Below are 217,666 nucleotides of genomic sequence, written 5' to 3' on the forward strand. Positions count from 1 at the left end.
GTTGATTCGACACTTCCATGATACCAACAAGCAAGGTGTTTTTGTCAATAAGGATAAATTTATTAGATTCTTCTTACAGTCTTAAGGTTGTAAGCTGATTATCCAGCTGCGAAAGTTGAGTTATTGAGTATTACTTCAATCGCTCCAACATCTCCATACAAGCTCTTCCATTATGGTAAGGACATTTCCAAGGACTGACCTTGGAGTTCTCTAAGTTAGGTAGACCCTCGCGGTTGACACTCCAGAACCATTCACCATGTTCATGGTCAACGATAAATGTCTGAATGAATTCCCAAGACTTACGAGCAGTTTGTTCAAACTTGACGTCACCGGTCATTTGATAAGCGTTGTAGAAGCCGACCATAGCTTCAGCTTGTGGCCACCAGTCTTTATCGGTATCGAGGAGTCCTGTAGCATTGGCTTCATTCAGAATGCCACCATCAGGGTCGATACCTTCATTGTAAGTAGCTTCTGCCATAGCAATCGCTACTAATTTCGTGCGTTCTAGTATTGTTGTATTACCTAAGACTTCTGCGGCTTCTAGCAACAGCCAACTGCCTTCAATGTCATGTCCATAAGAAATGTGGTCAGACTTCACATGCCATTCTTCATCAAAGAATAATAGGAAGTGATTCGTAACAGGATCTACGATATGATCTAATGTCACTTCTATTAATTCTTGAAGCTTCGTAGATAGAACAGTAGAGGACCATACACGTAATAGATTAGTATAAGCCTCCATCACATGTAGGTGAGTATTCATGGATTTCTTCTCATTCAGGTCCTTATCACTGAGGCTCAAGTCATCTGTGATTTGCCAGTCGCGAGAAAGAGCTTCTATGTACCCCTTATGAACAGGGTCATAACTATACTTCTCAAGAACATGGAACAATAGGATAGCTTGTGATAGGGCTTCTTCGTGCCCAGTAGCTCGATGATATTCGGATAAGGCATAGATGGCAAAGGCCTGACCATAGACCTGTTTCTTATCTTCTGCAGGCTTACCGTCAGCTGTGAGCATCCAGAAAAGTCCACCATGTTCCTGATCTATGAAGTTGGTTATGATATATTCATAGGCACGGTCTGCCATAGTCAAGTAATCGTTATTCTTATAGATTCGATATGCAGCAGAGAAGGTCCAGAGAATACGGGTGTTCAGTACAAGACTTTTCTCAGCTCCTTCTACAACTTGGAGGTCTTTTTTGATCTCGCCTAGGAAACCTCCTTGTGAATGATCTAAGGTGTTCTTCATCCAGAAAGCTAGTATATTTTCTTGTAATTCTCGCTCTATGTCAGATATCCATGGTGTAACTTGATTTGCCATATTCATAAGAATCCCGCCTACATATTTATTTTATAAAAGATTTTGAGAACACTCGTGACTTCAGTCATGAGATGAATTAAAATGGTTTTGTCTTTCTAAATCAGTACATATGTTCTATAATTAAGGTAATATTAACCAAAGAGGGTGTACATGATGAACCATCACAAAGCTTTTAAATTTCGTATCTATCCAACCAAGGAACAAATCATCTTAATCCATAAAACGTTAGGATGTACTCGCTTTGTGTTTAACTTTTTCTTAAGCAAGCAACAGCAAAAAGATGCCTATTGGAATATCTGCGAACTAATGGTTCAAAATGGACAGCTACCTCAAAATAATTGGAAAGGCGCTTATTTTCATAAGTACACTTCGATCAAAGATTTAAAAGAATTAAAGCAACACTATCCTTTCTTAAAAGAAGTGGATAGCATCTCTTTACAAAAATCAGTGGAAAATCTACATGATGCCTATACACGTTACTATAAAAAGCAAAATCGAATACCGCATTTTAAGAGTAAAAAGAATCCGATCCAATCCTATACAACCAAAATGACCAATGGGAACATTGCTGTCCAGGGAAACCAACTCAAACTGCCTAAGTTAGGATGGGTTCGCTTTGCCAAGTCCAGAGAAGTGGATGGACGCATTTTGAATGCTACGATTAGACGGAATCCATCAGGGAAGTATTTTGTGTCCATTGTAGCTGAAGTAGACATTCAAGCATTTCTCAAAACCCATCAGGAAGTCGGCATTGACTTAGGTATTAAACAATTTTCAGTGTTAAGTCAAGGGAAACCAATCGATAATCTACACTTCCTGCGAAACAGGGAACAAAAATTAAAAAGAGAACAACGCACGTTGTCCAGAAGAACCATGGGTTCTTCGAATTGGTATAAGCAAAAAATCAAGGTAGCCCGAATTCACGAACAAATTGGTAACGCCAGAATGGACTTCTTGCAACAACACTCAACGGCATTGGTCAAAAACCACGACCTCATTGCTATAGAAGATTTACAAGTATCCAATATGATCAAGAACCATCGGTTAGCCAAAAGTATCGCAGATGTGTCTTGGGCTGAGTTCCGTAGACAACTGGAATACAAGGCGAAATGGTATGGCAAACAAATTGTGGCGGTGAGTCCATGGTTTCCGTCTTCGCAATTGTGTTCATGTTGCGGATTTCAGTACAAAGAAGCCAAGAAGCTATCCTTCGGGAATGGGACTGTCCGCAATGCGGAACCCATCAGGAACGAGACCACAATGCCAGCATCAATATTCTTCAAGAAGCGAAAAGACTTCTTTCCGCATAAAAAAGAAAACCGTAGGGACTACGGGGATAGCCTACTTACCTTACTCCGATCGGAGTATTAGAGTAGGAATCCAGCGACTTTAGTCGTGGGAGGTTCAAAAAAGATTCATACTGACGTTGAATGATACTCTCGGATGCTTTGGCGTAAGGACAGTAATCATCATTAATAGAAGCTTTCTCTGGAGGATATAACTGAGCAGGCCAATCCCATAACATATATCCCTGCACCCAATCTCGGTTGTTGCAGTGTTCAAACATCGTCCGATAGAAATCAGCTTGGGCCTCTTCATTTGGTTCTCCTTGAAGCTCCCAATCATTCGGAAGATATGGAGATCCTGTGCGACTTGGACATCCCGTCTCCATGAAGAAGAAAGGTTTGTCGTATTGCCGAACAACAGGTTCGATACGATCAAGCTGTTCTTCCCAACGGTCAATCGGATAGTAACCACTAGATGAGATCACATCGACAGCATCCCACCACTTCACTTGATTCTCTTGATACTTATCGCAGTTATACGTGATAATCCCCGAATACACTTGTCTAACATCTTGAATAAGCTGACGCCACTCGGTCTCACGTCGATCCGTCTGGACCATCTCACAGCCCACACAGAACATGTCGCATCCTAATTTCTCAGCCATAGCTGCGTAATGAAGAATAAATCGAGTGTAGGATGCGAACCAATCAGACCATTTCGGCTCACATGGGACATCAACATCGAAAAAGTTAATATGAGCTCTCCAAGTCCCGTCGGCACAGTTAACAATGGGCTTTAAGCAGACTCGTAAGCCAAGGGATTGTGCCTTTTGAATGGCCCATGTTACTTCTTCATCCGTAACGGTTGGTTCATCTTGATACATAATTTCAGTTGAATGTGCGGTTTTCTGTAGGGCTGAGAAAGCGATCGTGGTCCAATTCACACCTAACGTACGGGCCATTTCCTCCATGGAATGTTCAGCACTTGGATTATTCCAAGTGCCTCGAATGCCAGTGAACCCCCATGTCATTCCACCGATAAATTCATTTAGACTGTTCATATGTCTACCTCTTTCTTAGGGCTGTATCCAATTCTTGTGTTACTCTGCCATATCTACAGCACTACGAATGTAGAGGGTCGATTGAAGTGTCTCCAGGGTTACAGATGATGGCAATCGATCTTTACGCAAAGTTACCTTCTTCACCTGATCCGGACATAAGTCGAAATAATTGTCACTCCATTTGACATCTAGTTCAGCGAATTCTAATTCCACGTACTTCGCAAGTTGCGGAGATGTTAATGTAAGCTCAAATGTCGATTCTTGCTCAGTCCATTCGGTAGCTATCGTTACCGGTTTTAAGTGGAAGTGTTTGGCGACAGTGAAAATAAGGACACTTTCACTTACAATATCGTCTGACGTATTCACTAAGCGATATTCTAGATAAGCAGAGCGCATCTCTTCCTCCGTTAGATGTGAGGAGAAGTCAAGTTCAACCACAGATGTAGAACTGAGTGAATGTGCGTCAACCTGTTGAGACCCTTGTTGGTCTAATCCTGATGTCGTGCTACGAAGTCTCCAAGACAGGGTTCCTTGGAAGGAATTCATCGTTTCATTGGATACATGAAGGGATACTTTCTTACCTTTTTCGCAAGCGGAGAGAAGTATAGGTGAGAAGAATCTTTTGGCGAAATAATGAAGTGCCTTCCAACGACCGTAGTAATCGATGCTCGACCAAGAAGCCACCGGCCAACAGTCATTCAGTTGCCAGTAGATGGCTCCCATACAGCGACCACGATTACGTCTCCAATGTTCTACTCCGTATTTCATCGCTTCTGCCTGTAATAGTTGGGAAGCATAAATAAGGGATGAGAAATCCTTAGGATATTTGAAATTCTGAGCTAAGTAGTACATGATTTTGCCGTTCGCACCATCATTCTTCTGATGTCGTTCCATGACATAGGAGAAGATATTTCTGTCTTCAGGTTCAGTGAAACTCTCAATCGTCTTCAAGCTTGGGAAAGATTGAAAACCGAATTCAGAACAGAATCGGAAGTGGAACGAGCGATAGTCAGTAAATGGCTTCAGGCCATGCCATACATCCCAGTAATGGGCGTCGCCTCTGTTCTCATCGCTTGGATTATCAAAGCTACCACCGGAAGAGGGTGAAGAAGCCCAATAGAAGGTGTTAGGATCGTATTGTGCAGCTACGTCTGCAAGGAGTACTTCGAATTGTTTAATATAATCTTCTTTCATCTTATCGGTCTTCGGGAAACCCCAATCCACAATGGCGGATTCAATCTCGTTATTGCCACACCACATTCCTAGAGAAGCGTGATGACGTAGACGTTGAATATTATCGATCGCTTCTTGTTTGATGTTGGCTGCGAATTCCTCTGATAAATCATATACCGCGCAAGCGAACATGAAGTCTTGCCATACGATGAGCCCGTAGCGGTCACACAGATCGTAGAAAGATTGATCTGGATAAATGCCACCACCCCAAACGCGAATACAGTTAAAATTCGCCTCAATACAGTCACGAATAAGACCTTCCGTCTTAGCTACGGACGTTCTAGGCAATAGGTTATCTTCAGGAATATAATTGGCACCCATAGCAAATATGGAGACACCATTGATCTCGAATTCGAACGTTTCGCCCCATGTGTCAGGTTCTTGTTTAACGCGGATTGTCCGTAATCCTATGGTGTAATCTTGTTGATCGACTTGAATGTCTCCATCAAAGAGTTCAATGACAACGTTATAGAGAGGTTGATGGCCATAGCCATTAGGCCACCAGAGTTGTGGGTTGTCGATGGTCATCATCAAATTCTGGATACCATGCTCAGCTTGATTTCTAGAACGAATGATCGAGCCATCAGGTGTTGTAACGGATACTTCAACATTCAACTGTTGCGCTTTCCATGATGCAAGCTCAAGGCGAATTTCTAGTTCGACTTGCTCCTGCGTGTGATGTTGAGTCATATATACATCTTGAATCCGTCCTGTGTTATACGCGTTTATATAAATATCTCGCCAGATTCCGGCATCAGGTAATTGTGGACCCCAATCCCATCCGTAGCTGGAATGGGCTTTACGAATGTGAGGAAATCCATCAACCGCGTGTTCTACACCCCACATATGGGATGCCTCTTGTTTCTGTGCGATATATTCAAGTGTGTTATGGAAATAGATAATGATTTCATTCATACCAAGTTGGATGAAGGGTTTAACGTCAAGTTTATAGGTACGGTGCATATTATCTGTATGGGCTACAATCTGGCCATTCATGTGAACGGTTGCAAGTGTATCTAGTCCTTCACATACTAATTCTAAGCAATCGTTTTGATAAAGATCTTCAGATACGTCAAAGCTACGTGAGTAGCGATACTCTTGACGCATAACGTCCTTAGCATTCTGTTCATTGTCACGATAGTAAGGATCCTCAATTATTCCGGCTTGAAGTAGATCGGTATATACTGACCCGGGTACCTGAACCTCCTGCATTGAAAGTCCGAGATTGTCTTGAAGTTGCCAAATTCCTGTTAGTGATAAAGTTTTCATGTGGCATATTCCTTTCTTTTCAGAGAAAATTTAATTTTTGTTTTCGTTTTGTTATTTAAATTAGCTACTTTTGTTATAATCCTATTTCCGTTAAATATCAAGACATAATTGAATATTTAATAAAAGTAAATAAAATTTTGTCATAAAAGAAAACGTTACCGTAAAAATTCGTTATTATTTAGTTATATGTTTTTTAGGGGTGGAAAGACGTGAAATGCTGAGGGATGGAATAAAAAAGGGTGTCCTTAGCCATTCTTATGACTTAAGGACACCTGCTATGGATGGAAGATGATGATTATTGTTGTTCTTTTTTACGATCGGGTAATTGCGTAACATAACTATCTGAGAGGTGGAGTAACTCTAGAGCACGCTCATATTCGGATTCTGTTACGCCTTCTGAAGGCTTAGTGGAATCTCCGAGGGGATAATGAGTTCCATCTTCAAATCCGTTCCCTGGGACGAAGAGGGCTGTGTCACTCAGGAAAGACCCAGTAGGGAGATAGTATCTTTCAGGTAGTAAGTTAGAATTCTGGTTCAACATGTCTTGCCCGAAATGAATCTGAGAATCTAACGAGGCACCTACTAAGTTAGCTATGGTTGGTAAAAGATCTACTTGACCACCGATCTGTTCAAGGATACGAGGTGAGGTGATTCCAGTTCCACTTATGACGAGTGGAATATTAAGCATATCCTTGTAACTATATTCATGTCTGTAAATTTCCTCCATGAGTTTCTCGTCATCACGTTCTAGAGAATACATAGGTAGACCCATATGATCTCCGTAAGTGAGAATGATGCTATTATCCCATACACCGTTCTTTTTCAGGTCATCGATGAACAATCCAAGCGCATAATCAGCGTAATTCTGAGCACGAATGTAATCTCCTACGAAGGTACCTTCATAACGTTCGGGTAATGTCATTTTGTATTTATTTTCTGGGATAGAGAACGGATGATGTGCTGTCATAGAAATGACTTGCGCATAGAAAGGATCTTGCGATTGGTCCATCTCTTGTAACTTGGCTGCCGACTTATGATACAAGACCTCATCTGTAGCTCCGAAAAATACAACATCTTCGTCCTCAAAAAATTCTTGAGCATAATATTTATCGAATCCAAGGGCTTCGTATAATTCTCGGCGATTCCAGAATTCCACATTGTTCGTGTGGAAGGTGGCGCTCTGATATCCGTATTCTTTTAACAGTTTGGGAAGACTCGGCAATTGCTTATCAGGATAATTCTGTGTAGCAGCACCTACTGCAGGGATATAAAAAGATGTATTCACCATAAATTCGGCATCAGAGGTATTACCCTGCCCAACTTGTTGATAGAAATTAGGGAAGTAAAAATGCTCATTAGCCAATTTATTCATATTAGGTGTAATTTCATGACCATCAATCTTCAAGTTAATCAAGAAATTCTGAAATGACTCCAATTGAATGATGATGACGTTCTTTCCTTGAGCAGACTTCCAAAAGGTAGGTTTTATGGGTGCAGTTGTTTTCTTCAATGAATTGATCAAATCCTGCGAAATGTTCTCCATTGGAATGGGTTCGGTCTTATCTTTAGAGAAGATGGTATAGGCCTCATAACTAAGGATTCCCATCTCCTGTGCCTTTGTAATTTCATTCATACTTGCACGATTTGGAAGGATATTAAAGAGACACAGAACTACCGATAGAATAAATAATATCGACATGACTCGCTTGCTTCCTTTATGCGCGGTATGACGTTTCCATTGTTTAAACTTCGTGTGACGAAAGGAAAGAATGAAGAACAGGATAATGTCAGTGAAAATAAATAAATAATAAGGAGCAAGAAGTGAGAAGACGCTGTTACTTACAGCCGTTACTTGATTCACTTGTTCAAGTGCATGATAGGTCACGATGACACCATAATATTTATAATACATAATGACTGCAAAGAATATGGCTGTAACAAGAAGGTTAAAAATCATATACCAGGTTAATTTACGTTTGCTAGCGAACCATTCAACGAGACTAAATAATAGCCATATGAAGGGAAGTTCGGTAATTAGCACTTTCCAAGGTAACAAGTCTCCAAAGGTCACAGCCCAAGCTAAATATCCCTTTAGCAATAAAATAATGGTGAACAAAACGAAAGGCTTTAGTAGAAGCCTTCTTACAGATGACCAAGACATGAGTGACTTCCTTTCTAAATGAAAAAAATACAATCAATCATAATTATGCTCTCGGAGTCAGTAGATGTCAAAACTAGGGTTGTCGATTCATTTGATATTCAGTAACTTGCATCGGAAATACACAAATAAGGCATCCTACATACGAATAGAAGGTAAGTAGGATGCCTTATTAAGGTTGGGGCGTTATTTGGTTATAAGTTCCTCACCAAGTGTATAAGACGCTTAGATGACACCTTGAGCCAACATAGCATCAGCCACTTTGATGAATCCTGCAATATTAGCTCCAACAACAAGATTCCCAGGATATCCATAAGTTTCAGCTGCTTCAGCACTGCTCTTATAGATGTTGATCATGATCTGATGTAGTTTGGCATCGACTTCTTCAAAGGTCCAAGATAATCTCATGCTATTCTGTGACATTTCAAGAGCAGACACGGCAACACCACCCGCATTTGCGGCCTTAGCAGGTCCGAATAGAATACCATTCTCCAAAAATACATCAATAGCTGCAAGGGTAGATGGCATGTTCGCACCTTCTGCTACAGCTTTTACACCATTCTTAACGAGCAATTTAGCGGATTCTTCATCAATCTCATTCTGTGTAGCACATGGGAGTGCAATATCACAAGGAATAGACCAGATACCCTGACAACCTTCATAATACTTAGCATTAGGGTGTTCCTTCACATATTCACTGATTCGTTTTCTTTCGACTTCCTTAAGCCTTTGTACAGTTTCGTAATGGATTCCCTCAGGATCATAGATATATCCGTTAGAGTCACTACATGCAACGACTTTTGCACCCAATTGAGTTGCTTTCTGGATCGCGTAGATGGCCACGTTTCCTGAACCGGAGACTACCACAGTAGTTCCTTCTAATTGAAGTGATTGAGCTTGTAGCATTTCATTTACAAAATAAACAGTACCATAACCTGTTGCTTCAGGACGTGCTAAGCTACCGCCATAGCCAATTCCTTTACCGGTAAGAACTCCAGCCTGATTACCACCTTGAATTCTTTTGTATTGTCCGAACATGTAACCTATTTCTCTAGCGCCAACACCAATGTCACCAGCGGGTACATCGGTATCAGGACCGATATATTTATAAAGTTCTGTCATGAAGCTTTGTGTGAATCTCATGACTTCGTTATCTGACTTTTCTTTAGGATCGAAGTCTGATCCGCCTTTTCCTCCACCAATCGGTAATCCGGTAAGTGAGTTTTTGAAAATCTGCTCGAATCCAAGGAATTTAATAATGCTTGAGTTAACGGAAGGATGGAAGCGAAGACCACCTTTATAAGGACCAATGGCACTGTTAAATTGCACACGATATCCACGGTTAACTCTGACTTGTCCTTGATCATCTACCCAAGGTACTCGGAACATAATTAGTCTTTCAGGTTCCACTAGTCTTTCCAGAATACCGGCATTCATGTATTTTGGTTGTTTAGCTAGCGAGGGAACAAGAGAATCTAATATTTCTTTTACTGCTTGATGAAATTCACTTTCATTGGGATTTCTTTTTTGCACAGTTTCAAAGACACGGTTTACATATTGTTTAGCGTTCACTTCATCAGGCTCACTTACATGTAGAAATGTCATATTTAAAATCTCTCCTCTATTGAAACTTTTTCTCTGTTTTTAAGAATTATACACTTTTTCTGTATCACTTCAACACATTAATACGTTAAGTTGATCATTTCGAGCATTTATTATTGATATAAGAGCATCTAATCACAAAGGCCTATTCATGTTATGATGAATGAAATACATATGGGAACGGGTGATCCTATTGGAAGCGTCAGGCAACGAGCAGAAACAGGTGAGAATATCAGTTAGACCTTTGGCTGAGTATGTCTATCGTAGCGGAGATATCGAATCTGGATTCCGCACGATGACTGCGTTCCATGAAGGTACTAGAATTCATCAACAAATTCAGAAAGCCTACAAAGATGGTGATTTGAAAGAAGTATCCCTCAAGGCAGAGATTCTATTCGATGATATCCTTTTTGTTATTGAGGGAAGATGTGATGGGCTACTCCTCTTAGAGGAAGGTTTAATGGTTGACGAGATCAAATCAACTTCTTCGGATATAAATCTTTTGGAAGAAGGCCACGAAGTTCACTGGGTGCAAGCACAACTATATGCCTATATGGTAGCGAAAGAACAAGGATTAGGTCAAATGAAGATTCAATTAACGTATATTCAAGTGATGACAGGTGAAGAGAAGAGGTTCATACGAACCTATACGTTTTCTGAGTTAGAGTCTGTGCTAATGGAGGTGCTGAGTAACTATAGTCCTTATGCTTCTTTAAGGATAGATAATGCCCTTCGTAGAGATGACAGCATTAGATCATTGCCTTTTCCTTTTGACACCTATCGTGAGGGACAGAGAAAGTTAGCTGGGGCTGTATACCAGACCATTAGAGAAGGGCAGAAGTTATTTGCAAAAGCACCTACAGGTATTGGGAAGACACTGTCAACGTTGTTTCCATCCGTAAAGGCAATCGGAGAAGGGCTACTTCGGCAAATTTTTTACCTCACGGCTAGAACTACAACACGAACTGCTGCAGAACAAGCATTTGGGTTAATGCAATCGAGAGGACTCTATATACAGACTGTGACGTTGACGGCAAAGGACAAAATATGTTTCCAAGATAAAGTCTCTTGTCGTAAAGAGGACTGCCCATTTGCAGAAGGATATTATGACCGTCTTAACGGGGCGATCATGGACATTCTGTCGAATGAGACGTTAATGGATAGACCGGTGATTGAGCGTTACGCTCGCAAGCATCAATTATGCCCTTTTGAGTTCTCACTAGATGTAGCCTATGCCGTAGATGTTATCATTTGTGATTACAATTATGTTTTTGATCCGCGAGTATCATTGAAGCGATTGTTCGAAGAGCAGAAGAAAAAGACTGTATTGCTAGTGGATGAAGCTCATAATTTAGTAGACCGAGGGAGGGAGATGTTCTCAGCCTCGATAGGGAAAATGGCATTTCTAGAGCTTCAGAGAGGATATAAGGGGAAGAATGATCGCTTGTATGACGCATCTCGTGTGGTGAATCAAAATTTTATTCGGTTGAAAAAGGAATGTGGAGAGGCTAAACGGAAGTTGTGGAATGAACCTCCGAATGAGCTTTTAGAAGGGTTGGAGATCTTTGTTCAAGAAGCAGAACTGGAACTTCAAAGAATTGGACAAGATGAGTTGGAGTCGCGCCAGTTGCTCTTAGATACCTATTTTGCTGCACAAAATATGATTCGAATTTCTAAGCTATATGATGAACGGTATGTAACCTATGCTGAAATTATTCGAACTGGCGTCATCATCAAAATGTTCTGTATGGATCCATCAGCTCTGCTTGCTCAAGCGGTTAAAGGATTTCGTTCAACGATATTCTTCTCTGCAACGTTATCTCCTCTTCATTATTATCGAGATATGCTTGGAGCGGGAGACGATGATTATAGTGTAACGGTACCTTCTCCATTCCATCCCGAACAATTAGATGTTCGAATTGAGCCCTTATCCACGAGATACCGAGATCGTGAGAAGACGAAGGATGCATTAGTGCTCTTATTGAGTCAGATGGTACGGGAGAAGAAAGGAAATTATCTGATCTTTTTTCCATCCTATCAATATTTACATGATATCTATGAGCCATTTATAACGGATAACGGTGACCTGACGACCATTGTACAGGGGATAGGCATGGCTGAGGAGGAAAGAGAGGCATTCTTAGCTTCTTTTCGAGCGGACAACACAGAGACATTCATCGGATTTGCTGTGTTAGGGGGGATTTTCTCGGAAGGGATTGATCTACAGGGGGATCGATTGAACGGTGTTGCTATTGTGGGGGTGGGTCTGCCTCAGATAGGACTGGAGAGAGACTTAATCAAGGATTACTTCAATGAGATCGGTAAGAATGGATACGACTATTCCTATGTATATCCAGGTATGAATAAAGTGCAGCAAGCGGGAGGCAGATTGATTCGCTCAGAACAAGACACAGGCATTCTAATGCTAGTAGATGATCGTTTCATGCAACGCCAATATCAAAGCTTATTACCTGAAGAGTGGAAGGGATAGAAGGGCTCCTGAAGGCAGATGACATCCGTAAGCAACTTGAATTCAGGCATTGACGTAGGCATACTAGAAAGTATCTTATGGTTTAAAAATATTGTTATCTTCATATTCGGAATTGGAAGGGGTGGCATAATGCAGTCATTACGTATCGGGATTATTGGAACAGGTTGGTTCAGTCAAGTCCATGCAGATCATATGGCAACTATGGATGATGTATCTCTTCAAGCCATATGTGGGAGTAGTCTGGAAAAGGGAGAGCAGATGGCAAGGCGCTACGGCGCCACTGGGTATGGTCGTGTGGTAGACATGCTAGAAGCAGAGAAGCTTGATGCTGTCTATATTTGTGTACCTCCGATGGCGCATGGAGAAATCGAGAAACTCTTGATTGATCGAGGTATTCCCTTTCTAGTGGAAAAACCGTTGGGGACAGATACGGAGTTGCCTCGCGAATTATTGAGACAAATTAATGCCAAATCCCTAATCACTTCTGTTGGATATCATTTTCGTTACAAAAAAACCGTAAATCAAATGAAACAACTACTCGGTGAGCAGCAAGTAGGTATGGCTGTGGGTCAATGGATGGGAAGCATGCCAGGCGTTGCTTGGTGGAGACAACAGAATGGATCTGGTGGGCAGTTCATTGAACAAACGACACATATTGTCGATATTCTACGATACTGTTTAGGTGAAGTGGAAGAAGTATACGCGATGTACGGGAATCGAGTGATGCATGAGCAACATGATTATGTAAGTGTACCCGATGTGGGTACAGTATCGATGAGGTTAAAGAGCGGGGTCATTGCTAACATTTCTAACACCTGTGTCCTTCCAGGCGGCGTAGATCGGACAGGCCTTACGTTCTATACAGGCGAAGGCATGTTAGATTGGAATCCTAACCGGTTGAAGGTTGTGACACCACAAGTGAGTACAGAATATACCGATCCTGCAAACCCTTATTTACTGGAGAGCGAAGCGTTCATACATGCGATACGTACCGGCGATCCTTCCCGGATACGCTCCGATTATGCGGATGCCTTCAAGACGCAAGTGATAACCTGTGCTGCATTAGAATCCGCAACCCTGGGTAAACCAATAACGATACAATATGAATGACGTAAAGGCAATCCGGTGCGTCATTGTAGTGGGCATCCTACAGGACTAAATTTTCAAGACACCAGTATGAAGAGTATTAATGCATTAATAGAATGTTCATCATATAAGGTGCCATGCCAAGCGTAAAGAGAGCGGCTAGTATCATGGAGATACTGGAAATGGTACCGCTTAGAGCACTCAACTCGAAGGCTTTCGTAGTACCCATTCCGTGGGCGCTGGTACCGAGAAGAACACCTCGTGCTACCTCATTCTCGATTCGGAAGATTCGCAATACGGAAGGTCCAATAATTGTGCCGAACAGTCCTGTAATAATGACGAATACCGCTGTTATATTGGGAACACCACCGACGACTTGAGATACGTTAATAGCAATAGGTGTAGTGATGGATCGTGGCATAAGACTTGCCACAAGTGAACCACTCAAATGCATCCATTTCCCAAGAAATACGGATGAGATCATAGCTACGGCAGAACCAAACAGTACGCTTGCGATAATCTCGACGGCGTGCTTTTTTAATACCTTGAACTGCTTATATAAAGGAACCGCAAATGCTACGGTTGCAGGTTGTAGTAGGTCACTGAGATATTTGCCGCCATTATTGTATGATTCATATGGAACACCTACTGATAACAATAAGATAATAATCAGCAAGGGTGTAATTAATAATGGGGAAAGATATACTTTAGGCCATATGGAATAGATTTTTTTAGCTGAATAATAAATGCCAAGAGTGAGCGCTAGGTATAACATTCCGATCATCATGCTGCTCGTTTCTCCTTTTTCTTTGATATTATGGTTGCCATTAGGCCTGTGCTTGCCATGACAATAAACGTACTGATCAGGACTACAATGGCGATACGTAGACCATCACTTTGAAGCATAGGAATATACTTCATGATTCCGACAGCTGCGGGAACGAAGAAGAGAAGTAACTCTGCAAGTAACCATTTCGCACCGATATCAATCCATTCAATACGGATAATGTGGGCTTCCAATAAGATGAAGATGACTAGAATGCCTAAGATGCTTCCAGGCACTGGAATATGAAGCCAGCTAGCCAATGGATTCATTACCATGGAGAATGCCATTAATGCCGCTACTTGAAGGATTCCCTTTATCAAATTCATCATGTTTTCATCCCCTTTCATTCTATATGAAAATTTTACATCACTTTCTTTCATAGGTAAAATGAATATAAAGAATGATTACCATTCAATTTATCTATGATACACCTAAGAGGAGAAGCGATTAATAATGGATATACGTCATCTGCAATACTTCATGGAAGTGGCTCGTTACAGAAGCTTTACCAAAGCAGCCGAATCACTATATATAACCCAACCGACGATAAGTAAGACGATCAAGAATATTGAAGAGGAATTGGGAATCATATTATTTGACCGATCCAGTAAAAAGATTGAATTAACCGATGCAGGTAAAATCATGTTCGAACAAGGCCAACACATTGTGAATTCATTTCAGAATCTTTCCTCCGAATTACATGATCTTCAGAATCTTAAAAAGGGTCATATTCGTATAGGTTTACCACCCATGATTGGCTCTAGCTTCTTCCCTGAAGTCATTGGATTGTTTCATCAGAAGTATCCTGATATAAGCATTCGGATCTTTGAAGATGGTGCTAAGAAAGTCGAACTCGATGTAGAGAGTGGACTTCTAGATATCGGTGTGACCGTGTTACCTACAGATGATGAATTATTTCATTCCTTTTCTTTTGTACAAGAGAATTTAATGTTGCTTGTCCATCCTACACATGCGTTCGCGGGGAGAGACAGCGTTTCTTTGTCAGAACTTGAGAATGAGTTATTCGTACTGTTTCGCGAAGATTTCGCATTACATGATCGTATTATTACGGAGTGTGTGCGGTTAGGTTTCCAACCCCATGTCGTCTATGAAAGCTCGCAGTGGGATTTAATCAGTGGTATGGTTGCGGCTAATTTAGGGATAGCCCTGCTACCCGAGACCATCAGCCATGAAGTTGACCAGACACGGATTAACGTTGTACCGCTCATTCATCCAGCTATTCCGTGGCAACTGGGTATGATATGGCGTAAGGAACGCTATCAGTCGTTCGCTACACAGGAGTGGATTCAGTTCACACAAAAAATACTGATGGAGAATAGTCGTACGAAGTAGGTACATACTTTGTTCTTATTTGAAACCGTATGCAACATTTGACATATAAGTTTAATGATATTTATAATACATAGGTATACTAATTAATTGGTAACCTAACTAAATATATTTGAAATAACGAAGAGGTGAAAAGCGTATTGTAATGGAAAATGTAACTGCTGAGAAATTGTTCGTAGCCATTAAGAAATTCAACAAAGCCGGGTTCAATCATCGTGCAATTAAAGGTGTCAAACCTAGTGAAATGATGCTTATGTTTTGTTTACAGAAGAGGGGAAAGCTGAAGCCAGATGGTTTAAGGGTTTCTGAAATTAGTGAAATTCTAGATGTTACGTCTCCGACAGTAACGCAGTTACTTAAAGAACTAGAGTTAAAAGGGTTCATCCAACGAATGATGGATCAGAATGATCGAAGAGCGGTTCTAATTAAGCTAAGCCCTGAAGGGAAAGAGGTCATTCAAGAAGCGATGGTGGTAACAGAAGCTTCTTTTAATGGATTAATACAGTTCTTAGGCGAAGATGAAAGTAATCAACTGGTAGACTTACTCATTAAAGCTCATCACTACTATGAGCAGGTGGATGTACGTCAGACAGAAAGTAGGAATGAATAACATATGATGAAATTATTTAGAAATTTAAGACCTTTTCGACTTCCGATCGTATTCGTGCTGTCATTGGTCTTTATACAATCTTTATCTGATTTGTATTTGCCTACATTGATGGCTGATATTGTTGATAAAGGGATCAGAGGCGGTGATATACCGTATATCTGGAAAATTGGTGGTGTCATGCTTCTGATTGCAGCCATTGGAGCCATTTGCTCCATTGGAGCAAGCTATTTCTCGTCCCGTATATCTGTGGGATTCGGACAACGATTACGTAGTAAGATGTTCAATCATGTACAGAACTTCTCCCTACAGGAGTTCGATAAGATTGGAACAGCTTCTTTGATCACAAGAACAACCAATGATATCAACCAAGTTCAACAGGTGCTCATTATGCTTCTTCGCATGATGATTAGTGCGCCATTGATGTGTATTGGTGGTATTATTATGGCCGTCAATCAAGATGCTAAATTATCGCTTGTTATTGTTGTCGTTATTCCTGTACTTGTTGGAGCCATCGCCATTATAGCGCTAAAGGGGCTACCACTATTTAAAGCTATGCAGGTGAAATTAGATACATTGAACCGTGTCTTACGTGAGAATCTTACGGGAATGCGAGTGATTCGCTCGTTTAATCGTACGAACTATGAGACGAAGCGCTTTAACGATGCCAATGTAGATTTAACGGACACAGCGATTAAAGTGAATAAGATTATGGCTGCAATGATGCCAATCATGATGCTAGTGATGAACTTCTCCACACTTGCCATTGTCTGGTTCGGTAGCAATCGTATTAGTGAAGGTAATATGGAAGTGGGCTCATTAATGGCATTTATTCAATATGCAGCGCAAATTATGTTCTCACTCATTATGGTTTCAGTTATGTTTGTAGTCGTTCCGAGAGCTTCAGCTTCGGCGACTCGTATTAATGAGGTATTGGATATGGCGCCAGAAATTAACGATCCAGTCCAACCTAAGCAAACCAACCGTGAGCGTGGTTACCTCTCATTTGAGGATGTGACCTTCCATTATCCTGGCGCAGAGCAGCCAGCAATCTCACATATATCCTTCGAAGCCGGTCCAGGCGAGACGACTGCCATTATAGGGGGTACGGGATCAGGTAAATCGACCTTATTGAGTCTCATTCCGCGTTTCTATGATGTTGGAAGTGGGAAAGTGTTGATCGATGGTGTAGATGTTCGAGAGCTATCACAGGAGCAACTACGAGCTAAGATTGGCTTCGTTCCACAGAAATCAGTGCTCTTCACGGGTACCATTGCGGATAATATTCGTTACGGTAAGGAAGATGCTAGTGATGAAGAAATACAGCGTGCGGCTGAAATAGCGCAGGCTACTGAATTTATAACCAATATGAAGGACGGATTTGAATCCGATATTGCACAAGGCGGCGGTAATGTCTCCGGTGGACAGAAACAAAGACTTTCTATCGCGCGAGCATTAGTTCGGCAACCTGAGGTCTACGTTTTTGATGATAGCTTCTCAGCCCTCGACTTTAAGACAGATGCTAAGCTGCGTGCAGCATTGAAAGAGGTAACTATGGATGCCACTGTGCTCTTAGTAGCCCAGAGAGTAAGTACGGTGATGGATGCGGATCGAATTATCGTGTTGGATAAAGGCGGTATCGTTGGAATAGGTAAACACCATGAGTTGATGGCTACCTGTGATGTGTATCGTGAGATTGTATCCTCACAGTTGTCAGAGGAGGAGAGCGCATGAGTGAGAGTAGACAACAGAATAGACCTAGCCCAGGACCTAGAAGAGGACACGGACCAGGTGGCCCAGGAATGGTTATGCCAGGAGAGAAGGCCAAGAATTTCAAAGGATCTTTAAAAAGATTAGTTCAATATTTAAAGCCCCGAAAGATCACATTGCTATTCATATTGTTAATGGCAACATTGAGTACGGTCTTCAGTATATATAGCCCGAAGAAACTAGGCGAAGCCACAACGATTCTATTCAAAGGGTTTCAAATGGTTGATGGTGTGCCACATATAAACATTGATTTCGGTGCGATAACGGACATACTAATGTTTGTAGGTATACTTTATATCATTAGTGCCTTATTCAGTTATATGCAGCAATATCTAATGGCAGGAGTCGCTCAGAAAGTTGTGCTTGATATGCGGACGCAGATTAATAGCAAGTTAACTCGCTTACCGCTCAAGTATTTCGATTCCAAGACACATGGTGAAATTCTGAGTCGTGCTACGAATGATGTCGATAATATCAGCACAACATTGCAACAAAGTTTAACCCAGCTTATTACTTCGGTGGTTACCATTATTGGGGTCATTGTCATGATGCTGACGATTAGTCCATGGTTGACACTTATCACGATTATCACCTTGCCATTAAGTGTGCTTGTGGTTAAAGGTGTGGCTACTCGATCACAGAAGTATTTCAAGGGACAGCAGAAGTCTCTTGGTGATCTGAATGGACATGTCGAGGAAATGTATACAGGACATAAGATTGTGAAGGCGTTTGGACGCGAAGAGCAATCGATGAAGGATTTCGACGAAATCAATGAGAAGTTATACCACTCCGGTTGGAAAGCCCAGTTCCTTTCTGGATTGATTATGCCGTTAATGAGTTTCGTTAGTAATATAGGATATGTATTGGTGTGTGTAGTCGGTGGGATCTTTGTCACAAACGGGAAGATTACCATCGGGGATGTTCAAGCTTTTATTCAATACACGAGACAGTTCTCACAACCTATTGCCCAAACGGCCAACATAGCTAACGTTATTCAATCGACAATAGCATCTGCTGAACGTGTATTTGAACTCTTAGATGAGGAAGAAGAAGTGCCAGAACTTCAGAATGCGAAGACGATCCAATACCCACAGGGTACGGTACAATTCGAACATGTGAAGTTTGGATACAAAGAAGATGCCATTCTGATCGAAGATATGAATATTGACGTATCACCAGGTCAGACTATTGCTATTGTAGGACCGACAGGAGCGGGTAAGACGACACTCATCAATCTGTTGATGCGCTTCTATGAATTGAATGGTGGGGCAATTAAGATCGATGGTGTGAATATTGCGGATATGAAGCGTGGCGATCTTCGCAGTAAGTTCGGTATGGTACTTCAGGATACTTGGCTCTTTAATGGTACCATTCGTGACAATATCGCGTATGGTCGCGAAGGAGCTAAGGAAGAGGAGATCGTTAAGGCTTCCAAAGCAGCCCATGCCGATCACTTCATTCGTACCCTTCCAGATGGGTATAACACGATTCTGAATGAAGAAGCATCGAATATCTCTCAGGGTCAGAAGCAACTTCTAACGATAGCGAGGGCCATTCTTGCCAACCCGTCAATTCTTATTCTAGATGAAGCGACGAGTAGCGTAGATACGCGTACAGAAATCCACATTCAGAAAGCCATGAATGAGCTGATGAAAGGCAGAACAAGCTTCGTGATTGCACACCGATTATCTACGATTCGTGACGCTGATCTAATTCTAGTCATGAATCAAGGCAGTGTCATTGAGAAAGGTAGCCATGAAGAGTTATTGAATCAGGGTGGCTTCTATGCAGACCTGTACAACAGTCAATTTTCGCAATCGATGGATGATGTCGTGTAATGGAACGTTAGATGTTCATACAAAAGGAGTACGCACTGGGTAATACCAGTGGCGTACTCTTTTTTGATATCTGCTGATCCAATCACTCAGGTGCAATACCATGCCAGAATAAATCAATAATCTGATGAGCTAAATGGGCAGATGAAAGGTTATAGTCTGCATGAATTTGGCGGTTACCCACCATAAGTAGGGAGTAGAAAGTATGAGCAAGAAATAAGGTATCCGCGATACGTATTTCGCCATGGTCCATCGCTTGTTGGAAGCTTGCAATGAGTATGTCGTTAATAGCTTCTTCAGAGGACATGATAGCCTGTACTTGTTCAGGAGAGAGTGAAGGTCTTGCTTCACGCATGATGGTCTCGAAATCTCCATGTGACTTGGCCAATTTTGTCTCAGCTAGTTGTCGCAACCGATTCAGTAGAGGAGCTTCTTGTTCCATAATAACCTTCGTATGCATTCGTGCCATACCTGTCATGGCGGTTACGGAGGCAGTGAATAACTGTGCCTTGCTCTCGAAATGGTAATAGATCGATGCTTTCGTTACACCACATGCCTTGGCGATTTGTTGTAAGGATATGGCTTCATAACCGTATTCCATGAATAGGTTAGATGCGATTTGTAATATCATTTGATCCATGGGTAAATCTATTTCTGAACGTTTCGGACGCCCTGGTGTACGATTGGTGTTGGATTTGTTTGATGGTTGTTTCATATATGTTATATCCTCCAAATGGATAAAATTTTAATTTATTTTTTAAAAGTAATTGATAATTAACCTTCCGGTATATATAATTATATCTATACTTAATTATTATACACTGACCCGTTGTTCATTACACGTGTTTTAAGTTTTAAGTAAAGGGTTCAAGGAGGATTATTCAATGAAACAAGAGGCTGGATTCGGCAGATGGGTTGCCGGTAAACGAACGAAATGGATTACACTTTTAGTATGGATTATGGTTGTAGGTGTTCTTACTGTTGCCTGGCCAAGTATAGGTAGTGAAGAGATTAATAACTCGCCTAACTTGAATCATGATGTGGCTTCAGTACAAGCCGAAGAAATAGCAAATCGGGAATTTTCAAGCGATACGGGGATTCCTGCCCTTCTGGTATGGCATCGTGATGGGGGTATGACAGATGATGATATCTCAGGGATACAACAGTTATTTGCCAAGTGGGGAGCTAACCCTGTACCGCACCAAGAGAGTGTCCCACCATTTGACAAGATGCCTCCGGTTGCGATAAAGACTCTCCTTTCAGAAGATCAGAGTACCTTAGTAACGCCGGTGTTATTTAATAAAGGTATGGATAGTGATCAGTTAAAGGATGGGGTAGAGGAACTTAAAGCACAGGCGAAGGATGTCTTAGGAAGCGATCCATTTGAAGTGAAACAAGATAACAAAAGTGAGTTAAGTGCTCGGGTTACGGGTCCTGTAGGTATTTCAATTGATGCAACAGGATTATTCAAGAATGCTGACTTTAAGCTGTTGTTAGGAACGGTCGTATTGGTGCTAGTAATTCTGTTATTCATTTACCGGTCACCTATTCTAGCGCTAATCCCATTGATTGCTGTTGGATTTGCGTACGGTGCCATTAGTCCAATCCTTGGATTTATGGCGGATAAAGGGTGGATTATTGTAGATAGTCAAGCCATATCTATTATGACGGTGCTACTATTTGGTGCCGGAACAGACTACTGTCTATTCCTTATTTCCCATTTTCGTCATGTACTTAAAAGTGAAAAAAACAAAGGCAAGGCTTTATTTGAATCCATAAAAGATTCCTCAGGAGCTATAGCAATGAGTGGTTTTACCGTTGTATTGGCTTTGTTCACTCTATTGTTGGCTAAGTATGGTACTTACCATCGTTTCGCGGTACCATTCGGTGTTTCTATTCTAGTCATGGGGATCGCAAGCTTAACGCTAGTTCCTGCTATACTGGCTATATTAGGTCGTGTCTCTTTCTATCCATTCATTCCACGGACACACGAAATGGAAGTTGAACATGCACGCAAGAAAGGAAAACCTGCTCCCACTCCTAAAGCGCCGAAAGAAAGCCGTTTGGGTCATTTAGTCGTCACTAAACCTTGGACCATCGTGATAATTACGGTCATTATTCTCGGAGGTTTGGCTGTTTTCTCAACACAAGTGAAAACAACCTATGACATTATGTCTTCTTTTCCAAAAGATATGGCTTCAAGGGAAGGGTTCGACCGGATTGGTAAACAGTTCTCACCTGGTGAGTTAGCCCCTGTGAAGGTCATGGTCGATACAGAGGGTAAGGAAGAAGCCTTGGGTGAGCAGTTAGCTACCTTACCTTACGTGTCTAAAGTGTCTGAACCCGTACAAGGTGAACAGAATCCAATGATCGTTGCATACGATCTTGAATTGTCTATGAATCCATATTCCATCGAAGCTATGAATCATATTCCAGAATTACGTACGGTAGCAGAACAATCGTTGAAAGACGCAGGTATTAGTGCACCTACCGATAAAGTGTGGATCAGTGGGCAGACTGCTACACAGTACGACACAAAGGAAGCGACGGATCGAGATACACGTGTTGTCATACCTGTGGTTATTGTGTTAATTACGTTACTATTACTGATTTATCTACGTTCGATTGTAGCGACCATTTACTTGGTAGCGACAGTCATCTTGTCCTATTTCTCAGCGTTAGGATTGGGATGGATTATTATACATTATGGTCTTGGTTCGGATGCGATCCAAGGGGCTATCCCGTTGTATTCCTTTGTATTCTTAGTAGCTCTAGGAGAGGACTATAACATCTTCATGATATCTAGCATTTGGAAGAAGCGTAAAACGATGCCCCTGAAACAAGCTATTAAAGAAGGGGTAGGAGAGACGAGTTCAGTCATTACATCTGCAGGGATCATTCTAGCGGGTACATTTGCTGTATTGGCATCCTTACCTATACAAGCGTTAGTTCAATTTGGGATTGTGACGGCTATTGGTGTTCTGATGGATACGTTCATTGTACGTCCATTCCTAGTACCAGCAATTACAACATTGTGTGGTCGATTCGCATTCTGGCCTGGGAAGTACAAGGAAATAAAGTACCAAGAAGGGAGCAATCAATAAACAGTAGATATGAATCTAATGAGTCTAAAAGTTAGAAAAGACCACCCCGAGCGAGAATTACTTCTTATATAAGAGGTAGTTCCCAAGCTTGTGGTGGTCTTATTGTTCATTGTGATGGAGATTAATCTTTCTTAGACTCCGTATCACTATAGGCTACAGGTTTGGCGACCCACTCATCAGCTTCGGGTTCAATATCTACGCCATTCTCCATTTTTTTTATTTCTGCTAGAGAATCTCCGTCTTTATTGATCTTGTTCCGTACTTGATCTTCTGTTTGATGATCCAACTGATTCCCTCCTTTTCTAAATCTATAGGCTTTGACACTTTTTAGAGTATCCCGATGCAGGTGTTATCATACGTGAACGTAGTGGGGAGGTGCGTAATTATTATGATTCATATTAAAGGATATAGATATCACATAAATCCGAATATTAACATTTTAATTAAATTAATAGTTCGTGTTCTGCTCTTAAAATCGATAAAATTATGGGTTTTTCCTTGCTTGAGTGGCTTAATTTATGTATAATAATTTTTGTTGAGATAAATACACTTATCTAAGGAGACGTTATTCAATGAGAAATGAAACGATGTTTCTCTACACAAAAGTTCTCTTGAAGGTGATGAAATGACGCTTTTGGATAGTAATGAGAGCAAGAAGAGGATTTCTCATATTTATAATGAGATTTCAAAGGAACTGTTTGGGTTTGGAACCACGTTACTAAGAATATCTATTGAAGAGAATCACGTGACTCTTTATGCGAAGCATCGTCGGTCTCCTAGATCGGCTGCATTGGAAGGCGAAGCTCCTGGCTTGAAGCTGGAAGTCGACTTCCGAATGTCTCTCTTATATAAGAAGAGACTTCGTGAGAAGTTAGAAGAGGAACTTGGGCTTTCAATTGAAGTTGTACTTCGTGATTATGATGGTACAACGCAATGGGCAGTGACTAACGTTATATTACATGAGTAGATAATGATTGTTATAAGTAGGATTTTTTCCTTGGATCTATCTAAGGAGAAGACCATTGAACAGAAATACGGGTGTCACTTCACTTTGTTTACAAAGGAAAGTGTTCTTGTCTAACAAGAATGCTTTTCTTTTTTTGCTAAAAAAATAGAAATTGCCTAATTAAATAAAATGAATATGGGGGAAATGAAAATGAAAAAAGTAATGGGATCCATTCTTAGCTTAACAATGGCAGGCCTCTTGATGGCGGGTTGCGGGAACGGGAATGCAAATACGAATAATGAAGCTAACAAAGGGGACAACGGTCAAGGTAAAACGGCACCAACAGAGTTAGTGATCTCTACTTGGGGATTCTCGGAAGACTTCTTTAATAAAGAAGTGTATGCCCCTTTTGAGAAAGAACATCATGTGAAGATTGTGACTGAAATTGGGAATAATGCAGAACGATTGAATAAGATTCGCCAAGGTAGCGGGAATGTAGATGTTGTGTATTTGTCTGATTATTATGCGCAGCAAGCTATTAATGAAGATCTTTTTGAGCAAATAGATCGTAGTAAAATCCCTAATGTGGGACAAATTTATGATATTGCCAAAGCACCACTAGGTGAAGAATACGGCCCAGCCTTTACCATTGGACGTCTTGGAATTGCGTACAATCCTAAATTAATCAAACAACCTGTTACTTCATGGAATGATCTATGGAGTGATGAATTTAAAAATAACGTAACCACTCCGAATATTACAACTACAGCAGGTCCGATGTTTGTTAATGCAGCGTCGATGGTTGCAGGAAGCAAAGGATTTAACGAAGATGCAGCATTTGCGAAACTTAAAGCGTTGAACCCAGGTGTTGTGAAATATTATGGTCAAACGTCGGAGTTCGTCAATATGTTCTCCCAGGAAGAGATTGCTGGTGGACCGATTATGGAAATGTATATGAAGGATTTGAAAGCAGCGGTTCCTGATGCTGTATTCGTCTCTCCTAAAGAAGGTTCTTATGCGGTTATGAACACAGTAAACATTGTTAAAGGCAGCAAGAATAAAGAGTTAGCTGAAGAATTTATTAACTGGCATCTGAGTAAAGAAGTCCAAGAGAAGTCAGCGAAGAACAAAGTTGATTCTCCAGTAAATACCGAAGTAGTTCTGACTGCAGAAGAAGCAGTAGGAGTTACTTATGGTGCGGATATTGTTAATCATCTATTGAAATTAGATATGAAGTTTGTGAATGACAATATCAAGACATGGACAGACCGTTGGAACCGTGAATTAGCTCAATAAGTCCGAATCTGTCGAATGGGAGACGATAAAAGAATGCGTAAAACAATTCTTGATGTAGATACAGGTATAGATGATGCATTAGGAATCCTACTTGCCGTTAAGGGTGGGATGGCTGATATCGTAGGGATTACGACCGTTAGCGGAAATGTTTCTCTCCAGAAGGCAACAAACAATACATGCAAAATACTTGAGTTGATTGGTACGCAGGACATTCCAGTTGTGCAAGGTGCGTTCTGTCCATTGATGCGAGAACCCAGATTTGAGCATGATGTGCATGGCATTGATGGATTGGGTGGAGCTTTAAAAGAGATGACACCCTCGAATAAGCCTGCCGAAGGATTCGCACCGGATTTTATCATTCGTACGGTAAAAGAGAATCCTGGGTCCATGACATTGATCATGACGGGACCTCTTACGAATCTGGCTTTGGCTCTGCGCAAATGCGCGGAGCTTCCAGAACTCGTAGATGAGGTTGTGTTCATGGGTGGAGTAGTCAACGCGAGAGGTAATATTACTCCTGTAGCGGAGTTTAACATGTATGCAGATCCTGAAGCGGCTCGGATTGTATTTCAAGCTGGATTCAAGAAGCTGACCATGGTTGGTCTGGATGTTACAAGTAAGGTACTTTTCACCGATGATCATATAGCCCAACTGACGAATCCTTCGATCAAGGATTATGTAAGTGTAAGTCTAAATGATTATATGGATCGATATGCAAGACGTCATGAAGGGATTCGTGCTAGCCTGCTTCATGATCCCCTAGCTGTAGGAGTTGCACTTTATAGTGGACTCGTAACTACGAAATCTTATTATGTGGATATTGAGACACGTAGCGAATTGTGTGATGGTCAGACGGTCTGCGACTTCAATGAACGCCTGCTTAAGCCATCGAATATGAACGTATGTATCGAAGTAGATAGTGAAGCATTCTTACAATTGTTTATAGAAACCTTAAACAGATAATGTTTCATCGGAACAGGAGCTAAATACATGAAGAAAACTTATTTATATTGGCTGCTGCTACCGGGCCTACTCTTTCTGATGGTGTTCATGATTGTCCCGATTATACTTACCATCGGATCTACTTTTTTTCAACAAGGAAATTTTACGATCGAAGGGTATACCCAATTCTTCAAAGATCCTTACTTCCTCAAGATCATGTTAACCACATTAGAAGTGAGTGTTGTATGTACGATTGTGAGTATTATTCTTGGATTTCCTGTGGCGTATTATATTTCGAAAAAAGCGCCTCGGAAGAAGGGGGTTCTACTTGCACTCGCGATTTTTCCATTGCTCACAAGTCCCGTAGTTCGCTCCTTTAGCTGGATGATTATCCTTGGGCGGAAGGGGATTCTTAATAATTTCTTAGTCTGGACAGGCTTGATAGATAGTCCATTAACGATCATGTATACGCCCATAGCTATGATGATCGGTCTCGTGCATTTATTCCTACCTATGATGATTATTTCCTTAGTGGGTGTTCTAGAGAATATTGACGGTGATCTATTGACGGCAGCTCAGAGCCTCGGTGCATCTAGACTCACAGCTTTCCGTAAAGTGGTGATTCCTTTGGCCATGCCGGGACTAATTATCGGTAGTATTCTGGTATTTGTGGGTAGCCTTACTGCCTATACTACACCAGCACTTCTTGGAGGTAAGCAACGGGTCATTGCGACATTCCTATATCAGAATGCGATGACGTTGAATGATTGGTACTTAGCTTCAGTAATAGCAACCATTATGATCGTGATTACCTTTGTGGTTGTGGCTTCTATGAATAAAGTGGCCAAGAAATTAAATCCGAAGGGGTAGAAGGAAATGCAGAACAAGAATGTAGGACTTGGCGTATTCAGTCTGTTGGTCTTTGTTTTTCTGCTGGGCCCGCTTCTGATCATATCGATCACCTCCTTTGAACCGGGTACAGTATTGAAATTCCCACCGGATTCTTTTTCACTTCGGTGGTATAAGAATATTTTTGACGTAGAAATGTTTCCTAAGACATTCACGACATCCATGATTGTCTCGTTGCTTGGTAACGTCCTGTCATTACTATTGGGAGTACCCGCAGCATATGCTTTAAGTCGATTTGATTTTCGAGGTAAAAGTTTATTAAATGCAGTGTTTCTATCACCCGTATTGATTCCAGGAATTGTACTCGGGTTTACGATGTTGAAATATTTGATTGTATTGTATCATTTGCCTATTTATCTCGGACTGTTGGTAGGACATACGGTAATTATGTTACCGTTCGTTATTCGAGTGATCTCATCAAGCTTATCCAGTTTTGATTTCTCAATTGAGGAAGCCGCTATGAGTCTGGGTGCAGGAAGAATGAAGACCTTCTTCAAGGTCGTGCTACCCAACATTAAATCAGGAATTATTGCGGGTGTACTTATTGCCTTTCTAGAGTCCTTCAACAATGTAGATATCTCACTATTTATGACAGGACCAGGTGTGAGTACGTTACCTATTCAAATGCTTACTTATGTGGAAAATTACTTCGACCCGACCATTGCTGCGATATCCGTGGTATTGATGGTCATTACGGGCGTGCTGATGTTTGTTATAGAAAAAATAATGGGACTGGCTTATTTCACGAAATAAGTAACGTCACCATGAATATGGAGGTATTGTATGTCACTTTTAACTTTAGACCGTGTATCGGTTGCTTATGACCGTCAGTTGATCTTGGAAGACTTCAACCTGGACTTAGAAAAGGGGCAACTGCTATCGCTGCTCGGACCGAGTGGTTGCGGGAAAACGACAACACTACGTCTTATTGCAGGATTTCTGGAAGCTAAGGATGGGAAGTTCTTATTCGGGGGTAATGATTACACGCGAGTTCCTGTGAACAAACGTAACTTCGGATTCGTATTTCAGAGCTATGCGCTGTTTCCTCACCTCTCCGTCTACGATAACGTAGCCTTTGGTTTGCGATTACGCAAAGTGAAGGATGATGAGATTAAGAAACGTGCCATGCATATTCTGGAAACCGTTAGAATGATTGGATTTGAGAAACGCTTCCCACAGGAATTATCAGGTGGACAAAGACAACGTGTAGCGATTGCAAGAGCTTTGGTGATTGAACCGGACTTACTATTGTTCGATGAACCGCTTAGTAATCTGGATGCTAATCTGCGTGTAGATATGAGAGTTGAGATTCGACGAATCCAACAGGAACTGGGCATTACCACGGTCTATGTATCCCATGATCAAGAGGAATGCTTCTCGATCTCAGATCAAGTGGCAATCATGAACAAGGGAAATATTGAACAATTAGATATGCCCTCTACGATTTTTAAATATCCGGCAACTGAATTTGTCGCGAAGTTTATAGGATTTAACAACTTCCTTCCTTTTGAATCTAGAAGTAATGACAATGGTGAAATTCATCTGACGCTTAAAGGACGCACATTCGTGGGATCTCAGCATTTAGGCACGAGTAACCCCAATGCACTTAAAGGAGCTTTCCGACCCGATGACTTGATGCTCTTCGAAGTGGATGGAGCGGACAGAGAGAATGCTGTTCCAGGTCTTATTAAGGTGAGCACTTACCTTGGACGGAGCTATCAGTATGTCGTGGAGACAGAACTAGGAGAATTTACTGTGAACAAGGAAATGGATCGGCCTTATCTCAACAGCCAACGAATAAACCTCATTTTCCCCAAGGACAAGATGGTATTGGTGGAATAGGAAAGAGAGTCGGTGAGTGATCATGCATGCAGATATATTAATAGTAGATGTCCAAGTATTTAATAGTTATTACAAGAGATTCGAACAAGGGAATGTAGCTGTACAATCAGGTAAATTTCTATACATTGGTAAGCGGGGTGTCGAAACATTTGGAGGTGCTAAGATCATTGAAGGGCGCGGGCGTGTTATGATCCCAGGGCTTGTAGATATCCATTTGCATATCGAGAGCACGATGATAACCCCGGCGACGTTCTCATATGGCTTGATCCAGAATGGGGTGACGACGGTCGTACCTGAACCTCATGAGATGGCTAATGTATTCGGTGTCGAAGGCGTACATGCGATGATGGAAGCGAGCACGAATTGTGTTGCGGATATGTTCTACGCCATTCCGAGCTCTGTACCCGCGACTCCGATGGAAACGACCGGCGGATCGATTGAAATAGAAGACATCGATGAGTTGATGAAGACGGGGAAGATGGCTTGTCTAGGGGAGATTATGAATTATGTAGATGTCATTCGTGACCCTGAGTGTAAGACGAACCAGATCCTGAGACATATACGAACACATTACCCGGATCTCACGATTGAGGGACATACTCCTAAGCTGTTGGATCTTGATCTACATCAGCTCATTTATGCTGGGATTGATTCAGATCATACACATCAAAGTATTGAAGGCATGACGGCTCGTATGAAAGCCGGAATGTTTATTGAAATTCAAGAGAAGTCAATGACAGAAGAAGTGATGGATTATCTTATTCATCATGATGTATCTGAACATTTCTGTTTCGTTACGGATGATGTGATGACAGATTCCTTTGTAGAGTACGGGCATCTCAATCATATTGTTCGCAAGGCAATCGCTATGGGGATGAAACCAGAGGATGCTATATATGCCGCGACTTTAACACCTACGAAACGGATGAAGATGAATGATCGTGGGAGTATTGCACCGAATAAGAAAGCTGACTTCTTGTTACTATCTGATGTGACTACAATGGTGATTGATGAAGTGTACAAAGACGGGGTGAAAGTTTTTGCTACGGATGAAGAATATGTTGAACATGCTCAAGTTAATCCATTTCCAGAACATTTCTATCAGAGCGTTAAACTCTCGGAGCTTGGAGCTAATGACTTCCAAGTCCCTATCGCTGAAACTGATGGAGAATATCCTTGTCGTGTAATGATGGTTAAGGATGGATCAACCTTTACGGAAGAATATCATGCGAATATATCCGTGATGAGTGAGCAATTGAACTGGGAGGAAAGTCCGTATGGACTGATTGCAACGTTCGAACGCTACGGTAAGAACGGAAATCGTGCTTATGGGCTTATTGGCGGAGATACAATTAAACGGGGTGCGATCGCAACGACCTACTCTCACGATAATCACAATTTACTTGTGATTGGGCGTAATCGAGAGGACATGATGATTGCAGCTAATGAAGTGATCCGTAATCAAGGCGGATTCTGTGTTGTGGAGAATGGAGAGATCCGTTCGTTCCTTCATCTTCCGGTTGGAGGTATTCTTTCGGAAGAAACCCTTATAAAGGTGGCAGCGCAAGTGAAGCAGCTACGTACGGAAATGGAGGCACTTGGATATAAGCACTACAATCCAATTATGTCGATTAGTACGCATTCCTTAGCCGTTAGTCCAGCACTTAAAATTACCGATTATGGGTTAATCAATGTGAACGAGGGTAAGGTAGTTTCCTTACTTGTAGACCCTAAATTATAAGAGAATCGAAGTTAAAAAAGGCAATGCATTCCTTAACAAAGAATGCATTGCCTTTTCTGATTACCTTAATCTTGTTTTCTTCGCCCCGTTAAGAGTAGCAATAGAAAAGAAATAAGAATCATGGTCAGTGTCCATGCCCACGCCATATTCATATTGCCAGAATCAACCGCTACATAAATGGCTGTAGGGATCGTCTGAGTCTTGCCAGGAATATTGCCAGCAATCATAAGGGTTGCCCCGAATTCACCTAGGCCTCTTGCGAAACCTAGAATATAAGCGGTCACTAATGACCTCGAAGCCAAAGGAAGTGTAATATAACGGAATACTTGCCACTCGTTCGCACCCATGGAGCGACTAACGTCTTCCAAATCATTATCTATAGAAGAAAGGCCTACTTTCATCGTTTGATACACGAGAGGAAATGACACAACTACGGCCGCGATAACAGCAGCCCACCAAGTAAATATGATAGGTGAAGTAAATAACCATTCAATACCTTGTCCAAGCCAACTTTTTCTACCCAAAGCAATAAGTAATATAAAGCCAACAACCGTTGGAGGAAGCACTAATGGCAACAAAAACAACGTTTCAAGCCATACTTTTCCCCTGAATTGCCTTTTGGACATCCACCAAGCAACAGCCACACCGACTACAATCGTTATAATACTCGACAGAAATGCGATCTGTAACGACAATCGAATGGGGGTCCAGAACGTATGCCAGTCTATTTGTACCGTAATCATTTAGGAACGGAGAATCCGTATTTGATAAATATATTTATGGCTTCTTCGGATTGTAAATAGTTATAAAAGGCTTCCGATTCCTCACGGTGTTTCGTTGCACTTATGATTCCCATAGGGTACTCAATCGCGGTGTAGGTGGTCGGATCAACAGGGAAAATAACCTTAACTTTGTCTGATGATATGGCATCCGTCTGATAAACAAAGCCAGCATCAACGTTTCCAGTCTCAACGTACTGAAGAACTTGAGTCACATCTTTGGCTTGAACGATCTTCGATTGTAGAGTATCCCATAAGTTAGCCTTCGTTAATGCTTCTTTCGCATAATTACCGGCGGGTACACTTTCAGGGATGCCTACTGCCACCTTAGTTACTTCCGTTTGAGACAAGTCACTCAGATTGGTGATTTGGGCTTTACTATCAGCTGGAGCAATAACCACCAATTCGTTCGTTAATAGGTTTATATGATCGTTTTCTTGAATCAATTGTTTATCTACAAGTGCTTGTAGATTCTTAGTAGCTGCAGACAGAAATAGATCAGCCGGAGCTCCTTGCTCAATTTGCTGTTGTAGTGCACCAGAACCAGCAAAGTTAAAGTTAAGTTTAATGTTAGTGTAGCTTGTTTCATAACTCTTTTGAATGTCCTGTAGTGCGTTCGTTAAGCTCGCAGCAGCAGAAATCGTGAGTTCCACCGGTTCTGAAGACGTCTTCGTTTTCTGGGTGCTTGTATCTTTTGTAGAACCACAGGCAACGACCAGGATAGACATCATCAGGATCAGACATAGAATTAAGCTGTTTTTCATCATTTTAGTCATATTTCCACTCCTATAAGTTATGATTGATTATATCTAGTTATAACTAGTATGATTATACTTGTGTTTTTCCTGAAAAGTAAACCATATTTATCATAATGAATTGGGGATATGTTAGAATAAAGGCATAGATTCATACGGCGAAACGGTGCTAAGAAGGAGGATCCTATGACAAACGATGTGTCTTATACAACGGAGGAAATTTCGAAAATATTGAAGATTTCTAAGCTTACGGTATATGACCTGATCAAAAAGGGAGAGCTCCTCTCCTATAGAGTTGGCAAACAAATGCGAATAGATGCAGTAGATTTGGAAGCATATAAACAACGGGCAAAAGGGTTGTCCAACACGTTCAATCCTATAGATCGGCCTGCCCCTTCCTCGATGAAGATGGGTATACGATCCATCGTGATTACGGGGCAAGATATTAGCCTTGATATATTAGCGAAGCATATCGAAGATAAGACAACGGGGATACGCCCACTGCGAAGTCATGGAAGTAGTCTAGAGAGTCTTATTGCGATGTATAAAGGCGAAGCAGACGTTGTCAGCACGCATCTGTTAGATGGAGATACAGGAGAATATAATCTTCCTTACATAAGAAGGATACTTGCTGGTTCATCTTATGTGGTAGTTAATCTACTGTTCAGAAGAGCGGGTCTGTATGTTCAATCTAATAATCCTAAGAATATTAACCATTGGACCGATTTAACCCAACCAGGTCTAAAGTTAATTAATCGAGAAAAGGGTTCTGGAGCTAGGGTGCTACTAGATGAGCAATTAAGAATTCATGGCATCTCGGCTGATCAACTCATAGGATATGACGACGAACGATCCAATCATTTAGCTGTGGCTACCAGAGTAGCTTCCGGTGAAGCAGATGTTGGTGTAGGTGTCGAGAAAGCTGCTTCTATGGTTGATCATGTTGATTTCATTCCATTAATGAATGAGAGATATGATCTAGTCATGATAAAGAACGCAGATAACATAGACTGGATCCGATCTATCATGGATATTCTACAATCCGAAGAGTACAAGCGAGAACTTAGTGCTATCTCAGAATATGATCTATCACAGACGGGTCAAATTATGCTAGAAAACTAAGCTATATACAGCAAATAAACCACTCCATTCATGTATTGAATGAGAGTGGTTTTTACTGTGAAACGTGTGCCTGTCTTTTGATTTAGGAAGGCGCTGCTGCTACTTAGTTTTCTTTTATACGAAATCGAGCTTCTTCAGCGGTTCTTCAGCGGGTCCTTCAAGAACATGGCCATCATAACCAAATCTAGATCCGTGGCAAGGGCAATCCCAAGAGCGGTCACCTTTATTCCACTCAACTTCACATCCCATGTGGGTACATGTAGTATCGACTAGATGCAGATTACCTTCAGGATCACGATAGGCACCTGCTCTTTTTCCATAATGCGTAACGACCGATCCTTCATCTTTCTGAAGCTCGTCTGCTTTAGCATGGACAATCTCTAGCTTGCCGGATATTAACTCCTTAGCGACATTAGCATTCTGAACGATGAAATTCTTAATGCTTGGATCAGCTTGAAAACGACGTGAAGGGGTAAAAAGTTCAGAATAAGGGTTCTCTCTTCCTTGAATCTGATCGGTAATCAGTTTAGCCGATAACGTTCCACTCGTCATTCCCCATTTAGCAAATCCAGTAGCTACATAGATTCCTTCATGCTGCGCTGTGATCTGACCGATATAAGGCACTTTGTCGAGGGTGAATAAGTCCTGAGCAGACCAGCGAAAAGGGATGTTCTTCATTCCTAATAGGTTGCCACCGAACTCTTCTAGATTCTCATAATGTCGATAAGTGCATATGCCCTGCCCCGTCTTATGGCTGTCGCCACCAACCAGCACGACAGGTTCTCCATTCCATGTAGCTGATCTTAGAGAACGCGTAGGCTCGTCCACGCTAAGATACATCCCACCTTCAAATGGTGTTTCTGATGTCATAGCAATCACATAGGATCTTTCTGCATGAAGACGTGAGAAGAAGAATCCTCCAGCATCCGTAAATGGGAAATGGGAGGCTGAGACGATATGCTGACATGTAACTTTATGATCTCCATGGAGGGATCGGAGTGTGAAGGGGCGTTCTCCTTCGAGCTTTTCACTAACGGTTGTATTCTCATAAATCAGTCCACCAGCTTCAACAATAGCTTCCACCAGACGCTTCATATAAGCTAAGGGATGGTATTGAGCCTGCCCTGGAAGTTGGATGGCCCCCTTCACGACAAGAGGAATAGGAACATGTTCGATCCATTGTCCTGGAATAGCGAGTTTCTCATAGGCTTGAAATTCTTTTAGAAGTTTAGCTTTTGCCTGTTCCCCTTCTGCATACAGATAAGCATCTTCTACTTTCCATTCACAGGAAATGTCTAGTTCTTTTACGGTTTGTGCCATAAATTGTAGTGCTTCATTGTTAGCATGATAATACTTGGATGCTTGTTCCACTCCAAAATGCTGTATTAGTTCATCATAAATCATGCCATGCTGAGCCGTAACCTTAGCCGTGGTATGTCCGGTGGTCCCTTGTAGTATTTGGCCAGCATCCAGCAAGGCTACCTTGAATCCTTCCTTAGATAACAAGTAGGCTGTAGTGATACCCGTAATCCCTGCTCCTACAATTCCTACATCCACCGTAATATCTTCTTTTAGTTGAGGAAAGGTTGGAAGTTCCGTTGAAGCTCTCCACAAGGATTCGGGATATTGGGGTAGTTGGGTTGAATGTATAGGGTTGTTCACGATAGTTCCTCCTAGTAATATTAGTCATTGGAATTAGTCTTCCTCATTATTCAATAATTACCACTCTTTTTGAAAAAGAAATCAATTAAAGCTATAGACATGTGAACGGGATACGCGGAAATGTTACAATAAGATGGTAAAAGTGAATTTTCCAGATCATACGCTTAAAGGAGGATATTACAAACGATGAAGTACCGGAGACTTGGTGGTAGTGGGCTTAAAGTTAGTGAAATCAGCTTGGGTAGTTGGTTAACTTACGGTGGCTATGTGGAACAAGAGAATGCAGTTAAGGCGATTGAGACGGCTTATGACGCTGGGGTTAATTTCTTTGATACAGCCAATGTATATGAACGTGGAGCAGCTGAGCAATTGTTAGGTCCCACACTTAAGGCATATCCTCGTGAGTCGTATGTGTTAGCAACGAAAGTATTTGGTAACATGGGAGATGGACCTAATGATTCAGGGCTATCCCGTAAACATATTATGGAACAATGTCATGCAAGTCTGAAAAGACTAGATACGGATTATGTTGATATTTATTACTGTCATCGCTTCCATGCGGAGACACCAATAGAAGAAACAATGCGAGCGTTAGATGATTTGGTACGTCAAGGCAAAGTGCTCTATGTGGGAGTAAGTCAATGGACTGCCGCACAGATGGAAGCAGCACTTGCTGTAGCAGATCGGTATTTACTTGACCGGATCGTTGTTAATCAGCCGCTATACAATATGTTTGAACGTGAGATTGAGAAGGAGATTATTCCACTTGGTGAGCAAAAGGGTATTGGTCAGGTCGTATACTCCCCACTAGCTCAAGGTTTATTAACAGGTAAATATAACTCTTCAGGTCGTATTCCAGAGAATAGTCGTGCTGCCAAACTTGGATGGAATGAAGATAAGATAAGTGATGTACGCATCGCTAAAGTTCAACAATTAGAGGAAGTTGCGAATGAGCTTGACGTGAAAGTTGGACAATTAGCATTAGCTTGGATATTGCGTCAGAAGAATGTCTCGAGCGCCTTGGTTGGGGCAAGTCGTCCAGAGCAAGTCGTGCAGAATGTAAAAGCTTCGGGAATGACATTATCCGCAGAGGTATTGGAACGTATTGAGCAAATACTAGCTTAATTAAGCGAATATAAGGTTTTTATTGAAGGCAGTCAACGTGTATGGAAGGTGCACGGTGGCTGTCTTTTTGATATCTAAGGGTATGAATTACAAATGAAAACAAATTAAATTTCATGAAATAACCCAAAAAGTTAACGTTGACGTTAACGTTAGTCCAGGAGTATAGTAATATACATTAAATTATTCAAAACAGTTGGGACATTCGGGAGTGAAGATGAAGAGATGGATTGGTTAAAAATTGACGATGTTGCCAAAAAAACAGGTCTGACTAAAAGATCCATACGGTACTACGAAGAAATTGGATTGATGCCAACACCAGAACGTTCAGATGGTGGGATTCGGTTATATACCGAGGAAGATGTGCAGTACTTGAATAATATCGTTCTAGCCAAAAAGGTGCTCGGGTTCTCATTACAAGAGATTCAAGACTATTTACACATTCGCGATCGAATGAAGCAACATCATAGTAACTCTCAATCCTCTAGCGATGAGGTGGAACGGAGATCAGAACTGGAGAAAATGAAGGAAATGGTTAGCCAACAAATTGATTTAGTTCATGGAAAGATGAATGATATGAATCAGATTTTGGCTGGATTAGTAGATATTCAAGAGAAAATTCAACAATCAATAGATAAATAAACTACAGCATATGTATAACAAGATGGAGGGCTATGATGAAAAATAATTCTGCCGCGACCGCCAGCTCATTTTGGCCGGTTCTTTTTGCAATTTTTTTTGGTAATTTCTTAGCTTCATTAAGCACGACAACGATTAATATCGCGTTACCTGCATTCATGACTCAATTTACTTCTGAGTTACATACCGTACAGTGGATGGTTACAGGATTTATGCTCGCGACTGGGGTAATCGCGCCTGTGCTTGGATTTCTAGGGGATCAATTCAGTTATAAGCGTCTGTACATTTTCTCGATTATCGGGTTTACGATTTGCTCTGCCCTTTGTGTATTGTCGTGGAATATTCAGAGCTTAATAGCGTTCCGAATCATCCAAGGGTTATTTAGTGGGCTGATCATGCCTGCAACGATGACGATTATTTATCAGGTTGTGGAGAAGGAAAGACAAGCTTTCGCACTAAGCATGTGGAGTGTATCTGCTATGCTAGGGCCTGCACTTGGACCTACACTGGGTGGTTTCCTTGTTCAACATTACAACTGGCACGCCTTATTTATTATGAATATACCTATTGGCCTGATTGCTATGGTCGTAGCATTTCGTTATATCCCATATTATAAACTCAGCAAGAAGCAACATTTCGATGGTGTTGGGTTTGTGACTGTTATAGCAAGTAGTGGAGCTCTACTCGTAGCATTTAGTGAAGGAAATACGTGGGGGTGGCTATCCGCTAAGACGTTATCCTTGTTGATTGGGGGAGCATTGATACTAGCATTCTTTATCTTATGGGAACTTAAAGTAAAGGAACCCCTTCTTCATTTGCGGATTCTACGTATACGGAAGTTCTCTTATAGTCTCGTGTTAAATGCGATCATTTCAATTTCACTTTATTCTGGAACATTTCTTATCCCGATCTTTCTGCAAAATATACAGCATACCACAGCGATGCAAGCAGGCCTTATTATGTTGCCAGGTTCACTGATGATGGTTCTTTTTGCACCCATTGTGGGTCGTCTATATTCTAAAGTTGGTCCTGTTAAGCTTATTCTAATAGGTGTAACGCTAATGGTCATCTCTACTTGGAGTTTAAGTGGACTTACGGTGACGACATCGCATCTGTTTATTACTGTATGGATGGCTATCCGTTATATTGGTATAACTTTTGCGAATATGCCAGTTACTAATGCCGGTATGAGTTCTGTACCTGCTCAGGAGTCTGGGCATGCTTCCTCCATCAATAACTGGATTAAGCAGGGGATGGGTTCGTTTGCGATTGGTATATTTAGTTCTCTCTTGGCTAGTCGTACCGTCGTTCATTTAGCAGGTGTCATTAACCCGAAAGAAGCGGAACAACAATTTGCCTTTACCTGGAGTGTCGACGATGTATTTGTGATTGCGACCATTATTGTTGCATTAGCTATACCCGTTACATTTCTCCTGAAAGACAAAAAATCGAAACCAGCCCAACTATCTCGGACTACGGCAACATAGGCTCCTAGTCTATAGGTGTGAAATATAAATTTATCCATTTCTATTCATTTTTAAGATGTTCTCTCCGATAATTATACCTTGTTGGTAAATAATAACTAAGGGGAGAAATACTGTGAAGATTCAGAGAATTGGAAGGTTTAGAATAGATCGCAGAGCGATCAGCTTGATACTAGCTTTCATCATTGCAGTCTATGCAATGATGGGGGTATCGAGTGTTGTGCATGCGGATGCTGAAACCCAGGAATTAAAGTGGGTAGAGGGTTCGGGACAAGAAGTTGATCTTAGCACAATAGCCAAACTCAAATTACAGACAGGGCTACTTTTTCTAGATAAGGACAACACAATAGCAAATGAACTGTCCTATGGTGGAGTACCGAGTAACAAGGAGATTGGATCGGTATATCCAATGGATGAGAATGAAAATTGGTCTGTATTTTTTGATTATGATGATGTGGGTCATATTTCAGATGATGAGAAAAATGATATCGATGCAGATGCTTTACTAAAAAGCTATAAAGATGGTACGGAAGCAGCCAATAAAGAAACAACAGAAGAGAACCACTTATTCGTAGACGGTTGGGATGTTCCACCGACGTACGATGATAACTTACATAGTTTGAAATGGTCACTCCTAGCTCACGATATCAACAATGAGACACTAATTAATTACAACGTGCGCTTATTAACGAGAGAAGGGTACGTTTCTGCAATTCTTGTAACCGATCCTGAACATTTGGTGGAGGACCGCAAGACTTTTGAGAATATGGTGGTATCCAACTTCTCAGTAAACGCAGGGGAAGGGTATGCAGACTTCGACGAGTCTACCGATAAGCTAGCTGAAATGGGCCTTACTGGATTAATTGTGGGTGGCGCTGGATTGGTCGTAGCCAAAAAAGTTGGCTTAATTGCTATGCTTGTTGTACTTGTTAAGAAGTTCGGGATTGTATTGGTTGTTGCTATAGGTGGATTATTTAAATTTCTACGTAGAGGACGTAAGAATAAAGACACAACAATAACTCCTAATCATGGTGATAATGTTCCTGTAGATACTAATGATAGATCTTAAATAAAATGTGAAACGTATATTGAATGTAAAAAAGAAACCTCTTCTTGATTTAAAATGGCTGGTCGAACTTCCATTTTACTAAAGAAAGGTTTCTTTTTTTATGATTTTTAGAATGAGACCACAGCGATAGTGATGTATTTAATGATCCATACATAATTTCCATAAATATGGAACAACCTACTGATAAATCCTATGAAAATATAACAATCAATCGAGGTGTCGACGAGTGAGGAAATCAGGAAGATCACAGAAATTTATATCAGACACAGGGGCATCTTCCAATGGTACTTTGGGTCTTCCATCTCCACCTATTGAAGAGGAGCTCCTACAGAAGGATTTATCCCGAAATATAGAGATGGCAAAAAAGATATTCTCGGATAGCTCAGATATGGTGTACCGAAATATTCAAGCAACCCAAGGGCAGGCAGCATTTATATTCTATATAGAAGGCATTGCAGACTCTAAGGAAGTAGAATCTGAAATGTTGAATCCATTTATCATAGGTTACGTTGAGAATGAAGGTGAGGACGAACCTATTAAGTCACCTCAAAATACTCGCGTGTCGCTGTTACAAGCTTCAAAGGGTACGACATGGGGCGAAGTCATTACTGCGGTAATTAACTCCAGTGTAGTATTGCTGATGGAAGGAAGCAATGAAGCACATTTCTTCAATGTGAAGGGCGGCGTAAGACGTGGCGTGGAAGAACCACAGACGGAGTCTGTTATCCGTGGCCCAAGAGAAGGTTTCACAGAAACCTTAAGGGTGAATACGGCACTTATACGCTTCAAGCTCAAGACACCGAAGCTAAAGATGGTTAGTTTTGTGATTGGGGAAGAGAGCAAAACAGATGTTGTTCTAACGTATATCGATGGATTAGCGGATCCTAAACAAATTAAAGATGTTACCAAACGTCTAAAGGACATTAAGATCGATGGCATTCTAGAATCGGGGTATATTGAAGAACTGATAGAGGATCATCCGTATTCACCCTTTCCACAGGTGCAATATACGGAACGACCTGATTCGGTTGCTGCTCAATTATTAGAGGGCTCTTTTGCCATTATAGTTGATGGTACACCCTTTGTTCTGGTTGGCCCCGTGTCCTTATGGCAATTAATGCAAGCGAGTGAGGATTACTATGAACGATTTTTTATTAGTAATTTCGTTCGAATGCTCCGATACATCTTTGTGTTGATTGCTATATTTCTTCCTGGCTTGTATATAGCTGTGACGACCTATCACCAGGATATGTTGCCATCAACCTTGATCCTAAGTATATCGGCAGCTCGTGAAGCTATTCCCTTTCCAGCACTTGTTGAAGCATTGATGATGGAAATCGCATTTGAAGCTTTACGTGAAGCGGGAATCCGCTTACCCAAGACTGTCGGACAAGCCGTCAGTATACTCGGAGCACTCGTGATTGGACAAGCGGCAGTAGAAGCGGGAATTGTGTCTGCACCTATGGTTATTGTCGTATCTCTAACGGGAATAGCCTCTTTTACAATCCCTAGGTTTAATCTAGCCATTACCGTTCGATTATTACGATTCCCATTAATGATTATGGCAGGTATGTTTGGACTATTCGGTATAGTGATTGCTTCGATGTGGATACTAGTTCACTTATCTCAGTTAACTTCCTTTGGAGTCCCATATTTGTCGGGAATTAGCCCATTCTATAAGAACGATCAGAAGGATATATTCGTCCGTGCACCTAGGTGGCGAATGATCCATAGACCCCATGGAAAAGCGGAAGATAATAATAAGCGAATGAAGAAAGAAATAAACGGAACTCCTAAACCTGAAAAAGGTTGGTGAAAAGGTGATATGAAGAAAATATTCTCAGTAACTGCGATGTTGTTAATCTGTCCAGTATTCTTATCTGGTTGTTGGGATCGCAAGGAAATCAATGATTTAGCCTTTGTAATAGGTACTGCTGTAGATAAGGAGGGCTCTCAGTATCGCACTAGTTTACAGATCGCTTTGCCTGGTGAGCTTGGAGGTCCTGGAGGTAAAGGAACTACTGGGGGTAAGAGGTGGTATATCGAATCTAACATAGGGAAGACCCTACGCGTGTCAACACTTGAATCTCAAAGAAGTACTTCGCGTGAGTTTAATGTTTCGTCTCGCCGCTCTCTAATTATAGGAGAAGATTTAGCACGTGAGGGAATTGCACCTATTCTGGATGTGTTTACTAGGACACCTCAGAATCGACTCTTATCGGTAGTAGCAGTTACAGAGGGGCCAGCTTACAAAATACTTGATACGGATGCACCGCTTGAATCCTTTCCAACCGAGATGGTTCGGGAGCTAGTTCTTAGTTACACCAGAACGCCTATCACCATTAAACGCCTATTGAATGACCTATTGTCTGAAGGGGTTGACCTTACACTCCCGATGATTAAGGTGGACTTGTCCGTACCTCCTAAGGTAGGTGAAGCTGTAAAGAATGTTAAACTTAATGGCTTAGCTATTTTTAAAGGGGATCGCATGGTTGGATCCTTAAAGGATGAAATGGCCAAAATCATCATTATTGGCATGAATCAAAATAAAAACTTAGGAATAACGATACCTTCGCCCATGGGCGAAGGAACACTAACCCTTTCATTTAGACAGAGTAACGTGAAGCTAGTTCCCGTCATTCATGGAGATGAAATAACCATGAAAATTCAAATTAAGTTGGAAGGAACAATTGTTGAGGCAGAATCTGAATTCACTCCATCGAGTGACATGGGTATGTATAAAATTCAAGAATCAGTGGAAGAGAAGGTACAGAAAGATTTAACAAAAGTCATAACAATACTACAAGAACAATATCAAGCAGACAGTTTAGGGTTTGGCCGAGCTATTCACCACCAGAAACCGAAAGATTGGGATCGATTGAAGAATCGGTGGCAAGATATATATCCTCATGTCAAAACAGAAATCGCTGTAGATATGCATCTTGAGACCGTTGGTCAAGCTCTAGAACCTATGGGGCTTCCAGAAGGGGAGATAGTTCATGATTAATTTATCGCTGTTACTCATCGTTTTTATTATCTTGATACTATGGTTGGACTGGAAGGTTCTTCGTACACTCCCTCCATCTAATCGATGGGTTGCCTGCTCTTTGTTTGTCCTAAGTGTAGGTATATTTATATTCGATTTGAAATTCGATAAAACCATAAGCCCAACGGCGTGGCTTGGGCGGATCATTAAGCAATGGAATCCGTTTTAACAAGGAAGAGGGAATCAATGTGACCAAAATTACACATCGTCAAATCATCATTCTCGGGATCGTCTATATGATACCTTTTGTGATCAATGAAGTACGTTCGCTCTCAGCAGCGAAACAACATACATATGTCACCTATTTGGTAGCATCCATCCTATTTATGGGAGTTCTATGTTTGTTATCACGTAGTGCGAAGCGATTTCCAGATCAGGATTTATTCCAATCGTTAACCGCTAGGTTTCCCGCTCTAGGAAGAGGAATAGTGTTTCTCTATCTTATCTTCTTCTTTTACATTCTTGCGCGCGATACTAGAATTATGATTGACTATACAAATGTGATTTTGTTACCCAATACGCCGTTAGTTATTATTACACTTTGTATTACTGCCACGGTGATCTATATAGCAAGGGGTGGAGCTCGAACATTAATTTCGTTATCAGAGTTGATGGGCCCACTATTCATCATATCGCTGTTGTTCATGCTAATTATGTTATTGAAGGCACTAGATGTATCTAATATGATGCCTATCCTCCATCTGAACATGCCTGGGGTAACCGAGGGAACTTGGCTTGTATTATCGTCTATAGGACAGATTATTGTGTTGCCATTTATTATACCTAGCAAAGCATACCGCTATAGAGATCTCCTTAACTCACTAGTCATAAGTACATTGTTAATTGTTCTAGTTGTACTCATGTTAATATTAGTGATAGGAGTTCCTGTCGCAGAAAGGTTGATGTATCCCAGTTATGAACTGATCCGTGAGATTAGGATCGCAGATTTCTTGGATCGATTCGATCTTCTCATGGTTGGCGTATGGTATCCACTCGTTCTAATTAATATGGCGATTAGTCTGTACGTTATCTGTTATGGACTCAAGATTATGGCACCTTCTATATCTGGTAAAATGATGGTAGCACCGGTTGGGGTTCTCTCATTTTCTTGTGCAGGCTGGTTTTTTCATGATGCGGTTCAAATGTTAGAATTTAATCATCAATGGCCATGGATTGCGATTATATTTGAGATTATTATTCCTATTGGGATTTTTGTACTCCTTCGTCCTCGTAAAACTTCCCTGAAACATTAAACATTTTAGGAGGAAGATGGTACAATTGATGAGTGGATAGATTGTTATTCACATAAATGGTTGTACCTCTAAGATGATGGGAGGATAAGAAGATGTCTCAGAAGATGATTGGTAAAGTTGTAGCTCTAGCTGCCTCTCGTAAAGTAGCTGAAATGGGTAAGTTAATAGAAAATATGGGTGGGACGCCCGTTTATCGCCCGGCACAAGGAACCGTTTTTCTAGATAATGACAAGATTCGTGAGGAATTAGTTTCATGGATTGAGAATCCGCCAGAATGGGTAATCTTAACGACAGGTATGGGTTTAGAAGCTCTATTTGCTATGGCTGAGAATATGGGCATAGAAGACAAATTCCTAGAAATTCTGTCCACTTCATCCATTGCGGCCAGAGGATACAAAACAGTGAATGCGTTGAAAAAGCGTCAATTGACACCTGTTATTAGAGATGATGATGGGAGTAGTGAGGGACTAATTCGTTCCTTTGAGTCATATGATATAAGAGGTGCTAATGTGATCTTACAACTCCATGGCGACTCGGCACCCAAACTTACGAAATGGTTAGATGAGCAGGGAGCAACAACGAAACAAATACTTCCTTATCGTCATGAGCAACCTGAAGAACAACATTTGGAACAACTCATACAGGATATCGTACAAGCTAGAATCGATGCGGTTACCTTTACAAGTGCACCACAGTTCCGCTTCTTGATGGAGTATGCCCGGGAACATAATGAAGTGACTACATTGATTAATGCATTGGAAAATAAGGTCGTGGCAGTAGCTGTAGGTAAAGTTACAGCTCAAGCGCTGAAAGAAGAAGGAATTCAGCGTATTATAATGCCGGAAGAAGAACGTATGGGTAGTATGATGGTGGAGTTAGGGCGGTATTTTGCTTCTCAATCAGAGAGCGAAGTGGCTGTTACTGATGAAGAATAAGAAACAATTCTAAAGATGAAGTGCTATACTTAAATGACCACAATGTAGCTTCCAATGGTACAGCCGAAAGGCTTGTACCATTTTGATATTCTATATAAAATGGATTTATATTACATATTACCGTTTTATAACCTCTGGATCGCTAGAGGCATGAGATAAGAATTGTATGTGAAATAGGCACGAAGAGGAGAATATCTAATAGCAGCTTTTACGAAGCTAGGACTAAATGGGAGAACATGTGTTGAGTAGATTACACTTAACGGTCGTTACCCGGGTAATATTAGGAGGAATAAATAAATGAATACGAATAAAAAATGTTTGTTATTTGGAGATTATACACATCCGAAGTTTCACCCTTTACAAGGTGTAGATGCACAAATTAGCCATATATTGAATGATGTTATGACTGTACAGTGTAGTGAGAACAAAAACATGTTATTAGATAATAACATTCAACAGTTCGATCTTTGTATTTCCTATATCGATTTATGGGATGAGAAAATCTCGCCACAGCAGACGGCAGGGTTGTTGTCATATGTAAGCCACGGCGGTGGGTTATTGATCATTCATAATGGCATTTCACTTGGAGACCGATATGAGTTAGCACAGTTAATGGGGGGTAAGCTTATTGGACACCCCAATTATCAACCTTTATCTTTCCGTCCTAGTGACGAAGAACATGCTATAACGGCGGGTGTAGAACCTTTTGAAATGGAAGAAGAACCATTTCAATTTGAATTTGATTCATTAACGGAGAAGCAGATTCTGCTGGAGTATAAGTTAGATGACAAGTGGCATCCTGCAGCCTGGACACATACGTACGGCCTTGGACGTGTAACGGTCTTTATGGCTGGACATCATGAACCGTCCTTTAAACAACCTGTAATACGACAGTTGATTCTTCAAGCAGCACAGTGGACGTCTCGCTAAAAATTCTATATAAAATAAAGTTAATCCATTTCCACATACGCTACTGATTCTAATATATATCTTAGATATGGAGGAATAAACATGAGTGATTTATTTAAGAAGGCTGTTTCTTTAGGGTTGGGCCTCACAATGGTAAGTAAAGAGAAAGTGGAGAAAGTTGTGGATGACCTCGTGGCTCGTGGTGAACTTGCACCCAACGAATCTAGGGCATTGGTTACTCGCCTTATCGAACGGGGAGAGGAAGAACAAAGTCAGTTGAAGTCTCTTATACATGAGCAGGTGAACCGTCTTCTCACAGAACTTCATGTCCCTACTGGAGATGATCTGATTAAACTTGAACAGCGTATCGCTACATTAGAGAGCAGAATCGCGGAATTGGAAACTCCGAAGGCTGAATAATGGCTGCGCGTATTAGTCATACAGGAAGATACCGTGAAATTGCCATGGCGCTCATACGTCATGGCTTCGGGTATATGGTGGAAGAACTTGAACTGTTCCAGGTTCTTACGCTCCCACGTCGTTGGATTACGCATGAATCCGTGGAGACGAAGACGATTGGTGAACGAATTCGGCATGTGTTGGAAGATTTGGGCCCTACGTTTATCAAGCTGGGTCAAATCGCGAGTACACGTTCTGACCTTTTGCCAGAGGGCGTTATTCAGGAGTTAGTGAAACTTCAAGATCAAGTGCCCGCTTTCTCTTCGGAGATCGCTCGGGGTATCCTTGAGCAGGAGTTAGATATAGCGATCGAAGAAGGATTATCTTGGTTCGAAGATATACCTATTGCAGCAGCATCCATAGGGCAAGTTCATAGAGGAAAGTTAAGAACGGGCGAGACCGTAGCTATCAAAATTCAGCGCCCTGGTGTTGTGAAGATGGTCAGCCGTGATTTAGATATTATTAGTAGTTTATCTGCTATGGCGGAGAAACGCTGGGAATGGGCTAAGCAATATCAACTAACTCGCATCGTAGCGGAATTATCCAAGTCGATATTAGCAGAATTAGATTATAGCCAGGAAGCACGTAACACGGAGAAAATTGCGTTACAATTCCAGCACGATAAACATATCTATATCCCGAGTATATATTGGGAGTTTACATCCTCACGCGTGCTTACGATGGAATATATCGACGGCATCATGTTGAGTCGCCGAGAGCAGTTGTTAGATAAAGGATATGATCTCAAGGAAATCGCGGAGCGTGTTACAAACGGTATACTTCAGCAGATTTTCATTGAAGGATTCTTTCATGGGGACCCTCACCCGGGTAATCTTTTGGTCCAAAAGGATGGAAGCATTGCTTTTATTGATTTTGGCATGGTGGGTCGTCTAAGTGTAGATATGAAGGATCAATTATCTGCTCTAATTATTGCTCTAATGCGAAAAAATACGGATGGTATGGTTCGTGCCATTCTAAAATTAGGATTATTTCCTGAAAACGGCGATATCTCGGCTCTACGAGCTGATCTGGATCGATTAAGGGATGAGTATTATGATATCCCGTTCTCTGAGATCAGTATGGGAAAGGCTCTGAATGATCTATTTGGAGTTGCGAGACATCATCAGATTATTATCCCACCGGATCTAACACTTCTCGGTAAAGCGTTACTGACGATGGAAGGTGTAATGGAGAAGTTGGATCCATCTTTAAGTATCATAGATATGGCAGAACCTTTTGGTAAGAAATTATTGAAAGAACGGTACAGTACGGGACGCCTTCAGAAGAAGTTTATTGGGGGAGTGACGGGTTTGATTGAGGGGTTCTTAGAGTTTCCCGGACAAGCTCGTCAGCTGTCAGCGCTCATCAGTAAAGGAAAGTTGAAGGTCGAGATTAGCATACCTGAGCTTCAAGCTCTAATGCGTAAGATGGATCAGATCAGTAATAGGCTCTCTATGAGTATCGTATTGTTGGCCTTCAGCATTATTATGGTAGGGCTTATTATCGGGTCTGCTATGAACAATCAATCCTCCGTGTTGTGGCAGCTCCCTGTGATTGGTATTGGATTTATTGTTGCGTTACTTATGGTGTTATGGTTGCTGTATGGGATATTTAAATCCGGAAGATTCTAAGAGATAAGAAGGATGGATAGTCTCTTGGGGCATTCATAATAACCGGAAATGTTAAGTTTTCGCGAATCTTTTGGCTTTAACTCAAGTAGAGACGGCTTCACTACCCTCTAGGGATGGTGAAGCCGTTTCTACTTACGTGCTGGCGTGTTACAATGGGGATTAGATTCTATAAGACGTAGGTATCCGGTTTTAGACGTTATGTATTTTTGTGCAGATTTTCGTATGATGTGGTGGCCTGGATGGAACCCTTAAGGTATCCGAGCCAATGTGGATGGGAACGAGTTGTATTATTCCTAATCATGAGCTATTAACAGACATCCAATACAATGAGCAGTGGAGTACACAGTAATGAAATGGATACTACTCATAATGAGGGATCGATGTATTATTATGGTGTAACTTACGGCACGAAGGACTGCGTTATTTGATTGGTATGGCGGTTTGTATGAATTAGAGATGGATGGTTAACCTATTTGAACTGGGTTGACACATTCATCTTATAAAATAAATAGAACGAGGTGAAAGATTTGCCCAAATTTCAAGACTTAGGCATTTCGATGGATTTAGATAAGGTTATTTATAATCAAGGAATTACAGAACCAACACCAGTACAACACGAAGCCATTCCATTGCTTCTAGCAGGACGAGATGTTATCGCGCGAGCTCGTACTGGAACAGGGAAGACGTTGGCATTCTTGCTACCGATCATGATGAAGATTGATCCAAATAGACAATTTCCTCAGGCATTAATTGTAGCTCCAACACGTGAGTTAGCTCTACAAATAACGGAAGAAGCACGTAAGTTAGCACGGAATACTGAGGTCAAGATCCTTGCTGTCTATGGTGGACAGGATGTTGAGAAGCAACTTCGCAAACTTGAAGGTGGACGTCATCTTATTATCGGAACACCAGGTCGGTTGTTAGATCATCTAGAACGTGGCACGTTGGATCTTGGTGGCGTGAAGATGTTGGTCTTGGATGAAGCAGATCAAATGCTTCATATGGGGTTCCTGAACGACGTAGAGACGTTGATTCAAGCACTTCCGTATCGTCGTCAAACGATGTTATTCTCCGCAACCATGCCGGCTGAGATCAAGAGAATCGCGGGTGCTTATACGACAGATGCCGAAGATATCATTATTAAAGGCGAGAATTCGCTCGTTCCACTTGAACATATTCGTCAAGTGGTTATAGAGTGTTCTGATCGTAATAAACAAGCGGCGCTATTTAGTATGATTAATGAATATAATCCCTATTTAGCTCTTGTGTTCTGTCGAACAAAACGTCGTGCGAAGATGCTTAACGAAGCCCTTCGAGAAGCTGGATATAATTCGGACGAGCTCCACGGCGATCTTTCTCAGGCTAAAAGAGAAGGCGTAATGAAAAAATTCCGTGAAGCTAAATTGCACATTTTAGTAGCTACGGATGTAGCGGCACGTGGGTTGGATGTTGAAGGGATCACACACGTCTTTAACTACGATATCCCACATGATGTAGAAAGTTATATCCACCGTATTGGCCGTACAGGTCGTGCCGGTGACAAAGGTCTTGCTATAACATTAGCTGATCCTAAAGATAAACCAGAAGTTCAACGTATTGAGCTTGAAATCCGCCATAAGATTGAGAAATTACGTTATGAAAATCATGATGGTAAAAGTGAATTTAAGAAGATGAACTTATCTAGTGCTGCAGGCAAAGCATCTAGAGGAAGTCGTGACGGAGGCGACTTGAGTAGTCGTGGGCAGTCTTCGGGCCGTAAACAGACCTCTGGATGGCAGAACAAAGATGGCGGGAATCGCAGAGGTAGTGGACGCGGTGGTAATGGACGCGGAGGCGAAGCACGCGGTGGCAGCACATTCGGGGGCGAAGCCCGTGGTGGAAGTGGACGCGGAGGCGAAGCACGCGGTGGTAGCACATTCGGGGGCGAAGCCCGTGGTGGAAGTGGACGCGGAGGCGAAGCACGCGGTGGTAGCACATTCGGGGGCGAAGCCCGTGGTGGAAGTGGACGCGGAGGCGAAGCACGCGGTGGCAGCACATTCGGGGGCGGAGCCCGTGGTGGAAGCGGACGCGGAGGCGAAGCACGCGGTGGTAGCACATTCGGGGGCGGAGCCCGTGGTGGAAGCGGACGCGGAGGCGAAGCACGCGGTGGTAGCACACGTGGCGGCGGTAAGGGATATTCACGCAAAAAATAAGACCATGTAACGTAAATGAGAGGGGGATTTATCCCCTTCTTTTTTTATTATCAGCAACATTCGTGCAATACTGCCGCGAAATTAGTACTTGATGATAAGAAAGACGAGCTTGATGAAGTGGAAGGTGACTTGAAGCAATTTATAAGGTGAACTTGAAGGACATGATGACGATTAGCAGTAAATTCTCCTGCTAATGTGGCTAATCTACGCTCAGGAAATATTCTAGCTACAGTTTTCCCGCTAAATGAACTCAGCCTCGATGAATCCCACCAGTAGATGAATTCAGCCCTGGTAAATAAGTCCCAGTAAGTGTAATTATTATAATATATATGGAAGTTTGTTTATATAGATCAACTGGAAGGTGATATCAGATAGAACATATTAGTGGTGTAAGAAGGTATAAGAATGAATAGTAGTGAAGAATGCGGACAATTGAGAAGGTATGAGGAGAGTATGGAGAGTATGGGGAAGGAATGAGAAATTATGAAAATGGTATGGGGAAGAATGAGAAGGTATGGAGAGTTATGGGGATGGTATGGAAGAGAATGAGAAAGTGTGGAAAAGGAATGTGGAAAGAATGAGGAAGATGTGGGGATAATAAATCCTGAACTCTGAACTCTGAACTCTGAACTCTGAACTCTGAACTCTGAACTCTGAACTCTGAACTCTGAACTCTGAACTCTGAACTCTGAACTCTACACAAAACTCATACACAAAACACTACTCTAAACTCTAAACTCTAAACTCTAAACCCAGCTGAGAAGGACAGGATTTGGTACATGAAGCATAAAGATATCCTGTCACTTCAATCAAGATTTCCTAGTCCATGTTAACTCTCAAGAACTTTTTTAATAGCTTCCATAACGCGTTCATCTTGAATAGGTTTTATAACATAGTCTTTGGCACCTGCGCGAATAGATTCGGTTATCATTGATTGTTGACCGAGAGCAGAACAGATGAGGACTTTAGCTGCTGGATCAATCTTTAGAATCTCCTTAAGGGCAGTAACTCCACTCATCTTAGGCATGTTGATATCCATAGTGATCATATCAGGACGTAATTCAGAATATTTCAAAACAGCCTCATATCCATCTTCTGCTTCTCCGATGACAACGTGCCCCATTCCTGTGATGAGTTCCTTCAGTATCTGTCGCATAAATAGAGAATCGTCAACTACTATAATATTTGCCATGCTAGTTCCTCCGTATATAAACAAAATGAAATGATGGTTGTACACTGAAATGAACGCTAACTAACTATATATCGACATTTTTCGCATGTTTGTGAAGGTGATGATTGGCAAAGTTGTCGAATACGGATCGAATAAGGTGCAAATGATAACAATGATTGTTTCATGAATTTGTGACATGGCTAAATAAATGGTGACCCATAAATCAACAAGGGAGGATCAATATGTCTGAACATAATCACGTGGTAAATAAAGATGGCGAGTTAGATATGAACAAAGTTGATAATGCATTAGACCGAATTAGTGATAGCCATATGGATGGTATTCTCTCTGATTTTGAATCGTTCAAGGACTATTTAAGCACCCGAATTAAACTAGGGAAGTCTATTGGCCTTAGTGATGAGGAATTAGCCTCGACAGCTGAGAAAGTGGCAGGATATCTTTCTGACACACAAGAACCACGTAACCGTGAAGAGAAACTTTTGCAGGAACTTTGGAAGGTAGGTACTTCGGAAGAGCAACATCATTTGTCCCATTTATTAGTGAAGTTGGCTCAGGCCTCCTCGTAAAGTATCCACAGATCATGAAAAATAGGACATGCATGGAACGTGCCCTCTCTTGGTATTAAAGAGAGGGCTTTTTATTATCATATATTAACGTATTACCATTCATATAATAAAGAAGTTTTTTCTCGGTCAAAGGAATATCTTATGAGCAGCCATTGTAGGCACACTCTAATTATCAGTGAAACAATGCATAGAGTAAATTTGAAACTCGATGTTATAATATATTCATTATTTTTGAGGAAAGGTCTTGAAGAGGTATGATAAAGCTCAGTATGTTGGATCAATCTACCATCTCAGAGGGAAGCACAGCGCTAGAAGCACTTGCTCAGACTTCTATCATGGCTCAGGAAGCTGAGAAATTGGGATTTCACAGATTGTGGGTGTCCGAACATCATTTCGAGGATAACTTAGCGGGATCGAGTCCAGAAGTGTTAATCTCACATTTAGCGGCTAAGACATCAACGTTACGTGTAGGTGCAGGTGGCGTTATGCTACCGCATTATAGTCCGTATAAAGTAGCAGAGAACTTTCGTCTGCTTGAGGGACTATATCCAGGGCGTATTGACCTTGGACTAGGGCGTGCTCCGGGTGGGATGCCCCTTGCGACACAAGCACTTCAGGAAGGGCTCGACCGAACGATAGATCGATATCCTGATAAATTAGATGATTTAATTGCTTATCTTCATGACTCCTTAAGTGAAGTCCATCGTTATGCCGGTCTGATCGCGAAACCCCAGGTTGATACCGTACCTGAGATGTGGTTACTTGGATCAAGCGGTGATAGTGCGGTACTTGCGGCCGAACGTGGAGCGGGGTATGTTTTCGCTCAATTCATCAATGGCCAAGGTGGTAGTCAATACATGAAAGATTATCAGAAGAACTTTAAACCATCTAACGTGTTCAGTGAACCTCAATCGATGGTTGCCATTTTTGCGGTCTGTGCAGATACGGAGGAAGAAGCAAATAGGCTTGCTTCAAGTATGGATCTTTCATTAGTTCTGATGGAGAGGGGCACGAAGTCGACGGGGACACCTTCTGTAGAGACGGCTCTGAAATACACCTATACCCCCTATGATCGATTTCGTATTGAAGAGAATCGGAAGCGTGTGGTCGTAGGAGATCCATCGCAAGTGAAACAGCAGATTTTACAAATTTGTGAAGATTATAATACGCAAGAGATTATGATCGCCAGTATAATTCATGATTTTGAGGATAAACTCCAGTCTTTTCGCCTCATTTCAGAGGTTTTTGGCTTATCTCAAGCGCAATCATTAGACTAACTTTTACAGTGAATAAATAACACCACATTGAGGATATTCCTAGGTATTCCGGGAATATCCTTGTATGCGTTAATAATAAGACTTGACAATGATAATGATTCTCAATATCATATTAATTATAGCATTAAAATATCTTTGTCTATGAAGAGGGTGAAGAGTTGTTTCGACTAAATACGGCTCAATTACAATTATCATATGATAACCGAACCATTGTTGAAGATTTAAATATACAAATTCCTGATGGACAAATAACAGCACTTGTTGGAGCTAATGGCTCCGGCAAATCAACGATATTGAAAGCTATGGCTCGGATTATGCAACCCACAGGGGGGCAAGTTCTACTGGATGGTAAATCCATTCATAAGCAGTCAACGCGAGAGGTAGCCAAGCAAATGGCTATTCTCCCACAGAATCCAACGGCACCGGAAGGGCTAACTGTCACGGAACTTGTTTCTTTTGGCCGATTTCCTTACCAGAAGGGATTCGGGTCTCTTCAAGCAGAAGATAAGGAAATGGTACAGTGGGCGATCGAGGTTACGGGGATGGCAGCCTTTCATGATCGTCCGATTGATCAACTATCTGGAGGTCAACGTCAACGTGCATGGATTGCCATGGCTTTGGCTCAGGATACAGACATTCTATTTCTCGATGAGCCTACGACCTATCTGGATATGGCCCATCAGTTAGAAGTGCTGCACCTATTAGAGCATTTGAATCGAACAGCGAAACGGACTATCGTCATGGTAGTGCATGATTTAAATCATGCTTCTCGTTATGCTCATCATATGATTGCTATTAAACAAGGTAATGCAGTAGCTTGTGGATCTCCAGTTGAGGTCATGACGGTAGAGGTTTTACGTGAAGTATTTGGGATTGAAGCTGATATTGTTAAAGATCCGCGCTCGGGTCTTCCGCTGTGTCTTCCTTATGCATTAATAGGCCAACCGGCTGTAGAACATGAAGTATATGACTTCAATCAACAGGAATTAGATTCACATAGGAATGAACGACGTACGAATAGCATTCGTAAAGCTTCAGGAAATTAAATATAACGATAATTAAATTATAAATATAAATATAAATATATATAGAATCCTTGAATGCTGCTTTTGTGGCTGGATGTATCTCGGACAGGAGGGGTAATGTGTTACCGATCGATTATAAGTTGCTTGAACAATATGGGAACGTCACGATAATCGCTCCTCAAGAGACGGTTCTAACGAAGTCCGCTATGGATCTTACAGACCCCGAGGAAGCTCAAATGTTTCTGGAGGTATTCGGTGAACTTCTCCAAGCGCAAGATTTGAATGCAGCAGCGACGTTTTTTGCAAACTGGATTCGGGGTCTATCTATTGCACAACAATATATGGTCTCTGTATGTAATTGTTACTTAGACTTATCTCTTGCTAATCTGACGGTTCATATCATTAAGAGAAATGGCTATGCCAATATCGCTTTTCAGTTGAATGATGCAACGGAACATACACCTGATCATGAGCAGCATAAGGAGTTTCGTAATGCTACGCTGGATCGCTTCTATGGGGGTGAGCTACGCCCATTGATGGAGAGTATGGCAGAAGCGGGAAAGGCACCGATAGGACAGTTATGGGCGCAGTTACCTCTAACGTTGTGGAATTTCAAACAGAACATGATATCCATGGTATCTGATGAAGCAGATCTGCTTCGTATTGAGGATGACTATCTTTACATAAAAGAGATGTCGTCAGAGATATTTCATCGTAAACGAAATCCCTTTGATATCAAGTTTAAGGAAATAGATAATCCATATAACCCATCCGAACCCTATTGGGTGAGACCTTCATGTTGTCAGGCTTATCGAATCGGTGAATGTGTCTATTGTTATGTATGTCCCAAACTTACCCGAGAACAACGAGAAGCCAAGAAGGCTGAGATTATGGCTACAACGAAGGCATAATTACATATAGATCATCATAGCCATGATATTCCTCAGATTTGGATATTGTGGCTATTTCTTATATGATGAAAGTAGATAGATTCAACTACCATTTGAATGGCGTATAATCTATCATGACAAGAAGGCGAGGGGAACTAGGATGTCCGTATACGAGTTTACAGCAGTCACTCCGGCTGACAAAGACGTTTCATTAGACCAGTATAAAGGTAAGGTGCTTATCATTGCCAACACTGCGAGCAAGTGTGGGTTGACGCCGCAGTATGGTGATCTCGAGAAACTGTACAAGGAATATCGTGAACAAGGGTTGGAAATCTTAGGATTCCCATGCAATCAATTCGGTGCTCAAGAACCAGGTAGTAGTGAAGAGGCGGAATCCTTCTGCCAAGTGAACTATGGTGTAACCTTCCCGATATTCGCAAAAGTTGAAGTGAATGGTGAAGGAGCACATCCATTATTTCAATATTTGAAAGAGCAACAACCCGGTGTTGGCGAGGATAGTGCCATCCAATGGAATTTCACTAAATTCTTGGTTAATCGTGATGGACAAGTTGTTGAGCGTTTCGAGCCTAAGACTTCTCCTGAGACGATGATACAGGCGATGAAAGAGTTGCTGTAATTCATATTTCATACGTAATATGATACGAATGACATGAAAGTCTACCTTCCAAAGGTAGGCCTTTCTTTTTTTTAAGATATAAGGATGAAAGTATTAATCTGATTCCTTCATACTAAGATTAGTCTGAGAATAGTAACATATATTTCTCTGCTTCTTTCAGTTACAATAGTGATTGTCCATTTTTAAAGAAAGATAGAGTAAGACTACAGATCATTAATGGGGGTTACCTGAGAACATGAAGCCTATTATCGAAGTTGCTCGCACTATAGGAATTAGTGAGGAGCATCTAGAATTGTACGGTAAATATAAAAGTAAAATTAATCCCACGTTATGGGAAGAGGTAAAAGATCGCCCCGACGGTCAATTAGTTCTTGTGACGGCTATGAATCCTACGCCTGCAGGTGAAGGGAAGACGTTGACTACGATTGGCCTTGCGCAAGGGTTAAATGCTATAGGTGAACCCACTATTGCTGCGCTTAGAGAACCTTCATTGGGGCCTTGTTTCGGTATGAAGGGTGGGGCAACAGGAAGTGGAAAGGCACAGATTGTCCCTGCCGATGACATTAATCTTCATTTTACAGGGGATATTCATGCGATAACATCTGCCCATAATCTATTATCTGCGATGATCGATAATCATATATTTCATGGAAACAGCCTTCGGTTGAATCCGAAACGAATGAACTGGAAGCGCGCGATGGATATGAATGATCGAAGCTTGCGTCAGATTGTGACGGGAATTGGTGATGGCAATGGTCAGGTGCAGGAGTCTGGTTTTCTCATCACGACGGCTTCGGAGATCATGGCTGTTCTATGTCTAAGTGAGAACTTGTCTGACTTACGTAATAGACTGGGTCGAATGGTGATTGGATATAACGAAGAAGGAGAAGCTGTGACAGCCGTTCAATTGGGAGCGGTAGAAGCGATGGTCATTCTTCTTAAGGAAGCTATAAAGCCTAATCTGGTTCAGACATTAGAAGGTACACCTGTCATGATCCATGGGGGACCTTTTGCCAATATTGCACACGGATGTAGTAGTGTTGTGGGGACTAGATTGTCATTGAAAATGGCGAAAATCGTCGTAACCGAGGCTGGGTTTGGAGCTGACTTGGGCGCTGAGAAGTTTTTTGACATTAAGTGTCGTCAAACCGGACTGAGACCATCGGCGGCTGTGCTTGTTGTTACCATCAAAGCCCTCAAGTATAACGGGGGTGTATCGAAACAGGAACTCGACCGTCCTAATATGGATGCATTGCAGCTAGGTCTATTGAATATGGAGAGACATATCGAGAACATTCATACTTTTGGTGTTCCTGTATTGGTAGCGATTAATCATTTCGCAGGAGATGCCTCTGAGGAAATAGAGCTAGTACAGCAACGTTGTCATGAGCTTGGAATACGAGTAGAAATATCGAAGGCTTGGGCCGAAGGTAGTGAGGGTACTATAAAGTTTGCTGAGGCCTTGGTTGAACTGTTGAATAGGGAGGCTTCGAACTTTACTCCACTCTATGCGGATGAATTGGATATTCGATCGAAAATTGAGAAGGTTGTACAAAGGATTTATCGTGGTGCTCAGGTGACCTTCTCTCCATCCGCTGTACGGGGGCTTGCAGAGATTGATCGACTTGGATATGGTGCTCTGCCCGTATGTATGGCCAAAAACCCGTATTCCTTCTCAGACCAGCCCCGTCTACTGGGTGCTCCAGAAGGATTTACGATGCATGTTAGAGATATCTCTTTGTCTGCTGGAGCAGGCTTCGTTGTAGTTCATACAGGAAATATTATGACGATGCCAGGACTACCGAAGTCTCCTGCAGCTGAGTATATGTCTATGGATGAGCATGGCGCAATTACAGGATTGATATAGTATTAGATACCGATGAAAGGCTTATACTTTAGGGGAGTCCTATAGATATAAGCCTTTTTTTAATTGCTAAGGAATAAGGTCATTGTAAAGTTATGGAGTTAACAGAAGTATCTTGACGTTACTATGTTATTAAATCGTGTTTAAAGTGTAAGCTATAGGTGAGATTGAACCCTTATTGAGAACATGGTAGAATTTTTAAGAGGTCACCTCATTTGGATTGTTGTAGGGGTATAAACCGTCTACCAAAGGAGTGGCTTATTTGCGTAGAGTAGAAAGACATGGAGATTCTGTCTCCTTTGTATAGTTTACAGTGTAGGAATAGAGACTAAGACTAATGTGTATTGTGTTAAACAAATGGAGGGTTATAACCGATGAATCGCCGTAAGTTGCAAGACAGACTCAAATTAAAGAGTGTCGAAACGATACACGGGGAGCAGTTTAATGATTTGCTGCGTTATGTTTTTCAAGTGACCAACCGTGAGTTGCAAACATTTGGCTGGGAAAATAGAGAGATTGCACAATCGAAGTTACCCATATTGAAGTATGCCGATGTATTAGGCTGGTTTGATGGCGATAAACTCATCTCCCAACTTGCTGTTTACCCTTTCCAAGTGAACCTATTCGGTCAAATTTATGAGATGGGGGGACTGACAGGTGTTGGGACCTATCCTGAATATGCCAATTTGGGCTTAATGAACAAGCTGATGCTACATGCATTAAGCAATATGCGTGATCGTAAACAATCGATTTCCTACCTATATCCCTATTCGATTCCGTATTACCGGCGTAAAGGGTGGGAGATCATCTCGGATAAAATTTCTTTTGAAGTCCAAGATACGCAGCTTCCGAAGCTGAAGATGGTTCCAGGTAATGTCGATCGGGTTACGACGGAACATCCGGATATCAAGACGATTTATGAGGCGTATGCTCTACAAAATCATGGGGCAATGCTTCGGAATGAACTGGCATGGGAAGAGTATTTGCGCTGGGATTTGGATGATATGACGGTAGCTATTTATTATGATGGCAACGAGAAGCCAACGGGGTATCTGTTGTATTGGATAGCGGAGGAAGTCTTTCATATTAAAGAGATGGTGTACTTAGATGAAGAGGCTCGCACAGGATTGTGGAATTTCATCAGTGCTCACTTTTCGATGATCACACTGGTCAAGGGAGATATTTATAAGGACGAGCCGTTGGCGTTCATACTGGATGATGGGGATATTAAAGAAACTATAGCTCCATATTATATGGCTCGGATTGTGGATGTCGGTCTTTTCATCGAGCAGTACCCGTTCCAAATTCAAGAAACGGATTGTCAGGTGGTCTTCAACTTACATGATCCAATGCTCGAATGGAATCAGGGCACCTTTACATTAACGGTGGATAAAGCGGGGAAGGGGTACTTGAAGGAAGGTGGAGGCAAACCTTCTGTTACTATCGATATCCCCACAATGACAACGATGTTTATGGGTTACAAACGTCCTACGTATCTTGCAAGAATCGGCCGTATGCAATGTGATGATGCAAGCGTGCTTCTGCTTGAGAAATTAATACGGAATGAACATCCATACTTTTCAGATTATTTTTAATATCATGCCTTATTATAGTTACACAAACAAGCCGACTCGTCAGAATCGGTTTATTTGTGTTTTTACCTTGAATATATATACCTGTAATATGTCACACTAAAATAGCCGATTTAGTAAGTAACCAGCCGTATCTTGGATATGATATTCATCACTTATTTTCGTAGTTGGTCACGAACGATTCCCCTTAAATACTATAAGTCCGCACGCTTAAAGGAGAGGAGCAATTGTGAACAATGTGAAAACTTTAACAACATCCCTTGCAATGTGAAAAATATCACACTATAATAAAGGGCATAAGGTGAATAAATTCACAATGTAGCGCTTAGAAATAGAGAGCACCCAACTTGGAGGAGGAACAAATCATGAAAATAGTAGTCATTGGATGTACTCACGCTGGGACAGCAACAATCGTAAATACCGCTAAATTATATCCAGAAGCAGAAATTACCGTTTATGAACGTAATGATAATATATCTTTCTTATCTTGTGGAATCGCATTGTATGTAGGAGGTGTCGTGAAAGACCCACATGGTCTGTTCTACTCTTCCCCAGAAGAATTAGCTGCATTAGGGGTCAATACCAAGATGCGTCATGAAGTTACAGGTATTGATACAGATAGCAAACGACTTACTGTACGTAACTTGGTGAACGGTGAAGAATTTGAAGATACGTATGATAAATTAATTATGACGACAGGATCATGGCCAATCATTCCGAAACTTGAAGGCATTGAGTTAGATAATATCTTGCTCTCCAAGAATTACAATCATTCCAACACCATTATTGAAAAGGCTAGTCAAGTAAAACGCATAACCGTAGTGGGTGCAGGTTACATTGGCGTGGAATTAGTAGAAGCTTTTCAGATGAATGGTAAAGAAGTGACGCTGATTGATGGTGTAGATCGAATACTCAATAAATATTTAGACCCTGAATTCACAGATGCCATTCAGGATACACTTCAGAATAAGGGCATTAAGCTTGCATTGAATCAGACCGTAACTGCTTTTGAAGGAACAGATGGTCGGGTGAGCAAAGTCATTACAACACAAGGTGAATATGAAACGGATCTAGTCATTCTCTGTATCGGCTTCCGTCCAAATACGGAACTTCTCAAAGGACAAGTGGATATGTTACCGAATGGTGCGATTATCGTGGATGACTATATGCAGACAAGTAAGAAAGATGTATATGCTGCAGGTGATAGTTGTGCGATCCACTACAATCCGACAGGAAAGCATGCTTACATCCCCTTAGCAACCAATGCTGTACGTATGGGAACGCTTGTTGCTCGTAACTTAATGGCTCCGACAATTCCTTACATGGGAACACAGGGAACTTCAGGTATCAAAATATATGAAGATAATATCGCAGCTACAGGGCTGACTGAATTAGCCGCATCAGATGAAGGACTACAGGTTGAGACCGTGAGTATGACTGACCATTACCGCCCTGAATTTATGCCAACATCAGAAAGTGTAACGATAAAGGTTGTATTTGAAAAAGACTCACGCCGTATTGTGGGTGCCCAGTTGATGTCGAAGGTGGATTTAACCCAATCGATCAATACGATCTCGGTATGTATTCAGAATCGGATGACAGTCGATCAGCTTGGATTCATCGACTTCTTCTTCCAACCTCATTATAATAAACCATGGAATTTCTTGAACACAGTTGGACTACAGGCATTGCCTGCTATAGCGAAGGAAGAACCTGCGTTGGTCTAGAATGACGGATTCATCAAACTAGCGATAGAATTCTTATATGAGCAAATAACACCCCTTGGATTACAGATCCAAGGGGTGTTATTGTATGGAAAAACGAAAGTGATCCTAATCACTTTCATGAATCTATAACTATTTTGTGAAAACTTTCACTTATGTTCATTTTTTGTGACAATTATTACGTTTAGAATTGAAACGTATGCGTTACAATTATAATAAATAGATTAGATTTTAACTATATTGGATAGAGGTGAAAGGATTATGGCCTATTATAAACCTCAGCAAATTGCTGAAGTGACAGTTGAGAACGGGACAAAAAAAGCTCATAATCGGCTTGCTACGATGCTGGTTCTTGGTTTCTTAGGTGGAGCGTTTATTGCACTGGGATTCCTACTTGATATTCGAGTTATTTCTGGAGCGCCGAAAGAATGGAGTTCCATTACTAATTTTATAGGAGCATCGGTGTTTCCTGTAGGACTTATTCTTGTATTATTGGCTGGTGGTGAACTGTTAACAGGTAATATGATGGCGGTGCCACTCGCTCGTATGGCGAAGAAGATCTCAACATGGGAGACAGTAAAGAATCTTGTTTTAATTACATTGAGTAATTTCGTAGGAGCTGTATTCGTCGCTTACTTCTTCGGACATATCGTTGGACTAACAGAAACGGGTGTGTACTTAGAGAAAGTAGTGGATATGGCGGGACACAAATTAGATGTTACTTTTCTACAAGCCTTCGTCTCTGGGATTGGTTGTAACTGGTTGGTTGCTCTAGCAGTATGGTTATCTTATGGAGCAGATAATATAAGTGGCAAAATATTAGGGATCTGGTTCCCTACCATGGCCTTCGTAGCTATTGGATTTCAGCACGTTGTGGCAAATATGTTCCTTATTCCAGCAGCTATCTTTGCAGGTTATTATTCGTGGGGAGAATACGTAATGAATTTCATCCCGGTCTGGCTGGGTAATTTAGTTGGGGGAGTTATCTTTGTCGCTGCGGCCTATTGGGTAGCCTATCTACGTGAGCCAAATGCATCTTATAATACCACATTAAAGAATGATATCCCTAAAGCGAATGTATCACGGAAACATGCTTAGGTGTCCACTGCCCTCATGTTATATAGTAAGACAATGGTCGATCTTGTCCTATCATATTAGGATGGATCGACCTTTTTACGTTCATGAATAGCACATAACAAATTAGCCATGTTAAAAGTCCGGGGGACGAAACTTTTACGCATGGCTAATTTGATGTGATTGTTCATGCCTTTGAATAATAGCATGATGAATCATGTTCATATGCTGTTGTGAATTTTTACCCTGTTCAATAGGAGTTGAAACAAGATTATCTACATTTTTATGAAATATAGAGGTTATTCTTTGCGGAAATGAAGTTGTAGATTTATGATAGATTATATTGAAATATGAGATGGACGTATATGAGAAGAAACGCTAAAGGAGTTCAGCAGAAATGGTCGAGCAAGAGAATGGTGTGTTTCCAGCGGTATGTCCGCTCGATTGTCCGGATACATGTGGTCTGCTACTGCATAAGGAGAAGGGCAAGATTATTAAGGTTACAGGTAACCCAGATCATCCGATCACGAAGGGATCGATCTGTAATAAAGTAAGAAACATGACAGAACGCGTGTATCATCCCGAACGGATATTACATCCAATGAGACGGACTGGTAGTAAGGGTGAAGGCCAATTCGAGCGTATTTCTTGGGAGGAAGCCGTTAGTGAGATTACAAGCCGCTTGCAACAGTGCATTCGTGATTATGGATCAGAGTCGATCCTGCCTTACAGTTTCTATGGAAACATGGGGATTCTAAGTGTAGAGGGAATGGACCGTCGTTTCTTTAATGCCATTGGAGCAAGCCGATTGAAACAGTCCATCTGTAACTCTGCAGGAACAGCAGGTTGGAGATATACGATGGGTTTTAATGGAGGGACGAGCCCAGAGGATACGGTGAATGCCGATGTAATTATCGTCTGGGGTGGTAACATTATTAGTACCAATATGCATCAAGTAGTATTAGCTGAGCAAGCTCGCAAACGAGGCGCTAAGGTGATTGTGATTGATGTACATCGTAATCGAACAGCACAATGGGCGGATGAACGTACGGAGCATTTCATGCCTGCCTGCACTGACAGGACAATGGTTAAGACAGGGTGGAGGAGCAGCGAGATCTAATGGAGGGTATGCACAGATGAACAGTGCTAAGCTCCAGCGACCTAATCTACGTCCTAATCCTAAGGCTCGTACTATCAATATGAATCGTATTGCTGAGGCACTGGAATGGGAGGAGAACCCCATTAAGGCGTTGTTTGTATATTGTAGTAACCCTGTGGTTGTCGCTCCTGATGCAGATCGAGTGAAGCGTGGATTCGCTCGTGAGGATGTATTCACCGTCGTACATGACTTATTCCTTACAGATACGGCGAAGTATGCAGATATTGTGTTACCAGCGACATCATCATTTGAAAGTACGGATCTCTTTAGTTCATACTGGCACCAGTATATTCATTTGCAACAACCGATTATTCCTAGCGAAGGTGAGAGTAAGAGCAATATGGAGCTATTCTCGTTATTAGGTCAGGCTATGGGTCTGGATGAAAAGGCATTTAGCCAGTCCGAAGAGGATATGATTACCGAGGCGTTACACTATCCATCTAACCCGTATCTGAACGCTGTGACACTTGAAGCTCTGAAAGAGCATCAATTCGTGAAGCTGGATATGACGCAGCAACGATCCTTCCTTGAACATCTACCTACAGAATCAGGTAAAATAGAGCTATACTCAATCACAATGAGAGAAGCGGGGTTGCCCCCACTTCCTGATTACGTACCCCTTCAAGAAGGGTATGACGGAGAACGACGTCCAGGAGTGACTGACCGGTACCCATTGATGTTTATCTCACCACCGAATCATAACTTCCTTAATTCTACTTTCGCCAATGTGGAGAAACTTCAGAACATTGAAAAAGCTCCGACATTGCAAATACATCCAGAAGATGCTGCTGAAAGAGGGATTGAAGATCAAGAGGATGTGGTTGTATTCAATGCCCGTGGATGTTACGAATTGAAGGCTGCTATTACAGACAAAATGCTTCCAGGCACTGTGATTAGTCAAGGATTATGGTGGGAGAAGAATGGACGGAGACAACGTGCTAACGTGTTAACACCAGATCGACTAGCAGATATGGGAGAGGGAGCTACCTTTTTCTCAACAACGGTTGAAGTGAAACGGCAGTGAAATAGTGAATTAATGAATAATCATCTGGGAGAAAACAAAATATGAAAATGTTACAAGGCTACCCGAAAGAAGTAAAAGTGTTTCTAATAGCAAGTCTAGTTAATTCCACGGGAAGTTCACTGATGTGGCCTTTAACAACGATGTTTGTATTCGATGAATTGGGACATAATATGGCAGATGCTGGCCTTGTTATTTTAATTCAGGCATTAGGTGGAATTATAGGACAATTGCTAGGAGGATCACTGTATCATCGAGTAGGCGTGAAGAAGCTTATTGTAGGATCATTAGTTCTGAATGCGTTAGGACTATTTGCACTGCCAGTGACCAGTCAATACTGGTATTTCTATATGGCACTAATGGGGTTTATCGGTTTCTGTAATGCTTTATCTCTACCAGCTATTCAAGCCTTTATCGGCTTTCGATTTGCCGACCGACGTGGAGAGTTGTTTAATATTATTTACGTAGCTAACAATATTGGAGTAGCCTTAGGGACTGCTCTGAGTGGATTTCTAGCCGACATTTCGTACAAGCTAACATTTATTGCGAATGGTCTGACTTCAGCTGTATTTGCTGTATTTTTTCTTACGTACTTGAACCGTCTTGATCATGAAGAAGGTGAAGTACATCTAGATAAAAGAAATACAGCGAACGCAAATGAAAGTATATGGCGATTACTTGGAAACACACGTATTTATCTATACATGGGTATAGGATCATTATTCATATTGTTAGGTAATTCGATATGGAATTCGGGGGTATCCCCATTTATTATCTCTGAAGGTATTCCAAAGAAAATGTATGGATTCCTATGGACTTTAAATGGTGTGCTAATATTTGCAGCTCAACCGATGATCAGTTTGTTGAAAAGATGGCTAGCGAAATCATCTTCATCACAAATGACAATGAGTGCTGTATTCTATCTATTATCCTACATGGTGATCTTAATAACACATAATTACACTGGAATGGTGTTGGCTATGGTGTTAGCAACGTTAGGGGAGATGCTAATATCTCCTGCTATGCCGGCATTTATCTCAGATCATGCGGGACGAGCTGCCCCTTTCTACATTGGACTGAGTGGTGGGGTTGGAGCTGTTGGAAGGGTCATAGGGCCTTATACCATGGGTCTCTTATATGATGGAGGTGGACTCATACCCGTCGCGTGGCTAGCAACGGGTACAGCTGTAATTGGTATCGCGTTCTTTATAGTACATGCAGTGAAGAACAAGGACAAGTCAGAGATGGAGTCATCTGTAGCCTAACCATATAACACAGAATTCTTGAAAAAGGGGTGCAGGAAATGAAGATAAATCAACGAACACTTACCATCCGTCTATCTGAAATGAAAGATGCCCAACAGATCATGGATTTAGACGCGATTGTATGGGATGATCATAGTGCTCCTGAACCTTTAAATTGGACTTCTCGAGAAGATTTCCTACGGCATTGTCAACCAGGTTCGCAGTTAGTAGCTCTCATTGATGAACAAATATGTGGGTATGTTGGGTTTCGATATCCCACGATGATCAGAACCAATCACCATGTGTATGAGATCAATATTGCCGTTCATCCACAATATCAGCATGAGGGAATCGGAACAAGACTGATGGAGACGATGAAGGCGTGGGCAACGGAACAAGGCAAGGAGAAGTTGAGCTTACGCGTTCTTTCTACTAATCCCACGGCTATAAGATTCTACGAGAGATGTGGATTTGTTATCGAAGGTCGTCTTGTTAATGAATTCTTTGTTAATGGACGATATATAGATGATGTTTTGATGGGATACTTTTTAAATTGAAGAGTGCTCATGTGAAGCCTATATAATACTTTAGGAGGGGAGGTTGGATATGAGTAAAGAAGTACACTGTCAACGTTGTGCTAAACCTGTTGAGGATCGTGACGAGCTAGTCGTGGTACTTAAAGGTATAGTGGGAATTGAGCCGCATCATACCAAGTGTTACGAGGCAAATGCTAAAGGGCTATCAGGATTACTTATAAGTGGACCTATTAACTCCAAAACGAATAAGTTATCTCTTATTTTTACCGCGATCCTAACGATTGTTGCATTCTTTTTAAATATTCCTGAAATCATGAAGTTGGTACTTATTCTATATTTAGTATACGTGGTTCTTATTAGAGTGTGGTCTTGGCTCGTGTATGAGAGGAATTTATCATCATAGAATGACTAAAGGGTCATACCGTCATGATATAAAATAAGTCGTATGGTTAAAGAGGTCTACTTTTTCGAAAAATATGAGTCCACAACAAAAAAAGGTCGCTTATCGGTTAAAGGATATGAGCGACCTTTTTTGTCTTACATATGGAGGCGAACCGAGGCTTAGCAAATCTACAATTCGCCACCGCATCACTTTAGGATGTTTAGGGAGGTAGCTTAAGTGATTAGAATCAAATTGAATAATTCTCTATATTCGTTAATTCTCCCTTCAAATCAGGTCAGACTTCTTCAATAATTGTTGTAACATGATCGTTACTTCCGCTCTTGTGACGCTTACCTTCGCCGCAATGGTAGCATCGCTTCTACCTGTGATGATCTCCGCCAGGATGCAAGCCGCTACGTCGCTTTGCGCCCACGAGGCTACCTGTCCGCCATCCGCGAATGGTCGAAGCGTTACGATCGCGTCTTGAACCGGAAGCCGATCCTTTAACCCGGTAAGCGTCATCGCCTTAGAGATTATCGTCATTGCTTGCTCGCGTGTAACCATCTCCATCGGTCGGAAGCTGCCGTCTTCAAATCCGCTGATTAATTGATACTGTTTCGCAGTCCAAACTGCGTCGCTATACCAATCCGAGGCTTTCACATCCACAAAGCCTGTGGCGTCGTTTTTTGGCTTTAATCCCAGTCCGCGTACGACAATTGCCGCAAATTCGGCACGAGTAATCGGTTTGTCAGGGCTGAAGAAACCCTCTGCCGTACCTTGCACGACCAACCGCGAGCCCATGTCGTTAATCGCTTGTTTGCCCCAATGATGGGCGACATCGCTAAATTCCACTTGGCTCCATATTACCGAATAAGTACTGTTGGATAAGCTATTGATGATTGCGAAATATTTACCCTCTTGTTGAATAACCTTTGTAGGCATATGATGAATCGTACCATTCGCATCGATAACTACACCTGTCGTAATTCGACTCGGATCGAAGTTATCCGGTAGAGCAATCGTACGTTCGATGAAAGTGTTAAACTTCGCTACTTCCACCTGTTGACTGCCATAGATGGCTCTCACGGTAAAATTAAGCGGCGGAACGATAAGGGTAATGTTCGAATTTCTCGCCGAATCTTCAACGAACTTGACGTTCTCCGTAGTAGGTGAGGCTATTTCCACCTGAATTGTAATGTCTCTAAGCGCCACAGACGTTCCAGCTTGTCGCAAAATGGCATCGATATTGATTTGCTGAGCTGGAATCTTGTAGCTGGCTTTTTCCGACTTGATTTCCAGATCCGCATGGATTTCTTCCATCATTTTAATCATAAGGCCGTTTACCTCACCTATCAAAACATCGGCAGGGTTGTTGAATGGGATCGTCACAACGGAGCGTTCACCACCCAGTTTCAGCATCTCAACGAGCTTGCTCGAATCGACGGTTATGGTAGTGACCGTTTGCTCATTCCTTCGTGAAGTTGTTAACGTTCCAGCGTTCATCACTTTGCCGTTGATTAAGATTGCCGTATACGTGTCCGTGTTGATTGTACTTTGAGTCCCGCCGTTGTTGCTGTTATCACTATTATTGCCGTTATTGCCGTTATTGCCGTTATCGGCGTTATTCGCCCGTGTTACCGTGACCGCGTAGCTTTTCTTCGTGGTGCCGTCTTTCGCGGTGACCTGAACCGTGATCGTATTGTCCCCAACGTTCAGCGCCGTTGCTTTCGCTTGCCCACTCGCGAAGGCCGAACCATTCACCGTCATCGTGGCATCGGCGTCCTCCACCGTCGGCGTGACGTCGAGACTCGCCACTTCGCTACCGACGCTTGCCGTGTAGCTCGTCGTCGCCGCATTGAATGTCGGCGATAGTATGCCCGCACTCAGCGTCAGTCCGCTCAAGTTGGCGCCTAGCGTATGTCGCCCGCGTTACCGTGACGGCGTAGCCTTTCTTCGTGGTGCCGTCTTTCGCGGTGACCTGAACCGTGACCGTATTGTCCCCAACGTTCAGCGTCGTTGCATTCGCTTGCCCACTCGCGGCGGCCGAACCATTCACCGTCATCGTGGCATCGGCGTCCTCCACCGTCGGCGTGACGTCGAGACTCGCCACTTCGCTACCGACGCTTGCCGTGTAGCTTGTCGTCACCGCATTGAATGTCGGCGATAATATGCCCGCACTCAACGTCAGTGAGCTCAAGTCAGCACTACCATATGTCGCCCGCGTTACCGTGACGGCGTAGCTTTTCTTCGTGGTGCCGTCTTTTGCGGTGACCTGAACAGTGATCGTATTATCCCCAACGTTCAGCGCCGTTGCATTCGCTTGCCCACTCGCGACGGCCGAACCATTCACCGTCATCGTGGCCGTTGCATCCGCTGTCGTTGGCGTTATATCTATGCTCGTCACTTCATTACCAACACTGGCCATGTAGCTTGTTGTTGCCGAGCTAAATGCTGGTGATAACATTCCTGCGCCGAGCGTCAGTCCGCTCAAATCAACGTTGGATGACGCCGCCCGGGTTATCGTGACGGTATACGTTCGCGTATTGCCATCACCTGATGTAACGATTACTGTAATCGTATTGTCCCCAACGTTCAGCGCCGTTGCATTCGCCTGTCCACTCGCGACGGCCGAACCGTTCACCGTCACCGTTGCCGTGGCATCCGCTGTCGTTGGCGTTATATCTATGCTCGTCACTTCATTACCAACACTGGCCATGTAGCTTGTTGTTGCCGAGCTAAATGCTGGTGATGATGTACCGCTACTCAGCGTAAGTCCACTCAATTCGGTACTATACCCAAACTTCATAAGACGGTCAGCCATAAACGGAATCATCCAAACATTTTCCCCATCATACACACCGCCAAGAAACGCACTGTTTTGTTGCGCAAACCCACTTGGCCAATTGTTGTATCCCGTCATTTCACCTGTTGCCGAGTCAACCTTGATTAGTCGATCGGCATTGTTCGGAATGAGCCAAATACTAGTACCATCATACACGCCACCTGCAAAGCTGCCGCTCCCTTTTGTAAATCCGCTAGGCCATCCATTGTATCCGATCATGTCTCCGGTTGCCGTATCGACTTTAACCACATGAGTAGCATTATTCGGGATCAGCCATATATTCGTGCCATCGAAGACGCCTCCCGAAAATGCATCTCCACTTTTGGTGAACCCGCTAGGCCAATTGTTGAAACCAGTCATATCCCCGTTTGCCGGATCAACCTTGATTAGACGATCGGCATTATTCGGAATCAGCCATAAACTAGTGCCATCAAAAATAGAACCATAAAACGGATAACTACCAAGTCTTGTCCCGCTTGGCCAACTATTATAGCTGGTCATTGCTCCAGTCGTCTTATTCAACTTGATCAAACGACTCCCCGAATAGGGGGTGAGCCATATGTTGGTACCGTCAAAAGCACCACCAATAAATTGATCGCTTCCTTTCGATCCACCTGGCCAACTGCTATACCCTGTCATTACACCAGTAGTCGCGTTAACTTTGATGACCTGATTTGCACTATATGGAATGAGCCATATGTTCGTTCCGTCATAAACGCCTCCAGCAAATGCATTGCTCCCCTTAGTAAAGCCTGTGGGCCAATTTCTATATCCTGTCATATCCCCGGTGGACGGATTAACCTTGAGTATTTCGTTGGCATTGTAAGGTATCATCCATATACTGGTGCCATCATAGACACCGCCGACAAAGGCACTGGATCCCTTTGGAATTCCGCTAGGCCAAGCCTGGTATCCCGTAAAAGCGTTCCCCACCACTTCATTCGCAGCAATGGAGCCGCTATATCCGACCCCGTCCTGACTGGAGATAGTTGTAGCTGCTGCAACGGTCGATATGCCGCCCATGCCTGCGCCGAACTTGCCCGGAACTATACCCGTTGTAAAAAGAATAATTAAAACCATAAGCGTTAATTTTCTACTTATTCTTGTCAATGTTCTTTCGTCCTTTCGCATAGAGAATCCTTCGGGACTACTATACTATAGACAAGGACGGCCAAGTAGTGAGTGTTGTCATTAGTTTTGTCATATGACAAAATGCTAATTTATGTAATTGTGGAGGCGAAGAGGTACAGCTTACTTCAAACAGAGGCAACACAGAAAAAGCAGCCATCACAGAGGAATCTCTGCGACAACTGCTTTCTCAGTTCGGAACCCAAGTCGCAAACCGTGATCTTCCTGAAATCAAGAAGCTCATCAGCAGCTATGTGGAAAAGGTAATCATCTATGAAAAGCACGTAGAAGTTATCTTTAAGCTCCATGTTGTGGATTTAACATATGGAGGTGAGGCGTGACTGTTCAAACACAATTCTCCACCGTGTGTGTTCAAAGCATGCAAGTATTCCACCGAAACGTGCCAGGAGTCAGCAACCATCTATCTACTTACGTGGTGCCTGCACGTCGTCGATCACCAAGCGCCATCGCGGCGACATAGCCGGAGCTCCAGGCCCATTGCAAGTTATAACCACCGCAATCTCCATCTACATCCATCACCTCACCTGCCAAATAGAGCCCAGGTACTAACTTAGATTCCAACGTTCCTTCGACTAGCTCAGTTGTATCGATGCCACCAGCTGTTGTTTGCGCATTCGTGAAGCTATTGGTATCGGTCACTTTAAATTCCCAAGACTTCATGATTCTATACAATATTTTCTTGGTTTTCCACGATAGATCCTGACAAAGCAGGTGAAGCTGTTGATCAATTCCTGCCTCTTTCAGCAGGACAGGAATCAGTTTCTTGTTTATGATTCCGATAAAGGAATCCGCAACAGTCCTGTGTCCGAAGATCCCCCAGTGCGTTTCTAGAAACTCAACTATCTCTTCCTCCGTGCGGCCCGGCATTAATTCAACCGATAATGTCACAGATTCTCCTCTACCAAGATTATACGCAGCCTTCCTGCTTAGCTGGAGTATTGGCGGGCCAGAGATGCCATAGTCCGTAAAGAGAATTTCGCCATATTCAGTGCGGATGACTTCATTGTTTACGATAATATGGGCATGTCCCTCGAATTTAATACCGGACAGTTCCTTCAAGTGAGGATAATCTAACTTCAATTGCACAATGCCCGGCACAGGATCGATAAGCGTGTGTCCCAGACGTTGGACAAGCGTATAGCCGGAACCATCCGTTCCCGTTTTCGGAGCAGTAAGCCCACCCGCACATAAAAACAGGTATTCACTGGTATAAACGACTTGCTCCTCTGTCTCTGTTTGGCATTTAACTGTGAAGCGCGGATGTTCCGTCGAAACGATAACATCCAACACTTTATTCTTGAAATATATCGGAACATTCCGATCCTCCAGAGCAAGGCGAAAAACACCCGGCACGGATGCGGCTTGCAACGACATGGGATACATCCGACCATCCTCTAAGGGTATAAGAGGAAGCCCGAGCGATGAGAAAAATTCAATCGTCTGGCGCACACCAAATTGCTGTAGAACAGGCAATGGAAATCCAGCCTGATTGCTGTGATACTTGTGCGATAAAGCGACCGCTTCATCCGTACCCGTCGCAGTAGATTCGTTCGTAATGTTACAACGCCCATTACCCGTCGTTAATATCTTCTTCCCCATCCGGTCATTGCTTTCAATAATTGCGGTATCAATACCTTGGTCCCGTGCAGTAAGAGCAGCCATCATACCTGCAGCGCCTGCACCGATAATTAACAACTCGTGGTGCTTAGAATTCTGATTCTCATACATGGTTGATCGATGCATCCCTTTTCCTATTGAATTCATTACATTTTCTTAGCAAGCGCCATCGCGGCCGCATAACCGGAACTCCATGCCCATTGTAGGTTATAGCCGCCGAAATCCCCGTCTACATCCATCACCTCGCCAGCCAAATAAAGCCCAGGTACTAGCTTGGATTCCAGCGTCCCCTCGATTAGCTCCGTCGTATCAATGCCGCCGGCTGTTACTTGCGCGTTCTCGAAGCCTTTGGTATCGGTTACTTTAAATTCCCAACGCTTCAATACTCGACAAAATATTGTTTTGGTTTTCTTCGAAAGATCCTGGCAAAGCAAGTCAGGCTGTTGATCGATGCCAGCCTCCTTCAGCAAGACAGGAACCAACTTCTTATGGAAGATGCCAAGTAGAGAATCTGTAACCGTCCGATGTCCGAAGGTCCCCCAGTGCATTTCCAAAAACTCAACTAACTCTTCCTCTGTGCGTCCCGGCATTAAATCAACCGATACGCTCACAGCGTCCCCTCTTGCGAGATGATACGCAGCCTTCCTGCTTAGCTGGAGAATGAGCGGGCCTGCTATGCCATAATCCGTGAATGCAATTTCACCCTTTTCGCTACGGATGACTTTACCGTTTACAATGATATGGGCTTGTCCCTGAAGCTTGATATTGGACAGCGCCTTCATATGCGGATAGTGCAGCTTCAATTGCACAATAGCTGGCACAGGCTCAACCAAGGTGTGCCCCAGACGTTCGACAAGCATATAACCAGGACTATTTTTGTCCGCATTCGGACCAGCAAGTCCACCGGTACACAGAAACAGGTATTCACTAGTATAAACAACCTGCTCCTCTGTCTCCGTTTGGCACTTTATTGTGAAGCGCGGATGATTCTTCGAAACAGTAACATCCAACACTTTGTTCTTGAGGTATACCGGAACATTCCGTTCCTCCAGCGCAAGTTCAAAAATATCCAGCACTGATGCAGCTTGCAGAGACATTGGATACATGAATCCATCCTTCAATCTTGTAAGCGGAAGCCCAAGCATAGAGAAGTAATCGATGGTTTGACGGATGCCAAATTGCTGCAGTACCGTAATTGGAAATCTAGTCTGATTGCTGTGATACTTGCGTGATAGAACGACCGCTTCATCCGTACCCGTCGCAGTGGATTCATTCGTAATGTTACAGCGGCCATCACCTGTCATTAATATCTTCTTTCCAATCCGGTCGTTGCTCTCCAGAATGGCAGTATCGATACCCTGATCCTGCGCAGTAACAGCAGCCATTAGTCCTGCAGCACCTGCGCCGATAATAAACAGCTTGTGGTGCATAGCATTCTGATTCTCATACATGGTTGATCAATACACCCTTTATCCAATTTTTCGTAAAAGTACAGAAGTTCTTTATTAAATTATAGCATAAGTGTAAGCATCGCTGAAATCTGGTTAGAATTCCTGATTTCGTCCCATTACACTAATAACCCTCTACCGCGCCAACCTCATTCGGTAGTGAATTTGACTAATGGAGGTGAGGGGAGATGAGTCCCTGTCCGAAGGCAACGCAACATAAGTTTCTACAGGTAGTCACAGCTTTGAGTCGGGGGGATGTTACACATAAATAGCTTGTTATCGGATGGAGAGGGGGGTATGTTATAAATAAATAGGTTGTTATCAGAGGAAGAGGGGGTTCCTAGAGTGGAGCAACAGTTGAAATCACTTAATGTAGGGAAGCCTATATCAGTGGATTATAAAGGAAAAGAGCTAGAGACAGGTATTTATAAACATCCTATACAAGGTAATGTCTTTATAGGGAAAGATTACATAGACGGGGATGGACAGGCCGATTTAGTGAATCATGGGGGATGTGACAAAGCGGTCTGCGTATATCCCTTCGAACACTATCCTTATTGGGAGTCCCATCTTGGAAAGTCTTTAGATTACGCAGCATTCGGAGAGAATCTAACGGTCACAGGGATGTTGGAAACCGAAGTGTGTATTGGGGATGTCTTTCAAATAGGGGAGGCCATTCTACAAGTGAGTCAGCCTAGATATCCTTGTTTCAAACTTTCACAGAAGCATGGGGCAGCCGAGCTTCCTGCTCAAGTTCTGGAGACGGGTTTCAGTGGATTTTATTTCAGAGTGTTACAGACAGGGTATATGAACTCGACTTCAACAATTCGCAAGCTTGAGTCCCATCCTGCACAAGTAAGGGTACTCGAAATATTACAGATGCTCGCGAAGGGTCATAAAGATATTAATTCAGAGACGTTGCAACGCATGGTAGAATTGGATGTTCTGGCAACTGTCATTAGAGAAAGGTTCCAAGGGTGGTTGGAAGAAATGTGATGTTATTGAACTATCCGCATTTTACAGGTATATTTGTATGAAGTAATAAAGTAAACATACATGAATCAGTTTCATAATGCAGTTAGATTTATGAAATTAATTCACATGATATTAATATAAAAGATGAGACAGATATCTCAAGAATGAAAGGTTGATTGCAATGGAGAACCCAAGCACTCCCTCCAATTTTATTAAGAATGTCATTACGGAAGATCTGAATTCCGGTAAAGTAAAGGAAATCGTGACACGTTTTCCACCAGAACCTAACGGTTATTTACATATCGGACATGCTAGAGCCATCTGGATTAACTTTACTTTAGCAGATGAATTCGGCGGGAAGACGAATCTACGATTCGATGATACCAACCCGATTAAGGAAGATACAGAGTATGTGAAGTCCATTCAAGAAGATGTGAAGTGGCTCGGATTCGAATGGGAAGAACTTCGTTTCGCTTCGGATTATTTCGATGAAATGTATAACCGGGCAGTATTGTTAATTAAGAAAGGTCAAGCCTATATCGATGATCTCAGTGCGGATCAGATTCGTGAGACTCGAGGTACTTTGAAGGAACCAGGCAGTAACAGTCCATATCGTGAACGCAGCGTGGAAGAGAACCTGGAGATGTTTGAAGCTATGCGTGCTGGTAAATATAGCGATGGAGCTAAAGTATTGCGTGCGAAGATTGACATGGCTTCTCCTAATATTAACTTACGTGATCCTGTTATTTATCGTATATCTCACACGCATCATCATAATACGGGCGATAAATGGTGTATCTACCCTATGTATGCCTTTGCTCATCCAATAGAGGATGCAATTGAGGGTATAACACATTCGTTATGTTCATTAGAATTTGAAGATCAACGTCCTTTCTATGATTGGGTGGTAGCGGAATGCGAAATGCCGAATGTTCCTCACCAATATGAGTTCGGTCGTCTAAATCTTGACCAGACGTTAACAAGTAAGAGAAAATTGAAGTTGCTTGTTGATGAGAAGCATGTTGATGGATGGGATGATCCACGTATGCCAACAATCTCGGGTCTTCGTCGACTGGGTTATACACCAGAGTCTATTCGGAACTTCATCTATGAGACGGGTATTTCTAAGAGCCAAGGTGTCGTAGATCGACAAATGCTGGAGCACTTTATCCGTGAAGATCTGAAGTTGAAGGCTCTTCGTACGATGGCGGTATTGAATCCACTTAAAGTGGTCATTACCAATTATCCAGAGGGCCAGAATGAATGGTTTGATGTCGAGAATAATATTGAGAATCCAGAGATGGGTACTCGCCAAGTGCCATTCTCTCGTGAAATATATATTGAGCAAGATGATTTCATGGAGAATCCTCCAAATAAATATTTCCGACTATTCCCTGGTAATGAAGTGCGTTTGAAGAATGCTTATTTCATTAAATGTAATGATGTTATCAAGGATGAAGAAGGTCACGTTGTGGAGATTCATTGTACTTATGATCCTGAGACGAAGAGTGGTAGTGGTTTTACCGGTCGTAAAGTGAAGGGTACAATCCATTGGATTGATGCAAGCCAAGCCGTTCCGGCTGAATTCCGACTGTATGAGCCTCTTATTATGCCTGAAGAGTCTGATGGAGAGGTTGAAGGAGCAGAAGAGAAGACGTTCCTTGATCAGATCAATCCGAATTCCTTGGAGATTTTGCATGGATATATAGAACCGGGGATGAAAGATGTAGCTCCACAGGATAAGTTCCAATTTTTCCGTCACGGGTATTTTAATGTAGACTCCAAATATTCTACACCGGGGCATCCAGTATTTAACCGGATCGTGTCACTTAAAAGTTCATTTAAATTGTAAATACAAAGAGGGTGTCCCTAGCCATTTTCATGACTTTTGGGACACCCTCCTTATTTTATTCATCCAGATATACTTCAGGCTCCTTTTCACTTTTTGGGAGCGGAAGTTTATAACCCTGCTTAAGAATGAGATACCACATCCATCCAAACCCAGCAGCCCCTATTAAGGAAAATAACATCCCTGTGCTATACATCAAATCTGCACCAAAGCTTTGGAAGAGCCAGCCCCCAATAAATGCACCAATGACGCCAGAGAGGCCACTCCAGGTAAGTGTGTATACGGCTTGGCCTGTTGCACGATATGGACGAGGTAACAATAATGACGTTAGCTGGGTCCCAACGTAGAAGAATCCTCCAAAGGTAATGCAGTGTAATACCTGAATAGCCGCGACTTCCAGTGGAAGTGTAGCATTAGCCATCAGAAGCCAACGAAAACCGAATAGCAGACTCACTAGGGCGAGACAGCCCATCATCCATGAAATTTTACGTTTCATGTACCGACTAAACAAGGAGAACACGACTACTTCTAAGAAAGATGAGAGGAATACGGCTAGCCCAATCATTCTTCTAGATCCTCCAAGTTCCGTTATATACAATGACATAAATGTGTTATTCATTGCGTTAGGAATAGATACCAGAAGACCCATGAGAATAAAGGTAAGGAAGTATCGATTGGTCAGAATACCGGAAAACCCTCTGAAATACAAAATGGGTGTTTCAGAAGAACGTTTCAGAGGAGGGAGAATGACGACCGCTCCTATGGTTAAGATCAGAAGAGTCGTAAGTAATGTCGATACATTGGATATACCTGTCCAATCAAGAACTTGCCCTGCAGCAATGGCTGTAATCCCCCAACCAATAGAGCCCCATAAGCGAAAGGAACCAAATTTGTAGGGTGTATCTTGAATATAGCCAATAATAAGACTGTTACTTTGAGAAAAGATAGGTGCTTGAAAGAAAAAGAAACATATCATTACGAAATAGACCATTGCATATGTATCGGCATGAAAGACGAACTGTACGAAGATTAGCGCTCCACTCATCATGATGATGAGAATACGTCGCATATTGAGTAAACGGTCACTCCAGTGTCTCCAAAACGGATTGGCAAATAAGGAGATGAAGGGTCCAATAGCCATCAGAGTTCCGATCTCAAACTTCTGCATACCTGCATCTTGTAGGTATAGTTGAAAAAAACTTGTGAAAATGACCATGGTGCCATATATGAGGAAATTAAATAATTTAAGAGATGTTAAAGAAGAATTGATCTTTAAAGATTCACGCAATATCGACACTCCTCTCTGACTTGAATGTAAATCGCCAATGATCATTACTGTGTGGCTAATCACGCTAACTATTTCACTTTATCATGTGTTGAAAAGGGATTCAAACCAGCAAATTTCCATATATGTTATCTGCATAGCATGTTCAATATAGGGAAATATTACTACTATCTTGGTGGACCTCGTTATGACAATATACCAGAGAAGAACCCCATAGGACAACAGAGGAGTAATAGTACTCATCATTATAATAAGCGCTTTCATTAGAATCATAAACACTTTTATTTTTAACACAAATTGTTTTGTATTTTGCTTATCTTTATGAATTACATCACATGAATTATTTAATTTTTAATGTAATCTTGTATACAAGAAAGCGCTATCTTTACGGACCAATCATTTGGTTCTTCTTAATAACATGACATAAAAGGAGGATAAACGTATGGTAACGTCTCTCGAAATGGTTAGAGATTCAGAAGAATGTATACGTTGGAAGCAAGGAAGGGGCTTGGTGTACCAGTTACTTATTGATTTTCTAGGAAATCCACCAAGCCTATCGATGATTGCTCAGTGGCGTCAACACATGGTTATAAGAGAGGAAGCTATATTAACAGCAGGCGGAAGAGTTCTTAAGAACTATATGTCGAGTATCACGCCTGAACAATACACAGAGATTTGTGAAATGGAAAAAGAAGAATATCATCGTCTATTCGATAGTGTTCGGCCGGTTCTTCCTTCGCTTTGTGAGAGCGATTATCGATGTAAGTTAAATAAGAATAGCGTTGATTGTACAACGGATATTCGTAATATGTATGCACAATCAGGTATTGTCTTTAATAAATTACAGCTTGAACAAGATGATCATATCTCCATTGAGCTTGAATATATGGCTGTTCTGGCTGATCGTATGTTAGATGACAGACGGTTACGTACTTTCCAACAGGCGCTCATTGACTCTCAGATTCAGTTCTTAGAGCAACATTTAACACAATGGATTCCAAGCTTAGCTGATGAGTTATATACCCAATCAAGAACGCCTATGTATAGAGCTATAGGGTGTGTTTTAAAAGAGTTTCTCCCCTACGATATTGAAATGTTACGTTCATGGCGAGCTACTCTTGATTAATAAGTAATGATTATTATTTTCATAATAGCCCTTGAGCTGATTCCCTTTAAGAGTAGTCAGGAGTCGGCTTTTTTTGTTTAGGTAACTTGTTAGATGGGGATGATTTGAATCTCTTTAAGAATGGTGTCTATTTCCGTTAAGGTTACTTTTCCCGCAGCTTTGTGTAACGTGTTGACTGTTCCGCAAGCCGCGCCTAGCCTAAGGGCATCAGTGATGTCATGCCCTCTATGAAGTGCAGTTATAAGCCCTGCCATCATAGAGTCTCCACTACCCACAGGATTAATAGCCGCAACTTGAGGAATGCAAATTCGGTAGAGGTTACCAGTGTGGCATGCGAGTGCCCCACGCTCACCTTGGGATACGACTACAAGCTGGGTATTGTCGTCCACTAAAGATGATATTTCCTTAAGCGTTGCCTCATCATCGTCGGATCGGATCCCTGCAAGATCTGCTAATTCATGCTCATTAGGCTTAACTAGATCAGGTTTACCAAGAAGTCCTTCTCGTAGAGCATCTCCACGAGTATCTAACCCTACCTTTGCGCCTTGATGATGAGCAATTTCGGTAAGCTCTGCATAGATCCAAGCTGGACAACCTAGGGGCAAGCTACCGCAGAATAACATCCAATCGGAGTCTTTAGCTAATGATTCCACCTTGAGGCGAAGCTCCTGGATCTCGGTCTCTGTAGTGGTAGGACCCTCCTCTACAAGTTCGGTACTTGTACCTTGAGAGGGATCAAGAATGGTGATGGCCCGTCTGGATTCTCCATTCTGAAGCATGATGAAATCGGATGGGATGGCTTCTTCCTTCAGACCTGCAAGCAGGGCTCCTCCTTGGAATCCTGCCACGTAACCAGTTGCTATAACGGATTCGCCTAAGGTCTTCAATACACGAGCAACATTCACGCCTTTGCCTCCAGGAAAGGTTAGGTATGCACTCATGTGATGTAACTGATTGACTTGGAACTGAGGGATGGTATACGTAATATCTAACGCTGTATTTAAAGTTACCGTAGTAATCATAGGTTAAGGCTCCTTCTAATAAATGAATTGTCTAATTGTCATGAATTATCGCATATTGCCTAAGCAGAAGCACACTGAATTGTTTACATACCCAAAAGGACATATCCTCCATTCCATAAGGAAAGGGAATATGTCCTTTTATAATGCTAGAGTTGTGAAATCAACTGACTTAGTCCTGTAATTTCGATTTTCTAAATTTCATTAGAAACTCATACACAACCGGTACGATAACTAGTGTTAGTAATGTGGAGCTGATCAGACCGCCAATCACGGTAATTCCGAGACCGCGTGAAATGATCCCAGCACTGTCCTCTAGTCCAGTCACCAGTGGAAGCAATGCACCAATGGTAGCAAGTGCGGTCATTAGAATTGGACGAAGGCGAGTTGCACCTGCTTCAAGCAATGCATCACGTGTAGATAAACCTTCCTGTTCATTATGAATAACGCGGTGAATAAGGACAATTGCATTGGTTACAACGATCCCGATTAGCATCAATGCACCCATTAATGAGGACACGTTCAGTGTTTCTTTCGCAAGCAGTAGTCCGACAAGGGCACCAATGATTGTGAATGGTAATGAGAAGAGGATTGCAAACGGTGCAAGGCCTCCACCAAAGGTAACCACGAGTACAAAGTATACAACAGCAATTGCAGCAGCCATTGCAAGACCTAGTTGCGTAAACGTATCGTTAATTTGTTCTGTCGTACCACCGAATTTAATTTCAATTCCATCCGGCTTCTCGATCTTGTTGATTTTAGCTTCTAAGTCTGTAGAAGCTTCACCAACATTCGTGGCCACGATGTTAGCTGTAACGGATACGACCATCTTACCGTCAGTGCGTGTAATGGAGTTTGGAGAAGTTCCCCTTTCCACCTTAGCTACATCTTTAATGGCAACTTCCATACCCAGAGGAGACATGATTTTCTCATCTGCGATCTCATTAATACTCTTATAGGTGGAACTGTCCGTTTCGATATAAACTTTATAGGTTTTGTTATCGACTTCAATTTCAGTTAGAACTGGACGTTCACGAACTGGACTTAGCTTCATGGCAATCTGCCCAGCGGTAAGACCAAGTGAACTTAATTTCTCTTGATCAGCAACAATGGTGTATTGATCATAGGAAGTAGATAGACTTGTCTTCCCTTTTTCGAAGTTTGTCGTATCTTCATTCACAAGCTTAAGAATTTCATCAGATATAGGTTTGATATCTTCTAGGCTGTCACCAAAGACACTAACACTTAATCCGCTTCCACCCAATCCACCAGTCATGTCCATAGAGGCCCACTTACCTTCAGGAATTTGTTTCTGCAGATCTTCGACAAGTTGTTTTTGGATATCTTCGAAGTTTTCAGTATCCGTATTATATTCAATGTAGAAGAGACCTGAGTTCGACGAACTTGCGCCACCCATTGGGTTAGCGCCACCAATGGAATACTGCATTTTCTCTAACCCGTTTTGTTTAAGGAGGAATTTCTCAGCGTCAAGGGCACGTTTCTCAACAACTTCTAATTGATCTCCTGGTTCAGGTGTATAGGTCAGCAAGGTGAACTTATCCTTTTGTTCTGGCATGAAGCTAGTGCCGATCAATGGATATAACAATAGGCTTCCCACAAGAAGGATAACAGCTGATCCGAAAGTAATGGCTTTATGGGATAGACACCAGTTCAGAATACGTTGGTATCCTTTAGATAGCTTACCGATTTCCTCTTTGCTAGTGTGCCGTTTTTTATTGATTCCTTTTTTGAATAGCGTATGTGCAAGCATAGGAACAATCGTAATGGCAATAACGAGTGAAGCAAGGAGAGCGAATACCATCGTCAGAGCGAAAGGTAAGAATAGCTCACCAACCATACCACTTACAAAAGCAAGAGGAAGGAACACGGCAATCGTTACGATCGTAGAAGACATGATCGGAACGAACATCTCCCGAGTTGCTTCACGGACGAGTTCACGACCACTTAATAGCTCATCACTGTCAGTTAGTCTTCTGTAAATATTCTCAATGACGACAATGGAGTCATCAATAACCCGACCGATAGCAACGGTCATAGCACCTAGAGTCATCATATTTAGCGTAATATCTAACCGCCACAGGATAAGAACAGCTGCTAACAGAGAAAGCGGGATCGAGATAATGGATATAATGGTTGAACGAATATTACGAAGAAAGATCAGAATAATGATGACTGCGAACAAGGCACCAAAGACAGCTTTGCTTAGCATGGTATTTACGGAATCCTCGATAGGTTGACCCTGATCGAGTAGAGTCGTTAGTTCCAAACCAGTATAGCTTTTTTCTAGATCGTTAATTTTATCCTTTACAACGTTTACGACATCGACTGTATTCGCGTCGTTGTCTTTTACAATTGAAATACCGATCGATTCAGCACCATCAGTACGTGAGATCGATTCTGCCTTACCAATGACTTGAATATCAGCAATTTCGCCAAGTCTTATCGTCGGAATACCCATAGGTGTACCCGGTTGCAGCATCTCGACACCAGCACCTGTAGGGGGAGTTGGCGCTACATTCGTTGCACTCGGAATAACGGGAATAGCTAGTCTCTTCAGATCATCCAGTGAAATAATATTTCCATCCACCACAACAGCTTTCTCGGATTCATCTAAATTAAACAATCCCAGAGGTACACGAAGGGAGGAACCTTGTACGATACCTTGTACCGTATCTTGGCTTAGGCCCAATTCTGCCATTTTGGACTCATTAAATTTCAATTGAACTTCTTTAACATATTGCCCAGATATACTAACGGAAGCTACACCTTCAAGCTTCTCTAACTCAGGTTTAAGCTGATTCTCAATAACCTTGGTTAGTTCTTCTAAATCTTTAGCTTGATTGTTTGAAGCACTTAGTGAAATAACTGGAAAAGAGTTTAAACTGAATTTGGAAATCGTAGGTTTTTGTGCGTCTTCTGGTAAATTGACCTCATTTAGGGCCTCACGGACAGCGGCAGTTGCTTGATCTAAGTCCGTACCATAATCGAACTCCATCGCAATAGAGGCTGCGTTCTCCATGGAAGTAGAAGTGACCATCTTGACGCCATCTATATTGCTTAGACGTTGCTCAAGGGGAAGGGTGATATCTTCAACGACACCTTCAGGAGCTGCGCCTGGATACACGGCAATAACGTTAAGGAATGGAATACTAATATTAGGAATCGTCTCTTGCTTCATAGAGACTCCAGCAAATAGTCCCGCAGCAGTAACAATAATGGTTAGAATCCAGATCGCAAATTTGTTATTCAATGAGAAATTTATAATACTTTTCATAAATATGGTCCTGCTCCTCTCTCTATACTTCTTAATAATTTTGAATAGACATGAGATTTCACGTCGTTACGGAATATAATGAAATAATCTCCTTAAGCTCGTCATTTAACACTTTTAGCTCAGGTATTTGATTTAAATTACTTATCATACCCAATAGAATAGCCCTCCGAGGGTGAACATCCACAATTTCTTTCTCTAGAATATGTATAGACTCCAGAGCGTCTTTGTACGAACTCTCATCCAGTGTACTCGCCTTGAGGTAACCCTTCATTTCCTTGAAGATCTGAAGAGGATGCCGTTGAATCATGGATTGGTCTTTGAATTCATTGATCCATTGTGTCAGTACATCGGGAGTAATCATGGGGGCAGATTGATTGGAGATCATGCTGTGAGTGATATCGTCAAGTAAAGTAACGATATGGTTTGCCATTCTATGAATGTTCATAGGAAGACCAGGAATGAACAACATTCGTAAATAGGATGCCAGTATGCCACCAAAGAATAAGATGAGGTCGACCGTATAAGGTTCTACATCAGAACCATAGATGGTTTCAAGTTTGACTTTGAACCAATGAAGCATTCTAAATTGCTCATCTTGCATACAGTGATGTTTCTTACTTGGACCAGAACCGTCAATCAACTGGTTCTTCACAAATTCACGCAACTCGATCAGATGACTTAGGAGGACTTCCACTTGTTTATGTAGTTGCTCTTTAGGAGAAAGAAGGCCATCCTGTTCTACCTGTATAATACTGTCTCGAATGAGTTGGAAACAGTATAAGTAAATGCTCTCTTCCAACTCGTCTTTCGATTTGAAGTGTAGGTATAGACTTCCCTTAGACATTTCACATACTTCCGCAATTTCTTGCATGGAGGTTGAAGATATACCTTGCGTCGAGAATAGTTGTAAGGCAGTCTTCAAAATGTAGGTTTTCTTGTCCGCTGATTTCTCAGCCAATGTACACTCACTCCTTTCTAGAACTTGCAAGTTCTAATTGTGACTCGTTAGTCAGATTATATTATAAATCATAATGGGTTACAACTTTACCTCTAGGATTTATACCCACACGATGGTGAATTAAGATATCAGTTTCAATCCTATGGCAGCAATTAGAATCATCGAAATAAATAGAATTCTTTTGAATTCCTTGGGTTCTTTGTATAGAGTCATACCCACGATGGTGCTGCCCACGGTTCCGATACCTGTCCATACGGCATAAGCCGTTCCCATAGAAAGAGAGGCCATAGCATAGGATAACATGGAGAAGCTGCCTATAAAGGAAATGGCCATTAGCAAATATGCCTTAAGTCCTTTACGTTCTGTGACGCCCTTGATTCCTATAACGCCTAGTACTTCACATAATCCAGCTATAATAATTGCAATCCAAGCCATTAGATATTCGCCTCCTTCGAAGAAGTTATATCTTTATCTGTAATTAGCTTTAGACCGATAACCCCAGATAGTAATAACAGAATAAGCAGTACTTTCGACAATCGGAAGGGTTCGTCAAATAGAATCATTTCTGCTAAGACTGTTCCTCCAGTCCCTAATCCTGTGAAGACGGCGTAGACTGTTCCTACGGGTAATTTTGTCGATGCCATAATAATAAGAATGAAGCTGAACATAATAGCAAGAGCAGTTCCTATCCATTCCCACATGTTATTTGAATGCTTTAATCCTGAAACCCAGACGACTTCAATGATTCCCCCAATGAATACATACAGCCATTGTCTATTCATGATGACACTCCTTTAGCCTTTGAATTGTAAGATGATCCATACGATGACTGGATCAGCGTTACGGCATTTTTTTTAACACTAATTTAAAACGATTGAAAGAATCAGTATAGCATTTTAGAAGTCATATTTTGAAATTGAATGGGAGGATTAGAGTAAATCATGTACAATAGTACTGTTATACAACAATGATACAATGCTTATGGAAGTATAGAGCAGATTAAAAGTGAGGGAAAATATGAGACGGGGATTGCAGGTAATATTGATTTCAGCCATCGTGTTTGCATTTTATTATTTTGGTTTCGGTGTTGTAGGGAAAACAGCGGGAACGATTGTAAGTTTATTTTCTACCCTAACGATTATTTCATTAATCTTCATTATTTTTATGGAGAATCGAAATCCTTCTACAACGATATCTTGGATATTGTTGCTGGCATTAGTTCCTGTTGTAGGGCTAATTTTTTACTTCTTATTCGGACAGAACTATTTCAATCGACGGAAATACGATAAAAAAGCACTCCTAGACTTGAAAATATACGAAAGATTAGAGAAAAAAGAGTTAAGAGTACATCAAGATCTCTCTAAGTTCTCAACTCGTCAACAACAATTGTTGAAATTATCTCAGAGGTTGGCACGTACGCATATTTCTTTTTCAACGGAAACAACGATTCTTACAAACGGAGAACAGACTTTCTCCAATCTGATTACGGAACTTGAGAAAGCTAATCACCATATACATATGGAGTATTACATCTTTAGAGCCGATGAGATTGGAACAAGAATTCAACAAATTCTAATCAACAAGGCTAAATCTGGTGTTAAGGTAAGATTTATGTTCGATGCGGTGGGGAGTATGCAGATCCCCAAAGTGTTCCTAAAAGAAATGAGCGATGCAGGTGTAAAGCTGGTTGCTTTTGGTAGTGTTAAGACGAATTTCTTCTCTAGTCGTGTCAATTTCCGTAACCATCGTAAAATTGTAGTTATTGATGGGGATATAGGGTTTATGGGTGGACTGAATGTTGGTGACGAGTATCTGAGTCGTAGTAAGACGTATGGTTACTGGCGGGATACCCATATGTTAGTTAAAGGTGAAGCTGTTCGAACGTTACAGATTATTTTCTTGCAGGACTGGCTGTATATGACGGGAGAGCGAATCCTCGATCAAGAGTATTTGTCCCCTACGCTTAGTAGTGCAGGCGATGGTGTTGTTCAAATGATTGCGAGTGGTCCAGACAATGATCGACGTGTACTGAGAAATATATTCTTCTCCATGATTACTTCAGCGGAAAAAACAGTATGGCTCGCAACGCCATATTTTATTCCTGATGATGATATATTAACGGCTATTCGAGTGGCTGCACTATCGGGACTAGACGTGCGTATTTTGTTCCCAGCTAAACCGGATAAATGGCTTCCTTTCTATGCGTCACATTCGTATTTTCCATCTTTACTTAGCGCAGGTGTGAAAATATACGAGTATGAAAAGGGATTTATTCACTCGAAATTATTGATTGTAGATGGTGAAGTAGCAACGATAGGCACTGCGAATATGGATATGCGTAGCTTGAACCTTAATTTTGAAGTCAATGCGCTTCTTGTTCATACGGATAGCGTGGATCGAATGGTCGCAGACTTCGAACGGGATCTATTGTCTACTAGCCTGATGAGTTCAGATCAAGTTAAGAAAAGAAAGCTATGGGAACGCTTCTTAGAATCGTTAGCAAGGTTAGTAGCACCTTTATTATAAAAACAAGAGCGTCTGCTATTGGCAGATGCTCTTGTTTCTTTAGGTTCTGGGTAACAGCGTTCGGAGGGACAATCCGTCATCGTAGCGGCATCCTGCTTGGTGTTCAGTTGTATTCCCTGCTGCGTGATAAGTTTATCAGCAAGTGTACGGCCAACTTGAGAAAAAGTGTCCCCTTCATGGGTGTAATGATTAAAAAGAAATAGGTCAATGACTAAGAATTTTCTTGAATCTTCTACGATCTGTAGTATTCTTTTTAGAATCTCCTGCTCATGGATCACTTGATCATCGTCTTTAACGTATGTAAGGTCATTCCAGAACTGAACGTCATTCACATGATACAAAGGACTTTCATAGGAGATCCCAACAGGAAGTGGTTTATTTTTTAGTTCTGGATGGAGAGTTTTTGGAGACAGGTAAAGGTTACCTATGGAAAGGTAGATGGTCTGGATGAAGCAGAAAGTGGTTATTATAGGGGCAGGGTTCGGTGGTCTTTCTTGTGCTATTACAATGGCAGCGAAAGGCTGGGATGTTACGGTATTAGAACGCCAATCAACCATTGGTGGCAAACTGCAACAGTTCCAAGTAGAGGGATATACGTTCGATTGCGGTCCTACCACCATTACAATGCCAAATGTGTTTCGTGATGTATTTGACCAGGTAGGAGTTCGGATGGAGGATTATGTAGAATTCTACGAAATAGAACCTCGCATTCGTAATGTATTTGCAGATGGATCAAGGGTCGACTTATCTCGTGATATCACTAGGATGGAAGATCAGATAGCTACTTACTGTCCTTCAGATGCTCTGAGGTATGCATCATATATAAGAGAAGCAGGAGAATTATATCAGCATGCAGAGGATCAATTCATGAACAAGCTTCTTCTTTCATGGAAGGATAAAGCGAGTTCAGTGATGTTACGGAGTCTGATGCGAGTACGACCATTTACAACACTACATAGTTTGCTTAAGCGGTACTTCACTCATCCCAATACGTTGGCTATGTTTGGAAGGTATGCGACATATGTCGGTTCATCTCCCTACCTAACCCCATCGATTTTTGCAATGTTAGGGCATGTGGAGGCGAAGAATGGTGTATATGGTGTCCGTGGTGGAACTTATCAACTTGTAGAGGGAATGGCCCGTTTAGCTAGAGAACTTGGTGTGAAGATCGTGACCAATACGGAAGTCATCCAAATAAGAGTAACTCATGGCAGGACAACTGGTGTGGAGACCCATAACGGATTCTATGAGGCCCCGACGATTGTGGCTAATGGAGATGTACTTAGTGTGAATCGCATGCTAATTCATGAGAAAGATCGACCCTCTATGCGTAATGATAAAATTGCAAAGTACGAGCCTTCTCTTTCTGGATTTGTTACTTTAGCTGGTGTAGCTCAACAATATTCGAAGTTATTGCATCATACGGTATTTTACCCTGATAAATATGAACCAGAGTTTCGAAATATATTTGAACGAAAATTAACTCCAGCACATCCGACGATATATGTCTGTTATTCAGGTTATTCAGAGCAAGGGATGGCTCCAGAAGGTGGAAGTAACCTGTTTATTCTTGCTAATGCTCCATCTTTAAGTGCTAATTTAGACTGGGGTAAGGAAAAACGAATATATGGGAATCAGGTATTGTCCATATTGAGTCAGCATGGTCTAACGGGGATAGACAAGGGAGACGTTCTTAAATATTACACACCCGAGGATATAGCAAGTGACACGCTAGCTTATAAAGGATCAATCTATGGTATTTCATCGAATTCGGTCGGACAGACTTTCTTGCGTCCTAGCAATCGTAGCAAGGATATCGAAGGGTTGTGGTATGTGGGTGGTACAACGCATCCTGGAGGGGGAACGTCCATGGTAACTTTGTCTGGAAGATTGGTAGGCGAGTATATCACGGGCCATATGGTATAATAATGATCACGTTTAGTCATGTACATCTAGGAGACCATTCGTTATCGTTTTGGTGCAAAACTGGGAGATAGCTTGTGATTCGAGTTTTGTTCCAAAACTTAAGCGGATGCTTACGAAGACAGTTTTGTTCCAAAAATTTAAGTAAATGCTTACGGAGCAGTTGGAACAAAACTTTGAGGAGGAACTATAAATGAAAGAAACGGAATTCCGTGGTGCGATAGGGGACTTATCGGCACAGACGACGGATACCGCTGGCGTGTTGAGAGAGTCACTTATGCCTGGAGTACCAACAGGTGAACGTAAAATAGAACATGTACGGCTTTGTTTAGAAGAAGAAGTAGGAGGTAGTGGTATAACGGCTGGCTTTGAACGTTATCGATTCCGGCATTGTGCGTTACCTGAGACGAATTTTGATGATATTCGTATCGAGACTCGTTTCTTAGGTATACCCGTACGGACACCTTTGTTGATCAGCTCCATGACGGGTGGAAGTGAGGCAACGGGGGCTATTAATTCACGGTTGGCAGAGGCCGCAGAGCGACGTGGTTGGGCGCTTGGGGTGGGTTCTGTTCGTGCAGCAGTGGAGAGGGACGAACTGGCATCAACCTTCTATGTTAGAGATAAGGCGCCGAACATCCCCATCATTGCTAATCTGGGGGCCGTTCAGCTTAATTATGGCTTCACATCGGAGGATTGCTTACGTGCCGTTGAGATCGCGGGTGCGAGCATGTTGGTATTACATCTGAACGGTATTCAGGAAGTGTTCCAACCGGAAGGAAATACGAACTTCAGCGGATTGTTATCGCGAATTGAATCCGTATGTCGTGAACTTGATGTCCCTGTAGGCATCAAGGAAGTGGGCTGGGGTATTGATGGAGAGACCGCGTCGAGGTTATATGACGCAGGTGTCTCCTTCATCGACGTGGCAGGTGCCGGGGGCACCTCTTGGAGCCAAGTCGAGAAATTCCGCAGCCGCGACGAGGTTCGTCGCGCGGCAGCGGAGGCCTTCGCTGGGTGGGGGATCCCCACCGCGGAGTGCATTACCGAGGTGCGGGAGATATCCCCGCACGGAGGTCTGATCGGCAGCGGCGGGCTGAATAGCGGCGTAGACGCCGCTAAAGCAATGGCGCTCGGCGCCGATCTTGCAGGGTTCGGCCGCAGCTTGCTCGGGCCGGCCGTTCAATCCGAGGAGGCTTTGGACGACGCCCTCGCAAGGGTAGAGCTGGAGCTGCGCACAGCGATGTTCGGCATTGGTGCTGCGGATATAGAAGCGCTGCGAACGACGCGTCGATTGGTTCAAGTGAAGTAGATATGCGTCATAATCGTACAACCGGCACGGGCTATGGTGAACCGGAAAACGGAAACAAATCCTATGGCCTAATGGGTTCATTCGAATCATTCGAGAAAATATTTATGATTAGGCAGGTTATTTCAAATGGCGATATTGAGAAGTATGACTGATCAGGACTACGGGGAATTTTATTCTCAAAGTATCATCGATTATGCAGAAGATAAGGTCAAAGCTGGAACTTGGGCACCAAGTGAAGCACAAAAGTTATCTAGTCAAGAATTTGAACGGTTTCTTCCTGAGGGGTTGAATACACCGAACTCTTACTTATATGCTGTTATCGATCCATTATTGGAGGTCAAAGTTGGACATCTATGGATACATATTTCCGATGGGCCCCTAGGGAGATCGGCTTTTATATATGATATTGTGATCTATGAGACATACCAAGGAAAAGGTTATGGTACACAGACGATGACTGCCTTGGAAGAAGAAGCAAAACGCCTTCAAATCAATAAAATCTCGCTCCATGTATTCGGTCATAACAAGACTGCGTTCGGATTGTATCAGAAGATGGGGTATGAGATTACGGATATAAGTATGTCCAAAAAAATATAAGACGGTGACGTCTGAAGCCATGAGGTGAAACATACCTTGTGGTTTTTTTTGCGTGCATCACCCCATAACGTTGTAATAAGACGTATTACGAATCGAATTGGAAACGAAGTAAGGAAGAATTTTTTTAAGAGAAGGTTATGGGTGTATCTGGGATAATATGCGCATCTGTGGAGAATAATAGAGCCGAGTTATTATAGGAATGAAGACGTCAGGAGGCATACATACATGAGCGAGAACAAAGATATGCTTCCAATATCGAAAGAAACAGTCGAAGTGGAAGGGGTATACGAGAACGAAGAGGGACGGGAGCTGTATCTGCAAAAAGGAGAAGAGTTCCCTTCTGATATCGTGCTTGGTAAAACGGAATGGCAGCTAACAGAGTTCGCCCTAGAAGATCATTCAGAAGGTCGGACGGATGAGCGTCTGGTTCCCAAGAAAGACGGCACAAACACATAACAGAATAGCGACGCCCTCCACTGCGGAATTTGCGGATTCAAGCGAGGAGGGCGTTAGTTATGAAGTTGAAAAAATAAATTCTAATCTCTGGGTAATTAGGTATAGTCCTTGCTGGCTTATATGTTCTAATATATAATAGTAAAATCTATTACCTAAAATGGGAGTTGTCATATAAATGGCTTTAAAAGCAGGTATTGTCGGATTACCGAACGTTGGTAAGTCCACGTTGTTTAACGCAATTACACAAGCAGGAGCAGAAGCTGCGAACTATCCTTTCTGTACCATCGATCCGAACGTAGGGGTTGTTGAGGTACCAGATGAGCGTTTAGATAAATTGACTGAATTGGTTATCCCTGATAAAACAGTTCCTACCGCATTTGAATTTATAGACATTGCCGGAATTGTTCGTGGTGCGAGTAAGGGTGAAGGTCTAGGTAACAAATTTCTAGCACACATCCGTGAAGTAGATGCCATTGTTCACGTTGTGAGATGTTTTGAAGATGAGAACGTGACACATGTGGATGGGAAAGTGAATCCAGTAAGTGATATCCAGACGATTAATCTGGAGCTTATTTTGGCGGATATTGAAAGTGTAGAGAAACGTATTGACCGTTCACGTAAGAACTTAAAGAATGGTGACAAGAAAATCGCGATAGAAGTGGAAGTTCTTGAACGTGTTAAGGAAGCTCTTTATAACGATATGCCTGCACGTAGCTTGGAACTAAGTGAAGATGATAAGGCGATTGTTCGTGATCTTCATCTGCTTACACTTAAGCCTGTATTATATGCAGCTAACGTGAGTGAAGATGGTGTTGCGGGTGCAGATAGCAATCCTTTTGTACAACAAGTGAAGGATTTCGCTGCAGCAGAGAATTCCGCAGTTGTACCGATCAGCGCTAAGGTAGAAGCAGAGATTGCTGAACTTGAAGGCGAAGATAAAGCGATGTTCTTAGAAGAACTAGGGCTTGAAGAGTCGGGTCTTAACCGTCTGATCAAAGCAGCATATAGTCTTCTAGGTTTATACACATACTTCACAGCGGGTGTACAAGAAGTTCGTGCATGGACGATTCGTAAAGGAATGAAAGCACCACAGGCGGCAGGTGTTATTCATACAGATTTCGAACGTGGATTTATTCGTGCTGAAGTCGTGTCTTACGATGACCTAGTAGCAGCTGGCACGATGGGTGTTGCTAAGGAACGTGGACAAGTGCGCTTAGAAGGTAAAGAATATATCGTGAAAGACGGAGACGTTATGCATTTCCGTTTCAACGTTTAGCTACCAATTCCATGACACATGAATAAGCTTGCCAACGCGGCAGGCTTATTCATGTGATTTTTATTCATAGGGATCAGGAAATTCCCTTTTTAAAAATATAAGAATTTATAAGTATTTCTGCTTATAAATAGGATTATATTTCAACGCTAAACGTTTCATCGCCGCTAAAGGACGGCGAAGCCGTTTATGCTTGATAAATGGAGTGTTGCTGGACTGTTTACTGCTACCGAAGAGGGTCATCACGTCATGAATTTCATCTTTGTTCCCTCTCCAATGCTAGAATAGAATGACCCTATATTATTTCTAATAGGAACGAATTAGGTGTATGTATGTGTAGATTAAATGAAGCTTGGCATACTGTAGGTACTAAGATGATTGAACATATCATGATAAGAGATGCCAATTGAGACTCTTACGAGTGGATAAGGATATGGATAATATTGAAAAAATAAGATCCCATATATATAATTATTCCTCAATATGATATAATAAAGAGTCGAAATACGACGAATTGGTATGATCTTGAATAGGAGAGGTGACCCCCAATGTTGGACAGATTACAATCCTTGGCGGACCGCTATGAAAAACTGAGTGAACTACTCTGTGACCCTAACGTTGCGAGTGATAACACGAAGTTACGGGAGTATTCTAAAGAACAATCAGATTTGCAGCCTGCTTTCGAGGCTTTTACTGAATATAGAACAGTTATACAGGAACTAAACGCCGCTAAAGTGATGCAAGCGGAGAAGCTAGATGATGAGATGCGCGAGATGGTAAAGATGGAGATCGATGAACTTACATCTCGTCAGGAAGAGTTAGATAGTAAGATTCGTTTACTTCTATTACCGAAGGATCCTAACGATGACAAGAACGTTATTGTTGAAATCCGTGGGGCAGCAGGTGGAGATGAAGCAGCTTTATTTGCCGCTGATCTTTATCGTATGTACACTCGTTATGCCGATGCACAGGGATGGAAAGTAGAAATCATGGACATCAATAGCAATGACCTTGGTGGATTTAAAGAAGTAATCTTCTCCATTAATGGTCGTGGTGCCTATAGCAAAATGAAATATGAAAGTGGTGCACACCGTGTGCAACGCATCCCAACCACTGAATCGGGTGGCCGGATTCATACGTCGACATCAACCGTAGCGGTTATGCCAGAAGCGGAAGAATTCGAGATTGAAATTCATGACAAGGATATTCGTGTAGATACGTTCTGTTCTAGTGGTGCTGGTGGACAATCCGTTAATACGACGAAATCTGCTGTGCGAGTAACTCATATTCCTACAGGTATTGTGGCAACTTGCCAAGATGGTAAATCACAGAACAAGAATAAAGATTCAGCGCTTAAAGTTCTTCGTACGCGTATCTCAGATATGACGCGTTTAGAGGAAGAAGCTAAATACGCTGGTGAACGTAAAAGTAAAGTGGGTACAGGCGATCGAAGTGAACGCATTCGTACGTATAACTTTCCACAGAGCCGCGTAACCGATCATCGTATCGGTCTGACTGTACACAAGTTGGAGCAGATTATGAACGGTGATATGGAAGATATTATTTCTGCTTTAAGTATTGCTGAGCAAACAGATTTGATGGATAAAGGGGAATAACGCTTTGAATAACGACGCTTTTGTCATGACACCAAAGCAAAGTATACGGGAAGCCTTTGCGGAGGCTTCCTCTTTTTTAATGCTTTGCGGCGTAATGGAGCCGCAAAGGAATGCCCAGCTGCTGTTGGAGCATGTGCTGGGCTTAACTAGCACCGCCTATTATATGGCGTTGCCAGAACCCTTCCCTGCAGCAAGGATTGCTGCTTGGGAAGACGCGGTCACCCGCAAAGCGGCGGGTGAACCCGCGCAGTACATCATAGGAGAGCAGGAGTTTTACGGCCTGCTCTTTACGGTAAATCCGGCCGTGTTAATCCCACGGCCAGAGACCGAGCTGCTGGTCGAGGCCGTCCTGCAGCAGGTCGAGCGGCTATGGCCTGGCGGCTGCTCCGCCTCAGTTCAGCCGCTCGCGGTAGCCGACATTGGCACTGGCAGCGGCGCCATTGCCGTGACACTGGCGGTGGAGGCTCCCGGCCTCCGCGTATACGCTAGCGACATTTCGCCGGAGGCGCTTCATGTCGCTAAGCATAATGCGGCCTACCATAAGGCCGCCGTTAACTTCCGCGAAGGCAATCTGCTGGCGCCGTTTGCTGGAATGAAGTTGGACATTCTTGTGTCCAACCCACCGTATATACCGGCTGAAGACATCGCCGGTCTACAACCGGAGGTGCGCGACTTCGAGCCGCGATTAGCGCTAGATGGTGGCCGGGATGGACTCTTGCCTTACCGTATTATGCTTGAACAGATCGACCTGCTTCTAGCTCCGCCGCGTATCATTGCTTTTGAACTCGGCATGGGTCAAGCAGAGGACATAGCGGAAATGTTGCGTTGCGCAGGGCATTGGAATGAAGTTATAGTTGTTCCTGATTTAGCGGGAATAGATCGCCATGTTATGGGGATCGATTATTCCTATTAGTTTATTTGAATTATGGACGGTAATTCCTATACAATAGAGCTAAGTGTTCTATGGGGCACAAGAGGCAGGAAGCCTCAGCACTGGAGGGCGGCACATGCTTCAAAAGTTAAAAAAAGTCGATTATGTTATCGTGCTAGTCCTAGTTGCTCTTATGGTGATTAGTATATTTACTATATACAGCGTGACCAAAGGGAGAGTTAGCACTGGATTATACCTAGATGGACATCACATGAAGATGTTGAAATTTTATGTTGTATCTTTTGTAGCCTTCTTTGCATTAATTCTGATTGACTATCGACTATTGGTGAAATACGCCTTGTACATTTATTTATTTGGGATAGCTTTGCTAGGAGTCGTGAGTTTTGTAGGAGAATCCACAAACGGCGCAGAAGGGTGGTTGAAGTTAGGTGGAGGACTACAATTACAACCTGCGGAACTATTTAAGTTGTGCCTAATTCTCTTTCTAACCTATGTTCTTGTTCGTAAGAATAAGAATCAGTTATCCTTTTGGCGCGACGTTGTTCCGGTGTGTGTGATCGCCATTCTTCCTTTTGTAATAGTTATTTCACAGAATGACCTTGGGAATTCGTTCAGTTACGTTATCATTTTGATTGGTTTGTTATGGATAGGGAACGTTAAATTTTCTCATGCCATGATTGCTCTGACTATCATGATTGGATCGCTTTTTGGAGGAATCCAAGGGTATATTCATTACCATGACAATATCAAAGCATCTCTAGAGTCTATTGGTAAAGATCACTGGATCGAAAGACTCGACCCTTGGCTAATTCCTGAGAAGGCGACCGCCAAAGCTAGTTATCATACCGAGAACGCTAAGCTAGCTATAGCTTCTGGAGGTATGAGTGGAGAAGGGTTTATGAAGGGAACTTCAGTCCAGTCTGAACGTGTACCTTATACGTATTCTGACTCCATCTTTGTGGCGATTGCCGAGGAGTTTGGGTTTATTGGTGCCTCGGTATTACTCTTACTTTATTTTATATTGATCCATCGGATGATTCTAATCTCCTTAGAGTGTAGAGATCGCGCGGGCCCCTATCTGATTGTGGGTGTGGTTGCTATGATGTTGTATCAGATTTTTGAGAACATCGGTGCGTTTATCGGAATTATGCCTTTAACAGGTATTACACTGCCCTTTATTAGTTACGGCGGAACGTCGTTACTTATTAATATGGCTAGTATAGGGATCGTTATGAGCGTAAAAGTTCATAGCCAGGATGTTGAAGAAGATTTTGCAGTTCAGCCTGCAGGTTATGCCAATACAAGCAAGCCGAAAGCATAAATTTAAATAATTGACTCCTCTTATCAACCTTTATATGGTTGGTAAGAGGTTTTTTTGTGCTGAGGCTATTTAATAAATTCATATTTTACTAGATTGATAGGTTTAGACTCTCTTAATAACGGACATGCTTACTAGTATGATTCGATATTATAGGAGTGATTCATATGAAATGGAACAATACGAAGTGGAATGATGATAGAACAGACGTGTTACGCGTAATAGTAAAGAAAGCAGCTATTATATTTAGTTTATTATTCATGCTAGTAATGTCTTGGGATACTCAGCGTACAGATGCATCTGTTGTGAGTGGGCCTATTCCTGAGGAGTCGATCCGATTACGTATTCTAGCGAATTCCGATAGTATAGATGATCAACTTGTCAAAAGAGAGATTAGAGATGCCATTGTAGCAGAAATGAATGGATGGGTAAGTGAATTAGAAGATCCTCAGAATCTGGATCAAGCTAGAGAAACCATTCGTAATCATATGGATGAATTAAATCAATTGGTGGGAAGAGAGTTAACTAATCGAGGAATCAGCTATTCCTATCATGTGGAGCTTAAGGTAGTCCCTTTTCCAACGAAATTATATGGCGGTACGGTATATCCTGCAGGTGATTATGAAGCCCTTCGTGTTACGCTTGGCAATGGGAATGGTCAGAATTGGTGGTGTGTATTATTTCCACCGTTGTGTTTCATAGATGCAGGTAGTGGTGATGCGGTAGCTCAGCAGGCAGTAACAACGGTCGAAGCGGCCGGAACAGATGATGCAAAGGAATCAACAATTCAGCAGGTTTCTACGGATTCCAATGAGACACCTGAAGTACGATTCTTCCTGTGGGATTTGATTTCTGGAATAATGGACTGGGTAAAAGGATTATTCTAAATCATTTAGTTACATATATTAGCTAAAATCATTGTGATTACTCAACAATGATTTTTTTGTTGTTGAATATCGACCGTTATGATGGTTGTAACAACAATCAACATTTGCCTTGTGAATTTTCGAACAATCTTGTAGCTTTGTTCGTAATGTTATATGAAAGGCGGCGGAAAAGAGATGCTTAGTGATAAACAGCTCGTCGAGTTATATCGTTCCGGCCATCAAGAATCGCTAACCTGTTTAATTGAAGTGTACAGAAATGATCTATACAAATTTTGTAGACATCTCACATTGAACCCACAAGATGCTGAGGATCTATTTCAGGAGGTGTGGTTACGTATTATTCGTAAATTAGAGAAATATGATTCGGATAAACCGTTTAAAACTTGGCTTTTTAAAGTAACCATCAACTTGTATCGTGATCGTTATCGGAAGTGGAGGAAGGTATATAGTCTTTTATCAACCGAGGTATCTTATGTTACCTCACACATGTTACAGGTTAAGGATACAAATCCACCGGTGGAGGATCGTTTGTTAAGTGATGAGCGTTACGGTCAATTGGAGCATTGTCTTCGTCAGTTACCCAAGCGATACCTAACGCCGCTGATTCTGTATTACTACGAAGACTATAATTATGAGGGTATTGCGGAATTAATGGGAATTCCAATGGGTACCGTGAAATCACGGCTAAATCAGGGGAAGAAAATGTTAGGTGAATTAATGAAGGAGGGGTACGGGTATTATGAGACATCGTGAGATGGATGAGACGTTACTGAAAGAATATTTTAATCAGGATATGGTTGCGCCATCGTACCTTGTGCAGAATACGGTTCTTAAGATTAAGAAAAGGGACACGTATAAACTGTTAATGATGATGACAGCCTTATCTTGTTCCATTATATTGATCGGGATATTCATCTGCTTGCTCATAGGACCGTTCCCTTTGATATATAAGTTAGGTCTATTCATGATGTACTGTTTGACTCAGGGTACTGTTGCCATATGGGTTGTGCATCGCAACTCCTATTTACAGGATGGAATATCCCTATAAGCCGAAGGTGAGTTGAGGAGAATGAGTATGAGTATGAATTCGCGAATTTCTTTTGAAAAAATATTATTTTGGGCTCTTACATCTTTGTTTCTAGCGTGTTTTGCTGGAATGGGGTACATGATGTTTCAATATATGAACGAAGTTACGAGTGATGATCTAGTCTGGTATGTTATGGTATGCATCCTAATGGTGCTTCTACCTTCCATGTATATTATTCTAGCTATCGTTATATACAAGGATGCATCTAGGAAAAAAATGAACGTCTGGCTCTGGATGACTGCTGTTATGTACATCCCTAACCTAATTGGTCTACTTCTCTATTTTATTGTAAGAAAACAACACCAAAAGATGTGTGCGAATTGTAATAGGAGTATTGGAAGAGATTTTGAATATTGCCCATACTGCGGTCAAATCATTAATCCATCGGGAGTGAGAATATGAGAATAAGAACAAGGATAGGAATCTTGGCGCTAGTAGTCACGTTTATATTAATGTTAACTGCTTGTGATAGAAGTATATTGTGGGTTGGGTCCAACATGGGAAGTAATATGCAAGCTTCTTATAAATTGTTTACGGGAAATGAAGTGAAGCAGATCAAGGCACAGAGCGGAGAGACGATACTCATCGACTATCAATCAAAAGTAAAAAAAGGCGATCTATCTATTAAGTTGTATGATCCCGACGACACATTAATTAAAGAGTTCGCTACGAACGAGGCAGGGGTAGAAGAAATAAAGGCGGACGAAGATGGGGAATATAGAATCGAGGTTATAGGCGAGGACACCTCGGGAAGCTTCAAGGTTAATTACAAGATTGAGTAGTTATTAAATGTCATGAATTTAATTACATGTTGTTTTGTGCTAACATAGATGAAAGTGTATAGTTGAAAAGTGCTTTTAGCCGATGGTAGAACGTGCGACTATGGTGAAGGGGCGCTTTTTCGCTATGTAAGGAATAATAAATTCAATATAAACAATGATAAAGATAAATTATATAGAAAGCCTGGGATGTAGAAATGACGCATAGTCTCGATAAGGGAATAGATAGCAAAGTGGAACACCATGGAATGACTACAGTCTATTGGAATGTTCAGGATTTAATTGCGGAAGGTAAAGAAATCAATCCGCAAGATATCGCTGCTGTACCAGTAATGGAAGAAGCTGCAGCGCTTATACGAGCAGGTGGAATTGTGGCTTTTCCAACGGAAACGGTATATGGGCTGGGGGCAGATGCTCGAAGTACCGAAGCGGTAGAAGCTGTATTTGCTGCCAAGGGACGTCCTTCTGATAATCCTCTGATCGTTCATATCGCGGATCGTTCGCAATTAGATGAGCTTGTGATAGAAATTCCGCCTGTCGCGCACATGCTAATGGATATATATTGGCCGGGTCCGCTTACGATTGTTCTTCCTGTTCGACCTGGCGCACTTTCGAATTGTGTTACTGCAGGTTTAGATACCGTGGGAATTCGCATGCCAGATCATCCTATTGCATTGGCGTTAATATTAGCAGCAGATTGTCCCATTGCCGCACCTAGTGCGAATCGCTCAGGACGACCTAGTCCTACACTTGCATCGCATGTGAGCGAAGATTTGGACGGAAGAATTAACGGACTCCTTGATGGGGGATCGGCTGGTGTAGGGGTTGAGTCCACGGTTGTGCGTGTATTCTCGAATGGGGATGTTCAAGTGTTGCGTCCTGGTGGAATTACTATAGAACAGCTTAATTTAGTAACTGGAGCTACCGTTGTTAGTGTGGGAGGAGCTGCCGGTGAAGCGAAGTCAGCTTTAACACCTGGGCATCTAGTCAAATCACCACATACTGATGCATTGGATTCTATTTCGGAACCTCCGCGTTCACCAGGCGTGAAGTATACTCACTATGCTCCACAAGGTGAACTAAGCGTAGTACGCGGTTTTTCACCACAAGCTGTTGCGTCTCATATTAGGAGACAATTGGACGAGGCCTCTAAGGCGGGATTAATGACGGGGTTATTAGCTTTTGATGAACATATTCCGTTCTATGGTTCAGATCCTGCGAACCTAGTTGTTTCACTTGGATCGTTGGCTACACCTGCTGATGCAGCGCATAGATTATATGCAGCGTTACGCCGATTTGATGAGCTAGGTGTAAATTATATGATGTCAGAAGCATGCCCAGAAGAAGGAATAGGTGAAGCTGTTATGAATCGGCTTGTTAAGGCTGCCGGTGGACGAATCATCGATATGAATTAGAGTGAAGGTTAATCATCACTTCGTGTGCTGGGTGTAAGTTATATCGTTCTGGACACATTCCCTTCGTAGGAGATATCTGGTTGATCTGACATGTTTCACTTCTTGTCCGCATATGGTTGTACAAAGTACACAAACGGACTTGGAGGAATACTCATGCTAGAAAATTCTGCCGGATGGGGGCAGCTCATCACAATTTTGGTTATGGCGGCAGCTTTGGGAATGGATGCTTTTTCACTTGGTGTAGGTATTGGCATGAGAGGAATTCGATTGCTACACGTTCTGAGAATAAGCTTAATGATCGGTATTTTTCATATCATTATGCCTTTGTTAGGGATTTATACGGGGCAATACGTTGGCTCGTTGTTGGGAAAAGTAACGGCGTATGTGGCTGGTGGATTATTAGTGTTACTTGGTGGCCATATGATTGTAAATGCCTTTCGAGGCGGTTTTGCTAAAGTTGTAAATCACCGTTCGTGGGGTGGGATGATCCTATTCTCTCTCAGCGTCAGTATTGATTCTTTCTCCGTAGGCGTATCCTTAGGGATGTTTAGAAGTAATTTACTAATAACAATATTAGCCTTCGGATTCTTTGGTGGATTAATGTCGATGATGGGTCTTCTCCTCGGAAGGAAAGTGAGTCGTAACCTAGGCGATTATGGTGAAGCTCTAGGTGGTGCTGTATTATTAGCATTTGGACTCATGTTCATCTTTTGATACAATATAAAAGATGTTACTAGGAGGTGGAGAAACGTGTTGCGTATTTTGTTCGTGTGTACAGGGAATACATGCCGTAGCCCGATGGCAGAAGCGATTCTCCGGAAATTGGCTAAAGAACGGGGTCTTCAGATTGAGGTAAAGTCTGCAGGTGTGGCTGCTAACGAAGGGTCACCTATTTCTAGACATGCCGAAGCGGTTCTACGAGACTATAATATAGATGATACAATAACCTCACAACCACTGAGATCAAATGTTGTACGGGATAGTGATCTCATTCTTACGTTAACACAAGCGCATAAACAACATGTGTTACGGGCTTTCCCAGAAGTTATGGGCAAGATCTATACATTGAAGGAATATGCTGAAGACGATGAGAGTGTACTTCGAGATGTAGCGGAGCTAGATAGTCTTTATGCAGTTTGGGCTATGAACACAGCGTTAGGTAAACCCGTTGAGAATAGAGAACGAATGATTGAGATCCAGCAACGTATTCCAAGCTTTGATATATCAGATCCATTTGGTGGATCCCGCGAAGATTATGAAGTGGCAGCAGCGGAGATACGTACAGCTATTGATCGATTTCTAGTGAAGTTATCAAATAATAACAATTAATTGATCGTTGCATTTCGTCGTTGATTGTTTTATCATGAAAAAAGAAGAACAATCGGTTCCGATGTAACTGGCGACGCTGTGGATTAAACCACGATGGAGCATCGGGATATACGGCCGGTCGCCTGGGCACAAGAGCAATTCTACGGATTACCGTAGACTGCTCTTTTTTCGTATTTTGGCCAAATATTGAGTATAATGGTACAAGATAAAAGAGAGATATTAGGAGGTTTTTCTAAATGAAAATCGCATTAGGTACAGATCACGGTGGTATTCGATTAAAACAGGACATCATAAATGTCATTGAGAAATTGGGACATGAGGTTGTAGATGTAGGGTGTAATTGCACGGATGCGGTGGACTATCCTGATTATGCGCTTCCTGTATGTGAACAAGTGATAATGGGTAAAGTGGATCGTGGGATATTGGTGTGTGGGACAGGGATTGGTATGAGTATTGCAGCTAATAAGGTTCCAGGTATACGTTGTGCTCTAGTTCATGATGTATTCTCCGCTAAGGCCACTCGAGAACATAATGATACGAATGTACTCGCATTAGGCGAACGTGTTATCGGACCCGGTTTAGCTTGTGAGATCGTCAAAGAATGGCTTGTTACGGAATTTAGTGAAGAAGAACGTCATGTAAACCGTGTGAACAAAATCAAGCTTATTGAAGAACGGTATATGCAAGACTAAGGAGGTTTCTTCCATGGATCAGAGTGCGATATCCGCAGCTTCACTCAAAGAACAAGTAGCACTTGTACTGCGGGAACTTGTAAAGGTTGCTAAGCTGAGTAAGGGCAAGATTCTTGTAGTAGGTACAAGTACTAGTGAAGTAGCAGGTAGTCATATCGGTACGGCAGGGGCGTTGGAAGTTGCCGATGAGTTACTTCTTGGGATTGATGAGGTCCGTAAAGAATTTGGATTCCATGTTGTGTTTCAATGTTGCGAGCACTTGAATCGATCATTAGTCATTGAACGAACGCTTCTAGAAGAGTTACGCCTGACAGAGGTTGCCGCAGTTCCGTATCCTACAGCTGGAGGTTCAATGGCTTCTGCTGCTTATCGGAGTATGGTGGAACCTTGCCTTGCAGAGCGTATAGAAGCGCATGCTGGAATGGATATCGGCGAGACTTTGATCGGAATGCATTTACGGCATGTAGCCGTACCCTTCCGTCCTAGCATTCGGTATATAGGGCAAGCCCGTGTGAATGCTGCCTACACCCGTCCGAAGCTTATTGGCGGCGAGCGAGCACGATACCAATTGGAAGGTGAACCTTCCATTCAACAAGGTAATTCTCATATTTGTGATTGATTATAAAAGTAAAACGCAGTGACGAGTAAATTTTTAAGAAAGAAATGTCTCTACACCGTAACTAATGCCTACCGAACAGAAGTATATGAAGAATCATAGCGAAGAGGACGGAATTGTCCTGGAGAAGCGAAGCGTTCGCCTACAGGGTTTCCGTAGGAAAACCACTCCGAAAGCATATGCTTGCCCTCTGATTTCAACCGCAATAGGCGGTATATAATCAAGAAATCAGAGGGCAACAGCGATCGGAAGAACAATTCGTCAGCGTAGCGGGGATTCTAGCACAGGTTATGGAATTAGACCAAGAAACCTTTAGGAGGAATATGAAAATGGAACAATTACGCAAGTTTGACCCAGCAGTATTAGAGGCTATGGACTTAGAACTTAAACGCCAACGTAACAACATTGAACTTATCGCTTCGGAGAATATCGTGAGTGAAGCAGTAATGGAAGCAATGGGTTCCGTTTTGACGAATAAATATGCTGAGGGATATCCAGGCAAAAGATATTACGGTGGTTGTGAACGTGTTGATATCGTAGAAGACATCGCTCGTGATCGTGCGAAGGAATTGTTTGGTGCTGAGCATGTTAATGTACAGCCACATTCAGGGGCACAGGCGAATATGGCAGTCTATCTAGCAGCGCTTAAACCTGGAGATACCGTATTAGGAATGAATCTTGCTCATGGTGGACATTTAACACATGGTAGTCCAGTGAATGCTTCCGGTCTATTGTATAACTTTGTTCCTTATGGTGTTCAAGAGGATTCTTTCCTCATTGATTATGATGAAGTGCGTAAGTTGGCATTTAAACATCATCCTCGTTTAATCGTCGCGGGTGCAAGTGCTTATCCACGTACCATTGACTTTGAAGCACTAGCTTCCATTGCTAATGATGTAGGCGCTCTGTTCATGGTAGATATGGCCCATATCGCAGGCTTAGTTGCTGGAGGAGTTCATCCGAGCCCAGTTCCTCACGCGCATTTCGTGACGACGACGACTCACAAAACACTTCGTGGACCACGTGGAGGGATGATTATCTGTAAACAACCGTGGGCACAAGCCATCGATAAAGCAGTATTCCCAGGAACACAAGGTGGGCCATTGATGCATATTATTGCTTCTAAAGCGGTAGCTCTTAAGGAAGCATTGGATCCATCATTTAAGACTTATGCAGAGAACGTTGTGAAGAATGCTAAAGTGTTGGCTGAGACTCTGATCAGTGAAGGTTTGAACATCGTATCAGGGGGTACGGATAATCACTTGATGCTAGTAGATACTCGTAGTGTGAACATTACAGGTAAGTTGGCAGAGAAAGTACTAGATTCAATCGGTATAACTGTCAATAAAAATGCGATTCCATTTGATCCAACGAGCCCATTCGTAACTAGTGGTATTCGTTTGGGTACTCCAGCTGCAACATCACGTGGCATGGATGAGAAGGCGATGGTTGAGATCGGCAAGATCATTGCTCTAACTCTAAAGAATCCAGAAGATGAAGCGATTCTTGCCCAAGCAACTGCACGAGTGACTGAACTTACAGATCAATACCCTTTATATACTGATTTGAAATATTAATAAATGAATAGTTTGAGATAGACTGGGGATAATTCTCCAGTCTTTTTTTGTTAAAGTGCGAATTTTGTCGAAAAAACGAACTTTGCCATTTGATATGAAACTATAGACTGAATTTAACGTAATTAAAGGTAACTTGTTTCTAAAAAAGTAGAAGTAGGAAATTGTACATATTATAGAAAGACATCATTTCGATGTAGAAATTTCCAACTTAATGATGCGTATATCTCAAATTGAATGAAAGACTGCGTTGACTATGTATATAAGTTAGGTAAATATAAGATACTTTTACTGGTTGACCTTTAGATAAATCAAGGTGGGTGCAAATTCTTTTCGTGGAATGCTATAATAGACGAGGTTTGTAAGACGATGCAGAAGCGTTGATAAACATTAATAACAATAACACATATGAATTAACCGGAGGGATTTACCATGGAAAAAGGAAAATTGGTGATCTGTGATCACCCTTTGATTCAACACAAGCTTACTTTCATTCGGGATGTAGAGACTAATACTAAGGACTTCAGAGAACTTGTTGATGAAGTAGCTACTTTAATGGCATATGAAATTACACGAGATATCCCATTGGAGACTGTTACAGTAAAGACACCCGTGTGTACGACAGAAAGCCAAGTCATTTCTGGACGTATGTTAGGACTTGTTCCTATTCTACGAGCTGGTCTAGGTATGCTTGATGGTGTACTGAAACTGCTTCCTGCAGCAAAAGTGGGTCACGTTGGGTTATTCCGCGATCCAGAAACACTTATGCCAGTGGAATATTATACGAAGCTACCTACAGATGTTACAGAACGCGAATTAATTGTTATCGATCCGATGCTTGCAACAGGTGGTTCAGCTATTGCTGCTATTGACGTGCTCAAGAAACGTGGTTGTACTCAGATTAAGATGATGAATCTAATTGCTGCACCAGAAGGTGTTAAGGCGGTTCAGGATGCACATCCAGATGTAGACATCTACGTAGCAGCTTTGGACGAGCGATTAGATGAACATGGGTATATTGTCCCTGGTCTAGGGGATGCAGGAGACCGTTTATACGGAACGAAGTAAGAAAAGAGGGGTATTCATTTATGTCAAAGAAGATAAAAGTGATGACGATCTTCGGAGTTCGACCCGAAGCGATTAAGATGGCTCCGCTCATTCTGGAATTACAGAAACACCCCGATAGAATTGAATCGGTTGTTTGTGTAACAGCACAACACCGTCAAATGTTAGATCAGGTTTTGGAAGTCTTTAATATACACCCAGATTATGATCTAGATATTATGAAGGAGAGCCAGACACTGAACGAAATCTCCATTCGTGTGTTGGCAGGTCTGGAGCCTGTGCTACGGGAAGCTAAGCCTGATATTGTACTCGTTCATGGAGACACATTAACGACTTTCCTTGCTAGTTATGCTTCATTTATGCAACAGATTCAAGTGGGTCATGTCGAGGCTGGTTTAAGAACATGGAATAAGCAATCGCCATTTCCTGAGGAAATGAATCGTCAATTAACAGGGGTTATTGCGGATTTACATTTTTCTCCAACGGACATGTCTGCAAATAATTTGCTTTCTGAAAATAAATCAAAGTCAAGCATTTATATCACAGGAAATACCGTTACAGATGTGTTTCAATATACTATACAGCCTGATTATCATCACCCTGTATTGGATTGGGCCTCAGGTAAACGACTTATTCTGATGACTGCGCACCGTAGAGAATCCCAGGGTGAACCACATCGCAATATCTTCCGTGCTGTTAAGCGGATAGCCGATGAATTCGAGGATGTAGCCATTGTGTATCCAGTTCATCCGAGTCCCGCTGTTAAGGATCCTGCGCATGAGATTCTTGGGAATCACCCACGGATTAAACTTATCGATCCGTTGGATGTTGTAGATTTACAAAATTTTTATCCCCATACCCATTTGATATTAACCGATTCTGGAGGGTTACAGGAAGAAGCGCCGTCCTTTGGTGTACCTGTACTGGTACTTCGCGACACGACAGAGCGTCCTGAAGGAATTCAGGCTGGAACACTAGAATTGGTGGGCACGGACGAGGAGAAGGTGTACGATCGGACCAAAACGTTATTAACTGATTCTGAAGTATATGATTCCATGAGTAGGGCCGCCAACCCATACGGAGATGGAAAGGCTTCAGAGAGAATTGTCAATGCGATTCTTCACCATTTCGGTTTAGAAAGCGAACGTCCTGAAGAGTTTCACAGAATGTTCACAAATAAGTGAATTGGTGTTATATTTAAACCCATAGAATAGTGTACAGTTAGACTGTACGGTTCTTTGAAATTAGTGAATATACGAGAGATGTTTTCTTGTATTTTCACACTTTAATACAATGAAAACGTTTGATTGACAAACTCTTCAAATATTAAGTAAAATAGGTTGGGATTGAGCTATGGACAACCCACAAAACAATGATAATCCTTGGTATTTAGCTCTTTATATCGGTGGAGCTGGAGGTATTCTTTCTACCTATATTCTCATTGGTTTCTTTACTGCAAGATGGTTAGTCAATGCGTTGGAAGGACCGAGATATTGGATAGCAATAGGAACAATCTCTGGGTTAGTGTTGGGTTCGTTTCATATTGTCATGTTGATCAAAAAGTGGATTGGAGAACAAAATGGATGATATAGCTTCTATAGTGAAGGGTGTCACCAAAGTGTCATTAATCATTATGGCAGGGTTGTTGATGGGTTGGGCGCTTCATCCGGAGACCAGAATTTATACGCTAGGTATGGTTTTGGGCATGACTGGAGGTCTAGTAAGCACTCGTCATCTATCGTCTAAGGTTCGTAATGTTGCACATGCTGTTACAACTCCAGGATCTAGGGCGTATAGCCTAGGGTTTATAAGCCGAATTTGTTTCGCAATTCTAGCTGTGATGTTTTCAGTGAAAGTTGAGCATTTTTCACTTGAACTTACCATAGCTGGACTCTTCGTACCACAGCTTTTGACCATTCCTGTAGGTATATATTTGAGTGTGAAAAAGGTCATTTAATAGATTATGCGAAAGGAGGGAATACATTTCAATGCATGAACATCCGATTATCCATGTAGGGGGACTGAACCTCGATCTATCAGCCATTTTTATGTTGGTTGTGACTATGATTGTTGTATTCGTGTTCGCTAGGCTCTGTGTTCGTAATTTATCGGTAGAGAATCCTTCCAAGCTGCAGAATTTTATGGAATGGGTAGTGGAATTTGTTCAAGGTCTCATTGGAAGTGCAATGGACTTGAAGAAAGGAAAACCTTATTTATCTCTGGGACTTACACTGATTCTATTCATTTTTGTATCGAACTTGTTAGGATTACCTTTTTCTATTATTACAGAAGCGCATGGTCCTGAAGAAATCTTTGGATACGTTATTGAAGCTACAAGAGGTTTAGGAAATGGCGAGCATGCTGAGATTCTTTGGTGGAAATCACCGACCGCGGATATTAACATGACTGCTGGACTTGCAATCGTTATTTTCATCTTAATGAACTATCTTGGACTTAAGAAAAATCGTAAACATTATTTGAAACATTATATTGAACCATTTCCTATTTTCCTACCGTTGAATATTATTGAGAATTTATCTAAACCCATTGCACTTGCAATCCGGTTATTCGCCAATATATTTGCTGGGGAAGTACTGATTACCGTTATCCTGAAGCTTGGTTATATAGGGATTCCGTTTCTCGCGGTATGGCAAGGATTCAGTATCTTTATAGGCGCTTTACAAGCCTTTATATTTACGATCCTGACGATGGTATATATTGCTCAAACAACGATTCACGAAGAACATTAACTACCTTCAGCGAACAGATTCAGAAATGATTGGATTCTTTACGCAGAAGATATTATATTTACTAAATAATAAGAGATTTTAAGGAGGATATTTTATAATGGAATTTTTAGCAGCAGCTATCGCAGTTGGTTTAGGGGCACTTGGTGCAGGTCTTGGTAATGGTATGATCGTAAGTAAGACAGTTGAATCTATTGCTCGTCAACCAGAAGCACGTAACGCACTTCAAACAACAATGTTTATCGGTGTTGGTATCGTCGAAGTTATTCCATTGGCAGCTACTGTTATCGCGTTCTTGATCATGTTCTCGTAATAAAATTGGTTGGCGGGGAGGGCCAATGCCATCCGCGCCTTCATTTTGTTCAAAATGTTCAGAGATATAGACTTTACTCTTAAATCTCTTTATTTATCATAGGTAAACGTAGATCAATCTTATGCGTTTATGCTGGACGATTCGCACTTCGTGCTAACGGAAAGGAGTGACTTCATTGGATATCCATTGGGAGACCATAGTCATATCTATCATCTCATTTATCATTTTATATTTGGCGCTAAATAGATATGCATTTGACAAGTTATTTAACATTATGGAGCAACGCCGCGTACTCGTTCTAAAACAATTAGAAGATGCGAAACAGACTCGTGAACAAGCAACTCAATATGTTGAAGATCAGAAGGTTGCGTTGGAAGATGCTCGTAGAGAAGCTTATGATATCGTAGAACGTTCTAAACAAACAAGTAGTAAACAAGCTGAACAGATTCTTGAAGAAGCTAGCAATGCTGTAGTACGTCTTAAGTCTGAGGCTGTACGCGATATTGAAAGTGAAAAGAACAAGGCTGTGGAAGCATTACGAAGTGAAATAGGTACAGCTTCTGTACAAATTGCATCCAAATTACTTCAGAAAGAAGTAAGTGTGGATGGTACACAAGAACAACTCGTAGACCAATACCTCAAAGAGGTAGGGGGTAAATCATGAGCCGAGATACGGTAGTCGCCAAACGGTACGCTAAAGCACTGTTTGAAGTTGCCTCACAGGATAATGTAACGCTTGAAGTTGAACAACAACTGCAGGCTGTCGTTGAAGCTATTCAATCTAATGATGATATTGAAAGATTCTTAACGACACCGAACATATCCGATGCAGACAAATTGAATGCATTCAATAGAGCACTTCAAGGCAAGCTGTCACAGTCTGTGATGAATACTGTGGAACTACTTGTGAAACGGCGGAGAACGGATATCCTCCCCGATCTTCTAGACAGCTACATCAAATTGAAAGGCGAGAGCCTAGGTATGGCCGATGCCCTAGTGTATTCAACATATCCTCTTGATGACAGTGAAATAGAAGCGGTAGCCACAGAGTTTGGCCAAGTTGCTCACAAAACGATTCGTGTAAATAACCTTGTCGATAAGAGTCTACTTGGAGGATTAAAGGTCGTTATAGGTGATACGTTGTATGACGGTAGTATTTCCGGAAAGCTTGCGCGTCTTGAAAAATCATTTAATGACAAGCACAGTAGATAGGGGTGAAAACATTGAGTATCAAACCTGAAGAAATTAGCACGCTTATTAAAAGTCAAATAGAACAATATAAATCCGATATAGAAGTCGCTGAAGTTGGTACTGTCATTCAAGTAAGTGATGGTATTGCTCGCGTCCATGGACTTGAGAACGCTATGTCCGGTGAGCTTTTGGAATTCTCCAACGGTGTTGTCGGATTGGTACTCAACCTTGAAGAAAGCAACGTAGGTGTTGTTATTCTAGGTCGTTACACAGAGATTAAAGAAGGTGACCAGGTTAAACGTACAGGTCAGATCATGCAGGTTCCCGTTGGGGAAGCAATGCTTGGACGTGTCGTGAATGCACTTGGAGAACCTGTTGATGGAAGAGGTCCAATCGAAGCGACTGAATTCCGTCCAGTTGAGAACAATGCACCAGGTGTTATTGATCGTAAATCAGTACATGAACCAATGCAAACGGGGATCAAAGCCATTGATGCAATGGTACCGATCGGACGTGGACAACGTGAGTTGATCATTGGTGACCGTCAAACTGGTAAAACAGCTATTGCTATTGATACTATTATTAACCAAAAAGGTAATGGCGTGAAATGTATCTATGTCGCTATCGGTCAGAAACAATCTACCGTTGCACAAGTAGTAGAAACACTTCGTCGTCATGGCGCTTTGGAATATACCATTATTGTTACTGCACCTGCTTCTGATCCATCACCACTATTGTACATTGCACCATATGCAGGTTGTGCTATGGGTGAATACTTCATGTATAAAGGTGAGCATGCGCTTATCATTTATGATGACTTAACGAAACAGGCATCAGCATATCGTGAACTTTCCTTGCTACTTCGTCGTCCGCCAGGTCGTGAAGCTTATCCAGGGGATGTATTCTATCTTCACTCCCGTTTGTTGGAACGTGCAGCTAAATTGAGCGATGCTCTAGGTGGAGGATCTTTAACGGCATTACCGTTTATTGAGACACAAGCTTCTGACGTATCTGCTTATATCCCAACAAATGTTATCTCAATTACAGATGGACAGATTTTCTTGGAATCTGAATTGTTCTATTCCGGTCAACGTCCGGCAATCAATGTTGGTATTTCCGTATCACGCGTAGGGGGTTCAGCACAGATCAAAGCGATGAAAAAAGTCGCAGGTGGTTTGAAGCTTGACCTTGCACAATACCGTGAACTTCAAGCGTTCTCCCAATTCGGTTCTGATCTAGACAAATCAACATTAGCACGTCTAAATCGTGGAGCAAGATTGATGGAGATCCTTAAGCAAGGCGTAAACCAACCACTGAAGGTAGAACAACAAGTTATAAGCTTGTATACCGCAGTTAAGGGTTATTTAGATGATATTCCTGTTATTGATGTTCGTCGTTTCGAAAAAGAATTCATTACATTTGTAGAAAGTAACCATGCAGAGATCCTTCAATCTATTCGTGATACGAAGGACTTGGTTGCTGACAATGAGAATGCTTTGAAGGACGTTATTGCGATATTCAAAAGAGGATTTTCAGTATCGGCGTAGATCATAGACCGGGCCGTGAGGCTCGGTATCACTTTTTATAAATGAAGAAATGCTTACGATGCTAGTTTTGACTTCGTCAAAACTTTGGGGTGGTGAAAATATGGCAAGAGGATTACGTGAAATTAAACGTCAGATAAAGAGTGTACAGAGTACCAAACAAATCACTAAAGCAATGGAAATGGTAGCTGCTTCTAAGTTGAGAAGAGCACAGGAGAAGGCTGCAGCAGCCCGTCCTTACTCAGATAAGCTCAAAGAGGTAGTGTTCAGCATCGCTTCTGCTACGACTGACATCACGCATCCGATGTTTGAGAAGCGTCCAGTGAAGAAAACAGGTTATTTGGTAATAACTTCAGATCGTGGTCTTGCTGGCGGATATAATACGAATATTCTGAAGAAGGTAATGGTTACTATTGCTGAACGTCATCAGTCTAAAGACGAATACGAGATTTTCGTAATTGGTCGAAAAGGCCGTGATTATTTCCGCCGTAGAGAGCTTCCTGTAACGGAAGATTTAACAGACCTATCTGATACTCCTTCGTTTGCAGATATCAAATCCATCGCTTATACAGCAGTTCAACGTTTTGAATTGGGACATATTGATGAATTGCATATTTGTTATAACCGTTTTGTGAATGCTTTGACGCAAATACCTGAAGTGGAACAGTTGTTACCAATGGTAACTGACGGTATGGATTCTGGTGTCACAGCGGCTTATGAATATGAGCCTTCTGCTAGTGCTGTATTAGAAGTGCTTTTGCCGAAGTATGCAGAAACATTAATATTCTCAGCAATGTTGGATGGAAAAGCGAGTGAATTAGGTTCCAAGATGACGGCAATGGGTAGCGCAACTAAGAATGCTACGAAGATGATCGGGGAGCTTCAGTTGACATTTAACCGTGCTCGTCAAGCAGCAATTACGCAAGAAATTTCTGAAATTGTGGCTGGAGCAGATTCCCAAGCCTAAGATTCATGAAGGATATGAATTCGCACTAAAGCCATGTAAATATGGTTGTAATGATATAAAACCTAAGACTGTGGCTGAAGCAAACTTGTAGGAGGGAAACAAAAGATGAATAAAGGACGCGTAGTCAGCATTATGGGTGCGGTTGTCGACATCGAATTTCAAAGAGGTCAACTTCCAGCAATATACAATGCGATTAAAATTCAGGCTGTCTTACCAACTGGTAGACCAATTGACCTGACTCTGGAAGTTTCTAATCATTTAGGCGATAACATGGTGCGTTGTATTGCTATGTCAAGTACGGATGGTTTGGTTCGCGGGATGGAAGTTACGGATTTAGGTGCAGCTATTAATGTACCTGTTGGTCCAGCAACACTAGGCCGTGTATTTAATGTATTAGGAGAACCAATTGACCAAGTTGGAGAAGTTGTCTCTGAATTTAAGAGACCTATCCACCGCGAAGCTCCAAGCTATGATGAACTGGCTACACAAGCAGAAATGCTTGAAACAGGGATTAAAGTTATCGATCTTCTAGCTCCATACCAAAAAGGTGGTAAAATCGGTCTTTTCGGTGGTGCAGGTGTTGGTAAAACCGTAGCTATTCAAGAGTTGATTAACAATATCGCACAAGAGCACGGTGGTATTTCCGTATTTGCGGGTGTTGGTGAACGTACGCGTGAAGGTAATGACTTGTATCATGAAATGACAGATTCAGGTGTTATTAAGAAAACAGCCATGGTGTTCGGACAAATGAACGAGCCTCCAGGTGCGCGTCTTCGTGTAGCACTTACTGGACTTACAATGGCGGAATATTTCCGCGATGAAGAAGGTAAGGACGTTCTATTGTTTATTGATAACATATTCCGTTTCACACAAGCTGGTTCGGAAGTATCCGCATTGCTTGGTCGTATGCCATCAGCGGTTGGTTACCAACCAACATTGGCAACAGAAATGGGTCAATTACAAGAGCGTATTACTTCTACCAAGAAGGGTTCAGTTACATCTATTCAAGCTATCTACGTACCTGCCGATGACTATACGGATCCGGCTCCAGCTACGACATTTGCTCACTTGGATGCAACAACGAACTTGGAACGTAAAATTTCTGAAATGGGGATTTACCCAGCGGTAGATCCGTTAGCATCCAGTTCACGCATTCTAGCTCCAGAAATCGTAGGTGAGGAACACTACAACGTGGCACAAGGTGTTAAACAAATCTTGGCTCGTTATAATGAACTTCAAGATATTATTGCGATTCTTGGTATGGACGAGTTGAGTGAAGATGATAAATTAACGGTTTCTCGTGCGCGTAGAATTCAACGTTTCTTATCTCAACCATTCCACGTAGCTGAACAATTTAATGGATTCCCAGGAAAATATGTTCCAGTTAAAGATACAATTCGCAGCTTTAAAGAGATTCTAGAAGGTAAGCATGACAACCTTCCAGAGGCAGCATTCTTGTTCGTTGGATCCATTGAAGAGGCTGTTGAGAAAGCGAAAACACTTTAAACGGTGTACGTTATTCCATCGAACTTAGCTATTCTCCGAATAGCTAAGGGTATGCTTTCGAAGTGAGCTATTCTCCGAATAGCTTTAAAGGAGTGAAATAAATGAGCACCTTTTTATTAGAAATCGTAACGCCGGATCATCTAGCGTACTCCGGCGAGGTTGACGGATTGACTGTCTACGGCATTGAAGGGGCACTAGGTATATTACCTGGTCACATCCCATTCATTACTCCTTTACAGGTTGCTCCGATTAGTATTAAAAAGGGCAACGAATACAACTCCATTGCAGTAAGTGGAGGATTTGTAGAAGTACGTCAAGATAAAGTGGTTGTACTAGCGGAAAGTGCTGAACTTGAGAAAGAAATTGATGTGGAACGTGCAGTCGCAGCTAAAGAACGTGCAGAACGTCGTTTAGATGCCATTAAACGTAACCAAGCGGATATTGACTTCCAACGTGCTGAGCTATCCCTGAAGAGAGCCATGAATCGGATTGAAGTATATTCACACGTCAAAAAATAAATGTAATTAGAAACAGTCAGCTATTATCTAGCTTGACTGTTTTTTTGCATTAACCAACCAATCAATGACATTGGATCTTGTTAAAATTCAGTGTTGGATTTCACCTCAATGCTCATAATGAGTAGGAAGGTGTTTAATCAAGACTTAAGATCAAATTAATAATAAAAAAAATAAAGAAATTACAGATATAGCGCTTTCAAAAGTGGATTCTTTTGATTAAGGCAAGTATGATGGAAGAGTCGTGAAAAGAGTGTTAACAACAGCACTGTAGAAAGGATAAGATGAACCGGTATGAGTCAAGCCATGTCAAATACGGTATCTGGAGTAGTAAGCGTTGGTGGTCTCGTTTCTATTATTGTATCGCTATTTTGTATTTGGTTGTCGTGGTGGGCTTTGCAGAATCTGAAGTTAGATCTTGTCATTCGAAATCCAAAAGGAGCTCAAGGGAGATTGTTGCACGTTCTTTTGGCCGTAGTACTAGGTCATTTTGTTGCTGGGTTTCTGTTGGACTATCTAACGTGGAGCCAAATGTTAAGGTTTATGTTTTAAAGAGATCATGAGTGGTTATATCCCTGATAGGGATGACTAGATAAAATATCTGGACTACAATAATACTTGTCGAATAATAACATTTTTTTATGTCAACAATGGAAATAAGTAAATATTTATTAGAACCTTTTATGAACGTACAACATAATGATAACTAACTGTTAACTCTGATATCAATCTGTAACTTCAAAAAAACGCTTGTACACGTGAAATAATCAATGCTATGATGTAAGTTGGAAAAATAAGAGTGCCATTTCAGATAGTTAGCATAAAAAGGAAAAATTACGGACGCGGAGGGAATCGAGATGAGCAAATTTATCGTCCGCGGTGGCAATAGATTGATCGGAAAAGTTAAAGTTAGCGGGGCTAAAAATTCAGTACTTCCGATCATCGCTGCTTCACTATTAGGAGGAGAAGGAGAAAGTATAATTTATGATGCTCCTCCTCTAGACGATGTGGTTACAATTAGCAAGGTTTTGGAATCGCTTGGTGTGAACGTAAGTTATGACAACGAAGTGTTAAGAGTCAACGCGGAGAATATAACAACATGCGAGGCACCATACGAATACGTTCGCAAAATGAGGGCTTCCTTTCTAGTCATGGGTCCTTTGCTCACTCGAATGGGTTATACTCGGATATCCTTACCAGGTGGTTGTGCTATTGGCACACGGCCAATTGACCAACATCTAAAAGGGTTTGAGGCTCTTGGTGCAGAAATCAGCTTAGGTCAAGGTTATATTGAAGCTAAAAGTAACGGACGATTACGCGGTGCCAAGATCTATTTGGATGTTGCAAGCGTAGGCGCCACTGAGAATATTATGATGGCAGCTACAATGGCAGAAGGAACTACTTTTATTGAGAATGCGGCTAAAGAACCAGAAATTGTCGATTTGGCGAATTATCTGAATAGTATGGGTGCCAAAGTTCGCGGTGCCGGTACAGGAATGATTCGTATCGAAGGTGTCGACAAAATGGTTGGTGTGAAGCATACGGTTATTCCTGACCGCATTGAAGCAGGTACATATATGGTGGCTGCTGCGATTACAGGTGGGGATGTATATGTAGAAGGAGCAATTGCAGACCATTTAGGTCCAGTCATTTCGAAGATGGAGGAGATGGGTGTAAATATTGAACCTGACGAGAATGGTATTCGTGTATCAGCGAAACGTCCACTACGTTCAGTAGATATTAAGACACTTCCCTACCCAGGATTTCCGACAGATATGCAGTCACAGATGATGTCGCTCCTATTGGTATCTGAAGGTACCAGTGTTGTGACGGAGACGGTATTCGAGAATCGTTTCATGCATGTAGATGAATTTCAACATATGAATGCTGAGATTAAGGTAGAAGGGCGTTCCGCTATCATTGCGGGTCGTGCCAAATTGAATGGTGCTAAAGTATGTGCGACAGATTTACGTGCAGGTGCAGCATTAATCCTGCTTGGACTTGTGGCTAATGGCACAACTGAGGTCAGTGGTGTCCATCATATTGATCGTGGGTATGTCAATATTGCAGAGAAATTGTCGGCATTAGGTGCTGATATTTGGCGAATTACAGTAGATGAACCTGTACAGGAGAGTGTATCTGAACAAGTTCCTCAACAACAGAAAGTCAAAGATGAAGTGAAACTATTCTCCGTTCAACCAACTTGGGTATAATTAACTAGAAGAATAGTAGATCCGCACAACTATACACGTGATGAATTTAACCAAAAGAACAAGCCCATCTGGCTTGGCTTTTTGGTTTTTTTTTGTGCAGATAATATTTGGAGTTTCACAGGTTAAGCGGAAATTATCCTTTTAATACTTCATAGGGTCTTTTGAATCGTAATCTTCTTCTCTCTTAAATGGGTTCTATCATATCTTCTAATCTCATATGTATAAATTAGATAGAGCCGCAAAGTCATAGACATTTGATGAGAAAGAACGGAGGGTTACATTCATATGAAAGATCCGCGCCAACAAATCAAAATCAAGATAAAGCCTATAGCTCAAATTCTAGATTCTGAGGAAGTGTCTAATTCCGCAACACTTGAGCCTCTCTCTCTAGGATCACCAACCTTAGTGAATAATAGACAAGTAGAAGATCCTCCTCCCGCCTCTAACCCTATTCGATTTAATGTGAGGCAGGGGAAACGTACCCGTAGCAGCCGACATCGTTTTGGGAGACGTATAAGATGGCGCAGTCCCAAAGCTATGCAGAAGCGAATTCCACCCACCATATGGGCTGTAGGGGGCCTGCTTACGCTTGCACTGGTGTTACCTGTATTCGTAGTGATGCTTAGGCATAATCCTGTGGTGACCCTACCAATTGAAAATCAGATTGTGGAAACAACCCCTACATTACCTGAAGTAGTAGCTGGACAAGAAGGATCCGAACCAGAACAAGGACCAGAAACAATGGTATCCGTATATTTGTCCAAGTTGGACCGTATTGAGACGCTTCCGCTTGATGATTATGTCACAGGAGTTGTTGCAGCGGAAATGCCAGCTGAATTTGAGAGTAACGCACTTACTGCACAGGCGATTGCCGCCCGTACTTTTATAATTCAACGTCTATTAAGTAATGATAAGAGTGGTGTGCCCATAGAAGGTGCTGATGTTACGGATACAGTCGCCCATCAAGTCTATATATCGAAGGAAACACTAGAGAAAGAATGGATCGGTGAAAAGGCAACGCTACTAACTAAATTACAGCGTGCTGTAAAAGATAGTAGCAATATAGTTATGACGTATAAAGGTAAACCGATTACGGCATCTTTTTTCTCAACTAGTAATGGGTATACGGAGAACTCAGAAGATTACTGGAATGCATCAATCCCTTATTTACGAAGTGTACCGAGTCCTTGGGATAAGGATATAGCTCCACACTATAAAGAGACACTGAAGATAAGTCAGAAACAATTTTTAAGTAATTTGGGCCTATCGAATATCAGTATACCTACTATGAAGAATGAGAATTCCGATTCTCTTATTCATATTCTCTCAACTACAGAAGGACACCGTATTAAAGAAGTAACTATTGGTGGCGTTAAATTCAGTGGTAGGGAAGTTCGTGAGAAACTAGGATTGCGTTCAAGTCAGTTCTCGTGGGTAGCCTCGGGGAATGATATTGTTATCACTACATATGGTTACGGGCATGGTGTAGGGATGAGTCAGTGGGGAGCGAATGGGATGGCGAAGGAAGGGTATACAGCTACTCAAATTCTCAAACACTATTATACTGGAATTGAGTTTCAACAAGTTACTAAACTACTCTCTAAAAAATAATAGTTCAGGAAAAGGTATAAAAGATTTCATCTCGGTAAGAATGATTACAGAGGTGATAACTATGAATGAACAAAACAAAAATCAAACGCATGGAGAAACTCCTAAACCATTAAAAGGAGCACCGGTTGAAAAACTGTCTTCATGGAAAAGGCTGTTGTCGAAACGATGGATTTACCCAGCAGTGTACATGGCCGCAGCAGCACTTATACTAACTTTAGTGTGGGTCTATCAGGATTCCAGTCAGAAAGCACTTACTACAGACCCTACTACAGTATCTGAAAGTCTCGTATCCAAAGATACTGAAAGTGGTATAAACCCGTTGGACAAAGATGCACTCGAAGTCATTGCTAAGGCAGAGAGTATGACATGGCCAGTAGTGAATGCAAAAGAAGTAAACATTGTGAAACCGTACTATGATCCAAAAGGTTCTGAAGAAAACCATCTGGAAGCGATGGTTCAATACAATGATACGTTTGTAACGAACACAGGGTTGGATCTAGCTCGTGAGGATGATAAGACTTTTGAAGTCAAAGCTGCATTGAGTGGTAAGGTCACTCGGGTAGATCCACATCCATTGATGGGTACCGTGGTGGAAGTTACACACGCAAACAATTTGAAGACAGTATATCAGAGTCTAACGGATGCTAAAGTGAAGTTAGGTGATGAGGTGACTCAAGGAAGTACGCTTGCAAGTGCTGGACGTAGTGAAATGGAAAGTGACCTTGGTAATCATGTGCACTTTGAAGTTTACAACAATGGTGAAATTGTCAATCCATCCGAATTGCTTCCTCCGAAATAAATAAAGAGGTTAAGCTCCATTCATACGATACAGAACGCTAAAAACACTGGAAAGGCAGGGGATACCCTGCCTTTTTGGTGGTCTTAAAGTGGTTCGAAATTAACATGTCCATAAAAAAAATGAGCATGCAAAAGCTTGTCAGACATCTAAACTGCGAATATATAGGCACGCCTCTCATATAATGTACCAAACTATCCACAGTAGGGAGGCGGGGGCGTGCACGATTACATCAAGGAACGGACGATCAAGATTGGACGTTGTATCGTGGAGACTAGGCAAACGGTCCGAACCATTGCCAAGGAATTTGGCGTATCGAAGAGCACGGTGCATAAAGATTTAACGGAACGACTGCCAGAGATCAATCCTGATCTGGCGGATCAAGTCAAACATATTCTAGAGTATCACAAATCAATCCGCCATCTCAGGGGAGGCGAAGCCACCAAAATTAAGTATAAAAAAACGAATGATAAAAAAAGAGAGGTTGTCAGTGCAGTAAAGTCATAATAATAGCATAATCACGATAATTCCAATTGAATCCATCCCCTGAAGTATGATATGTTAAAAGATGGTATAGGGTCGAATCGTGTAATCTAAAATATTCGAAAATGAATTTTTTGTAAATTCCTGTCGAACGTATAGATTGGATACTAAGGACGCTATGAATTACCATAAAATAACACTTTGGGGGCTCTTCATGATGTTAAGCAAGGATATTGGAATAGATCTCGGCACGGCGAATGTGCTCATTTACGTCAAAGGAAGGGGTGTGGTTTTAAATGAACCTTCAGTTGTGACGATTGAAAGGGATACCAAAAAAGTTCTTGCTATCGGAGATGATGCACGTCGGATGATTGGGCGTACTCCGGGCAATATCGTAGCGATTCGTCCGTTGCGCGACGGAGTCATTGCTGATTTTGAAGTAACTGAAATGATGCTTAAGTACTTTATCGAAAGCGTAGGGGGACGTACCTGGTACAGTCGCCCTCGTATACTCATTTGTGCACCAACGAATATTACCTCTGTGGAACAAAAGTCTATTCGTGAAGCAGCTGAGCGTAGTGGTGCTAAAGAAGTATACTTAGAAGAAGAACCTAAGGCAGCGGCTATTGGTGCAGGTATGAATATATATGAGCCGAGTGGGAACATGGTTGTTGACATTGGTGGTGGGACGACTGATGTTGCTGTACTTTCTATGGGCGATGTCGTTACCGCTTCTTCGCTTAAAATAGCAGGGGACAAGTTCGATGAGGCTATAACCAAGTACATAAAGAGTAAGTATAAATTACTTATAGGTGAACGTACTGCTGAAGACATTAAGGTTAACATTGGAACTGTGCACCCAGGTGGAAGTCAAGCTGAGATGGACATTCGCGGAAGAGATATGGTATCAGGGTTACCTTTAACCATTACTATTACTTCTGGAGAAGTACAAGAGGCGTTGTGGGATCCGATCTCTTCCATCGTATTAGCAGCCAAATCTGTCTTAGAACGTACGCCACCCGAGTTGTCAGCAGATATTATTGATCGCGGTGTTATCCTCACAGGCGGAGGAGCATTATTGAATGGGTTAGATGAACTATTGTCAAGTGAGTTACGTGTCCCTGTACTTGTAGCAGAGGACCCTATGCACTGTGTTGTTAAAGGAACTGGAATAATGTTAGACAATTTAGATAAAGTGATAAAGAAAAAGTATTAATTAGCCGATATATATTCTTAGGATGTGTAATACGGATGGGTTATTGAGGGGATGTTTATTCACAGTTATTAATACAGCTAGAATTAGGATTAGAAAGGGGAAGTAGATTATGTTAAGAGGACTTTATACAGCGGCAGCAGGCTTAATCTCGCAACAGCGTCGTCATGATACGGTGACGCAGAATATTGCGAATATCAACACGTTTGGTTACAAACAAGTTGATAGTGTAGCACGTTCATTTCCAGAAGTGCTCGTATCTATTACGGGTGGAGATTCAAACAATTTGGAACGTAAGTTAGGAAAACTTAATACAGGTGTGTTCATGGAGGAAAGTATCTCCATGTTTACGCCGGGTGTTGTGACTGAGAGTAATAATACAACGGATTTTGCACTTTCGTCAGATATTATTGTGTATGATCCGGATACGAATCAACCTATTCCTTTTGACTCAAATGGTAAATATATAGATGAGGAAGGAAATACGACCTATCAACCACAGACCTTTTTTACAGTACAGGACATTAATGGGCAGACTAGATACACACGTGACGGGAATTTCAGGGTGACCTCTGATGGGCAACTGATTACTTCTACAGGGTTTCAGGTATTAGATGTAAATAATAACCCAATCACAATCAAGGGGTCTATTGAAGATCTTAAGGTGGATGGAAAAGGACGCATCATTGATACAGCTACAGGACTACCTACAGGTACTTCCATTGCGGTAAGTGTTGTAAATCAACCTTATGAAATGGTTCGAGAAGGAAATGGTGTGTTTCGCATAGATAATATGGATGCTGCAGATGTCCGTTTGAGCATCGCTGGTGACAATTTAGAAGTGAGACAGGGATACATCGAGAGATCTAATGTGAACTCGACGCAATCTATGGTCGATTTGAACTTAGCTGCACGTGCTTATGAATCCAACCAAAAGGTTATCCAGTATTATGATAGAAGCTTGGATAAAGCAGTTAACGAAATTGGTAGAGTGTAATAGAATAGGATTAAATGATGTTATTTGAGGAGGTTAGACTAGATCATGAACAACTCATTAATTAGTGCTGCCGTGTCTATGAATAGTATGCAATCTAGATTGGATCTAATAGCTGATAATATAGCGAATATGGATACAATAGGATATAAACGTAAAGAAAACTCTTTTGAAGATGTGTTGACTCGCGTTCAAAGCCATTTGGAAGACTTTCGCAGTACAGGACGAGCTACACCACTAGGACATAATATTGGATTTGGTGTAAAATTGGCTTCAGTAACATCTAACATGATAGAAGGAGCTATTCAAGATACGGGCATTCCGACGGATCTCGCAATTCAGGGTAATGGATTGTTCGCTATACAGAGTGATGGAAACATTGCTTATACACGCGAAGGATCATTTCATTTCAATCCAGTTATGAACGATCCGAACTCTATGGTGCTGTTAAATAGCCAAGGCGATTATGTACTTAATCGGGCGAATCAGCCAATTATAGTTCCGACCAATTCAAAAGTAGCGATAGATGATGACGGAAACGTATGGTCAACAGCAAACGGAACTTCAACAAGAGTATCAGTGGGTCAGATTCAATTTGTTGAGTTGCAAAGACCTGAAGGGCTAGTTCAGATGGATGGGAATAAGTTTGTAGTGGCAAATGGAGTAACGAATAATGAAGTTTTTGGAGATACCAATACAGTTAAGCCAGATAATGTATCGATACTTTCAGGTAAATTAGAGAAATCTAATGTGGACTTAGCATCAGAAATGACTAATATGATTCAAATACAACGGGCATACCAAATGATAGCTCGTTCATTAACCTCCAGTGACAACATGATGGGCCTTGCTAACAATTTGCGAGGATAAGGAGGGGTAATCATGGGTGATGATCGTAAGCCAGCACAGAATCGTAAGAAAACACCAAGATGGCGAATTGTATTGAGATTCATGATTCCACTGTTTTTGCTAATAGCCTTAATAGTAGGTGTAGTAGTAGGGTATGTGATCTTTGGTAAGCGTAGCTTGGGTGAAGTATTCCAATGGGATACGTGGAAGCATGTCTTTGACCTTGTTTTTGCACCTTAACGAAGGTTAGATATTCGAGTAAGTTGATCTAAAGGAAGAAAACTCCGTTCATTTGGGAGTTTTCTTTTTAGGTTGGATAACTGTATAATGATGGGGGATAAAGGACAAAAGGACCATCATCCATTAGACATAATGCCTAAGGAGAAAGTCCCTTATCTGAACCTCCATATTCTGCAGAAGATGAAGGATATTACATAGTATTGCCGTAACTTATAAAGGTTATTCGAAGGGAGTTTTATTTGTGTTAGATGTGAATCAAATTCAGGAGATCATTCCGCATAGACCCCCGTTTTTACTTGTTGATCGTATTATTGAACTTGAGGATGGTAAACGGGCAGTTGGGATTAAGAATGTAACTATCAATGAGCCCTTTTTTACGGGACATTTCCCGGGTTACCCTGTGATGCCGGGAGTTCTTATTACGGAGGCATTGGCCCAAGTAGGAGCTGTTGCTATTCTAAATGTGGAGAGCAATAAGGGCAAGATTGGATTTTTAGCAAGCTTAGATAATTTTCGCTTTCGAGGACAGGTAGTACCGGGTGATACATTACGATTAGAAGTTGAGATTATTCGTCTTAAAGGCAACTTCGGTAAAGGGAAGGCTGTCGCGAAGGTAGAAGACAAAGTTGTAGCAGAAGGTGAAATTATGTTTGCATTATCGGATCCTACCTGATCATATTTCCTTGTGTCATCCTACTAGAAAACCATTCTACTAGATAGATTGAACTAAAGACTTACTCTCAATATAAGTGTAGACTTTAGACTAATCTATATATAAAAGTGAAGGGGGACTTTACATGTCTCAATTAAGTCAACAATCCATTAATAACATCGAGCAGTGGCTCAAGGATTCTAATATCGATGAGGACACGAAACAGGAACTTCGAAATTTAGAGCAAGAACCACAAGAGTTAGAGGATCGTTTCTATAAAGATCTAGAGTTCGGTACAGGAGGACTAAGAGGCGTTATAGGTGCCGGTAGCAATCGTATGAATCGGTACACGATTGGTAAGGCTACACAAGGATTTGCACAATATATTTTAGGATCATTTGGGCAAACTGAAGGTAAGCCTTCTGTTGTTATAGCATATGATTCTCGTCACTTTTCTCCAGAGTTTGCTTTGGAGTCTGCACTTGTACTTGCTGGGAATGGAATTGTAGCTAAATTATTTCCATCGCTTCGTACCACTCCGCAGTTATCATTCAGTGTACGTGACTTGGGTGCAACCGGTGGAATCGTGATTACAGCGAGTCATAACCCTCCAGAATACAATGGATATAAAGTATATAATAATCAAGGTGGACAGCTGATTCCTCATGAAGCAGAACAAGTTATTCAACATATTAAAGAGGTTGAATCTTTCTCCGCTGTGAAGAGGCTTAAGCAAGCTGAAGCTGAGGAACAAGGACTGTTAGTATGGCTCGGTGAAGCAGATGATGATGCATTTGTACGTACGATTGCTGAGCATAGCGTGAACGCTGATCTTATCCGTTCCTCTTTAGGAAAGGACTTCCGCATCGTGTACACACCGTTACATGGTACAGGTAATATTCCTGTGCGTAAGACTCTTGAAGCCATTGGATTCACTAATGTTCATGTTGTTCCAGAACAAGAACAGCCAGATGCAGAATTTTCAACAGTTAAATCACCTAACCCTGAAGAACGTGAAGCTTTCACACTAGCTATGAAGCTGGGAGAAGAGCTAAATGCAGATATCTTAATTGGTACAGATCCCGATTGTGATCGTATGGGCGCTGTAGTCAAAGATAAAGATGGTAAGTATATCGTACTCTCAGGAAATCAATCTGGGGCTATTATGATTCATTATCTATTAAGTCAGTTGAAGGCAGCAGGTACACTTCCGGAGAATGGTGTCGTGGTGAAGACTATCGTAACGAGTGAGATGGGCGCAGCAATTGCCCGACATTATGGAGCAGAAGTGATTAATACGCTGACTGGATTTAAATATATCGGTGAGAAAATGACTCAGTTTGAAAAATCCGGACAATATACGTATTTGTTTGGGTATGAAGAAAGCTATGGTTACTTAGCGGGCAATTACGCTAGGGACAAGGATGCTGTGCTTGCTTCTATGTTGATTGCTGAAGCAGGAGCTTTCTATAAAGGCCAAGGTAAGACATTGTATGATGTACTAGAAGAGCTATATGAGCAGTTCGGATATTTCCAAGAGAGATTGGAATCCCGTACACTGAAGGGTAAGGACGGAATTGCGCAAATTCAATCCAAAATGACAGCTTGGCGTACGCAAACACCTCTTGAAGTTGCTGGTGTTCAAGTGAATGAAGTATTGGACTATTCCAAAGGTCTAGATGGTCTTCCACAAGAAAATGTATTGAAGTTTATGTTGGAAGATGGCTCATGGTTCTGTCTCCGCCCATCAGGTACTGAACCGAAGATTAAAGTTTATTTTGCAGTACGTGGTGATTCTATAGGGAACGCAGAGGAACGGATCGCGAAGCTGGTTCAAGAAGTTATGTCTCGCGTTGATGCTTAATAAGAAGTTTGTAAAGATAGTATAGATAGTATGGATAGATTCAGGAACATGGACATTCTAATGAGAGTAGGACATGTTCCTGAATGAGATATGAGGAGGACTTGTCAGTGCAGTATAATTGGAAAAAGTGGAGTGTTTCCTCTCGGAAATGGTTATGGATCCTAGTTATAGTAGGAATAGTAGCTGCTATGCCTGTGATGTATGATCGCTATAAGACGGAGACATCTGCAAATCAAGTAGAGCTTGTATTCGATTACCGTGATTTAGTGGATATGGCGGCTTATGAAGCTTATCCTGAGAACTTTATCAGTGAACAATTGGATAGGTTAAAAGATGCTGGCGTAAACAGCATGGCCATGTTCGAAAGTAGATTAGATGAATTCCAGAAATCACGACGGTTAACGCTTTACAATAGTAAAGATATCGCGAACAAAACAGATCAAGTAAATCCTGTGAACGAGAATTTTACGTACATAGCGTTTAATAATGATGAGAGTGCAAGTCAGATAGCTCCTGTGATTAAGGAGACATTCAATAGGTTGGAAATCACAGTTAAGCCATGGTCATATAATAACCATACTGGGCTTATTATTGAGACTCCTCTTGAGAATGCTATACTGAAGCCGATGCGGTCTGATCCAATAACGTTCAACATGTTGCGTGATAAAGGATTTAATATTGTACCTCGATTAGGAGACAGTCTTGATTACAATCAAGATTATATGGAAAATTTATTATCTGATTTTGAGGCTGCAGGGGTAACACGCATTCTCTTTGAAGGGGAAAGCGTAAAAGGATACAACAATCAAGCAGACATGAAGAGTTTGGATTCCTTTGCTGCTTTGCTAAAAGAGCATGGAATTGGTATTGTGGCTATTGAGAATTTAAAGAAACCTCAATTAGGTTTCAACAAATTAGCTTATGATATTGACTATAATGTTGTACGCTTATATTCATTAAGTGAAGGTGACGCTAATCTAGATGTACAGACGATTGCTGATCGTCTCGCTCTAGCAAGTAAAGATCGTAATATCCGAATGTTCTATTTAAATGCAGCTCCAAGTCGTAATTCTTCAAAAGCCATGATTACGAATCCTATGGATAACTTAATCCATAGTCTTACAGAGCCAGGGAATGCCATTGAAAAAATGGAGAGTAACGGCTTTACGATGGGTCAAGCTAAGGCATTTGATGTGACAGATTCTTCATATCAACGCATATTGAAGTTGGTAGTTGTCCTGGGTGGTGTTGCTTTCATATCGCTACTCATATCTTATTTCATTCCGATGCTAACCATCCCAGCTTTCCTATTGGGAATGATCGGGAGTGCGGGGTTATTCATTCTAAAACCCACATTGTTCGAGCAGGGACTCGCCTTATTGGTTGCAATAAGTGCACCGACAATAGCGATGGTGCTAGCTGTACGTAAGATTAACGAACTGAATGTTAACATAAAGGAAATGAAGATTAGTCGCCGGTTGACTCACGCACTTGTCTTGTTTGTAAAGACTTCGATCATTTCTTTAAGTGCCATTCCTTTCGTTGTTGCTCTGCTAAACAATGTTACGTATGAATTAGTTCTTAGCCAATTCCGAGGAGTAAGCCTATTACACTTTGGACCAATTGCCCTCACTGGGTTGTATGTAATTATGTATCGTGGTGGGAATTTACGTCAGCAGATGAGTAGAATCCTCCGTAGTAGAATTACTATTATGGGTGTTATCGTTGCCGGATTGATTGCAATAGTAGGTTACTATTACTTAAGTCGTACGGGTAACGCTGGTTCCGTAACATCGCTTGAGATGTCATTCCGCTCGTTTATGGAGAATACATTTGGTGTTCGACCACGTAGTAAAGAATTCCTTATGGGACATCCATTGTTCTTACTAGGAGCTTTTATGGCGATTAAGTATCGTAATGCTATCTACATTTTGGTTATTGCTACCATCGGACAATTGTCTATGGTTGATACATTTGCGCATATCCATACACCGCAGATAATTTCTCTAGTCCGAAACCTATTGGGATTAGGATTAGGACTTATCATTGGACTTGTCGCGATAGCCGTATGGCAAATTGCAGAAGGGTGTTGGAAACGATGGTCACCGCTTCTCAAACGATAGTTATATCAGGATTCTATGGGTATAAGAATAGCGGAGATGAAGCTGTTCTTCAGTCCATTCTGATGGCTTTAGAAGAACAGGCTAAGGAATTAGGAATAGTGCTACAACCTGTTGTACTTTCAATCGATCCTGAATGGACTAAGTTAACTTACGGAGTTCAAGCGGTACATCGTATGAAGCTTGGGGAAGTAAGACAAGCTATTAAAGACAGCTGTGGTCTAATTAGTGGTGGAGGAAGTTTACTTCAGGATGTTACAGGTCCGAAGACAATTCCTTATTACTTAGGGATTATCAAGCTGGCTCAATGGATGAAGAAGCCTACATTTATTTATTCTCAGGGTGTAGGTCCTGTAAATCGTGGGTTATTTCATCCGATGATTAAATCTGTTTTTAAGAAATGTGCTTATATATCTGTTCGTGACCAAGAATCAGCTGAGTTGCTTCGGAGTATGGGTTTACAGGGGAAAGTGATAGATGTTGTTCCTGATCCAGTGATGGGGCTCCGGCCTAGGGAACAAAGTACAGTATTAAATGATGAAATGCCGTATGAAGGAAATCTACCCATCATTGGTATCTCTGTCCGGTATTGGGAGAAGGATTATAAGGAACTTCAGAAGATTGTTGAAGGATTACAAATAGTGATGAAGAAGCAACCTATTCATGTGAGATTCTTACCGTTTCATCTTCCAATTGACGTTGAAGCTTCTCATTATATGATGGAACTACTGGGAGATGTCTCTTCTATAGGAAGCCAGATGAGCATATGCTCGGATATGGTTTATCCACAGGACATGTTATGGGAGATTAGTCAGTGCCAACTTGTCATTGGAATGAGATTACACAGCTTAATCTATGCTGCCAATTCTAGGGTTCCAATGATAGGTATCTCTTATGATCCTAAGATCAATCATTTCTTACAAAGACTAGATCAACAACCTGTCGGAGATACCTCCTCATTAAGTCCGGATGCTCTATCATCAGAAATTGAACATTTGCTGCTGCACGAAGAGGAATGGCGGAATGTTCACGCAACACAAATAGATCGTTTAAAGCAGGAATCTCAAGTGCCTGCCAAACGTATTGTTGAATATATACTTTCAAAGGTGATTACAAATGAATGAGAAATGGTTACCCAAAGTACCGACAGTCCCTATTTTTGGAATTGAGGTTTGCAAGTGGGGGATGTCTGATACCGTTCAGTACTTAACAGAAGCAATTACCATGCGTAAGCCACATCAGGTTATTACAGCAAATCCAATCATGGTTATGGCTGCATTGAATGATCCAACGTATCGAACTGTAATGGAACATGCGGAGTTAATTGTTCCCGATGGAACGGGGGTTGTATGGGCGGCTAATGTGGCTGGTAATCCTGTACAGGAACGGGTTGCCGGTTTCGATCTACTACATGAACTCATGAGAACGGGAGAAAGTCATCACTGGAGAGTTTATTTACTTGGTTCTACAACAGAAGTGATTCAAGAGACCGCTTTAAGGTTACAAATGAAATACCCGGGTGTAGATATCGTAGGTTATCACGATGGGTATTTTGGTCCGGCAGATGATGCGAAGATAATCGAGCAAATTAAGGGTACAAATCCAGATATTCTGTTTGTTGCTCGTTCTTCCGATACGCAAGAACCTTGGATTCATGAATATAAAGAACAATTGGGTGTACCATTAATGATGGGTGTTGGAGGCAGTTTTGACGTCATTTCGGGTAAAACAAAGCGGGCTCCAGTTCTTTTTCAAAAGTTACGATCGGAATGGTTGTATCGGTTATTGAGTGAACCGACGAGATATCGTAGAATGCTTGCGTTGCCGCAATTTGCAGTGAAAGTCCTCCGCAATAAAGAAAACATAACAAAACCCAACTAAATGAGCGATTATGGGCCAATTTAGCGGTAAATTGCTGAAATTTAGAGTTGGTGTTTATTTTTCGAACGGAGTATAATTCATTCCGTTAGAGAAAATGGAGGTTGAAGACTTAAATGTTAATGATAGCTATCATCGGATTTGTCCTGTCTTTAGGACTGGCACTCCTACTTACGCCTCAAGTGAAGAAATTTGCTTTTAAAATAGGCGCCATAGATGTACCGGATGCACGTAAAGTGCATACGAAGGTGATGCCTCGTCTGGGTGGGCTTGGAATTTATTTGGCCTTTATGCTGGCTCTTCTATTAACACTTCCATTCGTAGCGAATGATTTGTCGCTCCGGGATACTAATTTCATTAAGGCGTTTGTAATTGGTGGAACAATGATTGTGCTGATTGGTGCACTTGACGATCGCTTTCAGTTATCCGCTAAATTGAAGTTTGTATGCCAGATTATAGCGGCATGTGTTGTGGTGTTTGGGTTTGATATATCCGTGAATTTTGTAAATATACCTTTTAATGATAACTACTCCGTATTGGAGAGTTGGATTTCGATACCTCTTACGATACTTTGGATCGTTGGAGTGACGAACGCTATAAATTTGATTGATGGATTGGATGGACTTGCTGCAGGAGTCTCCGGTATTGCCATCGGGACGATCCTTGTGATGTCTCTGCTTATGGGCAATATGATGATTGCACTTTTATGTATCATTTTACTTGGAGCTATTATTGGATTCCTATTCTTTAACTTTCATCCAGCTAAGATCTTTATGGGTGATTCCGGGTCATTGTTTCTTGGCTTCTGTTTAGCCATGTTATCCTTATTAGGATTCAAACAAGTTGCCATAGTGTCCCTTATAACACCTTTAATTATTATTGCGGTTCCTTTGTCGGACACGTTCTTTGCAATTATTCGTCGATGGGTTCAGAAGAAACCTATCTTCGCACCAGATAAAGGTCATTTACATCATTGCTTAGGCGAACTTGGTTTCAGCCACCGCCAAAGCGTATTGATAATTTATGGCATTGCTACTTTCTTCGGAGTACTAGCGGTTATTCAATCGTCTGCAGCGTTGTACGATGCAAACTGGGTTACCTTTGTCGTGATCTGTGTAATGATGTTCTTCCTACAGATCGGAGCCGAAGTCATTGGACTTATCGGTAAGACTAAGAGGCCATTATTGAATCTCATTGCAAGACTGCGTATGAAAGAGAGTGCAGAGACGAGATCGAAATAAGGACTATATGATAATGGTTATTAAGTTCGTTAGATAATTTTCGGAATATAACCTATATATTATTTTAATTTACATCCTTGCCAATTTATGGTAAGGATGTTTTTGTATGTATTTTTCTAAAATTTTGTAAGATTCCTGCCGATATAGTAGATAACGATGTTTCATCGATCTCGATAGGTGAGGCTTACAAAAAGAGGAGGAACATAATTTTGAAAAGGTTATTATCATTAGTGTTAACGTTAGCTATGTTTGTTGGTATATTACCGGCGACATTATCGCCGACAGTTGATGCGGCAGCGGGAAGGTTCTTTTCATTCCCCAATGAACAATATACACAAACTGATGCAAGAGTAGTTAATACAGAACAGGTCACACTTGATGGTGCAATAAATAATGTGATTGGAAGTACGATCTCCTATAGTGTATATCAACTTCCGAAGACGGGTACTACACCTATTAACTCACGCGAAGGACAGAAGGGAAGCATCAAATTGAATGGAACGAATATTAGCATTCTTAACATTCAATTATTTCCTGGTCTGAATAAAATCACATTCAAAGGAAAGCAAGGCACAACTCAGGTAGAGGATTCGATCTACTTGGAATATAGAAATGGTCCTATGCTCATTGATTTGGCGGCTATATTTAGTAGTATGACTATTCCGTTGAAAGAAGATGGTACTACAATAGTACCGTCTGAATTAAAGGGATCCTCTTTTGGCAAAGCAAATGTAGACATCGCCATCTCTGGAAAGGCACCTAACGCAGATAAAGTAACTATTGAGGTGAATGGTAAGAGTTGGACATACAACGTATCTTCAAAAAATGCTTTCAAATTTAATGCTACTTCAGTAAATATTCATCAAGGGAACAATATCGTTACATTTCGGATAAGTAATAATAGCCAGTCGATTGAAACCACAAGAGAGATCACCTTTTACAACGGACGGGTTACCTTCTATGATGTTACAGCGACGGACGGTAACCTGGAATCAGGCGACCTTATTAGCAATCCAGACTTCACAGTAACTAGTAATAGCGTTGCCATTAATGGTCAAGCTGTTCTCCCAATTACACAAGGAATTGCACCTGATCCAGCGGATCAGATTTCTTATGTGATTAAAGATGGTACAACAAATACAATCGTAACTAATGGTACTGCTCCCTTCTCGTTAGTTAATCCAGTGGAAACTGATGATCAATATGCGACTATTGCATATTCTCTTCCTGCAACTACATTGAGTTATGATAAGCAATACTTTGTTGAACTAAGTGCATGGAACAGAACTAGTTCTCCTCAGGTTGAAGACAAGTCGGCAAGCATGGGCTTTAGGCTCAGAGATAAGAATACTGCCTTTATCCATGAAGTTAATTATTTATCAGGGTACAACACGAAACTGTCGGATGATAAAATTAAGAGTCTATCAGGCTCACCGATGCAAGGAACGAATATATTGTCTGTTCCTTTCGCAGTAGAAGTTCTGGTAGCGAATAGCTCCACACCTATAGTTGATATTACGAAGATTACTGATGCTGCTGATAAAGTAACATATGCCTCTTCAGAATATAATTGGAGACTACTCTCAGCAAAGGATACTGTTATCAAAAAAGTAAATGGTGAACAAATAACACTGCAACGGGTATTTATTGAATTCACTAAATTACCTGCTAACGGAGAACAGAATATATATTTATCCACAAATGGTGTTGAGAAAAAAGTAAAAGTGAATTTTCTATTTGATCCTTATGTTCAGTTCAATAGTGTCTATAATGACATGAAGATTGAACTAGATACGACTAAAGACTTAGCTATAAGACAGAATACGATTATGACAGCTTTAGATGATCTCAAGGGGCAATTTCTCGATATTGCAAATGATGCTGAGATAGTATATAGCGGGACTTCTCAAAGTGTGTTTTTGTATATTAATAATACGTTAGTTAAATTAGTTCAGAATGGAGCAGCAAAAACATCATTTATGCTTGATCCGTCATCAATACCAGATGTATATGGAACAAATGGCGCACTAGTTATTGGTGATAACGTCATTAAATTAGTGGTTAGAACAGCATCCTCTTCATATGAGAGCAAAATGAAGGTAAGTATCATTCCGACTAATGTACTTGTAATACCAGTTCCCAAATCAGATGGAATTTTTCCATACAGCACATCATATCGCGATGATCCTAAACCGAAAGACCCTAATTTCCAGCTTAAGAACAGTGTATATATGACTAAAGAAACAAAGATGAATGTATTTGGTACATTTGACTTTATCGATTTAGGTATGAATAAATTTGATGTACAATCTGCTATTTCTAGTATGAATGCAGACTTATCAGACTATAAGATACTTATTCAATCGCCGGGTATGAAAGATATCGAATGGAATTTAAGTAATGAGTTTTTTTCATGGGAGAACAAAGATGTCTTTAATACGATTAAAGCCGATGAACCAAGATTAACAGTGTATTACAATTATACAGATCAATATTTCAGCTTTATTCTCAATGATCAAGATATATACGGAGATGGAAGTCCTAAGTTATATACAATCAGTTTATATAACTCAGGATATGATGGACCACGTGCGATTTATCGCATGGAAGTGAATTCATTAGCCATTCCGTATACTGTACTTGAACCACTTCCACAGAAACGTGTAGTAAATAAGAACTTTGTAGAAGTTGTTATCTATTCACAAGATGCTGATAGTATTACCATTAACAAAGTTGCTGCTGAGAAAATTAATTACGATCCAGATTACGACGGCGTGATTGATTATGCACCAGCTTACCGTGTTCTTGTTAAGAATCTAAAGGCTGGTAAGGATAACAAGATAGATATTGTTATCACACGGGGCAGTGACCAGTTCAAAGACTCCATAAATGTGAAATATGTTCCGGCAAGCATTCCTGGGGCACAATATTTGGAGACAATGAAGAATTCGCATAAAGTTTTTGATGGGGCATTGAATTTGACCTTTGCTAAAGGAACAACATTATTAAGAAAAGATTATAGTGTTACAGAACAATATAAAAACCAAGTGTTCTCAGGACATGATATTCTATTTTCTATTGGGAATAACACTGATGGGGTTGTAGATCGTCATGAGTATGACAGAATATCATCCAATTTTGACTTTGTTTTAGCTACAGGTAAACAAAAATTCATTGGAAACTTCCAAGATAGATTTGTGAAGTCAAGTCCTGTATACTGGATTGATCCTGGATTAGCTGATGACATCAGTACACGAGAAAGTTACGATCCAGTGACAAAAGGTAATGATCCATATCAATTTCCTAGTGCACCAATTAAGGCCTTTTATGATAGAGATCCAAGTCGGGAACTAGTTCCTTCCAAGATAGGTAGTTTGACATTGAATTATGATCCTGTGATTGCAACGGATAGTGGTCGATTAATCACTGTGTTCCATTATGATCCAGTATTACAGCAGTGGGAAAATATTGGAGGAGTAGTAGATGCTAACAAGCACACGATTAAAATTCCATTCAGTCAATTCGGATACTATGTAGTAGCTAAACTAGGTTATTCGTATACTGATACCGTTGAACACCCTTATGGTCGAGACTTTATAGAAACGATATATGCTAAAGGAGTTATGAACGCATCTGATCCCGATGAACAATTCGGAACAGATTTATATGAGACACGTGCTGAGTTCGCTCGCATGATTGTACGTGTTCTAGATTTACCATTGAATTATGAAGGGGTTAATCACTTCACAGATCTTCCAACAGCGTTGTACACGGTTAACGTAGATGGATTATGGGATTTCAGATACATTGAGACAGCTGCTAGAGCAGGAATAGTTCGCGGACAAGAGCCGCGTTTGTTTGGTGCTACAGGTAACATATTACGTCAAGATGCAGCGTTAATGATTGCTAGAGCATTGAACGTTAAACTTGAGACCGATAGAGATAAGGTTGAGAAAGGTCTACAGAAGTATTTCGAGGATTATAAGGATATTGACTACTATGCTCAACCATCGATATTAGCTATTGCCGATAAAGGGTATATTTTAGGAAGTCCTATTGATCCAAATGATCTGAAAAAGGGATATAAATTTAAACCTAAGTCAAATATTCTACGTGCAGATGCGGCAATCATTGTCGCTAAAGTAATGGCCGATTTGAAAAAAATCCCCAAAATTTAGAAGCGTACGGAATGGAATAGAGTAGAAAACTACCTGTTTTCTACCCTTTTCCATGAACTATATTTTGTAATTTGACGTTCTATGAGATACAATGTTTAAGAAATTAATTTTTTCTAGAGGGTGAAGGTTACTTATGAAATCGATCTATTCTAAAGCTCAGATGGATTATATGAAGGCAAAAACAGTATTTGAGAATAGAGCTAGTGTGCTGGAGAAGCAAATTGAAACAACACGCAAGGTTAGAGAGATTTCTCAAGAAGTGATGGAAGGCCTAGTTCAAGAGACAGGATTCCATGCTGCGTTCAACGAACTGTTAACAGCAGAGAATAATCTCATTGAATGGTCGCATGTGACTATAAAGCACGAGAAAACCTATCGTGAGAATAAACAATCGATTGAACAAATGTATGAGAATATTAATGGAAGTCCTGAGATGAGAGCCCAGATCATTCAATTAGCGATGAAGATTAAGTAACAAATTGTAATAACTACATTGTAAATAAACACACAAAGAGACGCCATAAGGCGTCTTTTTGTGTGTTTATTGGTTAGAAGTAGGGTATATGTGTAATTAATCTGTATAAATCAGAATGAAGTGGTAACAAAATTGATTTTTTTTTTATAAAGGTGCAACTTTCTCGAAACTCATGCGTCTAAGATATAGAGTCATTAAGCAATGGGCAATCGCCACAAGAAAATTGTTCTATAAATTAGAAAATTTTTCTTTACTGCAACTTGTACCCATAGTATAATACTTAAAGTAGGCTTGGAAGCTAGTCTATGTTTTCTGATTGTCGCTTACCAGTTTCTGTGATACCCGTCACAGACATCATTTATATTTATTTGCTCAACTCGAGAAAGGGGGTGTATCGGCCAATGAGTAACACGAGCTACCCAATTAAAGAAAATAATAATGTAATGTACGCCCAAGGAGGAGAAAAAAAGGTTATGAAGAAAATTTTATCAGTAGCTTTATCTACAGCAATGGCATTCTCAATGTTTGCTTCTGTAGCATTCGCAGATACTGCAACACTATCCACACAAGACAAGTTTAACGAATTGAAAGTTAAAGGTATCTTCACTGGTTATCCAGATGGTACTGCAGGACTTGAAAATAACATGACTCGCGCTGAATTCGCGAAAGTTATCACTAAAGTAACTGGATTGAAAGAAGTAACAGACAAGGTTTCTTATAAAGATGCTGGTTACAGCAATCCTAAGAACTGGGCAGCACCATACATCGAAGCAGTAACTGCTGCTGGTGTTATGCAAGGTCAAGACTTGACTAAACAATTGTTCAACCAAAAAGCTAGTGTTACTATTCAAGAATTAGCAGAAGTTCTAGTTAAGGCGATGAATCTTGAAATTCCTACAACTACAGACAACACTGCTACTGTATGGGCTAAAGGTTCCGTTCAAGCAGCAATCAACGCTGGATTGCTTAGCAAGGATCTTAACTTCCAAGCAAACGCAACTCGTTCATTGTTAGTAGAAGCAGCATTTGCAGCTGAAGCAGCATTGAATACTCCTGCAGTAACTGATGCAACTAAAGTTGACACAGTATCTGCAAGCAACCTTCGTGAAGTAACAGTTAAATATGACGGTCAAGTTGATGTAGTAACAGCTACTGATGCAGGTAACTACAGTATCACTGGTGAAGGTAATCCAACTGTAACTGAAGTTGCATTGTCTGATGACAAAAAAGTAGCAACATTGACAGTTGAAAAAGCAACTTATTCAAATGAAGGTCTAGTTAACCAAAAAGAATACAAATTGTCTGTTGCTAACGTTCGTGCAGCTAGCAAAGTAATCACTGCTACTGATGTGAAGTTCACACCAGTTGATGCAGCGCTTCCTGTAGCTACAAGTGCACAAGCATTAGGTAACAAAACAATCAAAATCACTTTCAGCGAACCAGTTAAAGCTGCTAATTCTAACAACTTCAAAGTTGACGGTAAAACAACTACTGGAACAACTGAAATCACAGGTAATGTTGTGATCTTGAAATTGTACAACACTTTGGAAAATGCTGAACACACTGTAACAGTAGCTGGCGTTCAAGATTTCTCTACATTGAAGAACTTGTCAACTGACTTGAAATTCACAGTAGTAGAAGACAAAACTGCTCCTACAATTGCAAGTGTTGAAAAAGCAACTTTTGAAGAAATTACTTTGAAATTCAGTGAGCCAGTTGATAAAGCTACTGTATTGGCATCCAATGTTCATTGGTTGCGTGGTGGTAACAAAGTGGTAGCTAGCGAAGTGAAAGCTTTGTCTGATGACACATACAGATTCACTTTCTCAGAAGCTAACCGTTTGGTATATGCAACTGATTTGTATGTAACTGGAGTTAAAGATTACACTGGTAACGTAATCGCTGCTGACACTAAAATCGCAGTTAATCCAGTAGTTGACCAGACTCGTCCAGAAGTTGTGAATGCTACACTTTCTGACGATCTTAAGAATATCGTTGTTAAATATTCTAAAAATGTTGTAGCTTCTACTGCAACTGCTGCAGCTAACTATGTAATCAAAGATGCTGATGGTAAAGTAGTGTATTCTTTGAAAACTGTTACTGTGAAAGATGCTAAAACTGTAAACGTAAATCTATACAAAGCACTTGATGAAGGTAAAAGTTATACTTTGGAAATTAATGGAGTTACAGACACAACAACATTGAGAAATGTTCTTGTTCCTTACTCTAAAGTTCTTGAAGTCGGAGATGCTAGTGCTCCTACAGTTGAATCAGTAACTTACATTGCTAGCAGTAATGGCATCGTTGTTAACTTCAGCGAAGCTATGACAACTAGTGGTGAATATTCAATCGTTGAAGCAAGCAGATATACTTACAAAGATAAATCTGGTGCTTGGAAGGCTCTTCCTTCTGGTGCTGATCTGACTGTTTCTGCTGATGGTAAAGCGGCAATTATCGTATTCCCATCTGATATGGTTGTAGGTACTGATGTTACAGGTATCAGAGTATCAGCTGTGAAGGATCTTGCTGGTAACTTCATTAAAAATATGCAAGAAGAATCTATTACTCTAGCTCCAGCTGACGCTATTGTATCTGATGATGTTGCTAATGCAACTGCTAATGACAAGATTGAAGTTATGTTCAATCAAGCGCTACAATCCGGTTCTGCTACACCATCTCAATTTGTAGTTAAAGCTGGAAGTGAAGAACTTCTTGTTTCTACTGCAACTGTTGATAAAAAGAAAGTCGTATTGACTTTGGCAGACAGCAACAAACTTGATTCCACTGGTACTTACAAAGGTACTGCTGTTACTGTAACAGTTAAAGCTAAGGGTTACCTTGCAACTGCAGCTGGTAAACAAGTTGATACTGAAAAAACTTCAACAGTAGTAGATAAGATCGCTCCAGCAATTAAAGAAATTAGTAAAGAAACAGTAACTGGTGCTACTTACGCTACTGTAAATATCACTTTTACAGAAGATATTGCGTTTGATGCAGCTGCTCAAACTGATATCCAAGTAGTAGTTGATGGCACAGCATTGGTATATGGTACTGATTATACTTTAGCAGTATCAGGCACTGATAAGAAACTCGTAACATTGAGTCTTTCTGCAGCTGCTCAAACTAAATATGCAGGTAATGTTCTACAAGTTCGTGTTAATCCTTACGCAAGCTCCATCAAAGATGCTGAAGGTAACGTAGTATCTGGAAATGACACTTTCTTCGAAGCTTACATTAATTAATTGTAAGATGAAGAAGTACTAAAAAGTCCGCCCTTAGGGCGGGCTTTTTTTTAACTTAAAGTAGATTAAGTCAAAATTTGTAGGAGGGAAATGATGAAACGTATTTTGCGAATATCACTGACATTGGCATTACTTAGTTGCGGATTATGGGTCGGCTCACTACTAAATAACACAGCCAGTGGTGCAGGAGCCACAACTCAACCTGGTACCTCTGAAGACCCTGTTGTTACTAAAAGTTACGTAGATCAACAAATACAAAAAGCTTTGGGTGTAGGTACAATAACTCCTATTCCAACTAATCCAACGCCATCCAATCCGGTACCATCGATCCCAACGGATAATGGTAATACGAATACAAGTACAAATAATGCGATTGTTATCGTAGATGTAATGCCAGGTCAAAAGCTAATAGCTGACGCAGGAGCTGAATTCATCGTTAGAACCGGTAAGGCGGTAATGTATACAATGGATACAAGTGGTGCAGCCGATTTAACGGAAGGTAAAGATGTAACAAATGGGCAAGCCATTACTACAAATCATTTATTATCATTTCCTAGAGATGGACGAGGAATTAGGGTTCAAGATGGTAACAAGTACAACTTAATTGTTATGGTTCGTGGTGGATATTCAATACAATAAGATCTACCCTCATTATTGCCAAAAGTAACAATCTTTTATACGTGTAATTCGAATCCTAATGCAAATAATACTCTTGTAAGATATCATGCAGGAGGTGCTCATTATAATGGCTAGAAATAACCGGAGAGTTGTACCAGAAAGTCGACAGATGATTGATCAAATGAAATATGAAATTGCTGCGGAATTTGGACTTCAAGTAGGTAACTACAGAACTACGAATGGGCTGGATACTGAATTTGCTTCTGATCTAGGACAAGTAGATGGTTATTCAAAGCATGGACGTACTAGTTGGGGACATCTAACTTCTAGAGAAAATGGATCCGTGGGTGGCGAAATCACCAAAAGATTAATTCGTCAGGCTGAGCAAAGCTTTCTATTATAAACCTTATATATATATATTATGAATCACTGCATTATGTACGCTATTATGATATAGGAATAGATCCAGATTGATTGACACCGATTGACAAATAAGTTAATATGACCTGTGAGGATTGTAAAGCAACCTTTTCCAATTGGAGAAGGTTCATTTTTTGCTTATTGGGAGGTTAAACTATGTCAATTAAAGGACGTCATCTGTTTACATCTGAGTCCGTTACTGAGGGACATCCAGATAAAATATGCGATCAGATTTCTGATGCGGTGTTGGATGCATTCTTGGCGAACGATCCTAATGCACGTGTTGCATGCGAGGTAGCTGTAGCTACAGGACTAGTTCTAGTTATTGGAGAAATTAGTACCAATTCAGAATATGTAGATATTCCGTCTATTGTAAGAAACACCATTAAGGAAATTGGATATACACGCGCTAAATATGGCTTTGACTATAATACATGCGCTGTCCTCAGCTCATTGAATGAGCAATCTGCTGATATAGCCCAAGGTGTAAATGCTGCATTAGAGAACCGTGATGTTGATCAAATGGATAAGGAAACCGCGGATATTGGTGCAGGAGATCAAGGGTTAATGTTTGGTTTTGCTACAAATGAGACTCCTGAATTGATGCCACTTCCTATCGCGTTAGCTCACCGTATTGCACGTCAGCTTTCTGCAGTACGTAAAGATGGAACACTTGACTACTTGCGTCCAGATGGTAAAACGCAAGTGACGATTGAATATATGGATGATAAGCCAGTACGTGTAGACACGATTGTTGTATCTACGCAACATGCAGAAGAAATTTCGTTAGAACAAATTCAAGCAGACATTAGAGAACATGTTATTCTTCCTGTTGTTCCTGTGGAATTGCTCGATGATAAGACGAAGTATTTCATTAATCCAACAGGACGGTTTGTTATTGGTGGTCCTCAAGGTGATGCGGGTCTAACAGGACGTAAGATCATTGTAGACACATACGGTGGTTATGCACGTCATGGAGGCGGTGCATTCTCGGGTAAGGATCCTACGAAGGTAGACCGTTCTGCAGCTTACGCAGCGCGTTACGTAGCTAAGAACTTGGTAGCTGCTGGCCTTGCCGATAAATGCGAGATTCAATTGGCTTATGCCATTGGTGTAGCTACTCCAGTATCTATTAATGTAGATACTTATGGCACGGGTAAAGTAAGTGAGGAAAAGTTAGTTGAACTTATTCAAAATAATTTCGATCTTCGCCCAGCAGGAATTATTAATATGCTTAACTTACGTCGTCCGATTTATAAACAGACAGCAGCCTATGGTCATTTCGGTCGTACTGATCTTGATGTACCTTGGGAACAAGTCGACAAAGCAAGCGCATTAAGAGAACAAGCTGGAATTTAATATTAGATTAATACAAAAGGTACGTGCTAAGCTGCACGTGCCTTTTGTGTTTGAAATTATGATATGAAACTTTTGAGGAATTACCCTTGTGAAAATCATTCACATCTGAATCTAAGAGATACAACAGAATGAATCCCTTGCAGATTTTAGATAAGAGCTATAAATACTTCAGGTTACTATTGAGTTTAAAACATGTACATATGTTCTACTAAACTTTAATAGCCATACAGCCGAAATAAGTAGTATATGCTTTGCGGTGGGGTCCAAGACACATACTTATTAGTAAAAAGTTAATAAACGTGTGAAGTAAGTAATTATGAGGTTGAAGGGAGATCGTAATCTAATATGAAGAAAAAGTTATCGTTCCTTATGGCGGCACTCTTAATAACTGAGATTATTTTTGGAGTAGCACTAGAGGGAATCTTAGGAGGTGCCAATGTACATGCGGCCACTTCAGCACAAGTATTACCTGTAAACGCTGCTTCGTTAACAAACCAGCCCTCAGTAACAAGTATGGGTAGTAACGTTACTGTAAGTTTCGCAACTTATGGTCAACCGGTTGATTTGTTAGGACAGAATTCGTTTAAATTCAAGCTTAACTTTAGTGATTCTGTAGCTAAAGAATCCGGCACAATTAAGATTACTAAGAATGGTGTGTCTAGGTATCAAGTTAACATACAAGATTCGGTTGTTCAGCTCTCGCAAGATGGAAGAGAGGCTGTAGTTACAGTTAGTGACACGAATGCCATAAATATGATGAAGACAGAAGAGGGCTCCCAATATGATGTGTGGTTGGATAGAGGAGCTTTTAAAGACTCAAGTGGGAATCTAGTAGAGAGTATGAATTGGTCCTTTTCAACAAAGAGCCAAGCGATAGTTAGTAGTCCATTGTCTCCAAGTAATAATGGAGTGAATGTTCCGATCGATACTACGATACAAATGTCATTTGATCGATCAATGATGGTGGGGAGTGGATCCATTGTTGTCTCACCAGGTGCTGTTAACGATAGTAGAGCTTTAGTTATACCTGTAAATAAAGCAAGTGTCTCCAACTCGTCGAGTGGAAGTACTATTAGTATTAGCTTACCAAGTATGCTGATGTATGACACAGCTTATACAATAACAGTTCCAACAGGTGCGTTTAAGGATTCATATAATAATCTGTCGCCAATGATAAATGATTGGGGATTTAAAACAGTTGCAGCTACTGCATCATCAGGTTCTCTAATTGTTTCAAAGTTGTCTCCGACAAAAGGAGCCACAGTAACGGCTGTAGCTAGTGATTTGGTAATAACATTTAACAAAGATGTTGCGTTTAGAAATGGCATCTATAATGACAAGATTGTCTTGAAACAGGTGGGGGGCAGTATTATACGTATCAGCACTCCAACAATCAACGGTAATGAAGTTAGATTTAGACCTATAAGCACATTGGGAGCAGATACTAGCTATTACGTTGAAATTGCAGCCGATACCTTGGTTGATAAGGTCAATCCTAATATTACATTTCCAGGATTTAGTGGCAGTTCAATATGGTATTTCAACACGGTATTAGCTGATAAGACGATACCTGTTCTGCAGACAGCACAAATGTATACGAATAATACTATTCGACTTGCATATAATGAGACACTTGATGTTAGTAATAATCCTCATAGCTCTAATTTCACCGTGCTTGTTAATAGTGAGAATCGTCGAGTAAACAGTTCTTACATCATAGGGGATAGCGTTTATGTTGTCTTAGAAGTTGGCGTTGCGGTTAGTCAGAACGTTCAAATTTCTTATACCGCAAGTTTGGGTAACCCGATTCAGGATCCATCTATGAATAGAGCGGCTTCATTTACTAATAAAACGGTTGCGAACAACATGGACACCGTACTACCTAAACCCAAAGAAGGCTCAGTGTATGGGACGACACTATCCCTAATGTTTAATGAGAGTTTGAAATCACCCTCTTCTAATGCATACGATCAATTCACTGTGACAGTGAACGGAAGCTCGGTGGGCGTGCGTAGTATCAGACAAAGCGGATCTATGTTGTATTTTACCCTTGATAGTTCCATTCCTGACGGAGATGTAGTTCGTATATCTTATCGAGTGGGTTCTTATCCTATACAAGATTTCCGTGGTCAGAATATTACAGAATTCACGGATTTCTATGTACGAAATACGTATGATACGAAACCACCTGTTTTTATGGGAGCTGAGGGTTCGGGTAACAAAATATATATGAAATATAATGAACCATTAAAGAATACTAATATACCAATGAAGAATCAGATATCTGTATTAGTGAATAATTTACCAGTATATGTAACGGGAATTCAGATAATGGAAGATAATGTCCAGCTGACACTTTCATCATCGATTACTACTAGCCAAAATGTGTCCATCTCATATGTTCCGGGTATTGGAAGTGCTAGAATCACGGATCTTAACGGTAATTCCGCTACTCACCTCAACCTAGAGCCTGTCAGTGTCACATTCGGAACACTGGTGCGTGAAGTGAGATCTGCCATAGTCAAAGGCGATACATTGACGATTCAATTTACTAATAGTTTAACAAGTTCATTAAGTACAAATGAACTAAATTCATTATTTTCAGTGAGAGTGGATAACCTTGCTCGATCTATTCAATCATCTTCCTTAAGTGGAAGTACGCTTACTCTACATCTTTCATCTCAAGTTCTAATTGGTCAGAGAGTACAAGTATCTTTTAGTTCAGGATACAATACAATTAAAGATAACTTAGGGAATGTTATTCCCTCTTTCAGTAATCTTGATGTACAGAATTTAACGACCAATACGAGTACTAAGCCTGGTAATTTAGGTACGATAAATGCTAGCGAGTTTGGTACGATGATGTATGTTCTCAATTCAAGTGATGCAACAACTAGAAATATCACTTCCAAATATAGTCAAAGTACTAAACGGTACATGATTGATTCAGCAAAATTGAAAATAGCATTTGATTACATGATGACCACGGCAAGTAAAACAATTGCGTTTGAAGTGCCTTCCTCAGAAAGAGCAGCCTATGTAGGAATTCCTCTTCAAGCGATTCAAGAGGCATTATCTAAGAACCAACAAGCACAATTCGCAGTTAAACTAGGGGACAGCATTTATAGTGTGCCATTAGCAAGCTTTAAAGTCAGCAATATTATGAGAGATCTTAATTCAACGAATTCAACGAGTATGATATGGATTCAGATTGAGAAGGTCCCAACAAGTGCTGTATCTGATATCATGAAACAAATAAGTCAAGCTGGAGCTACAATGGTTGTTGACACAACTGAATTCTACGTATCTGCTGAGAATACTACTTCTGGGAAGTCTATACCTTTAAAAGTATCAAGTGAGTATTTGCTTCGTACAACAAAAGCAGTAAATGCGGCTACGACTTCGCTTGTATATTTTGATAAATCTACTGCTCAAATCTCATTTGTACCGACAAAAGTTGAGAAGTTGACTAACAGTACGATTTTACATGCATTCGTAAAGGAAAATTATATAGTAACAGGGGTAACAAATAGCAAACTTTATGGGGATGTTGTTGAACCGTGGGCTAAGGAAGCGATCAATGAATTGGTGGCCAAGTTTATTGTGAGTGGAAGATCACAGGTTGCCTTTGAACCGAGTAAAAATATTACACGGGGGGAATTTGCTGTATTTGTTGCGAAGGCACTTGGATTATCAGGTGATTCGGAAGCAGCAGCGCGTTTCCGTGATGTAAAGTTAACATCCACTACGGGTTCATACATTGGAGCTGCTACGAAAGCAGGTATAATTCACGGTTTTACGGATGGGATGTTTAAACCTGACAGCTTTATCACGCGTGAACAAATGGCTATTATGATGGTTCGCGCTATGGATTATGCAGGGTATAAGACGACCAACACAAGTACGCCTACAGCAACACTATCCAAATTTAGTGATCGCGGTAAGATTCAATCGCTTGAATCAGTATCGAGAGCTGTTAATGCGGGCATCATCCAGGGAGTATCTACAACGAAGTTTGTACCACAAGGGTATGCGACAAGAGCCCAAGCAACGGTAATGTTAAAGAGACTACTTACTGCTGTAGGGTATCTATAGAATCTAGCTTTATATTAAAGGGCAATCTCTTCTGTACTGAAGAGATTGTTCTTTTTATGTTATGAAGGTTCAGGATTATACATCCAATGAATACTCCCGCCACTTACCAACGCTGTCGCTTTGGCTGAAGTGGGGGTTTCTGATGTATCATCCAACTTATTTCAGGATGCTTAACATCAGTGGAGTTGACACGTTGATAGTCTGGTTACCATCCAACCCCTCTATCCCATTCGCTCCTTTGGCGGATACGTTTGGGAATACTTTTCGCATAATATTGGCTGCGCCATTTACATCGGCATGTATTAAGCCCTTACAATTCTTATACAGACCGCGATACACCCGTTTGCCTGAGAAGGTCCATGTCCGCTTTTCGCCATAACTCGGCAATGGGTCTAGATCTTGGAAGCTAGCTTTCGAGGTATACGCCTCTTCGGTCAGGATAACGACTATTCCCTGTTCTTCTGCCTTATACTTGATCATCTTGATGAGCATCTGATAGGGAATATGACTGAAGGACTGATTGTTTCGCCGTCCGATCCCGGGCGCTTTCTTCCATCCATCGTTATGTCCGATGACGATCGTACCGATGTTATACTCCACTGCCAACGTAACGATATGATGACTTACCTTGTGGAAGATGTCTTTGATCCTACGGTGGCGCTTCAAATGGAGTCGTCCTAATCGTCTGGACGTGTACGCTCCTTCGCGTAGTTCCTTGCCCTGACGAAGAATGCGGGTATAGTACGCCTTCATCTTGTTGTAATACTGATTGATTGCTTTAACGATCTTGCCCTTCACGATGAGCGGTTTCACTCCGGTGGTCGTGACGATGGTTGCAAGATTATCGACGCCAAGATCAATGGCCAGCACGTGTTCTTGTACCGCTTCCTTCTTTTCCATAGGATAAGCGAAGATCATTTCAACCACGTATTGTCCATGGCTTGGGACGACACGCACTTGCATCAGTTGTCCGTCAGTACAGCCCAGTTTGCCGATGTTCAGTTGTAGCTTGGTCTTTGGAAACTTGAGACATTTCCGTTCTTTGATCACACAATCCTGATTGGAGAAAATGACTTCCTTCACCCTGTTCCGAGCGTACCCCGGAATATGGGGCTTGCCGTTGTACTTCTCAGGATGCTGGCGGTAGTCCTTGATACTGGCAAAGAAGGCATTCCAATTGTGGAACACCACCTTCATGATTCCCTGACTGCACTGCGTTGGGAGCGCCCGATAATCGATTTGATTCATCACCTTGAATAAAGCATCCAAGAAATTATAATGAACAAAAGGACTCTCTTGCGAGGGTAGCTTGAACGGATGGGAATGGTTCTTTTCTCTTCGTCGTTCGTTCATGACGTCAATATGGGACGCCAGCGTGTCCAGAACTTCCTGTTGCAACGGCTGAAGAGGCTCATTCTTCCCAAAAGCGGTAACGATCTGTCGGATGTAAAAGTTGGTCGTGTTATACAGATTCTTGGCATCCTGACATGCTTGATCGAGGTACGCAAACAAGCGATGACCAGGCTTAATCCACACTTGATGGGTTCTGTACATTGACTTTGAATCTGACAACGCTTCACCCCCTTACAGTCGCGTAATGCGAATATACGTTCTACCTTTATTGTACCTCTTAAGATATAAGAAGGGAAGAACATCTTGTGGGATTATTTAGGAGGTCGCCGATTCACCTCACCACTTAGAGAAGTGGGAGTACTCTCGGAGAAAAATGATAGAGGATAGTTAAGGTTCACCTTATTTTGGGTGATTAGTAGCTTATAGATTAATAATTTAATAGGGTAGGAGAACTAATTAGTGAGATTTCGTAACTTTTTCTAAAAAAATCAGTCTATTATATAGAATGCACTAAATAGGTTCTTCCATATTTATCATAAATGCTAGAATCTAAAGCATATGTGGAAGTGTAAATTTTAGTTCAGGGTACATAATGTACCCTATAAAAATATGTGATTATTTTGATGATTTTGCAAATAGGATGGGAGATTAATAATTGATGAACAGGAACTTACAACATTTGAGAGACGGAGTAGCTATGCCGACAGGAAAGAAGTTGGTTGTTATTACTTTAGCAGGACTATTATGGATATCACCCATTATAGGAGATGGAATATCTATCACGGGTTCAGCTCATTCTTCATTTGCTAGCGCAGCTTCAGCATCCGTCAAAAAGCTTGGAGAAGAAATTATTACTTCTGGAGCTATCCTAAACAAGTATCAATTATCTACGACTCGCTCAGGTAAAAAGGTGACAGCGCTCGCAGATGTCATTCGAATAGATTTACAGAATTCAAATGTGAAGCTTGATGCTATGAATGGTGTGAATGGCCAGTATACGACAAGACAGAGTACACAAGGTATGGCTAATGAGAATGGTGCCGTAGCGGCAGTGAATGGAGATTATTACATTACAAGCGGTGCAGGAGCACAATGGGCACCTCTAGGAGGTCAGATCACAGATGGAGTGCTAATGGCTACTCCTGCAGATCTAAAAGGAATGTACTCTTTTACAGTGTCTAAAGATGGGAAGCCCATGATTGATGAGTATACTTTCAACGGTTCTGTAACGGCACAAGATGGTGCAGTATTTCCGTTATCAGGTATTAATAAGACTACATACACTCCTGAGGGTACGAGTTCAACTTATAGTCATGTGAATGCGATGTATATGTACACAAGTAGTTGGAAAGCTTTGGAGCGTCCTAGCAATAGTTCAACAACGGCTACTGAGATTCTTGTGCAAAATGGTGTTGTTACGCAACTTTCCTATAAAGCCCCTTTGAATATCTTGGTTCCAGAGGATGGATTTATTCTTCGTGCGCATGGGACGGCTGCTGAATTCGCAAATACTCATTTTGCCGTTGGACAGCCCTTGAATGTGAGTTCTTCACTAATATCAGAAACGACAGGACAACAGGTTGATCCTGCTAGCCTTCAAATGATGATTGGTGGACATACGTTACTAGTAAACGGAGGTAAAGCTTCAGCATTTACTAGAGATGTTAGTAGTGTCGGAGGATACCGCGCTCGTACAGCCCTTGGTTATTCTCAAGATGGCCGATATGCTTACATCGTGGCTGTCCAAGATAATAGTAACAGTTCAGGTATGTCTCTGTCTGAACTTCAGACATTCATGGTGAACATCGGAATATGGAAAGCAATGAATCTGGATGGTGGCGGATCTACTACTATGGTAACCCGTCCATTAGCCGAGAATAAAGCAACACTAACATTTGACACGGAATATGGAAAGACTCAACGAAGTGTCGTCAATTCGGTTGGCGTATTTAGTACAGCACCAGTAGGACAATTGAAGGGTTTTAAAATTAGTGGAAGTTCAACGTTGTTAATTGGACAAGAGAGCTCTTATAGTCTAAAGGGTTATGATACTTATTATAATCCGATAGATACATCACAGGTGAGCCCTACATGGACTTCTAGCAATGGTAATGTGAAAGTGAGTGGAGGTAAGGTTACAGGGTTGCAACCTGGTATAGCGACAATTACAGCGGTTAGCGGTTCTGCTAACGTGAGCACGAAAGTGACCGTTCTAGGTGCTGATGAACTTGCTAGCCTAACTACAGCTAATTCAACAGGACCACTTAAAGCAGGCACCGTTATCAATATTCCGGTTACTGCTGTTACAAAGAGTGGAGAAAGTATCGTTATTCCTGCAAGTTCTTTGAAATGGGAGTATGTCGGGTTAAAGGGGAATGTACAAGGGGATAAACTGACTGTGACTTCTATCGATGCGAATACAAAAGTGGGTTATGCCATTGGTCGATATAATGGATTCAGTACGGTTGTTGTTCTCTCTGAGGCAGGAAACAGTATGTGGGAAGATTTCGAGAATGTAAGTTATCCTGTTCAATTCACAAGCAATGTCAGCCAAGTAAGTGGAACAGCTTCGATTACACAAGGAAGTGAAGATCATTCGAACTCTAAGGTGATGGATCTTCAATATGATATGACGCAAGGTAGCGGTAAAATGTACGCTTATGCACAACTAAATGGCACCGTGGGCAGAACCATTTCTGCTGCAGCAACTTCGATGTCTGTGGATGTTCAAGGTGATAAGAGCTTGAATTGGCTTCGTGCGGAGCTTACAGATAAGTCGGGTAAGACGATTTACGTAGACCTTGCTAAGGTGATTGACTGGGAAGGTTGGAAGACACTAACAATGGATCTGAGTGGTCTTAATATCCAATATCCTGCCCAATTGAAACGACTCTATGTTGTGAATGTCGAAGAGGGGCAAGATGAACGTGCTTTGACCGGTAAAGTAGCCTTCGATAACATTCAGTTCACGATGCCTTCATTATCTAGTGAAGCGAGTCTCCCTAAAGTAAAGGCAGTCATGACGGTTGGACAGAAGGTCATGACGGTTAATGCGACTAATAAGTCCATGGACGTTGCACCTGTCGTAAAAAATAACAGTACGTATGTACCTATTCGTTATGTCGTAGATGCATTTGGGGGAAGTGCGAATTGGGATGCTGCGAATCAGAGAATTACGGTGTTACGTGGAGGGAAGCTATTAGATCTTACGGTGAATAAGAAGGAATTTATACTTAATGGTAAGAGATCTAGTGCATTAGTAGCGCCTATTGTTGCACAAAGTAGAACATTAGTCCCTCTTCGGTTAGTGTCTGAACAACTAGGTCTAAAAGTTACGTGGAACCAGGTCATGAAGACCGTCACAATCGAATCGTGATATGTTATGATATGGAATAGTGAATGAACATTGAAGGAAGAAATGGAGTAACTCTTGAGTGGACTTTCAAGCTGAAGCTATAGACCGTGTCGTAAAGAATGCTATTGAAGTTGTGGAAGATAGTAAATTGCAAATGTTTGAGATTCTAGAGAGTGCTCGAGATGAGTTGAACACGCTGAATCATGAACTTCAGTATGTGATGAAGGAAACTGTGGACACCTTGAAGAAGGTTGATCTACTAGAACTAAGCTACCGGAGTTCACGCATCCGTTTAACAGAAGTTAGCCGAGACTTTGTTCACTATAAGGAAGAGGATATTAGAGAAGCCTATGAGAAGGCGACGCAGCTCCAACTTGATGTGATGATTTATCGTGAGAAGGAAATGTATCTTAGAGCAAGACGTGATGAACTACAGAAAAGAACGCGAAATGTGGAGAACTCTGTGGAACGTGCTGAAAGCATTGGATCACAAATGGGTGTAGTCATGGAATATTTATCTGGAGAAATAAGTCAAGTTAGTCGTATTATTGAGAGTGCTAAGAATCGTCAACTTATAGGGTTGAAGATTATCGTGGCACAAGAAGAAGAACGGAAACGAATTGCACGAGAAGTACACGATGGTCCAGCTCAATTGTTGGCTAATCTAGTGCTAAGGACAGAAATTGTAGAAAGAATGATAATAAAGCAGGAATTTAAGATGGTGCAGGACGAAATAATAGATTTGAAGGGACAAGTACGTGCAAGTCTTGAAGAAATCCGCAAAGTAATTTTTAATCTACGTCCAATGACTCTGGATGATTTAGGACTCATTCCAACACTTCGTAAATATATTCATGATTTTGAAGAGAAAACGAAAATTCGAACGTTGCTTGAAGTGAGGGGGAAGGAACATCGTCTCACCTCAGCAATGGAGGCAGCTATTTATCGACTTGTCCAAGAAGCGTTAACGAATGTGGCTAAGCATGCGGAGTCATCTTATGTTGTAGTAGAGATTACTTATCAATTACAAATGGTTAAGGTTGTTGTACTAGATAACGGTTGTGGATTCAAGATGGAACAATTAGAAGAAAAGGGAAACGACCATTTCGGTATTATTGGTATGCGTGAAAGAGTCGAGCTTCTAGATGGGAGAATGGAGATCGATTCGAAGTTGGATGAAGGAACGAAGATCATAATTCATATCCCTACAAACGTGGATAAAGAGAAAGGAGTAACGTGATGGACAATCGAGATTCTGGGAAAAAATCCATAAAGGTACTCTTAGCTGACGATCATCAATTGTTTCGCGAAGGTCTGAAGCGGATTCTAAACATGGAGGAGGATATGGAAGTCATCGGTGAATGTGGTGATGGCATCCAAGTACTCGAGTTTTGTAATGAAGTTAAACCAGACATTGTACTCATGGATATTAATATGCCATTGGAGAATGGCGTGGAGGCAACCGAGAAATTACGTGAACTGTTTCCTGATATTAAAGTAATCATCTTATCGATTCATGATGATGAGAGTTATGTGTTTGAGACATTGCGTAAAGGTGCGAATGGCTACTTGCTGAAGGACATGGAGGCAGAGTCTCTTATTAATGCGATTCGCTCCGTGTATCAAGGTTATGCATTTATTCATCCTAAAGTGACGGGGAAGTTGATTAATCAGTTACGCCGTATGACGTATGTGAATGAAACTGGGGCAATGAGCGAAAGATCCGACAAAGAAGCAGGAGTGAAATTTGTAGGTGGAGAGAATAACCCACTGACCCGTCGGGAAGCTGAAGTGTTACGTTTGATGGCAGAAGGAAAGAGTAATAAAATGATTGGTGAATTTCTCTTTATTAGTGAGAAAACAGTTAAGAACCACGTGAGTAGTATTTTGCAAAAGATGGAAGTTGATGATCGTACACAAGCTGTTATTAATGCCATTAAATATGGGTGGGTAACACTTTAATAAGGCTTTTGTAGGCGGTCATGGAATATTACATATAATATAGCCGTTCCTTTTTCTCTTGGTGTGGGCGCGATGTTCATATCTTGTCACCGAGCCTTCTTGATCAGCATACATTGTTGGTAAAGAAGGAGGTGGATCTCCATGGTCATCCAATTAACCTGGATAGCTATCATTTATGGGTTGGCGATTGCCATCGTTCATGGTTTATATGCGACAACCCATAAATTGAAGGGGAATAGGCGGAACAAACATAAGCAAGAGTATATACTGGTAACATGTAATCATGAACGAAAGATTGAATGGTATGTACGTGCTCTATGGTTATATGCTTTACTTAAAGGTAAGAAATTGTATATTCATGTTATTGATCATGATTCAAACGATGAAACTGTGCAGATGATTGACATCATGCGTGAATGGTCTGGTCTTGATCTATCTATATCGGTTTGTGATGGAGTAAATGGAGAACATACGAACGGCTATTTACTACCAGAGAGTATTGAAGGATCCATATGGATTGATGTAAGAACACCACAGGAGGATAGGCGTATCCCCTATGTGCAAAGATAATAGTTGTTGGTGTATGATTATTTTTAGCAATTGTATAGGTAGTAGTAAAGTGTGAAGCACACTCTCCAAGATCGAGATTCTGGGAGAATGTGCTTTTTTGTGTTTTATGGCATGCAGAATGAAAGAGAGCCCGAACCGCCAAGAGAAAGATTAATTTAAATAGAGGTAATAGAATGTGGGCTAGGATACTGTTGAAGGAATAGGCACTAATTAATAATAGTATGGCGTGACAGTGTGATTCTATGGAGGTGGTGGGAGTTGAAGGTTGCAGTATATGCGATTCGAAATGCTGGATGTTGGTTAATTAAGATATCGCTTGATATGAGAATGGATGTAATATGGTGGGCTAAAGTAGCTAAGGAGCCAACATGCAGGATGATATTTCTTGGTGAGGGGCTTCCTCTTGGATGGGCGCTGAAGCTAGAGCAGATGGACTTATACGTGAACGGAATAGATCACTGGAAGGCTCATCAGTGGACACAGTATGTCATTGGAGATCTTCAAGAAGAGCTGATGGAAGAAGCAAAATTGCAACCACATAAAAAATACATAAGAGAAGGTGATATGTGGATCTGGCGAATCCAAGATGGGATGAATGTGAATATTCTAGGAAGTGCTATCGCAGGTGATAGAAAGATGAATGAATATCAGATGAAAGACATGGGTATTGAAACGTTATGGGATCATGTTGTAAAGAAACAAGGACGTTGTTGTCGGGTGGGAGACTTACGGATTCCTAGTGTGATGAAAGAGGTACTTTATGAAGCTGACATGTTAACGTCATTGCTCCAAGGGCGATCGTTGTTGGCGGCAGAAGTGGATGGCTTGTTGGTAGAAGCAGAGCCATTCTTATCTAGCGCCTGGTTCACGGCCGCACAGCTGGCCTATCTCCAGGGCCAGCTCACGCTCGGCGCAGGCGTTGCACCTGCGCCTTCGCCTCGTGGCGGCGCGCCTTGGCAGCGCCGCCGCAAGGTCCCCCGCTGCCAGCGCTGCGGCAGCGTAGCCCTTGGCCGCACGGCATGCGCCACGTGCGGCCGCGCGGCTTGCGCCTACTGCGAGGCCTGCCTCGCAATGGGGCGCAGCCGCGCTTGTACGCTGCTGCTTCGCGGAGCAGCGCAGCCAGCCGTGCGAGGCACGGCTGGCGGTTCCCCCACCGAGGCCATGGGCCGGTGGGGGCTTAGTGCCGCGCAAGGCGTAGCGGCTGCCGCGGCGCTGCGGTTCTTAGCGAAGCCACCCGCAGGGGGCGGAGCGACAGCGGCCTCGCGGAACCGCATCCGAAGTGGTGGAGATGATCGTATTGGTGTCAAATTTGGGAGTAGTGGGAAATTTATAAGTTATAGAGGTAATCGTATATTCCGCAATATGGGCACAGTTAGTCATGCGGGCAGAGTGGCGATAAAGTGTCCTGCCTCTGATTCTGCAGAGCCAGAACGCTTCCTCCTTTGGGCAGTCACTGGAGCGGGTAAGACGGAAATGATCTTTCCGTTACTTGATTCTGTGTTACAAGCCGGAGGCAGAGTTCTTGTAGCTACACCACGACGGGATGTTGTACTAGAGTTAGCTCCAAGACTTGTCAAGGCTTTCCCTGAAGAAAGGGTGGTCACGCTCTATGGAGGCAGTGAAGAACGTTGGAAGCCAGGGACATTGACACTTGCTACCACACATCAATTGATGCGCTTTTATCGAGCGTTTGATCTTGTCATTATTGATGAGATTGATGCTTTCCCATATCATAATGATCCGATGTTAGCTTATGCTGCACAACATGCTTGTAAACTTGGAGGGAAATTCGTATATCTGTCTGCCACACCTCCACAGAAGCTTCAGCAAGAAGCATCTTCCGGTAGAATCGCTTATGCAAGAGTGCCTGTTCGTTTCCATGGACAACCCCTTCCTGTTCCTAGTCGTATAGATATGAAGTCTGTTGCACATTACCTACAACAGCAGCGAATCTCTAGTGGGCTCCTTCATACTTTGAGGAGATCAATTCAGCGAGGGGCGCAATTGTTTGTTTTCGTCTCACGCATTCGACATATTGAGCCCTTCGTTACATTGCTACGACGTTACTTGCCTGATGTTCATATAGAAGGGACCTCATCTGTAGATCCGAAGCGGGCAGAGAAGGTTGTGGACTTTCGCAATACACGGATTAGAGTGTTGATTACAACAACTATTCTTGAAAGAGGCGTGACGGTACCACGCAGTGATGTATTTATTCTGGATGCTGATAGTGGTCTCTTTGATGAAGCATCATTGATTCAGATGGCTGGACGCGCTGGTAGATCTAAGGATGATCCAGAAGGTCATGTAGTCTTTGCGTCATCTCAATGGACAAGATCGCAGAAAAGGGCTGTGAGACAGATCAAGGGAATGAATCGAATCGCGCGGCGAGGTGGATTGTTATCTAAATAAATGAAGGAGGTCATTATGAACTGGAGGAGTATAGTAGATTTCATACATCAATTCATTGCACCACCTGTAGTGAGCTGTCTAACATGTGGCAAAATGACGAATACCTATACCATGATCCATGGAATATGCCACGGTTGTTACGACTCAATCCCATGGATCCTAAATCCTCGTTGTAGCCTGTGTGGTCGACAGATGGGATGTCCAGATTGTTCTCGGGAGGATGTAAGGAAAGGGCGCTTCTTTATATGTAATCGGAGCGCCGTAGCTTATAATCCTATGATGCGTGAATGGTTGGCTCAATATAAGTATCGTGGTAACGAACGTTATAGTGAGTTACTCAGCAGGATGCTTGAATGGGCTTATACAAGGTTGATACATGAATATAAGCAGAGTTCTTCAGACTCGAAGTGGGCTATCGACGTGATTACATGTGTACCTGTAAGTGAAACACGGCTTCAAGAGCGTGGGTTTAACCAAGCGGAAGTCCTTGCAGTAAGATTGGGAGAAATGACGAATCTACCATTTCGAAGGCTTATTATACGAGATCGGCATACAGATAAACAAAGCTTCAAGAGTCGAAATAGTCGCATCCGTGATATGGATCATACTTTCGAGTGTGATCCGGATGTGATGGACATGCTTCAGAATCTTGACAGGCATCAGCAATCACTACGGATCCCGAGGGCATTACGAATCCTCCTTATTGATGATATTTACACCACAGGAAGTACGGTCAATGCGTGTGCACATGTATTGATTGAGGCCAGTGAAATGGTGTCATTTCCAGTCGAAATATATAGTCTTACTTGGGCGCGTTCTTGATAGGTTTTTTTTATACTTAATTATAGACGAGTCATACTCCGATAAGTTAATCTATATATAATAATGACAGAATTCGATGATAATGTACTATGTGGAAGAGGGGATTGGAGAGCGATGAGTCTAGGGAATTGTCCACAGTGCGGTAAGCTTTATGTGTTAAATTTGCGAAATATGTGTAAGGATTGTAAGAAAGAAATCGAACTACAATATGATTTATGTGCCGAATATTTACGAGGTCATAGAAGTTCTTCGATGCTAGAATTGTCTGAAGCGACTGAAGTAACGATGCGGCAGATCACTAAATTTATTCAAGATGGGCGATTTTCTATTATAGATGCTCCTAATCTAAGTTATCCATGTGAATTGTGTGGCACAGCTCTTATTCACGAGAGTAGCATGTGCCCTGCCTGTAGGGCACGTCTGACCAAGGAATTGAGTGAATCAGTCAAAGAACATCAATTGAGAAATATGAATGCTAACAAGGGTACAGGTGCGTATAAGGTGCTTGATAAATACAAAAAATAGCAAATAAATAGCAAATTACGTTGTTAGCTATTAAATATAATACAATTGTGACCGATAAACTTAGTAAAGATTATCGGTCTTTTATTATAGTGAGGTGAAAAACATGAAAGTAAATGAACCAGGACGAGTAGGCAATATTAACCCTTACCAGAGGAATATGGAGACTCGAGACAATCATGTGGATAAGAGGAAATTTCAAAAGGATCAAGTGTCTATTTCAACAGAAGCTAAAGAGATGCTAGATGCACAAAGTCAAGTTCAGGATCCGAAACGTGCTGAACGAATTCAAGAGTTGAAGGAGTCAGTATCGACGGGTAACTATAAGGTAGACGCTAATATATTAGCAGAGAAGTTAATGCCATATTTCAAGGCAACTGAACAGTCGGGTGATTCTGAGTGAGTATATACCAAGTAATAGCCGAAATGGACCATTTGAATGAATTACATCAACATCTTGTCGATGCAGCTAAAGAGAAACATGAAGCCATTTTGAAGAACGATATGCAGCATCTAACGCAAATTATGAATAAGGAGACTCGCCTACTGAAGCAGGTTAATGAGTCAGAAATAGCGCGCGTCGATGCAGCAAATGTATTCCTTACAGAGAAGGGGATTCGTTCTCAACTGAAGCTAACGATTACAGAAATGACACGTCTCGTGTTCGATCAAGAAGAGAAGCAACACTTACTGGATTCACAACGGCGATTACTAGATACATTACTTACATTGAAGAATCTTAATAATACGAACAAAGAAATGATAGATCAATCTTTGTCTTTTATAGACTACTCTCTTAATTTAATTGTGAGTAGACCTGAGGATGATATGTTATATCAGAATCCGAATCAGCAGCATGTCACAAGAAGCTTGAACCGCAATTTTTTTGATGCAAGGACATAGAATAGGAAGCGAGGAGTGAAGTAAATGAGATCTACTTTTCATACGATTGAAGTTGGTAAGAGAGGGTTATTAGCACAACAAACAGCACTTAACACAGCTAGTCATAATATTACGAATGCCAATACAGAGGGATACTCTCGCCAAACTGTACACTTAGAGGCAGCACGTCCACTATCTTATCCTGGTCTTCTTCAGACAACAGCTCCAGGACAATTAGGTATGGGTGTTGAAGCAACTAGCATCACACGGATACGTGACCTCTTACTAGACATAGAATATCGCAATCAGAATACGGAGCTAGCTACTTGGAAAGTGAAACAAGAGACGCTCTCGAATATTGAGGGAGTTGTCAATGAACCATCTGAGAATAGTATAGCTACCAGTATCTCTGAGTTCTGGAATGCATGGCAGCAGCTTAGTAAGAGCCCAAGTACCGCTGATCTTTCGGCACGTTCTGTAGTTCAGCAGAAAGCTATTGCACTTACTGAGACATTCAATCATATCGCAACTCAGTTGAACATAATCAAAGATAACATGTCTACAAGGATTACTGCGAAAGTGTCAGAAGCGAACAATAATATTAGTCAAGTTGCTGAGTTGACACAGATGATTAGACGTATTGAGGGCTTGGGTGATAATGCGAATGACTTGCGTGATAAGCGAGATCTTCTAGTCGACCAATTATCTGTTCTTGGGAATGTCACAGTGAACGAGACACCAGATAATTATGAACTAACATTTGGTAACCAAGTGGTCGTCGATGGGATGACATCTACACCGATTACAGAGGATATTGCCACGACACTTACCAAAGGTGAAATTGCTGGTTATGTACAGTCACGTGATGTTCATGTAGCAGAATATACGAAACAACTAGATATTATGGCAAATACACTTGCTACAGGAAAAGTAGAAGTTACGATTCCAGCAGGAAGCGTTCTACCTGCAGGCGTTACAGTTCCTGGAGCTACAGTGGACGCATCAGGCAAGTTGACAGCAGATGTTAAATATACTGTGGATGGATTAAATGGGTTACATAAATTAGGGTATACCTTGGCAGAGCCAGCTACGAATGGTAAAGACTTCTTTGTAACTTCGGATGGATCAGCTACGATTACGGCCGCTAATATTCGAGTGAATAACGACATTCTTAATGATCTGAAGAATATTGCAGCATCTATGCGTACAGAGACAGTTACTAATGCAAATGGTACTACACAGAATAAAGTGTTGCAAGGTAATGGTGATATGGCACTTCTTATTGCTGGATTAGCAGAACGTAAAATGAATTTTGATCCAACAGGTACGAATGGTGCCATTACCACAGATGGCACATTTAGTGGCTATCTACAATCCGTCATAGCTCAGTTGGGTATGGATACACAACATGCAACGAAGATGACGGATAACGGGAGTTTACTTGTTAACCATGCGGATACTCTGCGTCAGTCGATCAGCAGCGTTTCATTGGATGAGGAAATGTCCGATCTTATCCGATTCCAGCATGCATACAGTGCTTCTTCAAGAATCATTACAACGATGGATGAAATGTTAGACAAATTAATTAACGGTACCGGCGTAGTCGGTAGATAGGGGATGAATTGATGCGTATTACACAATCAATGATGAGTAATTCGATGATGACAGGTCTACAGACTAACTATAAACGTATGGACAAGCAACAGGAACAGATGATGACTCAACGCCGGATTAATCGCCCTTCAGACGATCCAGTAGGTGTAGCTAGTGCACTTCACTATCGTTCAGAAATTAGTTCAACGACGCAATTTACAGAGAATGTGGAAGATGCAGATTCATGGATGAAAATGAATGATTCAGCCATGACACAAACCACAGAAATTATTCAAAAGCTCGCTGAACTTGCGGTTCAAGGTGGAACGGATACCGTACCTGCGGATGCTCGTAAGAATATTGCTGCCGAGGTCGATGAATTGTATAACCAATTAGTTTCTATAGGGAACTCTCAGTTTAAAGGGAAGTATATATTTAATGGTGAGCGTGTTAACGAACCACCATATCCAGCTGATCCCGCAAATCAGGCGTACAGTTTGGATCAAGGTGAGGTTGAATATCAGATTGGTGCAGGCATTTATGTAAGTGTTAATGCAATCGGTGATAATGTGTTTGGAGCTTCAGGTGATGCAAATGGGTTATTTAAAGTGGTAGATGACTTTAAGAAGGCATTACTTAACGATAGCACAGCAGGTATTCAAGCATCCATTCCTGCCTTTCAGAAATCTCTGGAGAATGTTATTATCGCGCAAGCAGCAGTGGGAGGGAAACAGAATAGACTGGACTTCACACTGAGTCGTCTAGGAGATCTGAATCTGAATTATGTATCCCTTCAGTCAAAGACTGAGGATGCTGATATGAGTAAGGTTATTACGGAGCTAAAGACATCAGAGAGTATTTATCAGGCTTCGTTGGACACCATGGCTCGCGTGATTCGTCCAAGTCTGCTTGATTTCTTGAACTAAAGAGGTGACTTGAATGAATATTCCCCGTATACAAATTCAACAGGGCTATAGCAAGATTGGCTTGGAGACGGTAAGGGGTCAATTGAGTATTGAGCAACCGAAATCTAACTTAAACATAAGTCAACAGTCCGGAAAATTAGAAATGAGGAGTACGGATGGGGAATTGCACATTGATCAGAGCAGAGCAAGGTCAGGTGCAGGCCTAGCTAGATCAATTGAAATGCTTGAACGTATTTCTCAGAATGCGAAGTCATCCGTTGTTCAGAACATTGGCGAAATTGCGGAGGCGGGAGATCGGATGATGGCCATTCAAGACAAGGGAAGCCATGTGTTCGCTGACTTGGCGTATGAGAATACGCTGAAAGACAGATACATGGAGTTCCGTGGTCCTGTCTCCTATGACAATATAGATATTACTTATACGCCCAGAACTGTTGAAATGAGGTATACACCAGGTGGAGTGACCTGTGATCCGGAATATGGTGAGGTAAGAATGAACTGTACTCCCAGTAATTTGAGAGCATATGTTGCCCAGAAAAACTATATAAATTTTAGTATAATCGGAACGAAATTGGATGCGGTTATATAATATTTTCGATACAATAGCTATAATGAATTTCGATTCATTATAGCTATTTTTTTTATAATATAAGAGTCTATAAGTATTTCTGCTTATAAATAGGCTTATATTTCAACGCTAAACGTTTCTTCGCCGTTAAAGGACGGCGAGGCCGTGTATGCTTGTGACCACTAAGGAGGAAGTACTCATGTTCGTACAGACAGCAAGGTTTGGAGAAGTAGAGATCGAGGACACGGCGATTATTAACTTTGTAAGTCCAATTCTAGGATTTACAGAAATGACACGTTATTTCCTGATTCAATCTTCAGAAGAAAGCCCCTTTGAATTCATGCAATCCGTTGACGACCCCAATCTAACCTTTGTATTAACGGATCCTTTCCAATTCCAACCGGATTATGAGTTTGATATCGAGGATCATTGGTTGGACAAGTTAAAGCTCCATAGTGAGGAATTTGTTGATATCAAAGTGATCACTACCATCAGATCCACTACTAATATATCGATTAACTTGAAAGCCCCGATTGCTATTAATAAGGTAACGAAAGAAGGAGTGCAGATTATACTAGAATCATCGGATTATTCTTCACGCTACTCTTTGGTAGATCAGCATGGAGAGGGGGAAGGATAGTATGCTATTGCTCTCCAGGAACAAAGGTCAGCAAATAATGATCGGTGATGATATTGTCATTTCTATCATTGATGTTGTAGGTGATCAAGTCAGAATTGGTATTGAGGCTCCTAAACATATAAGTATCTACAGGGAGGAGATTTATAATCACATTCAGGAGCAGAACAAGAAGGCTGTTCTACTGAACGATAACATAGAGCGAATTCTACAAGACTTCTCTTTACCAAGAAAAAATAAAGATTTATAAAATAAATATAAAATACTATAAACATTAACGGAGTTTGTCCGATATATATAATATGGGACGTTATCATAGCTTTGACGGCCGCAAGCTATGACTACACCAAATCATGGGTGAAGCAAGGATGCTAATCACCAACACATTCCAAGGAGGAATTATATCATGCGTATTAATCACAATATCGCTTCTTACAACACACAACGTCAACTGACTAACAACAACAATGCTCAGAACAAATCTTTAGAGAAATTGTCTTCTGGTTACAGAATTAACCGTGCAGCTGATGATGCTGCTGGTCTTGCAATCTCTGAAAAAATGCGTAACCAAATCCGTGGTTTGGAACAAGCTAGCAAGAATGCTTTAGATGGTATTTCATTGATCCAAACAGCTGAAGGTGCATTGAACGAAACTCACGCTATGCTACAACGTATGGGCGAATTGTTCACGCAAGCAGCAAATGAAGTGTTGACAACTACTGATGTCGGAAAAATTCAATCTGAGATTACTGCATTGACATCTCAAATTGAGGATATCTCTAAGCAAACAACTTTCAATACTAAGAACCTTCTTGGAGATGATGCTCAAACAGCGCCAATAGTCTTTCAGGTAGGTGCTAATGCTGGTGATACTATTTCTCTAGACCTTATAAAGGCTACTGTTGATGAATTGGGAATTGGTACTTTAGATCCACTTTTAAATGGTACGAATGCTGAAGCTACTGGTAACTTGACACTTGTTCAGGTAGCTATCGATAAAGTATCTGCTATTCGTTCGAATTTGGGTGCTGTACAAAACCGTCTAGAACATACAATCAATAACTTGGGAACAACTTCTGAGAATTTACAAGCAGCTGAATCCCGTATCCGTGATGTAGATATGGCGAAGGAAATGAGCGAGTCTACGAAGGTTAATATTCTTCAACAGGCTGCTACTGCGATGTTGGCTCAAGCGAACCAACAACCACAAGGCATTCTTCAATTGCTTCGTTAATCACTTGTTCAACGTAGGGGCCGGCCGGGTAATCCGGTCGGTCTTTTTAATATTAACGGAATAGGAGCTGAGGTAAATGCGAATAGATTCATCCGCTGAGAATCTCCCATTGCAAGATTCTATTCTGTTGAGTCAGGATGCAGGGTTGAAGACTACACTACAGGGACCACACTTGGATAATATCCCCTCCATTAGTGATCAGAGACTCACAGAACTAATCGAACGTGGGAATAAAGTGCTTCAACGATTAGATACTCGCTTACAATGGTCAGTTCATCAAGGTAGTAAGGAAATGATCGTTAAAGTGATGAATACGGAAACTAACGAAGTGCTTAGAGAAATTCCGCCAGAGAAATATCTTGATCTAGTTCAGAATTTATGCGAACAAGTTGGATTGTTTCTGGATGAGAGAAAATAACAGATAGGAGGGAACGCGAATGACAATACGAATGAGTGGGATGGCCTCCGGCTTGGATACAGATACAATTATCAAGAAGCTTATGCAAACGGAGAGGGCACCTCTTGATAAATTGGTTAAGGAGAAACAGACCATCGCATGGAAGCGAGATTCGTACAGAGAAATGAATTCAACGCTAACGGCGATCCGTAATTTGACAGATAAGATGCGGTTCTCAAGTGCCTTTAACAAACAAAGTGCGAATAGTAGTGACACGAGTGTGGTGACAGCAACAGCATCCTCTACAGCTACTAGTGGTGGATTCACCATTAGTGTCAATAGTCTGGCGTCGAGTGCCTTGGTAGTTGGGACAACCAATGCTGTTGATATCAAAGCACAAGTAGCTACAACGGGATCGTTTGAAGTTGTTGGACCTAAAGGTTCTAAGACGATTGATGTGAATGCAGGTTCAACATATGAATCCGTCATGAAACAGGTGAATAGTGCTAATATTGGCGTGACGATGAGTTATGATAGCATCAATAGTCGATTCATGTTGAGTTCCAATGCTACTGGGAAAAGTTCATCCATTCAAATTAATGATCCAAGTGGCGTGGCCTCTTCGTTGTTTAAGTTGAGTGCACCTACCGCTGTTGCAGGGACTAATGCCTCCGTTCAAGTGAATGGTACATCCTTAGAATTGGAGAATAATGCATTTGAAATGAATGGTGTTCGGTTTGATCTGAAGGGTGTGTCTACAACAACAGCCTCTGTGTCAGTAGCTCGTGATACTTCTAACATTGTTGATCAGATCACAAGTTTTGTTGAACAGTATAATAGCTTGGTTGATTCTGTGAATGATAAGACAAAAGCTACTCCGAACCGTAGCTATACACCTTTAACAGACGAAGAGAAGGAAAGTATGTCGGAGAAGCAAATTGAATTATGGGAATCTAAGGCCAAGGTAGGAATATTGTATCGTGATGATATTCTGAGCGGAGCCCTCACTTCATTGAAAAGTGTACTTCTCAATAAAGTGAGTGGGTTGAGCAGCGGGATGGATTCATTATCTGATATTGGGATCAAGTTTAAGAGTTTCTCTAAAGGAATGACCAGCGAATTAGGTAAGTTAGAAATTGATACGGCGAAGCTGACTGAAGCAGTCAATAGTAATCCTGAAGGGGTTATGAATCTGTTCACGAAGACCAGTACTTTGGACCCTAAAGACAAGGATTATCAGAGTGAGACTGGATATGCTGAACGATTGTATTCAACGCTTACGACACAGATTAACAAAATTATTAAACAAATTGGTTCTGGAACAGTGTCTGATGCAGTGGATGGAAGCCAGTTAGGTAAAAGAATTGACACGATAAATGATAAGATGTCGACATTGGAATCACGGCTCATAACGATTGAAGAACGCTATTACAAACAATTTACCGCTATGGAACTTGCCATGCAGAAATTGAATAATAAAGGTTCTTGGCTTACATCACAACTGGGAAGCTAGTCAAATGTAGCCATAGTCATAAGCATCATCAACTTTAAGTTTATAGGGAGAGGTTTTACATGGTGGCATTGAATTACCAACAACAATATATCAAAACAAAAGTGGAAACAGCAAGTCCTGGTGAACTGACCCTCCTATTATATGAAGAGTTGTATCGCAAATTGAATATGGCCAAATTACATTTGAGTAAAGATCAGCTGGAAGAGATGTTAGAACGAATCCACGGAGCAAGAGCTATATTGTATGAGTTACTTGGAACTCTAAATTTTAATTACGAAATTTCGGGACAACTTCGTGATTTGTATATGTTCTACTTGTCTCAGCTGAATTCGTTTATTATCAGTAAGGATCCGGAGTTGTTGGAACAAGTTATAGATTTTGCCCGAGGATTTGCGGAGACGTGGAAGGAAGCTGTTCATATTGCGAAGAGCGGCAAAGGAAGCTGATATGGACCGTTTTCAGATTATGCAACAATTGAAGGATATCTACGAGGAAATATTGCAGGGAGAAGATGGAAGTGCTTTTCTAAAAAGAGAAGCTCAAGTCGAGAGTTTGTATCTTATTCTGCAGTCAAGTGAAGACAAAAAGTATAGTGAGTCAGAAAAGGATATGCTGAGAGTTTTGTCTAAATTGAATGAATCTATGCAATCTTTATTGAGTACAAGTATGAATCGAATGCAACAAGCCCATGTAATGTCCTCTAAAGTATCGCAACAATATGAAGCTCCCATCTTCGCGGATTCTTACTTTTATGATCGAAAATACTAAATAGGAGGATTTGTATGAAAAAGTTTAAAAAGTTTTTTATTATGCTATTAGTACTAGTTATAAGTGCCAGTCTAACACCGTTATCACCTGCTGAGGCGGCGACAGACTATGTGTCAGCTTCTACCACTGTTAATCCTGCAAATATATTAGTAGGTGGAGAAACTGAGGTTACATTAAATGTCCAAGGGACTCCTCCGATTAACGTTATTAAACCAAATGATGTAATTCTTGTCATCGATAAGTCTGGAAGTATGGCAGGCGACAAAATGACAAATGCCAAATCCGCTGCCAAAGGGTTTATTGACATGATGGATTTCACAACACATCGTGTAGGTATCGTTGATTATAGTAGTGACGATATGATCAAATCATTTGATCTAACTGCTGATGCACAAAGTGCCAAAGCCTATGTTGATACTGTGAATTCGTCCGGAAATACTTCAACAGGAAAAGCGATTCAAAAGGCTAAGGAGTTATTAGCTAATCATCGTCCTGAAGCTCAGCCTGTTATCGTACTGCTCACTGATGGTGAGGCTAAAGGTGTAGCAGGTAAAGGTGAAGAGGGAGCCGGATTAAATGCCTACGATTACACATTGATGAAGGCTAAGCAAGCTAAAGATGCAGGAATTGTATTTTATACGATAGCACTGTTGAATGCAGATACCGTTCCAGATACAAGTGAAGCAAATATTCTGTTGAAGAATATGGCTACAACAGCCCAGCATCATCATTTTGTATTAGGTTCAGTAGGTTTGAAAGACATTTATGCAGCTATTGTTAAAGAAATAGGTTTGGCAAGTGCTTACGATGTTGTTGTCACTGAGAATGTTAATGATGGGTTCGAAATTGTCCCAGGTTCTTATGATAACAATATACCTAAGCCAACTGTGAACGGAAATACATTAACATGGAACTTCTTGGAGTTGAAAAATGACACACTGTCATTTAATTATAAAATACGTCAAAAACAAGGTGGTATAAACGGAACATATCCAGTAACCACTTCGACTTCTAACATTAGTTATAAAGATTATACAGGAGCTACCAATAGCTATATTATTCCTTCGGCTAATGTGGTAGTGAGTTATCCCGCACCGATCATTACTACAGTAACACCGAACAAGGGCATTATTACAGGAGGAGAAGAAGTTACAATTATAGGGGAGAATTTCTTACCAAACCCTCAGGTTAAATTTGGAACTACCCTCTCGAGTAATGTAACATATATTAGTAATACTGAACTGAAGGTAATTACTCCAGTTGGTACACAAGGTAATGTTACCTTGTCGGTTATTAATACCGATAATCAAACTGCGACTGCTGACTTTGCATATTATGCACAACCAGAGGTTTCAAATTTATCGCCAGTTATGGGACCACTTGCGGGTGGAACTAAATTGGTGATTACTGGTAACTACTTCTTACCAGGAGTTAAGGTGAAAGTCGGTGACCAATACTCAACAACGGTTACTTACAACACAGCAGGTTCTATATCTGCTATAACGCCTGCAGGGGCAGCACCTGGGATAGTAGATGTCAAAATTGAGAACCCAGATGGTACGGAACTTTCATTAGTAGATGCCTTTACTTATGAAGCACCTCCGACTGTGAAATTAGTATCGATTACCCCAGATCAGGGAGAAACAACTGGGGGAACAACTGTCACATTAACGGGTTCACTATTCGAATCAGCAAGTAAAGTGTATTTTAATGGTGTTGAAGCGAGTTCAGTTGTATTTAATAACGCAAGTAAATTGACTGCTGTAACTCCTGCTTGGGCGCAAGATGAAACGGTAGATGTTAAGGTCGTTAATGCAGATGGCACAGAATCTGTATTACCACAATCCTTTTCTTTCATCACTCCACCACCACCGACAGTTACAGGAATTACTCCTAGCAACGGACCGTTGGTAGGTGAAACTACGGTATATCTAGACGGAAAGGATCTTGTGTCTGGTGCTATCATTATTGTAGGTAACGGAGTAGAAGTACCATCAAAATTTGTTGACTCTTCAAGATTGACCTTTAAGACGCCAGCATGGGCTACCCCAGAAACAGTTAGTGTGACTGTAGTAAATCCTGATAGGCAAACATTTAGACTTGCAGATGCCTTTACGTATGATGCTCCACCAGAACAACCAGCGCCAACCTTAACAGCGATAAGTCCAGCACATGGACCTTTGGGTGGTGGAACAATCCTTTATGTGGATGGTACGGGTTTTAACTCGGAGACTAAAATGTATTTTATTATCGATGGGAATGAAGTTGACTTAAATGCAACCTATGTTAACTCAACACGGTTGAAGGTGAAATCACCAGTTGGATCAACGCCTGGACCAGTAGATGCTAAAGTTCTGAATGCTGATGGTAAATCAGGCCTTCTTGTAGGTGGATTCAGTTATGATACACCACCCGTGTATCCAGACCCTGTAATTACAAGCCTTGACCCTAATCAAGGAAATAAACGCGGTGGATATACATTAAACATCTTCGGAACTGACTTCCAACAAGGTGCGACTGTAATGATTGGTTCACAACAGCTACAATTATTGTCTTATCAGAGTGCAACCAATGTAAGAGTTAAAGTTCCAGCAGTAGATGTTACAGGACCAGTAGATGTGACAATCACTAATCCAGATGGGAAGTCTTCTACACTTGTGGGTGGGTTCACTTATCTAGAAGATATACCAACTGTGAGTTTCATAACACCTAGTTCTGGACTAATGACTGGAGGAACAATTGTATATATTGATGGAACTTATTTCACTTCAGAATTAAAGGTTACAATGAATAATGTAGAAGTAAGTTACACATATGTAAATTCTACACGTATTAAACTTATAACTCCTGCTTCTTCTATTGCTGGACCTGTAGAGATAAAAATTACTAATCCAGCGGGACTGTCTGCGACAACAATATTTACTTATGAAGCTCCACCAGCAGTGCCTGCACCTATTCTTACAGGCGCATCTCCAAATTATGGTACAGCCAATGGTGGTACTATCGTGTATATTGATGGTAAGAATTTTAAATCTGGAGCAAAAATTGTATTTGCAGGAGTTGAATATGAAGCAACATTTGTGAATACTACTCGATTGAAATTCAAAACTCCAGCTGGAACAGTAGGAATCGTATCCTACTATATAATTAATCCGGATGGCCAGCAAACTGTAGCTTCGTTGAACTTTGAGTATAAGTAAGGATATATTAAGAGGGGGGGCCAACTGGCCCCCTTTTTTATAAAGACATTTACTGTGGGGAATGATTATGATAACGAATTTACCGATATCTGCTTGTATAATTGTCAAAAATGAAGAGAAGCACATTGCCAAATGTATTCAGTCACTGAAACAAGTTGTGAAGGAGATTAATGTTGTCGATACAGGATCTAATGATCGTACGATTGAAATAGTAGGTGAAGAAAAGCTGAGAGTTCATCATTATCAATGGAATGATAACTTTGCGGAAGCTAGAAACTATGCAATCCGTATTGCGACAGAACCCTATATATTGGTTATTGACGCAGATGAGACTTTGGATCAGGCTACAGTAAGGTTTCTTGAGGAGTATACAGAACGACTAACGAATGAACCAGCGACAGTTAATATACGAAGTATAATAGATGAACATAGAACTGTGAATTCAAGAATTACTCGGTTATTTCCTAATTCAGAAGATTACCGTTATAACGGTGTAATTCATGAACAGTTATATTATAGAGATAAGCCCATTGCTGTGATTCAATCAACAGAAGTTATTCTACATCATTATGGATACAATGAAATGGAGATACAAAAGAAAGAAAAGATTGAACGCAACTTAATATTGCTAAGAAAACAAATCGAATCAGACCCTAACTCGATGTATTTAAGTTTCCAAATGGGACAGACCTATTATGTGAACAAAAATTACGAGGAAGCGATTCATTACTTTGATGATACGATCCAAAGGGTATCGGAATTAGATTCATTGCCAAGGTACATGTCAACTGTATTTCTATCATACGGGTATTGTTTAATGAACCTTAGAGAATATGATTTCCTGGACAACCTAATTAGTGATGCAGTTGAATTTTACCCGGATTTTACGGATTTATATTTTTTATATGGCGTTTCATTAATTGAGAGACAAGACGTCCGCAAATTTATAGCTATTAAAGAAACGTTTGATTATTGCCTTCATCTAGGAGAAGTTAACAATCATTCATATGAAACGGTAGAGGGCGTAGGTTCATATAGAGCTTTATATAATTTGGGTGTTTATTATGAGGTAACAAATAATCTTAAATTAGCTATCGAATATTATTCTAGAAGTGCAGAATATAACTTCGATCCAGCGCTTGCAAAGATAAACCAGTATAAGGATGAGTTAAAATGAAATATCAAACAATATCACTGTGTATGATCGTTAAGGACGAAGAAAGATCACTAGATAGATGTCTAAATAGTGTTAGAGATATAGTGGATGAGATCATTATTGTAGACACAGGTTCTACAGATCGGACCTTAGATATTGCACGACAATATACAACAAATGTCTTTCATTATGAGTGGAACAATAACTTCGCTGATGCTCGGAATTTTGCTATTCAGCATGCGACATGTGATTATATCCTTGTATTGGATGCCGATGAATATTTAGAGGATGAGAGCAAGAGTTTGATGCTCGAAGTATTGTCGAAAGAGTATTATTTCTTGAGAGTACGGAATTTAATAAAACCTGCAGTAGTCTATACACATTCATTTATCAGATTGTTCTCCAATACAATTGGATTCAGATATATTGGAGCATTGCATGAACAGATTAATACAAGAGAGTTTCCTAAGGCTAAAGGGGAAATATTACTGGTCTTTATTAATCATGATGGGTATCAAGATGACGTTATTCAAAGTAAAAGTAAGAATGAAAGGAATATGGGGATTATTCAAGACGAGTTGAAGGATAATCCTACATCATTCGGTTATTATAATCTGGGAATCCAATATAAATCCATTCATGAGTATGATAAAGCAGTGAAGGCATTTAGAAAGTCTTATAAGCTGAATCCTAATACTACATTTGCCCCGAGTCTAATTATTAATTTAGCTCAGTGTTTAGTGAAATTGAGAAGCTACAATGAAGCCATAAGAGTGCTAAAGGATTCGTCAACGGTATATCCAACTTATACAGACTTATTCTATCAGCTTGGGGTGATATATTATGATATTGGTTACTTTCAGGATGCAGAATTAGTATTCATCCAATGCTTGGAACTGGGTGAAGTAACAGACGATTTACTGTCCACAGTAGAAGGTGTAGGTTCTTACTTAACACACGCGTATCTGTCGGAGATCTATTTGAAGTATAATCAACCAGAGAAGGCACGAGATCATATTATTGCAGGATTGAATCAAAATAGGATGCACCCAGCATCTTTGAGAATTTTCTTTGATTTATTCCTAAATGCTGATCCCGTAGATGTTCTGCAACATCTACAAGCTATTTATCCCTTTGAATCAGCAGATGAAGCCAATATCCTAATGCAGTTTCTATATCTTTATAGAAACCCTTTATTTATAAATCTATCCAAATTTATCACTCAAGAGTTTGATGATGATCTTTGTGCATGGATCATGCAAGTGGAAGGAAATTTGGAATCTGCGAAAGCAATGTGGTCATCTTGCACTTCGATTAAAGATGGAAATCAACGTGATATTGTATTTGTAGCTGTTGTCGGAGAAGATGTAACATTCTTCGAAGAATGTATCGTTCATTTCAACCTGCATGAGAAAGACAAACAAATACTTAAGAAATTAATAAAAAGAGAATTGATTATAGAAGCAGACTTACATGACGATTTAAGACAATTGTATATAAACTTATGTCACGATTTATTAATGCTCCGCAAGTATGATGTGATTGAATATATGATTACTCAAGTGCAAGTACCTATGCTACGCTATGAATTGTCGAAAATGCTATTTAAATTTCAATTTAATGAGCTTGCACTGCAGGGGATATTAGAACCTGATGATAAAACGGATAAAGCTATCGTATATGAATTAACAGGAGATATATTAACTCGTATGGAGATGTATGGAGATGGATATCAATATTATTTAGAGTCTGAGCAACATCATTCTAGTTTTGAATTACTATATAAGATATATAGGATCGCAATGATCGTAGATGATAGAGATATTCAAAAAGCGTATTTGAAACGTATGAGTCTGATGAAGCCTGCATCAGAATGGGCAAGAACGAAGTTAAACGACTGCTAAAGACTAAGGATAATCCACTATCATTAGATAGAGGATTATCCGTTTTTTGTAACTTTATTTTTAGGATGAAAATACCGATATTAAGTATATAGTCTACGATTTGAAATATTTAATGTTTTCAGAATGTAACGTGAACGTGTGAAATTATACTAGATGATTATTGTGATTTAGTAATAATCACAATGACTAATGTTATTAATTAAAGAATGGAGAAAATTAGAGTATGAAACAGAGAATTCAAGATCTTATTCAAATGGGTAGTCTCGATGAGGCCAAGAGGTTAATGACAGAATTAGAACAGATGAGCCCTTTAGTTAAAGATGTTGAAACATATACGATCAAAGCATCTATAGCTGTAGCAGAAAATAATCTGCAAGAAGCTGAGGATTATTTGTTAGAAGGGCTACGTATCGATTCGGAATATGATGATTTACTGTTCAACCTTGGTTTTATTAACAAGTTACGTAATAATTTTATCCAATCTAATTATTATTTTGGAAAGGTAGCATCCTCAACTAAAGATGTTGAACTCCTAAGTTTGATAGAACAGTTCATTAATGAGAATAGACATCAGATTTCATTAGCTCAGAAGCCATTAGTTAGTATTGTAGTCCTAGCCTATAATAAATTGGATTATACCAAATTATGTATAGAAAGTATCTTAACTTATACTAAAAATATTAGCTATGAGTTAATTGTAGTCAATAATGGTTCTACGGATGGAACTAGAGATTATTTTGACTCATTATCTCAGGTCAAACCCCTTCATTTGATAAAAAATGTAGGAGTGGTTAATGGATTTAATGAAGGAATGAAAGTGGCAGAGGGTAAATATACAGCCTGTGTATGTAATGACTTTATTTTTACACCTCGATGGTTAGAGAATTTATTAATATGCATAGAATCGGACGAAAAAATAGGATACGTATCTCCTGGAGCAAGTACAATAAGCAATCTACAGCAAATTAATGGAGAATATAATAATTTAGAAGAGATGCTAGAATTCGCGGAAAGCTATAATCATTCAGATCCACGTAAATGGGAAGAACGAGTAAGACTCCTTCCATGTGTATTAATGGTCAAAACAGAGCTACTTAAACAAATTGACTATTATGATCCTCAGTTTTATTATGGAGAGTTCTCTGATGATGATATTAGTTTTCGTATTCGAAGATTAGGATATAAGTTGGTTTATTGTAAGGATACGTTTACGTACCACTTTGGATCGGTCACAGTTCGTGATGACCAGATTAATAATAATTCAATGAATGTGAGTAGAGATATATTCATTAAAAAATATGGATTAGATGCATGGTCAGATGCTGTGTTTAATCCAAGAATTCTTAATGAAATCTCTATTGATTTGGGAAGTGTCAATGCTTCAATTCTAGGTGTGCATACTAAATGTGGTGGTAATCCATTACAATTGAAAAACATGCTGAAGGAAAAAGGTATAGAGAACGTTGATATTACAAGTTACTGCATTAATAAGAAGTATTTGGATGACATTGTGACCGTTTCAGACCAAGTCATTCAGGCGGAAATTGATCAAGTTGAAGTGAAACTAAATGGCAAATCCTTTGACTATATTATTTTTGAATCTGACTCAGAACATTTGAATAATAACCCTCAGAGTATAAAGCAATTGATTGCATTGTTAAGTCATGGTGGGCAATTAGCACTAAGCATTAGCTATTCTGATTTTGATGAGACTATTATGAATAAGCATATTGCTTTACTTAAATTGCAGGGGATAGCGTTTGCCTATTGCAAAGCCATAGAGTTTAGCTCAAACAAGGTTGAGTTGGAAATTATCGTTCGAAAGGATGTATAACAGATGAAAGCGGTAATTTTGGCTGGTGGATTAGGCACAAGATTGAGCGAAGAAACTGTGTTGAAACCTAAGCCTATGGTGGAAATTGGTGGAGCCCCAATGCTTTGGCACATTATGAAAATATATTCTACTTATGGAATAAACGACTTTATTATATGTTTGGGTTACAAAGGCTATCTTATAAAGGAATTTTTCGCTAATTATTATATGCATACATCAGATGTAACGTTTGATTTCAGGACGAATGAGATGAAAATACATAAAAATAATTCAGAGTCTTGGAAAGTAACTCTTGTTGATACAGGAGAGCATACATTGACCGGCGGGAGGTTGAAGAGAGTTCAACCATATGTTGGTGATGAGACGTTCTGTTTTACATATGGAGATGGATTAAGTGACGTTAATATATCAGAACTCGTGCAATTCCATAAGGAAAAGGGGCATCTTGCAACTGTAACGACAGTGCGGCCCCCTGGAAGATTCGGTGCATTTGAGTTTCAAGAAGATAAAATTATTGGTTTCCAAGAAAAACCGATGGGCGATGGTAATTGGATTAATGGTGGATTCTTTGTTCTAGAACCACAGGTATTTGATTTAATCAGTGGAGATAATACCACGTGGGAAGAAGAGCCTATGGAGCAATTAGCTAAGTCAGGAGAATTGTCGGCCTTTATGCATGAGGGGTTCTGGCAACCCATGGATACATTAAGGGAAAAGACAAAACTTGAAGAAATGTGGGAAAAGGGAAAGGCTCCTTGGAAGGTGTGGGAATAAATGAATCAAGACTTTTGGAAATCTAAAAAGGTACTCATTACAGGTCATACCGGGTTCAAAGGGAGTTGGCTCGCATTGTGGCTTCAGTATTTAGGAGCGGATGTTTACGGATACAGTCTATCACCTGTGACGGAGCCCAATTTATATGGTATTGCAGATGTCTCTAAAAATATGGAATCCACATACGGTGATATATTAGATTATCAACGGTTACAATCATTTATTGGAAGAATTCAACCTGAAGTTATCTTTCATCTCGCAGCACAACCATTAGTAAGAGAGTCATATTTAGATCCGATTGCAACGTTCTCGGTTAATGTTATGGGAACGGTGCATTTATTAGAGGTAGCTAGGAATACTGAATCCGTTCAAGTTGTTATTAATGTTACGACGGATAAATGCTACGAGAACAATAATAATTCCTTGCGAGGGTTTGTTGAACATGATTCTATGGGAGGATCTGATCCCTATAGTGCTAGTAAGGGCTGCTCAGAACTTGTTACGTCAGCCTATGAAAGATCATTCTACTCTACTAGTGGTAAATTGTTATCATCTGCAAGAGCAGGTAATGTAATAGGTGGGGGAGACTGGGCAGTAGATCGTATTATTCCAGATGTCATTCGCTCGGTTATCAATAATAAGCCCTTAAATATTAGATATCCTCAAGCAATTCGACCTTGGCAGCATGTCTTAGATTGTTTGAATGGATATTTGTTACTTGCCCAAAAAATGTGGGAATCGGGAGAAGAGTACGCGGGAGCTTGGAATTTTGGCCCTGGGGAGTCCTCTAATATATCCGTTGCACAACTGATTGGTGAATGTAACAAATATCTCGGGGCACAGCTGAACGTAGAATATGAAACGAACACGCAGCCTTATGAAGCGTCATGTCTAGTCCTAAACAGCGATAAAGCTATAGAACTGTTGAAGTGGGGGATACAATTACCTGTATCCCAATCTATCGAATGGACAATGGAATGGTATTCTAACTATATGAGTAATCGTGTAGATGATGTAACTTTAAAACAAATACGTCAATATGAAATTATAAAATCTTCTAGAATTTTTGCTCATTAAGGGGATATGAGAGAATGTCAACTGGAACATGCCGTTTTTGCGGTACAGAACTAAGTACTGTTTTTCTGGATTTGGGAGTTTCACCATTAGCCAATTCGTATGTGAAGTCTGAAAGCCAAATGGAGCATATGTATCCATTAAGAACTTATGTTTGCGAGCATTGCTTTTTAGTTCAGGTGGAGGATTTCGAGTCTCCAGAACATATATTTAGCGATTACGCCTATTTTAGCAGCTATTCCGATAGCTGGCTTAACCATTGCCGTAAATATGTTGAGACCATGGTAGATCGATTTAATTACACGAAGGATCAACAAGTAGTTGAAATCGCAAGCAATGATGGTTACTTATTACAGTACTTTAAAGAAAAAGGTATTTCTGTGCTAGGAATTGAACCTGCCGCTAATGTTGCGAAAGCTGCGATCGAGAAAGGAATCGATACGACGGTGGACTTTTTCGGAACTACATTGGCAACAGCATTGAAAGAAAAGGGGAAAAGTGCAGACCTCTTACTTGGGAATAACGTACTTGCACATGTTCCAGATTTAAACGACTTTGTTGAAGGGATGAAGATTCTTTTAAAACCACAGGGTACGATAACGATGGAATTCCCTCACTTACTTCAACTAATAGAACATAATCAGTTTGATACAATATATCACGAACATTACTCTTATTTATCTCTGACAACCGTCTGTCAATTATTTAAGAGTCACAACCTTTCAATCTATGATGTTGAGCAGCTAGAGACGCACGGTGGATCTTTGCGAATTTTTGCATGTCATTCCAATAATAACGATTTACAAGTAAGTCAAACTGTTGATACATTATTAGAAAAAGAAACGTTATTTGGTATGAGTAATATTGAAATGTACAATGGATTTCATAACGATGCTGTCCAATTAAAAAGACAGATTATGAGCTTCCTGATTGATATGAAAGAAAAGGGACATACCATCGCTGGGTACGGTGCGCCAGCTAAGGGAAATACCCTGATTAATTATTGTGGTATTGATCGTGACTATTTGGATTATACGGTGGATCGAAGTCCATATAAGCAAGGAACCTTTCTGCCCGGATCAAGAATTCCAGTGTATTCTCCCGAACAGTTGAAAGAGACTAAACCCGACTATATCTTTATTCTTCCATGGAATTTGAAAGAAGAGATTATGGAGCAGACTTCGTTTATTCGGGAATGGGGCGGCAAGTGGATAGTTCCAGTACCTGAAGTGACGGTGATCGAATGAAGTTTCTAGAAACTCCGCTAAGAGGGGCATATGTAATTGATGCAGAACCGCACCATGATGAAAGAGGATTCTTTGCACGAACGTTTTGTAAGGATGAATTCATAACTCATGGATTGGTAAATGATTTTGTGCAGTGTAATGTCTCTTATAATATCCGACGAGGTACGGTAAGGGGTATGCATTACCAAGTAAGTCCTTTTGAAGAGACAAAATTGATCAGGTGTACAAGAGGGGCAATTTATGATGTTATTATTGATTTACGTCCCTTATCGAATACATATCTGAAGTGGTATGCTGTCGAATTGAATGAAAATAATGGTCGAATGCTGTATGTACCTGAGGGCTTCGCTCACGGTTTTCAAACATTAGAGGATAAGACTGAAGTTTTTTATCATATGAGTCAGATTTATAATGCTTCTTCTTCAAGAGGAGTGCATTGGAATGATCCTGTGTTTAACATTGAATGGCCTCTATCATGCGAGGTAATATCAACTAAAGATAGAGATTTTCAGGGATTTGTGATATGAAAAAGGTAATAGTTACTGGGGCTAGTGGGTTCATCGGCAATCACGTTATTGATACTCTTAAAAAAGAGGATTTTGAAATTCATGCATTGTCTAGATATGGGGCCAATGTTGAATCTGAATCAGTGATTTGGCATTCGGTTGATTTGTTTAATCAGAGAGATATTGAAAAGTGTATGCAAGAGGTTCAACCTTCCCATTTGATTCACTTAGCATGGGATGCAAGACCAGGGAAATATGTCACATCCTTAAGCAATTATCAATGGATAGAAGCAACGTTATGTTTGTTTCGAAATTTCGTATCCAATGGTGGCATAAGAGCTGTAGTGGCAGGTACATGTGCAGAGTATCAGTGGGATCATGGAGTTTTAAAAGAAGACGACGAATCTAATTCATATGATATGCCCTATTCAGCATGTAAAAATTATACGAGATCCTTGTTATTTCATTTAGCACAGCATACGGGCTTGAGCCTTGGATGGGCAAGACTATTCTTCTTATATGGGCCAATGGAGCCCGAATCTAGACTAGTACCATCTATTATTCGATCCTTACTGAAGGACGAAACGGCTAAATGTACAGAAGGAACGCAGATGAGGGATTTTTTATATGTCGAAGACGCAGCCGAGGCTATAAATGAATTATTAAAAAGTAATGAAGAGGGAATTTACAATATAGCCTCTGGACAAGCCATTCGGGTTATTGATTTAGTGAATCATATAGCTCATCAATTTGGTAAGTCACATCTTATATTGCCTGGTGCTGTGAAGGAAGGAAATCTTCAAGCTCCACTAGTACAAGGGGATATTTCCAAAATTCAATCTTTAGGTTGGAAACCTAAGGTTGACTTGTATACTGGGATGAACAAAACGATTCAATGGTGGAAGAATAGTAGTGAGAGGTTGTGATGTTCTGTAATGGAACTTTCTCTTTCTTTAAACGATTTTAAAACGTACGTATCTAGGCAGATCAATCATTTCTTCCCTGATAACATTAGGGCAGATTTCTGTGTTGAAGAACAGGCATTTGATTATGCAATACAAAGGACGGAACATTGTTTCCGTCATGTTAGTCTAGGTGCTTATAATATTAATGGCCTTCCTTATCTGAACCATTTACATTCTGATCAATATTGTGTGTTCTTATGGTTTCTATCTAACAGCGTATGGAGTATGCAAGACGATCAGCAATTGGCTAACAAATTGTTTTATTTAAACAAGTCTCTCCATGGATTTAGTTGTATGTATGATACAGAACTTCCTGATATCTTCGTGCTGTTACACACGGTGGGAACGATTTTAGGTAGAGCGAAATACTCTGATTATTTGGTAGCATTTCAGGGGAGTACAGTTGGCGCACAAAAAGGAAGATATCCTACCCTTGGTAAGGGTGTATCGTTGCTACCATATGCGTCAATTATAGGTGATTGTTCAGTAGGGAATTATGTGTCTGTTGGCAATGGTGCATCTGTTTATGAACGCAACATTCCTGATCATACGGTTGTTTTTAGAGATGATAGTGGGTCTAACACCTGTAAGATAAATAAAACTAGCGTTTCTGAGCGCTATTTTAATATGAATATATCATAAAGTTTAATAATGGATGATTAGATATCAATATATTTAAACTTTTTGTTAATTTTATGTGGGGCTTTTGGTCCTTTTGTTTAAATTTATTAAAGTGCAGGAGTGATATTGTTGAAACAAGAAGTTCTTATACCGACATATATGAAATCATTTACTTGTATTGGTTCAGCATGTGAAGACAGTTGCTGTGTTGGATGGGTCGTAACGTTGGATAAAAAGACTTACAAAAATTATAAAAGCCTTAGGCATCCAGTATTGAGTAACAAGTTGAATAAATCCATGAAGCGTGTTAAAAATGAAACGGGAAATATCAATAATTATGCTCATTTTATTATGGATAGTAAAGGTCGTTGTCCCATGTTGGAAGAGAGCGGTTTATGTGGGATTCAAGCGGAACTAGGCGAACAATTACTATCTTCGACATGTACTACCTACCCCCGAGCCATTAATAAGGTGGGTAAAACACTCGAAATGTCAGCTAAGTTGTCATGTCCTGAAATTGCTAGATTAGCGCTCTTAAATTCAGAGGGTATTGAATTTGAACATATGGAATATGATATGAATTCTGGTTTGGGAATTAGAAATAATCTAGATACATCGAGGTTGGATAATGGAGAGTATTTATTCTGGGATTTGCGTGTGTTTACTATTGAAATTATTCAAAATAGAAATCTTCACTTAAGTGATCGTATGATCTTTTTAGGCCTCTTTATAAATAGATTGCAAATTCTATTACAAGAACAACAATTCGAGCGTGTACCAGCTCTAATAGAAGAGTACAAAATTAAGATAAGCACTCCAATATTTATAAGTAGTCTTGCACAAATCCAAATCAATACTGAACTTCAAGTTCAACTTGTAGTAGGACTAATACAAGAGCGTATCAAATCTGGTGGAATTACACTTAGATATAATGAATGTTATTCAGAAATGCTAGCAGGATTTGAAGTCCAAGATCAAGTAGATCTGAAAGTATTGACACAAAAGTACAATGATAATCTTAATGAATTCTATAAACCTTTTATGAATAGCTATGGATACATCTTAGAAAATTATTTAGTTAATTATATATTCGAGAGTTTGTTCCCTAATGTAAACGAGAGTAGTAATGTATTTAGTCAATTTACAAGAATGTCAATACTGTATTCGATGTTAAGAATACATTTAGTTGGAATTTCGGGGTTCTATAATGGATTGAATCCAGATTTGGCAATTAAAGTGATTCAGTCATTTGTGCGCGGTACCGAACATAATCAAACTTATTTGAATTCAATTTCCAAACGTATCCAACAGAATGGGACTGATTCAATGGCTCATATTACTACATTGTTGAAAGAATAAGTGAATTATATTAATTCTGAGAAGCCCAGGGTCTATATTTAGTACGCCCAGCATGGGGATTAAGATTGCCCAAGTATTGAATCCCATGTTCGATCCACAATTCTCAGAACATAAGTTATGGTTTTCGCCCTAGTAGGAATGGAGACATGATGCCGTTCGAGAAGTCAAACAGAACATGAAGGATGATTCCATCGTGTAATTTTTATTAATTGACAATCTCACCCAGTAGGTGCTATATTCTTAAAAGTAAGCGCTTGCTTACTTCATTTTTCAAAACGAAGGGAATGTTTATTTATGCAAGGGAAAGTAAAATGGTTTAATGCAGAAAAAGGGTATGGCTTCTTGGAAACTGACGATGGTGGCGATGTATTCGTACATTTCTCCGCAATTCAAACAGACGGTTTCAAATCATTAGATGAAGGTCAAGCTGTTGAGTTTGATGTTGTTGATGGCGCTCGTGGACCACAAGCTGCTAACGTAATCAAATTATAATCTATTAGGCCTAAGCCGACTTAATAATAGTTGGATCAATGCTTTTTACTGAACTAATAACATTCAGACCCTGGAGATCTCCAGGGTCTTTATTTATTCCCTATCGCCACATATAATATGTCATTATTATCCAGTTTCTTTCTAGCCTATATTGGTTAAATAAGAATAACCCTTAAGGTGATTAATCTTTGTTAATATTCGAGATTAACCGTCCTATAGCTCTATCAAACGTACCTTTAACCACGCAGGGTAGCGAGGGTTAATATTGTTGGTTCACTAGATTTCTGAAGGTAGAATGTAAGAGTTTACATCGTTGATAATATTCACCGAATTACCTTTTTACTTGACGTTAACAAAGTGATATAATGGTGTTGCAAAGGAGGAGTGCCTTATGAATTACAGTATTCGAGGTCAACAAATTGAAGTGACAGATGCTTTGAAAGAGTATGTTGATAAGAAGCTCAATCGACTTGAGAAGTATTTCGATGCACCCACTACTTCAGAAGGATATGTTACTCTGAGTGTCATTCGAGGATTACACACCGTGGAGGTAACTATCCCATTGCCAGGCGTGATGCTTCGTGCAGAAGATCGTAGTGATGATATGTATTCATCCATTGATGCGGTCGTGGACAAGCTAGAACGTCAGATTCGTAAGCATAAGACGAAGCTTAATCGTAAGTTCCGTCAAGAAGGAAGTTTGAAGACGTTATTCACTGAAGGTTCAGGTGCAGCGGGTTCAATCGTAAGTGGCGAGATCGAGGACGAATTAGAAGTAGTTCGTACGAAGCGTTTCTTCCTGAAGCCTATGGATGTCGAAGAAGCTATATTGCAAATGAATATGGTTGGACATAATTTCTTTGTATTCTCTAATATTGACAGTAAGACCGTAAATGTTGTATACAAGCGTGATGATGGTAAGTACGGCCTGATTGAGCAAGATTAACTAGATGTGAATATCATATGGCTAGATATTAATGGCTACATTGACTTGAATCATTCTCTAAATATGAAAAGTTATTGAAATGGAGCTCCTATCCGTGCAACGGATAGGGCTCTTTGTGCGTATATATAGATACTATCTACAAAACGAGATAGTATAAATGGTAATAACACTTAGGAAACACATCGTTCAGAACATCCTATAATAGGTAGAGATATGAAATTAGCTGTAAATAAGAGACGCTCAGTGTTGCGGCATCTCTTGCAAACTGTTACAATTTATGCAAACACAATCATTAAGGAATCAATTTCATTATTAACCCTCGGAGTTATGAAGTTGGTTCTACCATCTGTATCAAACGAAAGGGGTTAACCATGCTAGGACTTGTCAAAAAAATCTTCGGCGACACCAACGAACGTGATGTCAAACGTCTTATGAAGACGGTCGAACTAATCAACCAAATGGAACCAGAATATGTGGCACTCTCGGATGAACAACTGAAAAGTAAGACAGAGGAATTCCGTGCTCGTCTTGAGAAAGGTGAAACCATAGATGAATTGCTTCCTGAAGCATTTGCTACTGTGCGTGAGGCGTCTAAGCGTGTGCTTAACATGCGGCACTTCGATGTACAGTTAATCGGAGGCGTTGCACTTCATGAGGGCAGAATTGCAGAGATGAAAACGGGTGAAGGTAAGACACTCGTAGGTACACTTCCTGTGTATTTGAATGCTTTGTTGGACCAAGGTGTGCATGTAGTCACAGTTAATGATTATCTAGCACAACGGGATAGCCAACAAATGGGAATTATATATGAATTTTTAGGTATGACGGTCGGGGTTAACTTGAACGGCATGGACCATGCGGAGAAACAACAAGCTTATGCTTGTGATATTACTTATGGTACGAATAATGAGTTCGGCTTCGATTACCTACGTGATAATATGGTGCTTTACAAAGAGCAAATGGTACAACGTCCACTCTACTTCTGTATTATAGATGAAGTGGATTCAATCCTCGTTGATGAGGCTCGTACGCCTCTAATTATCTCAGGACAAGCTGAGAAGTCAACGGAGCTCTATTATGCGGCAGATCGCTTCGTGAAGCGTCTGGTGGCAGAAGAAGACTATACTGTGGACATTAAGGTGAAGTCCGTTGCTCTTACTGAAAAAGGAGCAGCAAAAGCGGAGAAGGCTTTCGGTATTGAGAACCTATATGATCACGCTAATGTAACGCTGAATCATCATATTGTACAAGCTTTGAAGGCAAATGTGATTATGCGTCTGGATGTCGACTACGTTGTAGCTGAAGAAGAAGTTATGATTGTTGACGAGTTCACAGGGCGCCTAATGGCAGGTCGTCGTTATAGTGATGGATTGCATCAAGCGATCGAAGCTAAGGAAGGTTTGGAAGTACAGAACGAAAGTATGACGCTTGCTACGATTACGTTCCAGAACTATTTCCGTATGTATCGTAAGTTAGCGGGTATGACAGGTACAGCGAAGACAGAAGAAGAAGAATTTAAGAAGATCTATGGTTTGGAAGTTCTTCAAGTGCCAACGAATAAGCCCAATCAACGTCAAGATATGCCAGATATCGTGTATAAGAGCGAGAAGGGCAAATTTACAGCGGTTGTTGAGGAGATTACTGAACGGCATAAGAAGAACCAGCCTGTATTGGTAGGTACGATATCTATCGAGAATTCAGAGCTGGTCTCTGAAATGTTGAAACGCAAAGGCGTTAAGCACCGCGTTCTAAATGCTAAATACCATGCCGAAGAAGCAGAAATCGTCTCACAAGCAGGCCAAGCGGGTACGGTAACGATTGCCACGAACATGGCAGGCCGTGGTACTGATATTGTGTTGGGTGATGGCGTGTCAGAAGTTGGTGGATTGCATATTATAGGTACAGAACGTCATGAATCTCGTCGTATTGATAATCAGCTTCGTGGACGTGCTGGACGTCAGGGTGATCCTGGTTCTACTCAGTTCTATTTATCACTTGGTGATGAATTAATGAAACGTTTCGGTGCTGACAATGTTCTGAATATGATGGATCGTCTTGGATTTGAAGAAGATCAACCAATCGAGAGTAAGATGATAACACGTGCTGTGGAATCCGCTCAGAAACGTGTCGAAGGAAACAACTTTGATGCGCGGAAGAACGTACTACAATATGATGACGTCATGAACCAACAACGTGAGATCATCTACAAGCAACGTCGCGAGATTCTTGAGTCTGAGAATATTAAGCAGATCGTTATGGAAATGCTTAAAAATGTTGTAGACCGCGTAGTGGCTGCACATTGTGTGGATGATATTCCTGAGAACTGGGAGCTTCAAGAGGTAGCAGATTACGTGAATAGTAAGTTATTGGACGTTGACTCTATTACTCGTGATGACCTATGGGGCAAGGAATTAGAAGAAATCGTTGATTATATATTTAACCTTGTTGAAGCTAAATATAATGAACGTGAAGAGCGTATCGGTGCTGAATTAGTACGTGAGTTCGAGAAAGTAATCGTGCTTCGTTCTGTAGACAGTAAGTGGATGGGTCATATTGATGCCATGGATCAGCTTCGTCAAGGGATTCATTTACGCGCTTATGGCGGTACAGATCCATTACGTGAATATCAATTTGAAGGCTTCGAAATGTTTAATGAGATGACTGCGAACATTCAAGAAGAAGTCGCAACTTACATTATGAAGGCACAAATTGAAGGTAATCAAGAGCGTCAATCCGTTGTTGATGAGAAGAAAGTATCAACAAATGGTGAACCTGCCGAGAAGAACCCTGTTCATGTCGGTCAGCAGATTGGACGTAACGATCCATGTCCATGTGGTAGTGGTAAGAAATTCAAACAATGTCATGGACAACAATCTTAAGAAAAGTGAATTTACCCCAAATGATGGAGTGAAGTGCACTTAATAACTCCCTTAAGCTAAGGAGGTTCTACAGTTGAGATCATTCTCCACGGGAGATATGGTTATATGAACTGGTGCCTTCTGGTTTGAGGGAGTTTGTGATAATAAAGAACACTTAGCTGTTCTACTTGATGAAGAGGTGACGAGAACATTATGATCGATCCGAACATAAAGCATGACTTACGTGAAATGAGTACGAAACTTACCAATCTTAGGGGGTCTCTTTGACTTAGATCTTAAGCAAGAGATGATATCGAACTTTGAGGAAAAGATGTCCGCACCTGATTTCTGGGATGACAGTGACAAGGCTCAAGCATTAATAGCTGAGCTAAATGGTGTGAAGTCTTCCATAGATGAATACGAGAAGCTTCAACGCGAGTTCGATGATGTCGAGATGATGGCTGAACTTGCAGATGAAGAGGAAGAAGAATCGTTATTTGCTGAGATTGCAGATTCTACGGAGAGTCTTAAGAAAAAGTTAGATGAATTCGAACTAGGGCTGCTCCTGAGCGAGCCTTACGATAAAATGAATGCCATTCTAGAACTTCATCCTGGTGCAGGGGGGACGGAGTCGCAAGACTGGGGAGAGATGTTACTCCGAATGTATACCCGTTGGGCAGATAAACGTGGATTCAAAGTTGAAACGATGGACTATCAAGCGGGTGATGAAGCGGGTATTAAGAGTGTTACTCTTTTGATCAAAGGCTTCAATGCTTATGGTTACCTGAAAGCGGAGAAAGGTGTTCATCGGCTAGTTCGCATTTCACCATTCGATTCTTCAGGAAGACGCCACACCTCATTCGTATCATGTGATGTGGTTCCTGAGATCACAGAGGATGCTGATGTAGAGATTCGCACAGAGGATTTGAAGATTGATACCTATCGTGCCACAGGTGCAGGCGGACAGCATATCAATACAACGGATTCTGCAGTACGAATAACGCATATTCCTTCTGGAGTGGTTGTAACAAGCCAGGCCGAACGTTCTCAGATTAAGAATAGAGCTTGGGCAATGACAGCCCTTCGTTCAAAGTTAGTAGAACGTAAGCTCGAGGAACAACGCAAAGAGTTGGCTGAAATCCGAGGGGAACAATCGGAAATTGCGTGGGGTAGCCAGATTCGCTCCTATGTATTCCATCCCTATAGTATGGTAAAGGATCACCGTACTTCCGTAGAGACGGGGAACATTGGTGCAGTAATGGATGGGGATATCAATCTATTTATCGATGGGTATTTACGTAGTCAACTTAAAGTTGTAGAAAGTGAATAATCATATTGGAATTCCTACACGCTATACGTGTAGGAATTTTTTGCGGATAAGAACAGTTTCATAAGTAACATATCAGAGTATATGGGAGTTAAAATTGAGAGGAGAACAACATAGAATGGCACAACAAACACGTGATCGGAAATTTCGGAATTTGATTCCCTTGAAGGGTCCAGTAAGGCATATGATAGACACTTTATTCATTATTATCGGGTCTTTGATTATATCCATAGGATTTAATCTGTTTTTTCTACCGAATGGGATTGCTTCAGGAGGAGTATCCGGGCTATCCGTTCTAGCCCAATCATGGTTAGGATTAGAACCTGCATTTACGCAATGGGCTTTGAATATTCCTTTATTTATACTGGGTTTCCTGTTATTAGGTACTAACTATGGTATTCGTTCTTTATTAGGAAGCGTGGTCTTGCCTTTATTTGTATTCCTTACAAAGGACTGGCCTATTCCAACTGCGAATCCTTTACTTGCTTCTATATATGGTGGAATCTGCGTTGGACTCGGAATTGGACTTGTATTTCGTGGAAGAGGATCTACGGGAGGGCTGACGATTCTAGCTCAGGTGATTCAGAAGTTAAGCGGTCTTAGTTTCTCTTTATGCGTAGTGTTATTAGATGCCACAGTTATTATACTAGCCGCGTTTGTTATGTCTATGGAACAGGCTTTGTATGCCCTAGTTGCCCTTTATGTAACTGGAAAAGTCATAGATGCGGTAGAGTTAGGATTTAATTATACGAAGGTCGCGTATATTATCTCAGATTATACAGATGAGCTTACCCAAGTCATTCTGAATGATCTAGATCGTGGATTAACTAAACTCAATGGCCAAGGAGGATACACGGGAGATAATCGGACGGTTCTAATGGTTGTTGTAGGACAGAATGAAGTAACACGATTGAAGACGTTGGTTCAATCCGTTGACCCGGGTGCTTTTGTCATTATTAGTGATGCACATGAGGTTCTTGGAGAAGGGTTCACTAGAGCATTATAGAATGGGATGAATGAGCGGAATCTCTTGAAGAATAGTCATAAGGTATTGTATTTATATTTACTCGGACGTATAATAATACATAATTATGAATGGTATCGATCAAGTGAGGTTGGAGAGGGGAACAGGGGATAATGACAGTAGATTCTAAGGTAAGAGTGGCCATCGTTGGTTCTACAGGATACGGTGGAGTAGAATTAATTCGTTTGTTACAGGGGCATCCTCATGTGGATATTACCTCTGTCATTTCAACTTCAAGTGCGGGAGTTCCCATTAATAAGGGCTTTCCACATTTAACGAATATTATTAATCAAGATCTGGATGATCTCGACATACAGAGTATAGCGCAGAAGGCTGACGTTGTATTTACGGCTACACCATCTGGCATTAGTACTCCGCTGGTTCCTCAGCTACTTCAGGCAGGGCTTAAGGTGATTGATTTATCGGGCGATTTTCGTATAAAAGATGGAGAAACATACGAGCAGTGGTATAAACATCCAGCAGCGGATCCACGCTACGTTGAACAGGCTGTATACGGACTGAGTGAAGTATTTGGTGAAGAAGTGGTAGGTAAGGACTTTATTTCTAATCCGGGATGTTTCGCGACAGCTACGCTACTGGGCCTTGTTCCTGCAATCGTTGCAGGGTGGATCGATCCATCGACTATTATTATTGATGCTAAATCGGGTGTATCTGGAGCGGGACGTGGAACAAACCTAACCGTACATTACGCAGAGATAAATGAGAATCTTCGAGCATATAAAGTGAATAGGCATCAGCATATTCCTGAAATAGAGCAAGTGTTAAGTGAGCTGACAGGTGAGAAGGTTATGGTCACGTTTACGACGCATCTGACACCAATGACACGAGGCATTATGAGTACGATGTATGCCAAAGTCATAGGGGAACATAGTCAGGCGGATTTTGTTGATTTGTACCGTCAGTATTACGAGGGTCGCCCATTTGTGAGAGTTCGAGACGAAGGGGTATGGCCTGCGACGAAAGAAGTAACGGGATCTAATTTTTGTGATATGGGACTTCTCCTAGATGATCGAACAGGAAGAATTACGATTATTTCAGTGATTGATAATATCGTGAAGGGTGCTTCGGGCCAAGCGATTCAGAATTTGAACCTGATGATGGGATGGGAGGAAGATCTCGGCTTACGTTACACACCTGTGTATCCATAAGTAGAGGCAATCAACTATGGAAAAAGAGAATTTTACCGCTATAGATGGCGGTTCAATTATAACACCGAAGGGTTTCTCCGCAGGCGGTGTCCACTGCGGATTAAAGAAGACGGAGCGCCATGATATCGGCGCAATCCTATGTGAGGTGGATGCCACAGCGGCGGCTGTGTATACCACCAGCGTGTTTCAAGCGGCTCCACTGAAAGTGAGCCGCGAGAGTCTTGTCGACGGCAAGTTGAGAGCCGTCGTAGTGAATAGCGGCAACGCCAATGCATGCACAGGCGAGCAAGGCGAGGCCGATGCATATGCTATGCGTGCAGCGATGGCGAGTCACCTTGGCGTAGCGGAGCAAGATGTGGCTGTCGCATCGACAGGCGTGATCGGTGAGCTACTCAAGATGGACTGCGTGAACGCAGGCATTGCGGCATTGCCTGCGCGACTGAGCAACAGTGCGGTGGGAGCGGAAGATTTCACACAAGCCATTCTTACCACGGACTTAGTGAAGAAAGAAGCTTGTGTGTCTGTCTTAGTCGATGGCAATGAGGTCGTAATTGCCGGAGCTGCTAAGGGGTCAGGGATGATTCATCCCAATATGGCCACGATGCTAGCTTTTATGACGACAGACGCGAATATTGAACAAGTGGCACTGCAACAATTGATGCGACAAGCTACAGATCTGACGTTCAATATGATTACCGTAGATGGGGATACAAGTACAAATGACATGCTAATTACGATGGCTAGTGGACTTGCTGACCATAACGAACTGAATACGTCTCATCCTGACTGGGATGCTTTTGCTGAGGCATTCACATATGTCTGTCAGAAGCTAGCCATGGCGATTGCACGTGATGGTGAAGGGGCTACTAGACTAGTTGAAGTTGTCGTTCAAGGAGCCGTAAGCGATAGTTCGGCAAGTGTCATTGCGAAGACCGTTGTAGGCTCAAGTCTAGTGAAGACTGCGATATTCGGTGCGGATGCGAACTGGGGACGGATTATTGCTGCTGTAGGGCGTGCAGGGGAACCTGTAAATCCAGAGCAAGTAGATATCCAACTAGGATCGATTACGGTGCTTAAGGCTTCACGCCCTGTTGGGTTTGATGAAGAAGAAGCGTTAGCCTATTTAAAAGGTGACACAGTACGTATATTCGTAGACTTGCATGGTGGAAGCGGGAAAGCGACTGCTTGGGGTTGCGACTTAACATATGATTATGTACGGATTAATGCAGCGTATCGAACGTAAGGTTAGATATAACTATTTTTGACGATTAGGCATTCTAGTAGATTAGCAGGTTCTACTGATTGGTAATGAGAGGGGAATTTTTGCATGGGAACGAAATTGGGAGGTCATGGGGAAGAAGGGATTCAAGTGGAGCCTATCCACAATGTTCAGATTCAAGGTAGTTTTGTGATGAAATGTGGAGGGAGTACACTTGCGGCATTGCCGGATTCTTTCTTTCATGACCTTAGACAATTACAGCAGGACGGAATACAACCTGTCATCGTTCACGGAGGTGGGCCAGCTATCTCAGATAACCTTGCGAAACTTGGCATTGAAAGTGAATTCGTTCATGGGTTGCGTAAGACAACGGAGGATGTCCTTGATGTGGTGGAAATGGTGCTATCCGGTAGCATCAATAAACAGATCGTACGTCGTATTCACAATGTGGGTGGGCGTGCATGGGGGCTCTCGGGCGTAGATGGTTTACTTATTCAAGCGAAACCCGTTGCGAACAGTGCTGAAGTAGGCTGGGTTGGCGAAGTGACCCATGTGGAAGCCACTCTCATTCAAGGTGTACAGGACATGGGCTATATTCCGGTGATTGCACCGATTGGTATTGATCTAGTAGGTCAACGCTATAACATCAATGCAGACACGGCTGCAGGCGCAGTTGCTTCGTTCTTAGGAGTTCATCGTATGATTGTTGTAACAGACGTTCCAGGAATTATGAAGACAGTGGATGGTGAGAAAGTAGTACTTCCTTCGGTTAGCATACAAGAGATTCATGACATGATCGACACAGGTGAAATATACGGCGGCATGATTCCGAAAGTTCGAGCAGCCATGAACTGCATTCATGGAGATGTTCAAGAAGTCGTTATCGTGGACGGAAGCGAACCGCAAGTTCTTAGTCGTGTTATGCAAGGGGAGATCATCGGAACTCGGATCGTCCAGATATAGAATGTAGTTTTTAAAAAGATAATGAAGATCGAGTACCCTATAGTGCGGTCACAGTTATACAGTACTTATTTTTAAATTGTGCTTAGTTAAGAATCATATGAATAGATAGATTGGAGTGAAGATAAAGCGATGGGAAATGAAATGGATCAGCAGAAACAGGTTGGAAATACAGGAGTAGTAGAGTCTGGGGCAGTGGGAGCAAAGAGCCAAACAACGAGTTCGTTGTTTCCTACGTATGCTCGATATCCGATCAGCTTGGTTAAAGGGGAAGGCAGCTGGTTGTGGGATGATCAAGGAAATAAATATTTAGATTTCATGAGCGGGTTAGCGGTTACGAACTTAGGTCATGCTCCTAAGAAGGTAAAAGAAAGACTGAAGCAACAACTAGATGAGCTGTGGCATGTATCTAACTTGTTCCAGATTCCGAATCAGGAGAAGGCAGCTTCTCTACTGACATCCATTTCATGTGCAGATGCTGTATTCTTCTGTAACAGCGGTGCAGAGGCGAATGAAGCTGCTATTAAGCTTGCCCGTCGCTATCATCAGAAGGTCAAAGGAACAGGACGTTATGAAGTGATTACGTTCAATCAATCTTTCCATGGACGGACTTTAGCTACACTAACAGCAACGGGTCAAGATAAGGTGAAGGAAGGCTATTTGCCACTCCCAGCTGGGTTTAAGACGGTTCCATTACATGATATAGAAGCATTGAAGGCAGCTGTAACGGATCAGACGGCAGCGATTATGATCGAGATGGTTCTTGCTGAAGGTGGCGTTCATCCCGTTCAACCAGAATTCTTGAAGGCTGTTGCTGAACTATGTAAGCAAGAAGGATTGTTGCTTATCGTTGATGAGGTCCAGACGGGAATGGGACGTACGGGGAAATGGTTCGCTCATGAACATTACGGAATCGAGCCAGATATATTCACGGTTGCTAAGGGGATTGCGAGTGGATTCCCAGCAGGTGCTATGTTAGGTAAGGAATATTTGCGTGAAGCATTTACGGCAGGTAGCCATGCAACCACATTTGGAGGTACGCCGCTTGCAACAGCTGCAATCATAGCTACGATCGAGACAATGAAGGAAGATGACATTCCGGAACGTGCCGCTAAGATGAGTGAATATCTATTTGCAAAATTGGATGAAAAGTTATCGGGAAATCCTTTTGTAAAAGGAATCCGTGGATTAGGCTTACTGGTGGGTATCGAGTGCGAGGAACCCGTTGCTAGCATTGTGCTGGAAGGGCAGAAACGCGGACTCTTGTTCGTTAATGCTGGACCAAATGTTATTCGTCTATTGCCTAATTTATACGTAACCGAGCAGGAAATTGACCAAGCTGTAGCGATTGTGGCAGATCTAATTCACGATCATACTGCGATTAAGAATATCTAATTCATTGAGCCTGTAGCTCATGGGACGATAACGAATATAACTGTTCATACCATATATAAGTATAAGTCGTATTAGTATTAGAGGAGGGTTTACCGCATGACGCAGAGTGAGACGCAACAAACGATAGATTTAAAAGGTCGTGATTTCATCGAATTGGATGATTTCACAACAGCGGAGATTCAATATTTAATCGATTTGGCGATTGACATAAAACAAAAACAGAAGAATGGAGAGGTGTACCAACCTCTCAAAGGCAAGACGATCGGACTTATTTTCGAGAAATCTTCCACACGTACGCGGGTATCTTTTGAAGTCGGAGCGTTTCAGTTAGGAGCCCATGCCCTCTTCTTAAGCAAGAATGATATCCAACTTGGTCGTGGAGAGATTATTAGTGATACGGCTCAGGTGTTATCTCGTTACTTAGATGGGATGATGATTCGGACATTTGGTCATGAGAATGTGATTGATCTGGCTCGATATGCTACTGTACCTGTTATTAATGGACTTAGCGATCTTGCGCATCCTTGCCAAGTGCTGGCCGATTATCAGACGATATATGAGCACAAAGGAACACTTCAAGGACTGAAACTCGCTTATGTAGGCGATGGTAATAATATGGCACATTCTCTTATGATTGGTGGCGCTAAACTTGGCGTTCATGTCTCTGTCGCAACACCAGAAGGGTATGAGCCAGATGAGTCTGTCGTGAAGGATTGCCTTGACATTGCTTCTCAGACTGGCGCTCAGATCGTGGTTACACGGAGTCCACAAGAAGCAGTGCAAGATGCAGATGTGATCTATACCGATGTATGGGCTAGTATGGGATTTGAAGAAGAGCAGAAGGTGCGGCAGGCCGCATTTAAAGACTATCAAGTAGATGAGAAGTTGGCTAAGGGTGCTAAGAGTGACTATCTATTTATGCATTGTTTGCCAGCACATCGTGGTGAAGAAGTGAGTGAAGGCGTCATTGATGGAGCGAATTCTGTTATTTTTGATCAAGCAGAGAACCGCTTGCATGCACAAAAAGCATTGATGGCCGCGTTGATGGGATAAATGATTCATAGTATGATTAGTTAATGGATTGAATTAATATGCATGATAGAATTTTATATATGGATTTAGGGAAGGGATGTTATAGGTATGGCAAAAGAGAAAATAGTACTTGCTTACTCAGGCGGACTCGATACATCGATTATCCTGAAATGGCTTAAAGAAACATATGATGCGGAGATTATTGCTTTCACAGCAGATATCGGTCAGAAGGAAGAACTAGATGGCTTGGAGGAAAAGGCACTAGCTACAGGCGCATCCAAAGTATATATTGATGATTTACGTGATGAATTTGCGAATGATTTCATCTATCCGATGTTCCAATCAGGTGCATTGTATGAAGGTCAATACTTATTAGGTACGAGTATTGCTCGTCCGTTGATCGCCAAACGAATGGTGGATATCGCACGTGCTGAAGGGGCAACGATGATTGCTCACGGAGCAACGGGTAAAGGGAATGACCAAGTCCGTTTCGAGCTTGGTGTGGCTGCACTTGCGCCTGATATCAAGGTGATTGCTCCATGGCGTCTAGAAGAATTCCGTAATGATTTCCCAGGACGTGCTGAGATGATTGCTTATGCAGAGAAATATGGCATACCGGTTACGGCTTCGGCTGCGAAGTCTTATTCAATGGATCGCAATTTATTGCATATTAGCTATGAAAGTGGCGTGCTTGAAGATCCTTGGTTCGATGCAAGTACACCTGAGAATAAAGATATGTTCTTACTAAGCGCATCTCCTGAGGATGCACCAGATGAAGCGGAATATTTGGTGCTTGATTTTGAACAAGGTGACTGTGTAGCGCTGAACGGGCAGAAATTAACACCCCTTCAGGTTATGGAGCAACTGAATGAGCTTGGTGGTAAACATGGGATCGGCCGTGTAGATATGGTGGAGAACCGTTTCGTAGGGATGAAGAGTCGTGGGATCTACGAGACACCAGGTGGAACCATTCTATTCACAGCTCATCGCAAAATGGAGTCCATCACGATGGACCGTGAAGTTATGAACCTGCGTGATAGTCTGATCACTCGTTATAGTACGTTAGTATACAACGGCTTCTGGTTCGCACCAGAACGTCTTACGCTTCAAGCATTGGTAAAAGAGAGCCAGAGCAATGTAACAGGTACGGTACGTGTTAAGTTGTACAAAGGAAATATTATCGCAGCTGGCGTGAAGAGCCCAGTTAGCTTGTATAATCCAGACATCGCAACGATGGAAGCTGATCCAACACAGGCTTACGATCAAGGGGATGCAACAGGATTCATTCATCTGAATGCATTACGCTTGAAAGTAGCAGCTGGTGTACAACAGAACAAATAATTAGGGCACTAAACATAATTATCAGTAATTAGAGTAAGCAATGGATGATGTAAGAAGTAGCGAAGAGGACGGAATTGTCTTGTAGAAGCGTAAGCGTTCGCCTACAAGCTTTCAGTATGAAAGCTACATCGGAAGCATAAGCTTGCCCTCAGATTTCAACCGCTATAAGCGATATACAATCAAGAAATCGGAGGGCAACAGCGATCGTAAGGGCAATCCGTCATCGTAGCGATCGTCGTACTCGACTGTTTATCAAGTACTAGTTATAGTGGTGAGTCATAATTAGAGTTTAATTAAAGAATATTTAGAGATTAATAATAGATGTAATTAGGCAGTCATTGGCCGTTCCTTTGTCCATTCACGAGAAGGTGCGGCTCTCTGTTGTCATAAGAAGGGAGCACATATCATGAGCAAATTATGGGGAGGGCGCTTTACGAAGCAGACCAACCATTTGGTAGAAGAATATACGGCTTCCATCGGGTTCGACCAAGCACTTGCAGAAGAAGACATTCAGGGTAGCTTGGCTCATGTAACGATGCTTGGTAAATGTGGTATTGTTCCGGAGGAAGATGCAGAGACGATACGTCAGGGATTGAAGAAAGTATTAGCCAAAATACGTTCTGGTGAGGTTGTGTTCTCTGTCTCGGACGAGGACATCCATATGAATATTGAGAAGAATCTCATTGATGAGATTGGACCTGTAGGCGGAAAGCTACATACAGGACGTAGCCGTAATGATCAAGTGGCTACGGATATGCACTTGTATTTACGCAAACGTGTTGTAGCCCTAACGGCTATGTTGCAAGAACTACAGGCTGCACTGATTACCCAAGCGAAAGATAATGTCGAAACAATCGTACCAGGATATACGCATTTGCAACGAGCGCAGCCTATTCTTTTTGCCCATCATTTGATGGCTTATGTATCGATGTTCGCAAGAGACGCTGAACGTCTAATGGATAGCTACAAGCGGATTAATGTGCTTCCTCTTGGTGCAGGTGCACTTGCAGGTACGACGTTCCCTATAGATCGCCATTTCGTAGCAGAGCAACTTGGGTTTGATGGGGTGTACGAGAACAGTCTAGATGCGGTAAGTGATCGCGATTTCATCGTTGAATTCTTGGCAAATGCATCACTCATTATGACACATCTGTCACGGTTAAGTGAGGAACTGGTCCTGTGGAGTAGTACAGAGTTCAGCTTCGTTGAGCTTGATGATGCATTCTGTACAGGAAGTAGCATTATGCCACAGAAGAAGAATCCAGACGTGCCAGAGTTAGTACGTGGTAAAACAGGTCGCGTATACGGAAATCTAATGGGTTTACTTACTGTATTGAAGTCCCTACCTTTAGCTTACAACAAAGATATGCAAGAAGATAAAGAGGGTATGTTCGATACGGTGGCTACGCTTGAAGGCGCACTTCAATTGTTTGCTCCAATGATTGCGACAATGAAAGTGAACAAAGGCCGGATGCGTGAAGCGGTGAATAAGGACTTTTCAAATGCGACTGATATTGCTGACTTCCTCGTTGGAAAAGGCATGCCTTTCCGTCAAGCACATGAGGTTATCGGAAAAACCGTTCTATATTGTATTCAGAACAATAAGTACCTTTTGGATCTCACACTTGCAGAATTTCAACAGTTCTCTGAATTGTTCGATGATGCCATCTATGATGTGCTTCAACCGGAAGCGGTTGTGAACGCTCGTAATGTGTATGGTGGAACTGCAACGGTACAAGTTGTTGCTGCGATTGAACGTAGTGAGAGTGCCCTTCAGTCTGCGAAGAAGTGGGTAGAACAGCACGACGAGGAGTCGTATCTAGCTTAATTACTAATAGATATATATGACCTTTAGCTCGATCTAAGCACAATAGAGATAAACGAAGAGCCTTCTATCCACGGATGTACCGTGGGTTGAAGGTTTCTTTTAGTATAAAGAAGTTGCAAGTTGGTAAAACTGATTTATAACGTAACAATGTTATGTTACATTGATGAAGAAGGGGAGATTATGATGGATGACGACTTAATATCTAAAAAAGAACTTCTAGAGATCACCGGAATCTCTTACGGGCAACTTTATCGTTGGAAACGGAAAAACCTAATCCCGGAGGAGTGGTTTATACGTAAGTCTTCGTATACGGGTCAGGAAACTTTTTTTCCTAGGCATAAAATCATTTCCCGCGTAGATAAGATTATTAATATGAAAGATGGTCTTTCGTTAGATGAGCTTGCAGATGTGTTCTCACCTAATGCAGGAGAGACGTCTCTTCCGGTGACAGAATTAATTGAGCGTAACATTGTGTCGGCGCTTACGTTAGAGCTATACGTTGAACTTCGAGGGCAGCAAGATGATTATACTTTCGACAATATCCTGTGCATTTACATACTAGAGAAGTTACTTCAGAGCGGTGAGTTATCGCGAGAGGATGGAGCATTACTCGTTAGTACGATGGAAGAACATTATAGTAAGTTGGCTGGACAGAACGGAGAGCTGATCCTTATACGCAAGATGGGGGTATCCGCCGTATTTCTTACCGAGTCAGCTGATCATTTGTACTTCGACAAAGGGGTGAAGTGGGTGATCCGTTTGCCGCTTGCACCGAATATTGAAGAATTGAAATTGAAGATGAGTGAGAGAGGGGTAGGAGATGGAGAAGCAACAGACTAGGAATGATCTGAATATATCTGGGATAGGACGGACCGGTGGAGGTTTATATAAGAACGTTAGAATTGATGGGATGGGTAAGGTTGGTGGGGACATCGATTGCTTAGAGTTCATATGTAACGGGACTGTTGGGATCGAGGGTGCGCTACATGCAGATTCAATGAATGTTAATGGGACAGCAAAGGTGAAAGGACCCGTAACATTGGAGGCGATGGTCATAGGTGGAATGTCTACTTTTGAAGACCATGTTCAGTGCCGTTCTGTCGCCATCAACGGAAGAGTATCTATGGATAAGAGTTTGAAGAGTGACAGAGTGGAAGTAGATGGCATACTGAAGGCGAAGCTGGATGTGCAATGTGAGACCTTTTTGGTCAAGGGACAATTCAAGATCGATGGATTGTTGAATGCGGATCGAGTGGATATTAAGTTGCATTGGCCTTGTTCAGCACAAGAGATTGGAGGGGAGCACATTGTCGTGAGGAAATGGAAGAACCTCCGATTCTGGGAACAACTTCGTCATGGGTTCTCGTCCCAACTGAAGGCACAGATCATTGAAGGCGATCATATTGATCTAGAGTATACGGAGGCGGATACCGTTCGCGGAAATGACGTGAGTATTGGTCCTGGGTGCGTAATTCGTGTAGTGGAATATAAGAATTCTTTCCATCAAGACCCTGAAGCGAAGATTGGATCTTGTGTGAAATTATAAGAGATACATGTGATAAAAGGAGGGACTTCAATGAATAAAAGTGAATCTAGCCTTGATTTAACATTGTTAAATGATTTGAGAATTACAGGTAACGGAAGTTCGAGTGGAGGTCAGTACAATAAAGTTAAAATTATGGGAGATAGCATCATTCACGGAGACGTGGAATGTACTCTTTTTAAATGTATGGGGAATACAACGGTTGAGGGATTTCTCAAATCAGAAAGTGTGAACTGCCAAGGAAATATGAAGATCCTACAAGGAATGCAAAGTGAGGAAATTTCCATTCAAGGAGAGCTTGACGTGCAAGGAGAGTTAACTGCCCAATTGTTGAAGGTGAATGGGGAGGTTCGTGTAGAAGGTAATTTAAATGTGGAAAAGATAAAGGGACAAGGGACCTTGTCTATTTCAGGTGACTGCCAGGGAGAAGAAGTGATGATCCGAGGTTCAGTGGATATTGGCAACATGTTAAACGGGGAAGTCATCGAGATCAAACTATATGGTCCTAGCCGTGCGCGTGAGATTGGTGGAGGTAAGATTACTATAACGAAAGCCATAACGATTCCTCTAATCGGTAAGTACTCTCCAGGCGCTTACGGCGCGATGCAGGCAGATAGCATTGAAGGAGATGAAATTCATTTGGAGAATACAAAGGCCTCGGTAGTACGTGGACGGAATGTGTATATTGGGGCTGGGTGCCAGATCGGCCTAGTGGAGTATAAGGATGTATATAAAATGGATAACGGAGCTGAAGTAGGACAAAATAATAACATATAGACCAATGAACGAGCGAAGGAGATGTTGAATTATGAAAGTGATCATATCCAAAATGGAAGCATTGGGAAAAGGGGTCTGGGACGATATCATCATCCTATTCGGATTGGATAAGGAGGCAGATTTCTGGCCTACAGAGGAGTTCATCTTATCCGAGGAGCAAGCCAAGCAGCTCGGACTTATTCGCTAAGCGATAATCACAACACATATCCTCACAAAAATAAACGACGATCCCCATAGGAGCTGCCGTTTATTTGTCGTTTTCTACTTTGTGAGTGCTTGTTAGATTAACAGTCTCTCGAGTTTTATTTATCACAATAAGGGGCGCCCTATTGGTAACGCTGAGGATGCCTTCGAGGATGCCCTAGAAGTTGTCCATGAAGTTGCACTAGCAGCTGCTCTTGAACTTTACCTTGAAGTTACCTTAGAAGTGTTCACTCTCAAGTGTTCGCTCTCGAAGTATTCGCTCTCGAAGTATTCGCTCTCGAGGTATTCGCTCTCAAGGTATTCGCTCTCGAAGTGTTCGCTCTCGAAGTGTTCGCTCTCGAAGTGTTCACTCTCAAAGTGTTCACTCTCGAAGTTGATCTTGAAGCTGATTTCGAAGTTACTTTACCATACAAAGCGCATCGCATTGTATGCATCCCTAATGCAAAGGTGTGTTGTATCCACTGGAGAGCCGATAGGCGAACGCCTTTAAAACCGGAAAATCCCCTTCCGCACCATTCGAATCACATTTTCTGGTTTTAACAGCGGCGGAGGGGGATACAACACATCTCCAATTTTCTGGTTTTAACAGCGGCGGAGGGGGTTACAACACATCTCTTACAACGCACCGCTTACAACATGCCGCTCACACCATCTTCAATAATACTCTTCTCCTTAGGCACAATAGGAACGACGTTATCCGTCTTGTTCTCAGGGTGAACACCAATCAGTGCCTTCTGCGGAAGATAAGTGTCGCGGGAGATACGCTTTCGTTCCTTGATGACACCATCGACCTTTTTGATCTGATAGGTATCGATGATATAACCAACTTTCCCTGTCTGTAATACCTCTTGCCCTCCAACAGGGAGAGTTAAATTCTCTACATATTTGTTGGTAGGCGTAAGGGTCTCTACCGTATGCGATTCAATGTCGTATTGAACATTGGTAGGGAAAGTACCGAAGAACTTAACCGTGAGTGTCTGATCTTGCACAATAACGTGTATCAATAAATGCTCACCTGTATTGTTTCGAAAGCGAAAATTGATGGATCCTGTAGCGAAAGTGGCATCTTGTCCCTTAGGCAAGTAGCGAACAGGAAGGGAGTGGTTTCTCCGTTCTAGAATGTCCATCCCCATACGAATGGCTGCGCTGTAAATGGTACTCGACACTTGGCAGATCCCACCGCCTATCCCAGGAACAAGCTTTCCATTCAGAATGACCGGTGCCTCTTGAAATCCGTATGTATCCTCTGCTAAGGCTATAATTTTGCCGTAATCAAACACATCTCCCGGTTTCAATACCATTCCATCCGTAGCTTGAGCTGCTGAATTTACATTAAACAACCTACCTTCACTACTGGAGATTAAAGATGTCGAGAATTCCATGATTTTGCGTTCGATGCCTTCTTTTTTCAAATCTAGAACGGTAATTTCGGGACTCACTAAGATGAATGGAAGCTCTAATGATAATGCATGGGTAGAGGGATGCTCTAGTGGAGTGAAATCCTTTGGAATTAAGGCTCCCATCCGAGTTGTCAGGGTGTTCCAATCTAATTGATAGGCTGATACTTCAGGGATATATACAACACGATCTTCGGATGTAATACGCCGTGTAGCATTCACGGGAGTACCCAAGTGTTTTTCTTCCCATGCCTTGTTAAATTTTGATTTCATTGGAGAGGGATTCCAGTGTGATGAAATCGAGTAGTTTTTTTCAAAATGCCAACGATATAATACACGCTCTAACAAGTTCCCTTCCTGTAGTTTCAATATAGAATCGCGAAATGTTTCAACCTCGTACCGTACACCAGCCTCAGTAAGTGTCCATTCTTGATCAGGAATATCTAGATTCTTCATAGAGATATGCAAAGGAATCTGACCAAGTTGTTGAAGTTTTGAATCGAGTTCTTTCAAGACATCGGTAGTTTGCATCCCTCCTACAGACCAACCAGATAGTTGTACTCCTTTAGGAATTGTATCCTGACTTACATAAAGATTACATAATCCAAAGAAAATGGATCCTGATAGGACAAAAGAGATCATAATAATTAAGGAAAAATGAACTTTTTTCATAGGTGCACCTTCTCTTACTTCGTCTTAGTCATTATTCAAGCACTTTCCTATGTATATGTGAGAAAAATAGGAAAAATTCAGGTACTCAAAAGGTAACAAGTTTGTTACAATAAATATTAGTGATGAAATATCAAGATTATTAAAGGAAATATCCGGAATGTGTCGAAATAATATTGTCTGATTATGGAACTGGGAAGTGATAATGTGATTGAAATGCAAGATGTATGGAAGACCTATAAGAATGGAACTCATGCCCTACAAGGTGTCTCTGTAATGATTGATCGTAACGAGTTTGTGTATGTTGTCGGACCATCTGGTGCAGGTAAATCGACATTTATGAAGTTAATCTATAGAGAAGAAGTACCAACGAAAGGCCAACTATCTATTAATGGTTTTAATATTGGTAAGCTACATCAAAGCAAGATTCCTTATATTCGACGGAATATCGGTGTTATCTTTCAGGACTTTCGTCTTCTACCTCGTATGACGGCTTATGAGAATGTAGCCTTCGCGATGGAAGTTATAGAAACACCGAGTCGAGTAGTTAAGAAGCGTGTTATGGAAGTGTTGGATCTTGTAGGACTCAAGAATAAAGCTGGACGTACACCCGATCAGCTCTCTGGTGGGGAACAGCAACGGATCGCCATAGCAAGAGCTATCGTGAACAATCCAGCAGTCATTATAGCGGACGAGCCAACAGGAAATTTAGACCCTGAGACATCATGGGGGATTATGCAGTTACTTGATGAGATTAACTTCGGAGGTACAACGATCGTTATGGCAACTCATAATAAGGATATCGTGAACAGTATGCGCAAACGAGTCATTGCAATTGAGAAGGGAAAGATCGTTAGAGACCAATTGAGAGGGGAATATGGATATGAGTTTTAACACCTTCTTGCGGCATCTCAGAGAAGGGTGCAAAAACGTATTTCGTAATGGTTGGATGTCTATAGCTTCCATTACTTCCATTGTGGTCTCTCTTTTCGTTCTTGGTGTATTTATTTTATTAGTATTTAACGTCAATCAATTAGCAGATGAAGCGGATAGTCAGGTTCAGATCAAAGTATATTTGAATCTTGATGTAGACCAGGCCATGCGCAATAAGATTAGCACAGAGATCGGTCTCATGCCTGAGATTAGTAAAATCACATTTATATCTAAAGAACAAGGGTTGAAAGAATTTAGTGAGAGTTTAGGGGAAGATGGAAAGGCGCTACTTGAAGGATTCGACAAGGATCATAATCCGCTACCTGATACATTGTCGGTGGAAGTTACGGAGGCTACCACAGTAGCTCATGTGGCGGACAAAATTAGTGCGCTGAATACCACGATTCCAGAGACTCCAATTATGAAGGTTAAATATGGTGAAGGTGCTGTTGAGAAATTATTCAAGATTACTCGTGCCGTACGTAACATTGGATTCATATTTGTCGCGGGTCTTGCCATCATGTCCATGTTCCTCATATCGAATACGATTAGAGTTACAATTCTGGCACGTCGTCGTGAGATAGGTATTATGAAGTTGGTTGGTGCAACGAACTATTTCATCAGGTGGCCATTCGTTATAGAAGGTGCTCTTATTGGAGGAATTGGATCGTTAACCACTGTGGGGCTTCTTTTCATGGGATACCAACAACTGATAAATGCATTCAGTGGGGATGTTACCCTCGGATTAATATTGCTTCCACTATCAGATGTATGGCTATTTTTAAGCTTCCTACTGATTGCGATAGGACTACTGATTGGCATCTGGGGAAGTACCGTTTCCATTCGTAAATTTTTGAAGGTATAGCTGAGAATCACGAGCTTCTTTGATGGCCAACGTTGACGACATATATACATTGTAGAATTCAGAAAAGGATGGCGAACGTAATTTGAAAAAATTCACCCTAATCATAGCAGTTATAATGGTGGTAACATTCATATTCCAACCTATAGATGGTTATGCCAAAAAGAAAACAGTAAGTGACATTGAACATGAATTAAAGGTTCTACAGGAGCAAGCAAAGGTTGCAAGGGTGGAACAGGAAAAGGCTGCTACGCACAAGCAGGAAGCACAGCATTATAAGAATAAAACAACCGAATATTTGCAATCGGTAATGGAGCAAATCGAGACTGTTAAGAATCGGCTATCACAGATTACCAAACTTATTAATGAGACAAAGGAAAGCTTAACATTAACAGCTACAGAGCTTGATGCTGCAGAAGAACGTATCGCTGTTCGGGAAGTTATGCTTGAGTCTCGTGTAAGATTGATGTATACAGATGGGTCTATATCTTATCTTGAGGTGTTAATGTCCTCTAGTAGCTTCACTGACTTTCTTGATCGAGCGGATTCACTAAAGATGATTGTGGATCAGGATCAAGACTTACTTGTCGAGCATAAAAAGGACAAGAATACTGTCGTTGAGAAGCAGAAGGAGTTAGAGTTACAATATGCCAAGGCTGAATCGCTCTATTCAGAAATGGAATCGCAGAATAGCATACTAAGTGAGAAGGTAGCGGAGAAGAAATTCTTAATCGCTGAGTATGATAAAGAGATTAATCAATCTGACGAGTTAACAGAAGAGCAGGAGTTGAAGCTCGTAGCTCTTGCGAGAAATCGATCAGCTTTATTACAACAGAAGAATACGTTGGTTGCTGAGGAAGCAGCACGTGCCAAAGCTGCGAAGGCAGCAGCCGCTAAAGCTGCGAAGGCAGCGGCTGCCAAAAAGAAGTCCAGTACCCGATCGACATATACAACATCTACCTTTAGCGGTAATGGTGGTCCATTACTAATGCCGGTAGGAAGTGCACGTATTTCTTCTGGTTTTGGTAGACGAACTCATCCTGTAACAGGTGAAGTTGGGAAGATGCATACCGGTGTTGACTTCGCAGTAGGACAAGGAACATCAGTTCATTCCGCAGAAGCAGGAACCGTTATTTTAGCTGAGTGGTACAGTGGTTATGGGAATGCTGTCATTGTTGACCATGGTGGTGGTATGTGGACATTATATGGACATCTTCGTAATGGCGGTACTAATGTTAAAGTTGGTGACCGTGTAAGTCGCGGTGAAAAAATTGCTGAATCTGGATCGACAGGTCAGAGTACGGGACCCCATTTACATTTTGAAGTACGTATAAACGGTAATAGGGTTGACCCAATGCCTTACCTATAATAATCTAAATCTCATGCTATTATTATAAATATTCCAACCCTTTGAAACATATACTAGGTTGGGCACAATATAGTTGGCGTTGGTCTGACATGAAAAGGGCGGTGAATACAACAATGTTAAAGAAACGTACAGCTGCATTATTGGTGGTAGTTGCTCTGATCTGTGGTAGTCTGCTGACGCTATTCCTGAGTAATGGTAATAGCTATGCAGGACAGGCTAATAATGGCGAAGGCTTACTTGCAAGTATTGCATCCAGCGAAGGTCTGAAGTCAAAAGAAGCTGAGAAGATCGGAACGGCACTTGATCTCATCCAGGGGAACTACTATAAGGATATTGATCGTAGCGCCTTGGTTGATGGAGCTATTAATGGAATGATGGAGGCATTATCTGATCCTTATTCCACTTATATGGGACAAGAGACTGCACAACAATTCGAGGAGTCAATTGAAGGCTCGTTTAGTGGAATTGGTGCGGAAGTCTCTTTGAAGGATGGAAATGTTGTCGTAGTATCACCCATTAAAGGGTCCCCAGCTGAGAAAGCAGGCATTCGGTCTCAGGATATTCTCTTGTCTGTCAATGGAGAATCTCTTGCTGGTCTTGAATTAAATGCTGCTGTTGCAAAGATTAGGGGAGTCAAGGGTTCAACAGCTAAGATCAAGGTGAAACGTAATGGTGTAACGGAACCTGTTGAGTATGCTATTGTTCGTGATGATGTGGCCTTAGAAACGGTTAACGCTCATTTAGAGGATAATGGGATAGGTGTTATTGAGATTACTCAGTTCTCCCTAAATACAGCTGAAAGATTTAGGGAAGAGCTTTCGAACTTGGAGACCAAAGGGATGAAGGGACTCGTAATCGATGTTCGTAACAATCCAGGTGGAGTACTATCCGTTGTGATTGACATCGCGCAGCAATTCGTACCTAAAGGCGAGTTAATCGTACAGGTGGAGAATAAAGAGGGTAAGCGCGAGAAGAGCTTGTCAAAGGGATCAAGTAAATCGTATCCTGTAACATTACTAATGAATAAAGGTAGTGCAAGTGCATCTGAGATATTAGCAGGAGCATTACAGGATTCAGCAGACGCGATCCTAATAGGTGAGAATTCATTTGGTAAGGGTACGGTTCAGACGAGTTTTGATAAGCAATTAGGTGATGGAAGTCTACTTAAGATTACCATTGCGAAATGGCTTACACCTAAGGGTACCTGGATACATGAGAAGGGAATAAAGCCCAATATTGCTGTATCCCAGCCAGACTACTTCTTAGTAGCTCCTATCAATAAAGAGAAGACGCTAGAATATAATTCGAATAATGAAGATGTTAAGAGTGCGCAAGTGATGTTGAAAGGACTTGGATTTAATCCAGGACGAACAGATGGATACTTCGACCAAGAAACTAAGAGTGCTGTTGAGAAATTCCAAAGTAGTCAGAAGCTTAAGACGAATGGAATCATTGATGCTAAGACAGCAGAAGCCTTGGAAAGCGAGCTCATTAAACAGATTCAAGACCCAGTCAATGATATGCAAATGAAACAAGGGATTGCGGAAGTACAGAAGGAAATAGATGCTTTGGCGTCGAAGAAGTAAGAAGGCTGAACGTTAGCCTTCTTTTTTCTTTTAGGATTTTAGAGTGTTTGGCTAGTTATCCGTTGTATGAGATCTGAAGGAGTGTGACGAAATCTTGGATGTGGCTTTAGAATTATTATGGAATGTGAGTGATGGCTTAATCCAGTTGTTGACTCAGCCCTTTTATTATATTTCAATTCTATTTATAATGTTGTTTTATCGTCAGCAGGTTCTCATGGAACGGAAGTTATTTCATGTTCGATTGCATAGTTGGGGATTACAGACTTGGCGAACCATTATTGGGGGACTAGTGGGAGGGGTATGTGTCTCGCTGGTTATAGCCTTTCTAGGGATTTCCTTAACTAGAGAAGCTATTATTTGTATATGGGTTGTTACCCTAGTGTTGTTATGCTTACGTTTGAGATATTTATGTTTCGCTTATGCCATTGGCATATTAGGTGTCATACAGTTTATCGTGGGTTTCTTTCCAGAATGGCAACCTGTGTCGTCGTCTATGGGGACGATTGTGGAAACGGTGAGGGATTTAGATATACCTGCTCTTCTAGCTTTGGTAGCTGTGCTGCATTTGGCAGAGGCTATTCTCGTGAAGAAACAAGGTCCATCATTCGCCATGCCATTACTCGTTGAGAGTAAACGTGGAAAGTTAGTCGGAGGATATCAGATGCAAGCTTTTTGGCCGCTACCTCTATTTCTACTCATTCCAGCCCAGACAACAGGAAGTGTCTTACCCTGGACACCTTTATTAGGAGGCGGTGATTGGAGTGGAGGCTTCAGTCTGTTAGCGCTCCCGATCATGATTGGATTTGGAGAAATGACACAGAGTTTGTTACCGAGACAAAAGGCGAATATCACATTCAAAAGGCTACTCCAGTACAGTATCATTCTTCTTGCACTTAGTTTACTCTCTGCGTGGTGGAGTCCGCTTATGATTGTTGCAGCACTAGCCAGTTTCTTAATACATGAAGGATTGATCTGGCTCAGTCGTTTAGAAGAACAGCGACGCAGTTCAATATTTGTCCATCCCACTCAGGGGCTGCGTGTATTTTCTATCGTTCCTAATAGTCCAGCAGAGGAACTTGGTATTGTACCTGGAGAGACCTTGCTGAAAGTGAATGGCGTAACTCTCCGTACGAAGGAACAGCTTCATAGTTCCTTGCGTATGAATCCTGCTTTCTGTAAGTTGGAAGTTCAGAACTTAGCTGGAGAGAGTAAATATCTCCAACGTGCTATTTATGCAGGGGATCATCATCAGTTAGGTGTTATTCTGGCACCAGGCCAAGATGTTAGTGTGACCGCTCGCATGAGTCCTGTTAGCATTTTTCAGATTATCAGTATGAGATTAAACACTCGTAAACGTTCTTCCTTACGAGACGATGCTCAGACAGCTGAGAAGCAGGTGACGCTTGCCATAGCGGAGATAGCAGCAACTGTGGAGCTAGAGAAAGACTCAGATTTACCCGAACCTGTTATACGATATCCATGGGATCGATAGTAGACAGGCTAGCTAGTTTCGTTCTTAATTCTTAGTTCACATCATCTTTGAGGTATAGAATAGCAATCTGAGTTCGATCTCTCAGCTGTAACTTGCTTAATACCTCTGTAATATAATTTTTTACCGTACCTTCGCTCAGGAAACATGTCTGGGCGATTTCTTTATTTGAGAGCCCTTCTGCAATATGACGGACGATACGCTGTTCCATAGGAGTCAGGCCGTATGGCTCCAACCTCAGAGCAGCGGAAGTTTCTGACGTCTGTGGGCTAGAAAAAGCAGCAGGACGAAGGAATGCCGTCAATTTACGAGCGATATCAGGATGGATCAGAATATCACCTTTGTATACTGTTTTAATACCATGAATAATGCGTTCTGGAGGAATGTTCTTGAGTAAGTAACCACTTGCGCCATTCTCTAACGCTTGAATAATATACTCGTCATCATCAAAAGTAGTCAGCATAAGTACACGTGTATGAGGAAATTGCTCCTTTACTCGTTTGGCTCCTTCCACCCCGTCACATATAGGCATACGAATATCCATAAGTACAACATCCACATGGATCCCCGATTGCATAAGTTCTACGGCATCCGCACCGTTCGCGGCACAACCTACGACCTGAATATCAACATCCATGGCCATGAATACTTTCAGACTCTCACGAATGAACTCATCATCATCTACGATCATTAATGATATCAACTAGAATGTCCCCCTTGTTCTAAATGATTTCCTTATTCTTGTATACGGGAAGTATGGTTGTGATAGTAAAGGGGTGTTCCCATTGAATATCCATACGCCCTCCTACGAGTTGAACACGTTCTTGCATCCCACTTAAGCCCATTCCTTGTTGTCTTGTATTCGTATAGGAAGGTAATGCAGTAGCACCATTGTTACTGACATACATACTTACTTCACCATTTCTGAAGGTAAGCGTGATCTCCACCGAAGAAGCGTTACCATGCCTGAGAGCGTTCGTTATCGCCTCTTTCGCATTTTTGTATAATACAATTTGAAGGCTTGGATACAGTTGGAAGGGGTCTCCTTCAATCGTAAGGGACGTATGAATCCCGGTCTCACGCCCTGTCTCTTCGAGCAATCGATCAATGGCATATTCATCCTTCAAAGAAGTCGGAGGACGCATTCTCTTCACCGTATTACGCATGTCGTCCATGCTGTCTGATAGCTGGTCTCGAATCTGAAGCATCATTTCCATCCCTTTAGAATAATTAGAAGGCATAATCTGAATGGCTGCTTCCATCATCATTTTGATTCGGATTAAGCGATGACCAATATCGTCATGAAGTTGTCTAGCGATTCGGTCACGTTCTCCTGATTGGGCAGAAGCCTCCACGTGATGACTAAATTCTACGAGGCGCTTACGTGTTTCTTCTAATTCGTAGTGTTTCTTCCGAAGTTCGTCATAGAGATGAACAGTAACCTCATGCCGGGTAACGGAAAGTTGTAATAGTCCTAATAATGCGGCAGTTAACAGGAGTATACAGTTGAAGCAGATGATCCATAGGGGTTGCTCATGTTGAAAGGTTATATTTAAAAGAATGACATGGATACTTAACATGACCAAGCTGATCAAGCGATGTGGTAATCGAATATAGACAAATAGGGAAGAAAGAGAAACAAACAACATTAAATACCCATAGGTGTGGCATAACCAGACAGAGAATAGGATTTCTAAGCAGGATAGAAGTCTTTTGGCAGAATGGTTGAGCGTGAATCGACCCATGACAACGAGGAGTAAATAAAGTAGCAACGTGAATAGGAAGATCCCATTATTGTCGTATTGATATATGTACATAGAGATACATCCGGCCGTTATGATCAAGCCGTAGCGAAGAATAGTTAGATAGGAGGACAAGATAGCAACATCCTTTATAAGTCGAAATAAGCCTAGATGGTTTTATTATAGCATAGGGCCAGAATGTGGAAGGAGATGACTTTCGTCACCTACAACGTATGACCTTTAGTACCTCTCAGATCAATTGAACTTCCGTACAATGAGAACTATAAGCCGAGGATGAAGGGGAAATGATTATGGCGTTTGTGGAGATTAAGGATGTTGTTAAACGGTATGACACGAATATATCGGTAGATCATTTAAATCTAAGTATCCAGGAAGGCGAAATATTTGGTCTACTAGGGCCGAATGGGGCTGGAAAAAGTACAACGATTAACATGATGAGCGGGTTAATGAAATTAGATCATGGAAGTATTCATGTCGATGGAATATCGGTATCTGACCGACCTCTTGATGTAAAGAAACAGATTGGCCTTGTTCCTCAGGATTTAGCGGTATATGAGACGATGTCTGCGACAACGAATGTTACCTTCTTTGCCAAATTGTATGGACTTCGGGGAAAACTACTGAAGGAACGTGTAGAGGAAGCATTAGAGTTCGTCGGCCTTCAGGATCGAGCTAAGGAACTACCAGCGACTTTCTCGGGAGGAATGAAAAGAAGGTTAAATATTGCATGTGCAATTATGCATCATCCCAAGTTAATTATCATGGACGAACCTACGGTAGGTATCGATCCTCAGTCGCGGAATCATATTCTTGAATCTGTTCGGACATTAAATAAAATGGGATCGACGATTATTTATACAAGTCATTACATGGAAGAGGTAGACGCCATCTGCGATCGTGTAGCCATTATGGATCAAGGACATGTGATTGCATGTGGCACACAGCATGAGTTGCGAGAACGTTTATCAAGTGTGGAGAAGATTGTGATTCAGGCAACGCAGATTTCAGAAGCTGTGATCGACGAGTTGAAGCTTCATCCAGGAATATCAAGAGTCTCGACTAAGGAAGATGTAATGGAGTTATATGTGGAATCGTCTCAACGGGAATTACAAGATATTCTATTCATCTGTGCCAAGCACAATGTCATTATACAGTCGCTGGCATGTGAAGAACCTAATCTCGAGTCTCTTTTTCTAAATCTGACAGGTCGTAAGTTGCGCGATTAGGGGGTGAGAGTAGATGAATATGTGGATGATTGCATGGTTTGAACTAAGGAGAATGTTACAATCGCGTTCGGTGGTTCTCAATCTTTTTCTATTACCATTACTATTAATATTTATACTAGGCACAGCCCTTTCAAGCTTCTTTAGTTCAAATGATGAAACACTTGATCTTGAGCCTGTCAAGGTTGCCATTGTAGATTATGTAGGCGATAGCACAGAACTAACCTCTCAGTTACATGCCTTTCTACGCAGTCCCGAAATTGTGAAAATGATTTCGTTGAGCAATGTATCTACGACGTCCGAAGCGGAGAAGTTGTTACGATCGAAAGAAGTAGATTATGTCGTGACCGTTCCTACTGATTTCGATCAGTTAGTGATGAAGGGAGAGGAAGCGAAGCTCCAGCTGATGCTTGGAAGTGACAGAATGGCGAATAGGGTTGTAGGAACCATATTTGATAACTTCTTGGATGAAATTAATCATGCACAAGGGATTATGGCTGTCATGGAGACGCTGGATATGAGTCAAGAAGCAATACCTGCTTCATCTTCGCCTGAGGATGCTCGTTCCTATGTCACAGTAGGTAAATTAAGTGATGAGGCATCCACTTACTCAGCTTCGCAGTATTATGCAGTGGCGATGTTAATGATGTTCCTACTCTATGCGGGTAGCACGGCTAGTAGCAGTCTATATGAAGAAAAGGATAACCATACATTATATCGTTTACAGTCAATGCCCGTACCGCATATTCAAATATTAGTAGGAAAAATGATTGGAAGTAGTATTGTTGCAATGGTTCAGACGATTGTGATTATTACCGTATCCTCGACATTATATGGAACGTACTGGGGAGAACAGCCTTTGTTGTTAGCAATAACCTGTATGTTAATCATTGTTGCATCGATGACGATCGCAGCTCTTGTATCCTTCACCGCGAAGAATAGTTCAAGTGCGAATAACATTTTCCAATTTATGATTACAGTAATGACATTCTTTAGTGGGGGATTTATTCCCATTCCGATGGGTATTTTGCAGAGTATCGGAAAACTAACGGTGAATCATTGGGGGATGGAGAGTATTTTGCAAATCATGTTACATGGAAATACGTCTGAAATTATGTCGAGTATAGGCGTTCTGTCATGGATATGCGTAGCGCTATTGGGTGTTACAGCTGTTGTATATCGAAAGGTGGGGTACCATGCATAGCTTAACGATTGCTGTGAATATGGTCAGAAGAATTATTGGAACCAAGAAGGGGTTTATGATGTTTATTATTCTCCCGTGTATCGTGGTAGCCGCTACCATTGGGTTGATGGGTCAGAGTGGTGACTCGAAGGTGACGATTCCTTATGTGAATCAGGATCTCGGTCCGGTAGGGCAACATATCATTGATGAACTGTCTAGAAGTGGGGAGTATAGGCTGAAGCCTTTGCAGGGAGAAGATGAACTCCGGCACGCAGTTGTAAAAGATAAAGAGGAACTCGGAATATGGATTCCTTCAGATTTCAGCGTGCAATTGCTTCAAGGAAATACACTAGACATACAGGTATTTGAACTGATGAGTAGCGAAGTGAGCTATACGCTCAAACTGAGCTTAAATAGTCTAGTCGGAAGGTTAGAACAAACAGCAGGCATGATCCGTTCAATGAATATAGACACGGGTGAATCGCTGGAGATCTTGGGAAAAGGTTTACAAGAAATAAGTAAACACTCAATCACATCGGAGAAAACGGACTTTAATCTCTATGTTAAACCTGGTCTTCTCAATGTAACGGGATTTACACTTATGTTCATGATGGGATTGGTGTCCGGTATCGTCCGAATGATATTGGATGATCGTAGAAATAGAACATTGGCACGTATTTATACCGCTCCAGTAAGGACATACCAAATCGCACTGGGTCATATGTTAGGTAGTCTCTTTGTTGGCATTCTTCAAATTCTCACGATTCTCATATTGAGTCGATGGGTGTTGGGCTACGAGTATAATATTCCCTTCTTAACACACGTACTCATCTTAGGGTCTTTCATGTTAGTAGCCATGGGTATTGCTAGTACTGTGGCTGGGTTGGTACGAAACCCCAATAATGCAGCTATGATTAATTCAATGATCATTACGCCAACATGTATGATTGGAGGATGTTTCTGGCCATTATCCATCGTGCCTGAATACTTACAAAAGGCAGCTAATTTCGTTCCGCAGAAGTGGGTAATCGAATCAGTGGAGAGAATCGCTTCAGGTGGCCAATTGTCGGAAATCTGGTTACCCTTGGCTATTCTAGGGTTGATGGCGGCAATTCTGCTTGCGATTGGATCTGTTGTGCTACGACCGAGTGATACGGGGGTTGGTGTGTAGCGGCTTTCTTGATTATATACCGCTTCCTCATGACACAATATCCGGTTGATGATTTATTTTACCAGAAAAATGATCATTCAAGCACTGATTATGACGTTGATCTAAAGGAGTAGGACTTCTTTTAGACATAGAAAAGCTCCCATCATTATAGTAGTAGAAGTTTTTTTTCTACTGTCTACTCTGATGGGAGCTTATCAGGTTGATTACTGATCTGCATTTTCTTGTGCATCAATCTATATGTTTTGATAGGACATACGATGTTTTACTCTTTTTGCAATTGACGAAGAACAATAATTTCTACACGCCGATTATTCTGACGACCTTCGGTAGTTGTATTATCTCCAACGGGTCGTGTATCCGCATAACCTGCGTATTGGAATCCCTCGGGGCTAAGATGCCCTTTCTCTAGAAAGAAGCGTAGAATCGAAAGTGCACGTGCCCCTGATAAATCCCAGTTGTCGTGATATTTAGGTGAATAGGTGATAGGTAAGTTATCAGTATGGCCTTCAATACTAACAGTAGTTCCTAGATTCTTGAAAAGACTTGCAAGCTTGGCTAACACAGGAGCAGATTCAGGTTTGAGGTCAGCTCTACCAGCATCAAATACGAACTGATCACTCAGGGTGATTGAGATCCCTTGGGGCTCATCCGCCACAAAAATCTGATTCTGTAATTTATTGTCGGTCACATATGTAGAAATGACGGACATTAATCCTTGTAATTCAAGTTCCTGTTCTCTGAAAGCTTGTTCACGTTCGGTTAGCTTAGTTGCCGCTGCAGCTTTCTCGGGCTGCGGTATTGCCGCTGTATTGGGATTCTTATGTGTATAACTATCGGCAGTACCCGTCACCCCGGATCCTTGCTCCAGAATAGAATCACCGGCAGAGAATGTCGTTTGAAGAGATTGAATAATATCCGTATATTTACTTTTATCCAGGGTACTCATAGCATACATCATAATGAAGAAGATCAGCAGAAGCGTAATTAGATCTGAATAGGTAATGAGCCAACGATCTCGACTGCTATCTTCTGTATGTCTTCCGCGACGACGAGTTTGCACTCTAGTCTGTTGTCTCATCTAGAATCCCTCTCTTCATTGAAGGGGATGAAGGAGCAAAGCTGAAGTCCTTCGTCTTACTCGTTCCGAATGAAATCTTTTTACGGACAATTTGAGGGTGTTCTCCGTTCTGAATCGCAAGAATACCTTGAAGAAGAAGCTCCATATTCTGAATTTCATCAGCACTTCGCGATTTAATTTTGGATGCAATGGGCAAAAAGATAAGGTTAGCACTCGCTACACCGTAAAGTGTGGCGATAAAAGCAACGGCAATGGACGGACCTAATCCTGTCGGATCAGAAAGACTGCCAAGTACATGAATAAGTCCCATGACTGTACCGATAATCCCCATCGTAGGCGCGTAACCACCGGCGGAATCGAATATTTTGGCATATCCTTCGTGCTTTAATTCAGCCCGATCCATTTCAATTTCTAAAATCTGTTTGACAAGTACAGGATCTGTTCCATCTACCACCATCTGCATACCTTCGCTAAGGAATGCATTAGAATGATCTTGTGACATACGTTCAAGAGCCAATACACCACTGCGGCGTGAAGTATTTGCCATATCAACAAGATCTTCAACTAATTGGTCCATATCATTCTCTTGTCGAACGAATGCATAACGAATCGCTTGAGGAAGAGTCTTCAATCTTGCAGCTGGAAAACTAATGACAACAGCTGCAATGGTCCCACCGAATACGATGAGTGCTGCTGTCTGTTGAAATAATCCTGTAAATGCCCCCCCTTCCAATAAGAAGCCTCCGACTAATGCGGCAAGGCCTGCTATTAAGCCAAATATTGTAACGATATCCATTGTTGTTAACCACTCCAATCTCATTGTTTGGATTTGCATTCCTATCTGATCCGAGTATAATAAATGGGAACAGATATTCTTATAAAGTTGAATATTACTTATTATAATATATATCGGGAAAACTCGACATAAACTTTAACTATTTTAGATGAAAAAGGTGGTATTGTGCAATGAGTGATATTGTGATTAGTAACAAGCAGTTTGAGCTTGAATCGGAATACTCTCCGCAAGGCGATCAGCCGACTGCCATTGAGGAGTTGGTAACGGGGATTAAGAATGGTCAGAAAGAGCAAACATTGTTGGGTGCAACGGGTACCGGCAAGACGTTTACTATTGCTCAAATGATCTCTAAGGTCAATCGCCCTACGCTTGTAATTGCACATAATAAGACGTTGGCCGCACAACTTGCAGCAGAGTTTAAGGAGTTTTTCCCTAATAATTCGGTGGATTACTTTGTCAGTTATTACGACTACTTTCAACCTGAAGCCTATATTCCTTCAACAGATACCTATATTGAGAAGGATTCAAGCATAAATGAAGAAATTGATAAACTTCGTCACTCGGCGACAAGTTCATTGTTTGAACGTCGCGATGTTATTATCGTAGCGAGTGTCTCGTGTATCTACGGTTTAGGATCACCACGTGAATATTCAGATTTGTTACTCTCTTTACGTGTTGGGATGGAGAAATCTCGCAATGAGATTCTGAGTCGACTTGTCGATATTCAATATCAACGTAATGATCTCAACTTTGTGCGTGGTACGTTTCGTGTCCGCGGTGATGTAATAGAAATATTTCCTGCTTCCAAAGGAGAACAGGCCGTTCGCGTTGAATTATTCGGCGATGAAGTGGAGAGAATTACTGAAATTGATGTGTTAACAGGTGAGCTTGTGGGAGAAAGAGATCATATTGCAATATTCCCAGCATCTCACTTCGTGACAAAAGAAGAAACGATGAAGATTGCCTTAATTAATATTGAACGAGAGCTCGAAGAGCGATTGGAAGTACTGAAGTCCCAAGGAAAGTTATTAGAGGCTCAAAGGTTAGAGCAACGCACAAGATATGATATTGAGATGATGAATGAAGTTGGATTCTGTTCTGGGATTGAGAACTACTCAGGACCGCTAACATTCCGTGAACCAGGAGCAACCCCCTATACATTAATGGACTACTTTCCAGATGATATGCTAGTCGTTATTGATGAGTCACATGTAACATTGCCTCAAATTCGAGGAATGTATAATGGTGACCGTGCGCGAAAGACCATGCTTGTAGAACATGGCTTTCGGTTACCCTCTGCACTAGACAATCGTCCATTAAGATTCGAGGAGTTCGAAGAGAAGGTTAACCAGATCGTCTATGTATCAGCTACACCAGGTCCGTACGAGCTCGAGCATTGTGAGACGATGGTACAGCAGATTATTCGTCCAACAGGTCTTCTAGATCCCATTATCGAAGTTCGACCTACGAAGGGTCAGATTGATAACCTTATCGAAGAGATCAGACTTCGGATAGAACGGGATGAACGAGTGCTTGTTACTACACTAACGAAGAAGATGTCAGAGGATCTAACAGATTATTTGAAGGAAATTGGCATCAAGGTTAGGTACCTACATTCCGATATTAAGACGTTAGAACGGTTGGCAATCCTTCGTGACTTACGTCTCGGTACGTTTCATGTATTAGTGGGTATTAACTTACTTAGAGAGGGTCTTGATTTACCCGAGGTATCTCTTGTTGCTATTCTGGATGCCGATAAAGAAGGATTCCTTCGATCAGAGCGCTCCCTTATCCAGACTAGTGGACGAGCGGCACGTAACTCAGAGGGTTATGTCATTATGTATGGTGATAAGATTACAGATTCTATGCGCAAGGCCATTGATGAAACGGCTCGTCGACGTACGATTCAGATTGCATACAACGAAGAGCATGGAATAACGCCACAGACGATTCAGAAGAAGATTCGCGATGTCATTGAAGCTACGAAGGTTGCTGAATCCAAAGCTGATTATCTCACAGGAAATGTCTCGAAGATGTCGAAGAGAGATCGTCTGTCCGTGATAGAGCGGCTTGAGGTAGAGATGAAGGAAGCAGCCAAGAACCTACAATTCGAAAGAGCGGCAGAGTTACGTGATGCCTTATTAGAGTTAAAAGCTGATTAAAAATAAATAAGTGATACGCGATCGAGGATGAATCGCTCTCTACACAAGTGTGAAAGATGATAAGGAGCTGATAACCGTTGGCAAGTGAAAATATTATTATTAAGGGCGCTAGAGCCCACAATCTGAAAAATATTGATATCACCATTCCGAGAAATCGCTTTGTGGTGTTAACAGGGCTGAGTGGCTCCGGTAAATCCTCTTTGGCATTCGATACGATTTATGCTGAAGGCCAACGGCGTTACGTGGAGTCTCTCTCAGCCTACGCACGTCAATTTCTAGGCCAGATGGAGAAACCTGATGTGGATTCCATTGAAGGGTTGTCACCAGCGATTTCCATTGATCAGAAGACTACAAGTCGCAATCCTCGCTCCACCGTGGGAACCGTGACTGAGATTTATGATTATTTGCGCTTATTATTTGCTCGAGTAGGTCATCCTCATTGCCCAACACACGGTATTGAGATTACATCACAGACGATAGAACAAATGGTTGACCGAATTATGCAATATCCAGAGAAGACGAGACTACAGTTGTTAGCGCCCATCATATCCGGACGCAAAGGTGAACACAAGTCATTGTTTGCAGATATTAGCAAGCAGGGTTTTGTTCGGGTACGGGTTAATGGCGAACTTAGAGACCTCTCTGAAGATATTGAACTTGAGAAGAATAAGAAACATACGATAGAAATCGTTGTAGACCGTATTGTCGTCAAGGACGATGTAGAAGCAAGACTTGCAGATTCCATTGAGACAGCTTTGAAGCTTTCGGGAGGACAATTATTAGTTGATGTCATGGGGGAAGAAGAACTGCGATTCAGTTCAAATTTCGCTTGTCCTATTTGTGGATTCAGTATGGAAGAATTATCACCAAGGATGTTCTCTTTCAATAGTCCATTTGGAGCTTGCCCCGAATGTGATGGTTTAGGTGTCAAAATGATTGTCGATCAAGATTTACTTATACCAGATATGAGTAAATCGATTGAGGATGGTGCATTCGTAGCGTGGACAGGAAGCACATCGAATTATTATCCTCAGTTCTTGAAATCGGTATGTGAACATTTCAAGATTCCGCAGAATGTGCCTGTAAGTGAGCTCAAGCCAGAAGAGATGGACAAGTTATTGCATGGTACAGGAGATCAGAAGATTCGTTTTAAATATGAGAATGATTTCGGGCAGCGTAAGGAAGCGCTAGTCGTCTTTGAAGGAGTTATTCCGAATCTTGAACGTCGATATCGTGATACTGCCTCGGAAGGGATTCGTGAATTCATTGAGGGATTCATGAGTGCTAAGCCGTGTGAGGTATGTAAAGGTCATCGACTGAAGAAAGAAATTTTGGCTGTGACGGTAGACAGTCATAACATAGCAGACGTGACGAGTCTTTCCATCGGGGAGGCCATGAATTTATTTAATAGTTTGGTGCTAAGTGAGAAGGAGACCATGATTGCGAATATGATCTTGAAGGAGATCGATAGCAGACTTGGGTTCCTGGTGAATGTAGGATTAGACTATCTATCCTTAAGTCGTGCAGCAGGGACGTTATCAGGTGGGGAAGCGCAGCGTATACGGCTAGCCACTCAGATTGGATCCAGCTTAATGGGAGTTCTTTATATACTAGATGAACCAAGTATTGGTCTCCATCAACGTGATAACGATCGATTAATAGCGACACTTCAGCACATGAGAGATTTGGGGAATACGCTAATTGTTGTTGAACATGATGAAGATACGATGATGGCTGCGGATCATATTATTGACATTGGTCCAGGGGCTGGGATTCATGGTGGACAAGTAATAGCCCAAGGTACACCACAAGAAATTATGGATCATCCTGACTCTTTAACGGGCCAATATCTTAGTGGACGTAAGTTCATTCCTGTAAATAGGAACCGGCGCAAGCCTGAAGATCGTTGGTTAGAGATTAAGGGTGCTAAAGAGAATAATCTTAAGAACCTTAACGTGAAGATTCCATTAGGTGTATTTAGTGCAGTAACTGGTGTGTCTGGTTCAGGGAAGTCGACATTGATTAACGAAATTCTGTATAAGAAGCTTGCTCGTGAACTAAACGGAGCTGTCAAAGCACGCCCTGGTAAGCATAAGGAAATTCTAGGATTAGAACATTTGGATAAGGTTATTGATATTGATCAATCACCTATCGGGCGTACGCCAAGGTCTAACCCAGCTACCTATACGGGTGTATTTGATGACATTAGAGATATTTACTCTCAGACCAACGAAGCTAAGATACGTGGTTATAAGAAGGGTCGATTCAGCTTTAATGTGAAGGGTGGCCGTTGCGAAGCATGTCGTGGGGATGGAATTATTAAGATTGAGATGCATTTCCTGCCGGATGTTTACGTTCCTTGTGAAGTATGTAAAGGCAAGCGATATAACCGAGAAACGTTAGAAGTTAAATATAAAAACAAAAGTATTGCAGAAGTATTAGATATGACGATTGAAGATGCTACTGAATTCTTTAAGAACATCCCACGTATTCACCGTAAGCTGCAGACGATCCTTGATGTGGGACTGGGTTATGTCAAAATGGGACAGCCAGCAACGACACTTTCAGGTGGTGAAGCTCAACGTGTGAAGCTTGCATCAGAACTGTACCGTCGAAGTACAGGTAAGACATTGTATATTCTTGATGAACCTACCACGGGTCTTCATGTTGATGATATAGATCGACTATTGACTGTGCTACATCGTCTTGTTGATTCTGGAGAAACAGTCCTCGTTATTGAACATAACTTGGATGTCATAAAGACAGCAGATTATCTAATTGATCTAGGTCCAGAAGGCGGTAGTGGAGGTGGAACCATTATAGCTACAGGTACACCAGAACAGATTGTGAAAGTAGAACAATCTTACACGGGCAAGTATTTGAAACCGGTCCTTGAACGTGATACGGAACGAAGTAAAAATATAGAAGTATTTAGTTAACTTTTGCTTATGAAGGGTGTCATGAGATTCAGATAGATAAGAGAATAGACCGAACCTCTAGCTAGAGGTTCGGTCTATTCTTTCTGAAATATAAGGAACAAATAAGGTATGACCAGCGCACCAGATCTAATTGCATCTATATTCCGATGCCGTTAACCCTCTCTTGGTATTAGAGCATTAGAAAGCTAAGTTCAATACAGAAATTTCCGTGGAGGATATGGTGCTGCAATGGGTATTGCAATGGTTACGTGTGCAAACAGGTTACCTGCATTTGTAACATCCAGATGATGAACCGTTAATAATATTAATTAAAGTAGACTCCGAAGTTCATACTTGATGATAAGAAAGACGAGTTGGATGAAGTGGAGGGTGAGCTTGATGGAGTATTGATGCAATATAAGGTGAGCTTGATAGATGCGGAAGACGAATAACAGGAAATTCTCCTGTTAATGTAACTAGTGATGCCCTCGGGAGGTAGGTTAGATGGAATTATGTAGCTAGAATAAAAAGTGGACACCTGTTAAGAGAAACTGGATAATTTACTTAACAAAGAAAGAGGTGTCCTTTTATGAGGGAACAACGACAACGGTTTAATGAGGAATTCAAAAAACAGAC

General features: G+C 41.4%; 183 protein-coding genes, 2 pseudogenes and 1 riboswitch. Of the genes and pseudogenes, 155 read left to right on the forward strand and 30 right to left on the reverse strand.

What is annotated here, in order from left to right; genetic code table 11:
• Positions 1–130 precede the first annotated feature (130 nt).
• Positions 131–1,330: an AGE family epimerase/isomerase gene (locus tag AC1D7X_RS15000; RefSeq protein WP_495456826.1), complete on the reverse strand. Its 1,200-nt coding sequence runs from the start codon at positions 1,328–1,330 to the stop codon at positions 131–133.
• Between the two features lie 144 nt (positions 1,331–1,474).
• On the opposite strand from AC1D7X_RS15000, the pseudogene tnpB reads away from it, so the two are divergent.
• Positions 1,475–2,479, forward strand: a pseudogene (tnpB, locus tag AC1D7X_RS15005) (IS200/IS605 family element RNA-guided endonuclease TnpB); the annotation flags it as partial.
• Between the two features lie 190 nt (positions 2,480–2,669).
• Here the strand turns inward: tnpB and AC1D7X_RS15010 are convergent.
• From AC1D7X_RS15010 to gdhA, 4 genes are all read right to left on the reverse strand, one after another.
• Positions 2,670–3,671, reverse strand: a complete 1,002-nt coding sequence (locus tag AC1D7X_RS15010; RefSeq protein ID WP_495475532.1) for a glycoside hydrolase family 113 — start codon at positions 3,669–3,671, stop codon at positions 2,670–2,672.
• A gap of 39 nt (positions 3,672–3,710) precedes the next feature.
• Positions 3,711–6,173, reverse strand: a complete 2,463-nt coding sequence (locus tag AC1D7X_RS15015; RefSeq protein WP_495475533.1) for a beta-mannosidase — start codon at positions 6,171–6,173, stop codon at positions 3,711–3,713.
• A 295-nt stretch (positions 6,174–6,468) separates the two neighbouring features.
• Positions 6,469–8,334: an LTA synthase family protein gene (locus AC1D7X_RS15020; RefSeq protein WP_495475534.1), complete on the reverse strand. Its 1,866-nt coding sequence runs from the start codon at positions 8,332–8,334 to the stop codon at positions 6,469–6,471.
• A gap of 222 nt (positions 8,335–8,556) precedes the next feature.
• Complete coding sequence (gdhA, locus tag AC1D7X_RS15025) at positions 8,557–9,936, reverse strand: NADP-specific glutamate dehydrogenase (RefSeq protein WP_495456822.1); 1,380 nt, start codon at positions 9,934–9,936, stop codon at positions 8,557–8,559.
• Positions 9,937–10,096: 160 nt separating this feature from the next.
• Between gdhA and AC1D7X_RS15030 the strand changes: the two genes are divergently transcribed.
• Together AC1D7X_RS15030 and AC1D7X_RS15035 are read left to right on the forward strand one after the other, a co-directional pair.
• Positions 10,097–12,424 (forward strand): ATP-dependent DNA helicase, encoded by a 2,328-nt coding sequence (locus tag AC1D7X_RS15030; RefSeq protein WP_495475535.1) that lies wholly within the window; start codon positions 10,097–10,099, stop codon positions 12,422–12,424.
• A 129-nt stretch (positions 12,425–12,553) separates the two neighbouring features.
• On the forward strand, positions 12,554–13,534 hold the full coding sequence (locus AC1D7X_RS15035; protein ID WP_495456820.1) for a Gfo/Idh/MocA family protein: 981 nt from the start codon (positions 12,554–12,556) through the stop codon (positions 13,532–13,534).
• 76 nt (positions 13,535–13,610) lie between these two features.
• Here AC1D7X_RS15035 and AC1D7X_RS15040 read toward each other — a convergent pair whose 3' ends face one another.
• Both AC1D7X_RS15040 and AC1D7X_RS15045 read right to left on the reverse strand, forming a co-directional pair.
• The gene (locus tag AC1D7X_RS15040) at positions 13,611–14,294 is read right to left on the reverse strand and encodes a CidB/LrgB family autolysis modulator (protein WP_495456899.1); all 684 of its coding nucleotides are present in this window, start codon (positions 14,292–14,294) and stop codon (positions 13,611–13,613) included.
• On the reverse strand, positions 14,294–14,665 hold the full coding sequence (locus AC1D7X_RS15045; protein WP_495456819.1) for a CidA/LrgA family holin-like protein: 372 nt from the start codon (positions 14,663–14,665) through the stop codon (positions 14,294–14,296). Before AC1D7X_RS15045 ends, AC1D7X_RS15040 begins: the two co-directional genes overlap by 1 nt.
• A 124-nt stretch (positions 14,666–14,789) precedes the next feature.
• Between AC1D7X_RS15045 and cidR the strand changes: the two genes are divergently transcribed.
• The 4 genes from cidR (at position 14,790) to AC1D7X_RS15065 (ending at position 19,901) form a co-directional block, all read left to right on the forward strand.
• Entirely contained in the window at positions 14,790–15,689 is a 900-nt protein-coding gene (cidR, locus tag AC1D7X_RS15050; protein WP_495456818.1) for a cidABC operon transcriptional activator CidR, read from the forward strand.
• Between the two features lie 142 nt (positions 15,690–15,831).
• The gene (locus AC1D7X_RS15055) at positions 15,832–16,296 is read left to right on the forward strand and encodes a MarR family winged helix-turn-helix transcriptional regulator (RefSeq protein WP_495456817.1); all 465 of its coding nucleotides are present in this window, start codon (positions 15,832–15,834) and stop codon (positions 16,294–16,296) included.
• Between the two features lie 3 nt (positions 16,297–16,299).
• Positions 16,300–18,027, forward strand: a complete 1,728-nt coding sequence (locus AC1D7X_RS15060; RefSeq protein ID WP_495456816.1) for an ABC transporter ATP-binding protein — start codon at positions 16,300–16,302, stop codon at positions 18,025–18,027.
• On the forward strand, positions 18,024–19,901 hold the full coding sequence (locus tag AC1D7X_RS15065) for an ABC transporter ATP-binding protein (protein ID WP_495456815.1): 1,878 nt from the start codon (positions 18,024–18,026) through the stop codon (positions 19,899–19,901). The genes AC1D7X_RS15060 and AC1D7X_RS15065 overlap by 4 nt, the downstream gene beginning before the upstream one ends.
• An 82-nt stretch (positions 19,902–19,983) precedes the next feature.
• On the opposite strand, the gene AC1D7X_RS15070 is transcribed toward AC1D7X_RS15065, so the two are convergent.
• A complete protein-coding gene (locus AC1D7X_RS15070) occupies positions 19,984–20,613 on the reverse strand; it encodes a TetR/AcrR family transcriptional regulator (protein WP_495456814.1) in 630 nt (209 codons plus the stop codon).
• Positions 20,614–20,782: 169 nt separating this feature from the next.
• Between AC1D7X_RS15070 and AC1D7X_RS15075 the strand changes: the two genes are divergently transcribed.
• Positions 20,783–23,002 (forward strand): MMPL family transporter, encoded by a 2,220-nt coding sequence (locus tag AC1D7X_RS15075; RefSeq protein WP_495475536.1) that lies wholly within the window; start codon positions 20,783–20,785, stop codon positions 23,000–23,002.
• Positions 23,003–23,123: 121 nt separating this feature from the next.
• Here AC1D7X_RS15075 and AC1D7X_RS15080 read toward each other — a convergent pair whose 3' ends face one another.
• Positions 23,124–23,288: a hypothetical protein gene (locus AC1D7X_RS15080; protein ID WP_495456812.1), complete on the reverse strand. Its 165-nt coding sequence runs from the start codon at positions 23,286–23,288 to the stop codon at positions 23,124–23,126.
• A gap of 339 nt (positions 23,289–23,627) precedes the next feature.
• On the opposite strand from AC1D7X_RS15080, the gene AC1D7X_RS15085 reads away from it, so the two are divergent.
• The 7 genes from AC1D7X_RS15085 to AC1D7X_RS15115 all read left to right on the forward strand — a co-directional run bounded on the left by AC1D7X_RS15085 (position 23,628) and on the right by AC1D7X_RS15115 (position 30,678).
• Positions 23,628–23,969 (forward strand): DUF2294 domain-containing protein, encoded by a 342-nt coding sequence (locus AC1D7X_RS15085; RefSeq protein WP_495456811.1) that lies wholly within the window; start codon positions 23,628–23,630, stop codon positions 23,967–23,969.
• A gap of 189 nt (positions 23,970–24,158) precedes the next feature.
• Positions 24,159–25,244, forward strand: a complete 1,086-nt coding sequence (locus AC1D7X_RS15090) for an ABC transporter substrate-binding protein (RefSeq protein WP_495456810.1) — start codon at positions 24,159–24,161, stop codon at positions 25,242–25,244.
• 33 nt (positions 25,245–25,277) lie between these two features.
• Positions 25,278–26,207: a nucleoside hydrolase gene (locus AC1D7X_RS15095; RefSeq protein WP_495456809.1), complete on the forward strand. Its 930-nt coding sequence runs from the start codon at positions 25,278–25,280 to the stop codon at positions 26,205–26,207.
• A gap of 27 nt (positions 26,208–26,234) precedes the next feature.
• On the forward strand, positions 26,235–27,056 hold the full coding sequence (locus AC1D7X_RS15100; RefSeq protein ID WP_495456808.1) for an ABC transporter permease: 822 nt from the start codon (positions 26,235–26,237) through the stop codon (positions 27,054–27,056).
• 6 nt (positions 27,057–27,062) lie between these two features.
• Positions 27,063–27,848, forward strand: a complete 786-nt coding sequence (locus tag AC1D7X_RS15105) for an ABC transporter permease (protein WP_495456807.1) — start codon at positions 27,063–27,065, stop codon at positions 27,846–27,848.
• A 30-nt stretch (positions 27,849–27,878) separates the two neighbouring features.
• Entirely contained in the window at positions 27,879–28,937 is a 1,059-nt protein-coding gene (locus tag AC1D7X_RS15110) for an ABC transporter ATP-binding protein (RefSeq protein WP_495475537.1), read from the forward strand.
• 22 nt (positions 28,938–28,959) lie between these two features.
• The gene (locus AC1D7X_RS15115; protein ID WP_495475604.1) at positions 28,960–30,678 is read left to right on the forward strand and encodes an adenine deaminase C-terminal domain-containing protein; all 1,719 of its coding nucleotides are present in this window, start codon (positions 28,960–28,962) and stop codon (positions 30,676–30,678) included.
• A 65-nt stretch (positions 30,679–30,743) separates the two neighbouring features.
• Here the strand turns inward: AC1D7X_RS15115 and modB are convergent, their stop codons facing one another.
• Complete coding sequence (gene modB, locus AC1D7X_RS15120; RefSeq protein WP_495456804.1) at positions 30,744–31,421, reverse strand: molybdate ABC transporter permease subunit; 678 nt, start codon at positions 31,419–31,421, stop codon at positions 30,744–30,746.
• Positions 31,418–32,233: a molybdate ABC transporter substrate-binding protein gene (gene modA / locus AC1D7X_RS15125; protein ID WP_495456803.1), complete on the reverse strand. Its 816-nt coding sequence runs from the start codon at positions 32,231–32,233 to the stop codon at positions 31,418–31,420. Before modA ends, modB begins: the two co-directional genes overlap by 4 nt.
• 165 nt (positions 32,234–32,398) lie before the next feature.
• On the opposite strand from modA, the gene AC1D7X_RS15130 reads away from it, so the two are divergent.
• Complete coding sequence (locus AC1D7X_RS15130; protein WP_495456802.1) at positions 32,399–33,334, forward strand: substrate-binding domain-containing protein; 936 nt, start codon at positions 32,399–32,401, stop codon at positions 33,332–33,334.
• 114 nt (positions 33,335–33,448) lie between these two features.
• Here the strand turns inward: AC1D7X_RS15130 and AC1D7X_RS15135 are convergent, their stop codons facing one another.
• Complete coding sequence (locus AC1D7X_RS15135; protein WP_495456898.1) at positions 33,449–34,984, reverse strand: FAD-dependent oxidoreductase; 1,536 nt, start codon at positions 34,982–34,984, stop codon at positions 33,449–33,451.
• A gap of 198 nt (positions 34,985–35,182) precedes the next feature.
• Between AC1D7X_RS15135 and AC1D7X_RS15140 the strand changes: the two genes are divergently transcribed.
• The 13 genes from AC1D7X_RS15140 (at position 35,183) to AC1D7X_RS15200 (ending at position 49,735) form a co-directional block, all read left to right on the forward strand.
• The gene (locus tag AC1D7X_RS15140) at positions 35,183–36,121 is read left to right on the forward strand and encodes an aldo/keto reductase family protein (protein WP_495456801.1); all 939 of its coding nucleotides are present in this window, start codon (positions 35,183–35,185) and stop codon (positions 36,119–36,121) included.
• 222 nt (positions 36,122–36,343) lie between these two features.
• Positions 36,344–36,760: a MerR family transcriptional regulator gene (locus AC1D7X_RS15145; protein WP_495456800.1), complete on the forward strand. Its 417-nt coding sequence runs from the start codon at positions 36,344–36,346 to the stop codon at positions 36,758–36,760.
• Positions 36,761–36,792: 32 nt separating this feature from the next.
• Positions 36,793–38,244 (forward strand): DHA2 family efflux MFS transporter permease subunit, encoded by a 1,452-nt coding sequence (locus tag AC1D7X_RS15150; protein WP_495475538.1) that lies wholly within the window; start codon positions 36,793–36,795, stop codon positions 38,242–38,244.
• Between the two features lie 112 nt (positions 38,245–38,356).
• Positions 38,357–39,310 (forward strand): DUF2167 domain-containing protein, encoded by a 954-nt coding sequence (locus AC1D7X_RS15155; RefSeq protein ID WP_495456798.1) that lies wholly within the window; start codon positions 38,357–38,359, stop codon positions 39,308–39,310.
• A gap of 226 nt (positions 39,311–39,536) precedes the next feature.
• Positions 39,537–41,126, forward strand: coding sequence for a spore germination protein (locus tag AC1D7X_RS15160; RefSeq protein ID WP_495475539.1), 1,590 nt, complete (start codon positions 39,537–39,539; stop codon positions 41,124–41,126).
• 9 nt (positions 41,127–41,135) lie between these two features.
• Entirely contained in the window at positions 41,136–42,317 is a 1,182-nt protein-coding gene (locus AC1D7X_RS15165; RefSeq protein WP_495456797.1) for a Ger(x)C family spore germination protein, read from the forward strand.
• Entirely contained in the window at positions 42,310–42,525 is a 216-nt protein-coding gene (locus AC1D7X_RS15170; RefSeq protein ID WP_495456796.1) for a hypothetical protein, read from the forward strand. Before AC1D7X_RS15165 ends, AC1D7X_RS15170 begins: the two co-directional genes overlap by 8 nt.
• 19 nt (positions 42,526–42,544) lie before the next feature.
• Positions 42,545–43,609 carry a GerAB/ArcD/ProY family transporter gene (locus tag AC1D7X_RS15175; RefSeq protein WP_495456795.1) on the forward strand — a complete coding sequence of 355 codons (1,065 nt, stop codon included), beginning with the start codon at positions 42,545–42,547 and terminating at the stop codon, positions 43,607–43,609.
• A gap of 92 nt (positions 43,610–43,701) precedes the next feature.
• Positions 43,702–44,544: a uroporphyrinogen-III synthase gene (locus AC1D7X_RS15180; RefSeq protein WP_495456794.1), complete on the forward strand. Its 843-nt coding sequence runs from the start codon at positions 43,702–43,704 to the stop codon at positions 44,542–44,544.
• A 297-nt stretch (positions 44,545–44,841) separates the two neighbouring features.
• Positions 44,842–45,474, forward strand: a complete 633-nt coding sequence (locus AC1D7X_RS15185) for a ThuA domain-containing protein (RefSeq protein WP_495456793.1) — start codon at positions 44,842–44,844, stop codon at positions 45,472–45,474.
• Between the two features lie 81 nt (positions 45,475–45,555).
• Entirely contained in the window at positions 45,556–45,873 is a 318-nt protein-coding gene (locus AC1D7X_RS15190; RefSeq protein WP_495456792.1) for a phasin family protein, read from the forward strand.
• A complete protein-coding gene (locus AC1D7X_RS15195; RefSeq protein WP_495475540.1) occupies positions 45,873–47,543 on the forward strand; it encodes an ABC1 kinase family protein in 1,671 nt (556 codons plus the stop codon). The genes AC1D7X_RS15190 and AC1D7X_RS15195 overlap by 1 nt, the downstream gene beginning before the upstream one ends.
• Positions 47,544–48,070: 527 nt before the next feature.
• Positions 48,071–49,735, forward strand: coding sequence for a DEAD/DEAH box helicase (locus AC1D7X_RS15200; RefSeq protein ID WP_495456791.1), 1,665 nt, complete (start codon positions 48,071–48,073; stop codon positions 49,733–49,735).
• An 829-nt stretch (positions 49,736–50,564) separates the two neighbouring features.
• On the opposite strand, the gene AC1D7X_RS15205 is transcribed toward AC1D7X_RS15200, so the two are convergent.
• Positions 50,565–50,927, reverse strand: coding sequence for a response regulator (locus tag AC1D7X_RS15205; protein ID WP_495456789.1), 363 nt, complete (start codon positions 50,925–50,927; stop codon positions 50,565–50,567).
• Between the two features lie 221 nt (positions 50,928–51,148).
• On the opposite strand from AC1D7X_RS15205, the gene AC1D7X_RS15210 reads away from it, so the two are divergent.
• From AC1D7X_RS15210 to AC1D7X_RS15270, 13 genes and pseudogenes are all read left to right on the forward strand, one after another.
• On the forward strand, positions 51,149–51,493 hold the full coding sequence (locus tag AC1D7X_RS15210; protein ID WP_495456788.1) for a DUF3243 domain-containing protein: 345 nt from the start codon (positions 51,149–51,151) through the stop codon (positions 51,491–51,493).
• Positions 51,494–51,747: 254 nt separating this feature from the next.
• Complete coding sequence (locus AC1D7X_RS15215; RefSeq protein ID WP_495456787.1) at positions 51,748–52,770, forward strand: LLM class flavin-dependent oxidoreductase; 1,023 nt, start codon at positions 51,748–51,750, stop codon at positions 52,768–52,770.
• Between the two features lie 158 nt (positions 52,771–52,928).
• Positions 52,929–53,816, forward strand: coding sequence for an ABC transporter ATP-binding protein (locus tag AC1D7X_RS15220; RefSeq protein ID WP_495456786.1), 888 nt, complete (start codon positions 52,929–52,931; stop codon positions 53,814–53,816).
• Between the two features lie 98 nt (positions 53,817–53,914).
• On the forward strand, positions 53,915–54,706 hold the full coding sequence (locus AC1D7X_RS15225; RefSeq protein ID WP_495456785.1) for a hypothetical protein: 792 nt from the start codon (positions 53,915–53,917) through the stop codon (positions 54,704–54,706).
• A gap of 139 nt (positions 54,707–54,845) precedes the next feature.
• Positions 54,846–55,322 carry a glutathione peroxidase gene (locus AC1D7X_RS15230; RefSeq protein ID WP_495456784.1) on the forward strand — a complete coding sequence of 159 codons (477 nt, stop codon included), beginning with the start codon at positions 54,846–54,848 and terminating at the stop codon, positions 55,320–55,322.
• A 235-nt stretch (positions 55,323–55,557) separates the two neighbouring features.
• Positions 55,558–57,189, forward strand: a complete 1,632-nt coding sequence (locus AC1D7X_RS15235; protein ID WP_495456783.1) for a formate--tetrahydrofolate ligase — start codon at positions 55,558–55,560, stop codon at positions 57,187–57,189.
• 371 nt (positions 57,190–57,560) lie between these two features.
• The gene (locus AC1D7X_RS15240) at positions 57,561–58,781 is read left to right on the forward strand and encodes a GNAT family N-acetyltransferase (RefSeq protein ID WP_495456782.1); all 1,221 of its coding nucleotides are present in this window, start codon (positions 57,561–57,563) and stop codon (positions 58,779–58,781) included.
• 362 nt (positions 58,782–59,143) lie between these two features.
• The gene (locus tag AC1D7X_RS15245) at positions 59,144–60,505 is read left to right on the forward strand and encodes an FAD-dependent oxidoreductase (RefSeq protein WP_495456781.1); all 1,362 of its coding nucleotides are present in this window, start codon (positions 59,144–59,146) and stop codon (positions 60,503–60,505) included.
• A 258-nt stretch (positions 60,506–60,763) separates the two neighbouring features.
• Positions 60,764–61,600 carry a formate/nitrite transporter family protein gene (locus AC1D7X_RS15250; protein WP_495456780.1) on the forward strand — a complete coding sequence of 279 codons (837 nt, stop codon included), beginning with the start codon at positions 60,764–60,766 and terminating at the stop codon, positions 61,598–61,600.
• 373 nt (positions 61,601–61,973) lie between these two features.
• A pseudogene (locus tag AC1D7X_RS15255) lies at positions 61,974–63,759 on the forward strand (molybdopterin-containing oxidoreductase family protein).
• Between the two features lie 41 nt (positions 63,760–63,800).
• Positions 63,801–65,021 (forward strand): MFS transporter, encoded by a 1,221-nt coding sequence (locus AC1D7X_RS15260; protein WP_495475541.1) that lies wholly within the window; start codon positions 63,801–63,803, stop codon positions 65,019–65,021.
• Positions 65,022–65,059: 38 nt separating this feature from the next.
• Positions 65,060–65,557: a GNAT family N-acetyltransferase gene (locus AC1D7X_RS15265; RefSeq protein WP_495456777.1), complete on the forward strand. Its 498-nt coding sequence runs from the start codon at positions 65,060–65,062 to the stop codon at positions 65,555–65,557.
• Positions 65,558–65,606: 49 nt separating this feature from the next.
• Positions 65,607–65,939 carry a hypothetical protein gene (locus AC1D7X_RS15270; protein ID WP_495456776.1) on the forward strand — a complete coding sequence of 111 codons (333 nt, stop codon included), beginning with the start codon at positions 65,607–65,609 and terminating at the stop codon, positions 65,937–65,939.
• Positions 65,940–66,203: 264 nt separating this feature from the next.
• On the opposite strand, the gene AC1D7X_RS15275 is transcribed toward AC1D7X_RS15270, so the two are convergent.
• From AC1D7X_RS15275 to AC1D7X_RS15290, 4 genes are all read right to left on the reverse strand, one after another.
• The gene (locus tag AC1D7X_RS15275; protein WP_495475542.1) at positions 66,204–67,820 is read right to left on the reverse strand and encodes an S-layer homology domain-containing protein; all 1,617 of its coding nucleotides are present in this window, start codon (positions 67,818–67,820) and stop codon (positions 66,204–66,206) included.
• Complete coding sequence (locus AC1D7X_RS15280; RefSeq protein ID WP_495475543.1) at positions 67,738–69,891, reverse strand: cadherin-like beta sandwich domain-containing protein; 2,154 nt, start codon at positions 69,889–69,891, stop codon at positions 67,738–67,740. The genes AC1D7X_RS15275 and AC1D7X_RS15280 overlap by 83 nt, the downstream gene beginning before the upstream one ends.
• 426 nt (positions 69,892–70,317) lie before the next feature.
• The gene (locus tag AC1D7X_RS15285; protein WP_495475544.1) at positions 70,318–71,637 is read right to left on the reverse strand and encodes a BaiN/RdsA family NAD(P)/FAD-dependent oxidoreductase; all 1,320 of its coding nucleotides are present in this window, start codon (positions 71,635–71,637) and stop codon (positions 70,318–70,320) included.
• Positions 71,638–71,672: 35 nt separating this feature from the next.
• A complete protein-coding gene (locus tag AC1D7X_RS15290; protein ID WP_495475545.1) occupies positions 71,673–72,977 on the reverse strand; it encodes an aminoacetone oxidase family FAD-binding enzyme in 1,305 nt (434 codons plus the stop codon).
• A 342-nt stretch (positions 72,978–73,319) separates the two neighbouring features.
• Here AC1D7X_RS15290 and AC1D7X_RS15295 point away from each other — a divergent pair, with 342 nt between their 5' ends.
• Together AC1D7X_RS15295 and AC1D7X_RS15300 are read left to right on the forward strand one after the other, a co-directional pair.
• Positions 73,320–73,970 (forward strand): MOSC domain-containing protein, encoded by a 651-nt coding sequence (locus AC1D7X_RS15295; protein WP_495475546.1) that lies wholly within the window; start codon positions 73,320–73,322, stop codon positions 73,968–73,970.
• A 160-nt stretch (positions 73,971–74,130) separates the two neighbouring features.
• Entirely contained in the window at positions 74,131–75,801 is a 1,671-nt protein-coding gene (locus tag AC1D7X_RS15300; protein WP_495456770.1) for a glutamine--tRNA ligase/YqeY domain fusion protein, read from the forward strand.
• 55 nt (positions 75,802–75,856) lie between these two features.
• On the opposite strand, the gene AC1D7X_RS15305 is transcribed toward AC1D7X_RS15300, so the two are convergent.
• The gene (locus AC1D7X_RS15305) at positions 75,857–77,095 is read right to left on the reverse strand and encodes an MFS transporter (RefSeq protein ID WP_495456769.1); all 1,239 of its coding nucleotides are present in this window, start codon (positions 77,093–77,095) and stop codon (positions 75,857–75,859) included.
• Positions 77,096–77,525: 430 nt separating this feature from the next.
• Between AC1D7X_RS15305 and AC1D7X_RS15310 the strand changes: the two genes are divergently transcribed.
• Positions 77,526–78,209, forward strand: a complete 684-nt coding sequence (locus AC1D7X_RS15310; RefSeq protein ID WP_495456768.1) for a TorD/DmsD family molecular chaperone — start codon at positions 77,526–77,528, stop codon at positions 78,207–78,209.
• A gap of 89 nt (positions 78,210–78,298) precedes the next feature.
• Here the strand turns inward: AC1D7X_RS15310 and AC1D7X_RS15315 are convergent, their stop codons facing one another.
• The 5 genes from AC1D7X_RS15315 to AC1D7X_RS15335 form a co-directional block, all read right to left on the reverse strand.
• The gene (locus AC1D7X_RS15315; protein ID WP_495475547.1) at positions 78,299–79,231 is read right to left on the reverse strand and encodes a 1-phosphofructokinase family hexose kinase; all 933 of its coding nucleotides are present in this window, start codon (positions 79,229–79,231) and stop codon (positions 78,299–78,301) included.
• 169 nt (positions 79,232–79,400) lie between these two features.
• Positions 79,401–82,523 (reverse strand): efflux RND transporter permease subunit, encoded by a 3,123-nt coding sequence (locus AC1D7X_RS15320; protein WP_495475548.1) that lies wholly within the window; start codon positions 82,521–82,523, stop codon positions 79,401–79,403.
• A gap of 58 nt (positions 82,524–82,581) precedes the next feature.
• Positions 82,582–83,481, reverse strand: a complete 900-nt coding sequence (locus AC1D7X_RS15325) for a TetR/AcrR family transcriptional regulator (protein ID WP_495456765.1) — start codon at positions 83,479–83,481, stop codon at positions 82,582–82,584.
• A 120-nt stretch (positions 83,482–83,601) separates the two neighbouring features.
• Positions 83,602–83,916, reverse strand: coding sequence for a DMT family transporter (locus AC1D7X_RS15330; protein WP_495456764.1), 315 nt, complete (start codon positions 83,914–83,916; stop codon positions 83,602–83,604).
• On the reverse strand, positions 83,916–84,263 hold the full coding sequence (locus AC1D7X_RS15335) for a DMT family transporter (RefSeq protein ID WP_495475549.1): 348 nt from the start codon (positions 84,261–84,263) through the stop codon (positions 83,916–83,918). Before AC1D7X_RS15335 ends, AC1D7X_RS15330 begins: the two co-directional genes overlap by 1 nt.
• 235 nt (positions 84,264–84,498) lie before the next feature.
• Here AC1D7X_RS15335 and cls point away from each other — a divergent pair, with 235 nt between their 5' ends.
• Positions 84,499–86,007 (forward strand): cardiolipin synthase, encoded by a 1,509-nt coding sequence (cls, locus tag AC1D7X_RS15340; protein ID WP_495475550.1) that lies wholly within the window; start codon positions 84,499–84,501, stop codon positions 86,005–86,007.
• Here the strand turns inward: cls and AC1D7X_RS15345 are convergent.
• Positions 85,935–86,339, reverse strand: coding sequence for a hypothetical protein (locus tag AC1D7X_RS15345; RefSeq protein ID WP_495475551.1), 405 nt, complete (start codon positions 86,337–86,339; stop codon positions 85,935–85,937). The genes cls and AC1D7X_RS15345 overlap by 73 nt on opposite strands.
• Positions 86,340–86,454: 115 nt before the next feature.
• On the opposite strand from AC1D7X_RS15345, the gene AC1D7X_RS15350 reads away from it, so the two are divergent.
• From AC1D7X_RS15350 to AC1D7X_RS15610, 53 genes are all read left to right on the forward strand, one after another.
• Entirely contained in the window at positions 86,455–87,933 is a 1,479-nt protein-coding gene (locus AC1D7X_RS15350) for a phytoene desaturase family protein (RefSeq protein WP_495456760.1), read from the forward strand.
• Positions 87,934–88,207: 274 nt separating this feature from the next.
• Entirely contained in the window at positions 88,208–89,242 is a 1,035-nt protein-coding gene (gene fni, locus AC1D7X_RS15355) for a type 2 isopentenyl-diphosphate Delta-isomerase (RefSeq protein WP_495475605.1), read from the forward strand.
• A 126-nt stretch (positions 89,243–89,368) separates the two neighbouring features.
• Positions 89,369–89,839 (forward strand): GNAT family N-acetyltransferase, encoded by a 471-nt coding sequence (locus AC1D7X_RS15360; RefSeq protein WP_495456759.1) that lies wholly within the window; start codon positions 89,369–89,371, stop codon positions 89,837–89,839.
• A gap of 225 nt (positions 89,840–90,064) precedes the next feature.
• Positions 90,065–90,295: a hypothetical protein gene (locus tag AC1D7X_RS15365; protein ID WP_495456758.1), complete on the forward strand. Its 231-nt coding sequence runs from the start codon at positions 90,065–90,067 to the stop codon at positions 90,293–90,295.
• Positions 90,296–90,470: 175 nt separating this feature from the next.
• On the forward strand, positions 90,471–91,571 hold the full coding sequence (gene ychF, locus AC1D7X_RS15370) for a redox-regulated ATPase YchF (protein ID WP_495456757.1): 1,101 nt from the start codon (positions 90,471–90,473) through the stop codon (positions 91,569–91,571).
• A gap of 545 nt (positions 91,572–92,116) precedes the next feature.
• Entirely contained in the window at positions 92,117–93,184 is a 1,068-nt protein-coding gene (prfA, locus tag AC1D7X_RS15375) for a peptide chain release factor 1 (RefSeq protein WP_495456756.1), read from the forward strand.
• Between the two features lie 25 nt (positions 93,185–93,209).
• Positions 93,210–94,097 carry a peptide chain release factor N(5)-glutamine methyltransferase gene (gene prmC / locus AC1D7X_RS15380; protein WP_495475606.1) on the forward strand — a complete coding sequence of 296 codons (888 nt, stop codon included), beginning with the start codon at positions 93,210–93,212 and terminating at the stop codon, positions 94,095–94,097.
• A gap of 94 nt (positions 94,098–94,191) precedes the next feature.
• Positions 94,192–95,397, forward strand: a complete 1,206-nt coding sequence (locus tag AC1D7X_RS15385; RefSeq protein WP_495456755.1) for an FtsW/RodA/SpoVE family cell cycle protein — start codon at positions 94,192–94,194, stop codon at positions 95,395–95,397.
• A gap of 164 nt (positions 95,398–95,561) precedes the next feature.
• Positions 95,562–96,281, forward strand: a complete 720-nt coding sequence (gene spoIIR, locus AC1D7X_RS15390) for a stage II sporulation protein R (protein ID WP_495475552.1) — start codon at positions 95,562–95,564, stop codon at positions 96,279–96,281.
• A 174-nt stretch (positions 96,282–96,455) separates the two neighbouring features.
• Positions 96,456–97,034, forward strand: a complete 579-nt coding sequence (locus AC1D7X_RS15395; RefSeq protein WP_495475553.1) for an RNA polymerase sigma factor — start codon at positions 96,456–96,458, stop codon at positions 97,032–97,034.
• Entirely contained in the window at positions 97,021–97,329 is a 309-nt protein-coding gene (locus AC1D7X_RS15400; protein ID WP_495475554.1) for a hypothetical protein, read from the forward strand. Before AC1D7X_RS15395 ends, AC1D7X_RS15400 begins: the two co-directional genes overlap by 14 nt.
• 27 nt (positions 97,330–97,356) lie before the next feature.
• A complete protein-coding gene (locus AC1D7X_RS15405; RefSeq protein ID WP_495475555.1) occupies positions 97,357–97,770 on the forward strand; it encodes a hypothetical protein in 414 nt (137 codons plus the stop codon).
• Positions 97,767–98,150, forward strand: coding sequence for a hypothetical protein (locus tag AC1D7X_RS15410; RefSeq protein ID WP_495475556.1), 384 nt, complete (start codon positions 97,767–97,769; stop codon positions 98,148–98,150). The genes AC1D7X_RS15405 and AC1D7X_RS15410 overlap by 4 nt, the downstream gene beginning before the upstream one ends.
• Before the next feature lie 194 nt (positions 98,151–98,344).
• Positions 98,345–99,562 carry an L-threonylcarbamoyladenylate synthase gene (locus AC1D7X_RS15415; protein ID WP_495475557.1) on the forward strand — a complete coding sequence of 406 codons (1,218 nt, stop codon included), beginning with the start codon at positions 98,345–98,347 and terminating at the stop codon, positions 99,560–99,562.
• Positions 99,563–99,715: 153 nt separating this feature from the next.
• Positions 99,716–100,276 carry a manganese efflux pump MntP gene (locus AC1D7X_RS15420; protein ID WP_495475558.1) on the forward strand — a complete coding sequence of 187 codons (561 nt, stop codon included), beginning with the start codon at positions 99,716–99,718 and terminating at the stop codon, positions 100,274–100,276.
• A gap of 36 nt (positions 100,277–100,312) precedes the next feature.
• Positions 100,313–100,891 (forward strand): low molecular weight protein arginine phosphatase, encoded by a 579-nt coding sequence (locus AC1D7X_RS15425; RefSeq protein WP_495475559.1) that lies wholly within the window; start codon positions 100,313–100,315, stop codon positions 100,889–100,891.
• A gap of 53 nt (positions 100,892–100,944) precedes the next feature.
• A riboswitch (ZMP/ZTP riboswitch) is annotated at positions 100,945–101,026 on the forward strand.
• Positions 101,027–101,127: 101 nt separating this feature from the next.
• Positions 101,128–101,583 carry a ribose 5-phosphate isomerase B gene (gene rpiB, locus AC1D7X_RS15430; RefSeq protein WP_495456746.1) on the forward strand — a complete coding sequence of 152 codons (456 nt, stop codon included), beginning with the start codon at positions 101,128–101,130 and terminating at the stop codon, positions 101,581–101,583.
• Between the two features lie 13 nt (positions 101,584–101,596).
• The gene (locus AC1D7X_RS15435) at positions 101,597–102,202 is read left to right on the forward strand and encodes a TIGR01440 family protein (RefSeq protein WP_495456745.1); all 606 of its coding nucleotides are present in this window, start codon (positions 101,597–101,599) and stop codon (positions 102,200–102,202) included.
• Positions 102,203–102,528: 326 nt separating this feature from the next.
• The gene (gene glyA / locus AC1D7X_RS15440; protein ID WP_495456744.1) at positions 102,529–103,776 is read left to right on the forward strand and encodes a serine hydroxymethyltransferase; all 1,248 of its coding nucleotides are present in this window, start codon (positions 102,529–102,531) and stop codon (positions 103,774–103,776) included.
• Positions 103,777–104,205: 429 nt separating this feature from the next.
• Positions 104,206–104,841: a uracil phosphoribosyltransferase gene (upp, locus tag AC1D7X_RS15445; protein WP_495456743.1), complete on the forward strand. Its 636-nt coding sequence runs from the start codon at positions 104,206–104,208 to the stop codon at positions 104,839–104,841.
• Positions 104,842–104,861: 20 nt separating this feature from the next.
• The gene (gene wecB, locus AC1D7X_RS15450) at positions 104,862–106,022 is read left to right on the forward strand and encodes a non-hydrolyzing UDP-N-acetylglucosamine 2-epimerase (RefSeq protein WP_495475560.1); all 1,161 of its coding nucleotides are present in this window, start codon (positions 104,862–104,864) and stop codon (positions 106,020–106,022) included.
• A gap of 169 nt (positions 106,023–106,191) precedes the next feature.
• Positions 106,192–106,425 (forward strand): AtpZ/AtpI family protein, encoded by a 234-nt coding sequence (locus tag AC1D7X_RS15455; protein WP_495475561.1) that lies wholly within the window; start codon positions 106,192–106,194, stop codon positions 106,423–106,425.
• A complete protein-coding gene (locus tag AC1D7X_RS15460) occupies positions 106,418–106,795 on the forward strand; it encodes an ATP synthase subunit I (protein ID WP_495475562.1) in 378 nt (125 codons plus the stop codon). Before AC1D7X_RS15455 ends, AC1D7X_RS15460 begins: the two co-directional genes overlap by 8 nt.
• 31 nt (positions 106,796–106,826) lie before the next feature.
• A complete protein-coding gene (gene atpB, locus AC1D7X_RS15465) occupies positions 106,827–107,588 on the forward strand; it encodes a F0F1 ATP synthase subunit A (RefSeq protein ID WP_495456739.1) in 762 nt (253 codons plus the stop codon).
• A gap of 97 nt (positions 107,589–107,685) precedes the next feature.
• Positions 107,686–107,898, forward strand: coding sequence for a F0F1 ATP synthase subunit C (atpE, locus tag AC1D7X_RS15470; protein WP_340026190.1), 213 nt, complete (start codon positions 107,686–107,688; stop codon positions 107,896–107,898).
• Positions 107,899–108,073: 175 nt separating this feature from the next.
• Positions 108,074–108,562, forward strand: a complete 489-nt coding sequence (atpF, locus tag AC1D7X_RS15475; RefSeq protein WP_495475563.1) for a F0F1 ATP synthase subunit B — start codon at positions 108,074–108,076, stop codon at positions 108,560–108,562.
• Positions 108,559–109,110: a F0F1 ATP synthase subunit delta gene (locus tag AC1D7X_RS15480; protein ID WP_495456736.1), complete on the forward strand. Its 552-nt coding sequence runs from the start codon at positions 108,559–108,561 to the stop codon at positions 109,108–109,110. Before atpF ends, AC1D7X_RS15480 begins: the two co-directional genes overlap by 4 nt.
• 11 nt (positions 109,111–109,121) lie before the next feature.
• A complete protein-coding gene (atpA, locus tag AC1D7X_RS15485; RefSeq protein ID WP_495456735.1) occupies positions 109,122–110,636 on the forward strand; it encodes a F0F1 ATP synthase subunit alpha in 1,515 nt (504 codons plus the stop codon).
• A 100-nt stretch (positions 110,637–110,736) separates the two neighbouring features.
• A complete protein-coding gene (gene atpG, locus AC1D7X_RS15490) occupies positions 110,737–111,600 on the forward strand; it encodes an ATP synthase F1 subunit gamma (protein ID WP_495456734.1) in 864 nt (287 codons plus the stop codon).
• Positions 111,601–111,705: 105 nt separating this feature from the next.
• The gene (atpD, locus tag AC1D7X_RS15495; RefSeq protein WP_495456733.1) at positions 111,706–113,106 is read left to right on the forward strand and encodes a F0F1 ATP synthase subunit beta; all 1,401 of its coding nucleotides are present in this window, start codon (positions 111,706–111,708) and stop codon (positions 113,104–113,106) included.
• Positions 113,107–113,207: 101 nt separating this feature from the next.
• On the forward strand, positions 113,208–113,624 hold the full coding sequence (locus AC1D7X_RS15500; protein ID WP_495456732.1) for a F0F1 ATP synthase subunit epsilon: 417 nt from the start codon (positions 113,208–113,210) through the stop codon (positions 113,622–113,624).
• Between the two features lie 291 nt (positions 113,625–113,915).
• Complete coding sequence (locus tag AC1D7X_RS15505) at positions 113,916–114,173, forward strand: DUF1146 family protein (RefSeq protein WP_495475564.1); 258 nt, start codon at positions 113,916–113,918, stop codon at positions 114,171–114,173.
• Positions 114,174–114,478: 305 nt separating this feature from the next.
• Positions 114,479–115,834, forward strand: a complete 1,356-nt coding sequence (gene murA, locus AC1D7X_RS15510; protein WP_495456730.1) for a UDP-N-acetylglucosamine 1-carboxyvinyltransferase — start codon at positions 114,479–114,481, stop codon at positions 115,832–115,834.
• A gap of 285 nt (positions 115,835–116,119) precedes the next feature.
• Positions 116,120–117,445, forward strand: a complete 1,326-nt coding sequence (gene spoIID, locus AC1D7X_RS15515) for a stage II sporulation protein D (protein WP_495475565.1) — start codon at positions 116,120–116,122, stop codon at positions 117,443–117,445.
• Between the two features lie 61 nt (positions 117,446–117,506).
• A complete protein-coding gene (locus tag AC1D7X_RS15520) occupies positions 117,507–118,244 on the forward strand; it encodes a peptidoglycan DD-metalloendopeptidase family protein (protein ID WP_495475566.1) in 738 nt (245 codons plus the stop codon).
• Positions 118,245–118,460: 216 nt separating this feature from the next.
• Complete coding sequence (gene spoIIID, locus AC1D7X_RS15525; RefSeq protein WP_495456727.1) at positions 118,461–118,748, forward strand: sporulation transcriptional regulator SpoIIID; 288 nt, start codon at positions 118,461–118,463, stop codon at positions 118,746–118,748.
• A gap of 193 nt (positions 118,749–118,941) precedes the next feature.
• The gene (locus AC1D7X_RS15530; protein WP_495475607.1) at positions 118,942–119,940 is read left to right on the forward strand and encodes a rod shape-determining protein; all 999 of its coding nucleotides are present in this window, start codon (positions 118,942–118,944) and stop codon (positions 119,938–119,940) included.
• Positions 119,941–120,049: 109 nt separating this feature from the next.
• The gene (locus AC1D7X_RS15535) at positions 120,050–120,934 is read left to right on the forward strand and encodes a flagellar hook-basal body protein (RefSeq protein WP_495456726.1); all 885 of its coding nucleotides are present in this window, start codon (positions 120,050–120,052) and stop codon (positions 120,932–120,934) included.
• Positions 120,935–120,979: 45 nt separating this feature from the next.
• Positions 120,980–121,801, forward strand: a complete 822-nt coding sequence (locus AC1D7X_RS15540; RefSeq protein WP_495456725.1) for a flagellar hook-basal body protein — start codon at positions 120,980–120,982, stop codon at positions 121,799–121,801.
• A 12-nt stretch (positions 121,802–121,813) separates the two neighbouring features.
• Positions 121,814–122,020: a DNA-directed RNA polymerase subunit beta gene (locus tag AC1D7X_RS15545; protein WP_495456724.1), complete on the forward strand. Its 207-nt coding sequence runs from the start codon at positions 121,814–121,816 to the stop codon at positions 122,018–122,020.
• A 241-nt stretch (positions 122,021–122,261) separates the two neighbouring features.
• Complete coding sequence (gene fabZ, locus AC1D7X_RS15550; protein WP_495456723.1) at positions 122,262–122,693, forward strand: 3-hydroxyacyl-ACP dehydratase FabZ; 432 nt, start codon at positions 122,262–122,264, stop codon at positions 122,691–122,693.
• A 124-nt stretch (positions 122,694–122,817) separates the two neighbouring features.
• Positions 122,818–124,536, forward strand: coding sequence for a phospho-sugar mutase (locus tag AC1D7X_RS15555; protein ID WP_495456722.1), 1,719 nt, complete (start codon positions 122,818–122,820; stop codon positions 124,534–124,536).
• A gap of 107 nt (positions 124,537–124,643) precedes the next feature.
• Positions 124,644–126,659, forward strand: a complete 2,016-nt coding sequence (locus AC1D7X_RS15560; RefSeq protein WP_495456721.1) for a DUF5693 family protein — start codon at positions 124,644–124,646, stop codon at positions 126,657–126,659.
• A complete protein-coding gene (gene csaB, locus AC1D7X_RS15565) occupies positions 126,635–127,780 on the forward strand; it encodes a polysaccharide pyruvyl transferase CsaB (protein ID WP_495456720.1) in 1,146 nt (381 codons plus the stop codon). The genes AC1D7X_RS15560 and csaB overlap by 25 nt, the downstream gene beginning before the upstream one ends.
• Positions 127,773–128,537, forward strand: a complete 765-nt coding sequence (locus AC1D7X_RS15570) for a WecB/TagA/CpsF family glycosyltransferase (protein ID WP_495475567.1) — start codon at positions 127,773–127,775, stop codon at positions 128,535–128,537. The genes csaB and AC1D7X_RS15570 overlap by 8 nt, the downstream gene beginning before the upstream one ends.
• Before the next feature lie 113 nt (positions 128,538–128,650).
• A complete protein-coding gene (locus AC1D7X_RS15575; RefSeq protein WP_495456718.1) occupies positions 128,651–129,775 on the forward strand; it encodes an MraY family glycosyltransferase in 1,125 nt (374 codons plus the stop codon).
• Between the two features lie 209 nt (positions 129,776–129,984).
• Positions 129,985–133,953 carry an S-layer homology domain-containing protein gene (locus tag AC1D7X_RS15580; RefSeq protein WP_495475568.1) on the forward strand — a complete coding sequence of 1,323 codons (3,969 nt, stop codon included), beginning with the start codon at positions 129,985–129,987 and terminating at the stop codon, positions 133,951–133,953.
• 133 nt (positions 133,954–134,086) lie between these two features.
• The gene (locus tag AC1D7X_RS15585; protein ID WP_495475569.1) at positions 134,087–134,428 is read left to right on the forward strand and encodes a hypothetical protein; all 342 of its coding nucleotides are present in this window, start codon (positions 134,087–134,089) and stop codon (positions 134,426–134,428) included.
• A 401-nt stretch (positions 134,429–134,829) separates the two neighbouring features.
• On the forward strand, positions 134,830–137,670 hold the full coding sequence (locus AC1D7X_RS15590; protein ID WP_495475570.1) for an Ig-like domain-containing domain: 2,841 nt from the start codon (positions 134,830–134,832) through the stop codon (positions 137,668–137,670).
• A 93-nt stretch (positions 137,671–137,763) separates the two neighbouring features.
• Complete coding sequence (locus tag AC1D7X_RS15595) at positions 137,764–138,309, forward strand: hypothetical protein (RefSeq protein WP_495475608.1); 546 nt, start codon at positions 137,764–137,766, stop codon at positions 138,307–138,309.
• A 106-nt stretch (positions 138,310–138,415) separates the two neighbouring features.
• Entirely contained in the window at positions 138,416–138,691 is a 276-nt protein-coding gene (locus tag AC1D7X_RS15600; protein ID WP_495456713.1) for an alpha/beta-type small acid-soluble spore protein, read from the forward strand.
• Between the two features lie 173 nt (positions 138,692–138,864).
• Positions 138,865–140,067 carry a methionine adenosyltransferase gene (gene metK, locus AC1D7X_RS15605; RefSeq protein WP_495456712.1) on the forward strand — a complete coding sequence of 401 codons (1,203 nt, stop codon included), beginning with the start codon at positions 138,865–138,867 and terminating at the stop codon, positions 140,065–140,067.
• A gap of 345 nt (positions 140,068–140,412) precedes the next feature.
• Positions 140,413–144,162 (forward strand): SwmB domain-containing protein, encoded by a 3,750-nt coding sequence (locus tag AC1D7X_RS15610; RefSeq protein ID WP_495475571.1) that lies wholly within the window; start codon positions 140,413–140,415, stop codon positions 144,160–144,162.
• A 156-nt stretch (positions 144,163–144,318) separates the two neighbouring features.
• On the opposite strand, the gene AC1D7X_RS15615 is transcribed toward AC1D7X_RS15610, so the two are convergent.
• Complete coding sequence (locus AC1D7X_RS15615; RefSeq protein ID WP_495475609.1) at positions 144,319–145,716, reverse strand: RNA-guided endonuclease InsQ/TnpB family protein; 1,398 nt, start codon at positions 145,714–145,716, stop codon at positions 144,319–144,321.
• A 457-nt stretch (positions 145,717–146,173) separates the two neighbouring features.
• Between AC1D7X_RS15615 and AC1D7X_RS15620 the strand changes: the two genes are divergently transcribed.
• The 46 genes from AC1D7X_RS15620 to AC1D7X_RS15845 all read left to right on the forward strand — a co-directional run bounded on the left by AC1D7X_RS15620 (position 146,174) and on the right by AC1D7X_RS15845 (position 196,414).
• Positions 146,174–148,891, forward strand: a complete 2,718-nt coding sequence (locus AC1D7X_RS15620; protein ID WP_495475572.1) for a stalk domain-containing protein — start codon at positions 146,174–146,176, stop codon at positions 148,889–148,891.
• 58 nt (positions 148,892–148,949) lie between these two features.
• Positions 148,950–150,110, forward strand: coding sequence for a sensor histidine kinase (locus AC1D7X_RS15625; protein WP_495458331.1), 1,161 nt, complete (start codon positions 148,950–148,952; stop codon positions 150,108–150,110).
• Entirely contained in the window at positions 150,110–150,832 is a 723-nt protein-coding gene (locus tag AC1D7X_RS15630) for a response regulator transcription factor (protein ID WP_495475573.1), read from the forward strand. Before AC1D7X_RS15625 ends, AC1D7X_RS15630 begins: the two co-directional genes overlap by 1 nt.
• A 141-nt stretch (positions 150,833–150,973) precedes the next feature.
• Positions 150,974–151,402, forward strand: a complete 429-nt coding sequence (locus AC1D7X_RS15635) for a hypothetical protein (protein ID WP_495475574.1) — start codon at positions 150,974–150,976, stop codon at positions 151,400–151,402.
• Positions 151,403–151,660: 258 nt separating this feature from the next.
• Entirely contained in the window at positions 151,661–153,814 is a 2,154-nt protein-coding gene (locus tag AC1D7X_RS15640) for an ATP-dependent helicase ComFA (RefSeq protein ID WP_495475575.1), read from the forward strand.
• A gap of 15 nt (positions 153,815–153,829) precedes the next feature.
• A complete protein-coding gene (locus AC1D7X_RS15645) occupies positions 153,830–154,636 on the forward strand; it encodes a ComFC family protein (RefSeq protein ID WP_495458327.1) in 807 nt (268 codons plus the stop codon).
• Between the two features lie 114 nt (positions 154,637–154,750).
• Positions 154,751–155,161 carry a flagellar protein gene (locus AC1D7X_RS15650; protein ID WP_495475576.1) on the forward strand — a complete coding sequence of 137 codons (411 nt, stop codon included), beginning with the start codon at positions 154,751–154,753 and terminating at the stop codon, positions 155,159–155,161.
• A gap of 103 nt (positions 155,162–155,264) precedes the next feature.
• Complete coding sequence (gene flgM / locus AC1D7X_RS15655; RefSeq protein WP_495458325.1) at positions 155,265–155,561, forward strand: flagellar biosynthesis anti-sigma factor FlgM; 297 nt, start codon at positions 155,265–155,267, stop codon at positions 155,559–155,561.
• Positions 155,558–156,061 (forward strand): flagellar protein FlgN, encoded by a 504-nt coding sequence (locus AC1D7X_RS15660; protein ID WP_495458324.1) that lies wholly within the window; start codon positions 155,558–155,560, stop codon positions 156,059–156,061. The genes flgM and AC1D7X_RS15660 overlap by 4 nt, the downstream gene beginning before the upstream one ends.
• A gap of 24 nt (positions 156,062–156,085) precedes the next feature.
• Positions 156,086–157,654: a flagellar hook-associated protein FlgK gene (gene flgK, locus AC1D7X_RS15665; RefSeq protein WP_495475577.1), complete on the forward strand. Its 1,569-nt coding sequence runs from the start codon at positions 156,086–156,088 to the stop codon at positions 157,652–157,654.
• An 11-nt stretch (positions 157,655–157,665) separates the two neighbouring features.
• On the forward strand, positions 157,666–158,559 hold the full coding sequence (gene flgL / locus AC1D7X_RS15670; RefSeq protein ID WP_495458322.1) for a flagellar hook-associated protein FlgL: 894 nt from the start codon (positions 157,666–157,668) through the stop codon (positions 158,557–158,559).
• Between the two features lie 13 nt (positions 158,560–158,572).
• On the forward strand, positions 158,573–159,148 hold the full coding sequence (locus AC1D7X_RS15675; protein WP_495475578.1) for a DUF6470 family protein: 576 nt from the start codon (positions 158,573–158,575) through the stop codon (positions 159,146–159,148).
• Between the two features lie 178 nt (positions 159,149–159,326).
• Entirely contained in the window at positions 159,327–159,767 is a 441-nt protein-coding gene (gene fliW, locus AC1D7X_RS15680; protein WP_495475579.1) for a flagellar assembly protein FliW, read from the forward strand.
• A gap of 1 nt (position 159,768) precedes the next feature.
• Entirely contained in the window at positions 159,769–160,014 is a 246-nt protein-coding gene (gene csrA / locus AC1D7X_RS15685) for a carbon storage regulator CsrA (RefSeq protein ID WP_495475580.1), read from the forward strand.
• Between the two features lie 156 nt (positions 160,015–160,170).
• A complete protein-coding gene (locus tag AC1D7X_RS15690; RefSeq protein WP_495475581.1) occupies positions 160,171–160,998 on the forward strand; it encodes a flagellin N-terminal helical domain-containing protein in 828 nt (275 codons plus the stop codon).
• A 76-nt stretch (positions 160,999–161,074) separates the two neighbouring features.
• A complete protein-coding gene (locus tag AC1D7X_RS15695; RefSeq protein ID WP_495475582.1) occupies positions 161,075–161,416 on the forward strand; it encodes a flagellar protein FlaG in 342 nt (113 codons plus the stop codon).
• Between the two features lie 19 nt (positions 161,417–161,435).
• Entirely contained in the window at positions 161,436–162,908 is a 1,473-nt protein-coding gene (gene fliD / locus AC1D7X_RS15700; RefSeq protein ID WP_495475583.1) for a flagellar filament capping protein FliD, read from the forward strand.
• Between the two features lie 59 nt (positions 162,909–162,967).
• Positions 162,968–163,354, forward strand: a complete 387-nt coding sequence (gene fliS / locus AC1D7X_RS15705; RefSeq protein ID WP_495458315.1) for a flagellar export chaperone FliS — start codon at positions 162,968–162,970, stop codon at positions 163,352–163,354.
• Position 163,355: 1 nt separating this feature from the next.
• The gene (locus AC1D7X_RS15710; protein WP_495475584.1) at positions 163,356–163,676 is read left to right on the forward strand and encodes a hypothetical protein; all 321 of its coding nucleotides are present in this window, start codon (positions 163,356–163,358) and stop codon (positions 163,674–163,676) included.
• A gap of 14 nt (positions 163,677–163,690) precedes the next feature.
• A complete protein-coding gene (locus AC1D7X_RS15715; RefSeq protein WP_495475585.1) occupies positions 163,691–166,876 on the forward strand; it encodes an IPT/TIG domain-containing protein in 3,186 nt (1,061 codons plus the stop codon).
• Between the two features lie 67 nt (positions 166,877–166,943).
• The gene (locus tag AC1D7X_RS15720; RefSeq protein WP_495458312.1) at positions 166,944–168,053 is read left to right on the forward strand and encodes a glycosyltransferase; all 1,110 of its coding nucleotides are present in this window, start codon (positions 166,944–166,946) and stop codon (positions 168,051–168,053) included.
• Positions 168,050–169,936 carry a glycosyltransferase gene (locus tag AC1D7X_RS15725; protein WP_495475586.1) on the forward strand — a complete coding sequence of 629 codons (1,887 nt, stop codon included), beginning with the start codon at positions 168,050–168,052 and terminating at the stop codon, positions 169,934–169,936. Before AC1D7X_RS15720 ends, AC1D7X_RS15725 begins: the two co-directional genes overlap by 4 nt.
• 223 nt (positions 169,937–170,159) lie before the next feature.
• A complete protein-coding gene (locus AC1D7X_RS15730) occupies positions 170,160–171,770 on the forward strand; it encodes a glycosyltransferase (protein ID WP_495475587.1) in 1,611 nt (536 codons plus the stop codon).
• Between the two features lie 3 nt (positions 171,771–171,773).
• The gene (gene rfbF, locus AC1D7X_RS15735; RefSeq protein WP_495458309.1) at positions 171,774–172,544 is read left to right on the forward strand and encodes a glucose-1-phosphate cytidylyltransferase; all 771 of its coding nucleotides are present in this window, start codon (positions 171,774–171,776) and stop codon (positions 172,542–172,544) included.
• Positions 172,545–173,621 (forward strand): CDP-glucose 4,6-dehydratase, encoded by a 1,077-nt coding sequence (rfbG, locus tag AC1D7X_RS15740; protein ID WP_495475588.1) that lies wholly within the window; start codon positions 172,545–172,547, stop codon positions 173,619–173,621.
• A 14-nt stretch (positions 173,622–173,635) separates the two neighbouring features.
• A complete protein-coding gene (locus tag AC1D7X_RS15745; protein WP_495458307.1) occupies positions 173,636–174,865 on the forward strand; it encodes a methyltransferase domain-containing protein in 1,230 nt (409 codons plus the stop codon).
• Entirely contained in the window at positions 174,862–175,392 is a 531-nt protein-coding gene (gene rfbC, locus AC1D7X_RS15750) for a dTDP-4-dehydrorhamnose 3,5-epimerase (protein ID WP_495458306.1), read from the forward strand. The genes AC1D7X_RS15745 and rfbC overlap by 4 nt, the downstream gene beginning before the upstream one ends.
• Positions 175,389–176,297, forward strand: coding sequence for an NAD-dependent epimerase/dehydratase family protein (locus AC1D7X_RS15755; RefSeq protein ID WP_495458305.1), 909 nt, complete (start codon positions 175,389–175,391; stop codon positions 176,295–176,297). The genes rfbC and AC1D7X_RS15755 overlap by 4 nt, the downstream gene beginning before the upstream one ends.
• Before the next feature lie 9 nt (positions 176,298–176,306).
• On the forward strand, positions 176,307–176,978 hold the full coding sequence (locus AC1D7X_RS15760) for an LbetaH domain-containing protein (RefSeq protein WP_495458304.1): 672 nt from the start codon (positions 176,307–176,309) through the stop codon (positions 176,976–176,978).
• 108 nt (positions 176,979–177,086) lie between these two features.
• Positions 177,087–178,316 carry a flagellin lysine-N-methylase gene (gene fliB / locus AC1D7X_RS15765; RefSeq protein ID WP_495458303.1) on the forward strand — a complete coding sequence of 410 codons (1,230 nt, stop codon included), beginning with the start codon at positions 177,087–177,089 and terminating at the stop codon, positions 178,314–178,316.
• Positions 178,317–178,610: 294 nt separating this feature from the next.
• Positions 178,611–178,808, forward strand: a complete 198-nt coding sequence (locus tag AC1D7X_RS15770; protein WP_495458302.1) for a cold shock domain-containing protein — start codon at positions 178,611–178,613, stop codon at positions 178,806–178,808.
• Between the two features lie 391 nt (positions 178,809–179,199).
• Complete coding sequence (gene hpf / locus AC1D7X_RS15775; protein ID WP_495458301.1) at positions 179,200–179,754, forward strand: ribosome hibernation-promoting factor, HPF/YfiA family; 555 nt, start codon at positions 179,200–179,202, stop codon at positions 179,752–179,754.
• Positions 179,755–180,125: 371 nt separating this feature from the next.
• Positions 180,126–182,633: a preprotein translocase subunit SecA gene (secA, locus tag AC1D7X_RS15780; RefSeq protein WP_495475589.1), complete on the forward strand. Its 2,508-nt coding sequence runs from the start codon at positions 180,126–180,128 to the stop codon at positions 182,631–182,633.
• Positions 182,634–182,825: 192 nt separating this feature from the next.
• Positions 182,826–183,942 (forward strand): peptide chain release factor 2 gene (prfB, locus tag AC1D7X_RS15785; RefSeq protein ID WP_495475590.1). Its coding sequence is split into 2 segments (ribosomal slippage): positions 182,826–182,897 and positions 182,899–183,942, totalling 1,116 coding nucleotides; the frame shifts between segments, so codons are not numbered across the junction.
• 115 nt (positions 183,943–184,057) lie between these two features.
• Positions 184,058–184,945 carry a YitT family protein gene (locus AC1D7X_RS15790; RefSeq protein ID WP_495475591.1) on the forward strand — a complete coding sequence of 296 codons (888 nt, stop codon included), beginning with the start codon at positions 184,058–184,060 and terminating at the stop codon, positions 184,943–184,945.
• Positions 184,946–185,076: 131 nt separating this feature from the next.
• On the forward strand, positions 185,077–186,132 hold the full coding sequence (gene argC, locus AC1D7X_RS15795; RefSeq protein ID WP_495475592.1) for an N-acetyl-gamma-glutamyl-phosphate reductase: 1,056 nt from the start codon (positions 185,077–185,079) through the stop codon (positions 186,130–186,132).
• 16 nt (positions 186,133–186,148) lie between these two features.
• Positions 186,149–187,375 (forward strand): bifunctional glutamate N-acetyltransferase/amino-acid acetyltransferase ArgJ, encoded by a 1,227-nt coding sequence (gene argJ / locus AC1D7X_RS15800; RefSeq protein WP_495475593.1) that lies wholly within the window; start codon positions 186,149–186,151, stop codon positions 187,373–187,375.
• A gap of 168 nt (positions 187,376–187,543) precedes the next feature.
• Positions 187,544–188,314, forward strand: a complete 771-nt coding sequence (gene argB, locus AC1D7X_RS15805) for an acetylglutamate kinase (protein WP_495458335.1) — start codon at positions 187,544–187,546, stop codon at positions 188,312–188,314.
• Between the two features lie 129 nt (positions 188,315–188,443).
• Complete coding sequence (argD, locus tag AC1D7X_RS15810; RefSeq protein ID WP_495475594.1) at positions 188,444–189,706, forward strand: acetylornithine transaminase; 1,263 nt, start codon at positions 188,444–188,446, stop codon at positions 189,704–189,706.
• Positions 189,707–189,802: 96 nt separating this feature from the next.
• Positions 189,803–190,759, forward strand: coding sequence for an ornithine carbamoyltransferase (gene argF / locus AC1D7X_RS15815; RefSeq protein WP_495475595.1), 957 nt, complete (start codon positions 189,803–189,805; stop codon positions 190,757–190,759).
• Positions 190,760–190,846: 87 nt separating this feature from the next.
• Positions 190,847–192,079: an argininosuccinate synthase gene (locus AC1D7X_RS15820; protein WP_495458293.1), complete on the forward strand. Its 1,233-nt coding sequence runs from the start codon at positions 190,847–190,849 to the stop codon at positions 192,077–192,079.
• Positions 192,080–192,485: 406 nt separating this feature from the next.
• Entirely contained in the window at positions 192,486–193,907 is a 1,422-nt protein-coding gene (argH, locus tag AC1D7X_RS15825; protein WP_495475596.1) for an argininosuccinate lyase, read from the forward strand.
• Positions 193,908–194,087: 180 nt separating this feature from the next.
• Positions 194,088–194,747, forward strand: a complete 660-nt coding sequence (locus AC1D7X_RS15830) for a YhbD family protein (RefSeq protein WP_495475597.1) — start codon at positions 194,088–194,090, stop codon at positions 194,745–194,747.
• A complete protein-coding gene (locus AC1D7X_RS15835; protein WP_495475598.1) occupies positions 194,728–195,453 on the forward strand; it encodes a polymer-forming cytoskeletal protein in 726 nt (241 codons plus the stop codon). The genes AC1D7X_RS15830 and AC1D7X_RS15835 overlap by 20 nt, the downstream gene beginning before the upstream one ends.
• A 30-nt stretch (positions 195,454–195,483) precedes the next feature.
• A complete protein-coding gene (locus tag AC1D7X_RS15840; RefSeq protein ID WP_495475599.1) occupies positions 195,484–196,227 on the forward strand; it encodes a hypothetical protein in 744 nt (247 codons plus the stop codon).
• Between the two features lie 31 nt (positions 196,228–196,258).
• Positions 196,259–196,414 carry a hypothetical protein gene (locus tag AC1D7X_RS15845; RefSeq protein WP_495475600.1) on the forward strand — a complete coding sequence of 52 codons (156 nt, stop codon included), beginning with the start codon at positions 196,259–196,261 and terminating at the stop codon, positions 196,412–196,414.
• Positions 196,415–197,060: 646 nt separating this feature from the next.
• On the opposite strand, the gene AC1D7X_RS15850 is transcribed toward AC1D7X_RS15845, so the two are convergent.
• Positions 197,061–198,500, reverse strand: a complete 1,440-nt coding sequence (locus AC1D7X_RS15850) for a VanW family protein (RefSeq protein WP_495475601.1) — start codon at positions 198,498–198,500, stop codon at positions 197,061–197,063.
• A gap of 204 nt (positions 198,501–198,704) precedes the next feature.
• Here AC1D7X_RS15850 and ftsE point away from each other — a divergent pair, with 204 nt between their 5' ends.
• The 5 genes from ftsE to AC1D7X_RS15875 all read left to right on the forward strand — a co-directional run bounded on the left by ftsE (position 198,705) and on the right by AC1D7X_RS15875 (position 204,739).
• A complete protein-coding gene (gene ftsE, locus AC1D7X_RS15855) occupies positions 198,705–199,391 on the forward strand; it encodes a cell division ATP-binding protein FtsE (RefSeq protein WP_495458334.1) in 687 nt (228 codons plus the stop codon).
• Positions 199,381–200,295: a permease-like cell division protein FtsX gene (gene ftsX, locus AC1D7X_RS15860; RefSeq protein WP_495458285.1), complete on the forward strand. Its 915-nt coding sequence runs from the start codon at positions 199,381–199,383 to the stop codon at positions 200,293–200,295. The genes ftsE and ftsX overlap by 11 nt, the downstream gene beginning before the upstream one ends.
• Before the next feature lie 82 nt (positions 200,296–200,377).
• Positions 200,378–201,661, forward strand: a complete 1,284-nt coding sequence (locus tag AC1D7X_RS15865) for a murein hydrolase activator EnvC family protein (protein ID WP_495475602.1) — start codon at positions 200,378–200,380, stop codon at positions 201,659–201,661.
• A gap of 113 nt (positions 201,662–201,774) precedes the next feature.
• A complete protein-coding gene (locus tag AC1D7X_RS15870) occupies positions 201,775–203,247 on the forward strand; it encodes a S41 family peptidase (RefSeq protein ID WP_495475603.1) in 1,473 nt (490 codons plus the stop codon).
• Between the two features lie 94 nt (positions 203,248–203,341).
• Positions 203,342–204,739, forward strand: coding sequence for a PDZ domain-containing protein (locus tag AC1D7X_RS15875; protein ID WP_495458282.1), 1,398 nt, complete (start codon positions 203,342–203,344; stop codon positions 204,737–204,739).
• Positions 204,740–204,770: 31 nt separating this feature from the next.
• On the opposite strand, the gene AC1D7X_RS15880 is transcribed toward AC1D7X_RS15875, so the two are convergent.
• Both AC1D7X_RS15880 and AC1D7X_RS15885 read right to left on the reverse strand, forming a co-directional pair.
• A complete protein-coding gene (locus AC1D7X_RS15880) occupies positions 204,771–205,439 on the reverse strand; it encodes a response regulator (protein WP_495458281.1) in 669 nt (222 codons plus the stop codon).
• 19 nt (positions 205,440–205,458) lie between these two features.
• Entirely contained in the window at positions 205,459–206,553 is a 1,095-nt protein-coding gene (locus tag AC1D7X_RS15885) for a sensor histidine kinase (RefSeq protein ID WP_495458280.1), read from the reverse strand.
• Positions 206,554–206,789: 236 nt separating this feature from the next.
• On the opposite strand from AC1D7X_RS15885, the gene AC1D7X_RS15890 reads away from it, so the two are divergent.
• From AC1D7X_RS15890 to AC1D7X_RS15900, 3 genes are read left to right on the forward strand one after another with little or no spacing between them, the layout of a single operon-like run.
• Entirely contained in the window at positions 206,790–207,725 is a 936-nt protein-coding gene (locus AC1D7X_RS15890) for an ABC transporter ATP-binding protein (RefSeq protein ID WP_495458333.1), read from the forward strand.
• A 13-nt stretch (positions 207,726–207,738) separates the two neighbouring features.
• The gene (locus AC1D7X_RS15895) at positions 207,739–208,926 is read left to right on the forward strand and encodes an ABC transporter permease (protein ID WP_495458279.1); all 1,188 of its coding nucleotides are present in this window, start codon (positions 207,739–207,741) and stop codon (positions 208,924–208,926) included.
• A complete protein-coding gene (locus tag AC1D7X_RS15900) occupies positions 208,919–210,076 on the forward strand; it encodes an ABC transporter permease (protein WP_495458278.1) in 1,158 nt (385 codons plus the stop codon). The genes AC1D7X_RS15895 and AC1D7X_RS15900 overlap by 8 nt, the downstream gene beginning before the upstream one ends.
• Before the next feature lie 262 nt (positions 210,077–210,338).
• Here the strand turns inward: AC1D7X_RS15900 and AC1D7X_RS15905 are convergent, their stop codons facing one another.
• Both AC1D7X_RS15905 and AC1D7X_RS15910 read right to left on the reverse strand, forming a co-directional pair.
• Positions 210,339–211,154: a flagellar motor protein MotB gene (locus AC1D7X_RS15905; protein WP_495458277.1), complete on the reverse strand. Its 816-nt coding sequence runs from the start codon at positions 211,152–211,154 to the stop codon at positions 210,339–210,341.
• Positions 211,138–211,950, reverse strand: a complete 813-nt coding sequence (locus AC1D7X_RS15910) for a flagellar motor protein (protein ID WP_495458276.1) — start codon at positions 211,948–211,950, stop codon at positions 211,138–211,140. The genes AC1D7X_RS15905 and AC1D7X_RS15910 overlap by 17 nt, the downstream gene beginning before the upstream one ends.
• A 170-nt stretch (positions 211,951–212,120) precedes the next feature.
• Here AC1D7X_RS15910 and uvrB point away from each other — a divergent pair, with 170 nt between their 5' ends.
• Both uvrB and uvrA read left to right on the forward strand, forming a co-directional pair.
• The gene (gene uvrB / locus AC1D7X_RS15915) at positions 212,121–214,112 is read left to right on the forward strand and encodes an excinuclease ABC subunit UvrB (RefSeq protein ID WP_495458275.1); all 1,992 of its coding nucleotides are present in this window, start codon (positions 212,121–212,123) and stop codon (positions 214,110–214,112) included.
• 77 nt (positions 214,113–214,189) lie between these two features.
• Positions 214,190–217,051: an excinuclease ABC subunit UvrA gene (gene uvrA / locus AC1D7X_RS15920; protein WP_495458274.1), complete on the forward strand. Its 2,862-nt coding sequence runs from the start codon at positions 214,190–214,192 to the stop codon at positions 217,049–217,051.
• Positions 217,052–217,666 lie beyond the last annotated feature (615 nt).

This window comes from Paenibacillus sp. Y568 (assembly GCF_059445545.1).

Coding starts and splice junctions, on each gene's coding strand:
- cidR (WP_495456818.1), top strand. CDS start 14,790: ATGGATATACGTCATCTGCAATACTTCATGGAAGTGGCTCGTTACAGA.
- AC1D7X_RS15715 (WP_495475585.1), top strand. CDS start 163,691: ATGAAAAAGTTTAAAAAGTTTTTTATTATGCTATTAGTACTAGTTATA.
- AC1D7X_RS15745 (WP_495458307.1), top strand. CDS start 173,636: ATGTCAACTGGAACATGCCGTTTTTGCGGTACAGAACTAAGTACTGTT.
- upp (WP_495456743.1), top strand. CDS start 104,206: ATGGAAAAAGGAAAATTGGTGATCTGTGATCACCCTTTGATTCAACAC.
- AC1D7X_RS15900 (WP_495458278.1), top strand. CDS start 208,919: ATGCATAGCTTAACGATTGCTGTGAATATGGTCAGAAGAATTATTGGA.
- gdhA (WP_495456822.1), bottom strand. CDS start 9,936: ATGACATTTCTACATGTAAGTGAGCCTGATGAAGTGAACGCTAAACAA.
- AC1D7X_RS15165 (WP_495456797.1), top strand. CDS start 41,136: ATGAAGAAAATATTCTCAGTAACTGCGATGTTGTTAATCTGTCCAGTA.
- AC1D7X_RS15070 (WP_495456814.1), bottom strand. CDS start 20,613: ATGAAACAACCATCAAACAAATCCAACACCAATCGTACACCAGGGCGT.
- AC1D7X_RS15110 (WP_495475537.1), top strand. CDS start 27,879: ATGTCACTTTTAACTTTAGACCGTGTATCGGTTGCTTATGACCGTCAG.
- AC1D7X_RS15015 (WP_495475533.1), bottom strand. CDS start 6,173: ATGAAAACTTTATCACTAACAGGAATTTGGCAACTTCAAGACAATCTC.
- AC1D7X_RS15845 (WP_495475600.1), top strand. CDS start 196,259: ATGAAAGTGATCATATCCAAAATGGAAGCATTGGGAAAAGGGGTCTGG.
- AC1D7X_RS15330 (WP_495456764.1), bottom strand. CDS start 83,916: ATGGCTTGGATTGCAATTATTATAGCTGGATTATGTGAAGTACTAGGC.
- AC1D7X_RS15885 (WP_495458280.1), bottom strand. CDS start 206,553: ATGTACATATATCAATACGACAATAATGGGATCTTCCTATTCACGTTG.
- AC1D7X_RS15065 (WP_495456815.1), top strand. CDS start 18,024: ATGAGTGAGAGTAGACAACAGAATAGACCTAGCCCAGGACCTAGAAGA.
- AC1D7X_RS15100 (WP_495456808.1), top strand. CDS start 26,235: ATGAAGAAAACTTATTTATATTGGCTGCTGCTACCGGGCCTACTCTTT.
- AC1D7X_RS15235 (WP_495456783.1), top strand. CDS start 55,558: ATGAAGCCTATTATCGAAGTTGCTCGCACTATAGGAATTAGTGAGGAG.
- AC1D7X_RS15575 (WP_495456718.1), top strand. CDS start 128,651: ATGTTAATGATAGCTATCATCGGATTTGTCCTGTCTTTAGGACTGGCA.
- AC1D7X_RS15590 (WP_495475570.1), top strand. CDS start 134,830: ATGAGTAACACGAGCTACCCAATTAAAGAAAATAATAATGTAATGTAC.
- modA (WP_495456803.1), bottom strand. CDS start 32,233: ATGACTAAAATGATGAAAAACAGCTTAATTCTATGTCTGATCCTGATG.
- glyA (WP_495456744.1), top strand. CDS start 102,529: ATGGAACAATTACGCAAGTTTGACCCAGCAGTATTAGAGGCTATGGAC.
- AC1D7X_RS15140 (WP_495456801.1), top strand. CDS start 35,183: ATGAAGTACCGGAGACTTGGTGGTAGTGGGCTTAAAGTTAGTGAAATC.
- rfbC (WP_495458306.1), top strand. CDS start 174,862: ATGAAGTTTCTAGAAACTCCGCTAAGAGGGGCATATGTAATTGATGCA.
- AC1D7X_RS15545 (WP_495456724.1), top strand. CDS start 121,814: ATGGGTGATGATCGTAAGCCAGCACAGAATCGTAAGAAAACACCAAGA.
- AC1D7X_RS15725 (WP_495475586.1), top strand. CDS start 168,050: ATGAAATATCAAACAATATCACTGTGTATGATCGTTAAGGACGAAGAA.
- AC1D7X_RS15300 (WP_495456770.1), top strand. CDS start 74,131: ATGGAGAACCCAAGCACTCCCTCCAATTTTATTAAGAATGTCATTACG.
- AC1D7X_RS15480 (WP_495456736.1), top strand. CDS start 108,559: ATGAGCCGAGATACGGTAGTCGCCAAACGGTACGCTAAAGCACTGTTT.
- flgM (WP_495458325.1), top strand. CDS start 155,265: ATGAAAGTAAATGAACCAGGACGAGTAGGCAATATTAACCCTTACCAG.
- AC1D7X_RS15290 (WP_495475545.1), bottom strand. CDS start 72,977: ATGTATGAGAATCAGAATGCTATGCACCACAAGCTGTTTATTATCGGC.
- AC1D7X_RS15195 (WP_495475540.1), top strand. CDS start 45,873: ATGGCTGCGCGTATTAGTCATACAGGAAGATACCGTGAAATTGCCATG.
- AC1D7X_RS15385 (WP_495456755.1), top strand. CDS start 94,192: ATGCTTCAAAAGTTAAAAAAAGTCGATTATGTTATCGTGCTAGTCCTA.
- murA (WP_495456730.1), top strand. CDS start 114,479: ATGAGCAAATTTATCGTCCGCGGTGGCAATAGATTGATCGGAAAAGTT.
- AC1D7X_RS15760 (WP_495458304.1), top strand. CDS start 176,307: ATGGAACTTTCTCTTTCTTTAAACGATTTTAAAACGTACGTATCTAGG.
- AC1D7X_RS15095 (WP_495456809.1), top strand. CDS start 25,278: ATGCGTAAAACAATTCTTGATGTAGATACAGGTATAGATGATGCATTA.
- AC1D7X_RS15410 (WP_495475556.1), top strand. CDS start 97,767: ATGAGAATAAGAACAAGGATAGGAATCTTGGCGCTAGTAGTCACGTTT.
- atpE (WP_340026190.1), top strand. CDS start 107,686: ATGGAATTTTTAGCAGCAGCTATCGCAGTTGGTTTAGGGGCACTTGGT.
- AC1D7X_RS15260 (WP_495475541.1), top strand. CDS start 63,801: ATGAAAATGTTACAAGGCTACCCGAAAGAAGTAAAAGTGTTTCTAATA.
- AC1D7X_RS15310 (WP_495456768.1), top strand. CDS start 77,526: ATGGTAACGTCTCTCGAAATGGTTAGAGATTCAGAAGAATGTATACGT.
- atpB (WP_495456739.1), top strand. CDS start 106,827: ATGCATGAACATCCGATTATCCATGTAGGGGGACTGAACCTCGATCTA.
- atpG (WP_495456734.1), top strand. CDS start 110,737: ATGGCAAGAGGATTACGTGAAATTAAACGTCAGATAAAGAGTGTACAG.
- AC1D7X_RS15905 (WP_495458277.1), bottom strand. CDS start 211,154: ATGAGACAACAGACTAGAGTGCAAACTCGTCGTCGCGGAAGACATACA.
- AC1D7X_RS15360 (WP_495456759.1), top strand. CDS start 89,369: ATGGCGATATTGAGAAGTATGACTGATCAGGACTACGGGGAATTTTAT.
- AC1D7X_RS15710 (WP_495475584.1), top strand. CDS start 163,356: ATGGACCGTTTTCAGATTATGCAACAATTGAAGGATATCTACGAGGAA.
- AC1D7X_RS15460 (WP_495475562.1), top strand. CDS start 106,418: ATGGATGATATAGCTTCTATAGTGAAGGGTGTCACCAAAGTGTCATTA.
- AC1D7X_RS15535 (WP_495456726.1), top strand. CDS start 120,050: ATGTTAAGAGGACTTTATACAGCGGCAGCAGGCTTAATCTCGCAACAG.
- AC1D7X_RS15890 (WP_495458333.1), top strand. CDS start 206,790: ATGGCGTTTGTGGAGATTAAGGATGTTGTTAAACGGTATGACACGAAT.
- AC1D7X_RS15850 (WP_495475601.1), bottom strand. CDS start 198,500: ATGAAAAAAGTTCATTTTTCCTTAATTATTATGATCTCTTTTGTCCTA.
- AC1D7X_RS15265 (WP_495456777.1), top strand. CDS start 65,060: ATGAAGATAAATCAACGAACACTTACCATCCGTCTATCTGAAATGAAA.
- AC1D7X_RS15610 (WP_495475571.1), top strand. CDS start 140,413: ATGAAGAAAAAGTTATCGTTCCTTATGGCGGCACTCTTAATAACTGAG.
- AC1D7X_RS15645 (WP_495458327.1), top strand. CDS start 153,830: ATGAACTGGAGGAGTATAGTAGATTTCATACATCAATTCATTGCACCA.
- AC1D7X_RS15690 (WP_495475581.1), top strand. CDS start 160,171: ATGCGTATTAATCACAATATCGCTTCTTACAACACACAACGTCAACTG.
- spoIIR (WP_495475552.1), top strand. CDS start 95,562: ATGAAATGGAACAATACGAAGTGGAATGATGATAGAACAGACGTGTTA.
- AC1D7X_RS15365 (WP_495456758.1), top strand. CDS start 90,065: ATGAGCGAGAACAAAGATATGCTTCCAATATCGAAAGAAACAGTCGAA.
- AC1D7X_RS15010 (WP_495475532.1), bottom strand. CDS start 3,671: ATGAACAGTCTAAATGAATTTATCGGTGGAATGACATGGGGGTTCACT.
- AC1D7X_RS15415 (WP_495475557.1), top strand. CDS start 98,345: ATGACGCATAGTCTCGATAAGGGAATAGATAGCAAAGTGGAACACCAT.
- AC1D7X_RS15620 (WP_495475572.1), top strand. CDS start 146,174: ATGAACAGGAACTTACAACATTTGAGAGACGGAGTAGCTATGCCGACA.
- AC1D7X_RS15245 (WP_495456781.1), top strand. CDS start 59,144: ATGAAAATAGTAGTCATTGGATGTACTCACGCTGGGACAGCAACAATC.
- AC1D7X_RS15530 (WP_495475607.1), top strand. CDS start 118,942: ATGTTAAGCAAGGATATTGGAATAGATCTCGGCACGGCGAATGTGCTC.
- AC1D7X_RS15835 (WP_495475598.1), top strand. CDS start 194,728: ATGGAGAAGCAACAGACTAGGAATGATCTGAATATATCTGGGATAGGA.
- csaB (WP_495456720.1), top strand. CDS start 126,635: ATGGTCACCGCTTCTCAAACGATAGTTATATCAGGATTCTATGGGTAT.
- AC1D7X_RS15720 (WP_495458312.1), top strand. CDS start 166,944: ATGATAACGAATTTACCGATATCTGCTTGTATAATTGTCAAAAATGAA.
- rpiB (WP_495456746.1), top strand. CDS start 101,128: ATGAAAATCGCATTAGGTACAGATCACGGTGGTATTCGATTAAAACAG.
- AC1D7X_RS15020 (WP_495475534.1), bottom strand. CDS start 8,334: ATGTCTTGGTCATCTGTAAGAAGGCTTCTACTAAAGCCTTTCGTTTTG.
- AC1D7X_RS15770 (WP_495458302.1), top strand. CDS start 178,611: ATGCAAGGGAAAGTAAAATGGTTTAATGCAGAAAAAGGGTATGGCTTC.
- AC1D7X_RS15250 (WP_495456780.1), top strand. CDS start 60,764: ATGGCCTATTATAAACCTCAGCAAATTGCTGAAGTGACAGTTGAGAAC.
- AC1D7X_RS15060 (WP_495456816.1), top strand. CDS start 16,300: ATGATGAAATTATTTAGAAATTTAAGACCTTTTCGACTTCCGATCGTA.
- AC1D7X_RS15600 (WP_495456713.1), top strand. CDS start 138,416: ATGGCTAGAAATAACCGGAGAGTTGTACCAGAAAGTCGACAGATGATT.
- AC1D7X_RS15085 (WP_495456811.1), top strand. CDS start 23,628: ATGACGCTTTTGGATAGTAATGAGAGCAAGAAGAGGATTTCTCATATT.
- AC1D7X_RS15895 (WP_495458279.1), top strand. CDS start 207,739: ATGAATATGTGGATGATTGCATGGTTTGAACTAAGGAGAATGTTACAA.
- argJ (WP_495475593.1), top strand. CDS start 186,149: ATGGAAAAAGAGAATTTTACCGCTATAGATGGCGGTTCAATTATAACA.
- rfbF (WP_495458309.1), top strand. CDS start 171,774: ATGAAAGCGGTAATTTTGGCTGGTGGATTAGGCACAAGATTGAGCGAA.
- argF (WP_495475595.1), top strand. CDS start 189,803: ATGACGCAGAGTGAGACGCAACAAACGATAGATTTAAAAGGTCGTGAT.
- ychF (WP_495456757.1), top strand. CDS start 90,471: ATGGCTTTAAAAGCAGGTATTGTCGGATTACCGAACGTTGGTAAGTCC.
- modB (WP_495456804.1), bottom strand. CDS start 31,421: ATGATTACGGTACAAATAGACTGGCATACGTTCTGGACCCCCATTCGA.
- fliS (WP_495458315.1), top strand. CDS start 162,968: ATGGTGGCATTGAATTACCAACAACAATATATCAAAACAAAAGTGGAA.
- AC1D7X_RS15570 (WP_495475567.1), top strand. CDS start 127,773: ATGAATGAGAAATGGTTACCCAAAGTACCGACAGTCCCTATTTTTGGA.
- AC1D7X_RS15405 (WP_495475555.1), top strand. CDS start 97,357: ATGAGTATGAATTCGCGAATTTCTTTTGAAAAAATATTATTTTGGGCT.
- AC1D7X_RS15420 (WP_495475558.1), top strand. CDS start 99,716: ATGCTAGAAAATTCTGCCGGATGGGGGCAGCTCATCACAATTTTGGTT.
- AC1D7X_RS15210 (WP_495456788.1), top strand. CDS start 51,149: ATGTCTGAACATAATCACGTGGTAAATAAAGATGGCGAGTTAGATATG.
- argB (WP_495458335.1), top strand. CDS start 187,544: ATGAAATGTGGAGGGAGTACACTTGCGGCATTGCCGGATTCTTTCTTT.
- rfbG (WP_495475588.1), top strand. CDS start 172,545: ATGAATCAAGACTTTTGGAAATCTAAAAAGGTACTCATTACAGGTCAT.
- flgL (WP_495458322.1), top strand. CDS start 157,666: ATGCGTATTACACAATCAATGATGAGTAATTCGATGATGACAGGTCTA.
- AC1D7X_RS15455 (WP_495475561.1), top strand. CDS start 106,192: ATGGACAACCCACAAAACAATGATAATCCTTGGTATTTAGCTCTTTAT.
- AC1D7X_RS15285 (WP_495475544.1), bottom strand. CDS start 71,637: ATGTATGAGAATCAGAATTCTAAGCACCACGAGTTGTTAATTATCGGT.
- AC1D7X_RS15055 (WP_495456817.1), top strand. CDS start 15,832: ATGGAAAATGTAACTGCTGAGAAATTGTTCGTAGCCATTAAGAAATTC.
- AC1D7X_RS15215 (WP_495456787.1), top strand. CDS start 51,748: ATGATAAAGCTCAGTATGTTGGATCAATCTACCATCTCAGAGGGAAGC.
- AC1D7X_RS15130 (WP_495456802.1), top strand. CDS start 32,399: ATGACAAACGATGTGTCTTATACAACGGAGGAAATTTCGAAAATATTG.
- AC1D7X_RS15270 (WP_495456776.1), top strand. CDS start 65,607: ATGAGTAAAGAAGTACACTGTCAACGTTGTGCTAAACCTGTTGAGGAT.
- atpD (WP_495456733.1), top strand. CDS start 111,706: ATGAATAAAGGACGCGTAGTCAGCATTATGGGTGCGGTTGTCGACATC.
- AC1D7X_RS15040 (WP_495456899.1), bottom strand. CDS start 14,294: ATGATCGGAATGTTATACCTAGCGCTCACTCTTGGCATTTATTATTCA.
- AC1D7X_RS15830 (WP_495475597.1), top strand. CDS start 194,088: ATGATGGATGACGACTTAATATCTAAAAAAGAACTTCTAGAGATCACC.
- prmC (WP_495475606.1), top strand. CDS start 93,210: ATGACACCAAAGCAAAGTATACGGGAAGCCTTTGCGGAGGCTTCCTCT.
- AC1D7X_RS15555 (WP_495456722.1), top strand. CDS start 122,818: ATGTCTCAATTAAGTCAACAATCCATTAATAACATCGAGCAGTGGCTC.
- secA (WP_495475589.1), top strand. CDS start 180,126: ATGCTAGGACTTGTCAAAAAAATCTTCGGCGACACCAACGAACGTGAT.
- hpf (WP_495458301.1), top strand. CDS start 179,200: ATGAATTACAGTATTCGAGGTCAACAAATTGAAGTGACAGATGCTTTG.
- prfA (WP_495456756.1), top strand. CDS start 92,117: ATGTTGGACAGATTACAATCCTTGGCGGACCGCTATGAAAAACTGAGT.
- uvrB (WP_495458275.1), top strand. CDS start 212,121: ATGAGTGATATTGTGATTAGTAACAAGCAGTTTGAGCTTGAATCGGAA.
- AC1D7X_RS15400 (WP_495475554.1), top strand. CDS start 97,021: ATGAGACATCGTGAGATGGATGAGACGTTACTGAAAGAATATTTTAAT.
- AC1D7X_RS15630 (WP_495475573.1), top strand. CDS start 150,110: ATGGACAATCGAGATTCTGGGAAAAAATCCATAAAGGTACTCTTAGCT.
- AC1D7X_RS15315 (WP_495475547.1), bottom strand. CDS start 79,231: ATGATTACTACGGTAACTTTAAATACAGCGTTAGATATTACGTATACC.
- argD (WP_495475594.1), top strand. CDS start 188,444: ATGGGAAATGAAATGGATCAGCAGAAACAGGTTGGAAATACAGGAGTA.
- AC1D7X_RS15585 (WP_495475569.1), top strand. CDS start 134,087: ATGAAATCGATCTATTCTAAAGCTCAGATGGATTATATGAAGGCAAAA.
- AC1D7X_RS15755 (WP_495458305.1), top strand. CDS start 175,389: ATGAAAAAGGTAATAGTTACTGGGGCTAGTGGGTTCATCGGCAATCAC.
- AC1D7X_RS15105 (WP_495456807.1), top strand. CDS start 27,063: ATGCAGAACAAGAATGTAGGACTTGGCGTATTCAGTCTGTTGGTCTTT.
- AC1D7X_RS15045 (WP_495456819.1), bottom strand. CDS start 14,665: ATGATGAATTTGATAAAGGGAATCCTTCAAGTAGCGGCATTAATGGCA.
- AC1D7X_RS15335 (WP_495475549.1), bottom strand. CDS start 84,263: ATGAATAGACAATGGCTGTATGTATTCATTGGGGGAATCATTGAAGTC.
- AC1D7X_RS15240 (WP_495456782.1), top strand. CDS start 57,561: ATGAATCGCCGTAAGTTGCAAGACAGACTCAAATTAAAGAGTGTCGAA.
- AC1D7X_RS15320 (WP_495475548.1), bottom strand. CDS start 82,523: ATGAAAAGTATTATAAATTTCTCATTGAATAACAAATTTGCGATCTGG.
- fliW (WP_495475579.1), top strand. CDS start 159,327: ATGTTCGTACAGACAGCAAGGTTTGGAGAAGTAGAGATCGAGGACACG.
- AC1D7X_RS15075 (WP_495475536.1), top strand. CDS start 20,783: ATGAAACAAGAGGCTGGATTCGGCAGATGGGTTGCCGGTAAACGAACG.
- flgK (WP_495475577.1), top strand. CDS start 156,086: ATGAGATCTACTTTTCATACGATTGAAGTTGGTAAGAGAGGGTTATTA.
- AC1D7X_RS15150 (WP_495475538.1), top strand. CDS start 36,793: ATGATGAAAAATAATTCTGCCGCGACCGCCAGCTCATTTTGGCCGGTT.
- AC1D7X_RS15185 (WP_495456793.1), top strand. CDS start 44,842: ATGAATACGAATAAAAAATGTTTGTTATTTGGAGATTATACACATCCG.
- AC1D7X_RS15820 (WP_495458293.1), top strand. CDS start 190,847: ATGGCAAAAGAGAAAATAGTACTTGCTTACTCAGGCGGACTCGATACA.
- AC1D7X_RS15030 (WP_495475535.1), top strand. CDS start 10,097: ATGAAATACATATGGGAACGGGTGATCCTATTGGAAGCGTCAGGCAAC.
- metK (WP_495456712.1), top strand. CDS start 138,865: ATGTCAATTAAAGGACGTCATCTGTTTACATCTGAGTCCGTTACTGAG.
- AC1D7X_RS15505 (WP_495475564.1), top strand. CDS start 113,916: ATGAGTCAAGCCATGTCAAATACGGTATCTGGAGTAGTAAGCGTTGGT.
- fliD (WP_495475583.1), top strand. CDS start 161,436: ATGACAATACGAATGAGTGGGATGGCCTCCGGCTTGGATACAGATACA.
- ftsX (WP_495458285.1), top strand. CDS start 199,381: ATGAGTTTTAACACCTTCTTGCGGCATCTCAGAGAAGGGTGCAAAAAC.
- AC1D7X_RS15540 (WP_495456725.1), top strand. CDS start 120,980: ATGAACAACTCATTAATTAGTGCTGCCGTGTCTATGAATAGTATGCAA.
- AC1D7X_RS15870 (WP_495475603.1), top strand. CDS start 201,775: ATGTTAAAGAAACGTACAGCTGCATTATTGGTGGTAGTTGCTCTGATC.
- wecB (WP_495475560.1), top strand. CDS start 104,862: ATGTCAAAGAAGATAAAAGTGATGACGATCTTCGGAGTTCGACCCGAA.
- AC1D7X_RS15145 (WP_495456800.1), top strand. CDS start 36,344: ATGGATTGGTTAAAAATTGACGATGTTGCCAAAAAAACAGGTCTGACT.
- AC1D7X_RS15190 (WP_495456792.1), top strand. CDS start 45,556: ATGAGTGATTTATTTAAGAAGGCTGTTTCTTTAGGGTTGGGCCTCACA.
- AC1D7X_RS15675 (WP_495475578.1), top strand. CDS start 158,573: ATGAATATTCCCCGTATACAAATTCAACAGGGCTATAGCAAGATTGGC.
- argH (WP_495475596.1), top strand. CDS start 192,486: ATGAGCAAATTATGGGGAGGGCGCTTTACGAAGCAGACCAACCATTTG.
- AC1D7X_RS15230 (WP_495456784.1), top strand. CDS start 54,846: ATGTCCGTATACGAGTTTACAGCAGTCACTCCGGCTGACAAAGACGTT.
- AC1D7X_RS15695 (WP_495475582.1), top strand. CDS start 161,075: ATGCGAATAGATTCATCCGCTGAGAATCTCCCATTGCAAGATTCTATT.
- AC1D7X_RS15615 (WP_495475609.1), bottom strand. CDS start 145,716: ATGTACAGAACCCATCAAGTGTGGATTAAGCCTGGTCATCGCTTGTTT.
- AC1D7X_RS15500 (WP_495456732.1), top strand. CDS start 113,208: ATGAGCACCTTTTTATTAGAAATCGTAACGCCGGATCATCTAGCGTAC.
- AC1D7X_RS15395 (WP_495475553.1), top strand. CDS start 96,456: ATGCTTAGTGATAAACAGCTCGTCGAGTTATATCGTTCCGGCCATCAA.
- AC1D7X_RS15170 (WP_495456796.1), top strand. CDS start 42,310: ATGATTAATTTATCGCTGTTACTCATCGTTTTTATTATCTTGATACTA.
- spoIID (WP_495475565.1), top strand. CDS start 116,120: ATGAAAGATCCGCGCCAACAAATCAAAATCAAGATAAAGCCTATAGCT.
- fni (WP_495475605.1), top strand. CDS start 88,208: ATGCCTGGAGTACCAACAGGTGAACGTAAAATAGAACATGTACGGCTT.
- AC1D7X_RS15595 (WP_495475608.1), top strand. CDS start 137,764: ATGAAACGTATTTTGCGAATATCACTGACATTGGCATTACTTAGTTGC.
- AC1D7X_RS15180 (WP_495456794.1), top strand. CDS start 43,702: ATGTCTCAGAAGATGATTGGTAAAGTTGTAGCTCTAGCTGCCTCTCGT.
- AC1D7X_RS15910 (WP_495458276.1), bottom strand. CDS start 211,950: ATGGATATCGTTACAATATTTGGCTTAATAGCAGGCCTTGCCGCATTA.
- AC1D7X_RS15035 (WP_495456820.1), top strand. CDS start 12,554: ATGCAGTCATTACGTATCGGGATTATTGGAACAGGTTGGTTCAGTCAA.
- csrA (WP_495475580.1), top strand. CDS start 159,769: ATGCTATTGCTCTCCAGGAACAAAGGTCAGCAAATAATGATCGGTGAT.
- AC1D7X_RS15435 (WP_495456745.1), top strand. CDS start 101,597: ATGGATCAGAGTGCGATATCCGCAGCTTCACTCAAAGAACAAGTAGCA.
- AC1D7X_RS15635 (WP_495475574.1), top strand. CDS start 150,974: ATGGTCATCCAATTAACCTGGATAGCTATCATTTATGGGTTGGCGATT.
- AC1D7X_RS15090 (WP_495456810.1), top strand. CDS start 24,159: ATGAAAAAAGTAATGGGATCCATTCTTAGCTTAACAATGGCAGGCCTC.
- AC1D7X_RS15520 (WP_495475566.1), top strand. CDS start 117,507: ATGAATGAACAAAACAAAAATCAAACGCATGGAGAAACTCCTAAACCA.
- AC1D7X_RS15650 (WP_495475576.1), top strand. CDS start 154,751: ATGAGTCTAGGGAATTGTCCACAGTGCGGTAAGCTTTATGTGTTAAAT.
- AC1D7X_RS15840 (WP_495475599.1), top strand. CDS start 195,484: ATGAATAAAAGTGAATCTAGCCTTGATTTAACATTGTTAAATGATTTG.
- AC1D7X_RS15280 (WP_495475543.1), bottom strand. CDS start 69,891: ATGCGAAAGGACGAAAGAACATTGACAAGAATAAGTAGAAAATTAACG.
- argC (WP_495475592.1), top strand. CDS start 185,077: ATGACAGTAGATTCTAAGGTAAGAGTGGCCATCGTTGGTTCTACAGGA.
- AC1D7X_RS15000 (WP_495456826.1), bottom strand. CDS start 1,330: ATGAATATGGCAAATCAAGTTACACCATGGATATCTGACATAGAGCGA.
- AC1D7X_RS15115 (WP_495475604.1), top strand. CDS start 28,960: ATGCATGCAGATATATTAATAGTAGATGTCCAAGTATTTAATAGTTAT.
- AC1D7X_RS15730 (WP_495475587.1), top strand. CDS start 170,160: ATGAAACAGAGAATTCAAGATCTTATTCAAATGGGTAGTCTCGATGAG.
- AC1D7X_RS15350 (WP_495456760.1), top strand. CDS start 86,455: ATGAAGCAGAAAGTGGTTATTATAGGGGCAGGGTTCGGTGGTCTTTCT.
- cls (WP_495475550.1), top strand. CDS start 84,499: ATGAGACGGGGATTGCAGGTAATATTGATTTCAGCCATCGTGTTTGCA.
- AC1D7X_RS15205 (WP_495456789.1), bottom strand. CDS start 50,927: ATGGCAAATATTATAGTAGTTGACGATTCTCTATTTATGCGACAGATA.
- AC1D7X_RS15790 (WP_495475591.1), top strand. CDS start 184,058: ATGGCACAACAAACACGTGATCGGAAATTTCGGAATTTGATTCCCTTG.